The organism is Salinivibrio sp. ES.052 (assembly GCF_900141775.1).
Classification (GTDB): Bacteria; Pseudomonadota; Gammaproteobacteria; order Enterobacterales; family Vibrionaceae; genus Salinivibrio.
Map to the genome: position 1 here is coordinate 518,087 of NZ_FSRI01000001.1, position 230,686 is coordinate 748,772.

Sequence of the window (230,686 nt, forward strand, 5' to 3'; positions counted from 1 at the left end):
CCGAAAGCCATGTTGATCGTTCAATCGATGGCCCTTCCGCCTTTATTGAAACCAATATTATAGGCACTTACACACTGGTTGATGTAGTAAAAGACTATTGGCAAGGTCTGCCGACAGAGCGTCAACGGGGATTTAGGTTTCACCATATTTCTACTGATGAAGTATATGGCGATTTGCCGCACCCGAGTGAGCATCGTCAAGGTAAGCTGCCCATGTTCACCGAAACAACGGCCTACAAGCCCAGCAGCCCTTATTCTGCATCCAAGGCGTCCAGTGACCACCTTGTCACCGCGTGGTCGAGAACTTATGGTTTACCCACTCTGATTACCAACTGCTCGAACAACTACGGCCCGTATCACTTTCCAGAAAAGCTAATCCCGCTGGTGATACTTAACGCTATTAACGGCAAGCCGATCCCCGTTTACGGCTTGGGGGATCAAATTCGCGACTGGCTCTATGTCACAGACCATGCGAGAGCACTGCTCAATGTTGTAGAAAGCGGTGAGCCTGGTGAGACTTATAATATTGGTGGGCACAATGAAAAAACCAATCTTGAAGTCGTTGAAACCATTTGCGATCTGCTTGATACCTTGCGCCCCCAAAACACGCCATACCGCGAGCAAATTACCTTTGTTAACGATCGGCCAGGCCATGATCGCCGCTATGCGATTGATGCCAGCAAGATCGAAAGAGAGCTGGGTTGGCGTCCCCAAGAGACCTTCCAATCCGGTATTGAAAAAACGGTGCGCTGGTATCTTAACAACCAAGCGTGGGTCGAAGCGATTCAATCGGGCGAGTATCGCCAGTGGGTCGAAAAGCAATATGGGAACCAAGCGTCGTGAGAATATTACTGTTTGGTGTCGATGGACAAGTAGGATGGGAACTACAACGATCTCTTAGCTACTTAGGTGAGCTTTTTTGCGTGGGGCGCAATCACCCTGAATATGAAGGAGATTTTCTTGATCCTAACGGCCTCGTGCGCACTGTTGAAGCGGTTAAACCCGATGTGATCGTCAATGCGGCGGCTTATACGGCAGTAGATAAAGCGGAAACCGATCAAGATACCGCATTTCAAATCAACACCCACAGCGTGCTGGCATTAGCAAAAGCAGCCGAGCGACACCGGGCGTGGCTTATTCACTACTCGACCGATTACGTCTATGACGGCGCCGGCGACACGGCGCGTGACGAAGCCACCCCGACATCACCCATTAACGTATACGGTGAAAGCAAGCAACTGTCAGAGCAGATGATCCAACGTCACTGCTCGCGGTATCTCATCTTCCGTACCAGCTGGGTATATGCCAGCCGGGGCAATAACTTTGCCAATACCATGCTAACGTTAGCCAAATCGCGCCGAGAACTGAGTGTGGTCGACGACCAAATAGGGGCGCCAACCAGCGCCGAGTTGCTTGCCGACTGCACCGCCCACGCGATCAAAAAAGCGTACAGCTTATCGCATTCGGGCAGTGAAGAATGGGTCGTTGGGGTTTATCACCTGGTGGCTAAATCGTTCACCAGCTGGTACCACTACGCCAACTTCGTCTTTGACGTTGCGCGCAAACAAGGTATGGAACTGATGGTTGAAACCGTCGAACCCGTACCGAGCTCTCACTACCCGACACCCGCTGCGCGCCCCCATAATTCTCGACTGGATGTGTCGAAATTTGAACAAAGTTTTGGTTTAACCTTGCCCACATGGCAGTGCGGGGTTGAGCGAATGATAAAAGAAATGATTGAATAACTGTATGAATACACCAAAAAAACGTCGAGGAATCATCCTCGCGGGCGGGTCAGGCACCCGCCTTTATCCAGTGACGCTTGCTGTGAGCAAGCAACTGCTGCCGATTTACGACAAGCCGATGATTTATTATCCGCTAAGCACCTTAATGCTGGCGGGGATTGATGAAATCTTAGTGATCAGCACCCCACAAGATACGCCCAGGTTCGAGCAATTGCTCGGCGACGGCAGCCAGTGGGGCATTAAGCTTGAATACGCGGTACAAGCATCGCCCGACGGCTTAGCGCAAGCGCTGATTATTGCCGAAGACTTTCTCGATGGCGCGCCCAGTGCACTGATCTTAGGCGATAACATCTTCTACGGACACTCACTACAAACACTGTTAGACTCCGCCAATCACAAAACCGACGGTGCGACAGTTTTTGCTTACCACGTGCACGATCCAGAGCGCTATGGTGTGGTTGCGTTTGATCAAGCCGGTACCGCCCGTTCACTGGAAGAAAAGCCAGCAACACCACAAAGTAATTATGCCGTGACTGGCTTGTACTTCTATGATGAGCAAGCGGTAGCGCGCGCCAAACAGCTGACACCGTCACACCGCGGCGAACTCGAAATCACCGACTTAAATCGCGTCTATCTTGACAATGATGAACTCTCCGTTGCACGTATGGGGCGCGGTTACGCCTGGCTAGACACCGGTACCCACGAAAGCTTGATTGAAGCGTCAAACTTTATTCAAACCATCGAGCATCGCCAAGGGTTAAAAGTTGCCTGTCCAGAAGAAATTGCCTATCGCAAAGGCTTTATCAATGCCGAGCAGCTTAAACGTTGTGCAACACCATTAGCCAAAAACGGCTACGGTCAATACTTGCTTAAACTATTAGAAGGCGAATAGCGTCGCGTTGACAAATTTGGAGCCATCATGAACGTTCTACCCACCAACATTGCTGATGTCTATATTATTGAACCAAAGGTATTTGGCGATGAGCGAGGCTTTTTCTTCGAAAGCTTCAACCAGCAACAATTCGAGCAAGCGATTGGTCAGTCGGTCAACTTTGTGCAAGACAACCACTCGCGCTCGACCCAAAATGTCGTGCGTGGGCTGCATTTTCAAACGCAACAAGCCCAAGGCAAGTTAGTCCGTTGTGCGCTCGGCACAGTGTTAGATGTCGCCGTAGACATACGTCCTGACTCGCCCACGTTTGGTGAAGTGGTCACTGTTGAACTCAGTGCCGACAACAAACGCCAGTTATGGGTCGCTGCTGGCCTCGCGCACGGGTTCAGTGTGCTTTCCGATGTGGCAGAGTTTCTATACAAAACCACCGACTACTACGCACCGCAATATGAAGCGGCCATTCGCTGGGACGATCCTGAACTTGGGATTGACTGGCGCCTGCCAGGCGAGGCAAAGCTGTCCGCCAAAGACCAACAAGCCATCAGCTTTGCTGAGTTTAAAGCGCAGATCGCCCGTGGCTAACCGCGCACTCGCCGCGTGAAACACACCCATCGTTGCCATCATTCCCCTCGGCGCGGTGGGTGCCGCGCGCAAAAAAGCACCAACAGACGCGTGGCCGTGCGCGATCTGGTTGCCAGCTGCGCAACAATAGGGTAAAAACAGCCCATTGTTTAATCCCATCATCGACGCCCGCTGGGCATCATGGCAGTTATTATCATGCTACCGTCAAAAGACAACATACAGCTATTTAAAACCATGGTAAGGCGCGAAGTGAAATCGCGTTATCAAGGCACCCTGCTTGGTTTTTTTTGGAACCTTGTCACCCCACTGCTCATGTTAGCGATTTATTCAACCGTCTTTTTAGTGGTTTTTGAAGCGAAATGGCACCTTGAGGGCGCCCAAACCGCTGATTACGGCCTCATGCTCTTTATTGGCATTTTAACCCACGGCTTTATGGCCGAAGTCCTGACCGCATCCAGTGGCATTATTCGTAACAACAGCAACCTAGTAAAAAAAGTGCGTTTCCCAGTTGCTATGTTACCGATGATCTCCGTGTGTAGTGCCGGGGTCAATTACCTCTTTGGCCTATTACTCGCCTTTGCCTATGCTGGGGTCAACCACTACCTGCAAAACCCTTTGATGATTCTCTACTTGCCGTTAGTGCTCGTGGTGTATTTAACCACCCTGACCGCGATAGCCTACTTAGTGGCCTCGCTGGGATTATACATTCGCGATATCGTCCAAATGATGCCGGTATTGATCACCGCGTTACTGTTTACCAGCACCGTTTTCTTCTCGGCACAGTCGGCCCCCGATATGCTCGCCAAAATACTGTATTTTAACCCGATTAGCCCCGTCGCCGATGCCATCCGCGATATTGTTTATGGCAAGCCGCCACAACTGGGGCAACTCGCGGTTTTGTTTATTGTCAGCTGTCTCGCATTTGTCGCCAGTTACAGCTTATTTCGCCGTTTACGGCCAAACTTTGCCGATGTGCTATGAGTATTCAGGAGCGTGCGTAATCGCCCATGCATTCTATCCATTAAAGCAGTACAGAAACGCTGCCACATAGTGTAAGCTGCCACGTTGCACCAAGACCAATACCAATACGGGGACACCATGTTTTTAGGTGAGCGATTAAAACAAAAACAACTCATCACGGATGACGACATAGAGCAAATCCTCGCTATTCAACAGCAGTCATCCATGGGTCAGCGTCAACGGTTTGGCGAATTATGCATTTCCCACGGCCTGTGTTCAGAGCAAGATGTATTAATTGCCCTGCATGAACAACTTGAATTACCGATGATGGCCGACGTGCTCAGCCAATATTTTGGTGATGATTTACCCGGCAACGAACTGGCACTGTCACTGTTCCAGGCCCAATGGTGGCAACAGCGCCAAGCGTTTCCTCTTCATCGTGACGGTGACCAAATTTTAGTAGCCCAAGCCGATATTTGGGACGACTTTGTCTTTGAAGCATTGCTGCACCAACACCAGCTCCAAGCCACGCCAGTGCTGTGTTCTAACTACGAATTGCGGCAGCTTATTTCCGGATTTGATGCTGAACGTCAAGCCGGCAATGCCCTGATTGAACAAGAAAGTAGCGCCGCGCCCGTGGTTAAATTTGTTAACGAATGTATCCAGCGTGCGATCAAAGAGAACGCCTCAGACATTCACTTTGAAGTGAACAAACAGCAGTTTTTTGTGCGCTACCGCGTCGATGGCGTACTGCGCACCGTTGACCAACCCGGCATGGCCCAACATGCCGCGATTCTCTCGCGTATTAAGCTAATGGCCGGGCTCGATATTTCAGAAAAGCGCCTCCCGCAGGATGGCCGCATTCGCGTCAGGTTATCAGGCCAGCAAGTGGACATTCGTGTCGCCACAACACCCACGGTTTATGGTGAAAATGCTGTATTGCGTTTGCTCGCCAACGAGAACACCCACAAACCCGAGGAGAAACAAAAAACCCTCGACATGTTGCCGGATCAAAAAGCCATTATTGAGGAAATCTTGCACAAAAAAACCGGGATATTCTTAGTCACCGGCCCAACGGGTAGTGGTAAAACTACCTCGCTATACACCTTGTTAGGGCGCGTGAATGATGATCAAACCAAAATCATCACCGTTGAAGACCCCGTCGAATACCAAATGAAAGGCTTGACCCAAATTCAAGTTAATGCTGATATTGGCTTAACCTTTGCCAGCGTATTGCGCTCGGCACTGCGCCAAGACCCCGACATCATGCTGATTGGTGAAATGCGTGATAAAGAAACCGCACAAATCGCAGTACAATCGGCATTAACCGGCCACTTTGTACTGTCTACCTTGCACACCAATGATGCACCCAGCAGCTTTATTCGTCTAAAAGACATCGGCATTCCTGACTATTTGATCAAATCCACCATCGTGGGGGTCATGGCACAACGCCTCGTCCGTAAACTTTGTCCCCATTGCAAACGGCCGGATCCTAACGGCGACCAGGCTGCGCACCAAGTCGGCTTTGCCGACGTGCAGCAAAACTGGGGTGCCTTACTCCCCGCCGATATTCAGTGGTACAAAGCGAGCCCAGAGGGCTGTGAGCACTGCAACAGCACCGGCTATCATGGCCGCTTAGCCATTTTTGAACTCTTAGGCTGGTCAGATGCCGAAACCGCAGAGCTCGACATGCGCCAGCTGCAAGCGGTGGCACGAGAACAAAATATGCGCTCGCTGCGTCAAGATGCTCTAATGCGCGCGGCACGTGGCGAAACCACCCTTGAAGAAGTACTACGCGTGGTGGGCTAATCGGCGACCTTGCAACGTAACCATGGACACGATCATCAACGCGAAACGAAAACGCGAGAACCAGAATGAAGCAGTTTAAATACGTGGCACGGCGTAAAGATGGCACCCTGATAGACGGATGGATCCGCGCTGAAAACGATCTCCAGGCCAAGCGCCAGCTGCAACAACAGCAACGCCAAGTGGTGATGCTGAACGAACAGCGTGATGTGAAAAGCAAGCGGATAAGTAGGGAAACGCTTATTACGACGCTGCGCGAACTGGCGACGTTACGCCAAAGTGGCATGCCGCTTGACCAATGTATGCAATCACTACAAGAAAACGTCGGCGACAAACACATGGGCGCGGCGCTAAAACGCCTGTATTACGACATTGAATCGGGTGCCAGCTTGTCAGAGGCGATTGCGGCCCAGCCTGATGTCTTCCCTTTTTATGTCGCCTCCATGTTGCGGTTGGGCGAGGCTAGTGGCCAACTGGGTGAAGCGCTATTCAGTGTCTCAGAGCGTATTGAGCGTGAAGAACAATTGGTCAGTGAAATAAAATCGGCGCTCACCTATCCCGCGTTTTTGTTAGTGGTGTGCGTGGTAGTGATTTTCTTTATGTTTCTTTATGTGATCCCCAACTTTGAGACCATGGTACAAGGCAATGGTGACGCCGGCGCGCTTGGCACCTTGCTTAATATCTCGGCCTTTTTTAATGATAACCTCATGCTCATTAGTGCGGCGGTCGCGGCAGCCGTGGGGGGGCTCTATTACGGTGCTGTGTATGGACACTTAAAAGACACCGTATTGCAAGGACTCTCTACCATTCCTTTGTTCGGTAACCTCATTGATGCATGGAACATCGTACAGTTTTCCAGTAGCATGCAAAAGCTTTTGCAGGCGGGCGTTGAGTTGGTGGAGTCGGTAGAGATCACCTTAAACAGCCTATCTGATGCACGTCTTCGCAAGCGGCTACAGCACGTGGTTTTACGGGTGCGAGAAGGCCGTGGTCTCGCTGAATCCTTAGCCGAATACGGGCTATTTTCTCCGATGGTGATTCGGTTGATCCAAACCGGTGAGGCTGGTGCATCATTAGTGCCTTGCTTTAAAGAGATCAACGCCCTTTACGAGCGTCGTCTCTCAAAGGGTTTAAAACAAATTTTAACCATTCTTGAGCCCTTGGTGATTGTGATCATGGGTGGCATTGTCGGCAGCATCATGATTGTATTGATTTCCGGCATTATTTCAGTCAATAACATTAGTTTATAATCGCGGTGCGCGCTGTCAAACGCACGAAACAGCCCAAGCGGTGATAACAAGGCTAAGCGGTTACAACAAGAGTAAGAGGACAAAATGAACAAACGTAAACAACAGGGTTTTACCCTCATCGAGCTACTTGTGGTACTCGTGTTGATTTCATTACTGGCCGGCCTCGTTGGCCCCAAACTGTTTAACCAAGTGGGCTCATCCAAAACCAAAGTGGCGGGCGCGCAAATTGAGCTACTATCATCGGCACTGAAAACCTATCGTCTCGACATGGGCCAATACCCGTCTACTGAGCAAGGCCTAAACGCGTTAATGGACAACCCCGGCGACAGCGCCATGTGGAACGGCCCCTACTTAGCCAAAGACTTACCGCTTGACCCGTGGAACCAGCCTTATCATTACAAACTCAAGCCCAACTATGAGTTTGCGCTGTACACCCTAGGCCGTGATAACCAAGAAGGCGGTGAGGGCGAAGATCAAGACGTAGGCGTGAAGTAATGCGCGCACGCGAGTGCCACCCCCCACACACCGCGCGGCTATCGCGCGGTTTTACCATGGTAGAGATGTTAGTCGTGATTGCCCTGATGGCGGCGGTATCGACCATGGTGGTGCCGAACATGTGGGGGCAATATCAGCGCTTTCAGCAAACCGAGCAAATCGAGCGCTTTTGGCAAGCCATTAACCAGCGCACCAGCGAAGTCCGCAACCAAGGAACCACGTTAATTGTTGATGCGGAGCAACCTGAATGGCAAGCTTTAGCCGCCAAACATCAACTGACACTAGTCGCCAGTGATCGGATCATTATTCGCAGTGATGGTTTTATCAAAGGTGGCGCGTTAAACCTGGCCATTAAAAATGACCAAAAAGATAAATGGACGCTACGTGTCAGCACCCCCGATGGAGACGTTAACATTGTACCTCGCCGCTAACAAAACGCGTCAATCCCGCGGCTTTACCCTGATTGAAGTGGTGGTTGCTCTCGCTATTCTTACCGCTGGCTTCAGTGTGATCTTTAAGCTGTTTCAGCAATCGGGGATCACCGCCACCCGTGTGGTCGCGACCCAACAGCAAGTCAATGCAGAGCAATCAGTATTCAGTGCGCTTAAAGCCATCAACCCGGCTGAAACCAGTAGCGGACGAGATCAAGCGGGCGATGTCAGCTATCAATGGCAATCAAACCCCATATCACCATTACTACAAACAAGAAGCAGTGATGGTACAAGCCCTTATTATGTGCAGCTCTATAAGGTCACGGTAGAGTATCAGCTCAATAACCAAACGAATGCGTTTTCTTTTGAGCAACTTGGCTGGAGTGAATAATGAGGGGAGCAGTAAGATGAAAAAAAATAACAACGCGGCGCTTGGATTCACCCTAATTGAAGTACTTATCGCGCTTGCTGTTTTTTCATCAGTGATTTCCCTCGTGATGTTTGGGCTGGATCAAGGTCGGTTACAATGGTCCAAATCGACGGAGAGGGCAAATACCTACCAAGAGTTGCAATTGAGAAAGCAATGGCTTAGCCAGCTTTTTAATCAAGCAAATGCAAGTATGTTCAAGCAAGGTTACGGGAGTGAAACAGCATTCTTTTATGGCGATCAAAAAAGAGTCAAGTTTCTAAGCAACGCCCCCATCATAGATGGCCCAGGATCCTATGCGACTGTTGAACTCACAGTTGAAGAGAAAGATAACCAAAAGGCATTATTATTTCAGCAGTGGGCTTACACAGACCCGTATCTCACGCAAACAGCGGAGGCGCAATCATCACAAAGCTTGGTATTGTTAGATAATATCAGCGATGTTCAGTGGCAGTATTACCTTTCAGCACGCACTGAGCCAACATCGATGGAAATTCGATTTGGTGGCTTTAGGTCACGCCCTGAAGGGTTTTGGAGTGATCAGCCATATGACGCTGATTATGAACAAGTTATTCCCCCTATGGTTCGTTTGAGTTTTCGCTGGCAGGGGAGCGCCTATCAATGGCAGTTTTATTTGCCAATGAAATCAGAAGCATACAACCAGGGTGATAGTCTAGAGGTAAAATGAGTATTACGTTCAAGAAACAGAGAGGCGTAGTGTTACCCCTGACATTGATTATTCTTGCTGTCCTTACTGCGATGGCGAGTATTGTTATCCTGCGCAGTGATCGGAGTATCGAGCAAGCAACATATGTCCGAGACAAGTGGCATGCTCGCCTAGATATTCATAATGCGGAACAGCGTCTTTTCTTTGCTATGTATGGTGGCGAAAGCCAATCTGGCGGTTTCCAATTGGGCGAGACACTGTTACGCACTGATAGCGCACCAACAAGATTGTCAAATAACGTTTGGGTCTCATTGCAAGATGCAGACGGATTGGTCGGCCTAACTTTTGTAGATAAAGATCGGCTCTCAAAAGTTATGAGGCATTTTTATCCTGAGCCCCAGGCGAGCAACATTGTTAGCCGCATCATCGCTTGGCAGAGTACAACAGGGACGACGCTAACAGCAACTGAGGGGCCAGAGCCACGCTATGATCTGTTTCGTAGTCTTGACGAGCTGATGCTTATACCCGGTATTAGCGCAGAGGACTTTAATGGATCCTGGACGATGAAAGGCGAGAACCGACTCACTAACTGCTGCCAATTTGGCCTGAGAGATCTCGTGTCCATTCGCGCCCGAACCAGCCCGAATTTAATCGCGATGCCGCATGTGTTACTAAAGATTTTATATGGACTCAATGATGCAACGCTCGCGCGATTATCGCGCCTAAAGCGTGATGCAAACTGGCGAGGGGTGGCTTCATCATTGCGAAATATGGGAGTCCCGTTTACGTCCGACAGCCAGTTCCCAGGTAAAGAATACATTGTTAGATATCAGTCTGGCGATATTCGGGCGAGAGGTCGTTATGAAATTCTGCCTTATCAGTTTCCGCCCAAGCGCATGACGTGGTACTTTCCCGATCAGTATCGCTATTTTGACTCTCGAGATTAATAGGCAGTAACAGGTGATTAAGCAACTACAAAAACAGTGGCTAGTATGGCCAGCGTGTTATCGTGAAGACAATCCAAGTTTAAAAAAGGCTGGGCGCTTCGACAAAGTGATTGGGCTCGTTCCCCAGCAACTTTGTCTCTTCAAAACATTCTACTATCAATGCGATCTTGTTGCTCACAACGAGTTAAAAGATTGTGTGAAAAATGAAATAGAGCAACTCGTTGACTGGAAACAGGTCGCTTTACACTTTTGGACAACCAAGCGTGATGAGCAATGGCTGGTATCCGTATGGTTTTGGGATGCCGATAGCATCACTTTCACTGATAGCGTGACTCACATTGTGCCTGCGCTAGCTTACTACTTGGCATGTACCTCAGCAGACAGAGGAACGCTGATATACCAAGAACGTGCGATCGACAATACGGGTAAAAGCGACCAGGTGTCTTGGGGAGTTGTATGGCAATCGCCGCAGTGTCTTGAACAGCTTTATCCGCTTAGTTCCCCGCTTCATTATAGAAGAATAGAGACGCAACTGGCAGCGCAGGACGAACGAGTGTTTAGTAACGCAGATCCGGATAGCTGCGTCGTTATCAAAAACAAACCGTTAGTGCCGTTTAATCAAACACCGCGCGCCGCTGTGTTGGCACAAGGTAAGTGCGGCAACCAGTTCGACATCGATAACCCATGGCGTTACTGGAAAACAATAGTTATGTTCTGCGTCTTGCTAGCGGCATATTTGAGCGCCGATGGGGCACTGATCAATTACCAGCTAAACCAAGCTGACCAACGAGTGAGTCAATTGGCACGTGACACTACGCAGCTTCAAACCCATCGCGCTAAAGCGCTAGAGCAACAAAAACTTCTGAAAGAGTACAACCAAGCACGAGAGAGGCAGCAACTCGTGGCACGTATTATGAACAAACTCGCGAACAATCTAAGTAAAGACGTGATTATCGAACGTTTTACATACCAAAATAAAAAAATTGTTTTGAAAGGCTCGATTGAGGACACGCTTGGCTTATTAGAGTCTATTTCAAATATTGATGAGGTAACAAGTGCGCGTTTATTGGGTGAGGTAACGCAAACTGAAGCCGGTCGTCAGGAGTTTCAGGCGGAACTGCAAGTGAAGGAGGCTGGTTCATGATTGATGTTATTCAACAAAAATGGCAAGGATCCTCGTTGAAAGAGGAGCTTTCAAGTCCACTTGTACAATGGGTGAGCTTGCTTTGTGTGCTTGTTATTATAGGTCTTGCTATCATAGACCCTTATTTGCAATGGCGTGCGGGCGTTGATCAACGCCTCGATCAAAAGCAGCTTCAACTCGGCAAGTTGCAAACGCTCAAAGCCAACGAGAGTGCCATTCAACAATGGATTCAAAAAATGGATGCAGCGTTTGCCCAGGCACAGCAAGGGCTGATTGATGAACGCACCAATGGGCGTGCGATATCTAATCAAGTAAACGCATTCGAGGACGTATATCGTCCTTTGGGCCTAAAATTCACAGGGCGACGTTTTGCTGAACCCGTAATGACTCCTTGGTTAGGAGAGAATGTGCAGTCAAACTGGCGGCTTCAAGGAAGCAGTGACGACATCCTCTATCTGCTAACACGATTGGCCAACCAACCAAAAATCATGGAACCAGTTTTTGTGGAAATCAAACAAGTTAATGCCTCTAGACGTAGTAAAGAGAAAACGTACGAGATAGCGATTAATTTGCGAGGGTATAGAAAAATGGTGCTGTCCCAGCTAAAAGCGAGGTCGCAATGAAACTGGGTAAGGCATGGAGCAGCGAACACAAGCTTCTAGCAATGGCATGTGGCTTAGCAATGGTGGGGCTAGTGCTTACATATTGGCAGATACATTCTTTGTCTATAGCTGATACAAGCAAGACTGCTTTTAACTCACCGAAAGGGTATGAATTTATTGAGGTCGCTCCCCCTCCGGGAAACATCTTCATTGAAGGGCGAAGGATTGCGTCGCGTGATAAAAACAAAGACGAAGAAGCACGCCCGCCTAAAGAAGCGACTACCAGTGACTTCGTGCTAGCCAGTATTATTGAGCGAGGTCACAAGAGCATCGCTATATTCATTGCAGACAACAAACGCATCAGCTTATCTCCAGGACAGCAAGATCCCTTGATCGGTAAATTAATCCTATTGAGAGGAAACCAAGCGACAACAAGTTTGGCTGATGGCACTGAAAAACAGTGGAAACTGTTTCCTATTTCCAACCCAGGCAAACCAAATAAAGAGGAAACCCCATCATCATGAGTGGTGTAAAACGTAAAATAATCAGGTGTCGTTCGTTAGCCACAGCATTGGTCCTTGCATCGATGCTGGTGGGGTGTGCGAACTTCAAACCCCTACCACCCAACACATACGCAACGCCGCCTAATGGCAGTCAAACCAACGAAACCACCATTGTAGGAAAAAACAATGAGGCAGCAGAGGGACAACCGTTAAAGCCTGGGCAGTATGTACGGTTTGACGAAAGCATTCGTAGTGCGCCTTTACTACATGCAGCAAAAACAAACACAGCCGTTGATAAAGCGCTAGGGTTGCCCAATGAGCCAGTAAAGCTAAACGCGGATGAACTTCCTGTTAACCACTTTATTAACTTAGCGCTCGGTGACGTACTGGGTGTGAATTATATCGTCGATAATGATCTTTCGGAAAATACTTCGCCAATCACATTACGAGTGAACAAGTCCGTCACGCCCGTAAGAATGCTTGGGCTAGTAGAAGAAGTGCTTCAAGTGAATGGCATTGCGTTGGTGCGTGAAGATGATCTTATAAAGGTCATTCCTGCCGCTAAAACGGATAACCAAACCCCTGAACTGTTGAATCAGTCAGTCGAACCAATGCTGCGATACGGCAAAGTCGCGCAAATTATGCCAATTTACTATTTGTCAATTAATCAAGCCTCATCAATGGTCTCCAAACTGCTGCGAGAAGGCAGTGGTGGTACTGTATTAGTACAAACCCACCTCAACTCGTTGATGGTGGTAGCACAACAAAAAGAGATCAAGCGCGTAGAAAACTTATTAGCTAAACTAGACGTGCCGAGCAAGTCAGCCAGTCATATGGCATTAGCAACGCCCCGATACAAAACCGCCTCGGAGCTCTCGAAATCTCTGAAAGCGGCCTTAGACGCAGCCTCGATTCCAACCTCGATAGGACGAGGCACTCACGGCGTGATTTTGACGCCAGTAAACAGTGAACAGCTACTCATCTCGTCAAGTACAAAAGCGTGGTTGCGAGTTGCTCAGGAATGGCTGAAGCGGCTTGATATCCCAGAAAAAATAGAGGGTAAAAACGGTGTCTATGCCTATTACATGAAAAATACCAAAGCGTCAGATGCGTGGAATGTCGTCTCGACGATATTCGGCGGGAAAGAGGCGAAAAACGGCAATACCCAAAAAGCGGCACAACAAAATATAGTGGAGTCGGCCAGCGGCAATGGGGTGACACCAGGCAATGTCGGTTTTCAGCGTTTAGGAAGCAATACCGCGGGTGCCATGAGTGTGGTAGACAAAAACTTTCGGGTTGTTATTGATAATAAGCGGAATGCGATTATTTTCCAAGGTCAATATACGGACTATCAGCGCCTCATTGAACTACTTAAATTTGTTGATCAGCGCCCGCGCCAGGTACTACTCCAAGCGACGGTTGCCGAGGTAAAAGTAGAGGATGGCTACTCATTTGGCACCGAGTTTAACACCGATCAAGGTGATGTCACCGGCGGGACCAATGGCCTAATCCAAACCGCGGGCAATCTTACCTTAAACGGCGTGTTTGGTGACTTTACGGCGAAGTTCTCCGCGGCATTAGACTCCGGTAAGGCACAAGTGCTATCAAGCCCGCGCATTATTGCCATGGACCAACAGCCCGCGCGTATCAATATAGGCGAACAAATTCAGGTAAAAACGGGTGAGGTGTCAGGGGGAGGAGATGACTCCACCGCCACCATTACCTACCAATATGTTGATGTTGGGATCACATTAGACATTACGCCAACGATCAACCAGAACGGCCTCGTAGAGCTCATTCTAAGCCAAGAAGTGAGTTCCCAAGGTGTAAAATCAGGGGATAGCATTCCGATTAACCGTCGCTCGCTGCAAACCCAGCTACTGGCTGACAGTGGTGACACGGTTTACATGGGGGGGCTTATTTCTAAAGACAATAATAGCTCCAAGAAAAAAGTGCCCTTACTAGGAGACATTCCCCTTCTAGGTGGTCTATTTAGCTACACTGAGGAATCACAAAACTCCACTGAGCTAGTATTATTGATCACACCTTATGTGATCAGTAGCCGAGATGAAGCGCAATTTTATACCAAAGAATTTAAATCACTCACGGGGTGGGAATTAGCACAAAGCCTACCGCAATAAGCACCCCTCTGCATATCTCGCCACCTAGCATCCTATAGGTGGCGTTTTTTTATCCAATTTAAGCTGACAATTGTGTGACACTTATAGTATTTTGATGACACTCAACTGATGATTGATGAGTAAAAGTGTACAAAATCACGTCACTTAAACCTTTAGACTTAATTTCGTTTGAAAACGGGATGTTTATCACGAGGGAATACCTTTAAAATATTAAAAAAATAAAGAAAAACACTTTAAAAACAGATGCTTGTATTGTTTCTGTCTGAGCGTTATTTGTGGTAAATAATCCAGTTTTTACTCTTTAAGTGTGAGCGATGTCTCATTTATGCTGTGACAGATGTCTAACCTTTCGTTTTACGTATGGCTATTTCTCATTGACTTAACAGCGATTATTAATAAGAATTGAGTCGCGCACTTCGGAGCGCGGACTAAAACGTAACGCAACGCTAACCAAGGCTTGAAAAAGTGGCGCAGTGTGCTTAACTGTGTGCAAGGCTTGAAATAGCAAGCGGTAGGTGCGACGGAAAGTGCACCGGAGTTGATCAAATGGCTCTCTGTCGAGAGTCAGATTTATAAAATGGATCCAACTAAAGGATATAACTAACATGTTAAAGAAAACCTTTCTAGCTGCAGCAGTGGCTTCAGTGGTAGCAGCACCAGCGATGGCAGACGTAGAGCTGACATACGGTGGCTTTGGTGCGCCAAGCAACACTATCACGACAACTACTTTGGCAGCTGTTACTAAACAACCAGTACTGAGCTTCTCAACCGCGGAAGACCAAGTAGCCGCTGAGTTCGGTGTAAACGGTGACCTGAAACAAAACGGTTTCATCACTATCGAGCTAACCGGTAACGCAACTTTCAACGAAAATGAAGTACGTCAGTGGTTGACAGGTAGTGCAGCAGATTTAAGCGATCTTGAAATCGATCTACAGCTTGCAACCATCCAAGCGATTGGCGGTACGCTTCAAGGTTCAGCGACTGTACCTGCGACAGAAACTGATTTGTCTAAAGTGTTGAAAGTGATCCCAACCGGTGCTGGTGAGCACCAAGCGGACTACGCGATCGATTTGGACGGTAAGCGTCTGCGCATCGCACTCAAGCAAACCACCGGCTCTACTGACGACATGATTCAAGAGTCTGCTGGTGTTGCTGTTGATGGAGACGTAAACACAGCAGCAATCGCAGCTGGCCTTGCCGCGGATTCAGCAGCACTGACTGCTGCGGGTGTTGTCGGTGCTTCTGACGGCGCAGACGAATCAGCTCCAGGTAATGCCGACGGTACTGCAGGTTACTTGTTCTCTGATGTGAATGGTACAGCGACTACTGACACAGAAAAAGCTGCATACATTCGTGGCTTAGGCCCGACTGGTGTTTCTTATCTTGAAGATCTTGCTGGCTTCGCTACTGGCGATACCACTGAGACATTGGTTGCTGGCGGTACGGAACTGAACTTTGACTTTGCCAACGCAAACCAAATCTTCAACCTGCAGTCTGGCCAAAACAACGATGTAGCTGTGAAGATTGGTGCACTGAAAAACGCCTCTTACTCTGCAGACCCAGTACAATCTGGCAAGCTGTTCCAGCTTGGCGATCTGTTTGAGCTAGAAGCCACTGACTCTGGTAAGGCAACCGCGCTGGTTTCAACTGGCTTCTTGTCTGTTGACACTAACGATGACACTGTTGCTGACGACAACGACATCGCGGCAAATGGTTTTGAGCTGTACAACCGTACGTCTAACCAAAACATCCAGTTGAACAAAGTTAACCTAAGCCTACACGGTGACCTGAACGCGTTCCGTGCAGACAATGCGGGTAACTTGTTGCTGAAAGACGGCACTGCATCAGGTTGGACCCTAGCATCTGACGGTATGTCTGCCACGGCACCTGCCGGTAACGCAGTCCTTCAAGGTGTTAACACTCTGGACGCAGCCGCTTCTTCAGTAGCAGCAAGCGCGTGGGATGACCTGAACAAGCTGTATGTTGCAACTGATAACGCAACTCCAGTGGAAGCACAGAGCATCTCTGTTAAAGCGTCAATCCTTGGTGTTGACCAAGACACCTTCAACGACTTTGACGATACACTGTCTGAGCTGTTCCTAATCACGCGTGACGGTCTGAAGTTCGATACTATCCTAACGGGTACAACGTCTTCTAACTCTGTTCACATCCGTGACGTATCTGGCATCCTTCCTGAAGAAGGCGGTAAGATTTACGTGACTGTTTGGGAATATGACGCACACGCACGTGGCGAATCTGGCGAGCGTAACGTACTGGCTGACCGCGAAGAGCTGACTGTACGTCTACCATCTAACGGTGCAGTAACCGTTGACCCTGCAACCATCGCAGATCAACTAGGCATCGAAGTGGCGCAAAACCGTCAAGCACGTATGCTGTTCGAAGTTGAAACCAATGTAGGTGAAGTAGCTGTTAAGAAGAAAGACGCTAGCGGCACTGACATCCAAACTGGTTCACAAGCTGAAGAGCGTGACATCGTAGATTTCACTCTGTAAGTAATTACCTACTAGGTAATAAAGAGACTGAAAATCAAACAAAGCGCCCCCTACGGGGCGCTTTTTTATTTGCGCCTATACGTGGGCTGTTACCCGTCAATACGACTTTGCAAACCGCCTCGCTTTTCCCCATAATAACCGCCCTTAGCCGCTAACTTATAAGCATCATGGTTGTTTCTGTTTTAAAGGTTACCAAAAGTTTTGCCTTAGCCCGTGGCCCCTGGCAACGTCTACGCCAAGCATTGTGGCCGCGCCCAAACGATGAGCGCTTTTATGCCCTGCGTAACATTGACTTTCACGCCCACAAGGGCGAAACCGTCGGCATTGTGGGCCATAACGGCAGTGGTAAATCCACCTTACTGCAGCTGATTTGTGGTGTAATGCAACCCGACCAAGGCCGCATTCATCTGCAAGGCCGCGTCGCCGCCTTGTTAGAGCTAGGCTCTGGCTTTAACCCTGAATTTACCGGGCGCCAAAATGTCTATTTCAATGCCCAGTTATTAGGCCTGACTCGCCAAGAGGTAGAAGCGCGATTCGAGGCCATCACCGAGTTTGCCAATATCGGCCGTTTTATCGATCAACCGGTCAAAAACTATTCCAGCGGTATGATGCTGCGTTTGGTGTTTGCGGTGGTCATGCATATTGACCCGGATGTCCTCATCATTGATGAGGCGCTTGCGGTAGGCGATGATGCCTTTCGCCGCAAGTGCCATGCCAAACTAAAACAGCTGCAAGCGAAGGGCGTGACCTTGTTGTTTGTGTCTCATTCTGCGGGGCAAGTGATCGAGCTGTGCGACCGCGCCGTGTTGCTCGATCAAGGTGAGCTGTTAATGGAAGGCAAACCCAAGCAAGTGGTACAGCAATACCACAAACTGCTGCACATGGAAGGTGAGGAGCGACAAACTTACCGTCAAGCCATTATCGACGGCCTGCGCGAGACGGATACCAAACCGTCAAAGGCCAAAACAGAGGCCCCGAGTACGGGCGATTATGATCCCGGTGTGAAGCCGGCCTCCACCATGTGGTACGCCAGCGACGGTGCCCATATTCATCATCCGCACATTGAGAATCAACACGGTGAGACCGTGAATATGCTCAATGGTAGTGAGACCTATGATTATGTCTATCAGGTGGCCTTTGACCGCGAAGCCTTTGAGGTGGGCGGTGGCATGATGATTAAAACCGTGTCGGGCTTTGAGCTGGCAGGGGCGACCTCGACCCGTGATCACACCTTGCGTATTCCTTATGTGGCCGCCGGACAAACGTTAGAAATGCGTTTTCGATTTCAGTGCAACCTACCTAATGGCAGCTACTTTCTTAACTGTGGCTGTTCGGCGCTGGTTGACGGAGAGCGCCGCTTTTTACACCGAGGCGTCGATGCGGCCATGTTTACTGTGGTAGAACAAAGCCAGCACGTCACCGGCGCGGTGGATTTGGTATCGCGTATTGTGCCGAGATTGTTGGATGATGAGGTAACGGCGTCATCGGAGGCTGAACCGAGTGCGTCCTAATTTATATATTGTCGGGGGACAAAAGTGTGGCACCTCGGCGTTGGCGCACTTTCTCGCCCAACACCCAGATATTGCTCTGGCTCATAATAAAGAAGCCCATGTGTTTGATGATCCTGATATGTATTATCAAGGCCCACCACAATGGGATAAGGCCTATCAAAAAGCGTTTGCCCATGTCACTGCCCCGACGCGGTATTACTGTGATGCGACGCCGATTTATAGTTATTTGACTGAGTTGCTGCCTCGCATTGCTCATTATTCACCGGGCGCACGGGTGATCATGATGGTACGTGACCCAGTCGAGCGGGCGATCTCGCAATACCATATGGAAAAGGGCCGCGGCAACGAGCACCGCAGTATGTTAGGCGCGTTTTTAGCTGAGCCTTTCCGGCTGTGGCGCGATAACCACAATCTGGCATTAGACGCTGCTCGTCGCTGCCATTCATACCTCGATCGCGGGCGTTTTTTAACCCAATTCCAAGCGATTGACCAAGCATTCGGGCCATACGAGTACATTGTGGTACACAACGATGATTTGCGTTATCACCATCATGAGACCTTGGCGCGCATCTTCGGCTTTTTAGATTTACCTAACCATTCCATTGTGGCTGAGCCTGTCTTCACTGGCAATTATAGCCAGCCATCGCTAGGGCAAAAAGTCGCCCGCTATTATGCCAAGGCACGCTTAAGCTTAGAATCCGATTTAATTGCGCAGTTTAAACACCGCGAACAATAACACTCACGAGCATTTATCATGACCAGTACAGCAGCGGCTCAATCTTCACAAACGAACACCACTCCCTCCTCAAGTCACACTGGCACCCAAGTTGTTGTGGTGCTGGGCATGCATCGTAGCGGTACCAGTGCCTTAACCAAAGCGTTAGAGGTTTTGGGTGTGTCGCTCAGTGAAAACTTGATGCCAGAAGGGGAGTTTAATCCCAAAGGCCACTGGGAAGACCTAGACATTGTTGCTATTAACGATAAATTACTCGCCCATTATGGTTGTGTGTGGTTTAGCCCTTATCAGCCTGAACTGGACTTAGATGATCCTTTTGTTGATGCATTGATCGATGAAGCGGTAGCGTTATTGCGAGGCCGTATTAGCGCGTTGGGCTGTTATGGCTTTAAAGATCCGCGTACTTCACGCTTACTGGCGTTTTGGCAAGCTGTGTTCGCCCGCGCTAACGTTACCCCCAAGTATGTTTACGCCGTGCGCAACCCACTTGACATTGTTAAATCCTTGCAAAAACGCGACCAGCTGACCGAGCAGCATGGCTATCTGCTTTGGGGGCACCATACCTTTGATAACCTAACGCTGTTAGCCGACAAGCCTGTTTATTGGGTGCCGTTTGATGCCTTGTTACAGTCGCCAAGTAAGGTGATGGCTGAGTTGGCCCAATTTATCGCCTTAACGCCGGCACCAGAGAGCGAATGTGAGGCCTTTTGCCGAGACTATATCGACCCAACGCTTTGCCATAGCGCTTCAACCTTGACTGATCTTTATCAGTCAGACCATGCTTGGCCCTGGGTGATTGTGTTGTATAAGTGTGTGCAGCAGCTCAGCCAAACGCAAGCGAACCCCAATACACTCGCCCAGGATTCAGAGTTTCAAACCTTGGCATCCCGCTATCCCGCGACGTGCCAGCATAGCCAAAACCAGTTATTTGAAACCGTGAGTCGCGCTTATTATGAGCAGCTAGCACAGATTTATCATTTAAAACTGAGTGTCACTCAGCATCAAGACGATGCCCGTAACCGCCAAGCAGAGCTGCAAAATGGTATTCAAGAGCTGCGTGCGGCACTTGACGAGCAAACGATGGTTGTGGCTGAGCGTGATGCCGATTTAAAGGACATACAGCAACAGCTCACGCAGGCACAGCGTACGCAAAAGGACGCCGAACAAATCGCCCAATCTGCGCAGGCAGAGCTTGCTCTGGCTCAACAGCATGGCCAGGCGTTAGAGCAAGCGATAGGTGAGATCCGCCGTTCAACGTCATGGCGTATCAGCGCGCCGATACGTGGGTTGGGGCGTGCCGCACGTCAACCTCAGCAAGTGTTTACCTGGCTGACCGCCAAAGCCCGTTTGGTCAACCAATTACGTCGACAACATGGCGGCATGATCAATCTATTTAAACGGGCCTGGACCTTGTATCGTACTCAGGGCATTGATCAATTAATTGCTGGCACAAAATACCAATTAGCCACCCACGAATATGGTCACTGGTTAGCCCATTATGGCACCCCGAGCACCGAGGCCCAGCAAGCGATTACGGCACGGGTGGACAGTTTTGAATACCGACCACACGTTTCTGTGTTAATGCCGGTGTATAACCCAGATGTGAGCCATTTAGAGCAAGCCATTGCCTCGGTACAAGCGCAACTGTATCCGCATTGGGAGCTTTGCATCGCCGATGACTGCTCGACCAATCCAGAGGTAAGCGAGGTGCTGCAAGCCTATGCGCAACAAGATGCGCGTATCAAGGTGGTGCATCGCCAGCAAAATGGCCATATTTCGGCGGCGAGCAACAGTGCACTGGCTATCGCAAGTGGGGACTTTGTTGCGCTGATGGATCAAGACGATACACTCGCGATTGATGCGTTGTACTGGGTCGCTGAAACGATTCTTGCTCATCCAGATGCCGCATTAATCTATAGCGATGAAGACAAGTTAACCGCTGATGGAAATACGCGCTATGACCCTAACTTTAAGCCGCAATGGAATCCTGAGCTTATTCGTTCCATGAATTGTGTGTCGCACTTGGGCGTTTATCGTAAAGCGATCGCAGACGAGATCGGCGGCTTTCGTGAGGGCTTTGAAGGCGCACAGGATTGGGACTTTGTCTTGCGATTTTCAGAGCAGATAAGTCGCGATCAAATTATTCATATTCCACGGATTCTCTATCACTGGCGCGCCATAGAGGGCAGTACGGCGACAGGTGGTGATGAAAAACCTTATGCCTTGCTAGCGGGCATCAAAGCGGTAGAGGAGCACCTTGCGCGCCAAAACATCGACGCGACGGTTGAACAACATCCAGATCGACACTATGCCCGTGTACGTTACACCTTGCCTGAGCCGTGCCCCTTGGTCAGCCTAGTGATCCCAACCCGGAATGGGTTAGAGGTACTGAAGGTGTGTATTGACTCTATTTTAGAAAAAAACACCTACCCGAACTACGAAATTATTATTGTTGATAACGGATCGGATTGTCAGCACACGTTAACCTATCTCGCAGACTTACAAGCCCAGCACAGCAATGTACGCGTGTTGCGTGACGACAGCCCGTTTAACTACTCGGCGCTCAATAATAAAGCGGTGGCCGAGGCCAAGGGCGAGCTGGTTGCCCTAGTGAATAACGATGTTGAGGTGATCACGCCAGAGTGGCTCACCGAGCTGGTGAGCCATGCGATTCAGCCTAATGTGGGTGCCGTCGGCGCGCGTTTATGGTATCCCGATAACACTTTGCAACATGGCGGTGTGATCATGGTGGGCGGCGTGGCAGGCCATGCCCACAAGCACTTGCCGAAAGGTCAGCCAGGCTATGCCTGCCGTGCTATTGTGGCACAAAACTATTCGGCGGTGACCGCGGCATGCCTTGTGGTACGTAAATCCCTATTTGAGCAAGTAGGGGGCTTGAACGAGGGCGATTTAACCGTCGCGTTTAACGACATCGACTTTTGCCTAAAGCTAAAGCATGCTGGCTATGACAATGTCTGGACGCCCTTTGCCGAGCTCTATCACTATGAGTCAAAAACCCGTGGCTTTGAAGACACCCCGGAAAAACAAGCGCGTTTCAATAAAGAAGTGACGTATATGCAGGCCAAATGGCAAGATATTTTGCTCAATGATCCTTGTTATAACCCCAATTTAACCATGGCCCGAGAGGATTTTTCTCTCGCCGAAGAACCAAGGGTATAGCATATAGCACTGCATCGGCTGAGCGCCTGGCGACACACGTGCTCAGTCGATCGGCCTTAGGGGGGATATCCCCATGATACTATGGGCGGCGATGACGCCAGCGCCTGCCTAATTTTGTTATATTACTCCCACTTATTCTGTGTATCAATAATAAGTCACTCAGCCTTATTATTGATACACTTCATCCTTCAAACTTGGAGGGATGACAATGGAAAAAATATTAAAACGTTACAGATTCGAGGCGACGCTTCTAACCGCGATGTTGATCGTCTCGTTGTGGTTGATTTTTGGAGGGTAACCCGCTTTCATCCACCTATGCCAGAATCCACTCGATTTTGCCGCCCTATATCGCGTACAATCACGATGTTTTCGGGGGATTATCATTGAGTCACCATGAGCTTTTCTAACGTCAGCATCATTTTTCTGTGTGTACTTGGCATTTATACTGGTCATATCTTATTCAAGCGGGCCTCGTCGTATTTTCCAACCGTTTTAAGCGGGTCTTCCATCCTTGACTTTGTCTTTAATAACGACTTGTGCTGCGCCTTGTTGACTGAGACCGTTCGACTTAACGCTGATTCCATATAGAACGTAGATTTGGCATGACGACATGACAATTTTATTTACGAGCAAAGGATTCATTATGGCAAACGAAACGCGCGCTTTAATTGGCTACACAGGGTTTGTTGGACAGACACTCATCAAACAGACAGCATTCACAGACTTTTACCGTTCGACAAATATCAGTGACATCAAGGGTAGACGTTTTGATACTATCGTTTGCTCCGGCGCACCTGCAGTAAAATGGCTAGCAAATAAAGAACCAGAGAAAGACAGCCAATCCATTGATTTACTAATAGATTGTTTGAAGCAGGTTCGATGTAAGAAAATCATCCTGATCAGTACCGTAGATGTTTTTGGCGATGCGAATGGCGTCGATGAAAATACTCAGGTTGAAACCCAAGATCTACATCCGTATGGTTTCAATCGTTACAGACTAGAAAGCTTTGTGAGAGACAACTTTGATGATCACTTGATAATAAGATTACCAGGTTTAGTTGGTCCAAGGTTAAAAAAGAATGTCATTTATGATTTTTTAAATCAGAATAATCTAAATGCCATTGATAGTCGCGGCGTTTTCCAGTTTTATCCCATGGTTAATCTGTGGAGTGATATTGAAGTTGCCATCAATAATAACTTGGATCTTATTCACCTTACTTCTGAGCCGATCTCAGTCAAGGAAGTCGCCCAAGAAGCGTTTAATATGACATTTGATAATGAAGTATTATCACAACCCGCTAAATATGATTTTCAGACCCGTTATGGCGATATTTATCTATCGAAAGGGAATTATCAATACACTAAGAAAGAAGTGTTGCTGGCTATCCGAGCTTACGCGCAATCTGAGCAGGTAACTAAATCATGACCAAAATATCAATATCAAACATCGCGTGGCAAGTTCAGCATGATGCCCAAGTGAGAGACTTGCTGTCCAAGTATGATGTGTCATATGTCGATCTTGCGCCCTCAAAATATGTTGATACTAAGCGTCCTCTCAATATGTCAGACGTACAGCGAGTAAAAGACTTTTGGTTATCGAGCGGTATATGTCCGCTAGGGATGCAGTCGCTATTGTTTGGAACCGAAGGCTTAAACGTGTTCGGTGATACCGCGACGCAAGATCGGATGCTTTCACATTTGGATCGTATTTGTGCTATCGGCGATGCGCTAGGTGCTCGTTTACTCGTCTTTGGCTCTCCCAGAAACAGAGATTGCTCTGGTTTAGAGAAAAAAGACATTCACGACACTGCAGTCAGTTTCTTTAGACGGCTAGGAGATATAGCGAGAAAGCACGATGTGACTGTATGCTTAGAGCCTAATCCCACGCGTTACAATGCAAATTTTATGACAACGAGCACTGAAACCGCCAATGTTGTCCAGGCGGTCAATCACGAGAATATTAAGATGCAATTAGACACGGGTGCTATGTGTATCAACAGTGAAGATCAGGCGTCAACGTTAGAAAGAGTAAAGGATTATATCGGCCATATACACATAAGCGAACCTGACTTAGTCCCGGTTTGTCAAAATAATGACTATCAAGAGCGCCTTGCCCCCTTGATTAAAAAGCATTTTCCCAATATGCCTATCACGATTGAAATGTTAACCAAAAAGAGCGATTTGGTGCTAGATGATATAGAGGAAAGCATCCGTTACGTTACCGAACTCTATCAAGGTTAAACTATGAAATGGTTGATTTTAATTCTGGGGGTCACTTCAAATGCCTCGGCGAGTGCGTTGATTAAACTAGCCGTATCACCCCCGTTGCGCAAGTTAAGTCTCAATGATCCTTTGTCGATACTGACTAATTTACCTTTACTCGCCGGGGTTGCTTTATATGGCTTAGCGTTTGTTTTATACGCAGTGGCCCTACATTATCTTCCTTTAAATATTGCACATCCAATATTAACGAGTGGGTCCATTGCTTTAGTTTCATTGATATCTGTAGTGGCATTCGGAGAAAAACTAGCTTTATCCAGTATGCTGGGGATCGGACTTATACTAATAGGCGTTGTCGTTCTGACAATGAAGTAAGATGGAAAGAAACGTAGATATTGCAATCATTGGCGGAGGCTTCTTCGGTTTATACATCTCAGAGTTTTTTGCCAAGTTAGGGAAGTCAGTGGCTGTTATTGAAAAAGACAGTGACTTGATGCAAAGAGCGTCTTACGTGAACCAAGCGCGTGTTCATAATGGTTACCACTATCCTAGGAGTATTCTAACGGCACTGAGATCACGTATATCTTTCCCCCGGTTTGTAGACGAATTTGAAGATTGTATAGATAGTGACTTTGATAAGTACTATATGATTTCTAATCAACTAGGAAAAGTAACGCCACATCAGTTCCAAAAATTTTGTGAAAGAATTGGCGCACCTTGTGATCCCGCCCCAAATCATATTAGAGCGTTAACTAACCCAAACCTTATTCAAGGCGTCTTTAAAACGAAAGAGTTTGTATTTAACTCGCAAACACTAAAAGAGAAAATGCAATATAGGTTAAAAGATAAAAGTGTTGATATATTATTAAATCATGAAGCTAAGTCTATTAAATATTGCAACGATGAATCTAGAATTAATCTCACATTAGAGAGCGATGGCGAACAATCTCACTTGTCAGCAAAGCAAGTGTTCAACTGCACATACGCGATGTTAAATTCTGTGCTGCTCAACTCTGAGCTTTCCGTTATCCCACTTCGACACGAAATGACGGAAATGTGTATTGTTGATGTGCCCGATGAAATTAAAGATATTGCTATTACGGTAATGTGTGGCCCTTTCTTTTCTACTATGCCGTTCCCCTCTAAAAACGCCTATTCCTTTAGTCATGTCCGTTATACGCCTCATTATGAATGGAATGATAAAGACGATTCGTACATTAATGCTTATGATCATTTTGCTAGAGTGAAAAAAGAAACGGCTTGGCGTAAAATGCAGTTAGATGCACAAAGATACATCCCGATACTCAGCGAGCTAAAATACAAAGAATCTCTTTGGGAGGTAAAAACCATTCTTCCAAGGAGCGATACTGATGATTCTAGGCCGATTTTATTTAAAGAAAATTACTTGATGCCCGGCTTACATTGTGTTCTGGGCGGAAAAATAGACAATGTATATGATGCGATTCAAAAAATAATAGAACTTGGATTAGACAAATGACCAAAAGTGAATTATTTGTATCTGTTGTTCTTGTAGCAGATAACTGCGTAGAAAAATTAAGAAAATTGGTAGAAGACGTTTCTCCATATTTGGATAAAAGCTATTCGGACTATGAAATTGTAGTAATAGACCAAAAGTCTAGCGATACGACGGAACAGGAAATGGAAAGACTCCTGTCTGTCTATCAATCTATTCGATACATAAGACTTGCTCAAAAAGTTGCAAGTGACGTAGCCTTGGCCGCTGGCATCGAGAACGCGATTGGTGATTTTGTCGTCGTGCTCAATGTCGATACGGACAGCAAAGAGATAATTACTGAATTTGTAGAAAGAGGAAGGATGGGGACCGATATCGTAATCGGCACTTCAAAAAAAATAACATCTGCATCTTACCGTTATCTTAGGTTTTTAAGTAACCGTCTGATTAAATCTATCGGTTATACATTGCCAAGTAATTCGACGGGTTCTTTTTGTTTAAGTCGCCGCGCAGTAAATGCCATTACTGAATCAGGGCGATTTTATTGCAAGCTCCATATGAGAATGGCGAATACCGGGTACTCTATTGGTGCACTAAATTACGATATTCCTAAAGAGAAAGTAACAAAAAGAACGGTGACACAAGGTATCGCTGAGACATTCCATCATATGGTTTTTAACTCGACGAAACCTCTTAGATGGATGAGCTCATTAGGTATTATGGGAAGTGCATTAGCATTAGTGTTCTCACTCTATTCATTACTTGTGAATTTGTTTAATGACCAAGTGGCTGAAGGTTGGACGACAATTGTTGTATTTATGTCGCTTTTATTTATGCTTTTATTTACCATGTTATCTTTCTTTGGTGAATACTTGGCTCGTTTGCTAGACGATAGAAGTGATCACAAGGAATACAACATCGTATTTGAGAAGAATAGCTCAGTGATGATTAATGAAAACAGACAGAATGTCATTGATGACTCTATTCAAACAAACACTAACTTATCTCAAACGGGAAGAGATAAATAATGATTGAGCCTAAGTATTATGAAGTGCCAAATTATGAAGTTCTATTTAGTACAGAGAAACTTCACGATTACTGTGTTGCAGTGTTTGTTATTAATGAAGGTGAGAAGCTTCATAAACAACTTGATAGAATGAGTAAACTGAGTCTTAATGCGGACATTGTTATATCTGATGGTGGTAGTACAGACGGTTCTACTGCAGAGCAAGCTTTGAAAGCAAAAGGTGTCAATACGTTACTCGTTAAACAAGAAACAGGTAAACTCGGCACACAGATGCGAATTGCATTCTCTTGGGCGATGGAGCGTGGTTATAAAGGGGTTGTTGTTATTGATGGTAACAATAAAGACAGTGTTGAGAATATTGACGACTTTATCGATTGTTTGGAAAAAGGATATGATCATGTTCAAGGATCGAGATTTATCCCGGGTGGAAAGGCAATCAATACGCCAATATCTAGGCTCGCCGGGTTAAAGCTCTTGCATGCACCTTTGATAAGGTGGACGTCTGGCTTTAACTATACAGATACGACGAATGGATTTAGAGCGTATAGTCGAAAATTACTTCTTGCAGACAATATGGCTGTGTTTAGAGATGTTTTTAAGAGCTATGAGTATCATTATTATTTAGCAATTAACGCGGCTAAAAATGGGTATAAATGCGTTGAAATCCCGGTTTCGAGAGCTTATCCGAAAGGAAAAGTGCCCACTAAAATATCTCCCTTGAAAGGGAATTTATCGGTGATTAAAACGCTTGTTAATACGTGCAGGGGAAAGTTCGATGTATAAACAATTAAAAGAAATTGAGAGTTCGAAATTTCTTTATTGGTTGACTATCCTATTTGTAATGTCATTTTCTTTGTGGGCTTGTAGTAATATTATTGACTATAGACTTTGGGGGGATGAAGCGGAGACGATTGTCACTGCAAAAATGATGGTAAATGGTAAGAGTTTATACTCTGAAATATTCAACCATCACGGTCCTATGACATTCTTTTTGGGATATGTTATTGAGCACTTTGGTAATGCTAGCATTGAAGTTTACCGCTCAGTTATATATAGTCTCCAGTTTCTCATTCTAGCTTTTATCTTCCTAGATTCTAATAAAGGGTATAATGAAAAGCTAATAACAATGCTTGGGTTTTCTGCCATTATTTGGGGATGGGGGGCAGAAATATTAGCCAGCGTATATCAATATCAAACCCTGTGTGGTCTTATTCTTTTTGGCGTATTCTATTTTTCTTTGTTACCTAGCCTGAATGGAAGGGAAATATCGAATGTTAACTTGATTATTAGTTGCTTTTTCCTTGCATTATTACCTTTTCTTGCTGTGACTTACGTTCCTATATCAATCCTGACAGTATTAGCTATCAGTAAAATTAATAAAATACGCTATGCCATAATAGGATTTACTCTTGGAATAATAGTTTCGATTGTTTTTGTTTTTTTGACTGCCTCATTTAAAGGCTATATTGCCTATCATTTTTATTTAAATGCAAAGGTACTGCCTTTATATAATGGAGGACAGTCATTTTTACAGCTCATGGGAAATGCATTGCGTTATAGCGTAGGGTCAGTTGAGGGTGCTTTTATATTTATCCCTTGCCTTCTATTTTTATTGAAAATTAATAAATCAAGTGTACTCAGAGTCCTATTTGTTTTAGCGGGGTTGTGTAGTTTACTAATAAGAGCTCATCCTATTAGCTTTCATGGAGTCCCCTATATCTATGCGACGTTGGCTGTCTTTCTTACTGTAGGCGCACACTACCTTTCTATTTTTTTAAATAAACGAAGAAGGCTAATTCCTGTCGCTGTGCTCTTTTTTGTTTTATTTCATGTTCATATGTTATATCAAAGGCCAAATAACCCGATTCCTCATTACAATCAATATGCTGAATTCGTCAGAAAAATCACAAATCCAGAGGATACGGTTCTTTTTCACTCTTTTACTAACCACCTTTACATAATGGCTGATAGATTACCAGCGTCAGCACATTTTTTCTATTTGCCTTGGCAACAAAAGTATGAAGAAAATCCGGTTTTAGGTGTAAGTAACGATATTTGTAAAGATATTGTAGAAAATCGGCCTAAGGCGATTGTTCTTGATAAATGGAAAGTATGGGGCATGTATGATTGGGAAGGTTATGCGCCAGATTGCTTTAAAAATATTCTCGGTGAGAAATATAAAAATATAATAGGCGACTTATATCTAAGAAATGATATATCTGATTTGGTAATTAGACCGCTGAAACATCCACTAAAGATAGACAGTAACTTAAATCTAATTGGTGTTAATAACATAAGCTATTCTGGGAAATCTTATAAAGTTGTCGACGATGCTGACCCAAATATATCCTTAGTTTTGGATGATAGTTCATCTGTAAAAGAGAACCGTATTGCTCTTGATATTATGTTTCCCAATGATCGGAAGAATAAAGTTAAGATTTATTTCAAAAACGGTCGAGAGCCTTATACTGAGGAACATAGTGTTGAGATAAATATTTCGTCTGGCGTTTATATAATAGACCTAAATTTCTTTATGGATATAAAAGAAGATATTAGTGCTATTAGGTTGGATGTTGAGTCTGGCTACGACTCTTTTGTACTCAATAAGGTAGTACTACTCTAGCGATTGAATATATTTTCAGGATAAATAAATGAAGATTAATAAAGAAAACATTTTTTTTAGCATCATATCATTTGTCCTAGCGCTTGGTCTCGCTACTATTTACCATTCTTGGGCATTCAATAATACATCATTTGATTATGATCACTTCGTCTATGGTGATCTTATTGTCTCTAATTTCAACAAAAAGGCAGATATTAATTTTATCTATTTTTTTGTTTTTTCTTTTATTTTTTTACAGCTGGCTTTTTATCGATTTAAAATAAATCTATCAAGTATACGAGAAGTTTTTTCATCACTCTACATGACTTGGTTTGCTGGAAATGACAAGTTTTTTATACGGGCAGTTAGTCTTCTTTTAGTCATTTTTGGTGTCTATTTTTCGGTCGACTTAGTATTCAAACTAATACCAAGTTTGGAGCCATATAGTTATCATAAAAAAATATCTTATATAGCTTTCCTAGTGGTTCTTATTTTTGTTGGTAACAGTCGAGTACTAATCTCACAAATTTTACTTGGTCTTGCACCGTTACTTTACATTAATACGGAATATGAATATAACTCTGAACTGGTTTCCTTTGTGTTACCGTCTTTTTTTCAAGCTATATTGTATTTCATCGCTGCGCTTTCAATTGTTTTTTCAGTGATTGAGTATAGGAAAAAAAGTCAACATATGTTTATTTATCTTCTTTGATTTTTGTTTCGGTTTTGTTGGCAGGGCCTCTAAACTATATATATTTAAATGATGAATATCATAATGGAGAGTTGTTTACTTCTTTTCATCAATTATATGATATAGGGTCAAAATCTTATTCTGAGTATATACCTACTAAGGGGTTTATGCATATAATGATAGGGTACATTAACCAGATTATTTTTAATGGGTCCTATATAACCTTATATCCCTCTATTTTTATATCTACTTTCTTGTTAGCAGTGTTAATTGTCTCTTTACTAAAAGCGTTTTATAGTAATGTTAGTGTATTAATTATCTTGTTGGCTGGTCTGCCGCTTATTGGTTATAATGCCCTTATTATTCCGTCTTTACTAATTGTTTCGAGAGTTATTAAAAGTGGCTATTTAATTCCTGCAATATTGGCGTGCAGTTGGATTTTTTTTCTCTATTTCCTTTATTATAATGCATTTGCTGTTGTCTTCGCGGTATCTGTGCTTCCCGCTTTGATTTATTCACTTAAATACCTTGAAATAGGGAGTGTTCGAGATAGAACCAATCTTTTATGTTTGCTTTCTATATTACTGTTAGTGATTGTTTGTATCGCAAATTACTCATACATATATGAGTCAATTAAATATATATTGACCAATGCGTCGACTAATATGCTTTACTGGGGGAACTTTGGTTCACTTTCTAATCTAGTTAAGGCTAACTTCTGGATTATTGCATTTTCCGTTATATTCTCAATATTTTTATTTAACAGAAAAGCTTTTACTAAAGAGAAGCTACTATGGCTATCCTACTTGTTAATCTCTCCAGTGTTAATGGTGAGCTATCTTGTTGCAAGAGCTGACGGGAACTTCCCCCGTGCGTATAAATTCAGTGTTTTTTATTTGATAGTTGTACTTGCCTTTGTGCTTCTCTATCTAAAAGGAAAGAAACGATTTTTTGTAGCAACGGTGCTATTCCTTAGCATATGTATGCTAGACCGTCACAACACGTATAATATTCACAATGATCTCCGAGGCTTTGCAACTAAGGTAATTCCATCCAGCATGACCTTGTCTGATGATAACCTAATCCCAAAACTTGGTAAGGGCTTTATAGGGAAAGAGCGTCTGGATGACTTAACGTCAGAATTCGAGTTGGTCAAATACCTACATGAAGATGAAAGTTTTCTGATTGTAGATTCTTATACGGTGCAAAGCGCTCGCTATTCATTGTATGATCTTCGTATACCTACAAAATCACATTCGATATTAAATATACCCAGTGTTCGAGCCCAAAAGATAGAACTAGAGCAAGTGTCTTCTCGAAATCTTAAACTAGTGAGATTGAGTGATGGTCTGTTACGCTATCATTTATTCCATAAATATCTATTGTCATTAGAAGGGTTTTCTGCGTTTACATATAATGAGAGAGTATACTTAATCAGCGAAGACTATGCTGAACGCTTACCGAGCTCATTGAATTTGAAGCCAGTGGTTGATTTACGTGAAACCTTGTCTGTTAGCGAGTTTTCTTCGCTACCATACAAATGGGGCAGAGCCCTTTCAAATGACAAAGATCTACTAGACGCACTTAAGGTTTCCTATGGTTTGTATAGTGTTAATAACTACTCTATCCAATCAGGTAAAAGGTTAGGCAACGACCCTTATGCCATCTTTAAGCTAAATGAGTTGATTTCTGGACAAGAAGTTGATCTGTTAAATGTAAATCTATCTGGCAAGTTTGACAATTTATGCAGAGCACAGATTTTTTGGTCCAACGATAAAGACTTTTCTGAAGCCAGAAGTGTTAGATTTACTTTTTCTAATGGGAAAAACCTTATCCCTATCCACATGAATAGCGCATGGACGTCGAGTAAAACAAGATTTTTGAGATTGGATTTTGATTCGTGTGCTAATAAATCGATTGTTGTTGACAGTTTTGATTTTTATAAATATCGCTAAATGGCATTCTCAGGTGCCTGCACACGAGTGATTATGACAATGAATGTTTAGCATTGGGTTGTATCAATGCTAGACGTTCATGAGCCCAGTTTCGATTTAAGTGGTAAATAGATTCCTTACTGTCTACTCTACATCACTAAGATAGATATTATAGGCAGTTAGCTCTGATACGTATAAAAGCACCAGAACAAGACACACGACACCATGGTTAAGCAAAGCCGAACGATCTGACTGTTAGAAACAGCAGATATCGCATTGCCAATAAATATACGATTTCTACCTTGGTCACATCTTCCAACATTACTCTTACTTTTTCTATGTTCAAATCTTCCAATCGCATTCTTTCATGCCTGAAAAAGTAGTAACCTTTGCTTACAAGTATAAATGATAAGGCTGTACACAATGAAGCTAATGTTTAAAACAAAGTTGTTGCTGCTCGCTATTGTGCCACTGGTGGTATCGATTTTGGTGACGAGTATTGTCACTGCATATAACGAGCAAGCACTTATTGAGAAAAACATCGCCACATTTCGGGGTAAACTAGTCAGTGAGCGTAAAAATCAACTGAAAGAAGTAACGCAAGTCGCGGAAAATATGGTTGAGCGTATTAATCCTGGTAACAGTCAGGCACGTTTAGCGGAGGTGAAAACCGCACTCCGAGATGTGCAGTTTGGCGATTCCGGTTACTTTTTTATGTACGATAAAAAAGGGGTAAACGTTTTTCACCCGATGAAGCCGAGCTTAGAGGGTAAAAATCTGATTGACCTGACCGATCCTAAAGGGAACAAGGTGATTAAAGGGCTATTAGAAACGGCGCAGCGTGGCGATGGCTATTTTAACTTTATGTTTGAAAAGCCTGGCACCAATGAACTCATTGATAAAATTGGCTACGCCGTCATGGTGAATAACAATCAGTGGATGCTAGGGACGGGCGCTTATATTGATGATATTGAGCGCGAAGTCGCTACCTATCGCTTGGAAGCGGAAACAGCGCTTGAGGCGCAAGTTTGGCGCTTGACGCTGCTCGGATTAGGGACGGTAATCGTCACAGGGTTGATCGTGGGCTGGTTTGCGCAGCGCATGGGGCAGCCGGTGAATAATATGCTGGAAAAACTTAATGATATTGCCAGTGGTGAGGGCGATCTGACTCAGCGTTTGAGCATTCACGGGCATGATGAAATAGCTCAACTTGGTCATGCTTTTAATCGGTTTGTTGAAAAACTCCAGCACACGATTCAGCGGGTCGCGCAAGTTACCACGCAAGTAACGAGCACGGCCAGTGATATGGCACAACAAACTTCTGAAGTGGCGGAAAAGTTACAAATCCATGATAACGAGACCGCGCAAGTGGTGACAGCGGTGACCGAAATGAGCTCCGCCGCCCAGGAAGTCGCACAAAATACCACCCAGGTCGCGGATGCGTCCACTTCGGCCACACAAGATGCCAAAGATGCTCAAGCACAAGTGCATGACTCTATCACCTCGGTTGAGCGTCTTGTTGAACGAATGGGTCAGTCGAGTAAAGAAGTTGACCAACTCAAGGAGCAGTCGGACAAAATCACATCGGTGTTGTCGGTGATTGGTGGCATCGCGGAGCAAACCAATTTGCTGGCATTAAATGCGGCCATTGAGGCGGCGCGCGCGGGTGAGCAGGGCAGAGGCTTTGCGGTGGTGGCCGATGAGGTACGAACGCTTGCCAGCCGCACCCAAACCAGTACGCATGAGATCCGCGAGATGCTAGATGGCCTGCATGTGCATGTCGATAGTGCGGTGGAAACCATTGCTGCAAGTGATCAAGAATGCCAAACCATGGCAAAAACCTCGGCAGATATCGGCGAGCGTATTACCTCCGTAAGTGCGGCATTTTCGCAAGTGAACGATATGACATCGCAAATCGCTAGTGCTGCATCGGAGCAGACAACAGTGACGGAAGACATTCATCGTAATTTGATTTCGATACGCGATATTGTGGCTAGCCTGTTAAGCTCGAGTGAGGCTTCATCACAGGTGGCTGCAGAACTCAGTACTCTGGGACGAGATCTTGATGATTTGGTCGGACAGTTCAAGGTCTAGTGGCTCCTGACTAGTCAATAGGGCGCTATTTGTATGCGCCCTATTTGGTGTGTCTATGTTTTCGCAAAGAACTGACGACTTAGAATTTGTAAGCAAAACCTGCGGAGATAAAGTCGATGTCCGCTTTATCGATGTCATAGCGCTCGGCCTCTAAACGAAACCGGTACTTCCCAAGCTCATACATGGCACCGATACCATAGACAGGATCTTTGCCACTGTCAGAATAGCGGGCACTTCCTTCAGCAAAAGTATTAGACCAATGCGCACGTTCTGTATAGTCCCAGGCATGAAAGCCGAACTTTGCATGAAAAGACAGCTCGTTATTGATGGGCATAAAGCCAATGGCGGATAAGCTATAGGTATCGGCTTCCGCTTCGGCGTTAATGCCTGGTACCTTGCCATCAATTGTGCCAAGGTCCGAATAACCAAACTCAATCGCTGCATTCTTGTAACGATAGCCCGTATAAAGTTTGTAGGCAAAGGCGGTCTCATCAATATTGGCGCCTTGTGATTGGTATTGATTAAGGACATCCCAATCGACTGACGATTGCCCGGCTTGAATGCCAATATAAACATCTTCTACTGGCTTCGGTCTGGGATGGTCTTCTGTATTAGCTAAAGCGTAGGGGGTCATTACGCAATATGCTACAAAAGATAATGTGAAAAATGAACGCATATCAACTTCTCCTTCGATTATCAGGAAATGCTATATGGCTGAGAGAAAAAATCAATAATAGTTTTAAGCATCTGTGAGTTTGAATGGTGACGAACAATAGTTGATAAAATTAACTGTAAATGAAATTATTCATTGAGATAATCTGGGCACTGTACAGTGATTTCATCTTTTAATTTTGGACTTGGAAAGGGTAGTATGTCGATATCTATCATTTCAATGAAAAAGCTTAAATGAAGACGTATGCAATTGGTATCGATTTAGGAACGACGCATAGTAGTATTGCGGTGTGGCAAGGCGATAGACCTACGCTAATTCCTAATGCTTTAGGTGAGTATTTAACGCCTTCCGTTGTCAGCTATGATGATGGGCATATCTTAGTGGGTAAAGCGGCTTACTACCGAAAATACACTCACCCTAGAAACACAGTAAGTGTATTCAAAAGAGCGATTGGCAGTGGCAAAGAGTACAGACTAGCGGATAAGAATTTTAACGCGAGAGAGTTGTGTTCTATCGTTTTATCTTCGCTAAAAAAAGATGCAGAGAACTATTTAGACGAAGAAATAACAGAAGTGGTCGTGTCAGTACCTGCGTACTTTAATGATCAGCAGAGGAAAGAAGTCGGCTTGGCAGCAACCATGGTAGGGTTGAACGCTGTGCGTTTAATAAATGAGCCTACGGCTGCTGCGTTGGCGTATAATGTTGAGCAAAAAAAAGATGGCCAGTACCTTGTTTTTGATCTGGGAGGCGGCACTTTTGATGTCAGTATCGTAGAGTATACGGCTGGTATTATTGAAGTTCATGCCTCTTCTGGCAACAATCGCCTGGGGGGAGAAGACTTTACTGAGGATTTGGTTGACATTGTTTTAGAGCGGACAGGAGGTGAGCGGGAAACAACAACACTCAGAGAGATGCAAGCAATTTACAGCGCTTGTGAAGAAGCAAAAAAAAATTATCGTAAATCGATGTTTATTGAATATGGCTTTACGAATCAGCATGGGCAATATGAAGAGGGAATATTCTTCTCTGAAGTAGAGCTAGATACTATCTGGCGCAATACTCTGAAAAAGCTAAAACAGCCACTCGAACAATCTCTCAGCGATGCTAATGTGAATGTGAGAGATATTGATGATGTAATTTTTGTTGGCGGTGCTAGTCGGCTTCCACATGTGCAAAAAATGGCAACACGCTTGTTAAGTAGATTTGGCCGTCATGATTTAGATCCCGAGACGGTGGTATGTATAGGCGCAACAATACAAGCAGCTTATCGACTTCGGCACAAAGCGATTGAAGATCTTGTTATCACTGATGTTTGTCCATACAGCTTAGGTGTTGCGGCTGAAGTGAATGGGCAGTCGGGAGTTTTTAGTCCCGTTTTAGAGCGGAATACTATAGTTCCCACCTCCCGTGTTCAGCGATATTGCACAAAATACGACACTGATAGCGAAATCGTAATCTCTATTTTTCAGGGGGAATCTTTCTGGGCTAAAGATAATATTCACATCGAAGATATTTCAATTGATGTCTCCACCTGTGCCGCCAATCATCCGATTGATGTACGCTTTAGTTATGATGTTAATGGTTTACTTGATGTTAATATAGATGTTGTAGACAAACCTCAACAAGTGGAGAAAACAATAGATACGAGTCCCACAGGGATCGGTGAAGGAGAAATCAAAGAAAGTCGAGAAAAGTTAAAAGCACTTAAAATTCACCCGAGAGAAAAAATACCCAATATTGTTTTATTAAATAGGTTACATAAACTTTATGAAGAAACGCTTGGTCAAGCAAGAAAGTCTATTGAGATGTTGATTATCTCCTTTGAAGAGGCATTGAGTACACAAGATTCTAGACATATCGATAAAGCTCGCCAACATATTAGTGAAATGTTGGCGGAGCAATATGAATAGATTATATATAGTCTGAAAAGCTTATTGAACCACTCTTTTTAAGTGAATAGGGCCAGCCCTTAGCTGTTATGGATGGTCCTTCTTTGACTGAAGCTAGTAGGTAAGTTAACCAAAGCGGAGTACATACCCAGTAGGCGCCTGTTGCGATGAAAACGATAAACCAAAAAGCGATCCATTTACCAAGCATCTTTCTGTTTTTATTGACAACACTCGTACCAACGATTAACCGAATAAGCAGCAAGTTTAGCAACATACAGAAGCCAAATATAGGACTTACCACAATAGTATTAGCACTCATGAATGGTTTAATTATACTATCATAAATTCCAACATCGCCTGATGATGCAAAGAAAGAAAAAACAATCACCATAAGGGCTTGTAACCGTAGTGTTTTGTTACCCGGCCATTTAAACTTTCGGGGCTTTACATCTCTATTTTTTTTTAACTCCTGATTTAGTTTTTTCTCTGCGTAGTGTGAAAAAAGTGAGAATGTAAACTTGTTATTTTTATGGGTGTTTTTGTTTATCTTTTCCAACTGTGTAGTATTAAACCCGATTTCATCAGCGCTTGTCTCCATAAAACAGAGTAGATAACTCATGCCATATGCATAGTCCAAGTATTGGTTGTCCTGTTCGACAGACTTTTTGGATGTTCTATGCAGTTGAATATCATCGCAAACTTGAATAATCTCTGGTTTGCTTCCGTAAATTAGAACATGTAAAACACCTAATAACGATGAGGCTTCATCGAACTTTGGCATATTAGCCAATTCTTGTTTGAGAATACGATTAATCTCGATATAATTTTTATTATCTCTCGTTATGATATCAACCATCTTATATATGATGGCTGCTTCAAATATATTTCGAGATGTGATACTGTGGTGACAAGCTTGAATTAGCTGCCTAGTCGATCTTTCGTCAGAGATGTATTTAAAGTCATTCTCAAGAAAGCTGGTATTGTACGAGCGTGTATACTGGTGGTAAATTTCTCGTTGGCAAAGCACGTCCGCTGAAGAATCACGCAATACTCGTTCGACTAAATCCATATCGTTGCTGAACGCTATGTCATAAATCATACCTAGAGGTGACTGTCTTATCGGTGAGGCGAATTTAGACATGACCTCTCGAATGTTTTTAAAATAGCGCTTAGGGAATGATTGATAAAAAAGATAAAATTCTGCCCACTTGGTTTTATCCTTATTATCTGTTGTCTGTATTTTCCCAGAAAGCTTTTCTTCAAAAATTTCTTGTTGAGCGATCGCGTCGAAATAGTCACTTTTATCTGAAAGAAAAAGCTTCGTATCTTCTCTATCTAATAACAAATCAAGCAACTTTTTAGGTAGAATAGGATGTCTAATAAGTGCTCCTTCCCATTCACTGCTTGTGGGAGCTGATATATCCTCTTGACTTATTTCACTATAAGTGAACCACTCGGCTGAGTAGTAGTGGGTTCTTAGTAATGAGAAAATATTATGGGTGGGAATACATTCAAGCTCTTTTTCAGCTAGGTCTAAAAGAAGTGTTGAAAGAAAACTCCAACGATAGCTCTCTATTTCTCTAGAGCGCAAGCTATTGACAACCTTTTCAAGGCCGTGCCAAGCACCGTAGTTGATATGCCACCATAGAGAAGCTAGATGGTCCTGCTCCGTAACACGATCAAATACAATATCGACCTTAGGCACAAACCCTTCATCTGCTATTTGGTCCCATAACATATCTATCGTAGGATTGGTCGGGATGAGATTATAAATTGGATAGGCTAGAGATAGCGCGTATTGCTGATTAATCCAACCGTTTTTCCTTTGAATCGCTACAGCCCATAACGTAAAGGTAGGATCAGTGTTATGATAAAAGAGCTGTAAAAGGTTAATAACTAACTCTTTGTTGTCTTTTAATGAGGCCAGTTTTTCTATCGTGATTAAAAAGTATTTCTCATTTTTCAAATAAATACAATGCTCTGCAAGAAGCATAAGTCGATCAGTATTTAGTGAATTTTCTTGTAAGGCTTTAGAGATCAACCACACATGGGTATCAATAGAGAAGGCGACATGGTTATAGTTTAATGCTTTGATACTTCTGAGTAGCCAGTAAACAATATTGAAATTATCAAATTGAGTAACTGTGTCTTTATGAATAATATAGTTGAGAGCGTTGATGTCGGTGTTATGCAATGCAAGAGCTAATGACTGGTAGTAACTCAGCATGGCTTTTTGGGTAATACTTGGTAGGCTATAAATCGTACTAATGTCTAACAAGTGATCGATAGAGCGCCAGTTATCAAGAAGTGATGCAAGTTGGTAATCATGACGATCACCGTTATAAAGTGCACTCCAGTTCAATAGATCCCATAATTCACTAATTACGAAAGAGGGGATCCATAATCTATCAGCGACAAACAAGCTCAGTTCCTTCGAGAGAGGAACAGATTGGTCGAGGGGTAATAATTCAATATGTGTAACCCACTTAGCCCATTCTCTTTCATAGTCTGACGAGAACCCTCTTTCGAGAAACAATTTTATATTATTAAGGGTCTCATTAAATTCGTCAATTGAATGGTTCTGTACGGTTGAAAAAATATCATCTGTATTGCAGAGAGTTTCTTCTTTTTCCAGGAAACTAAGAGCAGTTTCGTACTTTTCTCTAAGCTCTTTAAACCCCTCAGGATTATCTTCTGGGTGGTTATCTCTAAGCTTCAATTTGTACTTCGTCTTTAATTCTTCTGGGTTTGTACTTTCATCTAAGCCAAAAAACTCAAACGGATTCATTGTATTCCTCACTTTCTATCAATGGTTTAAGCGAGTCAGGGGTCTCCATTTCAGGAAGATAAACGCCATCCCAAGGCATCCAATGAATTGGATTTTCGTTATCGTGGAAACTAAATTTTAACCGATTTTTTAGTCTATTACGTAGCCCTTGGTTTAGGAATATATCACAGGTTTCTTCCTCATTGAGGTCATTTACTAGGTAGGCCCAATAGCAACTACCAAGAATCCATGAATGAGTATATTGTTGCCAAGATTTATAAAAAAACTTTGCTTTTCGAGCGATAATACTGTGGATGTAATAAAATTCGTCTTCAGATAGCCAATCTACTTTCAGTCCTTCTCTTGCGAGAAAGCATGCCCGTCCGTAATCGTAGCCACGTGTACCACCTAAACCTAATATGTCGTAAGTTATTGAAACGAAATCTATCTCGGCTTTTTCGCGGCTAGGTGAAAAACCTAATGCGAAAATCGACCATTCATGAGCCGTGCTGCTTGCATATTTAGCATAGAGGTGAGATAGAAAGTGTCCGTGTGTTCCCTCATAAACAAGAGAGTGTATTTGATGATAAAGAGAGGCTCTTTCTTCAATTCCCCAATCTCTTTCTAATATCTGGTAACAACACTCTTTGCTGTTTACCCAGTAAGGATCTAAATACTTTCTTTCTCCTTCAAAAATACTCGTATGAGGTGCGCCGAGAGTTAAAAGCCAATCTTTATAACTGACGTTTTCGCTTGCTCGCATTTTGCGTTACCGGTGAATGAAAACAAGACGGTAACATAGCTTTTTTTTCTACATTATTGCATAGATGACGCTACAAAAAACAAATTTTTTGGTGCGAGGTCACATTTTATGGGTTTACTCGTATTCAGCAATGACTTTATTCTTTCCTTCTTTTTTCGCTCGGTATAGTAGTATATCTGCTTGTTCCAGAGACAATGAGCGGGGTTTTTTTATATGGTACCTCAGGCCTGCGCTCACTGTTACACGCTCAGGAGCTGATAGAAAAAATGGCGTACTTTTCTCTATTAAAGTTACAACTTCATACGCATAACGCTCTGCACTCTCGAAGTTATCAAATCGGGTTATAACCGCAAACTCCTCGCCACCTATTCTTGCAACGACCTCACCATTGGTTGACACTCTTTTCAATATCTCAGCGACATACTGGATGACAGTGTCTCCAACGCCATGCCCGTAGCTATCATTGATAGACTTAAAATTATCTATATCTAGAATGAGAAGCCCGACCTTATCAAGCCCATTGAATTCTTCCAGTAACTCTGAGAAAAAGCGCCTATTTTTCAGTCCTGTAAGGCTATCTGTAGTTGATAGCATTTGTAGTCTTTTGTTAGCTTCCTCTAAGTCTTTTGTCTTACGAGCTATCGCCACTCTTACACTTACCTTATGAACAAAGTAGGCAGCAATAATAACGAGTAGTATTAAGAGAATTAGATCTGCCGGAATGTTAGTCATAGTAGCAACTCATAGCAAGCGAATAATAGTAAGCAACGAGAAAAGAAAGTCCATTAATTTTTGTTAAAAAAATCAGGTGTCTATCATCTATGCAATAAAGACAGTGATCAAGAATGAGGAGCGTCTCTTTTTTGAGACATCTGTAGATATTGCTTGGCATGTTAACCGAATATGTTTACATAGGTGTTAATTAATTTGGTTCTATGTATATTAATTGTTTATTAGCACTTTAGCACTAGCATTATTGATAGTATTGTAATTTGGTTAGCGGTTGGATGTCTAGTTAAACAGCAGACACAGGGAGTATCAATTTCATTATGTGATAATGACTGGATTATGGTTTGAGTATCGTGCCTGCTGAATAAACAAAATGCTTTTATGCCATTATCAAAAGTTATTGAAAATAGCCACTTATAGGTTCGGCTTTAGGTTTCATTACGGGTATGGCGATGACGTGGGGCAGTTTATTCAAGACTACCCAATCTTTGTTTCTCAGGTAGGGTGAGGAGCTGCCCATACTGAGGTCAACTGTGCTAAGGATAGTATTGTAGAGTGGAGAGTACGAGAGCCTGGAGCAGGAGATAAATAAGGATGTAGTGGTTGGTAGCAATCATTATTGCTACCGTTTCTATTTGCTTTCTAATCTATTTGACTAAACACCCTCACTGCATCGCCTTTACAGCTCAGCGAAAATGCTTTCGTGCACGCCGGTATAAAAATAGAATTACCTTTTTCAATGGTCAGCTTGTGGTCGCCATGAGAAACAGTCAGTGGGGCATCAATGGCGAAGATGACCTCACCGCTTTGCATATGGCACTTGAGATACTCAACCTGATTGTAATGCGTAACGGAAAAATCAGGCACGGCGATCGGGTAATGTGCCCCCTGTTCAGTGCGTGTTGGTTTGAGTTTAATGTGAGTGATTTCTATGGGTGCAAAGCTTGTACATGCGATGAGCTCGTCAACATCAATATGTTTGGGCGTCAGTCCGGCTCGCAGCACATTGTCGGAGTTGGCCATCACTTCTAGCCCGACACCATTGATGTATGCGTGAGGCGTACGCGCGTGTAAAAACATCGCGTCCCCTGGCAAAAGCGTCACGACATTGAGTAATAGCGGGGCAAATAGGCCGATATCTCCTGGGTGCTGTGTCGCCAGATCAATAATGGTATCGAAGGGAGCATCCGTTGCGTTTTCATCAGCCACGGCCATTAAGGCATTCACAGCCTCTGTTTTTTCGCAAGATTCAAGCGCTAATAGCTCAGCGAAAGCGCTTTGTAGCGTGTCTGCTGCGGGTGTTTCGATAAAGGCTTGGAAAACAGCATTTAGTGAGTCGCTGTTGATTTTGGTGACGTTTTCGATGATCTCTGCATGTGGACGAAATCCGTTCATTGCCTTAAAGGCAGTGAGTGCATAAATAAGCTCAGGCTTGTGGTTAGGATCTTTGTAGTTGCGGTGCGCCGCAGAGAGAGGAATACCTTGTTGGTTCTCTTTTTGATAGCCGTGTTCGGCTTCTTGCTTGCTGGGATGTACTTGGATAGATAGCGCTGTGTCAGCCGCTAGAACTTTGAATAGAAAAGGCAGCTCACCAAAGCGTTGGTAAACCTCCGTAGATAAGGCGGATTGTGGATCAGACTCAATCAGTGTGTTGAGTGGCAGCCAGTCTGTGCCAACTTGTATCTCGGAGCTGGCTTTAGGATGGGCGCCCATCCAGATTTCCGCTTGTGGCTGCTGATCGGGGTTCGGAATATGAAACATTCTGGGTAATGCTGTGCGGCTCCCCCATTGATAGGCTTGGATGGGGTTGCGCATTAAAAAAAAGGGCTGTGAGTGAAATGGGCTATTCATACTAGCTGTACTCTTAAACGAGAAATGTAGTCTCAAATGAAAAAAGCGGCCCCGATTGACGAGGCCGAGAATAATAATAATGCGGTTATAGCATACCTAGGCGGCTGATTGCAGCCACTGGGCTTTGCGCGCCTTCTTCAAGCTGACGCAAACCAATGCAGTCACCACCGCGCCGGCAACCATACAAACAAGGGCAATCACTGGCTTGTTCATCGCGCCAAGTAATGCCACTACGGGGCCTCCATGCGCCACACTGTTCGTCACGCCTAAACCGAAGGCCATCACCGCAGCTACCATCGAGCCAACCATATTGGCCGGGATCACCGCAATAGGGTCTTGCGCCGCAAAGGGAATTGCGCCCTCTGAAATGCCGACCAGGCCCATAGCCCCCGCCGCTTTACCGGCTTCATGTTCAGTGGCCTCAAAAATATTAAGCTTACGGCCTAATACGGTCGCCAAACTCATACCCAGCGGGGCCACTGGAATGGCACAGGCCATTGCGCCCATAAATTGGGTTTGGCCGCTGGCAATCATCCCGACGGAGAATAAGAAAGCCACTTTATTAAATGGGCCCCCCATATCGAAGCCCGCCATGCCGCCGAGTACAATCCCCAATAAAATGTAGTTACCGGTGCTCATCGCGGTGAGCATGGCGGTGAGCGAATCCATTAGGCTGGCAATGGGAGCACCAATTACAAAGATAAATAGCGCGGCGATAAACAGCGTACCGGTAATCGGCGCAATCATAATCGGAACGAGTGGTTGGAGGAATTTATGGTAATTTATGCCGCTGATCCATTTGACGAAATACCCCACAAGCAAACCAGCAATGATTGCCCCGATAAAGCCGGTTCCCGCTTCAGCGCCGTAAAAGCTGCCGGTATTCGCTATCCAGCCACCAATTAACCCTGGCGCAAGTGCAGGGCGATCCGCAATCGCATAAGCTATATAGCCGGCAAGCACTGGGATCATTAATTGGAAGGCTATTACACCGACATCCAGTACTTGTTGCCATGCACTGCCCTCAGGAATCGCCATGCCCGCTTCCGTCGGTTCACCGCCAATGGCAAGAGAAAGCGCGATTAACAACCCGCCAGTGACCACAAACGGGATCATGTGCGAGACCCCATTCATCAGATAGCGATATAAGTTACTTCGCCAGTTTTTTGAGGTGGTCGGTGGTGTGCTGTTGTTTGTATTGTGTGTTGATGTACCGCTCGCGTGGTAAGGACTTGCATTAAGAGCGGATTCGATTAAGCCTTTACCGTCTCGAATTGCTTCTTTGACGCCGACTTCGACTACTGGTTTGCCGTTGAAGCGGCTCATGTCAGTTTGTTTATCACAGGCAACGACAATGGCGTCAGCGCGCAATATATCGTCTTGGGTGGGCGCGTTTTTAACCCCAATAGAGCCGTTGGTTTCGACTTTTATTTCATAACCTAATTCTTCAGCGGCTTTCTCTAGCGCTTCAGCGGCTAGATAAGTGTGGGCGACGCCCGCAGGGCAGCCCGTTACGCCAATGATTAAGCCTTTTTTCGGCCCCGTATTGTTACTTTGTTGACTGGGTTGAGTCAGAAGTGTCATAACGTCACTGGCAGTATTGGCTGCCAGCAGTGCTTGTGTGAATCCTGGCTCGATAAGTTTAGATGAAAGGGTGGCTAGGACTTCAATATGATGATCTCCACCGTTTGTAGGAGAGGCGATCATAAAAAAGATATGCGATAACTCACCATCTTCTGCACCATAGTCGATGCCGTCTCGGCTAATACCGATTACCACGCCTGGCGTGGTCACGGCGTCACTTTTTGCGTGAGGAAGCGCGATACCAGCCTCAAACCCCGTATTACCGAGTGCTTCGCGCGCATTCACATCCGCAATAAAAGCGGCTTGATCACTGACACGGCCATTATTGACCAATGCTTGGCTCAGTTCCTTAAACACATCTTGCTTGCTGGTGGCGTCTAGATTGAGCAGTATTAATCGTTCGTTAATCAGTTCAGATATCATGATGGGCTCCTGCCAGTTTGTATGAACATAATGATTAGTTTGCTCCCGTCGACAGGTGGAAAATAGTGCAGAGAAATAGCATTTACTGGAAGATTGTGCCCAACCGTGTTTAGTGTGATCTTGCTCATTAGTCGGGTTCAGCGATTGTATGGGTATAATGATCGTGTTGTTGATGCGTCGTACTCACGTCGCTAATGGAAGTTTTCCGTTTTTGGAAGCGAGCTCGAACACGATCGTATAGGGATGATAATGAAAGCCTCGACACTTACCAGCTTTTCTAACTTGCTTGCATTACTAGAATCTCCTGATGAACCCTTTGGTCGAGTTATCTTTGCTAATGATTGGCAGGAGCCTGAGCCTTTCAGTTACCAAGTCAACTTTCCGCGCCTAGAAGTTGTTGTGTCCGGTCAATACACCAATATCATCTCGACACCGGAAGGCGTGAAAACGCATACGGTGGTCGGTGGAGAGGCGCTTTATATCGCGCCAAACTGTTGGAATAAACCTGATTGGCAGCATTCATGCTCGGTGCTGAGTTTACTATATGGCCGTCGGCAACTAGGGTTTAGTTTGGTGAATAAACGAGCGAGTGTGTCGGGCTTTTATGGGGTGCAAAAATTCTCAGTACCTATGCGCTCGGGCTTTGCGGTGGATAACATTCTTGAAGCGTTAAACGCGCTCTCCAAAGAGCCAAACAAGCAATTAACCGATGGGTACTTGATTAAAGCATTGTTGGCCTATACCCATCAATTGGTCGATAAACCGATATTCAATGCCCACTCTCGCGGGGAAGATCTCTACCAAGGGATATGTATCTATATTCAAGAACATTATCAACAAACCCTTTCGCGCGCGGACATTGCCGCACATTTCCACATCAGTCCGAGCCACCTGTCACGCTTGTTTAAACAGTATGGGCATATGACGTTGGCTGATTACATTGTGTGGGTGCGTATCGACCGAGCCAAGTTTATGCTGATGCGTTATGAGTTCCGATTAGTCGATATTGCCTGTCGTTGTGGGTTCAATGATGTGAACTATTTTTGCCGCGTGTTTAAAGCGAGAACGGGCAAGACCCCCTCGGAATATCGGCAGCTCAGTCATCAATCCTGATCTAAAACAGCATGTAGCATCGCAATTTGGGTAGGAATATCATCGCAGTGTGTTAGCCAGCGCCGAAATGTGGATGAAGATAACCGGCGAGATAAGCGACTGATGGCGCGTAGTATTGGACGCTCGATGTCACTAGGGACCGCAAGCGCAATGCACAGTGAAACCGATTCTCTATTCAGCCAGGTAATTGCTGGCTGACAGCGAGTGACTATGATGGTGGCATGGGAGATGCTGCTATCAATAATATGAGGGAGCGCAACATGATCACCTAGGTAGGTGGATGAATGAGCTTCTCGCGCCATAAAAGCGGCATAAGCTTGCATTGATGTGTCTTTTTCCGCAACGCGTTCAACGATCTCCCTTAACAGCGACTCATACTGTATGGCTTTGGTTTGTAAACCCTCAAAACGTAAGTTTAGATAGGTAACAGGCGATCTAAAATCGGACTTCTCATTTGTAGGCGCAGCGAAAGCGGAGGTACTGAGTAAATGCCAGTGCTTACTGACATATTCTGCAAGCACCAAGCACATCAATTCGGCATCAACTCCCTCAATCAAAAGCAGACAAATATCACTGGATTGGGTGCCAGTTGCAAGGATCGACAATGTATCGGTAGGGGGAGCTGTGCGATCTTTGCTGACATTAACAAAGGTACTTTGCCCACAAAAAAGTGAACATAGTCTTGCCAACTCGCTTAATTGCCAACTGGCTAAGCCTTGCTGCGAGGCGGAAAAGCAAACAAAAGCGCCTGTCATCGGGGCAATTGCTTTTGTAGTGCTGTTTTGGCGTCTGTAAGGACGTCCTCCATGGCAAGGCGAACGATCGTGGAGTTACTAAATCGCTCTGCTTTTTCAAGCTCAATATCAGAGACGATAACCACGCATGCCGCTTGCATGATTTCATCAAGCGATAATGCATTTTCAATTCCCATCGCTCCCTGGGTTTCTACTTTTATCTGGATACTGAGACTTTTGGCTGCTTTTTCCAGTTGCTCAGCAGCCATGTAGGTGTGTGCGATACCTGTAGGGCAAGCAGTAATTGCGACGATGTTGTTCATAGTGGATGGCATGCTGGTTGCTTAAAATCAGTGCTTGAAATAATGACAGTACAACATCATAAAGAAAAGCACTCAGAAGGAGAAGGTGAAGGAACTAGGTTGTGTTGGGACAGGCAGTATTCGTGAGAGGATGAACAAGCCAATCGGTCTGTTCATCCTTTTTTGTTTGTGGTTATCGCACAATCAGGCCGAGTAGGATGCCGACCACACCAAAGTCTGCGTCGCTAAAGGTGGTGTTGGCAAAGCCCAGATCGCCGAGCACTGGGAGCAAGAACACGGGCAGGAAGGTGATCAGTAGGCCTTGCGCAAAGGCGCCTAAAATTGCGCCGCGTCGTCCGCCGGTGGCATTACCGAATACCCCTGCCGCTGCGCCGACGAAAAAGTGGGGCACCACGCCTGGGATAATTACCGTAAGCCCCAGTATATAGAGCAAGAACATACCGACAAGCCCAGCAACAAAGCTCGATAAAAAGCCTACTAGCACCGCATTGGGCGCGTAGGGGAAGACCACGGGACAGTCGAGTGCTGGCTTGGCATTGGGTACCAGTTTGTCGGAAATCCCTTTAAACGCCGGCACAATCTCGGCAATCACCATTCTTACCCCTTGCAAGATCACATACACCCCGCCTGCAAAGGTGATGGATTGCATTAATGCAAACATAAACCAGTGTTTACCATCACTCACCTCGCGCACAAAGTCTCCGCCGGCAAACAGACACGTCACCATAAATATAATCCCCATGGTGAACGAGATAGCTACTGGCGTATCACGCAAGAACAACAGGCTTTTGGGCACGTCCATGTCTTCGGTGGAGTGGGCTTTGTTGCCAAACTTGCTGCCAATAAAGCCGGCTAACACGTAAGAGAGGGTTGAAAAGTGGCCAATGGCGACTTCATCCGATCCCGTGACTTGTTGCATGTAGCGATGCGCGATGGCAGGGAAAAACACCATCACCGAGCCGACAACCACAGAGCCTAATGCGACCAATGGGATGCCATCCATCCCGCTGGTGGAAAGAATCGCGGCGACCATCATCGACATAAACAAGGTGTGATGGCCGGTTAAAAAGATGAATTTCCACGGGGTTAAGCGTGCGATAAGAATGTTAACCAGCATGCCGAAGAACATGATCATTGCCATTTCCTTACCAAAGGCTTCTTGCGCAATGGAGACAATGGCTTCGTTGTTTGGCACCACGCCACTGATACCAAACGCATGCTGGAAAATGGTGGCAAAATCCCCGAGTGAGCTGACTACCAATGAGGCACCGGCTCCTAGGATCACAAAACCTAGAATAGTTTTGATGGTGCCTTTGATGCATTCAGTCGCGGGCTTTTTCTGGGCGATTAAACCAATCAGTGCAATCAAACCCACTAATACCGCGGGCTCAGAGAGCACGTCTTTCATCAGGAAGTTAAAAAAGGGCATAACGTCACTCCTTATAGGGCACCGAGTGCTTGTAGGGCCTCAGACAAGCGGGTTTTCATTGCCTCTTTGTCCACCATGTTGTCGAGTGCGACAATGCGCGGCGATACATTCATCGCTTGTAACTGCTGGGCGATATCGTTGGTGGCGACGAAAATATCGGCCTCTGTCCCAGAGACTGAGCCCAGATCGATATGGTCGACACTGGCGTCGACGCCAAGATCGTTGATGATTTTTTTGATGCTCATTTCCATCATTAGGCTGGTGCCAAGACCGTGGCCGCATACGACTGTGATTTTCATAATTTAGACCTTCTATTTGGGTTAACAGGTGCATTTTCAGCATGTTCGTTGTTTTAAAGCCGATAGCTAAGGGCGAGCCCTTTGTGTCTTTAAGTGTTGTTGCTACCGATGTAAGGGTTAGTAGTTGGCGATAATGGCTAATACTTCATCCACGTTGGTGGCGCGGCTGATCTGCGCGATGTGTGTGTCATTCATAAAAAGGTTCGCCAATTGGGAGATAGCCTCGACATGGCTATTACTGTCGGTGGCCGCGAGGGTGACTAGCACCTTAACCGGATCGTTTTCGGCGCTGTCAAAATTGACGCCGTTTTTGATCACTGTGATAGCCAGGGCGAGGCGGTTAACGCCATCCTCAGGGCGTGCGTGGGGCATCGCGATACCCGGGCCCACCACATAGTAGGGACCGATTTCTTGGTGTGAGCGATAAATCGCGTCGACATAGCTTGGCGCAATGGCACCGTTATCTAAAAGAGCTGCGCAGGCTTTGTTGATGGCATCTTGCCAATCGTTGGCATCCTGGTGAATGCGGATAACGTCGGCGGTAATCAGATCTCGTAACATGGCTCTATCCGTTTTAAAGGTTTTATTAGGTTGTTGGAGAATTGTTGATAACTCTATCGCTGAAAACTGAGCAATAAATGGACAATGATCACAAATGGTAGCGCTATCTGATAGCGCTACCATAAGATGTGATAGCGCTATCATTTTTTCTGTCTACCAATGCGTCATGCTACAAAGAGGCCATGCGGGGCAAGGATTAATCGCTGATGGCTGTGATAGGATACGGTGTCATAAAATGATGAGTAATCAATAGATACGATGAGTGAACCAAGAAAACGACGCAATACGGGTAACGTTACGCTTGCGGATGTTGCCAAACAGGCTGGGGTAGGCACTATGACGGTTTCCAGGGTGTTGCGTACCCCGGATGCTGTCTCTGACAAATTGCGCGATAAGGTTCAACGCGCCGTCGAGCAACTGGGTTATATTCCTAATAAAGCTGCGGGTGCCTTGGCATCAGCGCAAAGCTATGCCATTGCGTTGGTTATTCCTTCTCTATTGGAAAAGGCGTGCGCCTTGTTTTTGCCTCGTTTTCAACAGCGGCTGAATAAAGCGGGCTATCAATTGTTGCTGGGTTACAGTGATTATTCGGTCCAGCAGGAAGAGGATTTATTGGCCGGTTTTTTAGAAAGTCGGCCAGCGGCAGTGGTGCTATTTGGCAATGAGCATACTCAGCGTACCCATCAATTGCTTGAGATGGCCAATGCGCCTGTCCTCGAAATTGCTGAGTCGCCTTCCATGAATAGCTATGCCAGCATGGGCAGCGACCCCCACGACATCGGCAAGCGCTGTACATCCCACCTTGTTAGTCAGGGCTTTCATCATATTGGTTTTATTGGTGCACGGGGCAACCATGCCACCTTGCAGCGCAAGCTACAGGGCTGGCAGGGCGCGATGATTGAGCACTATTTAACCCCTGACCATTTTCTGACAACGCATGAGGCACCATCGGCGCAATTGGGGGCAGAAGGGTTGGCGAAACTGTTGCTTCGCGATGCCACGTTGGACGCACTGGTATGTAGCCATGAAGAGATAGCTATCGGCGCGTTGTTTGAGTGTCACCGACGGGTGTTAAAAGTGCCGACCGATATCGCGATTATCAGCTTGGAGGGCTCCTCTATGAGTGAGCATGCCTTTCCGAGCTTAACGAGCGCTGAAATTGACTATCAATCCCTCGGCGTAAAGGCCGCGTCGGCCATTTTACAAGCCATTGAAGGGCAACCGCTTACAGGCGCTCAAACTATTCCATTTAAACTCGCACATCGCGCCAGCACCGCGAGAAAAAATTAGTTTTGGGCTGTTTTAGCGGGACAGGCACTTTAGTGCAAAGAGCACAGTATGGTTTTGACAGGACAGGACAGGACAGGACAGGACAGGACAGGCGCGAACGCGTTACGAGGAGTAGTGAGTGGAAAGTGTTCGGCCAAGCGTGAGCAACGCCGAACACGTTTGATAACGAAAGGCTATGCCTAGCCGTTATGTGCCTTTAGTGACTAAGATCGACCAAAGGCTCTGACTTTAGTTGGACTTTTTGTTTTTTCATGATTTTGGCTACATTGTCGACGGCTTGACTGACGTCTTCCGCACTCGTTAACACGGTGTACTCAAGATCGAAATGTTTTTGTTCGCCAGCTTTTATGGTCGGCACTAGGCCTAACGGTCGTTGATATTTTGTATTATACGCATAGCTTGTACCAGGCTCGATTCCCGTTACATAGCCCTGTTTTAATGTGTCAGTATTTTTCCAAATTGTTAGTACTGGGAGCTGCTCGGTTTTAAATCGCATCGACACACCAGAGTTGGCATCTTTATTGTGTAAAACAGCAAGAGAGTTGCCTTCTGGGTCACTAATGGGCTTTAAATTAAATACCATTTCATCAAAATCTTTTGTTGGCCCTAAATAGGTTTGCCAGCTTTTAAGTCCACCTTTTGCATAGTCATTAAATGGAGATATTTCACTTGCTGCTGCATGGACTTTGGCGCCTTTTTCTAGGATGGGTTTACCAAAGTTTGAGTGGTAGATGATTTGATATTCATCGTCGTAATCAGCTTTGTTGGTGAGCGTATCGTTTATTGAGAAGGAATTTTCGCCAGGAATGATATTCAAACGCGTTTCTGTCGAAAGGTTTGATTTTTTAAAGGTACTCTCTGCAACAACCCCGGTGACAGTAATTGTATGTGGGGCTTCATCGTCTATTTCGACTTTCACCAGTGAGGCGGGAGTGTTTTGAACCCGCCCATGAAGGCTGAGCAATTGCCCATTGTCATCAACACCAGGGTGACCTGTCCATTCGTATCCACAGCGAACTAGCATTTCATTGAAGCCATCTAGCCAGCCAAGGCCGTTTCTGCTTTCAAGATCAATAAAAGCTGGATTGACTATCTCTTTGACGGGTGAATCCCATCCAAGAATCCGCTTACCCTCCTTGCGCACCTGGTAGATACCCATACCTCGAGTCGGTACCAGCGTCAGTTCTAATTCACCGTTATCGATGGTGATAATGTCCACGCCACTTTGTTTACCTGTATTGAGTCGCTTTTTTTCAATTGAAAAGGGGATTGTAGTGTTAATTCCAAGTTCTTGCGCCGATGTTTTCCAATGATCCACGTAGGTGTTAGTTGCGCTATCGGTGAGTACAAATTCTGCTGAAAGGGCGTAGATAGGTGTGAGTAGAGCAACAGTTGCCAGGACGTTTTTGATTATCATCTTAGTCTTCCTCATTTGTTGTGTTTAGCTGAATCGTTTCAGCTTAAATGCTACGCTCATTATTTGAACAGACAAATTGCTGAAAGTGACCTTGTGATTCAGCTCTTTAATTTTTATTAACTGATTTTGAATCATGAGTGCTGACTCACGTTCAGCATTACACAGTTAGCGGGAATTATCGGGACAGGCACTTTGGAGGGGAATTATCGGGACAGGCACTTTGGGTTAGGTGACTTAGGGGTGGTAAAGTTAACATACAGCAGAGTGGTTCTCGGTATTTGAAGGAGACAACCTATGGCTGAGCATGACACAGAAAAGACCATCCCCGAGCGTGACCAGCGGCGGTTTGCGGTGTCGGCTAACCGAGCCAAAGCGAGTCATCGTATTCGCTACGTCGAGACGGGCGGTGCCGTGGTGGATAATGAAGAGTGCACTTTTTGCCAAGCGGTGCCGGGGTTGAGTGAACCACGGAAAGCAGACGAAGAAGCCGAACGCGATAATTAAATTAACGGGACAGGCACTTTTTCTCGCCTCTCTCATTCAACATGTAGTGCCCGCATGCTCGGATATTCTCGGGACAGTCACCTCACGTTTCGTCATATCACTTTCTTCCTCTAGCACGTACCAACACAGGCTGTGTGATTTATCTCTCTCTTTACTAATGATTCCAATATCAATAGTCGATCCCCCTCACATCTGTGATGTTTACAGATGGTGAAATTTTTCTTTCATCTGCATTATTTGCTCATATCGAAACGTTTCGATGGCGTTTTCTCTCAGGAAAACGCCAATCACAAGAAAACGTGCCAGCGCACAGTGAGCGCTGATTAAGTCCATCGTGAGTGAGAAGGTGATGAATGAATAAGCATGGTTTGCTCCATCCAGAGCTTGCACAGCTCGTAACCCAAATCGGGCACACCGATGAATTGACGGTGTGTGATGCGGGGCTGCCGATCCCCAACTCGGTGACGCGTATTGATTTGGCGCTAATCCAAGGGGTGCCGAGCTTTATGCAGACGGTCGAGGCGGTGTTAACTCACACTTGCATTGAGTCGGTGGTGATTGCAGAAGAACTTGCAGCGGTCAGCCCGGCGTTACATCAAGCCTTGCTTGCGCGATTAGAGCAAGAGAGTGCTGCGCGTCAGCAGCCGATCACTGTGACCACGATCAGCCACGAGGCGTTTAAAGCACGCACGGTGCAGAGCAAAGCGGTGGTGCGCACCGGAGAGTGCACGCCTTATGCCAATGTGATTTTTCAAGCCGGTGTCACCTTTTAGGTGGGCCTAAGCGAGTAACCACAATGACGCAACCTATCTTACAACTCCGCCAAGTCGTAAAAACCTTTCCCGGGGTGCGCGCCCTCGATGAGGCGAGCTTAAATGTCTATCCCGGCGAGGTAATGGCGCTACTCGGTGAAAATGGCGCGGGCAAGTCCACGTTGATGAAGGTACTCACCGGGATTTATCACGCCGACAGTGGCGACGTTAACTATCAAGGTGAGTCGGTTTCGTTTAAAGGCCCACGTGATTCGCAGCAAGCGGGGATCAGTATTATTCACCAAGAGCTCAATTTGATCCCAGAGCTGACCATTGCAGAGAACATCTTCTTAGGCCGCGAGTTTACTAACCGGTTTGGCAAGATTGATTGGACCAAGATGGCTGAAGAAGCCGATAAGCTGCTGGCGCGTTTAAATGTGAAAGCACGTGGCACTACGCCACTTGGCAGCTTGAGTTTAGGTGAGCAGCAGATGGTGGAAATAGCCAAAGCGCTGTCGTTTGAGTCGCAGGTGATCATTATGGATGAGCCGACCGATGCTTTGACCGACACCGAAACCGCCTCGCTGTTTGCGGTGATCAACGAGCTGCGAGCGCAAGGCTGCGGCATTGTTTATATCTCTCACCGACTAAAAGAAATTTTTGAGATTTGCGATCGGATCACCGTGTTACGTGATGGCAAGTTTATTGGTGAGTGTCCCGTGAGTGATACCGATGAAGATGGCCTGATTGAAATGATGGTGGGCCGCAAACTCGCCGAACAATATCCGCGAAGCGACGTCACTCCTGATGGGATAAGCCTTGAGGTGGAAAATGTCAGCGGCCACGGGGTGGAAGAGGTGAGTTTTCAGCTACATCGTAGTGAAATCCTGGGTGTATCGGGCCTGATGGGCGCCGGGCGCACGGAGTTAATGAAAATTATCTATGGCGCCGTGCCGCGTGAAGCTGGCGTGATCCGACTTGATGGCAAGGTGATTAACCCAGTGAGTCCGCAAGATGCGCTGGCCAACGGCATTGCTTACATCTCTGAAGACCGCAAAGGCGAGGGCTTGGTGCTGGGTTTATCGGTGAAAGACAACATGTCGCTCAGTGCACTCGATAAGCTCACCCATTGGGGAAAAATACAGCCGCGTGATGAAGTGATGGCGGTGGATGATTTTATTCGCCTTTTTAACATCAAAACCCCCACCCGCGAGCAAATCATTGGCAACTTATCGGGCGGGAATCAGCAGAAAGTGGCGATCGCCAAAGGGCTGATGACCAAACCGAAAGTGCTGATCTTGGATGAGCCGACGCGGGGTGTCGATGTCGGTGCCAAAAAAGAGATTTATCAGCTAATTAACCAATTTAAAGCCGAGGGCATGAGCATCATCTTGGTGTCATCAGAAATGCCCGAAGTGCTTGGCATGAGCGACCGCATTCTAGTGATGCACGAAGGCCGCGTATGCGGTGAGTTTGATGCCAAAGACGCTAACCAAGAAACTCTGCTTGCCTGTGCGGTAGGCAAAGATGCCAATGAGGATGCAGCATGAGTGAGAATGCAATGAATAAGTCCCAGCCGTCAGAAGATGGACGTAAACCCCTGTTCAGTAAAGCGTGGTTGATTGAGCAAAAATCGCTCATTGCCTTGTTGGTGCTGATCGTGGTGATGTCATTTTTAAACAGCAACTTTTTCATGGTCGACAACCTGCTTAACATCCTGCGTCAAACCTCGGTAAACGCCATTATCGCCGTGGGGATGACATTGGTAATTTTAACCGCGGGTATCGACTTGAGTGTTGGTTCGGTGTTGGCGCTGTGCGGGGCGTTTGCCGCCAGCTTGATTGCGGTCGAAGTGCCAGTGTTAGTCGCAGTGCCCACCGCTTTGTTTGCGGGCGCGGCGATTGGTGCCATGACAGGCGTCGTGGTGGCTAAAGGCAAGGTGCAGGCGTTTATTGCCACCTTGGTAGCAATGACTCTCTATCGTGGTGTCACCATGGTGTATACCGATGGTCGTCCCATCTCAACGGGCTTTACTGATACCGCGGATGCGTTTGCCTGGTTTGGTACCGGCTACCTGTTGGGCATTCCCGTCCCCGTGTGGCTGATGGCAATCGTGTTTATCGGCGCGTGGTATCTGCTCAATCACACCCGTTTTGGCCGTTATATTTACGCACTTGGTGGCAATGAATCTGCGGCGCGGTTATCGGGCATTAATGTCGATCGAATCAAGGTGGGCGTGTATAGCCTGTGTGGCATGCTCGCGGCCCTGGCAGGGATCATCGTCACCTCGCGCCTGTCCTCCGGACAACCGACAGCCGGTGCTGGCTATGAGCTTGATGCCATTGCGGCAGTGGTGCTGGGTGGCACCAGCTTGATGGGCGGTAAAGGCAAGATCATGGGCACATTGATTGGTGCGCTGATTATCGGCTTTTTGAACAACGCTCTTAACCTGCTGGACGTGTCGTCTTACTACCAAATGATTGCCAAAGCAGTGGTGATTCTGCTCGCCGTGCTGGTGGATAACAAAAACAAATAGCGGTTTGAGACAAAGCTTTTAGCTTATTGGGACAGGCACTTTAAGTTAGCGGGACAGACACTTTTATTTCTGTTTAATTAGTAAGTAAAAACAATACCCTACAAACACAAAAGGACTGAACGCATGAAAAAACTGACTACCTTGATTACTACTGCACTATTGTCGTCAACGCTGAGCATCAGTGCGCAAGCGGAAGATAGAATGGCAATCGTGGTCTCAACCTTAAACAACCCATTTTTTGTCACCATGAAAGAGGGCGCAGAGCAGAAAGCGCAAGATCTTGGTTATGAGCTCTTGGTGCTTGATTCGCAAAACGACGCCAGTAAAGAGTTGTCGAATGTGGAGGATTTAACCATCCGTGGCGTTAAAGCCATTTTGATTAATCCGACTGACTCTGACGCGGTCTCGAACGCCATTCGTATTGCAAATCGCGCGGAGATCCCGGTGATCACCCTAGACCGTGGCGCGAGCCTTGGGGAAGTGGTGAGCCATATTGCTTCTGATAACGCCCAAGGCAGTAAAATGGCGGCGGAATACATCATCGGCAAAGTCGGTGAGCGCGCCAAAGTGATCCAACTTGAGGGCATTGCTGGCACGTCAGCAGCACGCGAGCGTGGTGAAGGCTTTATGGATGCCATTGAAGGTACCGACGTTGAACTACTCGCCAGTCAGCCAGCAGATTTTGATCGCACCAAAGGCCTGAATGTGATGGAAAACCTGCTTGCCGCACACCCAGATGTGGAAGCGGTATTCGCCCAGAACGATGAAATGGCATTTGGCGCGTTGCGCGCGGTGCAGGCATCAGGCAAAGATGTCACCATTGTTGGTTTTGATGGCACCAAAGATGGTATTGCAGCCGTCGAGCGTGGTCATCTGGCAGCGACCATCGCTCAGCAACCGGGTATGATTGGTGAGCTGGGTGTCGAAACCGCGGATAAAGTGCTGAAAGGCGAGTCGGTAGACAGCTATATTCCCGTGCCGCTTAAGGTGATCAGCCAAGAAACGATCGCTGAATAAGCCGTCAGGGAAACGTATAGTGAGCACCATCGGGTTCGCACTGGGTGGTGCTTTTTTGATTTAAAAACGGTAAGGAATAGTAATGAGCCGATTGGTTGTTCTTGGCAGCGTCAATGCTGATCATGTTTTACGCGTCTCTAGTTTTCCTCGTCCCGGAGAGACATTACACGGTCGAGACTATGCGGTGATAGCTGGCGGCAAAGGGGCGAATCAAGCGGTGGCAGCGGTGCGTTGCGGTGCTGATGTTGCCTTTATTGCCAGTGTGGGTGACGACGCCTTTGGTCAGCAGATTCGTCAGTCTTATGCGCAAGAGGGGATGGATGTCAGTGCGATAAAGGTACAGCCTGATACGCCGACCGGGATTGCGATGATCCAAGTGACTGATCAGGGCGAGAACAGTATTGCGCTCTCCGCAGAAGCCAATGCGACTCTGACAGCGGATACCATCAGCGATGATCTCACAAAAATCGCCGACGCTGACTATTTACTGATGCAGTTAGAAACACCGATGTGTGGCATTGAAAAGGCGGCGTTTCATGCCAGAGCGGCAAAGACACAGGTGGTGCTTAATCCCGCCCCTGCGGCACCGCTGAGCGACGCGCTTCTCGCCGCGGTCGATATTATCACCCCGAATGAAACGGAAGCCCAAAGCCTTACGGGTATCGCGGTAACAGACACCGCCAGTGCCCAAGCGGCCTCGGACGTGCTTCATGAAAAAGGGGTAGGGACTGTACTGATCACCCTCGGCAAACAAGGCGTGTGGCTGAGTGAAAAGGACGAACAAGCGGGTCAGCTCATTCCTGGGTTCCGTGTCGATGCCGTCGATACCACTGCCGCGGGTGATACCTTTAATGGGGCATTGGTGACAGGACTGATAGAGGGACAGACACTTTATCAGGCGATTCGCTTTGCGCATGCCGCGGCGGCATTATCCGTGACCCAGTGTGGCGCACAAACCTCGATTCCTTCTCGTTCAGAGGTTGAGGCGTTTTTGGCCCATCAAGATGCTTAATCGTTATTTCACCTTAGTCAGCGGAGCGCGATAAATGGCGACCATGAAAGATATTGCCAAACGGGCGGGCGTGTCGACATCGACGGTCAGTCATGTCATTAACAACACCCGTTATGTGAGTGAGGCGATTGCTGAGAAGGTAAACCAAGCCGCGAAAGAGCTTAACTATTACGCCCCGTCGGCGTTGGCGCGCAGCCTAAAAGTGAATCGAACTAAAACATTTGGCATGCTGGTGACTACCTCCACCAACCCGTTTTTTGGCGAAGTAGTAAAAGGCGTCGAGCGCAGCTGTTATCACAATGGCTACAGTTTGATTTTATGCAACACGGAAGGCGATGCTGAGCGTATGCGTGCTTCAATTGATACGCTGTTGCAAAAGCGGGTCGATGGTTTGATTTTGATGTGCTCGACCTTGGAAGGTGAGCGGATTGAAGGCTTTGATCGTTATCCGGATATTCCCGTGGTGGTGATGGATTGGGGGCCGATTGATTTTGCTTGCGATAAAATTCAAGACAATTCCTATCAAGGCGGCTATTTAGCGACCCAGCACTTGATTGACTGTGGCCACCGCCAGATTGGTTGCGTTAGTGGTCCCTTGCTTAAACAACAAGCACAGCGCCGTTTTCAAGGCTTTAAAGATGCGCTGCGCGAGGCTGGACTTATTGAGAACGCCGACTGGATGGTAGAAGCGGACTTTGAGTGTGAGGGAGGCTATCAAGGCATGCAAGCGATCGCCGCGAGCGGCTCCCTGCCGAGCGCGATTTTTGCCGGCAATGACATGATGGCGATGGGGGCGATCAATGCCGCCAATGCACTCGGCATTCGGGTACCCGAGGATCTTTCTATTATGGGGTACGATGATATCCACCTCGCAAAATTTGTCTCGCCCTCCCTGACCACCATTCACCAGCCCAAGTATCGTCTTGGTCAAGCGGCCGTCGAAACGCTACTCCACAAACTGGATGACCCTAAAAGCGATAGCCAAACCGTGCAGCTCGAGCCAACGTTAGTAGTGCGCGAGAGTGTGAAACGGATATAGCCGGAGCTATCGGGGACAGGCACTTTAAGCTAACTAGATATTCGAGCTATCGGGGACAGGCATTTTAAGCTAACTAGATATTAGCAAACGGGACAGACACTTTTGAGCACTCGGGGGACGAGCACTCGGGGGACAGTCACTTATATGATTGCCCTAGCGACGTAAGGGTGAAGTCGTTATGATGCCTGTCCTCAATGGCTAATCGGTAAATCGCCTCGTTATGTTTTCAATTGTCGACCAAAACCAACACTTTGTGGTGATCAATAAGTACCACGGCGTTAGCGTGCAAAAAGAAGCCGATCACGCGGCACTGTTGCCCGCGGTAGCGGCGCACATTGGGGTTGAGAAAGTCTACCTTGTGCATCGGTTGGACAAGATGACATCGGGCTTGCTGCTGCTGGCAACTTCTTCTCATGCGGCGTCTGTCCTCTCTGGGCTGTTTGCTTCTCGCGAGATAGAAAAGTTCTATTTGGCATTAAGTGCCAAAAAGCCGCGTAAGAAGCAGGGACTGATCGTTGGAGATATGACGAAGGGACGGCGAGGTAGCTGGAAATTACTGACCAGCAAAGATAACCCAACGAGAACGCGTTTTACCTCTATTGCTGGTGGTGAGGGGAGACGACTTTTTCTCTGTCGGCCCTACACAGGCAAAACCCATCAAATTCGCGTGGCGATGAAAAGCATTGGCTCACCGCTCATCGGTGATGATTACTATGGCGGCGAGCCTGCCGATCGTGGCTACTTACACGCTTATGGGCTGCAATTTACGTGTCGTTTTGCCGATGATCAGCCAGCCAAGCACTACAGCTATGTGCTGCCCCCGAGCCAAGGCGAGTTGTGGCCATCTTTACCGGTGGAGTGGGATGTCCCGTTTTCACTGCTTTAATTCTGTTTCACAGAGCGCTGGGAAGTGATGCACAGGTTACCAAACAAGTAGCTTAAAAATCGCGAGAATAACTGTCATCGCGAACAGCCCAATCCAACCTAATGTACGTGTAACGATAGGGATTTGATTGATAGCAAAGTGTGGGAATAGGATTGCCCACATCGAAACAAATGGCACGATACCAAACGCTCTTTCTGTGTAAAAATTAGGGGTGGCAGCAAAAGGTGGAATGGCTAGGTGCCAAAAACAATAAATTCCCACGACGGCCATGCAAATGACCGCTTCTTTGAGTGAGGTTTCCTGAGAGTTGGTAAAGAGATAAAAACCAACCGTCATAATATAGAGTAAGGCGGCTATCACGGGTTAGTGTCTCTTGGTTTTGCCGGGTGAAGGGGCCTCAACCGAGCCCCCCATCTTTTTTAGCTAGCACAGCTTGGTGCAGTAATGGCGTTATTGAGCACCTGCCGGCCTCGGGTATCGCGAACCAAAATGGTATAGCTGATACCACTGTTTAACATGCTGCGGATATCGTTATCCTCGCAATAACGACGCTTTAAGCCGGAAAAGAGCTGCCCCGGTGCTTTTTTGGCATTCTTCTCCAGAAGTGTCAGCTCGATGATTGCATCTTGTGCACGAGCGCGAACCAGAGAGTAGCCTTCAATATCCATCGGCAGTAACTGTGCAATCATGTCGGCACGTTGGATTGCGGCTTCTGCGGCTTGGTCATGCTGGGTGCTACTACAGGCACTCAGTATTAGCCCAAGGCCAGTCATCATTAATACTTTTACTAATCGCATTAGGCAGGGTCCTGAGGAAGCACTTTTTTGAAGGGTTTAACGGTTACGTCTGCATAGACACCAGCGGCTACATAAGGGTCTTTGTCGGCCCAGGCTTGGGCGGCTGATAATGACTCAAACCAAGCAATAACGGTTGACCCCGTAAACCCAGCTTCGCCCGGCTCGTCGCTATCAACGGCAGGGTTTGGTCCTGCAATCATCAAGCGGTTTTCTTTTTCCAGTTGGTGTAAGCGCTCAAGGTGTGCGTCACGCACTTGCTTGCGTAGCGGTAGGCTGTTCTCTACGTCTTGCGAATATATGAGATACCACATCGTCATTGTCCTTGATAGATGTTTATAGCCATTAGGATACAGAGTCCAGATTTCTGAGTACAGTGTATTAGTGAGTATTGGAGGGACAGGCACCAAAAGTGAAAAGTACCGAGAGTAGGACAGACACTTAAGCATTCTTAAGTATTTAACGTGCCTGTCCCCAATGAGCTTTAAAATCAAATATGAATGGCCCTTTACCTTCCTGTTACTGGAAGGCTTATTCTTCTGCAAAAACGGTCAGGAGATAATATGGGATGCTGTAATCAATTCCCGGAAGGTGGAGCCAAAGGGCTAAAGCCGCTCTTAAAAGCGGTGGGCGTATTGTTTGTATTGATAGTGGTGCTGGCTTATTGGATTGGATGAGACCTTAGCGAGTTTATTTGGTGTTTACGTTATTGGGATGCCTTCAACGACAAGCCCAACTCACTTTAGATCATGACGCCGGTCATGCGTTTTAGACCGAGTGTCGGCAATACCGCCTGAATACTCGATAGTGAACCTACGATATTCCCGCCCTCTAAGTGAGAGCATGTACTTAACCAGGTTTCACGTGAGATGTTCAGCTGTGTGAGTAGCTGTGGTCTCGGGAGTGAATTGGCGTTCTGGCCCTGAGCGCACGTCCATTCTACCAGAGCCAAATAGTCCATAAGGCGAAAAGGGATACCGTCGGGCATCGACTTTCTCGGATTCCCGGCGAAGGGGAATAAGCCGGCTGGCGTCGCTTTATTTTGCTCGAGTGATTCAACGCGCTCTTTAATCGATGTGTAATTGGCATGCTTAGGCTGTTTGGTGATACCTGCTCGCACTGGGTTCGAATCGACATAGGCCATCGCCGCAGCGAGTGCTTTTTCATCTAATATGGCTTGGCTTTTAAAGCGTCCCTCCCAAAAATGCCCTGAACATTGATCTTCTCGGTTTGCTTGTGTCGAAATATATTGATTGAGCAGCTTCATAAACCAGCTGACAGACATCAAACGTTCGCGCCAGTTATCAATGATGCGAAAACACGCTTTTCGCTCTGAGTGGGAAAGCGATTCACCCTGATAAAAACGTTGGATAAGCGCAGGCGCGTGATGAAAGGCTAGCCAGCGTTCAACAACCTCGATATTGGTTAAAGACTGAGCCGCTTTGGCGTTGATATGCAAAACAACGTGATAGTGATTGCTCATAATGGCATAAGCACAGATATCGATACAAAACGCTTTGGCGAGTGCAAGTAAACGCGTTTCTATCCATGTGCGACGATGCTCATAGCTTTTTTGTGACTGCGCATCATAGCCGCACAAAAAGGAGCGACGCACACAACGTGAGACACAATGGTAATAGGGTGTGGCGGCTAAATTTATTTGCGATGCGCGAGCTTTGGTCATCGTCGGTCCCTCTTAGCATCTAGGTATGACTAAATATACTGTATAAATGAACAGTCTTCATCTTTTCTAGCTCGAGTTTTCGTGACAGTGCAAGAAATGATGTAATTATGAGCGTTGTTATTTGCTTAACATGTCTGTCCCAAGAAGTACTTCTCGAGAATAGTGAGTAGTGATGGCGTAGCGTCGTAACAGGGACACTCACTACAGAGTGCCTGTCCTGATAGAGGAAAAGGTTCGAACGTTGGAGAAAAACTACGAGGATAGTCACCAAGAGGTGACTGTCCTCGCTAGAAATCACTCGCATGAAATCAACAGTGCCTGTCCCTATAAGGAGAGGCTAGGCCGGAACGCCGCTGTGAAAGCGGAAATGGTTGTCGGGTGCTTGGATCAACTCGGCTTCGCGCTCGCCGATGGTTTGAATGCGGTCGCGAATGTCTTCGCCGGCGATAGTTTCTGCAAGTGTCAGGTAGTCTTGATAATGGCGTGCTTCGGAGCGCAGTAGCGAGATATAGAACTTTTGCAGTTCATCATCAAGGTGTGGGGCGACTTTAGCAAAGCGCTCGCAGGAGCGTGCTTCAATGTAGGCGCCAATAATCAGTTTATCGACCAAGGTAGCCGGTTCGTGAGTGCGTGCCGCGCGCATCAATCCTTTGGCGTAGCGGCCTGCTTCTAACGGTTGATAAGGAATGCCGCGTGCGTCCATGATTTCAATCACTTGCTCAAAATGATGAAACTCTTCTTTGATTAAGCGAACCATTTTATCAATCAAGGCTTGGCCGTGGGCAAACCCCGTTTTAGGGGTTAAAGGCGCGCTGAGACCGTTTTTGCGCGCGTGGAAGATCCCATCGCGAACGCCGCGATAAACAAAGTCTTCATAGGGTTTGGCCCATGCCAGCAGTTGCTCGCCACTCGCCGCGTCGACCGCATACTTACGGATCAGCCACATCGCGGTTTGGCTGGCTTTTAATTCGCAGTTTGCGTGATCGCGCAAAAGAATCGATTGGTTGTCAGGCTGGATGGCCGCGTCAATCCAACTGTCGGGGGTTTGACAGTGCAGAAAACCATGAATAGGGGTGAGTAGGGTATTAATTTCTTGGCGTAGCATGCCGGAAACACTCTCAGACTGACAACAATGGCTGAGCATTATAAACAGAAGGGATGCGAGCGCAAAGAGCTGGCAGCGCAGGAGGCGCTGCCAGGTGGGCGAATTCGGCCTACTTGTTCGATGCCCAAGGGGAACGGTATTGAATACCGAACTTGTCTAAACGCGGTAATTGCGCTTTGAGTCTGGCCAGATAATCGAGCCAGTCACGGCGCTCACTGTGGCTCCAAGCCGCTTCCGCAATGGCGGTAAGCCTTGGAAATACCATGTAATCGAGCCTGTCCTGATTGGTGATCAGTTCACTCCAGAGTGCACATTGCACGCCTAGCATATGCTCACGGGCAGGATCGTCACTGGCGAGGCTTGCCAGTGGCTCATATTGGTAGGATTTTTCTAATGGCGTGACGCCCGCCCAGTCGAGCCCAGGCTCGGTGGCAGCATAATCTTGCACCATATCGAGATAGGTCGCCTGACCGGGGGTTAAAATCACATCAAAACCATGCTTTGCACAGTGCAATGCGGCTTCTTCGCTTTGCCATGAATAGATCACGGTGTTTTTGCTGACTTTATCGCCGTGCTGTACCTCTTCCCAGCCAACCATACGTTTGCCCAAGGCGCGAAGCTTTTGCTCAGCATAGGTCAGTATCTGTCCCTGTAGCGAAGCGGTCGTTTCTCCGTTCATGCGTCTGTCCCGATAAATTGGGCTATCCGTCCATACCCCGTCAGGGACTTCATCGGCGCCAATATGGACCCATGAGGCGGGGAAAAGCTCGGCGACTTCACTTAATACCGTATCTAAAAATCGATACGTGCCATCGAGGGCTGGCGATAATACGTTATCGGTGTAGTGTTGTACGCTACGGTAAGTTGAACGGTCGTCGGCATCGTGTAGCCAATCAGGCAGCGCTTTGATGGCTGCGCGACAGTGGCCGGGAATATCAATTTCTGGAATGACGGTAATACCACGGGCCGCGGCGTATTCAATCACGTCACGCACCTCTTCTTGGCGATAGTAGCCTTCGTGACGTTCTGCAATGTGACTGAACTGCGGAGCAAGGCGGGTATTGGGGCCGCGTTGACTCCCATAGCGCGTCAATTCAGGCAGGGCTTTAATTTCTAGTCGCCAGCCTTCATCGTCGGTTAAATGCCAGTGAAAGGTATTGAACTTAAAGTAGGCCAACTGGTTAATCAGTCGCTTTACCGTGTCCACCGAATGAAAATGGCGCGCGCAATCGAGCATCATCCCTCGGTAAGCAAAGCGTGGTGCATCGCTGATTTTGATTGCCGGTATTCGAAGCTGTGTGTCTTGCTCTTGGCAAAGCTGTAATAGCGATGCGCAGCCGTGAATAAACCCGCGCTCAGCACAGGCTTGGATGACCACGCCTTGGTCGGTGACGGTGAGCTGATAGGCCTCATCACGGTGGGCGATATCTCGAAGTGCAGAGTCGGGTAACGGTCGTAAGATAATGGCATGATCGCCAGTGACCGCATCTTGATGGCGTGGATCGAGTGCAATATCAGCTTGCGGGTATAGACGAACCCACTCGTTGCTTAGCCACTGCGCGGCGGGCAGGGCCTGTGGATCCACTGCGATTAATGGTGTTGTGGGTGAAAGCGTAAAGTACCCTGGCTGGTGGCGAACTGTTTTGGGTGCTGGAATAATGGCGTGCTCGGCGGGATGAACATCTGGAATCGATGAGCGTGTGGTGTGAGTGTGCGCCAAGTTGATGGGGGTGAGCATCACTGAGTATTGCTCGCCATTGGCATAGAGCAGCGCATCTTTAAAGCCAGCACAAAGGAACCGTAATGGCGGCGTGTGGGCATCAAACTCGATGTATAAGCTTTGATTGGCATCGAGTGTTTGATGCGCCGGTGTAATGACGCAATAACTACCGATTTGCTCAATACTGCCTTGTGACAGTGTATTGGGGTTGATGAAGCGATCAAACAATACCGCAATGGACAGCGTTTCTAACGGGCGGTCGGTGAGATTATGCAAAGTTAACCCCATTCGGCTGCGTGGCGGGGTGTCATTGGGGGACTCGTTGATCACACTAAGATCGAGGCGGTAAGTCATCACGCGTTCTCCTTGTTCGAGTGGCCGTTGCCAACCAGTGTTTGCGCACTGATGGCGAGCATAAACCAGCTTGCATGTGGTAACCACTGCTCGCCCCATCGCCAGTTTTGCGCCATATCATCGCAATATGGTGCGGGGTTGAAGGCAATCTGTGTTTCATCCTCCATCCCTGCGGTAATGCCATTGCAGATCCCCCCTTTGGCATTAAAAAATCCCAAGTGCGGTAGGTAATCTGGGTTGTTGTGACCATGTCCATCGAGCATGCAGATATCAAATGGGTTTAAACCGAGGATCCAATTAAGCGCCCGTTGGCTAAAGGTGTGGAGGGCCGCATTTAGCGCATCGTCTTGAATATGGCGCGTGGCATGACACGCAAAGGTTGCCAGTGATACCAAGCGTGCATTCTCGCCTTGCCACCAATAGCCGGTTTCATTGTGGTGAGGAATAAAGTGACGTACCTGTTTGACGCCATCGACGGGTTTGACGTACTGACGCGGATACGCGAATGGATTATCGGCTGTTTGTGTTAGGTTGAGCTCAAACTGGCAGGCGCGTTCCAGTGCTGTTTGCGCGATAGCTTGATGGCTGGGATCGGTTTCCACATCGAGGTAGCGAATTAATACCAAGCCGGGTAGACCGGCATCGGCGGCATGGTAAAAGGGACGGTTCCCATCAGTATTTGCTGACCAATAATATTGGCAAGTTTCATCACTGCGTTGCCGTGCGACCAGCTTTTTCATCCAGCCTCGTGCCTCGCTCAAGAAGGGACAGTCACCGTTCGCACTAATGTGTCTGTCCCCAGAACCTAAAGGCGCCTGTCCCATTAAATAAGCGTGACTGTCCCCAGTAGATTGCTCCTCGGTAGACTGCCGAGTGGCGTGATGTAACTCACATGCGGCGAGAAGGGCGCAGGTTTCGTCAATAATGTTGGGCTCACCGTCATCAAGGTATTGATGGTTATGTTCAACCAAATGCCAGTAGCCGCGAATAGCGGCGTCTAAATAGCGTGCTTGTTGGTCTGGATCCGCGCAAAGCGGGGATCTGTTTGCAGCGGCAAGGGCAGCAATCGCTATGCCACCACCTTGACGAAAACCGGCCTGGTAAGCCTCACTCATTACTCCATCTTGCGTCGCGTAAGCGCAAAGGGTGCGGCGCTCCGGGTCTTTCGACCATTGATCAAACACCGTCATATAAAAAAAGCCACTGGGGTCTTGCATACGGAGAAGAAAATCAGCGCCGTGTTTCGCTTCATCGGCTAAGCGTGTTCGCATAAACGCGGGCAGCGTGTCCGAGCTAAATTGGCTGGTAAGATCGGCCAGTCCCCAAGCCAATAGCGGGATTTGTTGCGGATTAAAGTAATTGGCGTAGGAAAGGTGGCTCAGGTATTTGCTCACATCGCCAGAGGCATCGTACCAACCACCAGAGACATCCACGCGTTCATCTGAGCCAAAAACCTTGGCGTGCTGATCTGCGTGTTCATAAATGCCGCTACACCGCTGCGATTTAAAGTAATGGAGCAGGTCGGAAAACGTGGTGTGAAACAGACAATTATCCCTGACCTCAAACGGATGGGAATACACCGGTGTTTCTGTTAGTAATACTAGTTGATAGCGTCCGCGATGTTCAAAGGCAGAAAAATCGAGGGTATAAGCCGTGCCCATCTGCCAGTTGTTTAACTGTGTGCCTTGGTGTAATTCAAACTGCGCCACCACGTTATCGAGTGGCGCTGTGTCTGTCCCACGAACAACAGTGTCTGTCCCGTGAGTAAGAGTGCCTGTCCCCGTAAAATTTTGCGCGCCTTCTGTGGCATCGTTAAAGTGCCTGTCCCCAGAGGAGGAGGCAGCTTTGTCCTCCGAGCTAAATGTGCCTGTCCCCTTAAGAGGAGGCAGGGAAATCAGTGCCACGGGCGTGCCGATGAGGCGGTCGTTGTTACTGACGATCACCGCGTATTTGTCACCGTGTAACGAGTAGCCAATGTGATTGGTCAGTATTTGCATGATGGTATCCTTATTGGTCGCTATTGCTCGTACAAATAGCAGCGCACATAGTGGTTGTCGGCGAGCTTGGTGACGCCGGGCAACTGCTCAGTGCATTTGGCCGTCGCATGCGGGCAGCGGCCAGCAAAGGGGCAGCCGACAGAATCCGGTGTCCACAGGGGGATTTCTCCTTTATTGCCCTTTAGTTCCTCGTGAATGGACTTGCTCGGGTCGGGTACGGCTGAGACCAACAGCTGGGTGTAAGGGTGCTGAGGGCGATGAATAATCTCTTCGGTGTCCCCCCATTCGACCATATGGCCGACGTACATCACTGCCAAGTCTTCGGCAATGTAACGCGCGGTGGCGATATCATGGGTGATGTAGAGCAGCGACATTTGCTTCTCCACTTTCATCTCTTCCATGAGGTTAAGCACACCGGCACGAATCGACACATCCAGCATTGAGGTTGGCTCATCGGCGAGCACCACTTCCGCGCCGACGGCGATATTACGCGCCAGGTTGATCCTTTGACGTTGGCCGCCCGACAGTTGGTGGGGGAATTTCTCTGCCGTTTCTTTGGCCGGAGTGAGGCCCACTTGCTCGAGCAGCTCGAACACCCGCTCTTTCAATTGGGCTTTGTCGCGCTTGGCGACTTTTTTGTGGATCAATAACGGGCGCGCAATATGGTGAAACACATTATGCGTGGGGTTGAGCGAGCCAAAAGGGTCTTGCCAGACCATTTGCAGACCCTCGCGATATCGCATCAGCTCATTGCGTTTTTTAATGGTGGTGATATCGCGTCCCCGGTATTCAATGCAGCCATCGGTCGGGGCGTACATTTTGGCAATCATTTTCGCGGTGGTTGATTTACCCGAGCCTGATTCCCCCACCACAGCAAGCCCACGGCCTTTGTACATTTTGAACGAAACATCATTAATCGCTCGCATCATGGGTTGTTTAAGGGCATGACTGTTAATGGGGAAATCTTTCACCACGTTTTTCCCTTCAACCAGCAGTTCTCCAAAACCTGTACTCATCACTGACTTCCTCACATTGGCGCGTTATTAGAGTTTTTGTTGGGCGATGGGCTCGCCGTATAGATGGCAGTTGGAATACCGGCCCGCTTCGATTTGGCGCAACGTCGTTTGAGTGGTTCGACATCGCTCATGCACCTGAGCACAGCGTGCTTGAAAGCGGCAGCCGGTCGGGATTTCGAGCAAGTTGAGTGGGTTGCCTGGAATACCTACCAGTTGGCGCTTGGGCCCGGTGAGTGAGGGGAATGAGCTTCCCAGCCCTTCGGTGTAGGGGTGATAGGGGTTGTTGAGTACCTGTTTAGATGGCGCGACCTCAATCAGCTCACCGGAGTACATGATCCCAATCCGGTCGGAAAACTCGACCATGAGCGATAAGTCATGGGTGATAAACAGAATCGAAAAGCCAAACTCTTCTTTTAACGCGTAGATTTTTTGCAAGATCTCGCGTTGCACCACCACATCCAATGCCGTGGTGGGCTCATCCATGATGATCATTTTCGGATTCAAGGCCAGCGCAATGGCGATCACCAAGCGTTGACGCATCCCGCCCGAAAACTGGTGCGGATAATCGGTCAGGCGGCTAGGGTGAATATCGACAATTTCCAGCAAGCCTTGTGCCCGTTTGACCGCTTGTTTGCGGGTCAGGTTGGTGTGGCGCATCAACACATCGCAAAACTGCTCTTCGAGTGTCAGCACTGGATTGAGGGCATTCATGGCGCTTTGAAACACCATCGACATCTCTCGCCAGCGAAAATCACGCATCCGAGCATCGCTGTAATCGAGGATATTCTCGCCGTTAAACATCACTTCGCCGCCGGTAATAAATGCGGGTGGCTTGTGCAAACGCATCAGTGAAAAGGCAACGGTGGATTTACCGCACCCCGATTCGCCAGCCAGGCCAAATACTTCACCAGGGGCAATGTCAAAACTGACGTGATCGCAGGCCCGGACATCACCGGCATCGGTTATGTAGTCCACGCACAGGTCACGGATTGAGATAAGTGGGGTGCGACTCATGATTTATCTCCACTGATCAGCATGTGTTCGGCAACGGGATTCTCGTCGCGGGCTTTCTTTTCTTGTTGGCTGAGTTTTTTCCAGCGTCTCATCCCTTTTTGTGCACGTAATTGCGGGTTGGCTATTTCATCCACGGCGAAGTTGAGCAACGCAAGCCCTGTAACCAGTAAGGTCAGTGCGATACAAGGTGCGAGCAGCTCCCACCAGGCACCGATCAGCATCGAGGATGACGTTTGCACGTTGTAGAGCATGATCCCCCAGCTGATGGTGTTGGGATCGCCAAGCCCTAAGAAGGAAATGATGGACTCCATGGCAATGGCATACATCACCGAGCCAATAAAGCTGGCACCGACAATCGGCACCAAGTTAGGCAAAATTTCGACGAAAGTGATGCGAAAGCGCGATTCACCCAGTACTTCAGCGGCCTTAACAAACTCTTTTTCGCGAATGGCAAGGGTTTGTGAGCGAACCACCCGTGCGCCCCACGCCCAGGAGGTACAGCCAATAATAATGGCAATCGTCAGCGGCCCGGCTTCTCCGATAAACGCGGCCAGCACAAAAAGAAGCGGGTATTGTGGGATCACCAACATGATGTTCATTGCGGCGGTGAGCACATCGTCAACCCAGCCTCCCAAATAACCGGCGGTAATCCCAATTAAGGTGGCGAGCACACACACAGTGATCCCGGCCCCAAAACCGACTGCCAATGAAACGCGTGCCCCATGGAGTAACTGGGACCAGACATCGCGACCCATGCGGGTGGTGCCAAGGGCATGTTCCGCGTCTTTTGACATCAATAACGTCCGTGGGTGGTCTGCTAAGTGGGTGGCGATCCAGCCATCCGGGTTGGCTTGTGCCGCTTTAACCACAAAGCTGGGGTATTCATGCGGATTACCCGTGCGTTTATCGGGTGCATGCTGGGTCAGTAAAGGGGCGAATATCGCCATCAAAATAAACAGGCCGACAATGATGGAGCCTGCGCGAGCGATCTTATTGCGCACAATAAGGGTGAGGAGATCTTTCATGATTCTTTGCCTCCTGTTCGCAGACGTGGGTCAAGGACCACATACAACATGTCGGCAATCAAATTAAACGAGAGCATAAATAAGGTCATAATTAGCAACTGGCCTTGCAGCACTTGATAGTCACGTGCGTTAATCGCATTGAGCAGTACCGAGCCAAGACCTGGATAGTTAAAAATAATTTCCACAATCAGCTGACCACCGATGGCAATACCCAGCGACATCGATAGCGCGGTGACACTGGGCAAGAGCGCGTTTCGGGCCGCGTAGTTAAATACTACGCGGTTTTCGCTTAAGCCTTTGCCGCGGGCCATGGTGATGTAGTCTTCCGCAAGCAGGTTAATCATGTTGTTGCGCATGTTGACCAAAAAGCCGCCTACTTGAATGATGGAGGCACAAAAAAGCGGGAGTACGGCGTGATAGGCCACATCTTTAATAAAGGTCCAACTGCTCCAGTCTGGGGTCACGCCTGGTGTGTAAGCGTATCCGGTTGGAAACCATTTCAGCCCAATGGCGAAAATAAACAGCGCCAACATGGCGATGACTACCTGTGGCACCGCTTGGATAATCAACATGCCGGGAGTGATGACGGCATCGTATTTTCCACCGCGCTTCCAAGCGGCAAAAATGCCCAAAATCGAGCCCAGCGAGAAAGACAGCAGGACCGCACTGCCGGCGAGAAACAGCGACCAGCCAAAGGCTTTGCCCAGTAGCTCGTTTACCGACAACGGATAAAATTGGATGGAGGTGCCTAAATCCCAGCTCAACACGTTTTTCATGTAGGTGAAATACTGCATATAGAGGGGTCCATCGACAAAGCCCAACAGTTGTTTCATTGCCTCAATCCGCTCTGGAGTGACTTGCACCGAGGCATTGGCAAACATCATGGTGACAGGATCACCGGGCATGGCACGTGGAATAATAAAATTGAGAGTTGCTGCCACTAAAAGGGCAATCATGTAAAAAGTTAACCGTCGGAAAAAATAACCCATAACCCACACCTTACACAGCGAAGTGGTGATGTTCGTGGCGTGAACACCGTGGAAAAGCGGGCGCGCAAGGCGCCCGATATTGGTTACTGAACGGGCTTAAGGTCCAGCACATGAAGAAGACGCTCAGGAATGCCGGCCCAGATAGAGGGGCGACCTTTCGGATTGTCTTCGTTCCACCAACCGGTGAAGCGGGTTGTGTTGTATTGATACATTTGCGCGCCAGAAAGCACCGGAATCGTGACCTGATCCTTGGCGATAATCGCTTGGATTTGGTGGGCAATATCCAGCTGCTCGGCTTTATCCGCGGTTTTGTAGAAGCTGTCTAGCAACTTGTCTAGCTCTGCATTTTGGTAGTAATGCATCGCGAAACGTGGCATGCCATCCCCTTCTTGCAAGTTGGAGTTATACGCACTGTTCCAGTAGGTGTAGGGGTCAGCACCGTGGAAGTAGTTGGTATAGGCGACGTCGTAATCGGCTTCGAGCATCGCTTGGTTATACACCGAGAAATCCGGGGTACGTGCTTTGGCTTTGATACCGGCGTCAGCAAGCTGTTCAACGGCCAGCTGCACGGTGTTATTGAAATCGGTCCAGCCATTCGGGGATTGGATCTCGAGCTCAAACGATTTGCCTGAAGGCGTTTCAACAAAGCCATCGCCGTCTTGATCTTCAAATCCAGCATTGGCGAGTAGCGCTTTGGCACCGTCCAGATCGTAGGTATTGTATTGACGGTACTTTTCATGCACCGCTTCGTCTGACCAGGCTTCAAACGCGTAACCGAGGCCAGAAGCGAAATCGTTCACTGTACCACCGCCATAAAACGCGATATCGATGATGGTTTGACGGTCCAGCGACATGGAAAACGCGCGACGGAAGTCGACATTGGTCAGCGCTTCGCGTTTTGCAGGATCGGGGTCGTTAAAGTTGACCATAAAGGCTTGGGTGCCGGCGGCAGGATACCAATAATGATGGTTTGGATTGGCCGCGGCATAGGTGCGGTCAATGTCAGGAATAAACGACGAGGTCCAGTCCATTTCACTGTTGATCACTTTGCTTAAAAACTGGTCGTTATTGGCAATTTGTGGCACGCGCAGACAGTCGACGTCGAGGTTGTCGTTATCCCAATAGTGTGGGTTGCGGCATTGAATATAGAGCTGAGAAGTAAACGTATCGATCGTGGTGAAAGGGCCAGAACCCACTGGGTTTTCGTTGGTGTAAGATGCGGGATCGTCAACGTTTTTCCAAACGTGTTCGGGGACGACGGGGACCTTCGCAATTTCATATGGCACATTGGAGTTTTTCTCTGTGAGATCGAAGCGGACGGTGTAATCGTCGACTTTCTTCACATCGTCAATCCATTGGTTGATCCCAGATTGATCCAACTCAGGGTGGTTTTTAACCAAATCAAACGAATACACCACATCATCGGCGGTATAGGCCTCACCGTCTGACCATTTTACGCCTTTACGAAGGGTAAAAGTGACACTTTTGAGATCATCCGCCATGTCGTAGTCCGTCGCGATACGAAAGACAGGTTGGTTGCCTTTCATTTCGTTAAACACCACTAAGGGCTCATAGACGAAATCAGTGGTGGTGTGCAAATAGGTGGCACCGAGGAAAGGGTTAAAGTTACGGACAAAGGTATTGAACTCTTTCGGGTGGATAGTGAGCTCACTGCGCTCGGCGGCACTGACGCCAGCACTTGCGCTTAGCGCACCGATAATTGCAGAGGCAAGTAGGGTCTTGCTGGCAACTCTAATGTTACTCGAAAACATAGCCATTCCTTACTGTTGCTTTCAGTTCACGTGATGGATAGTGAGCTCGTTGCTAACAACCTTCGCGAGCTCAAGCTTACTGTGTTGCCGACCCTGACGTTGTGATTATGGATGGGATGCCCCAAGCGATACTTGTTGCTCCAGGCCAGCAAACAACTCCACTAAGCCCAAGTTCAGTGAAGGCTGCAATGTGAATAATCGTTAAAACCGTAAAAAAGCGCGATGTTGACGTTATTTTCGTTAAAAAAAACAGCTAAAAAGGTTATCCGCTTCAGGATGTAATCACGACTCTCTCCTGGTAACGACCTTGGATGGAATTATAAAAATCATAAGGTTATGGTTATTTATAATTTTGGGTGATGCATGTCACACACCCAAATACTCTTGTTTTTTACCGAGAAAAATCAGCGTTTATTTTGTTGTGACAAGTCGCGCATTTCTGATTTATATCCGACATTAAGGATGTTTTTTCCAAGAAGCATTGAGATTTAAATGAAGTTGATTCGCAAAGATTATTAATGAGCGATTTTAACTCGTCAGTCACGTCCGTCAGTCAGAGGACAGGCACGCTAAGAGAACCGCCAATAGGACAGCCACCGAGGTTTGCTCCTTTATGTTTGATGCGCCTGTCCTGGAGGGGCTTTCATTAATGAGAATGTTTAGGAGGACAGGCGCTTTATGACTAAGGTGTCTGTCCCCGTAAGGAAATAAAAATGGCGTGGACTTAATATGCCTGTCCCCGGAAGGGGAAGCACGTTATTGCGTTGGTGGGTGTGTTGTTAGTCTTCTAACAGTAGCTGGCGAAGTTGTTGGTAATAGGACTCCAGCTGAGTACGGGTCGTACTACGTTTGTCACAATGATCGAGGATAAAGCGAATGGAGCTCAGCACTGTGCGCCATCGCGGGGTTTTTGGCAGGGTTTCGATGAGCAGGTACTTATCCAATGTGCGGGTTTGTAAGCTACTACGGTCAAGGTAGACGCGCCAAAGACCACTTTGCTCGGCAAAATCGAATTTGCTTTTGCCTGTGGCTTCTTCCCAGTAATGCAAGCTGGCTACCATGGCATCAACAATTAGCTGTCTGCGTGCGTTGGCTTTATCTTGTTGTTGGTGTTGCGCTTTTTCAGCGATAGCTTCAAATTCACCCCCCATGGCTTTTAGCGTTTCAAGTTGGCGCGAGTCTCCGCCTAATGCGTAGCCAGATAAGGCTTCGATGGCGCTTTCTAGGCTCTGTATACGAGACTGAGACACGGGAGCGTCTGTGTTGATGACATACAGGCTGTCAATGTCAGACTCTGCGGGAAAACGCAGCAGCATGCCGTCGACGTCTCGGGGGCGTCCTTCAATATAAATGATCAGTGGGCCTTGATAGCGCTCCATCTGATTGGCCTGCTCGGGCGCTTTCACTAAGGCTTGGCCATGCATCCGTTTTACCTCGTCTTGCTCACGCTCAAACAAGGAGGCTGCCGCTTGGTTAACAAAGCGAACCTGGCCATCTTTTCGCATACCTAACATAGCTTCAGGAGCGAGAGAGAGCTGTGAAATCAACCAAGACTGGGTTTCGAGTAGACTGGCCTGTTGCCGAGCACTTTGTTCAAGCGCCTGCTCGAGGCGCTGATTTTCTTGGCGGCGCTGTTCCGCTTGGCTAGCGGCAAGATGTGTTGCTATCCGTGCGGCGAGCTCTCTTTTATCAAAGGGCTTACAGAGATAATCATTCGCGCCGACCTCAAAGCCATAGATGCGATCATCAGGCTGATTTAAGGCGGTTAGCATGATAATCGGAAGTGCAGCATGGTCATAGCGTGCACGCAGCTGCTCACAGACCTCGAATCCACTCATTCCGGGCATTAGCACGTCGAGTAAGATGAGATCTGGCTTTGTGGTGGCGATATGATCAATCGCTGTACGTCCATCACTGGCTGTACTAGCCTGATAGCCTTCAATATTAAGAAAACTGGTCAGTACTTGTTGGTTGGTTGGCTCATCATCGACCACTAAAATATGTAAGCCATTGTGATTATGCTGGCTTTGCGAAACAACGTCCGAAGAGGAATGAGCGAGGGTCTCTCGCGTGTCATCTTGATGAACGTGTTGGGCAGAGACGGCGGTAAGCTCGGTGGTCAACACCGGAGGCTCATCGATGCTTGGAAGGGTGAAGCTAAAGGTGGTCCCCACTTGCGGCTGACTACTGACGTACAGCTGGCCGCCCATCAGCTCAACAAGTTGACGACTGATGGATAGACCGAGACCTGCGCCGTGTTGATAATGATAGTGGCTACTCACTGCTTGTGCGAGCGGTTCAAAAACGGTGCTTAACTGTTCCGCGGGGATCCCTTTACCCGTATCAATCACTTGGATGCGAACGCGATCGTCCAAGGTGTCGGCGCTAATAACAATCTTACCCGCATCGGTGAACTTAATCGCATTTCCCAGTAAATTGTACATAACTTGCTCAAGCCGTTGGGGATCCGCGTGTACCCAGATTGGCGTGTCGCTGAGCTGATTAATGATGTCTAGCGGCTTCTCTTTTTTAAGGTGCTTGGCGAGTGACAGCACAAGCTGTGTGATGGCGTTGAGATTGACAGGACCTTGCTCCAAATCTAATTGCCCATAGCGCATTTTATGGTAGTCCAAGAGATCATCAACCAGCTTGGCCAAGCGCTGGCCGCTGTTGACGATAATCGACAGTTGATACTGATGATCGCGACTAATCGGACCGTTCGCACCGTCAATCAGTGCTTCGGCAATCCCTATCATGCCGTGTAATGGGGTACGAAGTTCGTGAGAGGTGGTTGCCAGGAATTCATCTTTCAGCTTGTTGGCGACATGCAGCTCTTCATTCTGAGCACGTATGGTGGTGATGTTAGCTTCTAAGGCCTGGTTTTGCTGGCGTATTAAGGCCAGTTTTTCGCGAATGGCATGGCGCATACGGGCAAAGCTTACCGCCAAACGCCCGATTTCATCACGACGGCGCGTGTGGTGGATTTGGGTATCAAGGTCACCTGCACTGACTTTTTCTGCCGCCCATGTAAGCTGAAGCAGTGGGCGAGTAATAAAGTTGGACATATAGTGTGAGGCGATGACCACCGCGAGAATCGCAAGTAACATGGCAACGATAAAAAGCTGTTGCAGCTGGTGGATTCGAGCGTAGGCCACTTGCGTAGGGACTTCAGCCACTAACCCCCATTTTAGACCGTGGGCGTGAATGGGGGTGTAGGCGGCGAGCACGGTTTGGCCTGATTGGGTTTGATAGCGGGTGACTCCTGTTTCTCCGGCTAATGCTTTTTCTATGGCAGGCGTGTTATTGACAAGCTGACTTTTGCTGGTTAAATGCGCTCGAGTCTTGCCGTCATCGCCGACGAGGTGTGTTTCAATCGCATTGGTTTCTCTGGGGGCCATTAGCCTGGTAAGGGCATGATTAGGAAGCCGGAAGATCGCGTAGCTATGCAGGTACCCTTGCTGAATAATGGGGGCGCCAAGCCATGCAACGGGTGCGTCGGTATCTTCAGCGGAAAAGTCCGAGATAATCACCTTAGGCGTCGGATCTAACTTTCCTTTTGTTTGTTGCGTTTGCTGTTTTAGGGCCGCGAAAGTGTGTCCCAGTCGTGCATTGCGATGCGGGCCTGAGAGTAGGTTAGTGCCAAAATTGTCCAGCTTTTTCACCGAATAGGTGACGTTGCCTTGCTTGTCGACCAAGAGTAGGTCGTCAAAATCTGCGCGAGCGAGCAAAGCTTGATAAGCGCGGTGGTAGCGTTTGTGTAGCAGCCGATAACGCTCGGTGGCGGAATAATTGGGATCGTCCTTGTGCATAGGCGTTTTGACCCTTTCACCGGACCCAAGGTAATAGCGACGTTGCGCGTAATCACGAGCGGCGTCGATGTTTGGTCGTAGTCGCTGAAATGCATTGACCAAACCATAAAAATGACCACCACTGGCGTAGGCGAGTTCTGAGGCGACAAACCCAAGGACTTCCGCCTCTTTCGCCTCAAAGTAATCGTTGATTTGCTGCTGCTTACCGTCGCGAACCGATAAAAGGTGTGCCGTGCTTTGTTCTTGTAGATCTTGGCTATGGGCGTTAAGAAAAAACAAGGCGACCAAAATCAGAGGGAGGAGGCTCAATAGCAGGAAGGCCAGCATCAAGGTGTGATGGAGGCGTTTAAATGGGTAAGCAGTAAACAAGGTTTTCATAAGCAACAGCATCTTCCCTACAGCAACGTTCCAATGTCGTGGCCAGCGTCTAAGCCTCTGATGAGCCTGTTTCTCGCGCGACGACACGACAATCATTGTCTGCCTTGACGTTACTGAGTTTTTTCGCTTTGACAAGGAAGTGTCGATAGAAGCGTGCCGATCGACGCACTTTTCCGTGTATCGCTGCAAGATTGCGTATGTTTTGCCCACGTTATTTCATGGAAGAAAGGTCAAATAAAAAAGGCCTCGACAGATGCCGAGGCCTTTAGCATTCCGAAAGTAAACGGAATTAATACTGAGGTTTGGTCGCCGGTGCGTAGGCAGACGCACGTGCCTCGGCGCTTCCCGCTGCTTTCGCTTCTGGGTTAGGCGCTTTAAAGGCAGCGACTGCCACAGGGCTGTGATCAACCGGTTGGTTCGGTGCCGGTGCTTTCATCATCGGTGATGTGGCACGGCGATATTGAATGGTTGCAGTCGGGGCATTGATCTCGACTTCCCGCTCAATTACCTTTTCGGTCACCAAATCAACCTCTGAATCATGCTCCGGTGTGGTCGCGGGTGCGGTAGGGACAGCCACTTCGGGGCTCGCTTCAATCGCCGCTGTTTCCTCGCGCTGTACTGGTTTGTGTTCAGGCTCGGGAACCTTCACTAAAGGCGCAGAATGTGTTGATACGCCTTCTGCGTCAGCCGGCTTGGTTTGCATGATAATAACTTTACCCATTGCCATTTCTGGGCGAGCAACGCCGCTCATCATGGGTTTGTTATCCTGGCGTTTGTCTTGACGACGGCGATCTTGCTTCACTTTCACCGGTTGTTCTGCTGACCATACTTTACCCATCGCCATTTCAGGTGAGGCCATACCCGTTGTCAGTGGCATTGGGCTTTTCACCATCGGACGACGGCGACGGCGTTGACCGCTGGCGCGAAGATGACGTGGTGAGCGGCGATTGCGGCGTTTGTCTTGCTGGCCTTCTTTTTTGCCGTTTTCAGGTTGTTGTTTTGCTTGTTGTGCGACTTCAGCGCCAACTTGATGCAAATCTTTACCCTTATCGGCGGCAGTTTCTGCCGGTGCCGGTACGTTCACATCTGGCGTTTCTTTGTTGATGCGCACGGTACGGTTAAGCTTACGACGCTGACGGCGCTGTTTAACTTGTTCAGTTTGCTCCGCCTTTTGGTCGTGTTGCTTATTACCTTTATTCTCTGCTTTTTCAGCCTGCGGCTTCGTCGCTTTACTGTCGTCCTTTTCGTGTACCGCTGGTTTTTCTGCTTTGTCGTTACGGTTATCGTTGCGCGGCTTCTTGCCTTTACGATTGTTGTCGCGACGCTCTTCCTGCGGTTTGTTTTGACGACGTTGTTTATTATTTCGCCCGCGTTCGTTACCCGTATTATCGCTTTGATCGTCTTTTTGCTGTGGCCTATCATTGCCGCGAGACTTATTACGATGACCGGGTTGATCTTGCGTTTGCTTTTGGTTTTTCCCTTGGCGAGAGGACTCTGGCTGCGCCGCTTTTGTTGACGATGGGCTTGACGCCTCGTCACGGGCCGGAGCGCTGAATAAACCAGAGATAAATTTACCGACTTTAGCGAAAAGGCTAGGCGTCGCGGCAGTTGCTGGCTCATTGGCTGATGCCGATGGTTTAGATGCGCTTGGTGCCGGGGTACTTGGTGCAGCAAAGCCTTGTAGAACAGGCTCTTCACGTTTTTTCGCTGGGCGTGCTTGTTGTGGCTCTTCACGCGCTTCGGCTTCTTTCAGTGCGTCGATTTGACTGGGCAACTGATAAGACAGGTTCGCCATTTCTTCGCCACCGCGGACACGAACCACGTCAAAATGCGGGGTTTGCATTTCGTCATTAGGGACGACAACCACCTTCACATTGTGATATTTCTCAATGTGTTGGACCGAACGGCGTTTTTCGTTAAGTAGATAAGAGGCCACAGGCACAGGGACAATACCCAGTACTTGCGCTGTGTTCTCTTTCATTGCCTCTTCTTCCATCAAACGAAGAATAGACAGGGCTAGCGATTCGTTATCACGGATCACACCTGTGCCTTTACAGCGAGGGCAAATGTGGTGACTGGCTTCAGCCAATGAAGGGCTTAAGCGCTGACGTGACATTTCGAGCAAGCCAAATCGTGAAATACGACCGATCTGCACGCGTGCACGGTCCATACGGACAGAATCACGCAGTTTATTTTCCACTTCACGCTGGTGGCGAACCGGTGTCATATCGATAAAGTCGATCACTACCAAGCCACCGAGGTCACGTAAACGTAACTGACGGGCAATTTCTTCTGCCGCTTCGACGTTAGTTTGGCGTGCTGTTTCTTCGATATCACTGCCTTTAGTGGCCCGGGCAGAGTTGATATCGATAGAGGTTAGCGCTTCGGTGGGGTCAATCACAATCGACCCACCTGAAGGCAAGCGCACTTCGCGTTGGAACGCGGATTCTATCTGGCTTTCGATTTGATAGTGACTAAACAGTGGCACTTCGCCATCATAAAATTTAATCCGACTAACAAAGTCCGGGCGAACCAGTTTGATATGCTCTTGCGCACGGTTGAAGACTTTTTCGCTGTCGATCAAAATCTCGCCAATATCACGACGCAAGTAGTCACGGATTGCACGCGCAATCACGTTACTTTCTTGGTGGATAAGGAAAGGCGCGGGGTTGGACGCCGCCGCTTCTTTGACCGCTTGCCAATGATTAAGCAGGACTTTTAAATCCCACTCAAGCTCTTCGGCAGATTTGCCGACACCGGCGGTACGCACGATGAGACCCATGCCTTGAGGCAGTTCTAAACCCGACATGGCTTCTTTTAACTGACTGCGCTCTTCCCCTTCGATGCGGCGAGAGATACCGCCTGCACGTGGGTTATTGGGCATCAGAACTAGATAGCTACCGGCCAGTGATACAAAGGTGGTCAATGCCGCACCTTTGTTGCCGCGTTCTTCTTTGTCCACTTGGACAATCACTTCCTGGCCTTCTTTCACCACATCTTTGATGTTGGGACGGCCTTGATAGGTATAACCGGAAGGGAAGTATTCGCGGGCGATTTCTTTTAGTGGGAGGAAACCGTGTCTGTCTGCGCCGTAATCAACAAATGCCGCTTCCAGGCTGGGTTCAATACGGGTAATGCGTCCTTTGTAAATATTAGCTTTTTTCGATTCATGGCCAGGACTTTCGATATCGAGATCGTATAGCCGTTGACCGTCAACCAATGCGACGCGCAACTCTTCCTTCTGAGTCGCGTTAATCAACATTCTTTTCATCTGATTTTTCTCATTTATTTATCGTTGTTATTAGCGGTTGATGACGAGAGCAGTCGTCAATGCTGCCTGACCCCAAGTCTGATATGATGCAGCCTCCCGGCTGGAGAAAATCAGGGGTGCGCTCGGGCAAGTTTTAATCGGCCAGCTGCAACGGTTTTTGTGGCTCACCGGATTACGCAGTTGGCGTCCGCCGTTTTTACCGATGGCGGATAGCTCTGACACTGACTGATTGCCTCGTGTCAACACACTAACGGGTGCTTTTGGGGTTACGTCTTACGCCAATTGCCGCGTAACGCCTTAAAAGCATTCGGAATTATGGTTCTATTGCGGTAAGAACCGCGAGACGGTACTCGACTGCTTGGTTCACAATAGTTTGCCCCTTTCACAAGAGCGAAACTTTGGCCACAGGCAAGAACCCGTGTTTCAGATAAGCGTTTGCTTTTCTGACTAACGCCGCAACTATAGCAGGGAGACCAGAGTCCAGCAATCGGCTTTACTGGCTTATGTTGCCTTGGTAGAAAAACAGCGTGAATATGACGTTTTTTTGCACGATCCTGTCCCAGTCGTCTATCCGTATCCTTGTTTGTTCGCCGAGTAAACAAGGAGCGGCTAGGAGGCTTTATCGCGTCTAGCAGGTGCATATCGGCGCGCTTAGAGGTAGAATAGGACGTTATGACAGAACAAAAATCTCAAGTGCGATTCATCGACATCGATGACGACATCGCGGGCCAGCGTATCGACAATTTTCTGCGAAATCAGCTGAAAAATGTCCCGAAAAGTATGATTTATCGCGTTCTTCGTAAAGGCGAGGTACGAGTTAACAAAAAACGTATAAAACCAGAATATAAACTTCAGGCCGGTGATGTGATCCGTGTGCCGCCCATCCGTCTTCCCGACAAAGATGAGAAAGCCGCACCCAGCACCAAATTAGATAAAGTGGCCGCGCTTGAACATTGCATTTTGCATGAAGACGAGCATTTGCTGGTACTCAACAAACCTTCAGGCACGGCAGTGCACGGGGGAAGTGGGCTACAGTTTGGCGCGATAGAAGCTATGCGGGCTCTTCGACCAACCGCGCGCTTTTTAGAGCTTGTTCATCGGATTGATCGAGACACGTCTGGGATCCTATTGATTGCTAAAAAGCGTTCGGCATTGCGTCATTTGCAAGCGCAATTTCGTGAAAAGACGGTGCGCAAAGATTATTACGCTTTAGTGATGGGGAAGTGGCCTGCGAAACAGCGCAAAGTCACTGCACCATTGTTGAAGAATGACGTTAATAGCATCGTACGTGTTAACCCCAAGGGAAAACCGTCTGAAACCCGTTTCAAAGTGATTGAAAGTTTTGCAGAGGCCACCTTAGTGCAGGCCAGTCCAGTGACAGGGCGGACGCACCAAATCCGCGTGCATGCTCAGTATATGGGTCACCCCTTGGCATGGGACGATCGCTACGGTGATCCCCGTTTTGATGCTTATACCAAGTCGGTGGGACTCGATCGCTTGTTTTTGCATGCCGCTGCTATCCGCTTTACTCACCCAGGCAATGAGGAAGTCATGACCCTTAATGCCCCGATGGAGCCCAAACTCGAGCGTGCTCTTAAAGGGCTAAGAGCCAAAACTGCATAATTTTTTCCGTATTCCGTATTCCGTATTCCGTCTTCGTAGCACGTGAATGCGAAGTCGGTGGCAACGGATAATTACAATAGTGAGTGTTGAAAACACGAGGTAAAAATGAACATTGAACCACCGAGTGCCGTTGACGGTGACGTGGCGTCGAATATAGGGATAAGAAAACCGCACCCCGCGATTGCCCCTTATTCGCTATTGATTTTTGATTGGGATGGCACCGTGATGGATTCGATTGGGCGCATCGTTTCGAGTCTTGATGCGGCGGCACGGTTGACAGGGCAATTGCCTATTTTGCCTCCAGAACGCTTGCAATCCATGATCGGTTTGAGTTTGGAAAAGGGCTATCAATTACTCTATCCCGACGCTGATCCGGCTTGGTATCCGAATTGGATTGCGCATTATCGTCAGCAATTTGTCCACGACAATCCGACACCATGTCAGCTTTATCCTGGCGTAAAAGAGACCTTAGTCGAATTAAAAGCGCAGGGGTTTCAATTAGCGGTGGCAACCGGGAAGTCACGCGCTGGACTCGATCGGGCAATGGCGGAAACGGGAACTCACGATTTGTTTTCGGTGACCCGATGCGCCGATGAAACGGCCTCTAAGCCGGATCCTCAAATGTTGGATGAAGTGTTAGCGCAAACAGGTATTCCACGTGATAGAGCGCTGATGATTGGTGATACGGGGCATGATATGCAATTGGCCATCAATGCGGGTATGGCAAGGCTTGCCGTCACTTGGGGCGTAGAAGGCGCCGCCAGCCTCTCGACCTATGAGCCAGTTGCCGTATTAAACAGCCTAAACGAGCTGATGATAGAGAGATACTAGTAGTTGTTAAGGTCTGAGCGCTATCTTGCAGTACCCAAAGATATAGACCATGATGAGCAATGGAGTATGGTGGAAGTGAAAATATGAACAGAAAAATTGAAACTTATGGCGTTAAAGCAATCCAAAGACCAAAGATCAAAGCGAAGAAAGGCATTGATTTATCGGGCGATCTTGGACGTCAGATTATTAAGTCTGAGACTAAACTGGCTTTGCGAACACACGTGAATACGTTTAAAAAGCTAGCTGATATGTGATGGATATCATTTGTTTTCCCTTCGAGCGCGTTATTGAGATAAACGCTTTGATCTTAGCGTCTGGTCCCGGGATGCAGGGCGCGGTAGATCTCGGAAAACTACAAGGTGCTTTGAGTAGAATTGACAATGCAATTATTTACGACGGCTTAGATGACGTATTTGAGATCGCCGCAAAGTATACAGCATGTATTGCAGTAGCTCACGCGCTACCGGATGCAAACAAGCGTACTGGTCTGGCGGTTGCTCTGGAGTACCTTTCACTCAACGACTTCGAAATCGTACATGATAACGATCTCCTTGCGGATGCTGTTCGAGACCTTGTTTTGGGAGAAATTAGTGAATTGGATTTCGCTGATGTGCTATACGCACAATACGCAAGAGTATAAACAATATCCTAGTCATGTTGCCCTTAAGGCAGGGAGCGCCAACGTGGTGTATATAGCCACTAGATCACGTCGATACCTTCCTTTTCCAACATCTCGCGCAGTCGCATTAGTGGCAGACCCACAAGGGTGTTGGGATCGCGGCCATGCATGGCGTTAAATAACGCAATTCCCAAGCCTTCGCATTTAAAGCTGCCCGCGCAATCGAGTGGCAGCTCTTTGTCGATGTAGCGGACAATTTCTTCTTCACTCAACTCACGAAAATCGACATGAAAAGGTTCGACGTCTGATTGGTGCTCACCCGTCTCGCTATTGATCAATGCTATCCCAGTATAAAAAGTGACTTGCTTGCCACTGGCGCGCTTTAACTGCTCAATCGCGACGTCTCGTTCATGCGGCTTGCCCAGCACTTCCTCGTCAATCATACAGACTTGATCTGAGCCGATAATGAGTGCGTTATCGAACATTGGCATCCCAGCCATTGCTTTTTCTAACGCGAGTCGTTCGACGAGGTCGGTTGCACGCTCGTTCTCTTGCCGACTTTCGTCAATGGCGGGAGAGAAGGTGGTAAAGGGGAGGGCGAATTTTTTAAAGATTGCCTGACGATAGGGTGAGCTTGATGCCAACACAATTTTTGGCGGCTGTGTGGTATGCATAACCTTTCCTTTATTGAGCGCGTTAGTGTGACTGAACGACTAGCGCGTGATCGATTTTTGTTAATTCTCCGCACTCAGTCTAACCTGAAAAGATGACTGGCGCGATCTCGGCAAACCAACTGAGCCGGGGTCGAGCCTTAACACCGACGTGCAGGCAACATTTTCTTTGACTCCAGCGCATTTGGAGGCTAATATTCGCGCCCTATGCAGAAGGTAAAGCTACCGCTGACGGTTGATCCATTCCGTTGTGCGCAAAAGCAACTCGACTATGATGGTATCGTAGACAAGACGCTATTGACGCGCCTCGGTGAGGCAACCCAAAGCATCGATAGTGATGCGGAAGTGATGCTTTCGTTCGACATTGACGCCCAAGGGCTAAAAATTGTCACCGGTCGTGCGGCCGTGTCAGTTAACCTTGAGTGTCAGCGTTGTTGGGGGCCATTATCGTATCGCTATGAAACTGAATTCGTTTATAGCCCGGTTTTCAATGATGACCAGGTTGGCAATTTACCGGATGCTTATGAGCCGGCATTAGTCGACGAAAACGGTGAGATTGATCTGATTCAATTAGTCGAAGACGAATTGATTGTGGCCTTGCCACAAGTCGCCATGCACGACGATACTGACTGTAAAGTCAGTGCTGACAACATGGTGTATGGGGAAATCCCACTTGCTGATGAGCGTCCAAATCCGTTTGCCGTACTAAAAAACTTAAAGCAAAGTAACGAGGAGTAGGGTCAATGGCCGTACAAAAGAACCGTAAAACCCGTTCTAAGCGTGGTATGCGTCGTTCACACGATGCACTGGGTACTCAAGCTGTATCTGTAGACAAAACCAGCGGTGAAACTCACCTGCGTCACAACGTGACCGCAGACGGTTTCTACCGTGGCCGCAAGGTCATCAACAAGTAAGGTTGACCCTTGACTAGGCTAACCATTGCACTCGATGCGATGGGCGGGGACTTCGGTCCCCAAGTCACAGTGCCTGCCTCCGTGCAGGCATTGTCGCGTTTTGCGGACCTAAAAGTGATCCTAGTGGGGGATGAGTCTCACATACAGGCGTCGCTTCATCAGCTTAATGCCCAGCATCACTCCAGATTGTCCATCGTCCATGCTCCGGACGTTATTCCTAATGATATGCGCCCTTCCACGGCGTTACGGCGTAGTGCCGACACATCGATGCGTGTTGCCCTTGAAAAAGTGGCTAATGGCGAAGCCGATGCATGTGTCAGTGCAGGTAATACAGGGGCGCTCATGGCGTTGTCCAAATACTTGCTTAAACTCCTGCCCGGCATCGACCGTCCTGCCTTAGTGACTGCGTTACCCGGTGCTAACTTTCAGCGTAAATGGCTGCTTGATTTAGGTGCAAATGTGGCATGTGATGCCGATACTTTGTTTCAATTTGCTGTCATGGGTGCCGTCTTGGCGGAGGCTGAGCTTGGGCATACGCCGCGCATCGGGCTATTGAATATTGGTGAAGAAGCGATCAAGGGTAATGATCTGGTTCGCCGCTGTGCGGATCTGCTCCATCAAAGCCCGTCGGTACATTACACCGGTTATGTCGAAGGTGACCAGATTTACACGGGTGAAACAGATGTGATTGTTTGTGATGGTTTTGTCGGTAACGTCGCGTTAAAAACCAGCGAAGGTGTTGCTAATTTGATCATCGATAAGGTGAAATCACACCTCAGCCCGCATCCTATCAAGCGCTGGATGGCGAAATGGCTATTTTCTGAACTTTTAAATCAACTCCAACAACTGAAACCCGACCAGTACAACGGCGCAAGTTTGCTAGGATTGCGCAGCATCGTTGTAAAAAGCCACGGACGCGCTGATATCGCCGCTTACGAAAACGCTATTTTTGAAGCGGTGCACGAGGTCGAACGGCAAATCCCAACTAAGATAAGTGACCGTTTAGAGGCAGTTCTTCTCGAGAGGCATTAGTAGTCTTCATGTATAGTAAGATTTTGGGCACAGGCAGCTATTTGCCTGAACAGGTTCGCACCAATGCTGACCTTGAACAGATGGTAGACACCACTGATGAATGGATTGTGACCCGTACGGGGATCAAAGAGCGTCGCATTGCTGCTTCCACCGATACCGTTGCCTCGATGGCCTACCAGGCCGCCGTGCAGGCGATTGATATGGCCGCTATCGACAAACATGACATCGATCTCATTATCGTTGCCACCACTAGCGGTGAACGTGCTTTCCCGGCAGCGGCTTGCGATGTGCAGGCGATGCTAGGTGTACAGGGCTGTCCGGCGTTTGATATTGCCGCAGCGTGTTCAGGTTTTGTCTATGCGCTGAGTGTGGCCGATCAATATGTTAAAAATGGATTGGCGAAAAACGCGCTGGTGATCGGTGCAGATCGTCTCTCTCATACATGTGATCCGAATGATCGCTCTACCATCATCTTGTTTGGTGATGGTGCCGGAGCTGCCGTACTTTCTGCCGATGAGCATGATGGTATTTTGTCTACCCATTTAAAAGCGGATGGCAAATTTGGCGAGCTCTTGAAGCTTAAGTATCCAGAGCGTGGCCAATCTCCGTTATCGGACGAAGCGTGGCTTTATATGGCGGGGAATGAAGTCTTTAAAGTCGCGGTGACACAACTGGCCAGTATTGTCACAGAAACGCTCAGTGCTAACCAAATTGAAAAGTCGGACATTGATTGGCTGGTACCACACCAAGCCAACTATCGGATTATTAAAGCGACCGCGAAAAAACTTGCAATGTCGATGGATCAAGTTGTGTTGACGCTTGACCGTCATGGCAATACATCCGCGGCCTCGGTCCCGACAGCCCTGGATGAAGCGGTCCGTGATGGACGAATTCAGCGTGGCCAAACGGTATTACTTGAGGCGTTTGGTGGCGGTTTTGCGTGGGGTTCGGCACTCGTCAGATTCTAAATAAATAGGAAACTAATATGACTCAAACAGCAATCGTATTTCCTGGTCAAGGCTCGCAAGCCGTGGGTATGCTGGGTGAATTGGCCGAGCAATATGGTGTTGTCCAGCAGACCTTTGCAGAGGCGTCAGAGGTGCTTGGTTATGATCTATGGGCATTGGTTCAACAAGGACCCGATGCAGACTTGAATGAAACGCATCGTACCCAGCCAGCTCTATTGGCGGCATCAGTGGCGATTTGGCGTGTGTGGCAATCACAAGGCGGTACGACACCTGCGGTACTTGCAGGGCATAGCTTGGGTGAGTACTCAGCATTGGTCTGTGCGGGTGTCTTAGACTTTAAAGAAGCGATTAAGCTGGTTGAATTGCGCGGACAGTTGATGCAGGAAGCCGTGCCTGCGGGCGTGGGGGCAATGTCAGCAATTATCGGTCTTGATAATGAATCTATTGCAGTTGCCTGCGAACAAGCCGCTGAAGGTGATGTTGTTTCACCGGTTAACTTTAACTCCCCTGGGCAGGTCGTGATTGCCGGTAATAAAGCTGCGGTCGAGCGAGCCAATGCGCTGTGCAAAGAAGCCGGAGCCAAGCGTGCTTTACCGTTGCCGGTTTCTGTGCCTTCTCATTGTGCATTGATGAAGCCTGCGGCTGAGAAGTTAGCGCAAGCGCTTGAATCGGTGACGTTTAATGTGCCTGTCATCCCAGTGATCAACAATGCGGACGTGGCGACACCGACTGAACCGGCTGCGATTAAAGAGGCCTTGGTGCGTCAATTACATAGCCCGGTCCGCTGGACGGAAACCGTTGAGCGTATGGCGGCTGAAGGCGTTGAGCAGCTCTTCGAATTCGGACCAGGAAAAGTGCTAACCGGATTGACTAAACGTATCAACAAATCACTGAGCAGTGCGGCGGTGAACGACAGTGCGAGCTTAGCATCGGCGAACGCATAAGCGTTTCGACGCGGGCAATAACATTCTGTGACTGCCGACTAAGGTCGGCAGAATCAACTAAAAGGGTAACCGAATGAAACTAGACGGAAAAGTGGCGCTAGTGACTGGCGCGAGTCGAGGTATCGGCCGTGCAACCGCAGAGTTGCTTGCTGAGCGAGGCGCGACCGTGATTGGTACTGCAACCAGCGAAAAGGGCGCGGCAGCGATCAGTGACTACCTGGGTGACAACGGTAAAGGGTTGGCGCTTAATGTCACGTCACCGGAGTCGGTGGCTGAGGTGCTTGAGACCATTAAAAAAGAATTTGGCGATGTTGACATTCTGGTTAACAACGCGGGTATCACTCGTGATAACCTATTGATGCGTATGAAAGACGACGAGTGGCAAGATATCATCGATACCAACTTGACGTCGATCTTCCGTTTATCAAAGGCAGTCTTGCGTGCGATGATGAAAAAACGCTGCGGCCGAATCATTAATATCGGCTCTGTCGTCGGTGTGATGGGGAATGCGGGACAAGCCAATTATGCCGCGGCGAAAGCGGGTGTCATCGGTTTTACCAAATCCATGGCACGTGAAGTAGCGGCGCGTGGCATTACTGTTAACACCGTTGCGCCTGGGTTTATTGAAACCGATATGACCAAGGCCCTCAGCGATGATCAGCGTGCAGCAACCTTGGCACAAGTGCCTGCGGGGCGTTTAGGCGATCCCAAAGAGATTGCTGCAACGGTGGCTTTTTTAGCCTCAGACGATGCCGCATACATGACGGGCGAGACCTTGAACGTCAACGGCGGCATGTACATGATTTGATCGAGACCGTTGCAATCTCGAATGACACACGTCAAACTCCGATTGATTTGTCCCCAAATCGTGGTTTGACCAGCCGTGGAGGTCTTGCAACTTTCACATTAATGAATAAACTACAGCACATATCGCATCTGCGAATCTTGTAAGGACTAGTATTAATATGAGCAACATCGAAGAACGCGTAAAGAAAATCATCGTTGAGCAACTAGGTGTCGACGAAGCAGAAGTGAAAAACGAAGCTTCATTTGTAGACGACTTAGGCGCGGATTCTCTGGATACCGTTGAGCTAGTAATGGCTCTTGAAGAGGAATTCGATACAGAGATCCCAGACGAAGAAGCTGAAAAGATTACCACTGTGCAAGCGGCAATCGACTACGTTGTCGGCGCTTCAGCGTAATCACTGATTCCTACCAGGCGGTCTCCTCGACCGCCTGTGTTTTTTTTAGCTACTCTAAATTCCAAATTTATATTCTCCGGAGAATATCATCGTGTCTAAGCGTCGTGTTGTTGTGACTGGCATGGGTATGTTGTCACCCGTGGGTAACTCAGTTGAGTCTTCATGGAAAGCTCTGCTAGCCGGGCAAAGCGGTATTTCTGCGATTGAGCACTTTGATGCCAGTCACTTTGCCACTCAATTTGCCGGTATGGTGAAAGACTTCAATTGTGAAGACTACATGTCGAGAAAAGATGCACGAAAAATGGACTTGTTCATCCAATACGGTGTTGCTGCCAGTATTCAAGCCATTAAAGACTCCGGATTGCAAGTCGACGAACACAATGCACACCGTATTGGTGTGGCGATCGGATCAGGTATTGGTGGTCTTGGCCTGATTGAACAAAACCACCGTGCATTCATGGAAAAAGGCCCACGTAAGATTAGCCCTTTCTTTGTTCCCTCCACTATCGTCAATATGATTGCGGGCCATGTCTCGATTAATTATGGTATGCGCGGTCCAAATATATCAATTTCTACTGCTTGTACGACAGGTCTGCATAATATCGGCCATGCTGCGCGTATGATTGCGTTTGGTGATGCTGATGCAATGGTTGCGGGTGGCGCAGAAAAAGCGTCGACTGAACTGGGTATTGGCGGTTTTGCGGCGGCAAAAGCTTTGTCGACCCGTAATGATGATCCACAATCAGCCTCTCGCCCTTGGGATAAAGACCGTGACGGTTTTGTGCTAGGTGATGGCGCTGGAATCATGGTGCTCGAAGAATACGAGCACGCGAAGGCACGTGGGGCGGATATTTATTGTGAACTCGTCGGTTTCGGGATGAGTGGTGATGCCTACCACATGACCTCACCGAGTGAAGACGGTTCTGGTGCTGCATTGGCGATGGAAGCGGCAATTCGTGACGCTGGTATTTCCCCAGAGCAAATTGGCTACATTAATGCGCATGGCACCTCAACACCAGCAGGCGATGTGGCTGAGAGTAAAGCCGTTCGCCGTGCGATGGGTGAAGCTGCTGATAATGTCCTCGTTTCTTCAACGAAGTCGATGACTGGCCACCTTCTTGGCGCGGCAGGATCTGTCGAATCGATTATTACGGCGATGTCACTGATTGATCAAATCGTACCGCCAACCATTAACCTAGATAATGTTGATGAAGGCTGCGATCTCGATTATGTTCCACATCAAGCCCGTGACGTTAAAATGGATTACGCGTTGTGTAATTCATTTGGTTTTGGTGGAACAAACGGCTCCTTGATCTTTAAAAAGCTTTGATCTTACCGAGTTTACACACAGCGTAAAAAGAGTTTGATATAGTAACGGCCCGACTTGTCGGGCCGTTTTTTATTGCTGTTTTTTTGATTGTTGAGTATTGAGGTTAACGCATGCATTGGGTGAATGGACAACCCTGTCACGAGTTTGCCACTGCAGACCGAGGGCTACAGTTTGGTGATGGCTGTTTTACCACGGGCCATGTGTATCGTGGTGTATTACTTGATCGTGATGCACACATATTGCGTCTACAAGATACCTGTCAGCGTCTAGCGATTGAACAAGTAGATTGGACTGGGTTGGCTCAGACCCTTGAGCAAGCATGCTGGCACTCAACGAGTGAGCAAGCGCTAAAGGTGATTATCACTCGAGGCCAAGGCGGACGAGGTTACAGCCCACAAGGCTGTATTTCACCGACGGTTATTGTCAGTTTGCATCCTTTTCCGACCCACTATCGTGAGTGGCAACAGGAAGGCGTCAAGCTGGCTACAACACCAATACAGTTAGGCGCTTCTCCGCTCCTCGCTGGGTTAAAACATTTAAATCGATTAGAGCAAGTATTGTTAAAGCGTTCGCTGATCGACACCTCAGCGGATGATCTTGTTGTAACAGACGTATTCGGTCACTTGGTTGAAACGACTGCATCCAACCTTTTCTGGCGTAGCGGCCATGTGGTATACACTCCTTCACTGGACAATGCGGGTGTCGCGGGGCTGATGCGCGAAAAAATCATGGCTGTGATCGATGGATTACCCGATTATCAGTGCCAGACCGTTTCCTTGGGAGAGTCCGCACTCTGGCAAGCCGAGGAGGTATTTATCTCCAATACCTTGATGAAGGTGGTTCCAGTGAACGCCATTAATCAAACGGATTACCACACACATACGCTGACACAGGTATTACAACAGAGGTTAAATGCGTGCTAAAAAAGCGACTTTTGGGGATGATCAGTGTGATGATGATGCTGGTCTTGGTATCTGCAGCGATCGTAATGTGGCAGACGAAAGCATTCATCTCAACGCCTCTATCTATTCAAGCTCCCCAATTATTCACCGTGCCGGCAGGCGCGCATTATCATCGGATAATGGGGCAGTTTGAAGACAAAGGCTGGGTGGATGAAAGTGTATGGGCGAGGGTGGCACCACGGCTTTATCCTGAATTGACCCGTATTCAAGCGGGGACCTTTCAAATCGAGCCAGGACAGACCCTAGCACAAGTTTTTGCTAGCTTGCGCTCAGGCCAGCAATATCAAGATGTCATCACGTTTGTTGAGGGGAGTACTTTTGCTGAATGGCGTGCGCAAATTCAATCCGCCCCTCATCTGACGCAGACACTTCAGCCGTGGGATGAAAGCAACATTGCGCAACGCCTTGGTGTTAGCCGTAAAAAGTTAGAGGGCTTATTGCTTCCAGAGACCTACTCTTATGATGTGGGTAATACGGACCTATCACTACTGCAGCGGGCATCACGAGCGATGGAGGAAGTGACACAACAAGCGTGGGAGCAACGCACTGATGACTTACCCGTTGATACACCTTATGAATTGCTGATCCTAGCCTCCATTATTGAAAAAGAGACCGCTGTTGTCAGCGAGCGCAAAAAAGTCGCCTCTGTATTTGTTAACCGCCTGCGGCGAGGTATGCGTTTGCAAACTGATCCAACCGTTATTTATGGTATGGGTGATCAGTATGATGGCAATATCCGCAAGCGTGATCTACGTACGCACACGCCATACAATACCTATGTAATCAATGGGCTCCCCCCTACACCGATTGCGATGCCTGGCAAGGCAGCTATTTTTGCAGCGGCCCAGCCTGCGCAAACTGATTATTACTACTTTGTTGCCACTGGCAAAGGCGGGCATCAATTTTCCACGACATTAGCCGAGCACAATCGGGCGGTGCGTGATTATCTAAAAGTGTTGAAAAATCAATGAATAATCATTTTATCGTAGTAGAAGGTTTAGAAGGCGCCGGCAAAAGTACGGCGATTAGCCAAGTTAAACAAGTTCTGCATGATTTTGACATCGATGACGTTATTACTACGCGTGAACCCGGTGGCACCCCGCTTGCGGAACAGTTGCGAACCTTAGTTAAACAAGGTCACCCTGATGAGCCGCTAACTGACAAAGCCGAGTTATTGATGCTTTACGCTGCGCGTGTTCAGCTGGTCGAAAATGTGATTAAGCCAGCACTGGCAAGAGGGCAGTGGGTGATTGGGGATCGCCACGATATGTCGTCACAAGCTTATCAAGGTGGTGGACGCGGCATGGATACCTCACTCATGAAGAGTCTTAAAGACACCGTTCTTGGTGAGTTTTCACCTTCACTGACCTTATATATGGATATCGAGCCGGAAATAGGCTTGGCGCGAGCGCGTGGTCGTGGCGAGTTGGATCGGATTGAGAAGATGCAGATCGACTTTTTTGAGCGGACGAGGGCACGCTATTTAGCGCTAGCCCACCAGGATCCGAGTGTGGTGATCATTGATGCAAATCAACCGTTAGAAACGGTCACCGTGACGATTAAAACGGCATTAGTTAACTGGCTTAATCAACAAAAACGCTATGAATGAGTCTGCAATCGCCAATCATCAAGCCCCTTTTGTCTTCCCGTGGTTTGAACCGGTTTGGGCACACTGGCAACAATTATTATCTAGCGCTCGCTTTCCTCATGCGGTGTTACTGTCCGCGCCGCCGGGAAGTGGTCGACGTGCGATGGCCAGCCAACTTGCTAAGGTGCGTTTGTGTAAATCGCAAACCGATAACGCCTGTGGGCATTGTCATAGTTGTCAGTTATTTGATGCCGGCAATCACCCTGATTTGCATTGGCTAGCACCTGAAAAAACGGGTAAGCAGATAGGCATTGATGCGATCCGAAAGGTGCAACGTCAAGCAATAGAGACGTCACAGTTGGGCGGGGCACGTTTTATTGTGATTGAACGCGTAGAAAGTCTTGGTGAGGCGGCGGCCAATGCGCTGTTGAAATCGCTCGAAGAGCCACCAGCAGGGTGTTATTTTGTGTTGTTGACAGATTCATTAGATAGTTTACTGGCAACCATCATAAGCCGTTGCAGTGTGTGGAAAGCCCCACAGCCAGACGGTGAATCTGCTAAATATTGGATTGAGCAAGCACTGAAATGTTCCGTTCCTGATCATGCGGTCGGTCTATTCCGGGGGGCACCGCTAGCTGCGCGTGACTTTGTGGCATCGGGAGGGTTAGAGCATCACCATGCTGTGATCAATGGTTTTACCACCTACGTGAAGACCCACGTGGGCTTGTTTGATACCTTAGCGGTATTGACCTCACACTATCCCGCCTCGTTAGATTGGCTCAGCTACTTTCTTCTCGACGTGCTTAAATGGCGACAAGGGGCACAACATGCGATTGTGCACAGTTACCATCATCAGCAAGTTGCTGATGTGGCTAATCTCATGGGTACGCAGCAGACCCATATGGCATTACGACAATTACACCAGCTGCAGCGCCAGCTACAAACTCATACTGGGCTAAATACCGAATTGGTGCTTAGCCAATGGCTATTATCGATTGGAGAATAACGTGTTAATAGACTCTCATTGCCATCTCGACAAACTGGATTATGATTCGTTGCACCAGAATGTTGCCGATGTTTTGGAGAAAGCGCAGGCAAGGGGCGTCGATTATTTTCTCTCCGTTGGCGTGACGCTAGATAGCTTCCCGGCGATGCTCGAGATGATCCGACCTTACCCACATGTTTTCGCCTCGTGTGGCGTGCATCCTCTGGATATCGAAAATGGCTTCGATTATGACCGATTGAAAGCCCTTGCGGCCGATGAACGCGTCGTGGCAGTGGGAGAGACGGGGCTTGATTACCATTATCAGCCTGAACTGGCTGAACAGCAGCAAGCGATTTTTCGTCAGCATGTCCGTCTCGCGGTTGAGCTCAACAAGCCTTTGATTATTCATACACGTGCCGCGCGTGAAGATACCCTTGCTATCTTGCGCGAGGAAGGCGCAGAGCGCGTTGGCGGTGTGCTACACTGCTTTACAGAAAGCTATGAAATGGCAGAAGCGGCGATTGAGCTTGGCTTCTACATATCTATCTCTGGGATTGTGACCTTTAATAAAGCCACGGAGCTTAAAGATGTGGTGCGACGCATACCGCTTGAGCGCTTGCTAGTTGAGACAGACTCGCCTTATTTGGCCCCTGTTCCACATCGTGGTAAACAAAATCAGCCTGCGTATGTCAAAGAAGTCGCTGAGTATGTGGCGATGTTAAAAGGTGAGTCGGTTGAGACTGTCTGTGATGTCACTAGCAGAAACTTTTTTGCACTTTTTTCGAGCGCAAATCCTCTGTAATTCAACAAGCCCGATGGTTCGATCGGGCTTTTTCCCTCTCTGTTTTTGCTGTTACACGGCGAGTATAAAAACCGACTCTTTTTATGCCGTTTAGCCTCATCGTCCACAGACTTTTCTGGTTATTTTTTTGTCTATTTTTGGTCATGTTTGCGTCAATTTAGCGCGTTAATATGGGTGAAAATAGAGTATTGATCTGACGCAATAAAATACATATCTATATGAAAAATAATAAATAAAATGCTTTTTTCACTTTGTATTACGCGCTGTATTAATTTGTTACGTGAAATAACTTTGTTAGGATCGACGTTGATATTTTTTTAATCTATCGCTTTACGCCATTCCGATAAGATAATTCTTTTTTTATTAAATAGTTATGACAATTTTTGCTGTTTTTGTCGTCAATCCTAATTGTGATCTATATTTACTTTTTAATCAGTAGAATCGTCACTGATAGGCAAGGTGATGATTAGCACCTTATAGTTTGGGTGAGTTCAATAATCACAAATCGTCTGTGCTCTAGGCGCCTGTTGTTTCGAGTGACCTCTCGCGAGGGAACTGAAAGGTAAGTCTACAGAGACACATTGTTAAACGTCCTTGTCAGGAGCAAGAACTATGTCAAAAAACCTCTTTGCAAATCTGCAAAAAGTCGGTAAGGCGCTGATGCTACCAGTATCTGTGCTTCCGGTTGCAGGTATACTCTTGGGTGTTGGTGCTGCCAACTTTAGCTGGATGCCAGATATTGTTTCTCAAATGATGGAACAAGCTGGTGGGTCTGTATTTGGTCAGATGGCCTTGCTGTTTGCTGTGGGTGTTGCCCTTGGCTTTACCAACAATGATGGTGTTTCGGGTCTGTCTGCGATTGTCGGTTATGGCATCATGGTGGCAACGCTTGATGTGATGGCACCGGTTATGGGCGCTGACGTCATCAAGACAGGGGTACTTGGCGGTATTCTTTCTGGTGCTGTTGCCGCGTGGACCTTTAATCGTTTCTACACGATTCAACTGCCTGACTACCTTGGCTTCTTTGCCGGTAAACGGTCGGTGCCAATCATTACCGGTTTCATCTCTATTGCGCTTGGTGTGATCCTTTCTGTTATCTGGCCACCAATTGGCAGTGGTATCGCCTCTTTCTCTCACTGGGCTGCGACACAAGATCCTGTCACTGCATTTGGTATCTATGGTGTCGTCGAGCGTGCACTTATCCCATTCGGTTTGCACCACATCTGGAACGTACCTTTCTTCTATGAAGCGGGTAGCTGTGTGAACAATGCGGGCGAGCAAGTCAATGGTATTATGACCTGCTTCTTGACCGCGAACGATGTCACCCGTGAAGCAGGCAATGGCTTTGGTCAGCTTGCCGGTGGTTATTTGTTCAAAATGTTCGGTCTGCCAGCGGCGGCGTTTGCTATCGCGCACTCTGCTAAGCCAGAGAACCGTGCCAAAATCATGGGTATCATGGCATCAGCAGCACTGACTTCGTTCTTAACCGGTATTACTGAACCTATCGAGTTCTCGTTCCTGTTCATCGCGCCCGTACTTTACGGTATCCACGCGCTTATGGCAGGCGCGGCGTATGTCCTGACTAACGCACTGGGTGTTGTTCATGGTCACACCTTCTCGAACGGCTTTATTGACTTTATCGTCCAAATGCCACGCGCTGAGAACGTCACCACATTGGTGCTCCTGGGTCTTGCTTATGGTGTGCTGTACTACATCGTGTTCCGTGTTGTGATTCGTACTCTCGATCTGAAAACACCGGGTCGTGAAGACGAAACCATTGAAACATCAACGGCAACGGGCTCAGAGCTTGCGGGTGACTTGGTTGCAGCCTTCGGTGGTAAAGATAATATTACCGGTCTGGATGCATGTATTACACGTCTACGTGTTTCGGTTGCGGATACTGAAATTGTTGACCAAGACAAGCTGAAGCAACTCGGTGCCGCGGGCGTGGTTGTGGTATCGGGTGGCGTACAAGCTATCTTTGGTACCAAATCAGATAACCTGCGTACTGAAATGGATAACTGGATGCGCGCGCAGTAATCTCTTGGGATGCTTCGCGACATATAAAGGGGTAGCATAATGCTACCCCTTTTTTATTGGATGATATCTGAATCGTTAAGCCCCTAAGGAGAGGAAGAACAACATCAGTATTGGGACCAGCAAGCTGAGAATAAAGCCACTGACAATCGCAATAGGTACACAGCGAATGCCACCAGTGCTTTGAATGATCGGTAAGGTGAAATCCATGGCGGTGGCGCCGCCATAACCAATCGCGGTGAGCGGGTAGCGACGGATTAACATGGGAATGATCATAATCGCCACTAATTCGCGGGCGAGCTCGAGAATGAATGAAGCCCCGCCATAGACAGGACCTAAACCGTCGCCCATTAAGATCCCCGCCAACGAATACCAACCAAAGCCGGATGCCATCGCCAATCCGTGATGATAGGGAATATCGAGCCACCAAGCCGCTAAAAGCCCTCCCGGTAACGAGGTCACAACCACAAGCGCAGCAATCATCAATCCACTTTTATTGAGGATAATTTGTTTCAGTGTCATGCCACTGTTGCGCAGCTGAATACCAATCAGTAAGAGTAAAAGTAATAAAATTCCCTCACTGGCCGTATCGACCCAAGAAAGATCTTGGTTGAGTAAGAGCCCCACTACCAAGCCAACTACCACCGCGGCGATAAGCTTGCCTGATTCTGACATCATGGCACCTAGTGTCAGCTTATGTTGGTGTCCGTGGGTTTCGGTCGGGAGAAGTTTATCGAGAATCGGAAGAGCAAGTAGGTTCGCCGCCCCGATACAGACAAAGAAAGTGACTGCAAAATATAAAATGGTGGAAATATGCTGCCCTAAGTTATCCAGCCCCGCGAGACTTAAGCCCATCAATACTAAGATCACCATCACCAGCCGCATGGTGAGGGTATTCACTGCGTTGAGGTAGCGCTCCTGCTTAAGGGGGATCAAATAGCCGATAATAAGCGGCGAGAAGATGAGTAACATCCCTGAAAACATCTGATTTAGCTCGGTGTTAAGAAAGTAGAGCTTGAGGTTATCAATCGGTTAATAGGCGGGTCAATAAAATCAGACAAAGGTGGCCCTGTATCGTGCCACCAGATGTAAATATTAAATACTACTTGCTTCGATCACTTGATTGAGTTGGCGAGAAAACTCGTGATCATCAAGGTTTGATAGTTCATATAACGCGTCGGCACCGGAGGCAGTGATTTCAACGTCATGTTCCTCAATAGCATCATCATTGCGCCGAAACATCAGCAGGTGGTTAGCCATTCTTGCCACATCAAGATAGGTAATGTCAGGGCGCGGCTTCGTGTAGAGCTTGTTATTAATGGCAACTTCAATGAAGTCACGATCAAATTGCCATTGTTTCAGTACTAACCGACTGCAATCGCCGGCGAGAGAGAAAAAGACTTGTTCCGCGATATCAAATTTAAGGTAGTGTCCTTGATTAACGAATCGCTGAAACTCGCCAATCACACAATATAAACCGATATCGGCGAGTAAACCAACAATCAAGGCTTTCTCTGGCTCTATTGCTAAAGGCTCGTCGCAGTAGTTTCTCACTGTTTGTGTGACTAATGCCATGGCAGCTGCAAACTCGCGTGATCGTTGAGCGCTGTGTTTCAGCAGGGCGTTGCATTCACGTGAAAACATCGCATCACTTTTTAACTGGTAAATGGCCGTTGCGGTAATGATACCTAACACGCGATCAACCCCAAGTCGAGAAACGGCAGTTTGAATATTCTTGCACTGGCCCGTCGCCCTTGGAGCAAACAGGGCAGAGTTCGCCGCTTTAAGTACCGCACCAGATAAGCTCGGATCTTCCATTAAGAGAAGCGCAATATCTCGCATTGTAGTATCAGCTTGCTGACTCGCGCGTTGTATCGACAGAATGGTGTCCGGTAAAGGGGGGAGGGTAAGGCGGTTGACGCGTACGGTTTCGACAGCACGTTTATAAAATTCGGTTTCGAGGGAGCGCAAATATTTATCGCGATCCGGGGAAACCCAGAAAAATGACAGATGATCCATAAGTCCCGATAGTGTGTGTCACCAAGCAGCATAGTAATACGGCCAAAAGCAAAATAGAACGGCCTTTGACTGGATCAGTGAGCCTGGTTGAATCTTTAGTGATAGTTTAAACACCCAATGACTCGCGCCTATTCTTGGTCAATAAGCGGGTAGCGCAGTAGTCTATCAATAAACTCGGCCACTAATAAGGCGTTAGGTTGTGAGAGTAACAATTGTTTTTGTTTTACCTCAATCGGTAAGAGTTCTAACCAACGTAAACATACCCAGCAGGTGTCATCGTATTGGGTTAACTGAAAATGGTCATGTCGTCCAGGGTTAGATCGATAGTACTGTTTCAGCTTATCACTGAGGTAAGCATAATGATCAGGAAGAGGTTGCCGTTGCCACTGCGGTAAAGGAGCATGATGAGCGATGTTAACATCGCCGTTTATTACTTCGATGGTGTCAACTTTAACATTTTCAATTCCTTGTAATGTCAGAGCGATTTGCTGGGGCCCGTAATGATTAAAGTCGGCGACGTGACATAAAGTCACAATGGGGGAAATGGCATTCGGACGGTGATCCGCTTCGGCTTCATTTTTCATCGCGACCAAAAGCTGTGGCGGATCGCCAGCGTGTGGTAGTGCATTCAAATAGAAGGACTCAGTGACCACATAGGTATGTAACCCGCCTGGTAATAAATGGTTGGCCTCAATCAATATGGGATGCATCGACATACCCTTTCTCCGCCCATCGTTATCTTATTTACCAATTTAGCGCACTCACCACCAAAGATTAAACCGTGGTAAGCCAGAGACTTTATTTAATTGAAAAAAAATGTGTTTCGTAAATGTGACAAAGTCCGCACTAAAATAGTGGTCTATGTAATGAGGAGTGATCAAATGCATAGTATTTCATATCAATCTGATGCATCCTTCTGTCTGAAATAATCATGCACTATGACTAACTTATCAGTCAAATAATGAGTGTTCATCATTCACGATTCGGGGATTAGGGAGAACCTTTGATGGAGAAACAGTTTAGAGCCCAAGTAATGACTTTTTTAAATAACTTTGGTGATATGGAGCTACGCTCAATGTTTGGTGGTACCGGTTTTTTCTATCAGGGCGCCATGTTTGCGCTGCTGACCGGTAAACGATTTTATCTTCGTGGCGGTAGTGTGTTGAGTAACGATTTGCTCGAAAAAGGGTGCGATAAATTTGTCCATGTAAAGAAAAGCTCATCTGCCGTCGTGAATTATTATGATGTGACTGAGCTACATATAAGCGGACACCCCGATCTAAATGAATTGACTGAGCGATCTCTGGCACAGGCAGTGAATGATAAAGCCCGTAAAACCTGCGGCAATTACCGTCGTTTGCGTGATTTACCTAATCTTCGATTGACAATAGAACGTATGTTAAAGAAATCGGGCGTCGAGGATGTATCCACGTTTTATAGTATGGCGCCAGAGGAGATGTTTCGTCGTTTACAAGTAACACATGGTAAAGATGTCGATTTATGTCTTCTTTGGAAACTAGCTGGTGCTCAGCAAGGTCGACATTGGAAGCTCATTGAGCAAGATGAGCGTGAACGCCTATTATCTGCAGTCTAATCCTCCTTTTATGGCGTGAGTGCCACCCTCTATAGGTTGTATAGGTTGGCACTTTTTTGTTAGAGCAAGGCATCCAACTGTTTTATTCCACCTTATATCGCGTGAATTTTGGTCAAGAGAGTGGTAGAAATGTGATGTTTGAATAAATAATCGACGGTTAAACCTCAAAACGATAATTTTTGCGTGACAGTGAGAAAGAATTATGTAGAATTCAAACCACTTAGCCGAGAGGTGAAGCGCGAAGGCGCGTTGGCAGAGTGGCTATGCAGCGGATTGCAAATCCGTGGACCTCGGTTCGACTCCGGGACGCGCCTCCATGAAACTCTGGCTGGTATAAACGGACGCGGGATGGAGCAGTTTGGTAGCTCGTCGGGCTCATAACCCGAAGGTCGGCGGTTCAAATCCGTCTCCCGCAACCAATTTTTAAAGCGTATTGCAACGCTTAATTGCATAGGCGACATTAGCTCAGCTGGTAGAGCGCGACCTTGCCAAGGTCGAGGTCACGAGTTCGAACCTCGTATGTCGCTCCAAATTAAAAACAGTGGCGTAAGCGGCTGAAAAGAATTGCGTGCCCCGGTGGTGGAATTGGTAGACACAAGGGATTTAAAATCCCTCGACGTTCGCGTTGTGCCGGTTCAAGTCCGGCCCGGGGCACCATCATTAAGCAAAACGGCGACCATTATGGTCGCCGTTTTTGTTTGTCTTCAATAATTAATCGGTTTTTCTATACAACACTTCGTCTATAAACCCCGCCTTCCATAAAAAAGAAGAGGCAGCCAATGGCAACTGCTTTCTTGTTAATAGATAAACATACTGGCGCTATACCATACTCAAGCACTGTATTTCGTTAGCGTGCGCTAAACGGTACTGTATATCCTGGTTTCCCTGGCAAGCACATTGGCGGATTATGACGCCACGCTTGATCCAGGTTTCCATCATCGCCTCAACCCCATCGGGACTGAGGCCATAGGTGTTGGCAAGCTCGCGTCGACTAATGACACCCGCCTGAATGACACTGGTTTTGAGCTTTTGTAGGATCATAATAGGTCTCCTTAAACCAATGAGGGTGACGACCGATATAGCGCATGAATGCAACCACACCAATGAAAAGGACAGAGAAACTGATAATGTACGTCGTTGCTTGTGTGGTTGAGACGCCGAGCTGACTGATTTGAAAACAAAGGATGGCGCCGCTACTGGCTAAAAGCATTGACCACCCGGCAATAAACAACGCGAAACGACGGCCAAATTCGCGCGTATAGGCTCCCATGGCAGCGACACAGGGAGTATAAAGTAAGATCACGATGAGGTAGGCCATCACACTCGCTGTGGAGCTGAACTGGCGATGTAGATTATCAAACGTGGTCATGCTGACTTCTTGCGCTTGGGCGGCCACTTCGGTGTTTTCAATATCACCGACACTGATGGCAAGTGGATCTGAATAATCAATGCCAAATAAATTGGCAGGAATACTTTGGACGGCCTCGACCAGAGCATCGCGCATGGAACCGTCTTCCTCTACCGCCTCTGTCGGTGCATAGAGGTTATTTAATGTTCCGACAACCGCCTCTTTAGCAAATAAACCGGTCACTAACCCCACGGTGGCAGGCCAGTTATCTTTCTCGATACCAATAGGGGCGAGAGCCGGCGTGACAATTTGCGCAGCTTTGGATAAGACTGACGATTCACTGTCTTCATGACCGAAAGTACCATCGGTCCCGAGTGAATTAAAGAAAGTTAAGATGGTCACCACTATCACAATGGTTTTTCCTGCGCCCAACACGAAACGACGTAGCTTTTGCCAAGTATTGTTCATGATATGGCGTAAACGGGGCAGCTCGTAGTCCGGCAGTGTCATCAATAGGCTTTCACTTTGGCCCGGGTATAGGGTGTGGCGCAAGATTAAGCCAGTGAGCACGGCTGCTGCAATGCCGAGTAAGTAGAGAGCAAATACCAGGTTTTGTCCGTTTTGCGGAAAGAAAGCTGCAGCAAACAACGCGTAAACTGGGAGACGTGCGCCGCATGACATAAAGGTGGCCATCGCTGCAGCGGTTTTGCGCTCGTGAACTTGCTCTAGCGTACGTGTTGCCATGACGGCAGGCACCGTACAACCAAAGCCGAGGATCAGTGGCACAAACGCTTTACCTGGTAAGCCAATTTTTTGCATCAAACCATCGAGTAAAAAGGCAGCACGAGCCATATAACCCGTGCTTTCTAATACGGTTAAAAACAAATATAGGCCCGCGATGACAGGAATAAAGGTCGCAACGGTCTGTATCCCTCCTCCCACGCCATCAGCAAGCAGCGTCACGATTGCCACTGGCAATACACCGTCAAGAAGCTGGTGGGTGCCATCGACTAAAACAGCACCCGCGGCAATATCAAAAAAGTCGATAAAGGCGCCGCCAATACTGATCGCAAAGACAAACATGGCGTACAGAACAGCGAGTAAAATAGGCAGCGATAAAAAAGGGTTGAGGATCACCTTGTCGAGTTTTTCGGTTTTGTTGCGGCTTAAGTGACGATGCTCACGCCGTGTGTTATGCACCAGATCGCGAATATAGCTGTAGCGCGTATCGGCAATAAGAATGTCGGTATCTTGTCCTGCCAGTGATAGACAAGCCTTGGAAAATGACACTTGTAGAGAGGCATCATTACCATCAGGTAAACGACCTCGTTCGAGACATTCCAGCAAATGGGCGCGTTGATTCACTTGTGCCGCTGCCGTGCCCGTAAATGGGCCGCCAAGGTGGGTTTGGATCCATGCTTCGATATGCTCACCATAGTTCAACTGCATGGCGTCGCTGTGGGGAAGGTGGGTCACCATGTGAGTGAGCTGATGGCGGAAAGTCGCCACGCTGTCGGGTTGGCATGCGGTCACGGTAAGAACAGGACAACCCAGCCATTCTTGTAGCTTCCCGGTATCGAGTTGTTGTCCGTTGCGATCCAATAGATCCATCTTATTGATCAACACAATCATGGGGACGCCGCGTTCGCGTAACTGTAAGGTAAGGTACAGCCCACGTTCGAGACTATTGGCATCCAGCACATTGATGATGACATCACAGTCGCGACTATCAATCGAATGCGTCGCGATCTGTTCGTCTAGACTGGCATCAAAACCTGCATTTAGCGCGTATAAACCGGGTAAATCGGTAATGTCACACTCTGTCTTATCATTCACTGTCTGATTGAGCGTGAACTGGCCGACTTTCTTATCGACGGTGACGCCAGCCCAGTTGCCGACTTTTTGGCGAGAGCCGGTCAATGCATTAAATAACGTGGTTTTGCCGCAGTTTGGGTTACCGGCCAGAAGAATGCGTTTTTTTTCCATCACAGTGTCTCCACATCAATCAATTTGGCAACATCACGACGCACCACGAGTTGTTCGTTATCGAGCCGGATTTGCAATGGGTCCCCAAGCGGCGCGCGCCGAACCAGCTCAACAGCGGTGCCAGGAATTAATCCCATAACGGCAAGGCGATGACGGATAACTGCGGGCACATGATGGACACTGGTAATACGCGCGGACTGACCGCGACCAAGCGTTGACAGTTTCATAGTGCGAGATCCAAATAAGAATGGTTTTCATTGCATATTACGCTTAAAGGGGGTTGTTTTTTTTGCGTCGGATCAAGCTATGGTGAAAGTGAACAACGTGATTACTGCCACTGCGGCAGTTCCACTGCAGCAAATAATATCATGGGGGATGACGATACTGATGCCATATAAAGAACAATAAAAAGCGGCCAGTATTGGCCGCTGTCAAAGGAAGTCGGAATGAAGCGAAGACTAACTTGAGGAAGCCTGATGCGCATCGCGCTGACTATTTAGTTTGTCTATTGCAATCGTTAATAACCCGTTAGGGGCTTTTCCGTCCGGGCCAAACCCTGCTTTCTCCCCTGATAAAAGCGAGAGTGCTTCACTGACATGCGACACCGCATAAATATGGAATTCGCCTTTTTCAACTGCCAGCACGACGTCTTTCCGTAGCATTAAATTTTGCACATTCGCGGCTGGAATGATGACGCCTTGGTCACTACTGGGGCCTTTAAGCGTACAGACATCGAAGAAGCCCTCAATTTTTTCATTTACGCCACCAATTGGCTGTGCTTCCCCAAATTGATTCATTGATCCTGTAATAGCGATATCTTGGCGGAGTGGCGCTTCGGTAATGGCAGAAAAGATCGCACAAAATTCGGCCATCGACGCACTGTCACCGTCGACCCCGCCATAAGATTGCTCGAAGGTGAGATGGGTTTTCAGCGGGATTTTATCGGTTTTCCCTAATAAGGTTGCAAGGTAGGCGGATAAGATCATCACGCCTTTGGAGTGAATGCGGCCCCCTAGCTTCACACTGCGCTCAATATCGAGTACTTCGCCTTCTCCAAACGCGGTGGTTGCGGTAATGCGGTTGGGCAAGCCAAAGCTGTAATCAGAGGTGCTCAGCACCGACAGGCCATTGATTTGCCCCAACGCTGAGCCTTGAGTGTTGATGAGGGTCACCCCGTTTTCCACATTTTGCATCATGCTGTCGCGTAAGCGACTAACACGCATATTGCGGCTCGCGAGTGCCTTTTCTACGTGCAAAGCACCAATACTGTTTGCTTTAGCGTGTGTTGCCCAATAGTTTGATTCACGCAGAAGATTGGCGATATCTGCTGAGTGAAGGGATAAACGGTTTTGATCCTCGGCTTGTCTTGCACTGTGTTCGATAATGCGGGCGATGGCACTACGGCTGCAGTGTAGGAGATCGCCATCATGAATAATGCTCGAAATAAATTTGGCGTATTGTTGCTCGGTGCTCTCGGTTCGAGGCATGTCATCTTCAAAATCTGCAGTTACCCGGAACAGTTCGCTAAACTCAGCATCATAGCGCTGCAAGAGCTGATAGGTCTGATAATCGCCAAACAAGATGATTTTTACATCAAGGGGAATAGGGGCAGGATCGAGTGACACGGTTCCGCTTAACGTCACTTCTCGCTCTAGTGCGCTAACGCTTAACTGACGGCTACTCAGTGCACGTTTAATCCCATCCCATACATACGGTTTTTCTAACACCTTAATGGCATCCATCAGCAATACGCCCCCGTTTGCGCGATGGAAGCTGCCTGAACGAATCAACGAAAAATCAGTAAATACGGTGCCTTTGAACGTTGCGTTCTCAACATAGCCAAATAAGTTGTGGTAGCTGGGACTATCCTCGACGATAATCGGCGCATGAGTGTCTTTTTGGCTGACTAAGACATTCACTTGATAACGACGAGGCAGTTTTTTATCCAGTGCGGCGTAGGCGAGCGCTGCTTGGTCTTCGCTATCTTCTAAGAAGATATCCAGGTGCTCAAGCATATCGGTCTGCATCGTATCGAGAAATTCGCTGACCTCGGGCAGTTGGGCATAGTTTTTTTTCAATGGTGCCATGTGTACGGCAATGACGTCTTGGGCGATATCTTCATCGAGCGCTTGTTGTTTTTCCGCGTATTCCGATTCCCATTCGCCAAGCTGGCGGACAATGCCACGTAATTCCGTTTCCAGTTTATCAATCACTTTACCGAAGGCGACTTGGTCTTCTTGCGATAGTGCGTCAAAGGTGTCTTCAGTATGTGGCTCTTCGCCGTTAAGGGCGACGAATTGATAATCGCCTTGTGGGGTAATGGTCAGGCTCACACTGTTTTTTTCTGCCGTATCGCTTAATCCTTGTAATACGGTTTGTTGACGCTCAGTGAGTTGATCTTTCAGCGTTTCGGCTCGCTGATAGTACATTTCGTTATCAAATGCCAAGGGCAGCGCACTGGCTAACTTGCTCATGAGTTGTTCAATGTGTTTTTTTAATTCGAAGCCTTTTCCGGCTGGCAGCTTGAGGACTTGTGGTGCGCGAGCATCTTGGAAATTAGCGACATAACACCAGTCATAAACCGGTGAGTCGTTATGCCAATGTTGATTGAGATAGCGCATCATCATGGTGCGTTTACCAAGGCCGTTCTGGCCAATGGCGTAAATGTTGTAGCCTTTTTCTTTGATTGACATAGCAAACTCGACCGCATGACGAGCACGATCTTGGCCAACGATTTCATCGAGCGGCGCAAGGTGTTTGGTCGACGTGATGTCACTGTGCTTTAAACTGGATTCACGATACAAACGATCGCTGGTGACTTGCGTGATAGCCATAGCCCTTCCCATATTGGCATCTTAATCGGTTACTACTTTCAGTGTAGCGACTGTAAGTGATTGTTTTAGTGAACTCGGTGGAGAAAGCTGTGATGGGGTCACAATTTTAAACTGTCTGATGATTTAATGAACAAAGCGGGCCGTTAGACCCGCCTAGGTCGGCGCGTTGAAAAGGCTTATTGTGATGCTTTCATGGCCGTTATCAGGGTATCGATATCTGCTCGGCAGATATCTTTGTGCGTAACCAAGCGTGCAGGGTTGCCACTTAACGCCACCTCAATCCTTTTTTCCTTCAATCGCATTTGCAGGCGCATACGGTCGATATGGCTGGCTATATCGACGTACACGATATTGGTTTGTACCGAGTATGAGGTGGTGGAAAACCCTTCAAGCTGGTCCAGTTTAGCCGCTAAATAATGAGCATTAGCATGATCTTCTGCTAAGCGGTCAACGTTCTCTTTGAGCGCTTGGTGTCCGGCTACCGCTAAGATCCCAGCTTGACGCATCCCCCCACCTAGCATCTTACGTAAGCGCCTAGCCTTGTAAATTAACGCTTTAGATCCGAGTAAGAGAGAGCCAACGGGTGCTCCCAGCCCTTTAGACAAGCAAATGGTCATAGAGTCAAAGTGGCAGCTGATGGCAGTGATATCAACGCCCAAAGCGACCGCGGCATTGTAGACTCTGGCGCCATCAAGGTGTAATTGCAACTGGTGTTGGTCGCAAAACGCACGCGCTTCGGCTAAGTATGATAATGGCAATACTTTACCACCGATGGTGTTTTCTAAGCTCAACAGCTTGGTGCGGGCGAAATGGAAGTCGTTAGGTTTAATCGCAGCGGCTAATGTATCGAAAGCCAGCGTCCCGTCGGGCTCATTCTCAACAGGTTGTGGCTGAATAGAACCGAGAACAGCTGCTCCCCCTGCTTCATACTTATAGTTATGCGCTTGTTGACCGCATAAATATTCGTCACCACGCTCACAGTGGGCCATTAATGCCAGTAAATTGGCTTGGGTGCCTGAGGCCGTAAACAGCGCAGAGTCAAAGCCGTGTCGTTCGGCTGCCCATTCCTCTAGCGCATTGATGCTGGGATCATCGCCATACACATCATCGCCGACAGGGGCATTAGCCATTGCATCGCGCATGGCAGAATCAGGTTGAGTCACAGTATCAGAGCGAAAATCGATCATGGAGCAACATCCTTGTGAGGTTGATGGTGGGGTGTTTTGATTCAGATTACCAGAGCATAGCAAAAACGCATTGACTAAAAACAGTGACAAAGAAAGGAACGGGTATCGGCTATGAATAAGGCCTCAAACGATGAGGCCTTAGATGCAGATTGATGAGGTAAGCCTTAACGGTTAGCTTTTCAGCATCTGCCAATATTTTTGGTAGATTTTAACGGCTTCACCGACATCATTGGTGAACTCACCTTTTTTCACCGCCTCATCCGATGGGAAAATGGTGGTGTTTTCTTTAAGCTCTGCGTCCAAAAAATCAGCGGCTCGAGTGTTCGGAGCGGGATAACCAAACTCTTCCACTAGCTTCGCTTGATTCTCGGGCCGATACATAAAGTCGATAAACTGGTGCGCGAGGGTTTTGTTTTCTGCGTTTTTGGGAATGATAAAGTTATCCATCCACAAAATAGCCCCTTCTTGTGGGTACACGAATTCTATGCCATCGATCTCTTGTTGCGCCATATGGGCATTGCCATTCCACTGCTGACCAATATTGACTTCACCGGTAACAAAAGGCACGTGAGGAGCATCTGAGTTGTACACGACTACGTTGTCTCGTAGGTCACGTAAGTACTGATAGGCTTGCTTAATTTCCGCTTCATCAGTGCTATTAATGCTATGACCTTGGGCTTTCAATGCCATGCCAAATACATCACGCACATCATTGAGTAGCATCACCTGTCCACGAAAATCTTCGCGCCATAAATCCGCCCATTTTGTAACGTTACTACCATCAACGTAATCACTGTTATAGCTAATACCGGTGACACCAAAGACATAAGGAAGGGAATAGTCGTTTGTTTGATCAAATGGCTGGCCGAGTAAGCCTGGACGTAATTGATCAAAATGGCTGATTTTTTGCTTATCAATCTGCGCCAGCATGTCCTGATTCACCATGCGCTCAATAAAGTAGGTGGAGGCGAAAGCAAGATCATAGCCTTCGCTGCCAAGCAATTTTAGCTTGGCATACATGGCTTCATTACTCTCAAATGTGGAGTAATTAACGTCAACCTGGTATTCCTCTTCAAAGGCTTCTATCACGTCCATGGGCATGTATTCAGCCCAATTGTAAAGGTTGAGTACCTTATCGTCGGCGTTTACGCCGCTCGCAAATACGGCTGATAGTGCGAGGGCTGTGGCGGTGATCCCGTGAGAGATTTTTTTCATTATCATGGTCCTTCAATGGCTTACTGGCCGAGTACACGTCGGGCGCATCATATTGTACCCAGCCCTTGTGTCAACGAGTTTTGTTTAACCAACAATCATTTCGTGAAACGTCCCGCTAACGGTAGCAGAATCTTGCTGTTCATCCCTAAAGGATTGGGTATTTTTGCTAAAAGAATGGCTTGTCAGCCGGGAAGCTGAATGCCACTATCTGCGACGTTGGCGTAGTGTGGTGATGGTCATCTCACGCTACTTATTCTTTATTCATTCACCAAGAGTAACCATTGAGAGCATGGTAAAAACCTTTCGCCCTGATCCTCACTTTCATGCCGAGACGAACTACTACGTCGCAACCCAAAACCAAGCGCTATCGTTACCCTCTTTGGCCGGTGCCCACCATGCTGACGTTTGCATCATTGGTGCGGGGCTCACTGGACTTAATGCGGCGATAGAATTGCGTCAGCGTGGGTACGATGTTGTGGTATTGGAGGCGGAAACCGTTGCCTGGGGAGGCTCTGGCCGCAATGGTGGCCAATGCTTAGTGGGATACTGTTTGGGGTTGCGTGAGCTCCATGAAACCTATGGACCGAGCTGGGGGAAACAGTTATGGGACTTATCCGTTGAAGCGGTCGACATCGTTCGTGAGCGTATCCAAACGCACCAAATCGATTGTGACTTTCAATCGGGTTACATTGAGCTGGCATTAAACGTATCCCAGCAAAAGGAATTACAAAGTTGGTACGCGCTAAAGCAGGGGGAGTATCAGTACCCTGTTGCGCAGTGGTGGGATAAAACCCAAGTGGCAGCGGTGGCACAGACGGATCGATATCTGGGTGGCTTGTATGATCCTAATAGTGCGCATCTTCATACGCTTAATTACACTCTTGGGCTTGCGCAAGCGGCGACACTAATGGGGGTAAAGATTTATGAGAACACCCCGGCCACGGCATTGGTAAAAGGTCAGCCACATTGTGTGAAAACACAAAGAGGGCAAGTGCACGCTCCGCAGGTATTGCTGGCATGTAATGCGTACCTTGAGGGCTTAGATCGACAAGCGCAAGCGAAGGTATTGCCGGTTGCATCGTTTATTGCGGTCACCGAGCCACTTGGTGAGCGTATGCCGATTACCAACCGCATGGCGATGTCTGACTTGAACAATTGCCTTGACTACTTTCGCCCAACGGCGGATGGACGCTTACTCTTTGGTGGCGTAAATCATCCGTTTAATCGTGAGTATAAAGATTCGGCTCAACGATTACATCAGCGCATGACGAAGGTGTTCCCCCAGTTATCGACGGTGAAAATGGACTACCACTGGGGTGGGATGTTTGCGGTCACTCGAAGCTATATGCCTCATATCGATCATTTAGGAAATGATGTTTATACCGCGCACGGCTACACTGGACATGGCGTCGGGTTAACCAATATCGCTGGGCGTGTCATTGCCGAGGCAATGGATGGGCAGGCGAGTCGTTTTGATGTGTTTTCCCATCTCAAGCAAGGTTGGATCCCTACCCCTAAAGTATTACGCAGCCCAGCACTAGCGTTAGCGATTTGGAAAGCCAAATTGGAAGACTTACTCGGCTAATCGGTACGCTGGTGACATGGGCGATCGATAAGCAGATCTTATCGTCACGATAAAGAATACGTGTTGCCTCCTGAGAGAAAGGCAGTAAGGTGGCCTCTTCAGTTGCGGGGGGAGATAAGTGTTTGAACACGCTAACGATCATTGATGATATTGCCACTCACGGCCTAAGTGTATGTGATGCCTTCTTATCACCGCAAGAGGTGGTTGATTTACAAAGATGTTTGCCCGAACAGTGGGCGCAGGCGACAATCGGGCGCGAGAAAAAACAGCATACCAACACACAGATCCGTCGTGACAAAATTCATTGGTTGGAACGTGACAAAATGCCGGCGGTGGATACCCTGCTGGATAAAATGGCGGATCTGCAACACGCATTTAACCGGCACTTATTTTTGGGATTGTTTGAATATGAGGCACATTTCGCTAAATACAATCCGGGTGATTTTTACGCTAAGCACTACGATGCCTTTGAAGGGCGCTCAAATCGCAAAGTGACTACGGTGTTGTATCTAAACCGTGATTGGTCAGAGCGAGATGGTGGCGAAATCGTCATCTATAACCCGGATGGTAGTCATCGCCAAACCTTGTGGCCTAAAGCTGGGCGACTCGTGACATTTTTATCTGAAGCTTTCCCTCATGAAGTGTTACCGGCCAAACGTCAACGATTTAGCATTGCGGGCTGGTATCGACTTAATGGCATGAGTGGTCAACGCGTTGATCCAATCCGTTAACCCCAGCCATACTGAAGGCTAGGCGATAATAACGGTAGTAATTCTATATGGCCCATCCTCCACAGCAACAAAGCTTTTTTACTGATACTGGGTTTGATAGCCAGCAGAGCGTCAATATGCCCCAGGCCGAGATTGATTGGCGACCTAACTGGCTACCTCTTGAACAAGCTGATGCATTGTTCACAGCGCTTCGTGAGCAGGTGCCGTGGCAACAGCTTCCCATCACACTATTTGGTCGTACCATGATGCAACCGCGCTTGTTAGCGTGGTATGGCGATCATCCTTATACATACAGTGGGCTAACACTTCAGCCTTTGGCATGGACACAAACACTTTTCGATCTCAAAGCGCGGGTTGAAGCACAATGCCACACACCATTTAACACCGTTTTGTTAAATCGTTACCGTGACGGACGTGATTACATGGGCTGGCATCAAGATGATGAGCCTGAATTGGGCTGCAAGCCAGTTATAGCATCATTGAACTTGGGTGCCAGTCGCCGCTTTCTGTTTCGTCACCTTGCACGGCAGGAAAAGCGTGAGTTCTTACTCAACCATGGCTCATTATTGGTCATGGCAGGAGAGACGCAAACGCATTGGCAGCATAGTTTACCCAAGACCCAACTACCGATTGGTGAGAGAATCAACCTGACGTTTCGATTCGTCAATCCTGCTGATGAGTAAGTGTAAAAGAGTAGGGCGCCACTGGCTTACCAAGATTGTATTTGGGGCGGGCTGGTGGCGCCATGTCGTTGAGTCAGTGATGACGAACAGGATGACTATTCAACAACCAGGCTAACGTTTTGATAATCGCGGTAACCGCGCAGCATGACAGAAAATGTTCCGGGGGCTGCATTATTAAAGCGACAGGTTTCATTATTGCCACCTTGGTAAGGACGACAGTCCCAGTTGTTGGTGCTGGCTTCTTCGCCCTGCTTAACATAGAGGTCGACATCGCCACTGCCACCATAAGTACGGATCACAACGTCACTATTTTGCGCCAACTCATAAGTGAAGGTACGTTCGTTCCCTCGGTTTCCGGAAATACCATTCACAGGCTGGCCGAGTGTTAGGCGGTTTGAGGGCTCTGGTTGGCTGTCGGCGTTGGCCAATTCGACGGTATATGCCAAGCCCAGCTTAGTAAATTTGGCCGCATGAACTCCCTCGCTATCGCTGTTGGCTAGCGTGTCTTGCGGCGTATGAATTCTCGGATTGGCGTCACTGAATTTCGCTTCAAATGGCATGGCTGCTGGATAGCCCGCTTGGTGCCAAGAGGCATGGTCAGAGCATGCATAACCACAGGTATCAAAGCCATACTGCAGAGAGGGTAAATAGGTATCTAGCAATTGGGTTAAATATTGAGTGAGGCCGCTGTCGGTATAATCGGTGATAAACACAATGTCGTCGACCGATCCTTGATAGTTGGTCATGTCGAGTTGTAGTACGCCGCGGACATCTTTACCTTGTTGCTTAAATTGGTTCGCAATGGCCTGCGAGCCGCGTAATCCCACCTCTTCGGCAGCGTAGGCGACAAAGGCAATACTACGCTTGGGTTGAAAGTTATTCTGTGACAATACACGGATGATCTCTGTGACGGCCGCAATGCCGGAGGCATCATCATCAGCGCCCGGTGCAATACTTTGCTCATTCGTTCTTGATCCAATGGTCGAATCCAAGTGGCCACCAATGACAACCCATTCATCAGGCTTCTCACTGCCTTCGATGGTCATCATGACAGATGCTTGGTTGTATCCACTATGTGCCACCTGAGAGACGGTTACGCCCGATAAACTCTGTGACAGAGATTGCCAGCGTTGTTTGATCCAATCTGAAGCTTGGGCGCCAGAGGTGGTGGTGTAAAAACGATTGGGAAAATCGGTGAGACGATCAATGGTATTAATAATTAGCCCCGTCTCAATTTGGCTTAGCCACGGAGTAACCAACGTCTGTTGATTAATCTCGGGGGCAATAAAGCTGGCGCGAGAGACTGGCATATTACTTGCCGCCATGGCGCTTTGGGCTGAAGGATGCACGATATAGCCCCCACAGCGGTGATGATTCTCGTGCATCTCATGGGAGAGTTCGGCAAGCTGGCTTTCGCTGACTTCACCGACCCACGCCTTGCCATTGCTCGCGATTGATTGCGCGAGCATAGGTTGCGCTCCTGCGGCACGGGCCGTTTGTTGTGCATCTGCACCAATCGAAATCCATACTGTATCTTCACGACTGTTTGCCGAGACGCTTGTCACGCTGGCGCTGAGTAAAACGGCAAGGGCCGTACGTTTATAATTCATGGTTCCTCCTTGAAGTGAATTGCGTCGCATAATTCCGCACGACTTGTTCACTTTAGAAGAAAAAGACACAGTGTTAAAAAATAAAGACAATTTAGAGTGGATAGATAAATTGTCACAAAAATGTTAATAGTGCGGTTCCCACGGTTCGAACCTGTCAATATAGGCCTTACCTCAGCAAAAAATGCTGAAAATAGCAGCGAATTGTTTGAAGTTTGATGTTTTTGTTTGCAAAACAGTCAACTGAAACCTTTTTTAAATAATAAGTGTTGACTCGATCACGTTAATCCGTAGAATGCCTCCCCGTACCGCAGAGGCGGAAACAAAGAAAGGCGCGTTGGCAGAGTGGCTATGCAGCGGATTGCAAATCCGTGGACCTCGGTTCGACTCCGGGACGCGCCTCCATGTTTCACTCTAGAAGGTGCACTTGAAAATCGGACGCGGGATGGAGCAGTTTGGTAGCTCGTCGGGCTCATAACCCGAAGGTCGGTGGTTCAAATCCATCTCCCGCAACCAATTTTAGGTTGTTAAAGAAGCGTTTAACGATTGATGATAAATCAATGCGACCTCCGGTCGGCACCGTTGCACGGCGCGTTAAATCCATCTCCCGCAACCAATTTCAAAGCGTATTGCAACGCTCAATTGCATAGGCGACATTAGCTCAGCTGGTAGAGCGCGACCTTGCCAAGGTCGAGGTCACGAGTTCGAACCTCGTATGTCGCTCCAAGTTTTGCCCACATCAAGCATGTTGATGTTACGGACGCGGGATGGAGCAGTTTGGTAGCTCGTCGGGCTCATAACCCGAAGGTCGGTGGTTCAAATCCATCTCCCGCAACCAATTTTAGGTTGTTAAAGAAGCGTTTAACGATTGATGATAAATCAATGCGACCTCCGGTCGGCACCGTTGCACGGCGCGTTAAATCCATCTCCCGCAACCAATTTAAAAGCGTATTGCAACGCTCAATTGCATAGGCGACATTAGCTCAGCTGGTAGAGCGCGACCTTGCCAAGGTCGAGGTCACGAGTTCGAACCTCGTATGTCGCTCCAAGTTTTGCCCACATCAAGCATATTGATGTTACGGACGCGGGATGGAGCAGTTTGGTAGCTCGTCGGGCTCATAACCCGAAGGTCGGTGGTTCAAATCCATCTCCCGCAACCAATTTTAGGTTGTTAAAGAAGCGTTTAACGATTGATGATAAGTCAATGCGACCTCCGGTCGGCACCGTTGCACGGCGCGTTAAATCCATCTCCCGCAACCAATTTCAAAGCGTATTGCAACGCTCAATTGCATAGGCGACATTAGCTCAGCTGGTAGAGCGCGACCTTGCCAAGGTCGAGGTCACGAGTTCGAACCTCGTATGTCGCTCCAAGTTTTGCCCACATCAAGCATGTTGATGTTACGGACGCGGGATGGAGCAGTTTGGTAGCTCGTCGGGCTCATAACCCGAAGGTCGGTGGTTCAAATCCATCTCCCGCAACCAATTTCTAGGTTGTTTTCTATTTTAATCCCCATTCTTACCCAATGCCTTGATGTTCTATCGGAACAGGGTACGGCCTTACATTGCTCGTCGCATCCAATAGCATTGTTTCTAACGTCACGGTTTCATCGATCTGAGTGAAGTGCGCTAACCCTACCGAGTAGACAAAGGGGTAGCGGTCTGATGATAAACGGCGGCAAAGGCGTAGGTAGAAGCGCTCCAATTGGGCCTCTACGGCATCCACATCCTGTTGAATTAATAACACCGCAAACTCACAGCCTTCTAGGCGGCCAATCCAACCGACATCATCAAACACATCAGTCAAACACGCAGCAAATTCTATTAGCACCTTATCACCAGCGTATTTACCATACCGATGGTTAATCCCCTGCAATTGGCGAACATCAAAGTGCAATAATGTGTGTTGCGATTCAATGACGACATCATCCGTTAAATAGCTGGTGATTTCACGATAAAAACCACGTCGATTGAAGACGCCAGTGAGCGAGTCGATCACGTTTTGCTGAGTCATGACGAGCTCATGTTCAACAATTTTCGCTAAGTCTAAGAGCGCTCGTTGGCAAGCTTCGGTCAGTTCACGCGGGTGATGATCAATAACACAGAGCGTTCCGAGTAAATGCTCACTATCAAGGCTAAACGGAAAACCAGCATAAAAGCGGATGTATGGGTCACCGGTGACTAAAGGGTTATCAGCAAAGCGTGGGTCTTGGCGAGTGTCATGAACAATCAGTGGATCCAGTTGATGAATGGCATGACCACAAATTGATTCACTACGCCCTGTTTGGTTCACCGCTAAACCACGCTTAGCCTTGAACCACTGGCGCTCTTCATCTATTAAACTAATGGCGACCATAGGGCACTCGGACACATAGGCTGCAACACGGACAATACGCTCGAATCTGTCCTCGTGGCCGGTATCTAGGATCCCCAGATCGTGTAACGCGATAAGTCGCTGTTGCTCGTTATGGGTTGGTTGCGCCGGTTCCATGCAGTTTCCTCCCTATTGACACTTTTACTATAGTCAACCACACCCTATTCAGGGGGAAGGATTGGCCATATTTATAATGTTTTTATCCCAATAAAGAGCGCGTCAAAATTTCTCAAGTCCCAATAAAACAATCAGTTATTGATATGCAGTGAAAGCGTTTGCTATTTACGCGACGAGAGAGCAAAACTTGATTTGTAAAAAACTTGTTTCAATGATATTTTCCTGCGGTTATTCATTTCATCGGGATAGGTCGTCGCACGTTTGAAAGTGATCGTGTACGCTGCCGCCCTCCTATACTGTTTTAATCATGTTGTTTTAGAAGGTTTGCTTATGGCGTTTTTAGCGAGCTGTGATACCCAATATCCGATGACGCATCCCCACGCAGCATCGGCTGTCGTCATGGTGCCCCCGTTTCATTTTAAATTTAATGCTCAAACCAGTGAGGATAACGGTTTTCAACACGCGCCGTCGCTACCTGATGAGGAAGTGAAAGCGCGCGCCATGGCAGAATTCAATAATATGGTGATGACCCTGCGTCGTCACGGCCTTGATGTGGTGGTGATGGAATATCCAGAGTCTGATCCTGTCACTCCGGATGCGGTATTCCCAAATAATTGGTTCAGCACGTTGCCGAGTGGCGAGCTCTATCTTTACCCGATGGCATGTCCAAACCGTCAATTAGAGGTCAAGCCGGAGCGCCTGATGGCAGCGTTGGATAGAGCAGGGTATGCGGTTAATCACGTACACAAAGTGAAGTGTCATGACAAAGATGATGCCTTCCTAGAGAGCACGGGCGCGATGGTGATTGATCATCTGAATCAGCGAGTGTATGCAGCGTTGTCGCATCGTTGTGATAGTATTCTCTTAACGGAATGGGCAGCCAAAGTGGGTATGCGCCAAGTCGTGAGCTTTAACACGGAGATGAGCGACGGCAATCCTGTTTATCATACCAATGTGATGATGGCGGTTGGCGAAGAGTTTGCTGTTGTCTGTGACGAAGTCATTGACGCGGGACAGCGTGACTTTGTTTGCAGCACGCTGAGCCAAGATAAAACCTTAGTGTCGATCAGCGAATCACAGATGAATGCACTCTGTGGAAACATCTTGCAGCTACGAAACCGATACGGTGAATCCGTTATTATTATGTCGCTTTCGGCTTATAGTGCCTTTACTGAAGCGCAAAAGCGCACACTGCGTCAGTTTGGAAAACTGGTACCGATTGATGTGACAACCATTGAGACCATTGGCGGCGGCAGTGTACGTTGTATGATGGGCGAGATATTTTTACCGCGTCAGCAAACCGTCTAGCTTTACCAGGATGACTGGAGAGATAACAACGGCGGCCCAAGTGGGTCGTCGTTGTTAGTTCAGAACCGGGTTATGAATGGACTCGCGCTTTTGCTTTCAAAGGCATCTTGTCGAATGACACGCCCTTCCACCCCGTGACCATAAAGTTACGAATATTTTTATGATCCGTGCCCGATGGGTTGCTAAGTACATCCTCGCGATAGTAGCCCCCAAAACAGGCAAGGGTTTGTACTTCGGTTAACTCGTGGAGTTGGCAAAACGCCAACACTTTGCAAGAGCCTGTGTTTTGTCCGGCTTTGTTCGCGAGATCACCATTAGTAAAGCGCGTCGGAGCGTAGTCATAATGTGCATCTATCACCGCCATCGTCTCGTCAAACATTACCATTTCCGGTGTTTGGGTGACTTTGGCGAGAAAGCTGTCTAAGGTCATGTCGGTTCCTGAGTTAATAACATGCGGGCTCTCAATGAGAGTATATGCACGTTGTACCAACTTGTTCAGCCAATGTGAAGCCGTGTCATGCCAGTAATGGACGAATATCCATCACTTAAACCAAAATTTGTGTTGCAGCACTTTACATTAATCAAGGTCAACATTAGTATATCCAGCAGTTCGGAGGGATGGCTGAGCGGTTGAAAGCACCGGTCTTGAAAACCGGCAAGGGTTAATAGCCCTTCTAGGGTTCAAATCCCTATCCCTCCGCCACATTAAAAAAGCCGCTGAGTAATCAGCGGCTTTTTTTGATCGTGCTAAACACCGATCCCACCAATATAGTCTTGCGTCTTGCGTCTTGCGTCTTGCGTCTTGTTCTGACCCCACATGTTCCATTTGATACCGTAAACTGGGTATTACGTTACTTGGCTGCGATCTTTGTTATCGCCAGTCGTAGGGAAGTACTGTCTGACCACAAGGAAAGAACTATGTTTGTGACGCTACCGGCCCCAGACCAGCAGGACTCCGATTCGTTAGTGCATTGTATTCTGTCGCGCCGCAGCATTCGGGAGTATGCAGACGACGCGTTACCGCTTAGCGTGCTCTCTCAGTTACTTTGGTCTGCGCAAGGAGTCACGGGTGCTCATCAGCAAAAAGCCACCCCCTCAGCGGGCGGCCTTTATCCGCTCCATATCAGACTCGTTGTCAGTCGTGTTACCGGGCTGGCTGCTGGATTGTATGATTATCATAGCGACAGCCATTTGCTTGAACGTGTAGCAAGCAGTGTGCCGCGCGAGATGCAGCGCCTTGGTCTCGGTGACCAGCCATGGTTAACCGAAGCGGCGGTTGTGATGGGCGTAGCGGCAAAGCTTGAAGCGGCGACGCAGCACTTCCACTCGCAGCCCCCTTTAGGCGAGCGTGGTGCGCGCTATGTGTATATGGAAAGCGGCGCATTGGCGCAAAATGTTCACCTGCAAAGCACAGCACTGAACGTTGGCTTTGTGTTGGTGGCTGGGTTTGACGATACCTTGACCAAGCACGCGCTGCAATTAGCCGATCACCTGGAGCCAACCGCACTATTGTGTCTCGGTCATTTATCCCCCATGCGTGATACATTGTATTGAATCTACGGAACAAAGGTTCAAGCAACGAAGGCGATAATTAACTCCCCACAAGCGCCCCTATGAGAGGGCTACTTGGTCTAATTCGTGAGGGAACAATGAAAGTAACAGGGACATTATTCATACTGTGTGGAAAGATGGGCGCGGGGAAATCAACGTTTAGCCAAACACTGGCAAAGCAAGAAAGAGCCATGCTGATTTCAGAGGATGATTGGTTAGCGGCCCACTATGGAGAAAAGATCCAGTCATTTGACGACTACCGATACTACTCAAATTTAATCAAACCTTTTATCAAAGAACATGTCCAGCGCCTGTTATTGCTTGGGGTTAAAGTCGTGATGGACTTTCCCGCTAACACTAAAAAGCAAAGGGGGTGGCTTCTTTCCTTATGTCGTGATGTGGGCGGTGAACACACTCTGTTTTATCTTGATGTCTCCGATGAACAATGCTTGTTACAGATTGGACAACGACGTATTTCGCAGCCGGAGCGAGCTCACTTTGATACCGAGGCGGTCTTTCATCATGTCACCCAGTACTTTGAGCCTCCTCAAGGCAGTGAGGGGTTGAATATTGTCCGTGTTGAAAACACAAATGTTGGATGAATACTTTACGACTGGCGAGATAAAGGTGGCTGTGGCGGTCGTCGCTATGTTTACGTGATTCAACCGGTGTCATGCATTGATCATGGTATCGTCATGCAACGTTATAGTACTTGTCATGTATATTCACTATCTTTTTGATTCTGCTAGGTTGTTGGCCTGGTCACATATCAAGGAGTAAGTTATGACGGTCTGTCGCTGCCTCATGGTCCTTATGGGCACGATTCTGATGAGTACTATGGTGAAGGCTAATCCTGATGTCATCTCCCGCGAGTACAAGGTGATGCTGGACGTCGGCCAATTTACCTACCAGAGCGAAGCTGTGTCTTTGGAGAAGCTGCTGGCAATGGTCGAGACCAAAATTGAGTCGGTTATTGCGCGTGATGTTTCTGGTAGTGCGTACTTAGCCAAACAGCGGAATGTGCGGTTTTTTGACGTCCAGGGCTCCTGTTCGCTCCGTCAAACGGGCTATTCTTTCCGCGAGCGTATAGAAAACGGCCTCTCGGACGTTACTCTCAAGTTCCGCAGTCAAGATCGCTATATTTCAGACTATGAAGACGTATCGTCTTCCACTTATGGTGCTGAGACCAAGTTGGAGTCTGATATAGGGTCGACCTCAACTGAGCCTTTTAGAGTGGTATACAGTCACTCTACTAAGGTTCCCAATTCGCGAAAAATCAACAAAATTAAAGATATAAATCATCATTTTCCCGGTTTTGAGGATGACTATGGGCTTGCTGATCAGGAAGACCTTTCGCTGGTGGGTAACCTAGTGATTCATGAACATGTTTACCGTGGGGTGGAGATTGACTTGGGCCAGCACGATGCCGAAATCAGTGTGACTCTCTGGTACCAAAAGGGGGCATTGGGTTTTCATTCACCGTTGGTTGCTGAACTGTCATTCCGCTATGAGGATGGATCTGCTGATTATACGCGGAAGGTGGTTAATCGGGCGACCAAGTCCTTTGAGGTGCTCAAGTCCTTGCTTCCATGGGTCTCATCCGATTCTCAGACCAAGACGGCCTTCGTCTACGGCTTTAACCCTGAATTTTGCCAGTGATACCCAGCCTCAAGGGATTGAGCACTGCGTTGTAATCTTTACGCGATAAAAAGGAAATAGACAATGAAGTCGATAAATAAATGTAAGCTGCTCTTGGCACCTCTAATGGCATCTATCGTGCTCGCAGGTTGTAACTACAGCAACAATGATACAAGAAACGCCAGCACCTCCATGTTTGACAGTTATCCGGCGGAGGGGGTGTTTCTGCCTTACAACGTGTTGAGGAATGATCTGATTGACGCTAAGTCTCAGAAGGTTTTTGAGATTCGTAAGGGTGGTTTCGGCTCGGCAATGACAGCCCATCCCTCGGATGCGAACCGCTTTTATGCTCTCACTGATCGGGGCCCTAATGCCAAGTACAAAGGCGACCAAGGAAAAGGAAAAATATTCCCAACACCGGACTATACCCCGCGCATTGGATTATTTGAGGTAAAGGCGAACGGTCAAATTGAGCAAATTGATATGATTTTGCTGAGGCGCCCCGACGGATTGCCGATCACTGGCCTACCCAATAGCTCTGCCTTGGGTGGAACCGGTGAAACGCCGTACCATGCTGACGGCCGACCGATCCTTGAAAATGATAGTCAGCCCTACGATGAAACCACCAACCCGTTTGTGCTTGACGATTATGGTTTGGACGGGGAGGGATTGGTGGCTCTATCAGACGGTACTTTCTGGGTCAGTGATGAGTATGGTCCCCATATTGTTCATTTTGATGCTAAAGGCCGGGAGATCGGTCGTATAAACGCTTTTGCCAACGATGAGCGGGTTGACTTAACCTTGCCAGCGGAATTCGGTAACCGCCGCGCTAATCGCGGAATGGAGGGACTGGCTGTTACGCCGGATGAGAAAACTCTTGTAGGAATGATGCAATCAACGATGTATAACCCCAGCAACGCTGTGAAGGATTTAGACATTACTCGCATCGTGACGGTTAACCTTGAGTCCGGCAGCATCGGGCAGTACCTCTACCGTCAGGAAAAGCGCCAAAACTCCAACTCCGAAATTGTCGCTCTGAGCGCTACGCAGTTTCTAGTGATCGAGCGTGATGGCAACTTTCTCTATGGTGGCCCCAATGGTGAAAAAGCAGCGGCACCGGATGCGCAAAAGCAGATCTATCGCATTGATCTTGCCTCTGGAACCAATCTTGAAACAATCACAGACAGTGGTGACATTGAACAGGATACAGAGCGCGGCCTGACATTGTCTGGTAGGACACTAGAGGAGTTCGTTCTCGAGCAGGGTTGGAGTGCCTTAGCCAGCGCTGGGATTAGGCCTGTCAGCAAGTCCTTATTGGTCGATATGGTTGCTAAAGTAAACTATCCGCACGATAAAATGGAGGGCTTGTGGGTGATTGACGATCGTCACTTAGGGGTATTGAATGACGACGACTTTGCTACCTGGGCCACCAGTGGTGAGTTGGAGCAGAAGATGTTGGATACCAATACCGTAGATGGTAATCGATTATTCATTGTCGAGGCTGACCTCAGCACTCAATGATACACCGATATGTCTGTCGCCCGAAAGCCGGGCGACGCCCCCCCGATCCAAAAAGGCTGAATGGCTATGGACTAGTCACTGCATAGTGTTTCTGTTGGTAACGGGCAGTAATGCCTGAAAAAATGGGTGTTACCATGCTAGAATTCGCTGCATACGCAAATATATGAATATTGGCGTTTTATCTTTTGCATTGCGAACACGGAATTGTCATGTCTGAATTTACACGCGCACCGTTGCCTTTACCGCCTGACTTTGATCGCGACCACGACCAGTTATTACTCCATTCATGTTGTGCCCCTTGTTCGGGAGAAGTGATGGAAGCGATACAAGCAAGTGGGATCCGTTACAGCATCTTCTTTTATAATCCCAACATCCATCCGGCCAAAGAGTATGAAATTCGTAAGCAGGAGAATATTCGCTTTGCAGAAGATCATGATGTGCCGTTTATCGATATGGATTACGACACGGATAACTGGTACGCCAGAGCAAAGGGGATGGAGTTTGAGCCCGAGCGCGGAATACGATGCACCATGTGCTTTGACATGCGGTTTGAGCGCACCGCGCTATATGCCGCCGAACATGATTTTCGATTTATCAGCAGCTCACTGGGTATCTCGCGCTGGAAGAACATGCAGCAAATTAATGACTGTGGCCATCGCGCAGCGGCTCCCTATCCAGATGTCCAATACTGGGATTACAACTGGCGCAAGCAAGGCGGTAGCCAGCGCATGATAGAAATCAGCAAGCGCGAGCGTTTTTATCAGCAGGAATACTGCGGGTGTATTTATTCGCTGCGGGATACGAATAAACACCGCCTAGCGCAAGGACGCGAGCGAATTAAACTCGGCGTGCAATACTACGGCGACGATTAAAACTAAACCGCTGACACCAGCGAAGGGCGCCGTTTCGGCGCTTTTTTCTCCACTCAATGAGAATGCCCACCGCATTGCAATGTGTGCGCAAATTAACAGCTTGGTGATGCTTTTCCTTACAGGTAGGGCAGAAACCCCTAATATGTTAATAAATTGTACCGTGCGATAAAGGCCCCGTGACCGAACTGATTGCTCATCCCGAATGGCTACTGCTTGTGCTGGCTCCCGTGTTTTTCTTATGCATGTTGGGAGAGTACTGGGTGGCGCTGCGCCGCGGAAAATTGGGCGACAACGCCCGTTATTACGTGCCGGAAGTGCTTTGCAATTTTACCTTGGCGGGGTTGCATCAAGCTGCAGATTTACTGACCGGGTTACTGATTGCCAAGGTCTATTTATGGTGGTTTGGCTGGCGGTTGTTCGATATTGAGATGTCGGTGAGCCTGTTTTTACTGCTGATGGTCGCGCAGGATTTTTGTTATTACTGGTTTCATCGCGCCAGCCATCGTGTTCGCTGGATGTGGGCGGCGCATGTGGTGCATCATAGCTCTGAGCGGATGAACTTTAGCACCGCGTTTCGCCAAAGCCTAATGTACCCGCTGGCAGGGATGTGGCTGTTTTGGCTGCCGCTTGTAGTGATTGGGTTTCCGCCACAATGGGTCGTGTTTGTTGTACTGCTGAATTTAGGGTTACAGTTTTTTGTTCACACCCAATGGATAAAGACACTGGGGCCTGTGGAGTGGATTTTTAATACCCCGTCTCATCATCGCGTTCACCATGGCGTGAATCCTCAGTACATCGACAAAAACTACGCGGGCATTTTAATTATTTGGGACAAGTTATTTGGCACCTTCGAGCCTGAGTCTGAGCCGGTGCGCTATGGGATCCCCAAGCCAGTGAATAGTTTCAACCCTCTGGTGGTGACCTTTGCAGAATGGCAACAAATGTGGCGAGACGCCACGCAGCCCGGTCTGAGTTTTCGGCAAAGATGGCAGTGCTTGTTTGCACCACCAGAACAAACACAAGGTCACACGACAGACGTGGAAGCATCACGTGAGAGGTAGCGGTTTTCCATCGTGTGGACAAGCTAACATATTCTAAGAAAATAACCCTTTATTCTCATAGGGTTATTTTTAGAACTCAGCTTGTCAGGAGTCCCGCATGACCGACGCTATGCATGCCATTGTTACCCATCCGCACTTAACCCCTTCGCAGAAAACGTTAGCGCTCGCTGCGCAAGCCGATGCGGCTTTACCCTACGTACCTTGCAGCCGAGCGCTCGTGGCTGCGATGGAGCAGGGGGTGATAGGCGATATGTTTGAGGGTCACGCTCCCTTTAAGCCGCGTTATGTGTTGCCCGATTATGCCCGCTTTTTAAAACGTGGCTCGGAGTATTTGGCGTTGACGCCGGCAACCGATCTAGAGGACGCGCTGATGAAGCTCATGGTGCTGTACCATCATGTGCCTTCAGTGACTAATATCCCGGTGTTTTTGGGCTACCTCGATCAACTCTTGCTGCCGTATTGCGATGATGTGAGTGATGAACATTTGTATCACGCGCTAAAGCGATTCTGGATCCAGCTCGACAGAACACTGCCAGACGCATTTATGCATGCCAATATTGGCCCAGATGATAATCGTGTTTGTCGCATGATTTTGCGCATCGACGCAGAACTGCAGCAAGTTGCCCCCAACCTGACCTTGATGGTGGATCCGTCTCGTACCCCGCGCACCCTAGTTCGGCAGGCGACAGATAACATCATTGCCTGTAGCAAGCCACATATTGCTAACTGGCCGGTACACCAGGCCACATTTGGTGATGCAGAGGCTCACTGGCCCAATATGGGGATTGTGAGTTGCTACAACGCGCTACCGATTGGAGGCGGCGCGAACACCTTGGTACGTCTTAACTTAAAAAAAGTCGCAGAAGAAGCAAATGATCTCTCGACATTGCTCTTGCACACCTTGCCGCATTACGGTGCATTGATGGTGGAGCTGATCGATGCACGCAGTCACTTCCTGCATCAAGAATCACATTTTTTTAATAGCTTCCTAGTGCAGGAAGGCTTGATTGATGAGAAAAAATTTTTGCCGATGTTTGGCGTGTACGCGATGGCTGAAGCAGTCAATACCCTGATGGCACGGCAAGGCTTATGTGGCGAATATGGTCACGATGCAGTGGCGAATGAGATGGCGCATGACATTACCAAAGCATTAAGTAGGTTTGTGGCAGATACTCCAGTGAAGCATGGCTGGCGTGGGCGAGCGTTGCTGCATGCACAAGGTGGGTTATCCATTGACCAAGAGACCACACCGGGGGTGCGGATTCGTTACGGTTATGAACCGGATCCTGTCACCCATTTACAGGCGCTTGCGCCATTACACCCTTACTTTGAAGCGGGTGTGAGCGAGATCCTGACATTGGATGACACCATTAAAGGCAATCCCGATGCATTAACCGATTTATGTTTAGGGGCGTTGCAATCCGGGCTGCGTGAATTCACGGCGAATACAGATGGGAATGATCTCGTGCGTATCACCGGCTATATGGTGAAAAAGTCCGAGATTGCCCAGTTCAAACAATCGGGCTCTCGGACCAATACCACGGTATTGGGCGCAGAAGCTTCTGAGATGACGACAGTGACAGCGCGGCAGCCGCGAGTTGTGAGTGCGGAGTTTCTCGCCGGCGCGCGTTGGACGGACACTCATGAGCCATCCTAAGCAGGAGAAAACATCGGGGCCAGTGGCTCGGGTTGCAAGTGTGTTGCCCTATTCCTGTGTCGATGGTCCCGGTAATCGGATGGTATTTTTTCTACAAGGTTGCCAATTTCGTTGCCCGGGGTGCCACAACCCTGAAACCATTGAGCGTGACAGTGCAAGCGCATTCGATATGTCTTTGGCCGAGGCAGTGACGGCGATTTATCAACAACGGCACTTTATTCGTGGAATTACCGTCAGTGGTGGTGAGGCCAGTCTGCAATGGCGCTTTGTCCGCGTGCTTTTTCGCGCGGTCAAACAGCACTCTGAATTAGCGCACCTTACATGCTTGATCGACACTAACGGCGGCGTGCCATGCCAGCGTTGGCAGGCGTTGTCACCCTATATGGACGGTGCCATGGTGGATATGAAAGCATGGGGAAATGACGCGCACCGGGCCTTGACCGGGCATTCGTCCCGCCGTGTGCGTGATAGCCTAAGTTGGCTGGCGAAGCAGGGAAAATTGCACGAAGTGCGGCTGTTACTGATCCCCGGGTATACCGACTGGCAAGCTAATCTGTCGCCACTTTGTGCCTATTTATATGATTTGCAGCAAATGCAGTTGGCGCAGGGAAATGTGTTTTCCGTACGTTTAAATGGCTTTCACCGCGCAGGCGTGACGGGCGATGCCACCAATTGGCCAGAGGCAACACAAGCGCATCTCGATACCATAAAAATCGCCTTGCAAACGGCAGGACTGCAATCCGTGACCATGCCACCACCTGAGTTACTGCCTATCGAGCAAAGTTCGCTCTCGGTGTGAACGCCGATTCAGCACTGGCTGAGAAAAAGACAGACGGCGGGACACCCACGAGGTTAGTCACCATTGCGGTGAACGCACTTTGTGACCCATAACCTAGCTCTTGAGCAATGTAACCAAAGTCAAAGTCTTGTGCGAACAGGGCGGCTGCGAAAGTGAGCAATGCCTGATTTCGCCATTGGTTAAAGGTCATGGTCAATTCGCGCTTAAATAAACGTGTCATGGTGCTTTCACTGGCACCAACCTGCCGACAAAGCGCGCTAAGGGTGAGCGATTGGTTAGGTTGGGCAATAAATAATTCGCACAAATGTTTAAGCCGCTTTTCCTTAGGCATTGGCAATCCTAATGGCAGGGGGGCGGCGCTTTTTACTTCGTCAATTAACAAAGACCATAAAGCCTGTTCGCGCGGTGAGGGCTGTGGCCCTTGTGGTTCATGGAGTAAGGTTTTCACGATGGCTTTGGCTAGGTCACTAACACGTAGGCAATGACAGTCACGATCAGCATGTTTGATTGAGTAGCTTGAATGTATTGCCACGTTATAAATCTGCGCGCCTTTAAGCAGGTAAGCGGCGTGTGGAGTGCCGGGAGCTATCCACACTGCATGTTGGGCGGGCACGATATAAGTATGGTGGGCGGTGACGACTTTCACGATACCGCTACCCGAGAATGCTAGCTGAGCATAGGGGTGATGATGGAAAGGCGTATGGGTGCTATCTGCCGAGTGCTTGATCGCTACTGAAACAGGTCTGTCGGTTGAAGGTGCAACAACAACTGTGCTTGACGGCTTCTCTATATAAATTGCCATATTGTCGGTATTCCATCATGCGGTAATGGCTTACAAATACGCCTTGTCGGGATCGAAGTAAAGAAGATCCCCTTGATAAGCAAGGAGTATGTGATGACGACAATCCAACAACCGTTTCACTCCCACCAAAAGTGGGTGATAGCAACTGTAATATTTGGTGCATTGCTACCACTGATTGATACGACAGCGATTAATCTTGCTGTTCCCGCGATGCAACAAGGTCTTCATAGCGACGTCACCAGCATTAAATGGGTGATTATTGGCTATTCACTGTTTGCAGTGATGACGGTAGCGTTGTGCGCTTGGCTCACGCGTAAAGTTGGCGCCACCCAGCTTTGGCTCGCCGGCCTTCTACTCTTTACGGCGAGTTCAGCGCTATGTGCAAACGCAGCCAGCCTAGACATCATATTGGTGGCTCGGGCGCTACAGGGAGTCGGTGCGGGTATTTTAATGGTGGGAATGCAAACGCTACTGGTCAAGGCAGTAGGTCGAGAACAGCTAAAGCAAGCCATGACCATTGTCGCGATGCCCGCTGTTATAGCCCCCATGTTGGGACCGGTACTTGCTGGTTACTTACTGAGCGTGGGTGACTGGTCTTGGTTATTTTGGATCAATGTGCCGATAGGCGGCGTGGCGCTTGTTCTGTCGTTTTTTGTGCTTCCTCGTGAGCATGCTGACGAGGAAACGCGGTTAGATGTGTTGGGCGTGCTATTGGTGAGTGTAGGGATAGGCTCCGTGCTTTATCTTGCGGTGTGTTTAGACGATGTTTCGTCAACAGGACACGCGCAGCAGTGGAGCATACCCGTATTGGCAACAGTGTGCAGTCTCTTTGCATGGGGGTGGGCGAAACGTCATTTTGCCTCTTTAGGCGACAATGCACTGATACGTTTAGCCCCTTTAGGTATTCCCTCATGTCGGGCAAGCCTATCGTTACTTTTTCTCGCGAGTTTGGCCTTTTATGCAGGGTTGCTTGCTATTCCATTGGTATGTCATGAAAGCTGGCAACTCACTAATATGCAAACCGGTTTGATGCTCGGTATGCATGGTCTGGGGACGCTAATGTCGCGCCGTTATTTAGCAAGGTGGTGCGCGCGCTACGCGGTCAGCCGCATTGCCGCTATCGCGCTTTTTATCGGGATGACAGCATCACTGGCGTTGGTTTTTGTTGGTGATAGCCGCATCGCACTAGCGATAACAATGCTTACCCGAGGCGCGGGACTCGGTCTATTGACCTTGCTGGCCATGTCACACACATTCAACGACACGCCGCAATCTATGGCACCCGATGCGAGTGTGCTATCGCGCCTTGGAACACTGGCGGGTGCGACGATAGGGCCGATGATTATTATGCTGATATATCAATGGGCGCCAGATGACTATCAAACCGTATGGACACTGTCTACGCTCGCCGTGATGTTACTTGGCGCGATAGGGCCAATATTACTATTAGCCCAGAGTGAAGACGCTACGCGTTGAATGTCTTAGTCGGCAGCGTGAGTCTACCGCCACCTTTAATGGTTTCTGGGGTGGCGGGCTGGTGTTAAAGGTTATCAGGCAATATGGATTAGGCATCCGGGCACCTTGTCGCTACTGAGTGAGCGCTTTGGCGTAGAATCCCGATTTGAATAGCGACTGCTACGCCACCAACTGCCGCGGCGGCATAGACAAGCTGAGTCACCGAAAGGCCGTGGCCGAGCCACAGCCCACCCAAAAGGGTACCCACCGCACCTCCTAAGTAGTTTGAAGAACTATTCAGTGCAACCACCGCGGCGCTGTGCTCCGGTTGGAGGCTAATCAGCGTGTGTTGTTGTGGCGCGAGCGACGACCAACCGGCGGCGCCCCACAAGAAAAATGGCACAAAGGCAATGATGGAGGGCAACGGCAAGCTACTCGGAATGCTCAAGATGGCCAGGGACATAAGCGTTAGTATCCCGAGTAAGATGGCTCGTGGGTGTTTTACCCAGTCAATTAAATGGCCGATGGTGAAGCTGCCCACCATGCCGCCTAGGCCCCAAACCCATAAATATGGCGTGAGGTTGGTTTGTTGTGTGATGCCCGTAATGACCGGTGCGAGGTAAGAATAGAGCCCCAAGCTGGCGACAGCCGTCAAGAAGGTGACCGTAATGGTGGTAGACACGGACCGACTGGCGAGTAACGCGACGCGTGCTTTTAGTGATGGCGGCGGAGCGACACAGATCTGAGGAACACCCAGCACCACGCCAATCAGCCCAATGATCGCGATACCGATCACGACGGCGAAAACGCCTTGCCACCCAAGCCAGGTCGCCAGAGCAAGACCAGCGGGAACCCCGACAACGGTACCCGCACTCATGCCACCCAACAACAGCCCTAATGCACGCCCCTTCTTATCTGCAGGCACCAAAGAGGCGGCACTTGCCGCAGCTAAAGGCGAGAAAATGCCTGCCCCTATGCCGGCAAGCGCGCGGCTTGCTAGTAACATGGTTAAGTGCGTGCTGAAAATGGTGACAAGATTAGCGGCGATAAACATCAGCATCGATAACACGAGTGCCTTTTTGGTCGGAAAGCTTACCAACAATGTCGCCAGTATTGGTGCGGAAAGGGCATAGCACAACGTAAAGGCTGTGACCATTTGCGCTGTTTCGGCTTCAGTGATCTGAAAACTGGTCGAAATGTCCGGAATAATGCCCGCCACGACATAGGCATCCATACCGAACGCAAACATCGCAATGGGTAAAAATAAAATATTTTTCATGGTCATCCTAGCGCGTGAGTCTTTATGATGCCTAGGAAATGTAACAAAGTATTACTTAAGCGAAAACGCTAACCAACAAATATAGGTAGAGGAGCAGGCAAGTATTTTTTACAAGGCAAACAATTAATTATGATAGGGGGCTATGAATTGGCCGTCATGTTAACGGCTGGTCGAGTTGACACTTAGAACTGAGATTTAACCAGCCATCGCTTGTCACGCATCGTTATCACCGCTATTGAAAGAAAAATAGGCACCCACTGAGTGGATGCCTATTTGGATAAGGGGGCGAGATAGTGTCTTTGTCTTACCTTAAACGGTCTGTCCGAATAAGTTTAGCCAACTGTCGTTTATGATCGTTTGTTAGAATTTATAGTTAACGTCGAGGTAAAACACACTTGGGTTCTTGAAGGAAATACCCTCCGCATACTTTTGTTTCGTTAAGCCGTATTTATGGCCGCCTTCCAAAGCGATACCGGAGTCAAAACGATAGCCAAGTCCGAGATTGACGTTGCTCGCTAGGCCAGAGTCTCTGAGGTTATAGGTGTCAGTCCCCTGAGCATCTTTGTCCTTAATTTCTAGCTTACTGCGTTGGTAGCCTAGAGTACCACCAGCAATACCGTACAAATTGTCAGTGAACTCGTGGACATAGTCTAAGCCCATACCGAATTGATAGTCAGTATTTTCCAACGAAAGCTCTTCATCTGCAGCTTTGATTGTTGACTTGCTCGACGCGCCCGATTGCCAGTAGCCGTAGGTGCGTACTGAGTCAGTGATATACTTACCGCCATACAGCTTGACTGTTCCTCGGTCCTCAAGATCACTTTTGAACTCACTGCTATCTAAGCCACTCACATCAGCGCTACCAGCTCCAAATTCCATCCCCATATAAGAAGAGGCATAAGCCGCCGGTGCGAGAATCAGTAAAGCTAAAGGTGCTAATTTTTTCATTGTAAAGAACCTATTATTCGTCGTAGGTGTTTTTTAAGAACGTATGACTTATAGTCATTGCTTTTTGGAACGTTCGCTTAAAGGGGGAACGTTTGAGTGGTACTTTACGGCTGAAGAGCGCGGTAATGTATCTGCAGAGTGTCATGATTTGTCGTATAACTGTCGTGGTATCTACGCCTGTAGACGCACAGAGTTTTTAATGATTTATACCAAGGCTTTTCGTTTGTTTATTTTTCTAGGTCAAGATTAATGGAAGAGAAACTGCACTTAGTGGTTGTCGAAGATGACCCCAAAATGCGAGAAATGCTGACAGAGTATTTTGAAGCACAAGATTATCGCGTAACGGCACTTGCTGAAGGAGCAGGGGCGGCTGACTATATTATTTCCGCACAACCTGATTTAGTTTTACTCGATTTAATGTTACCCGGTGACGATGGACTGACAATTTGTAGACAAATCCGTGATGGATTTAGAGGCAGAATTGTGATGCTAACCGCTAGTGATGATGATTTTGATCATGTGGCAGCACTAGAGGTTGGCGCGGACGACTTTATCAGTAAACCGATTAAACCTCGGGTATTGATGGCTCGTGTAAGAGTGCAACTGCGCCAGCTGAGAGACGACACTGCAGCCGCCTCGTCCAAACCCAGTGTTCTTAATTATGGTGTGTTGGCACTCAATGAGGCGAGACGTTACTGCTCGTTAGATGATAAACCCATTGCGTTGACAGACAGTGAATTTGCATTGCTTTGGCACCTGGCAAGTCAGCCTGACGAGGTACATACAAGAGATACGTTAACGCGTGCATTACGTGGTATTGAGTATGACGGTGTTGACCGAACGGTGGATAATAAAATTGTGACCTTGAGAAAAAAACTGGGTGATACGTCCTCCAATCCCCAAAAAATTATCACAGTACGTGGAAAAGGTTACTTGTTTGTGCCTGATGCATGGTAAATGCATAACAGAAATATGTATGAGTGGTGAGCAATGCGTCGGATATATTTAGAGTTCTTCTTTGGGTTGATCGTCATTTTTATGGTGAGCTCATTGACCTACGAATACCTTGTGTATGAACTGACGGAAAATTATGAGGCGACCTTGGCGAAGCGACAGGCTGAAAGTGTCGTTGATATGTTAGCGTTGATTGAGTCACAGGCGGGAACACAAGAGGCTTTAGGCGCGCTAAAGGATTATGCCGATAACGTCGAATATTCATTATCCGTACACAAGCTTGGCAACATTCCCTCTCATTTGAATGAGGCATTTTCCCACCAACTCGATCCCTCCGCGGTGTTTGATGATAAAAACGAAACCTTATGGTTCCGCCTGGCCGATAAGGAGCGAATCTATAGCTTACGAACCGCGGTGGGTTCCGAGCTACATGGGGCAATAGAGTTTAATGAAGATCTGCTGTTTGTTTTTCTCTTTTTGGGTTTCGCCCTCTACAGTTTTTTCATGGTGCGGTTTCTCAGCCGCAGAGTACGGTCACTCGAGCAAGCGGCTCTCCAATTTGCCAACGGAAATTTACAAGCGCGGGCGTCAACAAAGAGTCAGTATACCGTGGGTAGTTTAAACGCGACCTTTAATCATATGGCAGACAGAATTGCGAGTTTGGTCAGTAGTCGTCGAGCGCTAACCAACGCGGTTGCGCACGAATTGCGCTCTCCTTTGTTTCGGATCCAATGGCAAGCTGAATTGTTGAGTGAGAGTCAACTGGGCCCCAAGCAGCAACAAAAAATCGTCAGTATCGTTGAAGATACCGACGAAATGGTAGGGTTGATTGATGAGCTTCTGTATTTGGCACGTGTTGATCACCCTAATACACCTTTTAGCCCGGAGAGATTGAATACTTCGATGTGGCTACACGATGAATGGCCGCGTTGGCAGACGCTGAGCACTAAGTCTGTGATTTTAGATGCACCGCAAGACTTGCCTTGCATTGAGGCCGACCCTCATCTGCTTAAACGCGTGCTTACCAACTTAATCGGTAATGCGGAGAAGTATGCGACTAGTCAAATCGCCGTGCGTGTCTGTTGTGAGGACACGCAGCTGGTGATTGCCGTACACGATGATGGTGAGGGCGTTGACCCGTCACATTGGCCGTTTATCTTTGATGCCTTTTACAGTGCGGATCGTTCCCGCGATAAAAAGCGTTCCGGCTATGGTTTGGGGCTTGCGATCGTCAAACAAATTGTCACCCGGCACGGTGGCAATGTTGAAATCGACCATAGTGATTTAGGCGGCGCATGCTTTCGGGTCATCTTACCTTGTTAATATAATGTGACTCAGCCAGTGTTAAGTTGAGAGGGCGGCATTCGTCGCCAACGGGTATTTCGCGTATAATACCGCCCACACCGACAACACTAGGGGCACTATGAAACACCGTACCTTCGTCTTTATCGGCATGGCGATTCTTGCTGTGACCGTCACCATTTTGATCTCGTGTCAGCGCCCCCAAGCTCCCCTTGTTCCTGATTTCCAATCTTTTGCCGCGGGGGCAGAGCGAAAGCAGGCGTTTTTTGATTACTTCACCCCTGTGGTTAATGCCATTAACAGCCAAGTACTGGCGGATCGCACCGCATTAATGGCATGGCATGCGCGTAAAAGTGAGCTAAGTAGCCGAGAAATAAAACGTATCCGAGCGCTCGCTGAACAGTATGAGCTTAAAGACTTTAACGTCGGCCAAGAAGCAGACTGGATGGCATTGATCCAACGGGTGGATATTATTCCTCCGTCGTTGGTGTTAGCGCAGGCGGCGAACGAGAGTGCGTGGGGCACGTCGCGGTTTGCACGGGAAGGGAATAACTACTTCGGCCAGTGGTGCTTTAGTAAAGGATGTGGGCTGGTCCCTAATCAACGAGCGGAAGGGAAAGTGCACGAAGTGGCAGCGTTTGATAACCCGCAAGCCTCGGTACAAAGCTACATCAATAACTTAAATACTCATGCCGCGTACCAAGGGCTACGCGAGATCCGCGCCAACCTGCGTGAGCAGAATAAACCACTGTCAGGCGCAGCACTCGCCAATGGGCTGGGTCGCTATTCAGAGCGTGGTCAGGCCTATGTGGACGAGTTGCAAGCGATGATCCGCCACAACCAATTGGATAGGCTCGACCAGCCATCATCCTCATCCAATAACGACTAGGAAAGCCAATGATTACCCGTTTGCCTCGGTGGGTTGAAGCCGGGGCGTTTGTGTTAGCGCTGATCGCCGGTACCATCAATGCGATCGGTTTGTTGGGCTTTGAACATCAAGCCGTCTCACACGTGTCAGGCACCGCGACGCAATTTGGCTCGGGGTTGTTTGCAGGCCAATGGACACAAGTTATCCAACTGGGTGGCTTATTGTTGGCTTTTTTCCTCGGTGCCGCGATTTCCGGGTGCTTATTGCATGGCAGCACGCTTAAATTGGGCCGCCATTATGACTCGGCACTGTTTGTCGAAGCTGGGCTGATTATGGTGGCGTTTTATTTTCTTTCTCGCGGTTTTGCCATCGGTCAGTTAGCAGCCTCGGCAGCGTGCGGCTTGCAGAATGCGATGGCGACGACCTACAGCGGCGCGATCGTGCGCTCAACCCATTTAACTGGCATCTTTACCGATTTAGGATTAATGCTAGGGGGCAAGCTGCGCGGCAATTCAGTGGATAAGCGCAAACTGATGCTCTTTTTACTGATCGCATCTGGCTTTATCGTCGGCGGGGTAGTGGGTGCGGCGCTCTTTGCGCACTTCCATTTTGCAGCCCTGCTGTTTCCCGCAGGGTTATGTTTTGTAGTGGCACTGTGTTACCGCGGGTACATGACACGCCAGCGTTTAGTGACTGGCACCAGCAGTAAGTAACCATACAACTTATTAACAATGCGCGTTTTCGCGCATTTTTCTAATGTATTTGTTGTGCATCGTATCGACTTAGCCAACTTGACGGAGTCTTCGGTGCGATCGTCGGGCCTTTCCCTTGTAGCGGTGGCTTCCCGTGTCACCATTCGCGCGTCTTTTCAGCGCTAAAAGTTTGTCTTAAATCAAACAAGTGTGAGTTTTCGTTTCGAATTCGCGCATTGTGTGATGATCTCGCCGTCTTTGTGACACGGAAAATGCCACACTCCCGTTACGATACAGTAACAAGGAGGCCCCATGCCAAATAGCCAGTATATTGAAACGGATGTGGTCATCATCGGTGGGGGTGCAACCGGCACCGGCATCATGCGAGATTGCGCACTGCGTGGCATCTCATGCATTTTGCTCGAACGTGACGATATTGCGGCAGGCACATCGGGGCGCAATCATGGATTGCTGCATTCTGGGGCTCGTTACGCGGTCACAGATACCGAATCGGCCCGTGAATGCATTCAAGAAAATACTATCCTTAAATCCGTTGCCCGCCACTGCGTAGAAGATACCAGCGGACTCTTTATCACCTTGCCGGAAGATGATTTAGCGTACCAAGACACCTTTATTGCCAGTTGCGATAAAGCCGGTATTCCGACCCAAAAACTGACACCACGTGAAGCGTTAGCGTTCGAACCCAACGCGAATCCAGCGATGATTGGCGCGGTACAGGTTCCGGATGGCATCATCGATCCGTTTCGCTTGTGTGCCGCGAATGTACTGGACGGCAAAGAGCACGGCGCCAAGGTGTTTAACCATACCCGAGTGACGGGGTTAATTCGTCAAGGGGCGACGGTGCAAGGTGTCCAGTGTTTGCATACCCTCACCGGCGAGCGTTTTGCCATTATGGCAAAGCAAGTGATCAATGCCGCAGGGATTTGGGGGCAGACAATCTGTGAGTATGCCGATCTGAATATCAAAATGTTCCCCGCCAAGGGCTCATTGCTGATCCTCGACTATCGGATTAATAACCGTGTGATCAACCGCTGTCGGAAACCGGCAGACGCTGACATCTTGGTGCCCGGTGATACCATTTCCTTAATCGGCACCACCTCTGAGCACATCGAGTACGATCAGATTGATAAGCTCGCGGTGACGCCACAAGAAGTGGATGTGCTGATGCGCGAAGGGGCTAAGCTCGCTCCCATCATGGCCAATACACGCGTGTTGCGCGCCTATGCGGGCGTGCGGCCGTTGGTCTCGGTAGATGACGACGGCAGTGGCCGTAATATCAGTCGCGGCATTGTGTTACTCGATCACCAAGCACGCGATGGGCTGGAAGGCTTGATCACCATCACCGGTGGTAAACTCATGACCTATCGTTTGATGGCCGAGCAAGCCACAGACTTGGTGGCTGAAAAGTTGGGTAACCGCAACCGTTGCCAAACTGCGACCCGTCCGCTGCCGGGCTCTGAGCCTTCTAAAGGGATCCGTAAAGCCAGTGCCAGCTTGGTGAAACCTGTCTACCAATCCGCCTATTACCGCCACGGTGAGCGCGTTAGCCATTTTTTAGATGAAAGTGACGACAGCCAAGCGGTGATTTGCGAATGCGAAATGGTGACCAAGGGCGAGGTGAACTATGCGATTCAATCTCTGGATGTGAAAAATCTCACCGATCTGCGTCGGCGCACTCGTCTGGGTATGGGGCCTTGTCAGGGCGAACTGTGCAGCTATCGTGCCGCTAGCTTATTCAGTGAACTGGCAGGGATAGATGGCCAAGCCAGTGCAGGGCTGCTGGTGGACTTTCTCGAAGAGCGCTGGAAAGGCGTGAAACCGATTTTTTGGGGCGATGCGCTACGCGAAGCCGAATTTAGCTATTGGATTTATCAAGGATTGTTTGGCGCCGGTGAGGTGCCAACGCCGCCGAAGGCACCGCGCAGTAGCGCTGAGATAAAGCGTGCTGCACCGACGTCAGCGGCTGATCAGGAGGTATCACAATGATCCACTACGATATCGCAGTGATTGGTGGCGGCATTGCCGGGTTTACTGCCGCATTGCGGTCACTGGAAGCGGGCAAGAAAACCGTAATGATTAGCGCCGGACAAAGCGCGCTACATTTCTCGTCAGGCTCAATTGATGTATTGGGCCATTTTCCCAATGGTGAGTCGGTCAGTCAGCCTTTTGAAGCGATTCCGAAACTGGTGCGCCAGCACCCTGAGCATCCCTATGCCAAAGTCAGTCTAGATGAGATCACCCAGTCACTCGCTTGGTTCCAACATCAATTGAGTGCGCAAAAGGTGTGTCTGTATCATCAAGAAGACAACGCCAACCACGGCCGTATTACGCCATTGGGCACCGTACGCCCGACTTGGCTGTCGCAAGGGCATGTGTATCAGCATCGGGGCCCGCGTCGTTTCTCTGGTTTGTGTTTTGTGGCCATTGAAGGCTATCGCGATGCGCAACCGACGTTAGCGAAAGACACCATTACCGCCCAGCGTGATTTTGCATCCTGCCCAAGTCGCACCATTACGCTGTCGATTCCGGGAGCCGAGCGATTACGCCGTAACCGCAATGAGTTGCGCTCGGTGGACCTTTCTCGTTTATTGGCTGAGCCTGATGCCTTTGACAGTCTGTGCGAGCAACTAATCGCGCAGTCCGGCCCAGATGAGCTGGTGATTTTACCCGCCATCATTGCCGATGTGGCCGGCGAGCGGGGGATGGATGCGCTTAAACAGCACACCGATCGCTGTTTTCACGAAGTGCCGACCATGCCGCCTTCTCTGCTCGGGATCCGCATTGAGCGTGCGTTACAGCGGGCCTTTGCTAGCGCGGGTGGGGTATTGCTGCGCGGCGATCAAGTCACTGGCGGTGAATTTGACGACAACGGTCGCCTTACCGCTTTGCATACGCGTCAACTCGAAGATATTCCGTTAACCGCAGAGGCAGTGATCTTGGCCACGGGCAGCTATTTTAGTCGCGGTCTCAATGCCGACCGCACTCAGGTGAGCGAACCGACGTTGGGATTAGATATGGTGCAAAGCCCTGATCGCAGCGAGTGGCGCAACGACGACTTTTTCAGTCAGCAAAGCCACCCCTTTATGGCCTTTGGCATCAACACCGACAACCAACTACGTCCCACCGCTCGCGGCAAGCGCTGCCAAAACCTGTTTGTGTGTGGTGCGGTACTCAGTGGTTACGATCCCGTCTATGAAGGCTGTGGCGGTGGCGTCGCGATTGCAACCGGCTACGCCGCCGCGCAACGTGCGCTCGCTGTGATGGCGAACGCTAAGGAGGCGTCCCATGCTAACTGAATGGCTGAAACAGCGCGACTATAGCGACCATGCGCCGCAACCCACCAGTTTTGACCAATGCATTAAATGCACGGTCTGTACTGTGTATTGTCCGGTATCAAAAGCGAACCCAGCGTATCCTGGCCCCAAAGAGTGCGGCCCAGATGGTGAGCGCCTGCGGATCAAAAACCCTGAGTATTATGATGACCTGCTCAAGTTATGCACCAACTGCAAACGCTGTGAGACCGCCTGTCCTTCCGGGGTAAAAATTGGCGATATCATTGCGGTAGCGCGCGGTAAACACGGCAAGAAAAACATCAATCCTAAGCTGATGCGTGATTACGTGCTGAGCCATACCGACTTGTTTGGTACGCTTGCCAATCCAATGGCACCGTTGGTGAACATGATGACGGATCTGAAACCGGTGAAAGCGGTGATGCATGCCACGATTGGGGTGGATAAACATAAATCTCTACCCAAGTATTCTTTTGGCACCTTTCGGCGTTGGATGAAAAGCCAAGCGGCGGCGCAAGCGGATTATCCTAAACAAGTCAGTTACTTTCATGGCTGCTATGTGAATTTTAACAATCCGCAGCTTGGTAAAGACTTGGTGAAAGTGATGAATGCGATGGGGTACGGCGTGCAATTGCTCGAGAAACATAAATGCTGTGGCGTGCCTTTAATTGCCAATGGCTTTTACGATAAAGCGCGCCGTAACGCGACCGCTAATACAGCGATGATTGCCGATGCGGTTGCCGAGCATCGCCCTGTAATAGCCACCTCCTCATCGTGTGCGCTGACGTTAAAAGAAGAGTACCCCCACGTACTGGGAGTGGATAACGCCCACGTGGCAGGGCAAATCAGCTTTGTGACTCGCTTTTTACTCAAAGCGGCCATGAATGGCGAGATGCCCAAGCTCAACCCAATTAATAAGCGGGTGGTTTACCATACCCCTTGTCACTTGGAGCGCAGTGGTAATGCGATGTTTACCATTGAGCTGTTACGAATGATCCCAGGCTTAGAGGTGATTGTGCTCGATAGCGAGTGTTGTGGCTTGGCAGGTACCTATGGGTTTAAAACCGAGAACTATCAAACCTCGATTGCCATCGGTAGTGGCTTGTTTGCTCAGATTGAAGCTGCGCAGGCGGACTTTGCGATCACCGACTGTGAAACCTGTAAATGGCAAATTGAAGAAAACACATCGCTGGAAGCTTTGCATCCGGTGAGTGTGCTAGCGATGGCGGTTGGAGAGCCCGCAGCGGCTTAATATTCGCCGCAAAGAAAAAAGCGCCACCGAGTCAGGTGGCGCTTTTTTGGGTGAGCGAAACTGGCTTAGTTATTCGCTTGCGATGGCGTCGAGGTGGTGGATTGACCCATCGATTCTGCCAGTAAAGACTTCATCACGCTGATGGTCATCAAGATAACCAACACACTGATTGGCAAGGCGGTCACCATGTTCGCCGTTTGTAGGGCTCGTAACCCACCAGCGACCAATAACACCGCCGCGACGGCACCGATCATGGTGCCCCAGAAAACACGAAAGCGTTTGGGCGGATCATCATTGCCCATCGATAAAATCGTGGTCAGCACCAAGGTGCTTGAATCAGAGGAAGTGATAAACCAGCTAAACAGCAAGAAGATCATCATCGCGTTGAGTACCCAGCCCCAGATCCCGCCACCGGTAATGCCATCGGCCGTGGCAAACAACGCAGCGGGTAAGTCCCAGCCATTGACCAAATCAATAATCCCCGCGGTGCCAACTCCGGCGTCGGCAACAAGCTCCTGATGTAGTGCATTACCACCAAAAATGGCCAGCCAAGCAAAAATCATCAGCGTTGGCGCACACAAGACGCAAATAATAAATTCTCGCAAGGTCCTGCCGCGAGAAATACGCGCAATAAACAAGCCAATAAAGGGGGCCCAGCCAATCCACCAGCCCCAATAGAAAATAGTCCAGGCATTTTGCCACGCCGCTGGGCCTGGCTTATCAGGGAACCAGAACCCCATAGGGATAAAACGGGCCAAATAATCGCTCAGTGAGGCGCCAAAGATCTGGATTAACCAAGCGGTAGGACCACCAAAAAGAAAGTAGGCGATCACTAAGGCAGAGACGATAATGTTCCACTCTGAAATGATGCGGATCCCTTTACCTACCCCGGATAGGGAAGACAGGATCGAGGCCACCGAAATCAGTGCAATAAGGATAACTTGGGTGGCGATACCTGGGTCGATGCCAAACAAGCGGTCGAGCCCCACGGCAATCTGACTGACGCCTAACCCCAGCGAGGTCGCGACGCCGAATACGCAGCCAAGCACCCCTAAAATGTCAGTAATATGACCAATGGGGCCATAAATGCGGTCGCCAATAAGTGGATAAATCGTCGATCGCAGTGCGAGTGGCAGTTTTTTACGGAACGAAAAATACGCAAGGGCGAGACCCACAATCACATACACGGCCCAGCCGTGAAAGCCCCAGTGGAAATAGGTGACACGCAACGCATCGGCGGCGCGATCAAAGCCCATGGTGGTGGCACCGGCCATATCTGCATATGGGTTGTTGGGGTAGCCGAACGCACCACTTGTATCAAAGTAGAGCGTGGGTTCGGCTACCCCAAAAAACAATATGCCAACGCCAACACCAGCAGAAAATAACATCGATAACCACGAGAAGGTGCTGAATTCGGGTCGGTCGTCGTCATCACCTAAACGAATATTACCAAAACGGGTGACAGCGATAATAAAGCTGGCGGCCAGTAATAGGACAAGAACCAGCATGTAGTACCAACCGAACGTCGACTCTACCCAGCCGCGAGCAGCGGCAAATACACGGGCGGCTAAATCGGTATTAAACCCGGTGAAAAACACGAACAGACAAACCAGTAGGGTGGCGGCGATCATCATATTTTTATGAACGCCTTTAAACAGGCCGGTTTGAGTGACGCAATCTGCAAACGGATGCTGCAATGCACTGGCATTGCTCGCATCCGACGTACTTCGCGTTGACATGAATAGATCCTCTTTTAAACACCAACAAAACGCGCAACAATTTACGCAACACAGCTTTCCTTTGCAAAAAAAAGAGCTTTTAATCACATTATATTGAGTTGAAGTGCTGAGAAAAGCAGCGAAATATGCCCAAAAGACGGCCAAGTGGTCATTGTCTTCGTACACTTAGAACCGATAACAATCTGAATAATCTGTCTAGGAGTCAGGTAATGAAACCACAGTCCGCTTCACGCGATACCATGCTGCAACTGGGCTACCTGGGCTTAGTTCCTTTTGTTGGTGGGGTGTTGGTCACTTGGGCCGATCTGACCTTATTTGGCCTCAGTGGTGAGCAGCTCTTTTTAAGCTACAGTGCGGTGATCTTGAGCTTTTTGTCCGGCGTCTTATGGGGTAATGGCATCGATCATTTTTCTCATAAGCTGAGCCGAAATGCGTTACTGCTGAGTAATCTGTTTGCACTCTTGGCGTGGGGGGCGCTGATTCAAGGCGCGACCCAATACGTGATTGCCACCGGACTGCTTACCATCGGTTATTTAGCAGCATGGCTGGCGGAAAAATGGATCCGAAAAAGCGAGAGTGCAGACACGTCCTCCGCCTATCAAACCATGCGTGGTCGCTTGACGGTGGCTGTTGTGGCCTGTCATGGATTGCTGCTTCTTGTGGTGTGAACAGCAAAAAGGCGACAAAGAAAAACCCTACCGTGAATGAACCTATTACAGCAATAGGCCGTACCCGTTACTTCGTGTACAAAAAAACAATTAACTTAATAATGAGATTAAGGGCTGCGGGGTAACCAATGACGATTATACAGTATTTACGCGTGGTGTTTCTTGCACTAGGTATTGCGGTCGCGGCAAGCGGGATGTACTTGTTCAGCGAAATAAACGCCGTCAAGGCACAGTTTAATGATGTGGTAGAGCGTAACGTTCGCCTGCTGAGCACCGTGTCTGATCTCCGCTATTTTACCGTCACCTATCGCCGCTTCGCGCTGGATTACGGTTTAACCGATGACAAACAAGCGCACCGCGATATTCTGGTGAAAATTAAGCGCAACGATCAAGAAGTAGGAGAAGCGCTCGAGGGAATGAAAGCACTCACGGTGAGTGACAATAATACAGAGGCCGTGGCCACCATAGAGACGCGTCTGAATAACTACCGTGAAATGCAAAACGATTACATTTCGCTTATCGATAATGGCCGATTGGATGATGCACGCCGCAAAATGTTGGGCCCCATGTTAGCGCCGTTTGACCAGATAGTCGCAAACTTGGCCACGTTACAAGAGACGCTGGAAGATCAAGCCAATGCGATAAAGACGCGAGAATCGGAAAAAATCGAGCGATTAATTTATATCGGTATTGCCGTAATTGTTGCACTGATTGTGCTGATGGCGGGTGTGGCGTTATTGCTACAACAGCGTATACGTGGACCACTGGCGCAGCTGGTTACTCAGATGCAGCGTGTGGAAAGCGGTGATCTTACCCAACGTTTGGATCTGGACACGTTTAACCGCGACGAGCTGGGGCAAGCAGCCAATACCTTTGCGCAAATGCAAGAAAGCATTACAGCGCTGATTGGATCCCTAGTAAAAGGCACCCAGCGTTTACAAACAGTGAGTGATGAGCTGTCGACGCAGGTGAGCCACACCGTGAACAGTGTTGAGCAGCAGCGTGGTGAGTTATCACAGCTTGCGAGCGCAATGACACAAATGGAGTCGACCTTTGGTGAAGTGGCGAGTAATACGGTGAATGCTGCAGAGCATACCGATAAAACACGTGAGTACGCGGAGCAAGGCCGACAAACCTTTGAGGAATCTTATCAGCAAAGCGTGGCGGCAAAAGATCAAGTTAATGAAGCATCACAAGTGATCGAGGCCTTAACCGAAGACAGCGAGAACATTGGCAAAGTCTCGGAAGTGATCAGCACGATTGCCGAGCAGACTAATTTGTTGGCTTTAAATGCGGCCATTGAAGCGGCGCGTGCCGGCGAAGCGGGTCGAGGCTTTGCGGTCGTGGCTGATGAAGTACGTGGCTTGGCCACCAAAACCCAATCATCGACCGATGAGATCAACCAGATCATTGAAGGGCTACAAACCAAAGCGCGCCAAGCGTATCAAGTGATGAGCGATAGCCAAACGCTTACCCAAAAAGGCTTGGATGATGCCAAACGCGCGGCGGAAGCGATTGACACCATCAATGATGCCACGCAGCAAGTGTCAGAAATGACCGGTGCGATTGCAACGGCGACCGAAGAGCAAACCACGGCAGCAGCGGATTTGAATCAAAACGTGTCGGTGATTCACCGTGCAGCAGAGTCGCTCGCCGAGACCGCGGATCAAACTCGCCAAGCATATAAACGGTTGGAAAAAGAAAATGCTAGCATAAAAGAGCAAGCACAGGCGTTTAGACTCTAGCCATGACAGTTTGATATCCCCTAAGGCGCGCCAACACATGGCGCGCTTTTTATTTCTTCATACAACTCCTTTCACACCCGCCCTCAGCGGAACAAGTACAAAGACAAAAAATAATTAATGTTTTGATTTACTGCTCGGAGTACGGCAGCCAAACCTGCCTCACTATGCTCCGTCACATCCCAAGGCACAAACTTGCCATAATCGGGTAAAGGTAACCCGGATTGCACCGCGGCGGGATTCACCGCAACCAGGTAATCAACATAAGCCAGTGTCAGCTCGGACAATGGAAAAGGCGTGAGCCCCGAAGTTGATATTTGAAATTGAATGAGCGCTTTTGAGGCTTGTTCAGTTCGCATGGTGTGTGCTGTATGCGCACAATGAATATCAAAAAAACTCCCAGCCTTATGTTTCATCACCGCAGCGGCCATCAAAGAAGCACCGTGGATGCCGTCACATAAAAACAAAACAATTGGCTTGCTGGGAGCGATATCGCGGCGCATATTCTCATCGACGCAACACGCGTCTAACGACACATTGTCTTTGGCATCTATCATGGCCTGTACTCATCTTAAAGGTGGAAGACAAGCGCTCAGTGACGCATTCAGCTTAAGCGCATCAGCCTTGGGTGACTCTATCCTAGCCCCCTCACCACACAGCGCTAGCGCGGAAAAAATAACTTTTGAATTCGTTACCAATGCGCCCCGCTGTCATTAAACCTTCATCATTGCATCAAGGAACTGTCACTTTGTGCTCTTAATGTGTCTCCCCGTTAACCGAGTTCTTCGTTATGTGTAGATGATTGGATTTGCACAGCACTAACTTAAACAATCGACTTGGAGGTTGATGTGAAACTTAAAGCTCTCTTTGCAGCTACGACAGTATCAATGGCCGTGCTGGCCTCAGGTAGCGCAACGGCCGCAAACCGTGATTACATTAGCATCGTTGGCTCTTCTACCGTTTACCCTTTTGCTACTGTTGTCGCTGAGCGCTTCGGTCGCACGTCGCAATACTCAGTGCCAAAAATCGAATCAACCGGTTCAGGCGGCGGCTTAAAGCTGTTCTGTGCAGGGGTTGGTGAAAACACCCCAGATATCACTAACGCATCACGAAAAATCAAAAGCTCGGAAATCGACCGTTGTAAGTCAAACGGTGTTGACGACATTGTTGAAATCAAAATTGGTTACGACGGTATCGCGTTGGCTAACTCTAAAGTGTCGCCACAGTACGACGTCAGCTTGAAAGACATCTATACCGCGTTGGCCAAAACCGTACCTGATGGTAACGGCAACTTTATCGATAACCCGAATGACACGTGGAAAGACGTGAACCCATCACTGCCGAACACCAAAATTGAGGTGCTCGGTCCACCACCAACGTCTGGCACGCGTGACGCCTTTGTTGAGCTGGCCATGGAAGCGGGTTGCTCGGAATATCCGGAAGTAGCAGCATTGGAAGACAGCAACGAAGACAAGTTTAAAGCGATTTGTCACGGCATGCGTGAAGATGGTGCTTTCATTGAAGCGGGTGAGAACGACAACCTTATCGTACAGAAGCTTGAAGCCAACCCAGACGCACTTGGCATCTTCGGTTACAGCTTCCTAGAGCAAAACGCAGACAAGGTACAAGGCTCAAAAATTGCAGGCGTATTGCCTACCTTTGATGCCATTGGCAGCGGAGACTACCCAGTCTCGCGCTCATTGTACTTCTACGTGAAGAAAGCACATGAGAACGTCATTCCTGGTCTTAAAGACTATGTTAAAGCCTTCACGGCGGAAGATGCTATCGGCAACATGGGCTACCTGGCTGACCGTGGACTTATCCCATTGGCGAGCCAAGAATGGGACAGCGTACGCACTGCAGCGGTTAACCTTAACCCTAACTTGTAAGCGCAGTGTGAACACGAAAGGGTGGCACATAAGAGGTGCCACCTTTGTGCGTGTTCAGGAGGAACAATGACAACACCTATGCTGATGACCGTCATTGCTATTATTGCAATTTCTGGCTTCTTTATTGCTCGAGCGCGCTCAATCAAGCTGGCTGACATGGCCGGTGGATTAAGTAAGCTTCACTCTCGACCGAACTATTATGGCTCTTATGTCGCAATTCTTGCGGCTATTCCGGCACTGGTTCTTTTATTGTTGTGGCAAGCGATAGAACCTAACTTGATCCACAGTTTGGTGATGGCACAAATTTCCGACACCTATATTACGCAGTTCGGTAACGCCGATTTGCTGTATAGCCAAGTTGGTAACATTGCCCGTGGCATCACCCAAACTGACGATGCTGTCTTGTTAGCAGCGGCTGACCATTACCAAGCCTTGAATAACCTTGGCACGACATTGCGCTTTACCGCGATGACGGCGCTGGCGTTAGCAGGGTTGGCGTTTGGTTGGCGCTCACTGCGTCTGCGACTTCGTGCCCGTAACCGAGTCGAGAACGTGATGCAGGGATTTTTGTTATTTTGCTCAACTCTCGCGATTTTAACCACGTTGGGCATTGTGCTCTCCGTGTTATTCGAGGCGCTGCGCTTTTTCCAAATGATCCCCGTCACTGAGTTTATCTTTGGTACTGAGTGGTCACCACAAATTGCACTGAGAGCGGATCAACAAGCGGCAAGCGGTTCGTTCGGCGCGATCCCGCTGTTCACTGGCACCTTGATGATCTCCTTTATTGCGATGTGTATCGCCGCACCTGTAGGACTGATGAGCGCCATTTACTTGGCCGAGTATGCGTCGCCACGGATTCGTGGTGTGGTAAAACCTATTCTAGAAATCCTCGCTGGGATCCCAACCGTGGTTTATGGCTTTTTTGCTGCTTTGGTCGCGGCACCGTTTATTCGCGACGTCGCAGAGGTCATTGGCTTTACCAGTGCGTCGTCGGAAAGCGCATTGGCTGCTGGTGCAGTGATGGGGATCATGATTATCCCGTTTGTATCATCACTATCTGACGATGTGATCACAGCCGTGCCGCAGTCGCTACGTGACGGCTCGTTAGGGTTAGGCGCGACCCCTTCCGAAACGGTGCGTCAGGTTGTGATCCCCGCAGCGTTACCTGGGATTGTTGGTGGCTTGCTATTGGCTGTATCACGCGCGATTGGCGAAACCATGATTGTGGTGATGGCGGCGGGACTGTCTGCTAATTTGACCGCAAATCCATTGGACTCCGTCACCACGGTAACGGTTCAAATCGTAACGTTATTAGTCGGTGATCAGGAGTTTGATAGCCCTAAAACCCTGGCTGCGTTTGCTTTGGGTCTGACGCTATTTGTTGTGACGCTAGCGCTCAACTTTGTTGCGCTACGCATCGTGAAGAAATATCGAGAGCAATATGACTGATAAAATCGAAAAAATTGCGCAGGAAAAGCGCGCAAGGGTGAAAGCCGGTCTAGAAAAGCGCCGCGGAAAAGAAGGACGTTTCCGTTGGTACGGGATCGGTTCTATTCTTCTGGCGTTTACCTTCTTGGTGCTATTGATTGGCTCGATTGTGTCACAAGGATATACCGCATTTTATACGACGGAAATCCGTCTAACAGTCGATCTGAGTGAACAAAATCTTGGGATCGAGGGAGAGCCACTGAACGATGAGACGCTTAAATACCTGAGTTACCGCTCGGTGCTGGCTGACGCAATATTTGAGACGATGCCAGCAGTGACCGCTCGCGGTGACAAGCGTGATTTATTCCGTTTCTTATCGACAGGAGCCGAATATGATTTGCGTGATCGTGTCGCCGCTAATCCAGAGCTGGTTGGTCAAAAAATCGAGATTTGGGCATTGGCAGGCGATAACGTCAACCAATTCAACAAAGGCAATATTGACGGTAGCCTGCCAGAATCTTATCGCCAATTTAAAGATAAGCATATTGGCTGGTTCAACCAACTCAAAGATGATGATCGTGTTCGTACCGTATTTAACACGCGCTTTTTCACCAATGGTGACAGCCGTGATGCAGAGCTCGCGGGTATTTGGGGCGCGACCGTGGGTTCTTTCTATACCTTGCTGGTGACACTGGCGTTAAGCTTCCCCATTGGTGTGGCCGCTGCGATTTATCTGGAAGAATTTGCGCCGCGCAATCGTGCGACTGAAATCATCGAAATCAACATTAATAACCTCGCGGCGGTGCCGTCGATCGTGTTTGGTTTGCTGGGGTTGGCCGTGTTCTTGAACTTTGCCGACTTGCCACGTTCGGCACCGGTGGTCGGTGGTTTGGTGCTGACGTTAATGACACTGCCCACCATTATTATTTCAAGCCGCTCTGCGATTAAAGCCGTCCCGCCCTCGGTACGTGACGCGGCATTGGGGGTGGGGGCGTCTAAAATGCAAATGGTGATTCATCATGTCTTACCACTTGCCATGCCTGGCATGCTAACCGGTACGATTATTGGTATGGCGCAAGCACTAGGCGAAACTGCACCGCTACTGATGATTGGCATGGTGGCCTTTATTGTGGATATCCCCTCTGGGCCCCTTGATGCAGCGACGGCTTTGCCGGTTCAAATTTACTTATGGGCAGAGAACCCTGAAAAGGGCTTTGTCGAAAACACCTCTGGTGCAATCATGGTATTGCTGGCATTCCTAGCGTTTATGAATGCCTGTGCCGTGATTATGCGTAAGCGTCTAGAGCGGCGCTGGTAAGTCGGGAGAGAATCATGACGACGACAACAATGAACAACCTAACCATGACTGAAGATGTAGTGAAAGCGGCACCACAAAGCACAGAAGCACCGAGCGAAACCTGTGGCATTCCGTTTGTCGATACACCCCGTATGACGGCACGAAACGTGTTCGTTAATTATGACAACGGATCTAAGCCGGCGATTAAAAACGTGAGTCTCGATATTGGCGAGAAAGAAGTGCTCGCGATGATCGGTCCATCAGGCTGTGGCAAGTCGACCTTTTTGCGTTGCTTAAATCGTATGAATGACACTATTCCCGGCTGCGAGGTGACGGGAGATATCATTTTGGATGGTGAAGACATTCACCACCGCGACAGTGAAATCGTCGAGCTACGTTCGCAAGTTGGAATGGTGTTTCAGCGTCCTAATCCGTTCCCCAAATCGGTCTATGACAACGTTGCCTATGGCCCGCGGATCCACGGTTTAGTCGATCATAAAGCTGACTTGGATGAGCTGGTGCAGCAATCTTTGACCCGTGCCGGGCTTTGGAATGAGGTGAAAGATCGCCTTGATCAGCCAGCGACTGGCTTATCTGGGGGCCAGCAGCAGCGCCTATGTATCGCGCGCACCATTTCTGTCGCGCCTGAGGTTATTTTGATGGACGAGCCATGCTCGGCACTCGATCCCATTGCGACTGGTATCATTGAAGAGCTGATTGCCGATCTGAAGAAAAACTTTAGCATTGTGATTGTCACGCACTCTATGCAGCAAGCCGCGCGAGTATCCGACCGCACTGCGTATTTTCACCTTGGCAGCTTGGTAGAGGTTAATACCACGAAAAAAATCTTTAATGACCCTGAACACAAACTAACGTCTGACTATATCAATGGTCGTTTTGGTTAAGTAGACGACGGGGTAGAGTCGGATCAAACCTATTAAAATAGAGTTTTGCTGATAATTTAAGCGCTTAAGCATGAAAAAGTAAAAAGATACTTTACATCAGATTAAGCAGCCTCTACTATACGCCCCGTTCTGGAGGGATGGCTGAGCGGTTGAAAGCACCGGTCTTGAAAACCGGCAAGGGTTAATAGCCCTTCTAGGGTTCAAATCCCTATCCCTCCGCCAAACACCGAAAAGCCGCTGAGAAATCAGCGGCTTTTTTCGTTCATGCCCCGCAAACACTCAAACCCTGACCTTGCCAACATTTTAGGCGCTTGTGTCTAAACAGCTATTCGGCACTCTGGTATTCTAACCCTTTATATTTCTTCCTTTTATATGGCCTTTTGGACGCCGCTAACCGAAGGGCGGTAGCGTGGAACGCAACAAAAGCGCCCACATGGATGCACGCTTTCTCATGACCGATTCACACTTTCCCTAGGCGAAAAAATAAAAAACACGAATAATCAATCGGTTAAAAGTACAAGCGCGGGGATAATGTGAATACCTCAACCGGGATAGGCGGCATGCACACTATCACCGAAGAGAGCTTGATGAGATAGATGGAAAAACCACATGCGTATCATGAGGTTATGAATAAAACAGGGCGTATAACGATTTTGGCAAATCGAGCACGCACACTAATACAATGTTATGAGTTCATTCAATGAGGGAGCATAGATATGTCGAAGTCAGCACAAGAAGCATATGACGAGATTTTGGCCCACATTAAGCAGCAGGGAGGTGCATTTTCAAAGTGGTATTGTGGCATCACTGAAAACATCAATAATCGACTCCATGGCGACCACAAGGTACCGGAAAAGGAACATTGGTTTATACATAGAAAGTGTGTGAGCGATGAGGCCGCGCGAGCTGTTGAGAAAGCATTCTTAGAGCACGGTTGCGATGGTGGTGATGGCGGTGGAGATAACGATGCCGTACATGTATACGCTTATCTTAAAACCTCAATCACTGAGCCGTGATAGCCGCTGCTCATAACAAGGCCAAGCACCGCGACGTATTTTTCGTTCCGCCTGCGGCTCCACAAAAAATACGCGCGTGTTGGCGGCGTTATGGTGCTAAGGAGTTTCAGTGTCACCTATAGATGAAATGTTTAAAGAGATATTTGGTGAAGCTCCCAACAAGGCAGGAACAGCATATGAAATGCTAGCTTGCATTGCGGAACATCTGATGAGCCAAGGTGATGTGAAGCATGATGACAAAATTAGAGGCGCATTCTCAAATTCTCTCTATCAGATTGACGTCTTGTCTGAAGATGGCTCAGACAAATCAATGGGTGAGGCAAAAGACTACACTATTCAAAACAAGAAAGTGGGTCGAGGTGATATGCAAAAACTTGTAGGTGCGCTTCCTGATCTTCCGGATATAAACAAAGGAAAATTCTTTTCAGCAACCGGTTATACGGATCCCGCAAAGAAATATGCGGCAGCAAGCGAAAACTTCCCGTCGGGGAAGCCTATAGATATATTTGAGTTTAGGCCCAGTACCGAGCGAGATGAAGAAGGGACTATACAAACAATCGTGATCCATATGCACTTCATTATCCCTCACCCTCAACAAGCTAAGTGGAAACCTCACCTAACAGAGGCAGGCATTGAAGCTTGTAAAGCATTGGTTGCAGAAGGTGAAAGCGAGTATCAATACAGTCTAAATTTAGAGAAATTTTACGATTGTTCTGGGAATGAGATACTTTCTGTTCAGGAACTTACAAGTCAAAACTATGGGGAAGTAAATTCTGATACAAAGTCCGCTCACGGCTCCTTCGTTCTCAAAGACCATTACATTTATATTGATAGCGTATTAGCGGAATTGAAAGGTCTTGAGTATGAAGTTCCGCATGCTGAAGTGCATGAAACCATGGAAATAACGGATAACAGTAAGTGTCGGTTTGTTCTAAAAGATTCTAGCGGTGAAATAATACGGTTTATCACTGATGGACAAATTAAAGGCTATGGCTTTGATGCTAATGGCAATATTTTCGCACCATAACAAGCCGCTCAAATTCGTTCCGGCCACAAAAAAGCGTGGCCTCCACCGGACTCGCTAGCGCTCGCCGTTTAGCGGAGCGTTATGAGGCATATGGATATTCAACTAATACAAATAGAAAATGATGAGTTTGAAAGTCTGTTCTCTGTTGTGAAACAGGGACTTTATTCGCATGTTGATGCCGTCTTTGGCTGGTGTGATGACTTCCAAGTCAATCGTTTAAAAAATGACTACGAGCCGCATTGGTTTCACTGGGTTTATCTCAATAACACGCAAGTTGGAATGCTATGCTTCAAGCCTTACGAAAACGCATTTCATGTACATTTACTCATTGTGTTTCCTGAATTTCAAAATCAGAAACTGGGTGAAAGGGTCATGAACATGATTCACGAAATGGCGCGTGAGCAAGGGCGTAGTTGCGTAACCTTATCAAGTTTTACTAGAAACGAGCCTGCGGTAAGGTTTTACAAATCCCTTGGCTATCAGGTGACTGAAAGCGATGAAAACTTCCTTTCTTTGACGCTTCAAGTTGCCTCATAACACATATGAGCCCTTCTCCGGTCAATAGGCAATAGCATTTTTTGGCTGCGCCAGCAGCCAATGCTCTCGAACAACAAAGTCGTCTACTTCGCTCTGTCATTTCCGCCATTAAGTCATTGCTTACGGCAAACACATATAGAAGGTCTCTTACTGCGGTCTCACCGCTGCCTGCCAATCATATGACAGGGCCATTAGACATTACTTCCCGTTCCCACGCAGGAGCGTGGGAACGAGTTATAGAGAATGACTTTTCCGTGGTCATCCACCGCGTGAAGAGAAAAGTGGTGCTTGGCGATATCAACGCCACAAAGTAATTGAGTAGACATGGTTACCTCCGGTATTAAAGGCCGCACCTAAGTGTGGCGTGTGGCAGATTTTCAAGAGGGGGAGTCCATGTCATTCGTTAGGTGAAGAGGTTCAGATGTACGATACAGTGATTTTTGATTATGGAAATACCTTGTGTGAAATGGGTAGTCTTTCAGGTTCGTTGAAAGCCATTCTTAAATCGCAGCATGCTGAGAAAATTGGTGATTTGATAGAGCGAAGTATTCAAGAGCTGTATATACCCGAACAAGTGGAGCAACCAAATTGGATTGATGTATGGCAAAAGGCATTTCATGAGTACAAACTAGAATTTGACAAATCGATTGGTTTGAAACATTTGAATCACTTTGTAGATAGCGGTCGTCTTTATCAATACTCAATCCCCCTACTTGAAGCTCTTCATAATCAGGGGACAAAACTCATATTGCTGTCTAATGTAACGGGTAGTACAGAAGTGTTTCAACGTGACTTAATAAACCGAGGACTGGCTAAATATTTCGATAGCATAATTTGGTCTTCAGAAATTGGCTATAGGAAACCTAGCCGTCAGGCTTTTGAAATTGCATTAGAAAGTGTTGGGAGTTTGGCGAAAAATAGCATTATGGTTGGGGATAGTGAAATTGCCGATATTCGTGGAGCTCAACTAGTAGGTATTTCGACAGTGCTTATCTCAGATCTTAAAAACACAGAAAGCAGGGCAAGTCACGTGGTTAATCAAGCCAATATTCTGGATCAACTAATTCGCCTAACACATATGAGCCCTTCTCCGGTCAATAGGCAATAGCATTTTTTTGCTGCGCCAGCAGCCAATGCTCTCGAACAACAAAGTCGTCTACTTCGCTCTGTCATTTCCGCCATTAAGTCATTGCTTACGGCAAACTCATATAGAAGGTCTCTTACTGCGGTCTCACCGCTACTTGCCAATCATATGACAGGGCCATTAGACATTACTTCCCGTTCTCACTCAGGAGCGTGAGAACGAGTTATGGAGAATAACTTTTCCGCGTTCACCCACTGCGTGAAGAGAACAGTGGTACTTGGCGAGATCAACGCCACAAAAGAATTGAGTAGACATGGTTACCTCCGGTATTAAAGGCCGCACCTAAGTGTGGCAGATCTTCACGAGGTGGAATCCATGTTATTCGTTATATTCACACGAGGAGATATGGAAATTTGTTGCAAAATATTGAGTTCTAAAGACAGTCATATGTATCGTGATTTGCGACTGGAAAGTCTGAAGTTGTACCCTGAGTCCTTTGGTTCATCCTACGAAGAACAGTCACAGCTTCCTAAGTTGTTCTTTGAAAAGCTTATTGAGGAACAGTGTGAGACTCACGTGATGATCGGTGCTTTCAAAAATGGTCAACTTGTTGGTTTATGTGGCTTAATTCCTACCGGTAGTGGTGATTCTTTAGAAGTGGTTCAAATGTATGTGTCAACGAGTACTCGTGGACAATCAGTAGGGCAACAGCTGTTGTCTAAAGCTTGCTCAATTTTAAGCTCGAGGCGAGAAGGCAAGCTAGAACTAACGGTTTACGTTAACAATGATGCTGCTATCGCCTCATACGAGAAGTTTGGCTTTAAACAGGTGTCTAAGATAGACCAAGAAATTGTCATGAATTTTGAGCCATGAACATAAAAAACGATTTAAATCTGATTTGCATACGCGCGCCACTTTCGCTTAGCTCCAATTTTGGTACACGTTCACTCACAGTTTAAGCGTGCGTTATGTGCTTAGAGGGAAAATGGCATTGATTAGAGAAATGGATATCTCAGATTACTCTCAAGTTATTGAGTTATGGTCTGAAACAGAAGTTATGTTGCTGCGTGATGCAGACTCTAGAGAAAACATAGGCAAATACTTAGAACGTAACCCCAATCTCAGCTTTGTCGCTGTAGATGGTGACACTATTGTAGGTGCAATTTTAGTGGGTACAGACGGTCGTCGAGGTTACGTGCAACATTTGGCTGTAAACCCGAATTGTCGAGGTAAAGGAATTGGTGTCAAACTAATATCTTCAGCGGTCGATGCATTATCTAAAATTGGTATAGCTAAAACTCACTTATTTGTCGCCAATGAAAACCTGAATGCTCAATATTTCTATGAGAAACTAGGTTGGTTTCCACGTGATGAAGTGCGTATGTTTTCCTTTAACTCGTCTTGCAGTGGTAATGTTTAGTACGCATATAACAATAAAATTTAAGGGTGATTCACAACGCTAGGCACTCTCGCTTCAAGCAAGTTTAGTGTTTATGGCACAATGCTTTAGGCAGGTGGTTAGCGTTGTTCGCATCTTAATTTGGCGTTATGGCGCAGGGCAAAATTTAGCTAAGGGAACTAGATGAGTGATAAAGTTAAAGTAGTTTTGCAGTGGCTCAAAGAGATCTTGGATGCAGAGGTTGTGGAGTATCAAATAGTAGGTGGATTAGCAGCAACAATTCATGGTGGAAGTCGGGAAATTGCAGATGTAGATCTTTATATTCGAAACTCAGACGCAGACAAAGTTCTATCGCATGTAGCAAAATACATATCCAAACCGTTAACTCATTATGCCGAATATGGTTGGGATCTAGAGTATTTCCAATTGGTTTACCAAAATCAAAAAATTGAAATCGGTTTGTCTGAAAATACTAAGATACAATCATGTCAAGATGGCTCTTGGTACCAGTTTGAAATTTACTTCTCAGAATCAGTTATTAAAGATTATCAAGGTATCGAGTTGCCAGTTATCCCAGTACATCGTTTAGTCGAGTACAAGCGGATATTGGGCAGGGAAGTAGACCAAATTGACATACAAGAGCTAACGTTGAGTGGAACGCCATAACACATATGAGCCCTTCTCCGGTCAATAGGCGATAGCATTTTTTTGGTTGCGCCAGCAGCCAATGCTCTCGAGCAACAAAGTCGTCTACTTCGTTCTGTCAGTTCCGCCATTAAGTCATTGCTTACGGCAAACACATATAGAAGATCTCTTACTGCGGTCACACCGCTGCCAGCCAACCCTGTGACAGGGCCATTAGACATTACTTCCCGTTCCCACGCAGGAGCGTGAGAACGAGTTATGGAGAATGACTTTTCCGTGGTCATCCACCGCGTGAAGAGAAAAGTGATGCTTGGCGAGAACAACGCTGAAAAAGAACTGAGTAGACATGGTTACTTGCGGAGCTAAAGGCCGCACCTAAGTGTGGCAGATCTTCACGAGGTGGAATCCATGTTATTCGTTAGTTTGCTACAAAGAATCGCGAAGTATTAAGGAACATATGAAAGTAGATATAAGACCAGCCAAGGAAGACGAACTGGAATTCCTCCATTCTTTGGTTGTTTCAAACGATGAATGGACAAAGTTTAATGGCCCTTACTTTCCTTACTCACATCCATCACTAGAACAGTTTGAGAAATCTTCATTTCAAAGATTATTAAATGGTTCAGACTTACGGTTAGTCACTGTAGATGATGTACCTGTTGGGACAGTGAATTGTTACTGGGAATGTGAAGAAACTCGCTGGCTTGAAGCTGGTATTATCATCTATGATTCAGCATATTGGGGGAAGGGTATCGCAGCACGAGCCATTCCTCTCTGGGTTTCGTACTTATTTAATACTAAAGAAATTGAGCGTGTTGGTATGACAACCTGGTCGGGTAACCCTCGCATGATGTCGCTAGCATTGAAATTAGGTTTCCAACAAGAAGCTAGATTGCGGAAAGTTCGTTACTACGAGGGCAAGTACTACGATTCAGTTAAATATGGGATGCTGCGTTCGGAGTGGTTAGAACGCAACTGGCAAAGTTTTTAAGAGAAATCTTCAGCGCCTGGCATTTTCAGTTTTAATCAGCTTTGGTACTTACGTACAGTGGATTAGCTAAGGGATAAGCGTTGTTCACACCTTAATTTGGCTCACTTTATTGGAATATTGAACGTTATGGATGATACTTCAGCAACTTGGCGTCAGTACTACGAAAAATCATTGTTACGCCCCCACAATTCACGCACTGAACTCGCCATTGAGTTGGATCAGTCTGGACTGAAAACCGCTGTTGATTGCGGTTGTGGAACCGGAAGTGAGATAGCGTATCTAGAGCAGCAAGGCTATCGGGTGTATGGCTTTGATATTAATCCAGACTCTATTGCGATATGTTCAGAAAGGTTTAGTTCAAAGCCGCTGGTTAAACTTTCAGAGTGCTCATTTGAGTCTTTCAATTATCCTTCTACTGGCATAGTGATAGCAAACTCAAGTTTGTTCTTTGCTGATCCGATAGAGTTTAAAAATACATGGCGAAAACTTGCTTCTTCTATCGCGGTTGGTGGTGTTTTTGTAGGTGATTTTATGGGGCCTAGAGATACTTGGGCAACGAATTTTCGGTTACCGACGGCTCCGTTGAGTAAAGAACAAGTTGAGCTCTTATTTGAAGAGTTTGAAATAGTCAGTTTCAAAGAACGTGATGAGCCTGGCGCGACAATGGTTGGAGCCCCTAAGCATTGGCATATTTTTTCAGTGATTGCTGTAAAACGTACATCATAATATGGTCATGTGATATACAACATTAGTAATGTAAGCTTTTTTATTAGATTGTAATGCTGGGCATTTTTCTTGTGCGTTGGCATTAGTGATAGATATAAAAAAGTATACGGTTTCTTTACTATTGCGTTTCTCCTTTTTCCACAGAGAAGAATGGTAACGAGCCCCACATTACTTTCAAGTACAAGGGAAAGAGTTTTTGAAGCAGAGTAGAAGTGAGTTTTGGTCAGGTGAGGAATACGATGCCCAGTATGGTAATTACTATTCGGATGAAATATCGTTCTTTCAGGATTTAATGCTTCATCGAAATATCTTATCCCTACTAGATGTCTGCTGCGGGACTGGCCTAGCAACAATTCCATTATCAAAGAAGTTATCTCATGCAGTAGGTATTGATTTTTCTCGTTCAATGGTTGATTTTGCGAAGTCTAAGTCATCAAATATTAGTAATGTCACGTTTTATGAAAAGGATGCCGTAAGTTTCGACTTAAAAAGCGTCTTTGATCTGATTATTATGACGGGAAATGCCTTTCAAGCATTTCTTTCAGATACAGACCTTCCATCCATGCTCGAAAATGTAAAAAAACACATGCACGGAAATAGTTTTTTTGTATTTGATTGTCGACTTCCATGTCCTAAGTACTTTGAAAAAACACATAATTACGAATATTGGTCTTCCTACACGAGTTACAGCGGAGAAAACGTCGATGTATATGGTTTGGACAGCAGGCACCCAACATTAAGTAATACGATGTTGCATCGTGTAAGAAGAGAATATGAAAATGGTATGCAATATCAAAGCTATATCGAGCTGAAATATCGTTCAATTGACGAGATAGGCGATCGCCTTGAGCAACACGGTCTGCAGTTAGTAGAACGTTACGCAGATTGGAAAAAGACGACTTTGACTGAATCATCGACAAGCTTTGTGGGGGTTGTTAGGCCGCTATAACGAGATCATTGAGATCTCGCTGGACTTGTTCCTTTTCTTCAAAAGGTAGCTTTAGGCTGATTGAAGTTGATGGTTACGATGTCATCCACCACTTGAGCACAGACTGGCGTATAGAAAGTGCAACGCCAAAAATAGTGATATGTCTCACCTCGAGATGCAAAGCCTCATCTTAATATGACAGCGTTGTAAGAGGGGGATTCATGCCATTTTTATGCAATAAGGCAAGGAAATCAAATAGATGCAATACCTAGAGGTAAATGTCAAGACAGCGATTATCGTTCACGGTTATGACGAGAATCATAAAGAAATTACAGAAACAGTGAATGAGGAGCAGTACGTCACAAAGCTCGTTGCGATCGAGAGGCTGCAGTCTGTTAGTGAGCAATATCTTTTAGTGACTGGATCGCACGGTCGTATGATGTACTGGGAATATGACGAGTCAATCGACAGCATCCGTCAAAAACTGGAAAAAGTAGGTGTACGCGTCGCGTAGCAAACATCAGGAGCTAGCACCGACTCTCGTGTGCTAGCATCTGTAGGTAGGTGGAGTCTAGCTTATGTCACTTTATGACAAACAGAAGCATATAAAGAATCAGGAAGATACAATGTTAGTTGCTTCGGATTCTTGGTTGACAGTTAAATTTTCCCAAGAAGCAGCAAAGTCTTGGAAACGTATTCTATTGCTATTCGTTCTTGCAATTCTATGTTTGTTTGCACCAGCATTGGGTTTGATTATATCAACCATAAATGCATTTTTTTCGTAAACAACTAGTGAGTCGCGGGTTCAACTGCGAAGTGCCCATGAAATACCCACGGTTTTTGATGGTTACAGTGTCTGTAAAAGCGATGGTATGAGAATTTTAGAAACACTTAGGGGTAATTAACGTAGAAGTTAAAACAGATAAGACAAGTATCCATGTTGGTAGGGGAAAAACTATTCACAAGAGAACATAATGCATACAATAAATATCCAGTATTATAAACATCCTTATGCCGAATTTATCCTTGGCTCTTATCAAGGTAAGCTTTGCTTGTGTGACTTCCGATATCGCAAGATGAGAAGGGCCGTTGATGAGCGCATTAAACGGATTCTTAACGCTGAGTTTGTAGAAAAAAGCGATGATGTTTTGGCCGCTACTCGCGTTCAGCTCGAGGAATATTTTTTGGGTGAGCGACAAGTTTTCGATTTGCCTTTACTTTTGGCGGGTACCGATTTTCAACAGTCGGTATGGAATGCATTAAGCAACATTCAGTACGGTGACAGGGCGACGTACCAAGAGCTGGCAGTATCGATTGGTAATGAAGCCGCAGTGCGCGCGGTTGGCAATGCTAATGGAGCAAATGCGTTGGCGATTATCATTCCTTGTCATAGGGTTATCGGCACCCAAGGGGAGCTTGTTGGCTATGGTGGCGGTTTGTCACTGAAAAAGCGCCTTTTAGAATTAGAGCAGAACTTATTCATTTAAGGATAGAGTAGGGGCGTATGAGAGCGGAACTGAGAGCAAAAATCTTGGCAGTATGTGATCAAAAAATCAAAGCGAAAGGCGAGAATGTCGGCGTGTCATTTTATGCGTTCTTCAAAAACAAAAATGACGATCCGGAGCAATTGATGGAAACCGCAACCTGGTGGATACAGACCCATCAGTTAGATCATTTTGTTAAGGCAAGAACCATCAAAGAGATGGTGGAAAATAATTTATGACAGCGTTATCGCGGCAGGGCGACTGCCTCCCACACTGCGTTTCAATAATTAAGGAAATATGTCAATGGCTTATTCTCAAGCAAGCTGCCTATGCGGTGCAGTAAAAATCACCGCCGAAAATGTAAACCCCAACTTCACAGTTTGTCACTGCCAATCATGTCGCGGCTGGGGTGGTGCGCCATTTTTTGCGGTGAAGTGTGGAACACAAGTCACCTTTGAGGGTGATGAAAAGATAAAAATGTACCCATCATCGTCGTGGGCGTCACGTGGTTTTTGTACTGAGTGTGGCACGCATTTGTTTTATAAATTCAAAGAAACTGGTGAGTACAATATGCCAGTAGGCTTGTTCCCTGATCTTGAAGGCCTAGAAATGGAGATGCAGTATTTCAGTGACATGCGCCCCAGTTACTATTGCTTTTCCAACCAAACGAAGGAAATGACTACTGCAGAAATCATGGCCTATTTTGCCGACAAGGTGTAACTCAGGTTCACAAGGATGGCAGTGGGTAGCGAGGCACTGGCCCAGACAGCCGGACTGGCTTGGGCACACGGATGTTAGAAATCCCGCGACGGTTGAGGTAGCATTGCCGACTTTTTCAGCGGTGAGAGGCATTTATGTATATCGGCTTTGACTATGGTACAGCCAATTGTTCGGTGGCGAAAATTGAAAACGGTCAGCCGACGCTGTTACGTCTGGAAGGGGATAGCACGTTTATTCCTTCCTCCCTTGCCGCACCTACGCGCGAATCGGTGTCTGAGTATCTGTTTCGTCATCGGGGCATCAAGCCGCTAGATACGATTGGCGAGCAGGTGTTGCGCCGCGCTATCCATGTAAACCGAGAGGAAAGCATTGAACTTGAGGCGGAGGACATGGCGTTTGGTCAAGCGGCGCTCGATCGCTATCTCGATGATCCGCGCGATATGTACTACGTGAAATCGCCTAAATCTTTCCTTGGCGCGTCAGGTTTACGTGATGCCCAACTGCGCTTTTTTGAGGACCTAGTATGCGCAATGATGGACAACATCAAAACGCAAGCCGAACACCAAACCCAACAGAGTATTCATGATGCGGTGATCGGTCGGCCTATCAACTTTCAAGGCCGTGGAGGCGAGACGGCAAACCGCCAAGCCGAAGGTATTTTGCTCAATGCGGCTAAGCGGGCAGGCTTTAAACAGATTGAATTTCAGTTTGAGCCAGTCGCTGCCGGCTTAGATTATGAAGCGACACTGAGCGAAGACCAAATTGTTCTGGTGGTCGATATCGGTGGGGGAACCACAGACTGTTCGTTGATTGAGATGGGACCATCATGGCGCGGTAGTCGCGATCGCAGTGCAAGTTTATTAGCGCATAAAGGCCAGCGTATTGGCGGCAATGACTTAGATATTGCGTTGGCATTCAAACAAATGATGTTCCCGTTTGGGATGGGCAGCAAAATGGAATCTGGCATTGAGATGCCGATTACGCAGTTTTCCAACCCTATCGCGATTAACAACGTGCAAGCACAAAACGATTTCTATGCGTTTGAAAATTTGGCTGTGCTCAAAGGGCTGCACAAGCAAGCGCAAGAGCCACATAAACTGGCCCGTTTGCTTGAGGTCTATTACGAATCACTGGGGCACAACATTGTCCGTCGTGCGGAAGAGGCAAAGATCGCGTTGTCGGATCAAGCCGCTTACCGAGCGGGTATTAAGCTGTTCTCAGAGCGTGTGGACGTTGATATATCGCGCGATAACATGATTGATGCGATTGAGGCGCCCAAACGTAAGATGGTCGCCTTAGTTCACGATGTGGTCGCTCAGGCTGGTGTAAAGCCTGACGTGATTTTTATGACAGGTGGCTCGGCACGCTCGCCCTTCTTGCGGGAAGCTGTACAAGCAGAGTTACCGAACATACCTGTGGTGAGTGGCGACTACTTTGGCTCAGTCACCGCAGGCTTAGCGCGTTGGGCGGAAGTTTGCTTTAAGTAAGCCTAATGGCCGTTTCGGCTCGTTCGAAACATTAAGGAATAACTATGATTCAGGATGAAATAAACGGACAACACTTGCCTTTGCAGCAGGCATTGATTGAATCGGCCTGCGCCGCGTTTGCGTCAGAACAGGATGTGATCGCGGCAGTATTGGTCGGATCTCTCGCCGCGGGCAAAGGCGATCGCGTGTCCGATGCGGATATTGTCGTGTTTACACAGCACGGCTTTCATCGTTCTGCAGCGTCATGTTTTGCGCGCTTTGAGGCCGGAAAAGACATTTTCTATTTCTTGTCCGGTGATCACAATGAACAGGCGATGTTTAAAAAATATATTTTCACGGACCTAACCAGTGCCGAAATCCATTGTTTGGACGTGAGCGAGCCATTTCAGCTCTCAACGCCCTTTGCCGTTTTGTTTGATAAAGCGGGGATCATTCCAGCGCGAGTGACCGATGAGCCAGCCCCAAAGCACGAGAACTTTCCTGTTTACACTAGCGGCGATCAGGGGCTGATTTGGGAGCTGTTTGATTGCATAAAATGGCTGAGCCGAGGGCAATACGATTTAGCCAAAAGCTACTTGAAAAGGCTTGCTGAGCAACTGTAGCTGGGCGAGTGCCTATGTCACAGGGCGGGGCGTCGTTTCTCACTCAAGATATTTGGCTTTGCCTTTGCTTAATATGCTCAGCGCTTTTTTGATTTTGTAACCATTCAACAAATTGGTTTTCCGGCATCGGCTTGGCGTAATAAAAGCCCTGGGCAATGTGAACGCCTAATTTTTTCAAATAATTGGCTTGATCCGCGTTTTCGACGCCTTCTGCAATCGTCTGTAACTGAAAGGTTTTTGCAAGCCAGATGATGCTTTTAGTGATGGCAACATCATTTTCGCTGGTCAGGATGCTGTTGATGAATGAGCGATCGATCTTAAGAATTGAAATGGGCAATGTGTGTAAATAACTCAACGAGGAATAACCCGTACCAAAATCATCAACTGCAATATTGATCCCGCGTTGACGAAGATGGCTTAGCTTTTCAAGGTTTTGTGACTTTGAATGAAAGAACACCCCCTCGGTTATCTCTAGCTCTAAGTTAGGAGGGGGGATTTGATTCTTTTTTAAAATATCATCAATGAAGCTGACAAAGTCATCTTCTTCCACATCACACGCGGTCACATTGACTGCCACGCGTTCAATGCCTAACGCCTGTTCTTTCCAACGTGCCATGGTTTCACATGCCTGAATGATCACCCATCTGTCAATTTGTGTAATGAGCCCCGTTTTCTCTGCGATTGGAATGAAGTCCCCCGGTGAGACGAGGTTACCATTAGGTAACCGCCAACGAACCAACGCCTCGACACTCTTTACTTCACCCGTCGCAAAGTCTATTTGCGGTTGGTACCAAAGCTCAAATTGCTCTTTGGTTATCGCTTGTCGTAGCAGTGTTTCAGTCCGAATATAGCGCAGGGCATCCTTTTGGAGTCGTCTTGAATAGAAATGGGGGACGTTTGCTTCTGTATGTTCAATGGCGTTAATCGCGGCATCGAGTAGTTGGCGGGTATTGACGGCATCGTCTGGGTAATGGCTGACCCCGATAGCGATATCAATATGGATCAGATCATGTTCAATATTGACTGGCGCACTAATGGTATGAATCATCTGTTGGCAGACGGATAAAGTGTGAGTCAAGCTATGATGCCCCGGTGGTGTCACCAGGCACCAGGTATCTGTGGTAAGGCGAAAGAGTCTATCGTTGTCTGTCACTGCCCTGACTGCTCGTTGAGAGCATATCACCGCGGCTTGATCGAGCCCAGAATGCCCGAAAGATTTAAAAACCTGATCGAGGCTTATCGAGAAAACAACCACATAAACAGGTTGATTCAATACTGACGCCGCGAGAATGGTGTCGGTGAGATGCTCAATGCAACGCTGTTCATTGGGTAAGCCGGTTACCCTGTCATGAGTGGCGAGGTAATAGAGCTTATCTCGTTGACTAATGGCTAAAAAACGCGCCCTAAGAAGCATCACCACGCGTTCCATAAACTCCACTTTATCAATGGGCATGGTAATAAATTCATCCACCAGTGCCAGGTAAGGGCGAAGTTTGTGTTTGAGATCGCGCTTAGAGATCATGAGCATAACAGGCAACAGTGTGGGCTCGCATCGGCTCTTTTTGTCTTGCAATGCGTCTTTATATTGCTCGAGAGAGGGGATATCGATGATCGCAAGATCAAACTCGATATTGTCTATGTCACTTGGATTTTCATAAATTTGGAAGTTGCTGCTCAGTTGTTCGCGCAGTAGCGCCAAGTTGTTAGGGTTATGGATAGCCAATAAAACGTTGGCACCCTGAATACGCTGGAACCCATCATCTTTGCGTTCAGCTGCCTGATCGGGACTTACCATTACTGGCAACGTTCTAACCGTACTGGTCATCGTTACGCCTCACTTGTAAAACCAGCTATCAGCTGCATTAAGGCTTTTTTAGCGACCGGTTTTTGCATGACGCTGACCGCGCCATATTGAGTCGCATGGCTGGAGCGTGTCAGCATTTCTTGCGGTGAGAGAACAATGAATGCAGTGTTCATGTGTTGCAGTTTTTCGCACAAACGCCACACGTTCGAGCCAAAGCCGCTAGTGTCGACGAGTGCAAGTTTTTTACCTGCAATCGCTGCTGCCGCCTGCATGTCGGCTTCGCTATTGAGAGGCCGACAGTGGTAACCCGCGTCTTCAAGAGAGGCAGCCAACACTTTTTGATTCCCTGGCGACTTGACACATAATAAAATAGTCAATGGTTCTGAGCTTTGGTTTGTCACCTCTCTTACCTCATTCTTTATCAAATGGTGATTGCTTGTACCTTTTTCGGGCCGATAAGATATTGGTGAGGCTTGCGGTCAAAATCACTCAATCGTTTTTTCATCACCGAAATCTGCGAGTGAGTCGTGTCGTTTGCGTAGTATGACAGTGAGATAATCGTATCCGACAAGTAACTGATGCCTTTTTCAGAAATGCTGTCTTCGCCGTAAAGCGCAAACGTCTCATTTACCAGGATCACCGAGACATTGATCCTCGATAAGCCTTTGGCTAAGGCATGTAGGCGGTTTTGGATTGATTCTTCGCGCAACGTCAGTTTAAAACCGGCTGTGCTATCAAGCACCACTAGGCGAGTGTTATTTTGAACAACATCCTTGTACACCTTAGCTGCAAACTCATCGGCTAAATATTGCAAAGGCTCGATCTGTTCGATGGTTAAACATCCTGCCTCCGCTTGGTGTTGCAGTGTGATGTTGAGTTGTCGTGCCCGGTGGAGATATGAGGAGATTTCTTCCTCGAACAGGTAGATATTTACGTGACCTAGGCTATGGCTATATTGCTCGGCAATACAGCTGCTTAAGGTCGACTTTCCAATCCCTGAGGGGCCAGTAATCATGGTCACTGTGCCCATCTCTAGCCCACCGCCAAGCAGGTTATCGATAGATGCAATACCCGTCGAGATGGGTTCAAACCGTCCTGGTACCAGCTCTTCGTTGGGAGGAAGTGGCCGAGGGAACACTTCAACCCCATGAGCGCCATTGCGCATCTGGTGAGAGCCTTTTAAGAAATCAGAGCCGCGAAACTTTTCAACGCAAATTTCTTGTCCCATCGGGGTTTGGCTAAGCGAGATGACGCCATCCGATAAGAATCTTAAATCATCATCGGGTGAGGAGTCGCTATGCTCAGAGGTAAACAAAACGGTGGCGCCGCGTTCGGTGAGGTAATTGATAAACGACAGTACTTCTTTGCGATATTGAAAAACATCCGCGGTAAGAAAGCGTAGATGAGTAAAGGAGTCGACAAAAACTCGAGTCGGTTTGAGTGCCTCAATGGTCTCGACAATGGCTTTGGTGACCGGCTCATGTTCGACGTCACTGGAGGCGAATATATCGTAGGACTCGTGCTCCCTAAAAAAAGAGTCGTCTGGCGCTAGGCTGAGAAAAGCAATGTTTGAGACGTCAATGCCAATCGCTGTCGCATTGGTTTTTAGCTGCTCTTCAGCTTCCTGAAAACCGATAAACAAGCTATCGCCTTCTCTTGAAGCTGCAGACAGAAACTGCAAGCCTGTCGTCGTTTTGCCTAAACCTGGCCCGCCTCTCACCAATACTGCCGTTGAAGGGAGGAGGCCGCCATTGAGGACTTGATCAAGCCCAGGAATACCTGAGGAGACTCTCTCTTTCATGTCGCTTCCCCTATTGTATTTATTTTTTATACCTAACCTGCCCAGAAATGCACCCTTTTAAGGTGCTTTTAGGCATTACCGTCTAAAAAGGTAGTAGAGGTACACGCAACTGTCATGGCAGGTGTAAGGAAAAGCAGTATTTCCGTCTCAAAACGACCAGAATGCAGTACGCTGTGCGTTTGAGCGCGGGCCGTATACGATTGCCTGTGTTACTACCGTCTGCGATGATGATGCCCGTCTAAACTGCAAAAAAACGGTGTGCATGTTGAAAGGAGAACTGCTTGGATCACTCTACATTTAATCAATACTGCCGCGCGTTTACGGCCGCGACACATGTGGTGCAGTGGGGCAACTCAGACGTCTGGAAAGTGGGTGGGAAAGTCTTCGCCATTGGCACCCGCAGTAAAAGCGGTCAACCGGCGTTTACCTTCAAAACCTCGCCGATAAATTATGCCTTTTTGTGCGATCTTGAAGGTTACGTACCGGCGCCGTATTTTGCTAACCGGGGTATGAAATGGATTCAACAAACTCACACCACCGGGGAGCTTGATGAAGACTTAACGTACTATGTGGCGCAATCGTATCAGCTTGTTTGTCAGGGCTTGAGCAAAGCGAAACGAGCCGAGCTCGGCGTCGAAGAGAAAAGTCGTCGTTGACTGTCGGTAGGCAAGCAGCACAGATTTGGCAAACATCCGCAATAATAGGAACCCACCTACGCGAACACTTCCGTATTTTGATTAGAAATCATGCACCAAGGTGGGGGTGTTGGCGCGAAATAGCTTGGTCAGGACAGATTTATATTGCCAACCGAGTGTGAGCAATCGCCTCGCTAGGCAAAGGTTTTGGATGGTGGCGACTTCAATGCCACGATAGTGATGTGGGTGCGCCTGAATATAATCGATAAACGCCGTCAGCACCCCTTGGCCGCGAACGCTGGGGGCAAATTGTAACGAGACAATCGCGAATCGCTGGCTACCAATAGGGCAGTGAACCAGACAATAGCCGAGCGGGTGCTTGATAGCGGTGGAGAGCTCGGGAAAAGCGCGCGTCTGGTGACGTTGGGCTAATCGGTCATAGCCTTGGCATAGGTGGTCAAGTAATTGCCGAGCGTTATCATCCATCGATGTGTCTCTGGAGAGGCCGAAACGTAGCCACCATATTAAAGACTTTATTTTTTCGAAAAACAGAAAGGTCCAAGCCACGTATTTGCCTCTTTTGGGCACAATAATCGCGCATAAATAGACCTTATGGCAGGCGCATGAACGCGTGCATATCAAGCAAAGCTGATAGGTTAAAAAAGGATTTTTATGCAAGAGATAGAACAGTCACTTTATGATGCGGCGTTGGCGTTACTGCAAACCCGTTATCCTACGGGGTGGGGAGGCGCTGCTGCCGTCAGGCTAGCATCTGGTGACATTGTAACCAGTGTGGCGCCAGATGTGAAAAATGATGCACTATCGCTGTGTATGGAAGTCGGTGCCTATTTGGAAGCACACAAACGCGATGAAGTTGTTACACATTCTTTATGTCTTTGTCGTGAGGACGAACATAGCCAAGTTTTGATACTTAGCCCTTGTGGCGTTTGTCAAGAACGCTTAGTGCATTGGGGCGGAGATGTAAAAGCCGCGATTTCTACGCCAGACAACCAGCTAGTTTTTAAAACTGTGCGCGAGCTCATGCCGCACCATTGGTCGTTAGTGAATGACGAGTTTTTATAAATTTATCAATCATGTACATTACGTGCTGATTTTTTAACACGGACGTTTAACGATTACGACAATCAACAAGATTATTTCTGCGGTGGCGATGTATAAAGGATTGCACCGCAATATTTACTACGTTGCACTGGCCCGCATGATCCTCGGGATGGGCAATTTTATTATTCCTTTCCTCGTGTTGTTGTTTACCGATAAGCTCGGCTACTCCGCGTCGCTGGCGGGTACATTGGCGATGAGTATTACTGGCTTGTACCTGCTGGGGAGTTTTATTGGTGGCAAGCTTTCTGATTGGATAGGCCATAAAAACACCATGGTGGCGGGGGAATTTGTTGGTGCCATCTTGCTACTGGTGTGTGGGTTTGCGCCCGATGCCCCAGTGATGGTGCCGGTGTTATTATTCGCTGCGTACTTTTTTATTGGTGTTGCGTTGCCGGCCAGTAATGCACTGGTGGCAGATTTATCTCATGCAGGTAATCGTGATGCCGTGATGTCGCTTAGCTACCTTGCCTATAACTTGGGTTCAGCGATGGGCCCCATCTTGGCGGGTTATTTGTTTTGGCAGCACACTGAGTGGATTTTCTTTGGTAACGGGCTTGCCGTCTTGGTGGGTATTCTTGTCGTTGCCTTTTTGGTCAATGTGACCGAGCAAGCCGTCCCCGAGTCGGACTCTGAACTTGAGCGCGCGGTAGAAGGCAGTGTGTGGTCGGTGCTCGGTGCTTAAATCACGTCCTTATCTCATTGTGTTCACTTTGCTTTGCGGCATGCTTTGGTTTGCGTTGAACCAAATGACGATGGCTAGCCCGCTTTATTTGAGTCATTTATTTGGCCAAGAAGGGCCCGTGCGTTTTGGTCAACTGATGACGTATGCGTGCGTGTTGGTGGTGATCATCACGCCGCTATTGCTCCGCGCCACATCTGGACACACCGAGACCATGGCGTTGGCCTATGCAGGACTTTTATTTGTGCTGGGGTATGGTCTTGTGATGTTGGCACCTACGATTCCCGTTCACTTTTTAGCGTGGTTTTTTCTTTCCGCCGCTGAAGTGTTGGTCCTCACCAAAGAGGGCGTGTATCTCGCGAACAAGTCGCCGGCGAGCCATCGCGGTCGTATTCAAGGGGTATTGATCACGCTGCGTAGCTTATTGCTGATGCCAAGCTTTGTATTGATTGGCTATGTCATCGATACGTTCGGTTATTCGGTGACTTGGTCGCTTGTTATCGCTATGACAATGTGTGCCAGCATCGGTATGCTTTTATTATCGATGCATGAGAAAACGCGCCTCGCGGCCACGTCGTCATAAGATTGATGGCTTTGTGACCCATGCTGACTCATCATCCATACAGTTAAGGTAGGTTAAAAGGTATACCATCAATACACCTGTGTGGAGGTGAATATGGCCTACCTAACCTTAACCCCAGAAACCTTGGAAGATGCGCACATCTGCTGTGCGTTCTCGGATAAAAAGTGCCAAGCCAGCTATCAGGCGAAAAAGCAGTGGCTAAAGCAGGAGCATCAGCACGGATACCGTTTTCGCCGTTTGGATGAACGCGCCAAAGTCTTCATTGAATATGGCCCAGCAGAGACCGCTTGGCAGCCTATACAAGCTGATGGTTATCTGGCTCTGGGTTGCTTTTGGGTCTCTGGGAAATACAAAGGGCATGGACACGGCAAGCAACTGTTAGCTGACGCCATTGAAGCGGCTAAGCAGCAAAATAAGCAAGGCTTAGTCGCGGTGGTTGGTAAAAAGAAATACCACTTTATGAGCGATACAAAATGGTTAAAAGGCCAAGGCTTCAGCGTGGCGGATGAAGCCCCTAATGGCTTTGTGCTGTTGTATTATCCAGTCCAAGACGCAGCCGAAGTACCGCAATTTAGAGAATCCGTTCATACCGCCAATGTATCAACTGAAGGGTGTGTGGCGTATTACTCCCATCGTTGTCCTTATGCGGAATACCATGTGCTGAACTCGCTACAACGAAGCTGTGCGCAGCGCGGTATCCCGCTTGAAGTGCATCATTTAGAGACATTGAGCCAAGCACAAGCATGTCCTTCACCGGCCACCATTTTCAGTTTGTATTATCAGGGCGAGTTTATCACCACCGATATCAGTGCCTGTATGGAGAGCCGCTTTGATAAGTTTATTCCTGATCATTAACCCAACACTTACATGGATGTAATAACAAACGATGAATATTGGTATTTATGTGTATGAGCACGCAGAGGTGCTCGATTTTGCTGGCCCCTTTGAGGTGTTTAGCACCGCAAAACGTTTGGGCGCGGACAGTTGGCAGGTTGGACTGATTGCTGAACGAGACTCACCTTTGCTCGCGCGCGGCGGTTTGCGTATCGTGCCGGATTATGATCTCGCCAATCATCCCACACTGGATGTGCTGCTGGTTGTCGGCGGCGTTCACCATGAGCAAGTCACGAATCCGTCGGTGATCGATTGGGTGAAGCAACAAGATGCGATCACTCAATGTACGGCCTCTGTCTGTACGGGGGCGTTCATACTCGCAGAGGCCGGACTACTCGATGGTCGAAAAGTGATCACACATTGGGAAGATATGGACGACCTCAGCCGTGCTTATCCGTCATTAAGTGTGGTATCAGGTAAGCGCTGGGTGAGGGATGGAAAATATCTCACCTCCGCAGGTATCTCTGCGGGCATTGATATGAGTTTGCAGCTGGTGGCTGATCTGCACAGCGAAGATTTAGCCTTGCGCGTAGCAAAGCAAATGGATTACCACTGGCAGCGTTGAGTGCAAACCGACAGGTAAACCATTTGCGGTACCATGCTAGTGATTTGAGCGAGCCTCTGGCGCCGTCGAGCCCCAATTCAGATGGACGTCTTGTTGAGGGAATGGAATCGAGATGCCTTCTTCATCAAAGCGCAATTTGACCGTTTTGGTGACATCCCAGTAGACGTCCCAATAATCATCGGTTTTCACCCATGGTCGGACAATAAAATCTACCGAGGAGGTATTCAGAACATGTACTTTGATCATGGGCTCCGGTGTACGAAGTACCGCAGGATGTGATTGGACAATCTCGGTGAGCACGGCTTCTGCTTTAAGTAGGTCATCTTTATAGCCGATACCAAACACCATATCCACCCGCCGAATCCGTTCTCGAGTGACGTTTTTAATCACATCGCCCCAAATTTTGCTGTTAGGCACAATGATAATTTGATTATCAAATGTGCGAATCGTGGTATTCACCAAGCTCATATTGCCTACTTTGCCATCCACGCCACCGGCGTAGACAAAATCACCCACATCGAAAGGGCGGTAGATCAGTAGCATCATCCCTGCAGCAAAGTTTGATAGCGTATCTTGCAGCGCAAAACCGATAATGACCCCAGCGATACCAAAGCCAGTGAGTACCGGAGTAAGATTGACCCCGATCTGGGAGAGACCGACCAAGATCCCAATCATCCACACAGCTTTGCCAGACATCGAGACGAAAAAGTCTTGCATCAACTGCGAAAACTTAAAGTTCTTGTTGGCGACAGTCGATTTCACCACGGAGCGCGTGAGTCTCGCGAGCAGTTTTGCCACCAACAAAATCAGCACCAAAATGATGAGCTGAAAAACTAACTGTGGCGCATTGTCTTCAGCCCAAGAAAGCGTGTTCGTAGACCAATGAGAGAGGATCGAATACGCGACATCCATATCCAGAATATCTTGAGTGATGTTGCCGGTCACGCCAAAGAGTTGGCGTTTGTATTCTGCCGTTTCGATCCCTAATTCATCAGCGATTTGATAGGTGCGCTTTAGGCTATCGGTGGCGATCGTGAGGCGTTGTTGCGTATTTAACTGCGTCAGCTGCAATGCGGGTTTTTCGGAATCGGGGCTCGATTTGATTTGCTTTTCTTGCACCGTGTATTGCTGACGCAGATAGTCGATAGACGCAGAAAGGAGTCGTAAACGCTGGTTAAGACGTTGCTCTAAGGTGTTTCGCGCTTCACGTGCGGGCTGATCGAGCTGCTCGAGCCAGCGTATGTTTTCCCAGCTGGCTTCAAAGGTGGTGCTTAAATAATGTTGCAGTTCCGCATACTCATTAATCAATGGTAAGCGTTGTTCTTGGCTGGCTTGAGTGATTTGCTCATTGAGACTATTAAGACGGGTTGTGATGTATTGATACGCATCTTGGGTATACCGCCGCTGTGCCGTGACCAGTTGAATCAACTGCGGGTTATCTAGGCTTTGCTGATTGATGGCGTCGGCGAGCAGCTCTCGCAGCTCTTCATTTTTGGTAAATAGCTGCAATTGGATTGCATCTTTGTCATCGCCTTTTGCCTGTTTAAGGCTTTCTACCAAGGTTTGAATGTATTGTTTGGTGCGCGCTATTTGATGCGCTAATGAGGTGGTGTCGCTCGATGTGACATTTGGTTCGGTGGGCGCCGGCGCTTGGTCGGCATGGGCCAACGGAAGAAACAGAAGGGTGGTCACCAGTACTAACATGACTGTATTCATGCGTTGACGATGATGCGATAACGTTTTTATCCAATTCACGTTTGTTTCCTCTTGCCTGTTGGCGATTATGATGGGCATCGATGGCGGCAACCTAACGCCTGAGCGAGCCCTGCACCCTGAGCTTTAATAGCGTAGCGAGTTTAGCCTTAACTGCCTATCCCGTCTGCAATTTTTGTGACGTATTAGTGTTTACCATGCGTTGGCTTATTACTTGTGGGTCGCATAGTGATGGTGGCCGTTTCGCATCGCTTGTGTCGGTGTCTGCCAACGGGCAATGAGAGCGATGGTTTAGTGAACCACGTGAGGCTGCTTTTTTAATACGATCTCGATATGCGCAATGCTAGTTAGTATGTGTATGATGAATCACGCTGATGTCAGTCATCGACGGGCGCTAGCGGCTCATAATTAATGGCAGTCATGGGATTGAATTGAAAGGAATAGGAACATGTTTCCAGCAACATGGCGGTCTGAACGCCTATGTTTTAGTGCGTTTGAGTACAGTGATGCAAAGCGTGTTAAAGCGCTGTTTGAGCAAAACCAGCATCTGCAATATCAAGATCCCACGTTTAAACCTTGGTCGTTATCGACCTATCAAGCATTGATAGCGGATAGTGCGGAGAAAAAGGCGCCCGATGTAGAAGAGGCTTTTTACCTTCGCCGTATTCAAACCCATGACGGTAAAGATATCGGCTATTTGCAAATCTCGCTCAATGCACCTGACACACAGAGTGTTTGGCTCCCCATGCTCACTATTTCTCCAAGATATCAAAAACATGGCTATGGCAGCGAAGCGGTTGCGAGCGTGATTGAAACCGTGCAAGCTTATGGGGACTATCGACGCATGGGGGTGAATGTTTATGCCGAAAACATTCGCGCGTTTCGATTCTGGTATCAGCAAGGGTTTTGTCGTATTACCCATTTTGAACCCGAGCAAGACGAGGGGCGTGATTATCACTGTGTGGTGCTCTATCGAGACCTTATGTCGTGAACAGTGCATGTCTTTTCGGGAATCGACAAGATTACGTCGCTTGAGCCATGTTATGGAAGGAATTAGGTAAACGAATGATGATAAATAAACCAGTCAATCGAGTGCGATTAAAACGCGCCGCGATGGGGGTCGCGTTTGCACTAGGTGTGATGAGCTTGGTGCCTAGCCAGGTGTACGCTGCTGACACCACACACGCTGAAGTGCAGCGCGAATCAGGTCTGTATCTACAAGACTTTGATCGTTCGGTTCGCCCGCAAGATAACTTGTTTCGTCACGTCAATGGCACTTGGTACGACCAAACCCAAATCCCCAGTGATATGTCCAGCTATGGCGCATTCCGTCTCTTGGCCGAAGAGAATGAAAAGCGCCTTAAAGGCATCATTGATGAGCTGGTGGCGCGTGATGATCTCAAGCCTGGCTCCAACGAGCAAAAGCTGCGTGATTTTTATCTTAGCTATATGGACCAAGATAAAATTGATGCCCTAGGGGTGACGCCAATCAAACCTGAGCTCGATCGTATTGCCGCGATTACTTCGAAGCCTGCGCTGATTTACGCGATGGCCGATTTGCGACAAGTTGGCGTTGGGATCCCGTTTAGTTTTTATGCGTGGGCCGATGCGAAAAATCCTGACTATAACGCCCTGTATCTAAGCCAAAGCGGGTTGGGCCTGCCGGATAGAGACTATTATTTCCGCGACACCGAGGATGCTGAGCGTATCCGCACCGCTTATAAACGCTATCTCGAAGATATGCTGCGCTTAGCGGATTACGATCAGGCAAAGCAACGCGCTGCCCGTATTTATCAGTTAGAAAAAACGCTGGCAGAACACCACTGGACACGCGCTAAACGCCGTGACGCGCAAGCAACCTATAACAAAATGCCGATTGAGGCGCTCAATCAGTTGATGGGCGGGTTTGATTATGCGCGCTTTGCCAAACGCGCGGGTATCGACAAAGCCGATGAGGTTGTGGTGCGCATGCCATCTTATTTTGAGGCGCTAGGGCAGGTGTTTGAGCAAACCAGCCTGCAAGCGTGGCAAGATTATCTCACCATTCGTACCCTCAATGCGTTTGCACCGCGCCTTAACCATGAGTTGGTTGAACGTCAATTTGCGTTCTACTCCAAAACCCTCAATGGTATTCCTGAACAGCGTGACCGTTGGAAGCGGGGCGTACAAGCCACCGAAGGGGTGTTGGGTGAAGCGCTCGGCCAAGAATATGTCGCGCGCTACTTTCCACCGCAAGCCAAAGCGCGTATGGAAACCATGATTGATAACCTACGTGCTGCGTTTAAGGACTCGATTGAATCGTTAACCTGGATGAGTGATGAAACCAAAGCGAAAGCGTTGGATAAGCTGAGTAAATTCACGCCCAAAATCGGCTACCCAGAGAAATGGGAAGATTACAGCGCGCTGACCATCAACGCCGATGACTTGATTGGCAATAGCAAACGTGCCGCACGCTGGGGCTATCAAGATATGTTGTCGCGGATTGGTGCGCCGGTTGATCGCAAAGAGTGGGGCATGACCCCGCAAACGGTCAACGCCTATTACAGCCCAACCGCCAACGAGATTGTGTTCCCTGCAGGGATCTTACAACCGCCGTTTTTTGATATGAATGCGGATGATGCTGTGAACTATGGCGGTATCGGTGCAGTGATTGGTCATGAAATGGGACACGGTTTTGATGATCAGGGCTCGCGTTATGATGGGGATGGTAACCTTGCAAATTGGTGGACAGATGAGGATCGCGCGCGCTTTGATGCTCGCACCCAAAAGCTCGCTGAGCAATTTAGCCAGTTTGAGCCTTTGCCGGGCTTGTTCATTGACGGCAAAGTGTCCTTGGGCGAGAACATTGGTGACTTAGTCGGTTTGACCACCGCCTTCCGCGCTTATCAAAAATCGTTGCACGGTGAACCTTCTCCTGTGATGAACGGGTATACCGGCGAGCAGCGATTCTTCCTCAGCTGGGGGCAGATTTGGAAAATGAAAATGCGTGAAGATGCGCTGCGTGAGCGCGTGTCACTGGGCCCGCATGCGCCACCAAAGTATCGAGTGCTGGGTGCGCCGCGTAATGTGCCTGCGTTCTATGAAGCCTTTGATATTAAAGAAGGTGACGGCATGTATTTACCCGAAGATCAGCGGGTGAATATCTGGTAGTCTCTGATGCCGCCTCCAAGGCGGCATTTTTTATAGAATTAGGTACTGTCCGTCGCGCCAATCGATGCAAGGAGGCCCAAGTGCTGAGCACGCCAAGGACGAAATTAGTTTTACTTCCCCCAGAAAAAGCCGACATGATGGCGCAGTTTTATCAGCGAAATCGTGCTCACCTTTCCCCATGGGAGCCGATACGTCCTGCCGCATTTTACCGCGAAGACTATTGGCATAGCGCGCTGCAAGAGGCGAAAGACTTGTTTCAACAGCAGCAAGCCTTCAAGTTTGTGATTTTGCATCATGAACGGGACGATGTGATAGGGGTGTGCAATTTCACCAACGTGATTCACGGCGCCTTTCAAGCGTGTCTGTTAGGTTATGCCGCTGACAAGCATTATCAAGGCCAGGGCTACATGCACGAAGCCATCCAAGCAGGCATCCGTTTTGTGTTTGAGCAGGTTGGGTTGCACCGTGTGATGGCCAACTATATTCCCGACAATACGCGCAGTGAGCGGCTACTTACCAAGCTAGGGTTTGAGCGCGAAGGCTATGCTCGCCGTTACCTCAAAATCAACGGCCGTTGGCAAGACCATGTGCTCACTGCCAAACTGAACCCCTTAGTGGAAGCGTGAGTCGTGGAATAGCCAGCCGGAAAATCCGTTTTATCTATTTATACTGTCAGGAGAAAAAAATGAGTCAGTTTACCGAGTACAAAGTCGTTCACATTGTTGAAGGCGGCTGCGGCACCTTATTGCTGGGATCAAGTGGCTTGCCGTTGCAACGCCTTGAAGCCGAGCTCAATCAATACGCGCAAGACGGCTGGCAAGTTGTTTTTCAAGTGATTGAAAAAAAACGCTATATGCTATTTTGGCAGCGTGAGGCAGTGATTGTCACCCTAGGTCGCTAATGCTCAAGTATTTGTCGCTTACGTTGATCCATCGTTACCAAGCTAAAGGTGGATCAAAGAAACTATTCAATATTGAGTGTAATTTCGAGCCGAGCTGCTCGGAGTACACGCGCCAAGCGATCGAAAAGTACGGCACCATTCGAGGCTGGCAACTCGGATTGGCGCGCATTCGCCGCTGTAATAATCCCAATGCGATTGAAAAAATTCACGACGAGGTGCCTTAATGCGTTTTACCCAACCGATAGAAGCGCTGGATGCGCAAGAAGAAGCACTGAGAAAGCAGGTGAATGGCTTGACCCAAAGCCAGAAAAAACGTTATTTTGCCGAGCAAACCAGACAACTCAAGGATCCTGATACCTATGCGGCGCTAAATTGGGCATTCTTAGGGGGATTCCATCATCTTTACTTGCGAAAGTACCGGTTGTTTATCGTAGAATGTACCTTGTTGGTCATTGCCGTTATCGGCCTAGTGATGAGTCAGCCTTATTTTGCTTTGATTTTGGTTGGCTTAGTGCTATTTGAATTACCACAGCTGTTTTTTGCCCAGAAGATTGCCAGGCAGTACAACTACCATGTATCACGCAAAATATTTGAATACGTCCGCTGCGGTGGTTAACCCATGAAGCGTCGTCGGATCCGTAAACGTCACCAGCACCAATTCTTTTTATGCCAGAAGACATATCGACGCGCCTTGATTGACTTGATTGAGGCTGATCCCGTTAGGATGCGTGCGCTTCGTTGTGTTCAAGCCTTAAACCTCCCACAGTGTTATATCGCCGCCGGGTTTATCCGTAACCTTGTTTGGGATGCGATGCACAAGTACGCGCCCAGTGCGCTCAACGATATCGACGTCATTTTCTTTGACCCAGATGACACCAGTAAAGCGCGTGAACAGTATCTTGAGAGCCTATTACAAAAGACCATGCCGGAGATGACCTGGCAGGTGCGTAACCAGGCACGGATGCACGAGAAACATCAAGATCGCCCTTACGCAAGCACGCTGGATGCGATGCGCTTTTGGCCTGAGAAAGAAACCGCGATTGCTGTTCGCCTTGATATGAACCAACGCTGTGAAGTCATCGCCGCCTTTGGGGTTCAATCTTTGTTTGAACTGAAACTCAGCCACAATCCCGCCCGCCCTTGGACGATATTCCAACAGCGAATTGATGACAAAAAATGGCTCAGCCATTGGCCAAAGTTGACGATAACCACGCAATGTTCGGTGGCCGCTAAGCCGATTGATGATGAATAAAAACCCATAGAGTGCGCGGTGGCACAGATTGGGTGGGATCGACAAGGCATACTGTTGTGATCTGCTGATCAGTAAAGATGGACAACAATGAAATACTGCATGGACGCAAAACCCAGTGAGGATGACATTACTGCCATTCGTCGAGGGTTGAAACACAGCAACCAACCGTTTTTGGCCAGTATCCCTGAAGGATCTCTGGCGGGTTACGCCTACAACGATCACGATGAGCGTGTTGGCGGTATTATTGCCAATACCTGGGGGCAATGGCTGTTGATTAAGTATTTGTGGGTTGATGAGGCCTTTCGCCATCGCCGAGTGGGTAGCCACTTACTGAGCAATTTAGAAGAATATGCTAAAGAAGTTGGCTGCCATGCGGCCTTTGTCGATACCTTCAGCTTCCAAGCCAAGCCTTTCTACGAAAAGCACGGCTATCAGTGTCAAATGACATTAGAGGATTATCCTGTTGATCATGCCCTTCACTTCATGACCAAGGTACTTCGCAAATAGCCTTAACGCTGTCATAAAATTATTTGTGAATGCCTACTGCTGGGGGAGTGCGATCTCTCACTACCGTGTATAAGGGGATGACTTTCCGAATCGATCAGTGACAATGATTCCAAAATGGGGTGTTATTATATTTGTTGCTTAACCTTTTACGAGGGAGATCAATATACTCGCCCAGAGCGCGATTAGACTCACTGGTTTTACCGACAGTAGAAAGGAATCATGAACTCTTCACTCTCTCTCGCCACACTAGCGCTGGGCGTGTTTGTTACGTATGCATCGCTAGCGGCTTCGCAATCGACCGATCCTCTAGAATCTCAGCGTGAGGCACTGGCCAATGCCACGCTAGATAAAGGGTTTGGCCCCCAATCACCACGAAATATTGATGCGATTTTTGGCACTAACCCTCAACATTTCAATTACGCGCCACCTGCCCCAAAAATGAATCTGTGCAATATCCACTTCCATAAAAACGCAGAACACAAAGGGGGAGAATTTACGCGCTTTGCTGGCGTAGGTAATGGCCATGGCTACCATTCAGGTTATCTATATACGGGGACGTTGTCGGCGCAAGAGTCGGCGTCTTATGATCAGCCGGTGTGTGGCAGTGAGTATCAACGTGTACAGGTCGGTGACACGCTAGAACTCCACTATGTTTACAGCACAGCTTCCGTCGCGCCGGGACCGACGTTAGGCGCGTGTCTGAGTGATGCGACGGTGAATCCACAGTTGCGTGTTGAAGCGCAAGTATTAGTGGTGGTGAATGATCAGCAAGCAAACAACTTTTCCCAACTGACCAAAGTCGGGCAGCGAAATGGCCGCTATCAAGCGATACACTTACCCGACAACAGTGGTCAACCAGTGACGTATTTGGGCTCAACGACAGGGCCAGGATATAACCAAAAAGGGTCCCCCTATCAGGTAACATGGCGCGTACGTCCTCATGTACAGAAAGTCGATATTGCCAGTGTACAGCGCTGGTGTCAGGCTAATGTATTTAATGAGCGACATGCCCATGGTGTTCGAAACCTTGTGACTAATCCGGCGCTGCTTTCAGCACAATGAGATGACTCTCTGTGCAATAACCAGGAGGACACACATGGCATTTGCCGATTCATATTCTCTGACGCTACGTCGAATGCGTCCAGCGGACACTGAACGTGTGCTTGATATTTGGCTTAACGCATCATTACAAGCGCATCATTTTGTTGATGATGAATTTTGGCATCAGCAACGAGAGGCAATGCGGTCAGCGTATTTGCCCATGGCAGATGTGTGGGTGGCCGAAAGTCATACCACAATATACGGGTTTTACGCGTTACATGACGATACGCTCGCCGCGATTTTTGTCTGCCCAGAGGATCAAGGTCAAGGGGTAGGGAGCCTGCTTCTCGATCATGCGAAGCAACAAAAATCCGCCATTAATTTAACGGTTTACCAAAAAAATAAAGCCAGCTATGCGTTTTACTTACGCCATGGGTTCAGTGTCGATCGAGAGCAAACCGATCCCCATACCGGAGAGCGTGAGTGGCGAATGGTTTACCAGCGCTAGCTGTTGATGATTTCTTTTAATGATCCCGCCTTAGTGAAAACTGGGCGGGATTTTTTATTTTTATATTACTTATCAATTTTTTACGCGTTATTGATGTTCAGATTAAAGGTACTACCAAACTGGCTATATCAATATATATTTGACTACCAAATGAAATATTTGCTAGTTTGGTAGGACCAAATGCGAAGGGGTAATCATGACAACATCCACCAGTAGCTTGTTTCATCCGGTGCAAATGGGCCGGGCCAGTGAAGACGTCGCATTACAAATAGAGTCAGCGATTTTGTCTGAGGCGCTAAAGCCAGGCGACAAACTACCCAGTGAGCGTGACCTGCAACAGCAGTTTGGTACCGGGCGTGGTGTCGTCCGAGAAGCCATTCAGTCACTCAAACAAAAAGGCTTGATTGAAATTCGAAAAGGCCAGAAAGGTGGTGCGGTGGTACGCCAAGTGGATGTGCACAACATTAGCGAATCGTTAGCGTTATTCCTAAAACAAAGCCACGTCAAGGCAGATAAAGTGGCGGAGTTTCGTGAAACCGTTGATCACAGCTTAGTACTGCTAGCCATTAGCCGTGGAACGGCAGAGCAAAAAAAACAGCTGAGTGACAAAGCCATAGAGCTGGAGGCGCTTGCCGCGGAGGAAGACCCCGATCTTGATCGTTTAGGCGAGTTAGATCGCGCTTTGAATCTACTGATTGCTGCGATGTCAGGCAATCCCATTTTTGAGTGGGTGATGCATGCTATTCAACAAGGGTTTAGTTCGCATGACTATGCCCTTTACCAGGCGGCGGATTACCGTCGTCAAACCGTGGAAAATTGGCAACAGACCGTTAACCACATTATCGATGCGGAGCCGTTTAAGGCACAAGCAACGATTAGCCACCATTATCGGTTGCTACAACAATGCATTGATGCACAAGCATCAAGCTAATTATAAAAAACATCAAAAAGGAAACCTCTACACAATCATTTCCATCACCCGTGTTGCGCTTGTTCCGGGCATCGGCCCAGCACGCGGGAGGACAAAAACTGGAGGTTTTATGGGACAGCAACAAAACTACGATTACATCATTGTCGGTGCGGGCTCAGCAGGTTGCGTATTGGCGAACCGTTTAAGTGCAAACCCAGATAACAACGTATTGTTGCTTGAGGCCGGTCGGCCAGATTATCGGCTTGATTTTCGCATTCATATGCCTGCGGCCTTAACATATTTGCTCACTGACAGCACCTATAACTGGCTTTATGAATCTGAGCCAGAGCCAAATATGCACAACCGGCGCATTGCCCAGCCGCGCGGTAAAGTGCTTGGTGGTAGCAGTAGTATTAATGGCATGATCTATATTCGTGGTAATGCGTTGGATTACGAAAAATGGGCTAACGATCATGGGCTGAAAAAATGGGATTATGCCCATTGTCTTCCGTATTTCCGTAAGTGTGAAACACGATTAAAAGGCCAAAACGATTACCACGGGAACAATGGCCCGCTTGCGATTGAAACCGCACAATGTGACAACCCTCTGTTCAGTGCTTTTTTTGAAGCGACTCAAGAAGCGGGTTATCCGTTGACCGATGATGTGAATGGCTATCAGCAAGAAGGCTTTGGTATTTTCGATCAAAATATCTATCGAGGTCGTCGCCATAGCGCCGCACGAGCGTATTTACACCCGGTGATGAACCGTAAAAACTTAACGGTACTGACGGGTGCAACGACCGATAAAGTTTTGTTTGAAGACAAAACTGCGATTGGGGTGGAATACCGCAAGTGGGGGCGTAAAAAAACCGCTTACGGTACCGAAATCATCAGCTGTGGTGGCGCGATTAATTCACCTAAGTTATTGCAACTCTCAGGGGTAGGTAATGAAAACACGCTGAAAAACTTAGGTATTAAGCCGGTGCATCATTTACCCGGTGTGGGTGAAAACTTGCAAGATCACTTGGAGCTCTACGTTCAGTATGAATGTAAAGAGCCGGTGAGTATGTATCCTGCGCTTAAGTTTCATAATCAACCCAAAATTGGTTTTGATTGGCTTTTCCGTCGTAAAGGCGCCGCCGCTACTAACCACTTTGAAGCGGGCGGTTTTGTGCGCGGTAATGATGAGGTGGCGTATCCGAACCTACAGTTCCACTTTTTGCCACTGGCTATCCGTTATGACGGATCCGCACCCAACAAAGGACATGGTTTCCAATTGCATGTTGGCCCAATGAATACCGATGTGCGTGGTCACGTGAAAATTCGCAGCACCAACCCGGATGAGAAGCCAGAGATCTTCTTTAACTATCTCTCTACGCCGCAAGAGCGTAAAGAGTGGGTCGAAGCCATCCGTGTATCCCGTGATATTATCGCCCAGCCGGCCTTTGATCATCTACGTGGCAAAGAACTCTCGCCAGGGAGCGCAGCGCAAACAGATCAAGAGATCCTCGATTTTGTGGCACGCGAAGGGGAAAGTGCTTATCACCCAAGCTGTACCTGTAAAATGGGCTTGGCGAGCGATGAAATGGCGGTGGTCGATGAGTCACTCAAGGTACATGGCGTCAATAACCTGCGTGTGGTCGATGCTTCCGTGTTCCCCGCGATCACCAACGGCAACTTGTACGCGCCGACGATTATGGTGGCGGAAAAAGCAGCGGACATGATCATGGGGCACACGCTTTCACCAGCGAAAGATGCGGAATACTACCGCTACCTGCCTGACCATACTCCGGTACCGGAAAAAGACGCGGCGCTTGTCTAACTGCCCGTGTACGCGTTAACGACAAGAGCCAGTCTTGTGCTGGCTCTTTATTGTTTTTGTTTGTCTAGCTGATGTTTAGCAGCACTATAGCTGGCAACGCAATAAGGCACTAAATAGTTGAGCAGTGCGTGACCTATACGCAAGTCTGCCTCGCCCCAAATAGCCTCGCTTTGATTAATAAGATTCAGCAAGGTACCCACGACGAGGGCAATTTTCAGTGCATTAATCACCACGCTGGGTTGAATTAACGTACGTAAGAGCTGTTTCATTTAACGGCCACCTTCAGCACGTTCAAGCAGCGCCTGTGTAGGGATGGAGGAAATGTCTCTGGATAACGCGTTTAATCATACCGGTATCAGGTTTACGTCTTAGTTGTGAGGCTGGGATATGAACGCTGTCCACATCGGAACGAAACCACTTTGTTAACCATTGCATCGTTTTATCCTTTGTTGTGCGCCTTTGTGAATAGACAGGGACTACTCGGTAGAACTTTCAGTGTGTGGCGTTGGCGTTTCTATTAAAAACTTAGGCAGGCTGAGTACCACGGTAACGCCTTGATTGATGTTGGAATCGAACTGCAACTTCCCTCGTAATTTTTGATGGACCAAATTAAAAACTAAATTTAATCCAAGCCCCGATCCACCCTTGCCACGTTTGCTGGTGTAGAAGGGCTCAAAAATACGCTGGTGGAGTTCAGGGGGAACCCCGACACCGTTATCGGTATAGGTGATTTCCACAATCTCACCTTTATCGACAATGCGGACATAAATGCGGGGATCCGGCACATTTTCAAAGGCATGGCGGACACTGTTCATCACCAAATTGGAAACAACCTGGGTAAGCACACCGGGTAGGCTATTCATTGCAAGATTAGGATCCCCGTCGACAACGGGTGTCACAGGCACTTTTTTGGTTTCGGGACGCAAACTTCCCATGAGTGCTTCAAGTGTTTGAACAGGGCGGAATTGACTACGGCTTTCAGATATTTGGTCAACCGCTGTTTGTTTGAAGTCACGAATTAATCGCGCAGCGCGATTGAGGTTGCTTTCCAGCATATGGGTGCCATCTGTCACTTGCTTCATCACGGTGGCATATTGCTGGCTCGTTAAGGTTTTTTGTTCAAACGCGCCATTCAGTGTTGATACCGCCTCTTTGATCACTGAATTGGCGGTCACCGCGATACCCAGGGGGGTGTTCACTTCGTGTGCGACGCCGGCGACTAAGCTACCCAGCGCGGCGAGCTTTTCGGATTCTACCAGTTGATTTTGCGCGGCTTTGAGGTTTTCCATACTCTGCGCTAAATCTTGGGTACGCGCCTCAACGGTGGCCTCCAAGCTTTGATTTAGTTGCTTGAGTTCCAACTGGGTCGTCTTCAGTTCGGTGATATCAATCGCGGTCCCACGAAAGCCCGTGAAACCTCGCTCTGTGAAGTGAACAATACCTTGGAATACAAAATAGTAGGTGTGTTTACCAAAGGTGATTTGCTCTTCGCACATGGTGAAATCATCACAGGCATCTATATGGTATAAAAGCGAAGCGCAGTGATTCAATGCGGGCACCGACTTTACTTTCGGCGTGTTTTCTATGGGGATCGCTAATGCCGACTGCATCGCCTCAGAGCAAAAGGTAAACCGCTGTGTAGCATCCGTTTCCCACAACCAGTCAGAAGCCGCGCGAGTGAAGTCGGTCAACCTTTCTTGCTCTAAGGCGATATTCTGGTAAAGGTTGGTCATTCGCAGGGTGATTTTATTTGTTTCTTCCGCTAACCAATCCAGCTCATCGTTGTGCCCCATGATGAATTTACGGTGTTTTAATAACAATGGCTCGTGGATTGGTTCAGTTGGGTTGAAATGGGACAAGTGTTTAGCGATAGCAAACACCCGCTGGCTGACACTTTGATGGAATACCCATAAAATCAGTGAACAGACGACAAGCGTTTTTATCCCGTTCAGCAGTAGCGTAACGAGAAATTGCTTCAACAAGAGGTCATAGATTTTTTGTGCGTCAGATTCCACCTGTAGGGTGCCTAGCTTAATTCGGCGATTGGTATCGGAATGGAAATAACTGAGCGTCGTTTGGCTGACCACGTTGCTTTTTGAGAGTGGCTTGCCGGCATCCAGCACCACGCCATCAAACTCAATTGATAGGTAATCGATATAAGGTAGGTTGACCAGGCCATCCAGCCTGTTTTGCGCGCTAACCAGGTCAAACACCCATAAAGAAGACGCAATCAAGTCGGCATGAACGTTCTTAATCTCCGCATGTCGCTGGTCAATATTGTCGAATGCTTCCTCATAGTCCCACGAAAGCTGTAAAAGTGTGGTTAATACAGTGAAAAACCCACTGAGTAAGACCATCATTAGAATGATTCGGCGGCCAACAATACTAAAAAGAGGGTGTTTTAGGCCCTGTTCAAATCTTTCTAGTTTTTCCATTCGATGCCTGTCACCTTAATCTTTATTTTCGCTGACGTAGCGCGTTACTTGGCTGGATAAACTTAATGGGATCAAAAACATAAACTTGACACCTTGTCCGGGTGCTGATTCGAATTGCAGTTCGCCTCCTAGTTTTTGCTTGACCAAGTTGAAGACGAGATTAAGCCCTAGCCCTGAACCGCCACGGCCTCGTTTACTGGTATAGAAGGGTTCGAAAATTCGATGGTGAAGGGATTGTTCTACACCGCTGCCATTGTCTTGGTAGCATAGGTAGAGGTGGTCCCCTTGCTTTTCAAATTCGATCGTGATTTTAGGTTTGTCGGTCTCGTCAAACGCATGATTGATGCTATTCATCACTAAGTTGGAGATTACTTGGGTGATAACCCCAGGCAAACTATACATGATGATTCCACTCTCACCGTTGACGTCGGGGGTGACTGGCACCTTACGGGTTTCTGGATGGAGGCTGGCCACTAACGCATCTAATGTTTGTTTGACATCAAACTCGGCGAGTGCTTCTGACACTTGGTCAACTGCGGTCTGTTTAAAGTCGCGAATAAGGTGAGTCGCGCGCTTGAGATTATGCTCAAGCATGACCACACTGTCGTTAACTTGTTTGAGCAATGAGGCAAATTGTGTGCTGGTAAGGGTTTGTGCCTCAAAGGCTTGATTAAGGGTCTGAGTGATATCTTTAATCACCGATGAAGCAGTGACGGCAATCCCTAGAGGCGTGTTCACCTCGTGGGCGACACCTGCCACTAGGCTCCCCAGAGCGGCAAGTTTTTCTGACTCCACCAATTGCTCTTGCGCGGCTTTTAGGTGTTCCATGCTCTCTTGAAGCTCGCGCGTTCGCTCATCCACGGTCTCTTCCAAGTTTTGATTGAGCGCTTCTAGCTCAAACTGTGCGGTTTTTAATGCCGTCATATCGATACCCGTTCCACGAAACCCCCGAAATCCATTTCCCCCATGGTGAGCAAGTGCTTGAAAAACAAAATAACGGCTTTCTCCTGCTAATGGGATAATTTCTTCACACATTGAAAAGTCTTTCTGACGATTTAGGTTGGCGACAAATTGATGGCAGCCAATGGCGATCAGTAGTTCATTCAAATAGGGAGGGTGGCTGATATCGAGGGATAAGGCATCGCGCATCGGTTCAGAACAGAAGGTAAGCTTGAGGTCGGCATCGGTTTCCCACAGCCAGTCTGAAGAGACGTGGGTAAAGTCGGATAAACGCTCCCGCTCTAACATAATGTTGCGGTAAAGCGTCGACATATTATTCGTGATCTTATTCGTTTCTGCGGCTAACCAATCTAGCTCATCTTCTTTTGCCATAATGTAGCGTTTACGCGGCAATTCCAGCTTTTCTTCCTTAGGATCAAGGGGGTTATAGTGACGTAAAAATTGTGCGACTTTAAATACTCGTTGGCTAACGGTGTGGTGAAACACCAGTAAAATGAGATAACAAACTAATAAGGTTTTGATCGCATTTAATAGTAAGGTGATAAAAAAGCGCTCAATCAATTCGTTGTATATCGCATAGGTATTTGACTCAACATAGATGGTACCCACTCGCTGGGGGTTCCCAGTGTCTGGGTCGGCGTATTTTAACGGGTACTCGTTCACCATTTTGCTGACATTGAGTGGTTCGCCCGCCTCAAAAAAGTAACTCTCAGAGCGCACGGCGAGGTAGTTAATATGAGGGAGGTTGACTAACCCGTCTATTCGCTCTTGGACGCTCACCAAATCATAGATCCACAGTGAACTTGCGAGTAAGTTAGCGTGAATATGCTCAATCTCGTAGTGGCGGCTTTCTACTTGATCAAAAGCTTCATCGTAGTCCCAAGAGGTTTGCAGTAGCGTGGTGAATAGGGTGAAAAGGGCACTTAGCAAAATCATAATCAGCAGAATACGCCGGCCTACCAGACTGAAGAATGGATTACGAATGCTCTCTTCAAATTTGTGGTTTCGACTCATAAATAGACTAACGCGCTGATCATTACGATTATCTTTAAGTGTAGATGAAAAGTTTGAATACGAAGGCTTTTAGAACGCTGGTTAACTGTTTGAGACAATGAAGAATAATGGAATAAGTGATGAGCCAATAGAGCCGACTCATCACGATAGGGCGCTACATCTATTGCTTTCAATCTGGATATTCGGATCGAATAGCAATAAATTCCCCCCAGTGCTCGAGGAGTAAATCGACAAGCTTAGGCTCAAAGTGTTTTCCGCGTTGGGCCACGAGTTCGTTGCGAATATCATCATCGGTCCACGCTTCTTTGTAGGATCGTTTGGAGCCGAGGGCATCAAAAACGTCGGCCAGTGCCGATATTCGACCACTAATCGGAATAGTTTCGCCGGCGAGTTGGTTGGGGTAACCACTACCATCCCACTTTTCATGGTGTGTGGCCGCAATTTCTTTGGCTTCGACAATGAGACGCCGTTTGGAGTGGCTCAGGATTTCCACACCGTATTCGACATGTTTCTGCATGACTTCCCATTCCTCAGCATCTAATTTCCCTGGTTTGTGTAAGATGGCATCGGGAATTGCGACTTTGCCCACATCGTGAAGTGGCGAGCCATGTTTGATTAACATGGTCTTATGTTCATCCAAACCATATAGTTGCCCCAGCTTTTCACAAAACAGTGATACCCGTTGAACGTGCGCCCCGGTTTCTTTGCTACGGGCCTCGACAGCATTTGCTAGGTTGTAAACCAGTTCTTTGGAGGTTTCACGTAGATCGACCATCAAGCTCAGGTTTTCAAAGGTGAGCCCAATATTTTGCATATAGATCTTGAGCAGATTCTGGTCGAGTTCAGAGAGTGTGGTCTCATGGTTGACGTATAACAAGAATTCGACATCTTCATCGTCACGGTGGAAAAGCACAAATCCGTCGTCGAATTGGATACTTTTCTGTGCTTCAAGCGCTTGCTTGCAACGGTTTGAAACATTGCTAGGGAGTTTATCAAAGGCGCATTCGGTGTAGCAGTTTACATACTCCCCAGTCGCAGCCAGGGTGAGTGCTCGGGATTCTTCTGCCCCTGGGCGAGGTTGTACCACACAATAAAACGCAGAGTCGTGGATATAAAGAAGCGATGTGAGCTGCTCGAGCACCGCGGTGGCGTAATGTTGAAGATTGGTGGTGTTTTGAACATTTGCCGATGCCTCAATCACGCGTTTCAACCCTTCTTTCTGCTCGTCAATCATGCACAGATCGCGGTAAGAGCGCAGCATCGAATACAGTAATGTTTTGAGTTTTTGGGTGGTTAGCTCCGTTTTTTCTTTGTAATCGTCAATGTCATATTCACGGATCACGCGATCTTCTGGTGCTTGGCCAGCTTGACCAGTACGCAGCACTAACCGAATAACATGGTTGTTCATTTCATCACGGATGTAGCGCACAAGATCTAATCCAGCATGCTCGGTTTCCATGACTACATCGACAAGAGCGAGGGCGATATCTTGTTCCTTTTCTAATATATCTCTCGCTTCCTGCCCTGATAAGGCCGATAAGATTTCCAACGGGCGTCCTTGAAAGGTGAACCCAGTCAGCGCTAGCCGCGTTACTTCATGCATCAGGTCATCGTCATCAATCAGCAGTATCCGCCATGGTGTTGCAGTCGATGCTGAGTGGGTATCGATAGACTTGGGCGATGCGCCGTCACGTTGATCTGCAAACAAGTCCATTCACTACGTCCCTAATCGTGTTTATCTCAATTAGTTAAAGCGTAGTTTAAGTCATTTAAAGTTGCGAGATGTACGCCGAGTATTGACACTTTAGTTATCCGCTTTGTTTTTGGTTTGTTACATTTCTCTGATCTGGCGCAGCATACGAGGCAGTACGGTTGCTAACCTAGGAGGCGACAGGCCAGTACTCAGGTATTTAAACGCAGGACTGTTGCATGGGGCTGGCTAGTTTATCAACAATTAACAACAGCTTGAGTAATCCTCTTGTAGAATTGTTGTGATATACCTATCAGTTGTATGGCGCTTATTTTGCGGGTTGCAAATAACGCTGTTTTACTGAAACCATTATTAAAACAATGTGACAGACAAACAAGGCAGTTATGTTTAAAAAACTATCCCTCAAACACAAGCTCGCGCTTTCCGCAAGCGTAGCCATTATTATCGGCGGCTTGCTTGTCGAAGCGCTTTCTTTCCGCGCCTCATTGTCGCGACTGGATACGGAAGTCGCGCAACGACTAGAGAGTACGACAGCGTCATATAATCAGTATGTATCAGACTGGGTCGCGTCAAAAGAGCGAGCGATGACCTCACTGACCAGTGAAGCCGATCCGAATAACATGGTAACGCACCTCAAACAGGTTCGTGACGCGGGTGGGTTTGACAATGTTTTCCTCGCGTACCCAGATGGCAGTCAAAACAATGCCAATGGCGTGGTGTTGCCACCCGGTAATGATGATCCGCGACAATGGGGTTGGTACACCAATGCCATGGCGGAACCGTCAAGCGTGTTTATGGATAACCCGACCGTGGCGGCAGCAACGGGTGCCAATGTGGTTTCGTTAGGTAAAGCGCTCCAGTTCAACGGCGATACCTTGGTGCTTGGGGCGGATGTTGAAATTGGTGACATCATCGAAGGTCTCGAGAAGGTCATCTTGCCTGGCAATGGCTATATGTTTATTGCCAACCAAGACGGCAATGTCTTTACGCACGCGAATACAGATCTACTGAATCAATCAATTAATCAATTAGGCTTGTCGTTTAGTACGGTAAAATCGGCGATGAACTCCGGTGAAAGCGTGATAGCCGACGTGGGCGGCAAAGAAAGCGTCGTTTATGCCAAGCCAATCAAAGGGACAGGGCTGATTACTGTTACTGTCATCAATTATGACTCACTGGTCGCGCCTTTGTTTGATGCTGTTTGGGGGCAAATTGCCGTCACGATTGCGGTCGTTGTGGTGTGTACACTGCTCTTTAATTTGCTGGTGAACATTCTGTTTAGGCCACTGACAAATGTATCCAATGCGCTTGAGCAAATCGCACATGGTAGCGGTGATCTGACTCAACGTATTGAGGTAGAGAGCGAAGATGAAGTAGGGCGATTGGCGAAAAACTTCAATACGTTTGTAGGTAGTATGCATCAGTTAATCAGCCACATTCGTGAACAAGCTGAACACTTGACCGCCCAATCCGATAGCAGTACTGAGCGAGCACGCCGAAACGTTGATGATATTAATCATCAGCAGCAGGAAGTCACTATGGTGGCTACAGCGGTAACTGAACTTGCGTCAGCAACACAAGAAATTGCCTCTCATGCTGAACATACCGCTAACACTGCTCAAGAGTCGACAGCCAGTACGAATAATGGTCGTACGGTGGTTGAAAACACCAAACAATCGATTACGCGTTTATCGGATGAGCTAAAACAAGCGAGTACGATCGTGGCGGAGTTGGATAAACACTCGCAAGAAATCTCCACGGTGCTCTCAACTATCCAAGGCATTGCTGAGCAAACGAATCTGCTGGCATTGAATGCGGCCATTGAAGCTGCACGTGCGGGCGAGCAAGGCCGAGGTTTTGCGGTGGTGGCCGATGAGGTTCGCATTTTATCGCAACGCACACATGCCTCCACAGAAGAGATTAAGTCTACCATCGAGACGTTGCAAACCACGACGGCAAGCGCGGTCTCTACCATGGAGAGCAGTTCGACCTTAGCGGAGGGGTCGGTTTCAGATGTAGATAAAGCGACGGCAGCGCTCAGTGACATTGATGCGGCGGTGAACCAAATTAGCGACATGGCAACTCAAATCGCAACGGCGGCAGAAGAGCAAACACATGTTACCAGTGAGATAACCCAGAATATCACGTCGATTAAAGATGTCTCAGATCACTTGGTACACAGTGCAAATGACACCTCAGAAGAAGCGGATAATTTGCGCAATCAAGCGACTCAGCTGAACAATAAAGTGGCGACTTATAAGCTATAACTGACAAGCGGTAAGGAAAACATGTGCCAATCGCCCTCATCAGGGCGATTGAAAGCAATAGCCACCTTTTTTCAATGAAAGGTGGCTGTTTTTTTGAAAGAAATGCAAAAAAAATGGAACTTTTGAGACAGCCGTCAGTCACAAAGGGTACTGAAGCAACAGAAAAAGGTTTTATGTTAACCCTACTGCGACACTTTCGTACGTCTTTTATTTTCTTCCTACTGGGCACTGGTTGCCTACTCGCCTTCGATCTTTCCACGCCGCATATAGCTGCAAATGGTACCTTACACGAGCCTTTCGCATTTATCCCTCTTGCATGGTTGTTTTTAGGCTTGAGTGCTGTCACCTTTCTCTTGAACATGGTGCAAACCATGCTGGGAATTAAGCGCCAGCATCTCGATTGTTAATACCAAGGTCCAGAGGAGGCAATATGATTGAACGTAATGGCCGAGAACTGGATATTGATATTGGTAATAAGCACTTAGTGATCCAGCGTCGTTATGAGGCCTTTGGTGCCTTTAACGACCTATTGATTGCGATTTGGTTTTTGATCGGTAGCTTCTTTTTCCTTAATGAAGCTTTGATAGAAAGTGGTACCTGGCTCTTTATCGTTGGCAGTGCGCAACTTTTGCTTAAGCCAAGCATCAAACTCGTCGGGCTTGTGCATGTCTCTCGCGTGCAGCAACGTTCACAAGAGCAATCCGTCTCTTAGTGACTGAATGTCAGCTTCTTGCAAATTGCAACGCGTTTCAACATCGCTAACCGATTATTTTTTAAGCAGCCTAATCGACCGTTTTTTCGGCTTAGGCTGTTTTGTTATGCAAATTGCGAATGAATGTTAAAAAAATAAAGCAAAGCCGACTTTTTTTTTGTCTTATCATATCCAGTTAACTTATAACATTTTGTTTTTTATCTGAAATTATCTTATTTTGGATTGGTTATAAAAAGTCTGATGGTGTTGGCACTCTTTTTGATATCTCCCTGATGTGCTGGGTCTCCAGCTAGAATCACAGGAGAATAAAGGAATGCCAAAAGTGTCTATTCGGGCAGTCACCATCGGAAGTTATATCATTATGGTGGGGTTTACTGCGTCATTGATCATTCATTTACCGTGGTTAAATGAGTATGTGGTACTCGGCTTAAATATCGCGATCGCAGGATCGGCAGCCATTTTTATTGATCGTCGTTTTAAAGCCGGGCTAGCGAAAGTGAATCGATTCGCTAAATCGTTGGCTCAGGGCGATCTTACCGCCACCATTGATACGCAGGACGGTGATGAATTCGCGGACGTAGCACACTCGCTGAATCATGCGGTTGAAAAGCTTCGTCACACCGTTAGAAACATTGAAAAAGCGGCAGAAACATTAGATAGCTTTACCGATTCGTCAGAGAAGCGCGCGAAGAAAGGGGCGACAATTAACGAAGCGCAAAGCGAGAAAATCGACAGTATCGCGACTGCGATTGAGGAAATGTCCACGACCGTGGGGTCTTTGTCGGAAGACGTACAGGCGATCTCTGAAGAATCAGGGAAAATAGATTCGAGTTCTCGTCAATCGCAGCAAGAGCTTGGTGACATGATGAATGAGCTGGATGAGCTTGTCTCTTCGATTAAAGTGTCGGCTGAGATGTTTGACAAAGTGGAGCACAGTGCGGGGCAAATAGAACATTTCCTGTCTGTGATTACGGACGTGGCCGAGCAGACCAACCTTTTAGCCCTCAACGCAGCGATAGAGGCCGCGCGAGCAGGCGAGCAAGGGCGTGGGTTTGCGGTTGTTGCGGATGAAGTGAGACAATTAGCGAGTCGTACTCAGTCATCTGCGAGTGAAATCAATGAGATGACAAAAGAGTTGTTCCGGAGTCTTAAGCAGTCATCAGAGCTCTCTGATCGGACTGAAAAACTGGCAAACAGTGCTTCTTCTCAAGCGAGCGAGACGTCTCATTCCATTGAGGGCGTATTGGAGAACTTTTCCACCATCAGCGATCGAATTAATTCGTTAGCCAGTGCCATTGAGCAACAAAAAACGGTATCCACGGATATTGCGGCAAATATTAATCGTTTGACCGAGTCTGGCCAAGAAGCTGCAGAAATTTCAGAAGAGAATAAACGCGATATGATTAAGATCAGCGATTTAGCTGAATCATTGAACCAAGATCTTGACGATCTTCAGCTCCGTAATGTTCGTTAATCGAGGCCTTTAGGGCTAGGAAGAGAGCGGGTCAAATCAACCCGCTTTTTCTATTTTATGCCAAAATCCAAAGCTGAAGAGTGACAAAAAAACCAATCGAGAGTCCGACCACTAATAAGGTCGACAAACGGGTACAGGCTAAACCGATAGCGACCAAGGCGCCGAGTAAATACGGATTGGTGGTAGAGATAGCTAGCTTATCCTCAGGAAAGAAAACAATCGGCACCCACAGCGCGGTCAATACTGCTGGTGCAGAGTAGGTCAGGAGTCGTTGCAATCGCGGACCAATGCGCACCGGGATACTGCGTGCAAGCAGTAGATAACGTACCGAGAAGGTGATCAGTGCCATGGCGACGATGATTAACCAGTAACTCATTTTATCTCCCTCCGTGTCGGCAACGATTCCGCTATCAGCCCCGCGACCATACCTACGCCCGTTGCAATGATTAACGCATTGGGGATGTGGTAATAGGTGAATAGCATCATACTGACACCGCTTGCCAAGGCACAGAGCAGCACGGGACGGGTTTTTATACTGGGAACGGTCAGTGCGATAAAGGTGGCTGCAATGGCAAAGTCGAGCCCGATCGCTTCCAAGGCTTTCAATTGAGAACCGGCTAGAATCCCCGCCAAGGTCGCAAGATTCCAACCAACGTAAAACGCGGCGCCCGTATACAGGGCGTAGTGTTTAAAAAATCTACCGTGCTTGCTGGTGTGTGCGGTTGAAAGCGCATACATTTCATCGGTCAGTAAAAAGCCGAGGCCGAGACGCCATTTAAGTGGCAAGGGAGTGATGTGCTGACGAAAGTGGGCACCATAGAGAAGGTGCCGGGCGCTAATCACCAGTGTGGAACCGAGCACCGCTGGTAAGCCCGCCGCATTGCCCACCATCATGATGCCCGATAACTGCACTGCCCCTGCAAAAACCAGTAATGACATGGCTTGTGTTTGCAGCGCACTGAATCCCATTTGCAGCCCTAATGAACCGCAGAGTATCCCCCACGGCAGGACGGCGAGACACAACGGACTGACATCACCCAATGCGCGCCATAGCGATGTTTCACGCGCATGCACCTCTTGTGCAGCCTTATGCATAGATCACCTTTTTGTTGTATTTGCTTGGTTATAAATTGTTTTTATCGGTAAGGTGCTAGAAGGTCACATAACGTACTGATTAACAAACTTACAAGATGTTTGTACCACATCACCGCCAAGCCGCAAAGAGATGGAAAGGAAACACGATGAAAGCACCACATCGCCTGATGGAATCAACATCGCCAAGCGTGCATTTTCTTTATGTTTGGTTAGTGTCAACGATAATAGCCTGTGCCGCTGTTATCGGTGCGTGGCAGGTGGGATGGATAACATTGACGACCTTTGGGGGTGGTGCATTTTACGTCGGGGGACTCGTTTGGTCGGCGGCGGGTCTTGTGACGTACAGCCGTTACAAAAGCCGCCATTGGTATCGTGATTCAGTGACACGGCGGGCGCTCACAGCTCACCAACACGTGATGGTGAGCGACTCATCGTCACAGCCCGATGACAAGCTCGGACTGTGGCTGTTTTTAAGTGGGCTTCCCGCCATGATACTCAGCGGTATGTTGATGCTGAGGGCTTAGCCAACCCAGTGATAATGATGGTTGGGTTTTTTGGCGACTAATCCCTGTTGCTGCAAGTGTACAAATAATGTGTCGACGGCCTCTTGGCTGAGTGCATACTCGGCCATCACCGCTTTTTTGCTACAGCGTAACGTTTTCGCAGCCAATGCTGCTTTGATTTCCGCATAAGGCGAGTCCGGATCCTCAGTGCTCATTTCAGACGGTGTCGTCGATTCATCGTTCACCTTCTGGGCGTGATGAGACACCTCGGTATCTAAGGGGGTGAGGGGAGTTGTACGCGGGTGACGATACCAGTGACGGAAACGCTGCTCCTCGCCAATCACGCCGACAAAGAAAGCGGCGAACAAATCTAGCAACACAGAGAGAAAAATCACCAGCCAAGATTGGGCCTGATCGGCGCTGACGCCCAAGGTGTTCGCAAGGTTGCTAATCAGTCCCAAGATGGATCCCTGTGCCACTGCAGGCAAACTATCACGCTCTAACGCGAGTTGCTGTTGCTCTTTGCGTAATTGGTTGTTTTCTTTTTGTAATCGCGCCACGCCAGTCGCAATTCTATCTAACTCGATATAGCGTTCAGCCGCTTGGTTATTCAGCGCAATTTGCTGCTCAATAGCGTCGATTTGTCGGTTATAAGCGTCAATCTGCGCTTGGGCTTGGCGCTGCTCACTTTGCGCGGCATTGGTGGCACTGTTAATACCGCCGATACTGCCGCCGATGGAAATCAAAGCCAGAATGAGATAAAAAACAAGCGCTGAGGCGGCTCCCGTGTAATTACCATGTGCACGCCGTTCGCCAAACTCATACCACGCATAAAACTTCCCTGCCTCAAAAATAACCGCCAGCGCGCCGAACAACCACTGCATCATGGGATTGTCATCAAGCGACAAGAATAAGAGTAGCGAGAAAATGGTTGAAGCAACAATGGCGGCGCTGGTAAAGCTATAAACGCTTAACATCGAAAAGCGTCCTTTGGGAAAGCGATAAGCGTGTTGAGGAAGCGATCCGGCGACTGGGTTCATGCTGTCTTTTATCCTGGCAAGATTAAGAGGGCGCAAAGACTAGCGCAGATCACAGCGTTTGTGTGTCAGTAAGCGGTGAAAAACTGAATAAGCGATTGATTCATCGTCAATATGGATTAAAAGGCATCACAAATCTGATACGAGTGGGTTGCATTTCGTTTCCTCTGGGTTGAGGACATGTCATAGTCGGTCTTCTTATGGCGGTAGCCACTTATCGCTTAATAGCAATCAGCGTCTTGAGTCGGCTTGTGAGTGGAGCATTGCCAAGCGGAATATACAGTAGTGAATGGAGGCATATGCTAGCGCGATCGTATGCGATTTTAATCAGAAATCAGTGGCCGTTAATTGCCTTTGGCTTTTTATCGATCTTTTTTGGCAATATTGGCCAGTCATTTTTCATTAGTTGGTATGGCAGCAGCATTAAAGATGCGCTGCTTTTAAGTGACGCGACCTACGGTGGCATTTACGCCATTGCGACCATGACCAGTAGCGTGTTGGTGATTACCTTTGGTGGTGTGGTTGATCGTATTGGTGTGGATAAGCTACTGATCTTTTTCGCCACGTTGCTGATGGTGGCGTGTACTTTGATGTATTCAGTCGATAGCGTCATTGGACTCCTGATCGCATTCTTTTTATTGCGTTTTTGCGGGCAAGGTTTTTTACCTCACATCGCGCAAGCTACCGTGATTAAACGCGCACAACAAGATAAAGGAAAAGCGATCAGCTTGGTGGGCAGTGGTGTTGCCTTCGGCGAGGTAGTTTTACCCTCAATCGTCATTGCATTAATCGCTTTTTTAGGCTGGCGGGAAAGCTGGCTCTTTCTTGGGGCAACGCTTTTGGTGGTGTTTTTACCACTGGTGCTATTTCTGACCCGAAAAGCAGACCTTAAACGGACGCGTATTGAGGCAGACAGTGAAAATAAAGCCAGTGATGCCAGCCGACGACAAGTCATTCGAGATTGGCGCTTTTGGATGATCATACCGATAGCGCTGGTGACACCGTTTTTGGTGACCGGTGTGTTTATTCAACAGGACTTTATTCTGGACGCCAAACGGTGGACACCAGGTGTGTTAGCAGGCAGTTTTGTGTTTTATGGGGCCGTCCATTGGCTGAGCTCCGTAGTTTCAGGCAGTCTTATTGATAAATATCGATCGCGAAATGTGCTCATCCTGATCCCCATTCCGCTACTGCTCGGTTTAATGGTGATTGCTAACATCAATCACACCCTAGCAGCACCGCTTTTTATGTGCCTATTTGGCCTTGCCATTGGTGCGACTAACCCGGTGATTAACACCTTATGGGCGGAAATGTATGGTGTCTCACATATTGGCGCTATTCGCTCGCTTGTCACTGGCATGATGATTCTTTCCACCGCGTTAGCACCGTGGATTTTTGGCATCGTGATCGATATCGGCTGGACGCTTAACGAGCTGATTTATGCTCTCATCGGGATGATTATTTCTTTTTCCTTATTACTGATTCCTGTATATCGACGTATATAATGCTTATGTTGGAGTTGTCAGCATGGTATGGGGTGTCAACGTCTCTTCATGGCGAGAAACAGTATAAAAGGCAGGTTTGTGAAAAGGATTAAATAAATTCACGATAAAAACATTAAAATAATTAATTAACATGCTGATTTATAATGATTATGCCTTTGCTTGGTAAAAATAGGGTAGTTGACGCTTGGTCAATAAGTGACTAGGATCACGCGTTTTGATTTTCAGGTGAAATCAGGCCTGAAACGAGCGCGACATCTTTTTTAACCCAATTTTGTAGAGACGTTCATGATAGATAGAATTCAGCGTGATTGGTTCTCCAATGTACGTGGCGATATCCTAGCGGGTATCGTTGTGGCATTGGCTTTGATCCCAGAAGCGATTGCCTTCTCGATTATTGCCGGTGTTGATCCGAAAGTTGGCCTTTACGCCTCCTTCAGTATCGCTGTGATCATTGCCTTTGTGGGCGGCCGTCCAGGTATGATTTCCGCCGCAACCGGTGCGATGGCACTGCTGATGGTGACTTTGGTTAAAGAGCACGGTCTCGAGTACTTATTAGCGGCCACTGTACTGACAGGGGTATTACAAATCCTCGCGGGTTACCTAAAGCTGGGTAACTTGATGCGTTTTGTCTCGCGCTCTGTGGTGACAGGTTTTGTCAACGCGTTGGCGATCCTTATTTTTATGGCGCAGTTGCCCGAGCTTATCGGTCCAGAGATCATCCGCGAAGGTGAGATCATGTGGCATGTCTATCCGATGACGGCGGCTGGCTTAGGGATCATTTATCTTTTCCCTTATATTCCGCGTATCGGTAAAGCTGTCCCATCGCCCTTGATGTGTATTTTGATCCTCACTGGTATTGCGATGGTTTATAACCTCGATCTACGTACTGTCGGCGATATGGGGGAGTTACCGGATACTTTACCTATGTTCCTATGGCCAGATGTCCCGCTTAATTTTGAAACCTTAGCAATTGTCTTCCCCTATTCTGCGGCACTCGCTGTAGTGGGTCTGTTGGAATCAATGATGACAGCCACTATCGTCGATGATCTGACCGACACGAACAGCGAGAAAAACCGCGAGTGTAAAGGCCAAGGTATTGCCAATATCGCCACCGGTTTCTTGGGTGGTATGGCCGGTTGTGCCATGATTGGTCAGTCGGTGATTAACATTAAATCCGGTGGACGTGGACGTCTTTCAACCTTGTTTGCCGGTGTACTCTTACTGATTATGGTGGTGTTCCTCAGCGACTGGATCAGTCAAATCCCGATGGCAGCCTTGGTCGCAGTGATGATTATGGTGTCCATTGGTACCTTCTCTTGGGAGTCGGTGGTCAATCTTAAATCACATCCATTGTCGACCAATATTGTGATGGTCACCACCGTGGCGGTCGTGGTCTTTACTCATAACCTTGCTATTGGTGTGTTGGTGGGTGTCTTGCTCGCGGCCTTGTTCTTTGCCAATAAGATTGGCCGCTTTATGGTGGTCAAGAGTGATCCTGAGGATAACGGCGACGCGCGTACTTATCGTGTTGTCGGGCAAGTCTTTTTTGCTTCGTCAGATCAATTTTTGTCGTCATTTGACTTCAAAGAGGCGCTGGAGCGTGTCACCATCGATCTCTCTGCAGCGCACTTCTGGGATATTACCTCAGTGTCTGTGCTTGATAAGGTGGTGATTAAGTTCCGCCGTGAAGGGACCGAGGTAAATGTCGTGGGAATGAATGATGCGACGGCGACCATCGTCGATAAGTTCGGCGTGCACGATAAGCCAGAAGAAGTAGAAAAAATGATGGGTGGCCACTAGGGAGACCGACCATGGAACAAATTACCGCGTGCGTAGATGGCCCGCATTATTCAAAGCAAGTAGCAGACTTGAGTATTTGGGCGGCCAAGCGCTTGTCTGTGCCGCTGACGCTGCTGCATGTGCTGGATAAATCCTCACACCAAACAGAGCCTGAATTATCAGGTAACTTAGGTGTAGGAAGCCGCGAACAACTGCTACAAGAATTGGTTGAGCTGGATGAGCAGCGCGCCAAATTGGCAATGAAGCATGGTAAAGCCTTGCTGTCAGAGCTAGAAGATGACGCCAAAGCGAAAGGCATTGATGATGTCCGTAAACTACAACGTCATGGCAATTTAGTTGAAACACTGCTTGAGCTTGAAGCGAAAACCCGTGTGCTGGTATTGGGCAAATCGGGTGAGGTGCATCAAAGCGATGCCAAGGCGATTGGCTCACAACTAGAAAGCGTTGTGCGTTCACTGAAAGCCCATACCTTGGTTGCTAATGGTGAGTTTTCTGTGCCAGAGAGCTATTTGCTCGCATTTGATGGTAGTGATATTAGCGAAAAGCTGGTGGAAAAAGCCCTCAGTACACCATTGCTGGCAGGAATGACGTGTCACTTGGTGATGGTCGAAGACTCGCAAGAAAAGCTTGCCGCTTTTAAACGTGCTGCAGAGCGACTGGAAGCAGCGGGAGTCAATGTAGTACAGGCTCAGTTAACCGGCGAAGTACACCGTGCGATCCTTGAATATCAAGCGTCAAAACACGTTGGGATGATCGTGATGGGGGCGTATGGTCATTCAAAATTGCGTCAGTTCTTCGTGGGGAGTAACACCACTAAATTGTTGGTGGAATCAACGGTGCCTATGTTATTGATCCGCTAATTGAGAACGGACAGTGATAATAATAAAAAACCCGCAGCGATGCGGGTTTTTTGATCTGACCTTCATTGCTTGGTGGCAATGCACTATTCCTTGATGGCAATGCATTACCGAGTGGCGTTATCAGTATTTAAAGCGCGTGGTAAACATAAACTGATCGCCATACCACTCGTTAACACGGTAGGCAGCGCCCAACGAGAACAGCTCAGTGGCGTGGAATCGACCGTAAGCAGAGCCAAAGGTATCTTCTTCATCATCAACGGTCAGTAGGCCGATTTCACCGCCGACCTCGACCTGTGGACCTAGCCACTGACGAATACCGAGATTGACTTCTAAGCCAACATCACTCTCAAAGTTGTCTTTATTGACGCCACGGGCAAGCAACTCACCGGTCAAGTCTGCCCAGTTGTTGATCGGCGCATGAAAGCCAACCCCTGCAGCTGTATCCCAATCGGAATCAAACTCGGTATCTGCTTCTACACGAATGTGTGCATTGGGATGGATAGACATGCTAAATCCTGCACCATAGGTGAGTGGGCTGACACCGATGCGTCCTTCCAGGTAATCGTAACTAAAGTTACTCATGGTGGTGAGGTTGGCGTCTTCTTCATTGGCCACGGCGCTGAATGAAGCCAAAGCGACAATCGCGCTGGCTAAAAGAGATTTACGCATTATCAATTCCACTTGTTATTGGTGTTCAAATCATTCTATAAGACGATTGCGCGGGGAAACAAGCACATCCGCCCGTGAGTCAGGCTTTTTTACCGATTTTTGACCTATCGGCTGGTATGAACTGGCTTGGCGACTACTCTGCGCCCATGTCCCACTTGTTTCGGTTGATTGCTTCCACCACTCGCGGCGTGTCCAGCACGCTGGCCCAGGGAAATAAATTGGGTTCATGGGCAACCATATAACTGGTTAACTGATCGGTCACCACGCTCACCAAGGTATCTTTTTGCCAAGGCTTGGCGAGATAGTAGTGCAAATGGGCATGATTAACCGCCGAGACGGTATCCTCAAGCCCGGCCTGACCCGTGAGTAATATCTTGCGTGCTGAAGCGTTTTCAGGCTGGTTAGCCAGCTCAATTAAAAAATCGACCCCTAGCTCACCGGGCATAATATGGTCACACAGAATCAACGCCAACTTGGTGCCTTCTGCGGCCATTTCCGCAATCACTGTTCGCGCTTCTGCCACTGACTCTGCCGCTTCCACCTCAAAATGGTCGGTAAAGCCTTGTAAGCCATCGATCACGCTATCGAGTACATCGCGTTCATCGTCGACACATAAAATTAAATATTGGCTCATACGTGTGGCTCCTTACTGGCAGAGGCGGGGAGTTCAATCGGCAAGGTCACTGTCATTGTAGTGCCGGTACCGGGTTGGGAGTGCACCTGAATATCGCCCCCTTGTTGATGAATGATGGTTTGGCACATGGTCAGGCCAATCCCTAAACCAAAATGGCCTTCTCGCTTGGTGGTGTAATTTAACGCGAACATTTTCTCTTGTTGTTCTTGAGTCATGCCGATGCCGGTATCACTGATGGCCACCTGAATGGTGCCAGACGCTTGGTCGTTAAGGGTTTTCACCGTTACCGTGAGCGTCCCTGGTTCTGGCATGGCATCGATCGCATTAGCGATAAGGTTGGTCCAAACCTGTGCCAATGCCGATGGCTGAGCCACCATATCCGGTACCCAGTCATACTGTTTTTCAAGCTGGTGTGGTTTAAGTTGGTGCTCAAATAAGGTGAGGGTATCGTCGATGCTTTCAATAATGTGGGTGCGCTGGCGTTGCTCGCTGTCTTGGCGGGCATAGGTGCGTAACCCTTTGACCAAGTCGGCAATGCGTGTGGCGCACACATGGTTGGAGCGCAATAAGCGACCGCATCGGGCATATTGTTTCCAGGTGGTGATTTGGGTATCAAAATCGTTACCAAGGCGCCGCTGCCATTGAGCGACGTCGTCTTGCTGATAAAGCCCTATGTTAACCAAATCCCGCGCAAGATGTTTGTCGCCCATGCGTTCGCTTAACGCGCGAGTATGCGCCCGTGCTGTTGCCGTCGATAAAGGTGCCCCGTTACGGTTGTTTTGCAATAATTGTAAGGCTTGTTCTCGGCTGTCAGTGTCTAGCGGTGTTTTTGCCACGTGTTCTAAGGCCTCAGCCAGTGCCTCGCTATTGCGTAAGATTGCGGAGACCGGATTATTCAGCTCATGTGCTACCCCAGCGACTAATTGGCCGAGCAATGCCATTTTTTCTTTTTCGACCAGTTGGCGGTTGGCTTCGTCCAGTGATGCGAGCGTTTGTTGCAATTGGATCTCAGTATCAATGCTGCGTTTTAGGCGTTGATTGAAGTGTAAAAGGAGATACTGGATAAATAGGGGTAACAGCTCGGAGCGGCTGGTCATGATTTTACTAAATAACGGATGGTCGATTTTGATCACTTGCGTACGAGTCAGGGTGCGGCCAGTAGAGAAAGAGACGTCACCAGTGACAAACGACATGCTCCCGATCAAACTGCCGGAGGAGAGAGTAGAGACATGGTGTTCTTGCCCTTCATCATCGGTTTTATAAAGGCCTACCTCGCCGTCGGCAATAAACCACAGAAACGCATTATCTTGATTTTCTTTCGTGAGGACATGATTGGCACTGTAGGTGCGGCAGGCTCGGCTTTCGTCGTTGCCCTCAAAAAATGCGTATAATCCAGCAATGACTCGGTCGGCAATCGCGGTTTTATCGGTCTTAGCAGGGGCGAGCAGTTGTGACTGAAATTGACTTATCTCTCGCTCAACTTGGGCATCTAATAAGGTGCGATGATCCAAAACGTCGGCATAGCGCAATAAATCATGTTGGCAATAGCGTAAGACGTAGGTTGTGAGCTCTTTTTCGGCGACGCGCTGCAATTCATTGGCTCGCCAAGGCTTATGCATACAATAATTTAGCCTTCCTTCATTGACCGCCTGCAAAATAATATCGTATTGCGGCGCATCACTGAGCAAAATGGTACGAGCCCCTTGGCTTGCCGTATAATTATCAACATTCACCAATAAATCGATGCCATGGTTATCACCCGGAATGTTGTGGCAGATCAGCAATGCCACCTGTTGCTTGCTTGCCTCGAAGTCGCTTAGTAAGGCATAGGCATCATCAGGGGTGTCTGCACTGCAAAGATCAAACAAATCACGAAACGGGGCGAGGTCGTGAGATAACTGCTCCACCACGAAAGGATCTTGGTCAATGCACAATATAACGTAAGGGTTCATACACGCTGCCGAACTACCGTAAATATGCGTTGATTGTATGCATTTATCCGCGGCAATGATGCGAAATGGTCGACATTCACGAATAAATACACCGTATTCTGCATGGCGGTACTGTGATACATGCCCTTGCCTCATTAGTGAGAAAGTTCCTTCTTATTATTCATTGTCTATTGACCTGTGCGATGGCTTCCATAACAGTTTGCCTTCACCGTATAACGCGTTATCTTCAGCGCCTAATTTTAGTTACACTATGACTTTTCGCATGCCTGAGGCAAAGAAAACATGTTTTTAGGAAAGTATGGCGCCATCGCAGGGGGGCTTGCGATTGTCGCTTGTTGGCCGTTTGCGACGGGTCAGATCGCACAGTCAATGTATGAGCGAGAAGTGGATCAACGCTCAACCCCAGAATTTACCCTCGAGCAGCAGGCGTATGAACGCGGGTATTTAAGTTCACAGGCGGTCACTCGTATCGAGTTTCAAGGGGAGAGCAAAGCGATGCTCGCGCAGTCGGGCTTGCCAGTTAGCTATGAAATCACCTCAGATATCTCTCACGGTGTGATTGGCGTGTCGTCGAGCAACACATTGGTGATGACGCCCGAGTTGCAAGCGATCACGCAAAAGGCATGGCCAGGTAACCCAACGCCGGTCCGTCTACAATTGGATACCCTTATGACAGGGGCATCTGATTATCACCTTACTGTGGCTCCTTTCTCTCTGTCAGAGGCGAGCAGCAATCTCACTGCGAGTGAGCTAAGTCTAAAAGGCGAAATTGATCGCAAAGGGCATGTTAAAGCGAATTTCTCGTTGCCCGCATTGGCTTTTAATGATGATAGCGGTCAGCAACTCAAAGTGGATAGCGTGTCTGGCACGGGAAATGGCTATTTGCAAGATGGCTTGTGGATTGGTGAGCAGGCGCTATCGATAGAGAAAGCGCATTTCAGTGATATCAGTGGCCAATCATTGAAGCTGGGCCACGTGACGTTAGAGATAGGCAATGAGCTGGTTGAATCTGAATCAACTCGTGAACTGAACAACACCAATCAACTGACCGTGGGAACGATTGCGTTACCGAATAAAACGCAATGGCGCAACTTGGTGGTGGCATTAGATGCTAACCATCTCGATTACAGTGCCATGTCTCAAATTGCACAGCTCTCTTCGCAGTGGCAAGAAGAGGGTGCGACAGTGAGCATGAAAATGCTCGATCAAGCCTTGGTACAATTGTTGCAGTCGGGGCTATCGATTAACTTGTCGCCCGCCAGTTTGACCTTGCCAGAGGGCGATGTCAGCGTGGATATGCACCTGAATCTTAAAGACGGTGATCCTACTGGCGTGTTCAATTTACAGCAGCTGGTGAATCAGGTCTCCGGTGATCTTGATGTGTCTGTACCAAACGGAGTGCTCACTCACTCACCGTGGCAAGAAAAAGTGAGTAACTTGGCCAGTGCAGGGTTTGTCACACAAACGGATGAAAATACTGTACTTACCGCCAAAATAGAGGGAAACCAAGTGGTAGCGTCTGATGGTACAGCGGTGCCATTGGTGCAATTTGTCATGTTTATGCTGATGTAAACGCCCCCCAGGGCACTGACTTGAGAGGCCGGTGCCCATTCACTCATAACAGTAAAAGCGAACGATGATGCAGTCTTTGCCTGAACTGAAGGCCAAAAAATACAAAACTGTCAGAGAAGAGACAGTCATAGGGTTACGTGCCGTGGCGTTTATGAAGCACGGCACCACCACGCAGATACAAATAAAAACCCCAGTAGGGCAAACGTATCGTTGTGAATGTACCTTTATCGGTTTTGATGGCGAGAAGCGCTTGTTCTTTTCACTGCCGACAGAAAACCTCAATCAGGTTAACCAATTTTTTATTGAGGGTTATCGCTTAGCGGTCGATGCCACTTCAGACGAGGGTGAAGGCGCAAAAGTACGGTTTGCTTCTAAGATATCGACCGTGCTTAAGACACCCGTCAATCTGGTCATGGTGGAGTTGCCTCAACAAGCTAAATTGGTACAACAGCGCAAAGACAATCGCTATGAATTAAACGTGAAAGGCGAAGTCCCGATCGATAACCGTCGTTTGCCCGTCAATCTTACCGATATCTCTGCGGGGGGATGTGGGTTTAGCTTTGATGCTATTGCTCCTGTCTTTGAAAAGCACCATCAAATTGCGATTCAAATTCAAGCGCCGGACAGTGATGAGTGCTTTATTTTGAGCGGTCAAGTTGAGAACCGCCAACAAAAATGGGGCATGCAGCGCTATGGCGTCTCGTTTGATCGCGGTGGCCTTAAGCATTGCGCGGCCTTAATTAAACGGCTGGTTTACGATGGTTCACATTACATTTTTAATCCGCAGGTGGAATCGAATGAGTGACAGCGTCACTTTTTAGTGCGCCATTGATGACGTGATAGAGATTGATGGTGCGATAGATAGAACGCCTCCGGATGAGTCGATGGTTAACCGAATCATTCTAGCGGGGTGACATAGGTCACTTTCGCTGGGATGTGATGTTGTAAGAAAAACTGCAGCCAACGTGTTTGGTGTGGCTGCAAAACATCCCCGGGTCCTTTTACCTCTACCCACTGATAATGTGTGCCTTGACACATAAACAGATCGGGATGACCGCGCCGATTATGCTGTCGATCAAATAAAATACGTGCGAAGCAGGCGGTGAGTTGTGACTCAGTCAGTACGCTTAATGCGGCTTCAAGCAGTGGCCATTCAATGACCGACCAGTTAACCCAATCATTGTTGATTCCTTGCTTTTGCTGATAGTGATGTGCCACCCAGTGATGGGCTCTGCCTATTTCAGCGAGGCGCGCATCAATCTGTGATTGCCTCTGAGTGATAAAGTCGTCGCTATAAAGATCGCGTGGCCCGCGCTGAAACGGGTTGAGAAACGCACCGCGAACGGACAAAAACAAAATATCCCAGAAAAATAGCCCAAATAGCGCGTTGAGCAGGCTGTTTTCGCTATACCACACCTGCCAGCCTTGTTGGCGATAATGGTCGGCAACTTCGTTTTCAACACGCTGATTGAGCGGTAAGGTCAAGGTCTGTGTCGGCAGTGCCGGCTGTCTCACTAGCGCTGAAGGAGCCAGGTTACCGAATGTGCGAACGGGCTTTTGTTTCGCCAGGCGATATGCCACATCGAGCTCTTCCTCATCATGTGGGACACGGATCATGGTTGCAATGATGTTTGATGCCGCTTCAATCTCTCCTTGCTTAATCAATATGCGCGCTTGTCGTTCTTGGCTGGGGGGTTGTGTGGTGGTTTGATAGAGCGATAATGCTGTCAATAAGTCACCCTGGCGCTCAAACTCGCGCGCTATACGATTGGCGAGCCGCTGCCGTTTGCGCTCTAACGGAGACCAATCAAACGGCTCGGGTAAGTGGGATTTCAGGGCTAAAATGGCCTCGGGGCGCTTTGCTTTTCGCGCTTGCCAAGCCATTTCATTTAAGGCCGATAAATGGAGCCAATCATCAATGTGTCTCCGGTGTTGGAATAAACGTTCAGCCCGTCGAATCGGATAGGATTCAAATCGTTGGATACCTAACTCAGCCACCACAAACTGGCTGAGATCTTGTCGTGAGTTACCAAAATACAGCAAGAGTAAGACAGCGAGAATGTCAGGGTGGTGACAAACCACGAGAGAATACGGGCTAGTTAGGCTCTCACCATACGTCTCAATAATTGCAGCTTGCCACTGTTTTTTACGGGCACTTTTCGACAAGATCACAGCAGGAAAAGCGGCGATAAGTTGTGATTTGCTAAGCAAGTTGAGTAAGACGTTGGCGGGGGCGCTGTGTGTGATACTCACAAATTTTTGCTCTGCCAGAACGTTAAGTAGTGGCTGCGTCTCTCCAAGTTCGGGGTAGAAGAGGCTCTCGGCCACAAACCAATCATGCCGCCGCATCAGTAATCGGATCAGCAGGCATTGTGCTTTAAAGCTAAGCTGTTGAAAGGTCGTGATCCAGATCCTTTCTTGTTCCGTGAGCAGATCCCAGTCACGTTCAGACACTAAATCCATCAAGCTTTGAAAGTTATGATGGTAATAATAGGGGCTAAGAGGGTCTGGCTGAGTCATCTTTTTCCTTACCTTTCATCAGGACACGCGCATTCAGGAGCCGCCGAATGAAACGGAGTATCATTGCACTATTGTCAGTTTTAATTGGGTTAGTGTCGAGCTGCGCTTTGGCTGAGAATGAGAATACGTTTTCTACCGAGCAAGGGATCGCTGGAGTGGCTTGCATTATTACTGATCCGGCTGGGCGGTTAGTCTTGGTCAAAGACAATGTCACCGGCCGTTATGGCTTACCCGGGGGGCGGGTTAACCTTGCTGAATCACCGACTCGGGCATTAGCGCGCGAAGTGTTTGAGGAAACCGCGATTCGTGTCACCGTGGGCGAGGTGTACCACAAAGACAATCGGGGAGTCTTATTTGCTTGCCAAAGCCAAGCGCCACTGCCGGTGGTGTCGAAAGCTGACGGGACTGGCTTTTTGCCAGTATGGCGTGCACCACACTTTGCCTCAGAAATTGATGAAGCCTATTTAGTCCCTGCCGTTCATGCAGACGATTATCGCTACCGCTTTAACGGCCGAGGGGAACTATTGTGGTCGTTGGCGGCTAAAGCTCCCAGTAGCGATGTGACGGCACTGGCTGATTTTAGTGCCTTAGCTCCGACGTTTTATGTCAGCCAATATGGTTTAGTGACCGGAGTGCAACAAGCGGTGGCGATGATGGGAGACACTGCCAGCGTATTGACTAAGCAGATTTTTAGGCTGGTGAATACCCTTGGGGAAACCGCTTTTTATGTCGCCTTGGTCCCGTTGTTTCTTATTTTTCGCGGCCATAAGTCGGCCCTGTCTCTACTGTTTTTATTGATAAGCGCAGCTGCCGTTTCAACCACATTGAAGACGGGCTTTGCGATGCCTCGACCTTTTTATTTGTGGCCAAATTTACAAATTGGAGAAGCGAGTGGGTTTACGGTACCCAGCGGGCACACTTTGTTGGCGGCGGCGGTCATGACGGCGTGGTATTTAAAGCGCCGAGTGAATGATGGCCCAGCGTACGGATCGTTAGTAATTGCTCTGGGCGTGGTGACCTTGATGGGTCTAAATCGTATGTATCTTGGGGTCCATTTTGCTAGCGACGTCATCATTGGTGCGCTTGTGGGCGCAAGTGTTGCGTGGGCCACGGTCAACATGGATGCGATGACAATCGCAAAGGGGAGGCCGCTACTGACCACGGGCAGAATGTGGCTACTGATTTGTTCTATCCTGGCGCTACTAGCATTGGCATTGAAACTGCCCAATTTAGTCTATCTCGCGGCCTTAGCGGCGGGGGTATATACCGGCCAGGTTTGGCATAAGCTGTTCCCCAGTCATAAACCAGCCACATCCTTTAAGGGTAAGCTATTGACCTTGGCATGGATTTTCTTAGGGGCAGGCGGAATGATTGTCGCGGCTTGGTGTGTCACGCAATTAACGGGTCTGAGTTGGATCGTACTGATTATCGTGTCGATGTCGGCCTGGAGTTTAGGCCCGTGGGTATTAATTGCCAGTCCCGAACTGGCGAAGTGGTCGGGGGCTAGACTCGGCTGGTGTAATGGTGACAAGGATACATGGTGATGAGGATTTACTGGGTGATCGCTTTGGCTGTGCCAAGAGTTAAGGTAAAGTGACAGCACAACAAAAAAATGGCACCAGGCATGGTGATACAGCGCACAGGAACAGCAATGATACCGGCAATACACCCTCAGGCGGGCTTGTCGTCCGCCGTCGTTGATTTTCTCTCCGCGGTACAAGAAGCGGGGTTTCATGGCGATATTGAATCGACTTATGCAAGCCGTCTTGCGGTGGCGACAGACAACAGTGTCTATCAAGCACTGCCTCAAGCCGTTCTCTTCCCTTCTTCCGTTGACGATCTGCAATTGATCGGTCAGACCGTTCAAGCCCCCTCCTTTAGTGAGATTAAATTCTCCCCTCGTGGCGGCGGGACAGGGACCAATGGTCAGTCGCTCACCAAACATGTGGTGGTAGATGTGTCTCGTTATATGAACCAGGTGCTAGAGGTGAACCCTGAGCAAGGCTGGGTACGTGTGCAAGCGGGGGTGATTAAAGATCAACTCAATGATGTGCTGCGGCCGTATGGTTATTTTTTCTCGCCGGACTTATCGACCAGTAACCGTGCCACTGTGGGTGGCATGATTAATACCGATGCATCCGGGCAAGGCTCACTACGCTATGGGAAGACATCGGATCATGTATTGAGTTTAAAAGCGGTATTAATCGATGGCAGTGTACTGGATACCCAACCGCTTAATGCGGAGCAGCTCAACCATGAAATGACGCGAGAGGATCTGTGTGGGCGAGCGCTCGAGACGGTATCATCCGTGTGTCGTGAGCATCGCGATCTTATTACCGATACTTTTCCGCCGCTCAACCGCTTTTTAACCGGCTATGATCTTAAGCATGTTTATGATGACGCGCTCACGGCGTTCGATGTTGGCCGCGTATTATGTGGTGCGGAGGGCTCTCTAGCATTTATCGCCGAGGCTAAGCTCAATATTACGCCGATCCCGACGGTGCGTACTTTGGTGAATATCAAATACGACAGCTTTGATTCGGCATTGCGTAATGCGCCAATGATGGTTGATGCCAAAGCCCTCTCTGTTGAGACCATTGATGCTAAAGTGCTCGATCTGGCACGCAATGACATTGTTTGGCACACCGTCAGTGAGTTGTTGCAAGACGTTCCCGGTAAAACCATGCACGGGATTAATATGGTGGAGTTTGCCGGTAATGATGCTAGCGAAATAGATGCTCAAATTACCGCACTGTGCGAGCAGCTAGATACATTAATGGCGCAGCAACAAAAAGGGGTGATTGGTTACCAGATCTGCCGTGACTTAGTGTCAATTAATAAAATTTACGGCATGCGTAAGAAAGCGGTCGGATTATTGGGGGCAACCAAGGGAAAAGCCAAACCCGTTGCATTTACCGAAGATACCTGTGTGCCACCGGAAAACTTAGCTGACTTTATTGCCGAGTTTCGGACATTACTGGATAGCCATCAGCTGCATTATGGCATGTTTGGTCATGTAGATGCGGGGGTGTTGCATGTACGCCCTGCGCTGGATCTTTGCGATCCTGAGCAAGAGAAGGTGATGAAAACGCTCTCTGATCAAGTGGTAGCGCTGGTGGCGAAATACGGTGGCTTAATGTGGGGCGAGCATGGTAAAGGCTATCGCTCTGAGTATGGTCCCGCTTTTTTTGGCGACACCTTATTCACTCAGCTACGGCGTGTTAAAGCCGCCTTTGATCCACAAAATCGGATGAATCCCGGTAAGATTTGCACACCAATTAATAGCGACGATAACTTGGTTAAAGTCAACGACACCAAGCGCGGCTTTTATGATCGCCAGATCCCAGTCGAAGTGCGCGATAGCTTTAAAGGGGCGATGGAGTGTAATGGTAACGGACTGTGTTTTAACTATGACACAGCTTCACCCATGTGTCCGTCGATGAAGGTGAGTTACGATCGCCGTCATTCACCCAAAGGGCGTGCGGGGATAGTGCGCGAGTGGCTACGTTTGCTGGCTGAACAAGGTGTGGATCCTTTGGATGTTGAGCAAACCTTAATGACGCAATCCCCTTCGGTGCGCGAGGTGATGGCTAAGTTTGGTCGTTATTTTACCCGACGCAAAGAGGTGGATGATTTTAGTCATGAGGTGATGGAAGCCATGAGCGGCTGCTTGGCCTGTAAGGCCTGTGCCAGCCAGTGTCCGATTAAAGTCGATGTCCCAAGCTTTCGTTCGCGCTTTATGCAGCTTTATTACAGCCGCTATCCGCGCCCGATAAAAGATCATTTGGTTGCTAACATCGAGACGTTACTGCCATTCATGGCTAAAGCGCCGACGTTAGTCAATGCGGTCACTCAGCCGCAGTGGGCGCAAGGTATGACCGCGAGTTGGATTGGCTACACAGATACGCCAGCGTTGTCTGTGCCGACATTGAGGCAATCGCTAGCTGGTGATCATGCACTCAAATTTGATCTGGCTTGGTTACACGCGCTGTCCGCACAGGAGCGTGAAAACTATGTATTGATTGTGCAAGACCCCTTTACCAGCTTTTATGAAGCGCCGTTGCTCCAAGACTTGGTTAAACTTGCGCGTCAATTGGGCAAAGTGCCGATGCTGGTGCCGTTTAAACCTAACGGTAAAGCACAGCATGTAAAAGGGTTTTTGCGTCGCTTTGCACAGACGGCACGTAACACTGCGGGCTTTTTGAATCAATTAGCGGGACTGAATATTCCGATGGTGGGTGTCGATCCTGCTTTGGTTTTGTGTTACCGCGATGAGTATCAAGAAGTGTTGGGCCGTCACCGAGGCAGCTTTAATGTTCAATTGAGCCATGAATGGCTCACCAGTGTGATCCCCAATTTATCAGTGCAGCCAGATAGAGAAGTAGATCCTTGGTATTTATTCGGCCATTGCACGGAGAAAACGCAGTTACCGCACGCTGAACAACAGTGGGTTAATTTGTTTGCACACTTTGGTGCGGTGTTGAAACCCGTCTCTGTGGGTTGCTGTGGTATGGCGGGGACGTATGGCCACGAAGCCGATAAGCGCGCTACCTCAGAGGCGATCTATGATTTAAGTTGGTCGCCCTTGTTAGCCGATCTCCCGGCAGAGCGTGTTTTGGCGACGGGGTATTCGTGCCGTAGCCAAGTGAAGCGGTTTAGCGATACTGCATTGTTCCATCCATTGCAGGTGCTGTTACGACTGGCTTATACGGCGACTGATCGTGTGGACGCGGACAACGTATAAATTAAAGTATTGCACCTTTGTTCGTTTCGCGTACAGTAAAATAAACAGCTAAAAGCTAAGGCAAAACAAATGCTTAAAACGATTGTGATCATCTTATTGGTTTTACTCGGTATTACTGCCGCGCAATACCTGGATGAGGGCACGCAGAAGAAAATCGCTTGGGTGATTGGAGCCATTGCGGGCGTGCTTGCGTTAGGCGTCATCGGTGTAGAATTGTTTCGTTAGCCTATTATTAGCCGGACGGCCAATAAAGCAGCGCTGATCAAATCAAAAACGCCCCGCAATGGGGCGTTTTTTAGTGAGGGAGAGTGCCGATAGCCGAGGTTATGCGCGTTTCCCTCGTCGTTTTGCACTATGACTGGCGCCTTTATTGGGACTTGGGCGGCGGATATCTGGCTGCTTGGGATGCTTAGTCGCAAAGCGCTGGGTCCCGTGGCGTCCTGAACGGCGCTGGCGACCCGTTTTTTCCTGTGTATCTTCGGCCGGGATCAAGCATTTTGGCCCATCACCAATCAAGTGCCCTTTGCCCATCTGTGCCAAGGCTTGGCGGATCATCGGCCAGTTAGCTGGATCATGATAACGCAATAGCGCTTTATGCAAGCGACGTTGGCGTTCCCCTTTTGCAACGGTGAGTGCCTCACGCTTTTTGTAGCGCACCCGTTTAAGCGGGTTGGTCTCGGAGTGATACATCGCGGTGGCGTTGCACATCGGCGACGGATAAAAGTTTTGTACTTGATCGCACTCGAAGTCGTTTTCTTTGAGCCAACAAGCAAGGTGGACCATATCCTCGTCGGTACAGCCGGGGTGAGCAGCAATAAAGTACGGGATCAAATACTGCTTTTTACCTGCTTCCTTACTGTATTTCTCAAATAGTGCCTTAAAGCGATCGTACGCCCCCATGCCCGGCTTCATCATTAAATCGAGGGTATTTTTCTCGGTATGTTCAGGGGCAATTTTAAGGTAGCCGCCAACGTGATGCGTGACCAATTCTTTGACATACTCGGGCGACTCTATTGCCAAATCGTACCGCACCCCAGATGCAATCAATACTTTTTTAATCCCTTCGACCTGACGGGCTTTGCGATAGAGATCAATGGTATGGCGATGATCGGTATTGAGTTTGTCACAAATTTTAGGAAATACGCAGGAGGGGCGACGGCAGTTACGCTCGGCTTTGGGATCGGCACAGCCTAATCGATACATATTCGCGGTTGGGCCACCTAAGTCAGAAATAGTGCCGGTAAAGCCAGGGACTTTGTCGCGGATATCCTTTAATTCTTCGATGATAGATGCTTGTGAGCGGTTTTGAATGATACGGCCTTCGTGCTCCGTGATAGAACAGAACGAGCACCCCCCAAAGCAGCCACGCATGATATTCACGGAGGTTTTAATCATGTCGTAGGCTGGGATTTTTGCCTTGCCATATTTCGGATGCGGGACTCGTGCATAAGGGAGCCCAAAGACATAGTCCATCTCTTCGGTGTTCAGGGGCACCGGTGGTGGGTTAATCCAGAGCAATTGGTCACCGTGCTGCTGGACAAGTGCGCGTGCTGAATAGGGATTGGCTTCTAAATGCATCACCCGACTGGCGTGCGCATACAAAATGCGATCGTTTTTTAGCTTTTCAAACGAAGGGAGGCGGACAAAGGTGTTTTTGGCGTCGTGCCGTGATGGCCTAATGGTCACCGGTTTTGCCGTGTTCGGTTCGGCCTTCTTGCTGGTTTCGCACTGAGTATCGGTCGCGTAGGGGTTGGGCATTGTCATGCTCTTACCCGGCTTATCGATACGGGTTGAGTCCACTTCCACCATCGCTTCTGGTGGTGTTTTCATCATCACTGCGGTCCCCGCTATGCGGGTCATATTCGCCAGTGAGTCACCCCGTGACAAACGGTGGGCGACTTCAATCAAGGCGCGTTCAGCGTTACCAAACAATAAGATATCGGCCTTGGCATCACATAACACCGACCGGCGGACTTTATCCGACCAATAATCGTAATGGGCCAGACGGCGAAGACTGGCTTCGATGCCACCCAGAACGATAGGTGTTTGCTTGTACGCTTCACGGCAGCGTTGTGAGTATACTAAAACGGCACGGTCTGGGCGTTTTCCGCCTTCATTGTTGGGGGTATAGGCATCATCATGGCGCAGTTTACGATCCGCCGTATAACGGTTGATCATCGAGTCCATGTTGCCGGCGGTGACACCAAAGAACAGGTTAGGCTCACCGAGTGCCATAAAGTCTTCTTTACTTTGCCAGTTGGGCTGCGAAATGATCCCAACACGAAAACCCTGAGCTTCCAGCGTGCGGCCAATCACTGCCATGCCAAAGCTGGGATGATCGACATAAGCGTCGCCCGTGACAATAATGATGTCGCAGCTATCCCAACCAAGAATCTCCATTTCTTCTCGGCTGGTGGGCAGGAAGGGCGCAGGTCCAAAACACGCGGCCCAGTAAGGGGTATAGTCATAGATAGCAATCGGTGTCACGTCATCGTCTCTTGGTCAGCCCAACACACCGATGAGGTATACCATCAACATGCCAGAGTGGGCGATAAATCAGCTGGCGATTTTAGCGAGATTCCTGCATTGAGTATAGGGATAAATCGTGGGGAGCTGGTCAGGACCGCGTCGACGGGTTAGCCGACGGATTGTGTTGTTGCACATAATCAATAAAGGCGCGATCAGCGAGGGATAAGTAACCGTTTTTGCGCCATGCGATAGAAATATCTAGCTTGATGGGCTGAGTGAAAGGGATCCCCACAATGCCACTTTCATGTTCGGTGACCATATCGAGCAATGCGCTAATCGCAAACCCGTGACGGACAATGTTCAAAATCATCGCCAATAAGTTGGTTTCCAGTGAAAGCTTAGGCGTCATCGCATGTGTGTCGCAGACTTGATCTAAATAATCGCGATGGAAATAGCCAGGACGGAACATGATTAATTCATGATCGAAAAAGGTTTGATAGTCGAGGGTATGATGTGCGGCGAGCGCATGATCGGTTGCGACGACAGCCACCATCTGTGAGGAAATTAAATGGGTGGTTTCTAGTGAATCGGGCACGTCTCTATCATTGATCACAGCCAGATCGAGCTCACCGTCGAGTAGCATTTGTCGCAGAGAGTGGGTGCCGGCCTCAACTACCGTGAGTTTTAGCGCGGGGTAGCGGCAACGAAACCCCATCAGCAACTCTGGGAAAAAGTAGGATCCTAGCATACCTGGAACACCAATACGGACTTCACCTTTTTGTAGGCCTTTTAGCTCATCCATGGCGGTGGCGGTATCTTGCATTTGTTGTACCACGCGGTACGCATGCTGGACTAATACTTGACCTTCTTGGGTTAACTGTATTCGCTTTTCTCCACGGACAAACAGTGGCATGGCAAGCTGATTTTCGAGTTTTTTGATCGCAATACTGAGTGCGGGCTGGGCGATATGAAGACGCTGAGCGGCCAGAGTAAAGCTCTCTTCTTCTGCCACGGCAATCACATAACGCAGTTGTTTAATATCCATTGTGTATATTAAATTTATATGAATAAGATAAATTTAATATATTTTATTAATCATATAGTCATTGCTAGCATGATCACATCTTGACTAAACAATGAGGTTGTCATGATTGAGCTTGGCTCATCACGTTATCGGCTGACGGCATTTGCGCTTGCCTTTGGGTCTTTCCTTATTTTTTGTAACCTCTACCTTTTTCAACCTATGTTGCCAGTGTTTGCCGCCAGTGATGGGGTCAGTGAAACTCGAGCGAACTGGTTATTGGCGGCGGCCACGCTGGGTTTATCTTTCTCCTTGGTGCCTTGGGCTGTCTTGTCTGAACGCATTGGACGTCGCCCGGTGATGCTGGTCAGTCTATGGATGTTGCCGATGGTGGGGCTTGCTACGGCGAGTACCACATCCTTTTGGTTCATTGTTCTGTTACGGGCATTAATGGGCCTATCGCTGGGCGGTTTTGCGGCAGTGGCAGTGGCCTATATGGCGGAGGAGTTTTCACCCAAGGCTCTGGCGATCGCCGTGGGAGGCTATATCAGTGCGAATTCACTGGGTGGCATTTCTGGCCGTGTCGCAGGAGGAGTCATGACAGATTGGTGGGGCTGGCAGGGAGCAGTATTCGCGATGGCTGCCTTTACCCTTGTTGGGGTCATATGTGTGACGAAGCTGTTACCACGTCAACGTTATTTCTCACCAGGTAATACCTCTTTACTTACCCATTCCCGCGGGGTGTTATCCCATCTACGAACCCCAAAATTGTGGTTAGCGATGTTGATCGGTGGGATCAACTTCGCGCTATTCGTCAACTTGTTCTCGGTCATGGCATTTCGCCTTGTTGCACCGCCTTATCAGTTGCCAGTGAGTTTGGTGTCATCGGTCTTCTTTTGCTATCTCGCTGGCACGGTGACCTCACGGCTCAGTGGTCGTTGGGTGCTAAAATATGGCGCGATGAGGGGGATGGCATTTGGCACACTTGTTGCGATGCTGGGAGTATTGGTCACATTAAATAGCACCGTACTCTGGATGATTGTGGGGTTATTGATAGTGAGTGGTGGTGCTTTCTTCACTCATTCGCTCGCCTATGGCTGGGTGAGTCGCCAAGCTGCGCACGGTAAGGCGACGGCCACAGCCTTGTATCTGGTGCATTATTATATTGGTGGGAGTGCGGGTGGTTTTTATCTGATCGCTGCTTGGCAACACTATGCGTGGTACGGCGTTGTAGCCGCAGCGCTAGCCCTCGGAGTGGTTTTACTCGTGCTGGTGTTTGGCTTGTCACGTACCGCCCGACGAAGCCGAGCCACTCAGGGACAACAGCATGTGGTGGCTTCGTCATAAAGGTGATGGGGAAAGCAAAATGTTAGAGCGATGTTTCGGCTGGCATATCGATATTGTCACGGCTCACTGAGTGTCGTGCATCAAAACCGGATTGTTGGCCAGGTTGGTAGGCACGTATACAATTTCTGCCCTCGGCCTTCGCTTGATAAAGCGCGCCATCGGCCCGCTCAATCAATGATGAGAGTGTATCCCCTGGTTGGAATGTTGAAATGCCTATTGATGCTGTCACTTTAAGTGGGGTTCGGCTTTCATCAATCAACACATCCATTGCTCTGATTTCTTCGAGTAAGCGATCAGCAATTTGAGCGGTGACTTCACCACTGCATTTAGGGAGAAACACGATAAACTCTTCCCCGCCAAAGCGACCGAAAATATCTGATTTCCTCAATCGCTCTTGGACGGTACGAGTGAATGCCTGTAAGACGACGTCGCCAGCGTAATGGCCCCATTTATCGTTGATTCGCTTAAATTTATCCAAGTCGAGTAATAAGACCGAAAAAGGTGAATGCCTTTCCTCACTGATGGCAAGCGCGCGCATGGCCAGTTGTAATAGCATCCGACGGTTATAGATCCCTGTTAATGGGTCAAGCGTTGCTTGTCGATATAGGCGTAGGATCATATGTAACTGCGAAAGCTGAGACCATAGCACCATCAATGCGATCACGGTTTGCAGCCAATACGAGGCTATATTATCGGGGCTGGTCATGGTGCTACTGAACGAATCGACCCACAAATGACAAACGAGGGTGATGGTCATCAGTGACAAGCTCTCACGCATTGTCAGAGGGAAGATGGTGAGCATGACGATTTGAATAATGGGCAGCAAAGTATAGCTATAAGAGAACGCAGTGTTCTCGGTTGGAAAGCCTAGAGTATGGCTCGCAGAAAAATAGAAGGCATTGGTGGCCAGGACCATTGCGACAAGGCCGAGTTTGGCCGATTTGAGATTGTTTGATCGATAAACTGAATACCCAATGGTGATGAGTACCCCAGCTAATACGAGTCTCTGCAATGAAAGCTGTGCAGCAGCAGTTGTGTCAGACATAAAAATAAAATCAGCGAGGGACCATGCAACAGTAAGAGCAGCCCACACATAACACAGTACACACAAGCGACTACGTAAATAGGTACTACGAGTATTATTAAAACTATTGGCGTGTTTTTTTGCGCTCCACAGCTCAAGGAATGAGATTTGGAGCTTATATATAATGTGGCCTAAGGTTTCGCTCATTATTGCACCCATTGTCCTTCTTGTTTGTGCAAAGGTTCCAGTTGCTTGTGCCGCTTTGCTATCATTGCGTTGCGCGGTCATGTTACTTTTTTCTTTCATAAGGTTGGTATAAGCGTGCAAACATGCCAGTTTGTTGTGCATTTTGACGGTGTTTAATGCATTCAACGTGATCGATCCGACTTTTCTATGCAATCAACTCGAACATTGACCCTTTATTATTGATATACGTAAGGTACTCTTGCTATGTACGCGTTACTTGTTCCCTCTCTTGTCTCTGCGGTTCTCGGGGCTCAGATTTTGCTTTCGCTAGCGTTATTAAAGGGCGATATATGCCCTGGTCAACGAGGTCGATTTCATCATGCTTTCTGGGTGCCTACCTTCTCTTGGTTGATCTTGGTTCCATCTAGCTTTCTCGCCATCTTACCCTTTTTGTTCCTAGGGATATTTGCGTTTCGATCAAAAACAGGAAAAACGCGTCGATCCGGGCCTATTCCTTTGCTTCATGTCGCAAACTTATTGGGTTTTGTTGCATGGATAACCATACTCTCAACCTATAACGGATGGATGGTTGCGTTGGGCGTGTTACAGCTCATCCTTTTAGGAGCGAGTTTGGGTCATTGTTTGTTGGTACGAGCGCGCTCACGTCTACAAGCATTCGACAGGCTACTGCCATTAGTGAGTGTACTGGCCTTGATGGGTCTGATGGTATTAACGGGGGGAATTGCTGCGGTGAATCAAGCGACAGCGATGAGTCTTAATGCCATTGTTGCGGGGGCAGGTTTCGGCCTGTTGGGTGTCGCAGCGCTCACGTGGCATTTACTCAAACAGACCTCTCCAGTGTTCTGGCGGCTAGTTACAGGCGTCGGGTTTATGCTAATGGCGAATATAAGTCTAACTCGGCTACTTATCGTTTAGTTGGGCAGTTTATTCGTGCGCCTCTATACTCAATTAAGGCTTCAATAAGTGTGAGGTTTTGTATGGATATCCATAATATTAGTCGCCTCGATGGTGCCATATTTTATGGCATTGTTAATGAGAGATTGCGGCTTGAATGCGACAGTTTAGAGGCGCTGATGGCACATCTTGAACTTGACCATGATCAGCTCCAAACGAAATTTGATGATATTGGCTGTGAATACGATCCTCTGACTAATCAGTTGAAACTCAAGTAATTGTGTCAATAACGACTCAGGCTCACTATGCGATGAGTCGCTTTCCCCAGCGTTAAAGTACTGAGATAGCTGTCGAATATTTTGTTAAAAATTTGATCCTTTATTAGCCGGCCCACTACGCTAAAAGGGGAGATGGTATGTCATCTCCCTGTTTTATCATGTGGGACACTTTTCATAAGGACGCTAGCGATGCCGCGACGTGCATGGGGCATAATCGTAATCACTGCACTTATCGGTGTAGGGTTTGCAGCATTAACCGCGCACCTGCTCTATCAAAAGGAGCAGGAGGCAATTCGTAAAGAGCTGCATAAAGATGTCAATAATGCGGCAATGGCGCTCGCGCGAGAGGTAAACTTAGGCCTAGAGTTGCTTTATGCAGTGAAGAACCACTTTGATGCGGGCCATCGACTTGATGCTCGCAATTTTCAACCCCTCACTTCTGGTGTGTTAAAGCGCCATCCAAGCTTTAAGTCGATAGAGTGGGTAGATATCGTTATGCATCATCAGCGTCGGCATTACTCGCAGGGAATGGAAAAAGCGGGTGCTGCGCCATCACGATTTAATATCGTCGAGCTTGATGCCCAGAATCAATTGATCCCCGCGACGCGACGCGATATGTATTTTCCACTCAGATTTACCTCAGGTAAGAATCAAGAGGCTTCGGTCATTGGCTATGATCTTGGTTCCACGCCAATCACACGCCAAGCACTGACCACCAGTTTTAACACTGGTGTTCCTGTAGCAACGCCCGCGACTACGATTGAACGTGCGTATGGTGATGTGCGTGGTTTTTTGCTGATTATGCCAATTTTGCTCGATCCTGACCAGCTGAGTGGAGAAGATACTCAGGACTTACGCGGCTTTTTGGTGGCAGTGATTGATGTGAATACTTTGGTCAATCTTGCGATAGAAACCGTCATTAATGATGGCATTAACTATACCTTGATTGATACAACAGTCCCGAACAATCGTCAGGTGTTGCACACTCAGCGCGTCGAACTGGCTCAAATGACGAATGCTCTCTCACAACAGCCAGCGGAGCCGATCCTCTTTGCGGGGCGAGAGTGGGAGCTGGTGGGATATCCCACCATTAGTTATATGCAAGCCAGACAAAGTTGGATGCCGCTATGGACCTTTATAATAGGAAGTGGGATTTTCTTTGTGATTTGCTACTTGCTATATCGTTTGCAGTCGCGAGCATACAGTATCCAGGTTCAAGTCGAGCAAAAAACGCATGCCTTGAAAGAGGCGAATAGTCGACTTGAATCAATGACCAAATGTGACGGGCTAACGGGGCTGTATAATCGGACGCAGTTTGAACAAGCGTTGGAACGAGAAGTTCAGCGGGCAGTCCGTGATGACTCTCCACTGAGCTTGATGCTAGTGGAGATCCAACATCTTTCAACGTATAACCAACAACAGGGGCGAATAGCCGGTGACCAACTAATCCGCCAAATTGCACAGGTACTTGATGAAATGCTCAAACGTCCTGGAGATCTTGTCTGTCGCTATACCGGTAGCCAATTTATCGCCATTTTACCGCGGACGGAAGGGGCGTCGAGGTTGGGTGAAGAGTGCGTAACGACGGTGAAAAGGTTGCAGGTGCCTTTTGAGGAAGAGCCTGATGACACCGTATCGGTCTTTGTAGGGGGGGTGACGGTGGATAATCAAAAAGAAATGACAGTATCACGCTTGTGTGCCTATGGTGAGATTGCTTTGACACGGGCCAAGTCTGACAATGATACGGGTTGGCATTGGATGGATATCTCTGAAGGCGTTGCCTTGTGAGCAGAGAGCGGTACTAAAAGCACCGCCCTATATTGACAGCATAGTCCATATGCTGACAGGTTAGTTTACCTCGCCTTTGTTAAAACGCGAACCAACAACTGGACTCTTTAGCGTTTTATCCGCAACCGAGTTTGCTACATTGATTTGTGTAAAGACTAACGTATGTGTCTCATTGCGAAGCAACAGGGTATTATCGCGTACTGTCGCGTCGCTCCATTCGCTGAGCACTTGACTCATGGTTTGCTCTAGCTTCATCGAGTCGGATGAACAAGCCATTTTTGTGCTTGCCATACCCGCTATTTTAAAGCGGTTGCTGTTGAGCTCAGCATTACCAAAATATCGGTTACAACCGGTGTAACCACTGACGTCCATATCCTTATTGACTTTTAGTGTTGGGGATCCTTCCGCACTGATAGCCTGCTGATCGATCATGGTAAGCTGCCACTCCTGTGCAACTCCAGATGTTGTCATCTTGTTGCTGGAACCACTACCGGCATAATTGCCGCTACTACATGCGGTTAGTCCGGCAGCGAGCATGACCGCCATCAACACGTGTTTCTTCATAATGACTCCTTAGTCACTAACAGTGGGTTTCAATTCAAGCGTAGCTAAGTAATTAACAAATATGCCAGTAAAAATGTGATTTTATGTCAGGCTATTGTCTTTTTTAGTAGGCGATAAAAAAGCCCCCGGTAGAGGGGGGCAACATATACCATCGCGTGTCTTATTATTATTGAAACTTCATCAGTAAAGCGGAGCGAAATGCTAGCAGGAATGCCTAGTAGGAGAGCGTATACCATGTTTGCGAATATTGACTCGTCAACTTTTTAGTACGATATCTTGAGACGTTATCAAAGAAAAATGACAGTTTAATGTCACCGATATGATGATGCTTTCGCAGCGTGGTGATGATGTTTAGAACATAACGGCATCATCTTACTATGCGGGGTGATCAAGGTAGATGTTCAGTTTACTTGACAGAGTCGCTTTTGAGGTTGTGCAATCCGTCGACAGACAGTAAAACCACAGCGTCCGCGAGGTGTATTTTTCAGTTATTAACGTTATGCTTCTAATTGATGACAACACTGATCCAAAAATAGCGACAGTGTGTAAGTAAAAAGAATGGCTTAGGGCTGACCCAAAAAGGAATCCATCATGGCATTGAGCGATGCTGCAAAAAAAGTTCAGGAAGCGTTGATTGCTCGTGGTATTGAAACCCCAATGACGACGACATCGACAATGTCTTCAGAAGAACGAAAAGAAAAAATCGAGTTTCACATGCGTGAGATTCTGCAGTCGATCGATTTGGACCTTACTGATGATAGTTTGGCGGAAACGCCAGCTCGAATTGCCAAGATGTATGTCGATGAAATTTTCTCAGGCTTGGATTATGCCCATTTCCCCAAAGTGACCATGATTGATAACAAAATGGGGTGTGATGAAATGGTCCGCGTGAAAGATATTTCCGTAACCAGCACCTGTGAGCATCATCTCGTCACCATTGATGGGCGCGCAACCGTGGCCTACCTGCCAGATAATAAAGTTATTGGGTTGTCGAAAATAAATCGGATTGTGCGCTTCTTCGCCCAGCGACCGCAGGTGCAAGAGCGACTCACTCGTCAAATACTCGTTGCGCTACAAACGTTGCTTGAAACCGAAAACGTAGCGGTCCGTATTGAAGCAACCCATTACTGCGTGAAATCTCGCGGGGTAATGGATGCTAACAGTGAAACCACAACCACAGCACTTGGCGGGCAGTTTAAGAAAAATGCTGCGACACGTGCCGAGTTCCTACACGGTATTCAATAGCAAAAAGCGCCCGATGGCGCTTTTTCTCATTGAAGGTGGAAAGATGTTCGCCGTTACTCAAATTGTCTTGCTAGATCGTGGAATTGTCTGACTTTATCGCGAAGCAGGCTGCTTGCTTCAGAAACATCATTGACCTCATTGAGATTTTGTTGTGAGACTGACTCAATGTTATGGATCTCATGACTGATATCCGTAAAGGTCCGTAACTGTGCTTGCGTGGAATGATGGGTTTCCTGGGTTCTTCCCACCACATCGTCGATGGCTGTCGCCACGGCGTGCAAACTCGAAATACTATGATCCGTCGTGTCGACGCACTGCTGGGTTTGTTCATGGCTTTCATGGATCTGATCTTGCCAATGAGAAATCGTGTTGTGCATTTCTTGTATGGAAGTTTGGATCTGCTCGGTGGCACTCTGTGTTCGGCTGGATAATGCACGGACTTCATCGGCCACGACGGCAAATCCTCGGCCTTGCTCTCCTGCTCGAGCGGCTTCAATCGCGGCATTCAAGGCAAGAAGATTCGTTTGTTCAGCAATCCCACTGATTTCACTCATGGATTCCGTCACGCGCTCAGCGGTCACCGAGAGCTGTTGAGTTGCAGAGAGTGAGCTTTCTGAACGATGGGCCAACGTTTTTAGCTGCTCACCCGTCTGTTGCAACAAGGCTTGCGTTTCTTGGCTTCGCTGTTGCACCGAGTGAAGGAGATCCACGCTTTGCTGGGCATTATCTGACACTTTATTCGCGGATTCAGAGGCATGGTCAATATTGCCTGCAATTGACGAGATCTGGTGACTCTGTTTATTGATGGCATCAGAGACGCGTTTCGATAATGCGCTTAGTTCATCCGAAAACTGGTTAAGTGATAAAGAGGCATCTAGCATTCGACCAAGAATCGTACGAATACGCGCATTCAGCAGTTTAACTTTATAATCAGCGACCGAACTGAGTCCTGTCCCAGAATAGACATAGCGGCTAATGCTGTCATAGTCGGATTGAAAGGCGCGGACAAGTGTTGGTAGGGTAAACAGTTCATCACGAAAAAGGGTGCCTAGCACAAATGGCATTGCGATGGCTCCAGCAATATCCCACCCGGAAATAACGCGATCAAACATTAATGAAACCGGTGCAGCCGCTAAGCCTACTACCATGAAAGCGTGCTTGAGAGTGGCTGGTATATCGGCGATCGATAAGCGTTTAAGCGAACTTCCTGACTGCTCTGCGGAACGGAGCTTTTGATAAATTTGCGCTGCCCGGTGTTTGACTTCGGGATCGAGTTTGACGCGCACAGATTGGTAGCCGGTGACTTGGCCGCGATCATAAATGGGAGTGACATACGCATCTACCCAATAATAATCGCCGTTTTTACAACGGTTTTTGACGATGCCTCGCCAGGGTTGATTTGCCTTGAGGTTGCGCCACATATCGGCAAACGCGGCTTTTGGCATATCGGCGTGGCGAATAATATTATGCGGGGCGCCAGTCAGTTCTCCTTCATCAAATCCCGCGATACGAATAAATTCTGGATTGCAGTAGGTAATAACGCCGCGCTTATCAGTGGTTGAGACGAGGCGTTCATCGTCACCAAATATAACTTCATTATTACTCATAGTGGTTTTCTTTTTGGTCACAGGTCATAAAAATCTTATTGTTTTAGTGTAGTGGTTACAGGCTTGCTATTAATATTATTGTTAATAAATTGTTTAGTTATGAAAATTTTCAACAAAAAAAGGGCCTTGCGGCCCTTTGTTTCATTTTTAAGACAGCGACGCTTAGTCTAAAACCTTTGCGATCGCAGTGCAAAGTGGCAACATATTGGTGTGCGTCATACCCGCCACATTGAGGCGACCAGAGCCGACGATATACACGCCGTACTCTGCTTTTAATGCATTCACTTGTTCTTTATTCAGTCCCGAGAAGGAGAACATACCGTTTTGCTGTTCAATGAAGCTGAAATCACGTGAGACGCCTTGTTCTTTCAGTGTTTTGACAAACTCAGTACGCATGGTTTTGATGCGGTCACGCATATCAGCAAGTTCCTGCAACCACTCAGCTTTCAGTGTCGGATCGTTAAGGATCGTGGTCACTACCGCCGCACCGTGTGCAGGTGGGTTAGAGTAAATAACACGTGCGATGGTTTTAACCTGACTAAAGGCCTTGGTTGCTTCTTCTTGGTTACGACCAACTAGCGTGAATGCACCAACCCGTTCGTTATACAAGCCAAAGTTTTTTGAGAACGAGCTTGCGATAAGCAGCTCGGGACATACCTTGGTAAAAATACGTAAGCCGGCGGCATCTTCTTCGACACCGGTGGCAAACCCTTGGTAGGCAAAGTCGAACATTGGCAATAGGCCTTTGCGCTGACATAGCTCAGCGAGCGCTTGCCACTCTTGCTCGGTAGGGTCGATGCCAGTAGGGTTATGGCAGCAGCCGTGGAGCAGCACGACATCACCAGCGCTGGCTTTCTCTAGGTCTGCCACCATCGCCGAAAAGTCTTTATCATTTTTAGCCGCATCGTAATAGCTGTACTCGGCTAAAGAAAGGCCAGCGGCTGTAAATACGCCTTTGTGGTTTGCCCAGGTTGGATTGCTGATCCACACCGTCACCTCGCCAAGGTGACGTTTAATAAACTCACCCGCTAAGCGAAGGGCGCCGGTGCCACCTGGTGAGTGCGCGGTTTGCGCGCGTTTGTCGTTGATAACGTCGGCTTGCTCACCGAACAGCAATTGTTGCACCGCGAGGCCATATTCGGCCGTGCCAGGAATGCTTAAATAGGATTTGGTGCTTTCTCTGTCGAGAAGTAGTGCTTCGGCTTTTTTGACGGAAGGGAGTACCGGTGTCTCACCGTGCTCGTTTTTGTAGACGCCCACCCCGAGATTGATTTTGTCTTCACGTGGGTCAGCTTTATATTCTTCAGTCAGTCCTAGGATAGGATCAGCGGGAGCGGCAGAGATATTCTCAAACATTGGTGTCGTCCATGGTTATGATGAATGAAAGTCAGGCTGGGATCGTTATACCACTTGTTTTCAAGAATAGAAACTGAGTACCAAACGTACCAGCCGAGCCTGAGTGACCCGTTTTACGTGCCAACAGGCAAGAAAAAGGCTGCGTATATGCAGCCTTTGAATTCTTTTTCTTAGAAGCTTGCGTTACGTGGCGAACGTGGGAATGGGATCACGTCACGGATATTGCTCATGCCAGTCACATAAGAGACTAAACGCTCGAAGCCAAGACCGAAGCCAGAGTGTGGGACTGTGCCGTAGCGACGAAGGTCGCGATACCACCAGAAATCATCTTTCTCTAGACCCATTTCTTCGAGGCGTTGATCAAGTACATCAAGGCGCTCTTCACGCTGAGAGCCACCGATGATTTCGCCGATACCCGGTGCGAGTACGTCCATCGCAGCAACGGTCTTACCGTCATCGTTCATACGCATATAAAACGCTTTGATATCTTTTGGATAGTTTTTAACGACAACCGGGGCGTTGAAATGCTCTTCCGCTAGGTAACGCTCGTGCTCAGAGGCTAAGTCGATACCCCATTCAACCGGGAACTCAAACGTTTGGCCGCTATTTTGCAGAATAGTGACTGCATCGGTGTAGTCCACTTGGGCAAAGTCTGCGCTCACGAATTTTTCCAAACGCGTGAGTACGTCCTTGTTGATCCGTTGTTCAAAGAACTGCATGTCATCTTTGCGTTCGTCAAGAACGGCTTTAAAGACATATTTGAGCATTGCTTCTGCGAGTTCAGCAGAATCATCCAGATCGGCAAAGGCCACTTCCGGTTCCACCATCCAAAATTCAGCCAAGTGACGGCTGGTGTTGGAGTTTTCGGCGCGGAAGGTGGGGCCAAAGGTATATACTTTGCTTAGTGCGCAGGCATACGTCTCCGCGTTCAACTGACCGGAGACGGTCAAAAACGCTTCTTTGCCGAAAAAGTCTTGGTCATAGTCGACATCGCCTTGCTCGGTTTTTGGCACGTTTGCCATGTCTAAGGTCGAGACACGGAACATTTCACCGGCACCTTCGCAATCAGACGCGGTGATCAGTGGCGCCGACATCCAGTAATAGCCTTGCTCGTGGAAAAAGCGATGGATGGCTTGTGATAAGGTGTGTCGTACACGTGCAACGGCGCCAATGACGTTAGAGCGAGGGCGCAGGTGAGCCACTTCACGCAAGTACTCGATGGAATGGCGGGTTTTGGCCATGGGGTAAGTATCTGGATCATCGACCCAACCCACCACTTTCACCGCGGTAGCCTGAAGCTCATACGCTTGGCCTTTCCCTGGAGATTCTACGACCTTGCCTGTCACTTCGACAGAACAGCCTGCAGTAAGACGAAGAACGTCTTGCTGATAATTGTCCAGCTCATTAGGGACCACGGCCTGAATGGGGTCAAAACAAGAGCCATCATAGATGGCAAGAAAAGAAATACCGGCTTTGGAATCTCGGCGTGACCGGACCCATCCACGCACAGTCACTTCAGTGTCGACTGCCGCCTTGCCGCGCAGGACGTCTACTACAGGCGCGTATGTCATAATTCGCTTCTATCTCCGTTTAGGGTAATACGGCCAACTGGGTATGACCGCATCAATGATTTTACACATTAGGCTAGCAAGTTTACCTGTATCCTGTATAGCTTCAAGGCTTGAGCGAGTCTGAGAGCTGAAATTGGCCAATTAATCCTTCTAGTTGCTCAACCAGCTGCTCGAGATTAGCACTGATCGCCTTCACTTCGTTGGCATTGGTGGCCGTATCATTCGCGTGGCTTTGAATACGACCGACCTGCGAGAGTAGCGCATCTGTCATGGTGGCTTGGTGATCGCTTTGCTGGCTAATATCGTCAGCGTTATTGTTGACTGTCGTCACCTGTTCAGCAATATGACCTAGCGCTTCGGAAAGTGCCATGACGGTTTCCCCTCGTTGGTTTGCGCTTTTACTAGTCGCTTCAACGGCTTGTGCAGAGGCTTCACTGCCAGAGCACAAATTTTCAATAATGGTTTGAATCTCGCCTGTTGCATCATGACTGCGGCTAGCCAGGTTACGCACCTCTTCCGCGACCACGGCAAAACCACGCCCTTGCTCTCCGGCTCGGGCGGCCTCAATCGCAGCGTTAAGGGCGAGTAAGTTAGTTTGTTCCGCGATTTCACGGATCACGCTGAGGATGGTGGTGACTTGTTGGCTTTGTTGGTTAACATCCAAAATTTGGGTACGTACTTGACCAATATCTTCCACCAACTTGCGAATATCATTGGCGGCGACGTTGGCTAAGTCGCTACCTTGATTGGCGCTATTTGCGGCGGATTCACTGAGTTGAGCGGCCTCTTGCGTTCGGTTTTGGATATCATGTTGGTGCTGTTGGACATTATCGATCGCAGATGACATATCATTGGTTTCGTGGCGCTGGCTATCTGCCAATTGGTCGGTATGGCTAGAAACACGGATCAAGTTCATTGCTTCAGAAGAAAGCGTCTCAGAGGTGCGCTGAACTTGTTGTAAGCTAGCCGAAAAGTTATCGAGCAACTGATCACAGCTATCACACAGTTCACCGATTTCATCGTCGCGCGTATTATTAAGGCGCTCAGCGAGGTTCTTGTCATGACTGGTGCGCTTCATAAAAGCAGATACGCGTTTGAGTGGAGATACAACCCAACGGCGGATGACTGTTAATGAGATCAAAAAGCCAATCACGGCAATGCTTCCCATGATCCCAGCGGTGATAAGCATTTCTTTATCAATGGTGCCATACAGTGGCTCAAGATCGTATTCAAGACGGATCACGCCGAGCACCGTGCCTTCTTCGGCCACATGGCACTGCAGGCAATTAGTACCGCGATAATCACTGCTCGCTTTCATCGGCAGTGCAACCACTAAGCCTTCTCCTGCGTCAGTATCAAAGGTTTCGACAATGGTTTCACCCTTTAAAGCGCGCTGGTCGATATTGTCTTGTGGTGATTGTTCTGGGTTACCTGGACCAAAAAAACGGGTGATCGCGTCACCTCGGATCACGCGGGCCTCATCAATGCCTTTGTGTGAAAGCATTTTTTCTCGCAACGTATTGCGTTGGCTGATGGTCCCAGTGAGCATCAGCATGTTGAGGCTGTCAAAATAGTTAGATGCCTTATCCAGTGTTTGTTCACTGACGATAGAGGTCATTAAAGCTTTTTGTTGATGCGACTGGTATGCCAGCGATGTGGCGAGCACGAGAGCGAAAACAAGGAAAAGAGCAAGAAGAATTTTGCTCGCAAGAGTCATGCGCATGAGTCAACCATTTGTTATTAAGTTATAGGATTGTCAATTATAGTCTGTAGCCACTATGTTAAACCCAGAGTGCGGCAGTGCGTGAATCCCCATATAAAATGTGTGATTTCATCGACGTAAATCATCTTATTAATGAGACACACTACAGTGTGGCAGCCCAATTTGGGGAGGAGGAGATAAACCGTGTGCTCAACACAATGAATGCGATTGAGTCGACAGATGAATTTAAGTAGCATGCGGCCTCTTGTTGTTGTTGGAATAGAGCAAAATGACCACTGAGTTGTTTAAAGAGTTTACCTTTGAAGCGGCACACCACCTACCGAATGTTCCAGAAGGGCATAAATGTGGTCGTTTGCATGGGCATTCATTTACAGTGCGTTTATACGTAGAAGGCGAGGTCGATCCGCATACCGGATGGGTCGTTGATTTTGCCGAAATTAAAGCGGCGTTCAAGCCAATTTATCATCGCCTTGACCACTATTACCTTAATGACATTGAGGGGCTGGAGAACCCGACTAGCGAAGTGCTTGCACAGTGGATTTGGCAACAGGTTAAGCCGGAATTACCTTTGCTGAGTAAAGTGATGGTGAAAGAAACATGCACAGCGGGTTGTACGTATTACGGCAATGGCGAATAGCTGTCAATTATCGCGACCGAATGCGCCGAGATGAGCTCGGCGCAATGCATAGTCCTTCCTACGGCTCTTAGGCAATCGAAAGATATTTATGGGTTTGTATCGAGAGCCGCCATCCACGAGTAATACAGGTCTCAATGCATAACTGGGTCGCACGTGCTTTTTGACTCACCGGTTGCAGTGCGATCGTCGTTGCGTTTGAGGGAGGACAAGCCGCCAGCAAAGCATCCAGTTGGTCAATATCTTTTTCTGTTCCTACCGGATGTTTCACTTCATCGGCCCGCGCCATCGCCTCTACTAGCACTGGCAGCTTACCGCGCATATTAATTTTAGGGGAAACAGTGACCCAGGTATTTACAGAGGTATGTACCGGATAGGTACCGCTGGTTTCTATCTGGCATTGACAACCTACGTTTTCTAGAGTCGTGGTGAGCGGCCGCAAGTCATAAATACAAGGCTCTCCGCCTGTAATGACAATATGACGCGCGTGATATCGGCTCATAATCTCGGTAGTGATGGCGTCTTCATCCAGCCAACACCAAGCGGGGGAGTCTTCAGACTTATCGATAATAAAAATCTTATCTTTTTGATCGTTATCATCAGTTTCCCAGGTTTGCTTGGTATCGCACCAGGCGCAGCCGACCGGGCATCCTTGTAAGCGAATGAACACAGAGGGCACGCCTGTGAAAGTGCCTTCGCCCTGAATCGTTTCAAATATTTCGTTGACTCGGTACATGGTGATTTGCAGCGATAGGTAATGAGCCGGCCATTATGCCAACGAATACGACAGAGGTCTTGTTTTTTACCTCGTGATTAGGTGTTACACAGCGTTACCGTTTAAGCGGGTTTTGTGAGTTTGTACGCGATTTCATTCATATAAAGTGACCGACATCACGTGCTAGCAGCGAATGACTTCACAATTAGTTCGCGAAGTAAAAAAATTCATGTAGATAGGCGGTGACAGGTTTTATCGCCATAGCCAAGCAGCAGTGGGAAAGGGCATGATTATTGGGCAACCGGGACATATCGATCATATAAAGCGCAAGAACGCGGGGACGATTTATAACTTAATCGACCGCTTCGAGCCTATTTCGCGGATCGAGCTCTCGAAACGTAGCCAACTGGCACCGGCCAGTATTACCAAAA

208 protein-coding genes, 14 tRNA genes and 5 pseudogenes (2 of these 227 cut by a window edge) are annotated in these 230,686 nt (G+C 48.1%); 154 read left to right on the forward strand and 73 right to left on the reverse strand.

Annotated features, from left to right (window positions below; all coding sequences use genetic code 11):
- The 30 genes from rfbB to BUQ98_RS02555 form a co-directional block, all read left to right on the forward strand.
- Window positions 1–842, forward strand: partial view of a dTDP-glucose 4,6-dehydratase gene (gene rfbB / locus BUQ98_RS02410; RefSeq protein WP_074212333.1) — the 3' portion only. It extends 244 nt beyond the left edge of the window; 842 of the gene's 1,086 nt are visible here — the last part of the coding sequence; the start codon falls outside the window, past its left edge; its stop codon occupies window positions 840–842.
- Complete coding sequence (rfbD, locus tag BUQ98_RS02415; RefSeq protein ID WP_074212334.1) at window positions 839–1,744, forward strand: dTDP-4-dehydrorhamnose reductase; 906 nt, start codon at window positions 839–841, stop codon at window positions 1,742–1,744. The genes rfbB and rfbD overlap by 4 nt, the downstream gene beginning before the upstream one ends.
- Window positions 1,745–1,748: 4 nt before the next feature.
- Window positions 1,749–2,636: a glucose-1-phosphate thymidylyltransferase RfbA gene (rfbA, locus tag BUQ98_RS02420; RefSeq protein WP_074212335.1), complete on the forward strand. Its 888-nt coding sequence runs from the start codon at window positions 1,749–1,751 to the stop codon at window positions 2,634–2,636.
- A 27-nt stretch (window positions 2,637–2,663) separates the two neighbouring features.
- Complete coding sequence (gene rfbC / locus BUQ98_RS02425; RefSeq protein WP_074212336.1) at window positions 2,664–3,218, forward strand: dTDP-4-dehydrorhamnose 3,5-epimerase; 555 nt, start codon at window positions 2,664–2,666, stop codon at window positions 3,216–3,218.
- A 180-nt stretch (window positions 3,219–3,398) separates the two neighbouring features.
- On the forward strand, window positions 3,399–4,199 hold the full coding sequence (locus tag BUQ98_RS02430) for an ABC transporter permease (protein ID WP_254813862.1): 801 nt from the start codon (window positions 3,399–3,401) through the stop codon (window positions 4,197–4,199).
- A gap of 117 nt (window positions 4,200–4,316) precedes the next feature.
- Window positions 4,317–5,987 carry a GspE/PulE family protein gene (locus tag BUQ98_RS02435; RefSeq protein ID WP_074212338.1) on the forward strand — a complete coding sequence of 557 codons (1,671 nt, stop codon included), beginning with the start codon at window positions 4,317–4,319 and terminating at the stop codon, window positions 5,985–5,987.
- Between the two features lie 65 nt (window positions 5,988–6,052).
- The gene (locus tag BUQ98_RS02440; RefSeq protein ID WP_074212339.1) at window positions 6,053–7,234 is read left to right on the forward strand and encodes a type II secretion system F family protein; all 1,182 of its coding nucleotides are present in this window, start codon (window positions 6,053–6,055) and stop codon (window positions 7,232–7,234) included.
- An 84-nt stretch (window positions 7,235–7,318) separates the two neighbouring features.
- On the forward strand, window positions 7,319–7,729 hold the full coding sequence (gspG, locus tag BUQ98_RS02445; RefSeq protein WP_074212340.1) for a type II secretion system major pseudopilin GspG: 411 nt from the start codon (window positions 7,319–7,321) through the stop codon (window positions 7,727–7,729).
- Window positions 7,729–8,160, forward strand: coding sequence for a pilus assembly FimT family protein (locus BUQ98_RS02450; protein WP_074212341.1), 432 nt, complete (start codon window positions 7,729–7,731; stop codon window positions 8,158–8,160). Before gspG ends, BUQ98_RS02450 begins: the two co-directional genes overlap by 1 nt.
- Window positions 8,129–8,551, forward strand: a complete 423-nt coding sequence (locus BUQ98_RS02455) for a type II secretion system protein (protein WP_074212342.1) — start codon at window positions 8,129–8,131, stop codon at window positions 8,549–8,551. Before BUQ98_RS02450 ends, BUQ98_RS02455 begins: the two co-directional genes overlap by 32 nt.
- A 16-nt stretch (window positions 8,552–8,567) precedes the next feature.
- On the forward strand, window positions 8,568–9,275 hold the full coding sequence (locus tag BUQ98_RS02460) for a PulJ/GspJ family protein (RefSeq protein ID WP_074212343.1): 708 nt from the start codon (window positions 8,568–8,570) through the stop codon (window positions 9,273–9,275).
- A complete protein-coding gene (locus BUQ98_RS02465; protein ID WP_074212344.1) occupies window positions 9,272–10,201 on the forward strand; it encodes a hypothetical protein in 930 nt (309 codons plus the stop codon). Before BUQ98_RS02460 ends, BUQ98_RS02465 begins: the two co-directional genes overlap by 4 nt.
- Window positions 10,202–10,214: 13 nt before the next feature.
- Window positions 10,215–11,345, forward strand: a complete 1,131-nt coding sequence (locus tag BUQ98_RS02470) for a hypothetical protein (RefSeq protein ID WP_074212345.1) — start codon at window positions 10,215–10,217, stop codon at window positions 11,343–11,345.
- Window positions 11,342–11,968 carry a hypothetical protein gene (locus BUQ98_RS02475; RefSeq protein WP_074212346.1) on the forward strand — a complete coding sequence of 209 codons (627 nt, stop codon included), beginning with the start codon at window positions 11,342–11,344 and terminating at the stop codon, window positions 11,966–11,968. Before BUQ98_RS02470 ends, BUQ98_RS02475 begins: the two co-directional genes overlap by 4 nt.
- Window positions 11,965–12,471, forward strand: a complete 507-nt coding sequence (locus tag BUQ98_RS02480; protein ID WP_074212347.1) for a hypothetical protein — start codon at window positions 11,965–11,967, stop codon at window positions 12,469–12,471. The genes BUQ98_RS02475 and BUQ98_RS02480 overlap by 4 nt, the downstream gene beginning before the upstream one ends.
- The gene (locus tag BUQ98_RS02485) at window positions 12,468–14,591 is read left to right on the forward strand and encodes a secretin N-terminal domain-containing protein (protein ID WP_074212348.1); all 2,124 of its coding nucleotides are present in this window, start codon (window positions 12,468–12,470) and stop codon (window positions 14,589–14,591) included. Before BUQ98_RS02480 ends, BUQ98_RS02485 begins: the two co-directional genes overlap by 4 nt.
- A 605-nt stretch (window positions 14,592–15,196) precedes the next feature.
- Window positions 15,197–17,104 (forward strand): VapA family S-layer protein, encoded by a 1,908-nt coding sequence (locus BUQ98_RS02490; protein WP_074212349.1) that lies wholly within the window; start codon window positions 15,197–15,199, stop codon window positions 17,102–17,104.
- A 167-nt stretch (window positions 17,105–17,271) separates the two neighbouring features.
- Window positions 17,272–18,615, forward strand: a complete 1,344-nt coding sequence (locus BUQ98_RS02495) for an ABC transporter ATP-binding protein (RefSeq protein WP_074212350.1) — start codon at window positions 17,272–17,274, stop codon at window positions 18,613–18,615.
- The gene (locus tag BUQ98_RS02500) at window positions 18,605–19,351 is read left to right on the forward strand and encodes a sulfotransferase family protein (RefSeq protein WP_074212351.1); all 747 of its coding nucleotides are present in this window, start codon (window positions 18,605–18,607) and stop codon (window positions 19,349–19,351) included. The genes BUQ98_RS02495 and BUQ98_RS02500 overlap by 11 nt, the downstream gene beginning before the upstream one ends.
- Window positions 19,352–19,369: 18 nt before the next feature.
- Window positions 19,370–22,531, forward strand: coding sequence for a glycosyltransferase (locus tag BUQ98_RS02505; protein WP_074212352.1), 3,162 nt, complete (start codon window positions 19,370–19,372; stop codon window positions 22,529–22,531).
- Between the two features lie 643 nt (window positions 22,532–23,174).
- Complete coding sequence (locus BUQ98_RS02510; protein ID WP_074212353.1) at window positions 23,175–23,957, forward strand: Rossmann-fold NAD(P)-binding domain-containing protein; 783 nt, start codon at window positions 23,175–23,177, stop codon at window positions 23,955–23,957.
- Entirely contained in the window at window positions 23,954–24,772 is an 819-nt protein-coding gene (locus tag BUQ98_RS02515) for a sugar phosphate isomerase/epimerase family protein (RefSeq protein WP_074212354.1), read from the forward strand. The genes BUQ98_RS02510 and BUQ98_RS02515 overlap by 4 nt, the downstream gene beginning before the upstream one ends.
- A 3-nt stretch (window positions 24,773–24,775) precedes the next feature.
- Window positions 24,776–25,126 carry a DMT family transporter gene (locus BUQ98_RS02520; RefSeq protein WP_074212355.1) on the forward strand — a complete coding sequence of 117 codons (351 nt, stop codon included), beginning with the start codon at window positions 24,776–24,778 and terminating at the stop codon, window positions 25,124–25,126.
- Window position 25,127: 1 nt separating this feature from the next.
- Complete coding sequence (locus BUQ98_RS02525) at window positions 25,128–26,249, forward strand: FAD-dependent oxidoreductase (protein WP_074212356.1); 1,122 nt, start codon at window positions 25,128–25,130, stop codon at window positions 26,247–26,249.
- Window positions 26,246–27,253: a glycosyltransferase gene (locus BUQ98_RS02530; RefSeq protein ID WP_074212357.1), complete on the forward strand. Its 1,008-nt coding sequence runs from the start codon at window positions 26,246–26,248 to the stop codon at window positions 27,251–27,253. The genes BUQ98_RS02525 and BUQ98_RS02530 overlap by 4 nt, the downstream gene beginning before the upstream one ends.
- Window positions 27,253–28,035, forward strand: a complete 783-nt coding sequence (locus BUQ98_RS02535) for a glycosyltransferase family 2 protein (RefSeq protein ID WP_074212358.1) — start codon at window positions 27,253–27,255, stop codon at window positions 28,033–28,035. The genes BUQ98_RS02530 and BUQ98_RS02535 overlap by 1 nt, the downstream gene beginning before the upstream one ends.
- Window positions 28,028–29,875, forward strand: a complete 1,848-nt coding sequence (locus BUQ98_RS02540; RefSeq protein WP_074212359.1) for a hypothetical protein — start codon at window positions 28,028–28,030, stop codon at window positions 29,873–29,875. Before BUQ98_RS02535 ends, BUQ98_RS02540 begins: the two co-directional genes overlap by 8 nt.
- Before the next feature lie 28 nt (window positions 29,876–29,903).
- Window positions 29,904–30,566, forward strand: coding sequence for a hypothetical protein (locus BUQ98_RS02545; RefSeq protein ID WP_074212360.1), 663 nt, complete (start codon window positions 29,904–29,906; stop codon window positions 30,564–30,566).
- A 242-nt stretch (window positions 30,567–30,808) separates the two neighbouring features.
- Complete coding sequence (locus BUQ98_RS02550; RefSeq protein ID WP_139294614.1) at window positions 30,809–32,500, forward strand: hypothetical protein; 1,692 nt, start codon at window positions 30,809–30,811, stop codon at window positions 32,498–32,500.
- 411 nt (window positions 32,501–32,911) lie between these two features.
- On the forward strand, window positions 32,912–34,573 hold the full coding sequence (locus BUQ98_RS02555) for a methyl-accepting chemotaxis protein (protein ID WP_217693627.1): 1,662 nt from the start codon (window positions 32,912–32,914) through the stop codon (window positions 34,571–34,573).
- A 79-nt stretch (window positions 34,574–34,652) separates the two neighbouring features.
- Here the strand turns inward: BUQ98_RS02555 and BUQ98_RS02560 are convergent, their stop codons facing one another.
- On the reverse strand, window positions 34,653–35,249 hold the full coding sequence (locus BUQ98_RS02560; RefSeq protein ID WP_074212363.1) for an outer membrane beta-barrel protein: 597 nt from the start codon (window positions 35,247–35,249) through the stop codon (window positions 34,653–34,655).
- A 230-nt stretch (window positions 35,250–35,479) separates the two neighbouring features.
- On the opposite strand from BUQ98_RS02560, the gene BUQ98_RS02565 reads away from it, so the two are divergent.
- The gene (locus BUQ98_RS02565; RefSeq protein ID WP_074212364.1) at window positions 35,480–37,156 is read left to right on the forward strand and encodes an Hsp70 family protein; all 1,677 of its coding nucleotides are present in this window, start codon (window positions 35,480–35,482) and stop codon (window positions 37,154–37,156) included.
- 1 nt (window position 37,157) lies between these two features.
- Here the strand turns inward: BUQ98_RS02565 and BUQ98_RS02570 are convergent, their stop codons facing one another.
- From BUQ98_RS02570 to BUQ98_RS17260, 6 genes and pseudogenes are all read right to left on the reverse strand, one after another.
- Entirely contained in the window at window positions 37,158–39,923 is a 2,766-nt protein-coding gene (locus BUQ98_RS02570) for a J domain-containing protein (RefSeq protein WP_074212365.1), read from the reverse strand.
- The gene (locus tag BUQ98_RS02575; RefSeq protein ID WP_074212366.1) at window positions 39,910–40,665 is read right to left on the reverse strand and encodes a DUF1266 domain-containing protein; all 756 of its coding nucleotides are present in this window, start codon (window positions 40,663–40,665) and stop codon (window positions 39,910–39,912) included. Before BUQ98_RS02575 ends, BUQ98_RS02570 begins: the two co-directional genes overlap by 14 nt.
- Window positions 40,666–40,779: 114 nt before the next feature.
- A complete protein-coding gene (locus BUQ98_RS02580) occupies window positions 40,780–41,397 on the reverse strand; it encodes a GGDEF domain-containing protein (protein WP_074212367.1) in 618 nt (205 codons plus the stop codon).
- A 639-nt stretch (window positions 41,398–42,036) separates the two neighbouring features.
- A complete protein-coding gene (gene manA / locus BUQ98_RS02585; RefSeq protein ID WP_074212368.1) occupies window positions 42,037–43,245 on the reverse strand; it encodes a mannose-6-phosphate isomerase, class I in 1,209 nt (402 codons plus the stop codon).
- A 96-nt stretch (window positions 43,246–43,341) separates the two neighbouring features.
- Window positions 43,342–44,775, reverse strand: a pseudogene (locus BUQ98_RS02590) (PTS fructose transporter subunit IIC); the annotation flags it as partial.
- A 65-nt stretch (window positions 44,776–44,840) separates the two neighbouring features.
- Window positions 44,841–45,252 (reverse strand): annotated as a pseudogene (locus BUQ98_RS17260) (PTS sugar transporter subunit IIA); the annotation flags it as partial.
- 249 nt (window positions 45,253–45,501) lie between these two features.
- On the opposite strand from BUQ98_RS17260, the gene BUQ98_RS02595 reads away from it, so the two are divergent.
- Window positions 45,502–46,365, forward strand: a complete 864-nt coding sequence (locus tag BUQ98_RS02595) for an AraC family transcriptional regulator (RefSeq protein ID WP_074212370.1) — start codon at window positions 45,502–45,504, stop codon at window positions 46,363–46,365.
- On the opposite strand, the gene BUQ98_RS02600 is transcribed toward BUQ98_RS02595, so the two are convergent.
- From BUQ98_RS02600 to BUQ98_RS02620, 5 genes are all read right to left on the reverse strand, one after another.
- A complete protein-coding gene (locus BUQ98_RS02600; protein WP_074212371.1) occupies window positions 46,356–47,120 on the reverse strand; it encodes a PTS sugar transporter subunit IIA in 765 nt (254 codons plus the stop codon). The genes BUQ98_RS02595 and BUQ98_RS02600 overlap by 10 nt on opposite strands.
- Window positions 47,117–47,434, reverse strand: coding sequence for a PTS fructose transporter subunit IIB (locus BUQ98_RS02605; protein WP_254813863.1), 318 nt, complete (start codon window positions 47,432–47,434; stop codon window positions 47,117–47,119). The genes BUQ98_RS02600 and BUQ98_RS02605 overlap by 4 nt, the downstream gene beginning before the upstream one ends.
- 160 nt (window positions 47,435–47,594) lie before the next feature.
- On the reverse strand, window positions 47,595–48,851 hold the full coding sequence (locus tag BUQ98_RS02610; RefSeq protein ID WP_074212372.1) for a PTS ascorbate transporter subunit IIC: 1,257 nt from the start codon (window positions 48,849–48,851) through the stop codon (window positions 47,595–47,597).
- Window positions 48,852–48,862: 11 nt separating this feature from the next.
- Window positions 48,863–49,150 (reverse strand): PTS sugar transporter subunit IIB, encoded by a 288-nt coding sequence (locus BUQ98_RS02615; protein ID WP_046075409.1) that lies wholly within the window; start codon window positions 49,148–49,150, stop codon window positions 48,863–48,865.
- 117 nt (window positions 49,151–49,267) lie between these two features.
- Window positions 49,268–49,711, reverse strand: a complete 444-nt coding sequence (locus BUQ98_RS02620) for a PTS sugar transporter subunit IIA (protein WP_074213551.1) — start codon at window positions 49,709–49,711, stop codon at window positions 49,268–49,270.
- 258 nt (window positions 49,712–49,969) lie between these two features.
- Between BUQ98_RS02620 and BUQ98_RS02625 the strand changes: the two genes are divergently transcribed.
- Complete coding sequence (locus BUQ98_RS02625; protein WP_074212373.1) at window positions 49,970–51,001, forward strand: LacI family DNA-binding transcriptional regulator; 1,032 nt, start codon at window positions 49,970–49,972, stop codon at window positions 50,999–51,001.
- A gap of 196 nt (window positions 51,002–51,197) precedes the next feature.
- Here BUQ98_RS02625 and BUQ98_RS02630 read toward each other — a convergent pair whose 3' ends face one another.
- Window positions 51,198–52,418 (reverse strand): aldose 1-epimerase family protein, encoded by a 1,221-nt coding sequence (locus BUQ98_RS02630; protein ID WP_074212374.1) that lies wholly within the window; start codon window positions 52,416–52,418, stop codon window positions 51,198–51,200.
- A 294-nt stretch (window positions 52,419–52,712) separates the two neighbouring features.
- Between BUQ98_RS02630 and BUQ98_RS02635 the strand changes: the two genes are divergently transcribed.
- The 8 genes from BUQ98_RS02635 (at window position 52,713) to BUQ98_RS02670 (ending at window position 60,164) form a co-directional block, all read left to right on the forward strand.
- Complete coding sequence (locus BUQ98_RS02635) at window positions 52,713–52,922, forward strand: hypothetical protein (protein WP_074212375.1); 210 nt, start codon at window positions 52,713–52,715, stop codon at window positions 52,920–52,922.
- Between the two features lie 353 nt (window positions 52,923–53,275).
- A complete protein-coding gene (rbsD, locus tag BUQ98_RS02640) occupies window positions 53,276–53,695 on the forward strand; it encodes a D-ribose pyranase (RefSeq protein WP_074212376.1) in 420 nt (139 codons plus the stop codon).
- A gap of 23 nt (window positions 53,696–53,718) precedes the next feature.
- A complete protein-coding gene (rbsA, locus tag BUQ98_RS02645) occupies window positions 53,719–55,224 on the forward strand; it encodes a ribose ABC transporter ATP-binding protein RbsA (RefSeq protein WP_074212377.1) in 1,506 nt (501 codons plus the stop codon).
- Window positions 55,221–56,210, forward strand: a complete 990-nt coding sequence (gene rbsC / locus BUQ98_RS02650) for a ribose ABC transporter permease (protein ID WP_074212378.1) — start codon at window positions 55,221–55,223, stop codon at window positions 56,208–56,210. The genes rbsA and rbsC overlap by 4 nt, the downstream gene beginning before the upstream one ends.
- A 123-nt stretch (window positions 56,211–56,333) precedes the next feature.
- Window positions 56,334–57,227 (forward strand): ribose ABC transporter substrate-binding protein RbsB, encoded by an 894-nt coding sequence (gene rbsB / locus BUQ98_RS02655; protein ID WP_074212379.1) that lies wholly within the window; start codon window positions 56,334–56,336, stop codon window positions 57,225–57,227.
- Window positions 57,228–57,309: 82 nt separating this feature from the next.
- Window positions 57,310–58,239 carry a ribokinase gene (gene rbsK / locus BUQ98_RS02660; protein ID WP_074212380.1) on the forward strand — a complete coding sequence of 310 codons (930 nt, stop codon included), beginning with the start codon at window positions 57,310–57,312 and terminating at the stop codon, window positions 58,237–58,239.
- A gap of 34 nt (window positions 58,240–58,273) precedes the next feature.
- Window positions 58,274–59,278: a substrate-binding domain-containing protein gene (locus tag BUQ98_RS02665; protein ID WP_074212381.1), complete on the forward strand. Its 1,005-nt coding sequence runs from the start codon at window positions 58,274–58,276 to the stop codon at window positions 59,276–59,278.
- A gap of 220 nt (window positions 59,279–59,498) precedes the next feature.
- On the forward strand, window positions 59,499–60,164 hold the full coding sequence (locus tag BUQ98_RS02670) for a TIGR01621 family pseudouridine synthase (protein ID WP_074212382.1): 666 nt from the start codon (window positions 59,499–59,501) through the stop codon (window positions 60,162–60,164).
- A 36-nt stretch (window positions 60,165–60,200) separates the two neighbouring features.
- Here the strand turns inward: BUQ98_RS02670 and BUQ98_RS02675 are convergent, their stop codons facing one another.
- The 14 genes from BUQ98_RS02675 to rne form a co-directional block, all read right to left on the reverse strand.
- Entirely contained in the window at window positions 60,201–60,524 is a 324-nt protein-coding gene (locus BUQ98_RS02675) for a hypothetical protein (protein WP_074212383.1), read from the reverse strand.
- 59 nt (window positions 60,525–60,583) lie between these two features.
- On the reverse strand, window positions 60,584–60,961 hold the full coding sequence (gspS2, locus tag BUQ98_RS02680; RefSeq protein WP_074212384.1) for a type II secretion system pilot lipoprotein GspS-beta: 378 nt from the start codon (window positions 60,959–60,961) through the stop codon (window positions 60,584–60,586).
- Entirely contained in the window at window positions 60,961–61,272 is a 312-nt protein-coding gene (locus BUQ98_RS02685; protein WP_074212385.1) for a YciI family protein, read from the reverse strand. The genes gspS2 and BUQ98_RS02685 overlap by 1 nt, the downstream gene beginning before the upstream one ends.
- A 428-nt stretch (window positions 61,273–61,700) precedes the next feature.
- A complete protein-coding gene (locus BUQ98_RS02690) occupies window positions 61,701–62,642 on the reverse strand; it encodes a transposase (RefSeq protein WP_074212386.1) in 942 nt (313 codons plus the stop codon).
- 337 nt (window positions 62,643–62,979) lie between these two features.
- Window positions 62,980–63,747 (reverse strand): tRNA isopentenyl-2-thiomethyl-A-37 hydroxylase MiaE, encoded by a 768-nt coding sequence (locus BUQ98_RS02695; RefSeq protein ID WP_074212387.1) that lies wholly within the window; start codon window positions 63,745–63,747, stop codon window positions 62,980–62,982.
- Window positions 63,748–63,856: 109 nt separating this feature from the next.
- Window positions 63,857–65,821, reverse strand: coding sequence for a beta-N-acetylhexosaminidase (locus BUQ98_RS02700; protein WP_074212388.1), 1,965 nt, complete (start codon window positions 65,819–65,821; stop codon window positions 63,857–63,859).
- Window positions 65,821–67,818, reverse strand: a complete 1,998-nt coding sequence (locus BUQ98_RS02705; protein WP_074212389.1) for a glycoside hydrolase family 9 protein — start codon at window positions 67,816–67,818, stop codon at window positions 65,821–65,823. Before BUQ98_RS02705 ends, BUQ98_RS02700 begins: the two co-directional genes overlap by 1 nt.
- A gap of 20 nt (window positions 67,819–67,838) precedes the next feature.
- Window positions 67,839–68,834, reverse strand: a complete 996-nt coding sequence (locus BUQ98_RS02710; protein ID WP_074212390.1) for an ABC transporter ATP-binding protein — start codon at window positions 68,832–68,834, stop codon at window positions 67,839–67,841.
- A gap of 27 nt (window positions 68,835–68,861) precedes the next feature.
- Window positions 68,862–69,848: an ABC transporter ATP-binding protein gene (locus BUQ98_RS02715; protein ID WP_074212391.1), complete on the reverse strand. Its 987-nt coding sequence runs from the start codon at window positions 69,846–69,848 to the stop codon at window positions 68,862–68,864.
- Window positions 69,845–70,873 carry an ABC transporter permease gene (locus BUQ98_RS02720; RefSeq protein WP_074212392.1) on the reverse strand — a complete coding sequence of 343 codons (1,029 nt, stop codon included), beginning with the start codon at window positions 70,871–70,873 and terminating at the stop codon, window positions 69,845–69,847. Before BUQ98_RS02720 ends, BUQ98_RS02715 begins: the two co-directional genes overlap by 4 nt.
- Window positions 70,870–71,862, reverse strand: a complete 993-nt coding sequence (locus BUQ98_RS02725) for an ABC transporter permease (protein ID WP_074212393.1) — start codon at window positions 71,860–71,862, stop codon at window positions 70,870–70,872. Before BUQ98_RS02725 ends, BUQ98_RS02720 begins: the two co-directional genes overlap by 4 nt.
- An 83-nt stretch (window positions 71,863–71,945) precedes the next feature.
- Entirely contained in the window at window positions 71,946–73,634 is a 1,689-nt protein-coding gene (locus BUQ98_RS02730; RefSeq protein WP_074212394.1) for an ABC transporter substrate-binding protein, read from the reverse strand.
- Between the two features lie 779 nt (window positions 73,635–74,413).
- Complete coding sequence (locus BUQ98_RS02735) at window positions 74,414–77,821, reverse strand: hybrid sensor histidine kinase/response regulator (RefSeq protein ID WP_074213552.1); 3,408 nt, start codon at window positions 77,819–77,821, stop codon at window positions 74,414–74,416.
- A 289-nt stretch (window positions 77,822–78,110) separates the two neighbouring features.
- On the reverse strand, window positions 78,111–81,083 hold the full coding sequence (gene rne, locus BUQ98_RS02740) for a ribonuclease E (RefSeq protein ID WP_074213553.1): 2,973 nt from the start codon (window positions 81,081–81,083) through the stop codon (window positions 78,111–78,113).
- Window positions 81,084–81,764: 681 nt separating this feature from the next.
- On the opposite strand from rne, the gene rluC reads away from it, so the two are divergent.
- From rluC to BUQ98_RS02760, 4 genes are all read left to right on the forward strand, one after another.
- Window positions 81,765–82,715: a 23S rRNA pseudouridine(955/2504/2580) synthase RluC gene (rluC, locus tag BUQ98_RS02745; protein WP_074212395.1), complete on the forward strand. Its 951-nt coding sequence runs from the start codon at window positions 81,765–81,767 to the stop codon at window positions 82,713–82,715.
- A gap of 105 nt (window positions 82,716–82,820) precedes the next feature.
- Complete coding sequence (locus BUQ98_RS02750) at window positions 82,821–83,546, forward strand: HAD-IIIA family hydrolase (protein ID WP_083605174.1); 726 nt, start codon at window positions 82,821–82,823, stop codon at window positions 83,544–83,546.
- A gap of 83 nt (window positions 83,547–83,629) precedes the next feature.
- Window positions 83,630–83,800: an acetyltransferase gene (locus BUQ98_RS02755; protein ID WP_074213555.1), complete on the forward strand. Its 171-nt coding sequence runs from the start codon at window positions 83,630–83,632 to the stop codon at window positions 83,798–83,800.
- A complete protein-coding gene (locus BUQ98_RS02760) occupies window positions 83,800–84,186 on the forward strand; it encodes a type II toxin-antitoxin system death-on-curing family toxin (protein ID WP_074212396.1) in 387 nt (128 codons plus the stop codon). The genes BUQ98_RS02755 and BUQ98_RS02760 overlap by 1 nt, the downstream gene beginning before the upstream one ends.
- A 59-nt stretch (window positions 84,187–84,245) precedes the next feature.
- Here BUQ98_RS02760 and BUQ98_RS02765 read toward each other — a convergent pair whose 3' ends face one another.
- Window positions 84,246–84,839 (reverse strand): Maf family protein, encoded by a 594-nt coding sequence (locus BUQ98_RS02765; RefSeq protein ID WP_074212397.1) that lies wholly within the window; start codon window positions 84,837–84,839, stop codon window positions 84,246–84,248.
- 204 nt (window positions 84,840–85,043) lie between these two features.
- On the opposite strand from BUQ98_RS02765, the gene yceD reads away from it, so the two are divergent.
- The 14 genes from yceD (at window position 85,044) to ptsG (ending at window position 97,603) form a co-directional block, all read left to right on the forward strand.
- Complete coding sequence (gene yceD, locus BUQ98_RS02770; protein WP_074212398.1) at window positions 85,044–85,574, forward strand: 23S rRNA accumulation protein YceD; 531 nt, start codon at window positions 85,044–85,046, stop codon at window positions 85,572–85,574.
- 5 nt (window positions 85,575–85,579) lie between these two features.
- The gene (rpmF, locus tag BUQ98_RS02775) at window positions 85,580–85,750 is read left to right on the forward strand and encodes a 50S ribosomal protein L32 (RefSeq protein ID WP_021023155.1); all 171 of its coding nucleotides are present in this window, start codon (window positions 85,580–85,582) and stop codon (window positions 85,748–85,750) included.
- Window positions 85,751–85,759: 9 nt separating this feature from the next.
- Window positions 85,760–86,782 (forward strand): phosphate acyltransferase PlsX, encoded by a 1,023-nt coding sequence (plsX, locus tag BUQ98_RS02780; protein ID WP_074212399.1) that lies wholly within the window; start codon window positions 85,760–85,762, stop codon window positions 86,780–86,782.
- Between the two features lie 8 nt (window positions 86,783–86,790).
- A complete protein-coding gene (locus BUQ98_RS02785) occupies window positions 86,791–87,750 on the forward strand; it encodes a beta-ketoacyl-ACP synthase III (protein WP_074212400.1) in 960 nt (319 codons plus the stop codon).
- A 17-nt stretch (window positions 87,751–87,767) separates the two neighbouring features.
- Window positions 87,768–88,694: an ACP S-malonyltransferase gene (gene fabD, locus BUQ98_RS02790; protein WP_074212401.1), complete on the forward strand. Its 927-nt coding sequence runs from the start codon at window positions 87,768–87,770 to the stop codon at window positions 88,692–88,694.
- A gap of 73 nt (window positions 88,695–88,767) precedes the next feature.
- Window positions 88,768–89,502 (forward strand): 3-oxoacyl-ACP reductase FabG, encoded by a 735-nt coding sequence (gene fabG / locus BUQ98_RS02795; RefSeq protein ID WP_074212402.1) that lies wholly within the window; start codon window positions 88,768–88,770, stop codon window positions 89,500–89,502.
- A 157-nt stretch (window positions 89,503–89,659) separates the two neighbouring features.
- The gene (acpP, locus tag BUQ98_RS02800) at window positions 89,660–89,896 is read left to right on the forward strand and encodes an acyl carrier protein (RefSeq protein WP_046075439.1); all 237 of its coding nucleotides are present in this window, start codon (window positions 89,660–89,662) and stop codon (window positions 89,894–89,896) included.
- 91 nt (window positions 89,897–89,987) lie between these two features.
- Window positions 89,988–91,226 carry a beta-ketoacyl-ACP synthase II gene (gene fabF / locus BUQ98_RS02805; protein WP_074212403.1) on the forward strand — a complete coding sequence of 413 codons (1,239 nt, stop codon included), beginning with the start codon at window positions 89,988–89,990 and terminating at the stop codon, window positions 91,224–91,226.
- Between the two features lie 110 nt (window positions 91,227–91,336).
- Window positions 91,337–92,149, forward strand: a complete 813-nt coding sequence (gene pabC, locus BUQ98_RS02810; protein WP_074212404.1) for an aminodeoxychorismate lyase — start codon at window positions 91,337–91,339, stop codon at window positions 92,147–92,149.
- Complete coding sequence (gene mltG, locus BUQ98_RS02815; protein ID WP_074212405.1) at window positions 92,143–93,159, forward strand: endolytic transglycosylase MltG; 1,017 nt, start codon at window positions 92,143–92,145, stop codon at window positions 93,157–93,159. Before pabC ends, mltG begins: the two co-directional genes overlap by 7 nt.
- Window positions 93,156–93,797, forward strand: coding sequence for a dTMP kinase (tmk, locus tag BUQ98_RS02820; RefSeq protein WP_074212406.1), 642 nt, complete (start codon window positions 93,156–93,158; stop codon window positions 93,795–93,797). Before mltG ends, tmk begins: the two co-directional genes overlap by 4 nt.
- A complete protein-coding gene (gene holB, locus BUQ98_RS02825) occupies window positions 93,790–94,782 on the forward strand; it encodes a DNA polymerase III subunit delta' (RefSeq protein ID WP_074212407.1) in 993 nt (330 codons plus the stop codon). The genes tmk and holB overlap by 8 nt, the downstream gene beginning before the upstream one ends.
- Window position 94,783: 1 nt before the next feature.
- The gene (locus tag BUQ98_RS02830; RefSeq protein ID WP_074212408.1) at window positions 94,784–95,563 is read left to right on the forward strand and encodes a TatD family hydrolase; all 780 of its coding nucleotides are present in this window, start codon (window positions 94,784–94,786) and stop codon (window positions 95,561–95,563) included.
- Between the two features lie 612 nt (window positions 95,564–96,175).
- On the forward strand, window positions 96,176–97,603 hold the full coding sequence (gene ptsG, locus BUQ98_RS02835) for a PTS glucose transporter subunit IIBC (protein WP_074212409.1): 1,428 nt from the start codon (window positions 96,176–96,178) through the stop codon (window positions 97,601–97,603).
- 75 nt (window positions 97,604–97,678) lie between these two features.
- On the opposite strand, the gene BUQ98_RS02840 is transcribed toward ptsG, so the two are convergent.
- The 3 genes from BUQ98_RS02840 to BUQ98_RS02850 form a co-directional block, all read right to left on the reverse strand.
- The gene (locus BUQ98_RS02840) at window positions 97,679–98,584 is read right to left on the reverse strand and encodes a LysO family transporter (protein ID WP_074212410.1); all 906 of its coding nucleotides are present in this window, start codon (window positions 98,582–98,584) and stop codon (window positions 97,679–97,681) included.
- A 111-nt stretch (window positions 98,585–98,695) separates the two neighbouring features.
- The gene (locus BUQ98_RS02845) at window positions 98,696–99,619 is read right to left on the reverse strand and encodes an HDOD domain-containing protein (RefSeq protein ID WP_074212411.1); all 924 of its coding nucleotides are present in this window, start codon (window positions 99,617–99,619) and stop codon (window positions 98,696–98,698) included.
- 128 nt (window positions 99,620–99,747) lie between these two features.
- Window positions 99,748–100,335, reverse strand: a complete 588-nt coding sequence (locus tag BUQ98_RS02850) for an LON peptidase substrate-binding domain-containing protein (protein ID WP_139294616.1) — start codon at window positions 100,333–100,335, stop codon at window positions 99,748–99,750.
- 290 nt (window positions 100,336–100,625) lie between these two features.
- Here BUQ98_RS02850 and BUQ98_RS02855 point away from each other — a divergent pair, with 290 nt between their 5' ends.
- The 5 genes from BUQ98_RS02855 to BUQ98_RS02875 all read left to right on the forward strand — a co-directional run bounded on the left by BUQ98_RS02855 (window position 100,626) and on the right by BUQ98_RS02875 (window position 101,870).
- On the forward strand, window positions 100,626–101,213 hold the full coding sequence (locus tag BUQ98_RS02855) for a TfoX/Sxy family DNA transformation protein (RefSeq protein WP_074212413.1): 588 nt from the start codon (window positions 100,626–100,628) through the stop codon (window positions 101,211–101,213).
- A gap of 243 nt (window positions 101,214–101,456) precedes the next feature.
- Window positions 101,457–101,530 (forward strand) — tRNA-Cys (locus BUQ98_RS02860).
- 25 nt (window positions 101,531–101,555) lie between these two features.
- Window positions 101,556–101,632 (forward strand) — tRNA-Met (locus BUQ98_RS02865).
- A gap of 35 nt (window positions 101,633–101,667) precedes the next feature.
- Window positions 101,668–101,743: transfer RNA gene (locus BUQ98_RS02870), tRNA-Gly, on the forward strand.
- A gap of 40 nt (window positions 101,744–101,783) precedes the next feature.
- Window positions 101,784–101,870: transfer RNA gene (locus BUQ98_RS02875), tRNA-Leu, on the forward strand.
- 162 nt (window positions 101,871–102,032) lie between these two features.
- On the opposite strand, the gene BUQ98_RS02880 is transcribed toward BUQ98_RS02875, so the two are convergent.
- The 6 genes from BUQ98_RS02880 to BUQ98_RS02905 form a co-directional block, all read right to left on the reverse strand.
- Window positions 102,033–102,254, reverse strand: a complete 222-nt coding sequence (locus BUQ98_RS02880) for a FeoC-like transcriptional regulator (RefSeq protein ID WP_074212414.1) — start codon at window positions 102,252–102,254, stop codon at window positions 102,033–102,035.
- Complete coding sequence (gene feoB / locus BUQ98_RS02885) at window positions 102,205–104,547, reverse strand: ferrous iron transport protein B (RefSeq protein ID WP_074212415.1); 2,343 nt, start codon at window positions 104,545–104,547, stop codon at window positions 102,205–102,207. Before feoB ends, BUQ98_RS02880 begins: the two co-directional genes overlap by 50 nt.
- Window positions 104,547–104,774: a FeoA family protein gene (locus BUQ98_RS02890; protein ID WP_021023136.1), complete on the reverse strand. Its 228-nt coding sequence runs from the start codon at window positions 104,772–104,774 to the stop codon at window positions 104,547–104,549. The genes feoB and BUQ98_RS02890 overlap by 1 nt, the downstream gene beginning before the upstream one ends.
- A gap of 231 nt (window positions 104,775–105,005) precedes the next feature.
- Window positions 105,006–107,381, reverse strand: a complete 2,376-nt coding sequence (locus BUQ98_RS02895; RefSeq protein ID WP_074212416.1) for a Lon protease family protein — start codon at window positions 107,379–107,381, stop codon at window positions 105,006–105,008.
- Between the two features lie 176 nt (window positions 107,382–107,557).
- Window positions 107,558–108,565: a low-specificity L-threonine aldolase gene (ltaE, locus tag BUQ98_RS02900; RefSeq protein WP_371515110.1), complete on the reverse strand. Its 1,008-nt coding sequence runs from the start codon at window positions 108,563–108,565 to the stop codon at window positions 107,558–107,560.
- Window positions 108,566–108,739: 174 nt separating this feature from the next.
- On the reverse strand, window positions 108,740–109,783 hold the full coding sequence (locus BUQ98_RS02905; RefSeq protein WP_074212418.1) for an ABC transporter substrate-binding protein: 1,044 nt from the start codon (window positions 109,781–109,783) through the stop codon (window positions 108,740–108,742).
- A 289-nt stretch (window positions 109,784–110,072) separates the two neighbouring features.
- On the opposite strand from BUQ98_RS02905, the gene BUQ98_RS02910 reads away from it, so the two are divergent.
- The 3 genes from BUQ98_RS02910 (at window position 110,073) to BUQ98_RS02920 (ending at window position 112,782) form a co-directional block, all read left to right on the forward strand.
- Complete coding sequence (locus BUQ98_RS02910; RefSeq protein ID WP_074213556.1) at window positions 110,073–111,368, forward strand: NAD(P)/FAD-dependent oxidoreductase; 1,296 nt, start codon at window positions 110,073–110,075, stop codon at window positions 111,366–111,368.
- A gap of 122 nt (window positions 111,369–111,490) precedes the next feature.
- Window positions 111,491–112,099 (forward strand): 2OG-Fe(II) oxygenase, encoded by a 609-nt coding sequence (locus tag BUQ98_RS02915; protein WP_074213557.1) that lies wholly within the window; start codon window positions 111,491–111,493, stop codon window positions 112,097–112,099.
- Window positions 112,100–112,146: 47 nt separating this feature from the next.
- The gene (locus BUQ98_RS02920; protein WP_083605175.1) at window positions 112,147–112,782 is read left to right on the forward strand and encodes an alpha-ketoglutarate-dependent dioxygenase AlkB family protein; all 636 of its coding nucleotides are present in this window, start codon (window positions 112,147–112,149) and stop codon (window positions 112,780–112,782) included.
- 95 nt (window positions 112,783–112,877) lie between these two features.
- Here BUQ98_RS02920 and BUQ98_RS02925 read toward each other — a convergent pair whose 3' ends face one another.
- Entirely contained in the window at window positions 112,878–114,392 is a 1,515-nt protein-coding gene (locus tag BUQ98_RS02925) for a M28 family metallopeptidase (RefSeq protein WP_074212419.1), read from the reverse strand.
- Window positions 114,393–114,720: 328 nt separating this feature from the next.
- On the opposite strand from BUQ98_RS02925, the gene BUQ98_RS02930 reads away from it, so the two are divergent.
- The 8 genes from BUQ98_RS02930 to BUQ98_RS02965 all read left to right on the forward strand — a co-directional run bounded on the left by BUQ98_RS02930 (window position 114,721) and on the right by BUQ98_RS02965 (window position 115,871).
- A tRNA-Cys gene (locus BUQ98_RS02930) sits at window positions 114,721–114,794 on the forward strand.
- A 34-nt stretch (window positions 114,795–114,828) separates the two neighbouring features.
- A tRNA-Met gene (locus BUQ98_RS02935) sits at window positions 114,829–114,905 on the forward strand.
- A 134-nt stretch (window positions 114,906–115,039) separates the two neighbouring features.
- Window positions 115,040–115,115: transfer RNA gene (locus tag BUQ98_RS02940), tRNA-Gly, on the forward strand.
- Between the two features lie 35 nt (window positions 115,116–115,150).
- Window positions 115,151–115,227 (forward strand) — tRNA-Met (locus BUQ98_RS02945).
- Between the two features lie 134 nt (window positions 115,228–115,361).
- A tRNA-Gly gene (locus BUQ98_RS02950) sits at window positions 115,362–115,437 on the forward strand.
- A 35-nt stretch (window positions 115,438–115,472) separates the two neighbouring features.
- Window positions 115,473–115,549 (forward strand) — tRNA-Met (locus tag BUQ98_RS02955).
- A gap of 134 nt (window positions 115,550–115,683) precedes the next feature.
- Window positions 115,684–115,759 (forward strand) — tRNA-Gly (locus tag BUQ98_RS02960).
- Window positions 115,760–115,794: 35 nt separating this feature from the next.
- Window positions 115,795–115,871, forward strand: a tRNA-Met gene (locus BUQ98_RS02965).
- Window positions 115,872–115,905: 34 nt separating this feature from the next.
- On the opposite strand, the gene BUQ98_RS02970 is transcribed toward BUQ98_RS02965, so the two are convergent.
- The gene (locus BUQ98_RS02970; protein ID WP_074212420.1) at window positions 115,906–116,877 is read right to left on the reverse strand and encodes a sensor domain-containing diguanylate cyclase; all 972 of its coding nucleotides are present in this window, start codon (window positions 116,875–116,877) and stop codon (window positions 115,906–115,908) included.
- Window positions 116,878–117,207: 330 nt separating this feature from the next.
- Between BUQ98_RS02970 and BUQ98_RS02975 the strand changes: the two genes are divergently transcribed.
- Complete coding sequence (locus BUQ98_RS02975; protein WP_083605176.1) at window positions 117,208–118,185, forward strand: arginine deiminase-related protein; 978 nt, start codon at window positions 117,208–117,210, stop codon at window positions 118,183–118,185.
- 70 nt (window positions 118,186–118,255) lie between these two features.
- On the opposite strand, the gene BUQ98_RS02980 is transcribed toward BUQ98_RS02975, so the two are convergent.
- Window positions 118,256–118,615: a HopJ type III effector protein gene (locus tag BUQ98_RS02980; protein ID WP_074212421.1), complete on the reverse strand. Its 360-nt coding sequence runs from the start codon at window positions 118,613–118,615 to the stop codon at window positions 118,256–118,258.
- A 182-nt stretch (window positions 118,616–118,797) separates the two neighbouring features.
- On the opposite strand from BUQ98_RS02980, the gene BUQ98_RS02985 reads away from it, so the two are divergent.
- The 9 genes from BUQ98_RS02985 (at window position 118,798) to BUQ98_RS03025 (ending at window position 127,284) form a co-directional block, all read left to right on the forward strand.
- Window positions 118,798–118,888, forward strand: a tRNA-Ser gene (locus BUQ98_RS02985).
- A 215-nt stretch (window positions 118,889–119,103) separates the two neighbouring features.
- Window positions 119,104–119,739, forward strand: coding sequence for a SagB/ThcOx family dehydrogenase (locus tag BUQ98_RS02990; RefSeq protein ID WP_074212422.1), 636 nt, complete (start codon window positions 119,104–119,106; stop codon window positions 119,737–119,739).
- Window positions 119,740–119,834: 95 nt separating this feature from the next.
- A complete protein-coding gene (locus tag BUQ98_RS02995) occupies window positions 119,835–120,338 on the forward strand; it encodes a P-loop nucleotide/nucleoside kinase family protein (protein ID WP_074212423.1) in 504 nt (167 codons plus the stop codon).
- A 181-nt stretch (window positions 120,339–120,519) separates the two neighbouring features.
- Window positions 120,520–121,395, forward strand: a complete 876-nt coding sequence (locus BUQ98_RS03000; RefSeq protein WP_074212424.1) for a hypothetical protein — start codon at window positions 120,520–120,522, stop codon at window positions 121,393–121,395.
- 63 nt (window positions 121,396–121,458) lie between these two features.
- Window positions 121,459–122,895, forward strand: coding sequence for an esterase-like activity of phytase family protein (locus BUQ98_RS03005; protein ID WP_074212425.1), 1,437 nt, complete (start codon window positions 121,459–121,461; stop codon window positions 122,893–122,895).
- 209 nt (window positions 122,896–123,104) lie between these two features.
- Window positions 123,105–123,767: an epoxyqueuosine reductase QueH gene (locus BUQ98_RS03010; protein ID WP_074212426.1), complete on the forward strand. Its 663-nt coding sequence runs from the start codon at window positions 123,105–123,107 to the stop codon at window positions 123,765–123,767.
- Window positions 123,768–123,943: 176 nt separating this feature from the next.
- A complete protein-coding gene (locus BUQ98_RS03015) occupies window positions 123,944–124,828 on the forward strand; it encodes a sterol desaturase family protein (RefSeq protein ID WP_074212427.1) in 885 nt (294 codons plus the stop codon).
- 97 nt (window positions 124,829–124,925) lie between these two features.
- Complete coding sequence (locus tag BUQ98_RS03020; protein WP_074212428.1) at window positions 124,926–126,485, forward strand: YjjI family glycine radical enzyme; 1,560 nt, start codon at window positions 124,926–124,928, stop codon at window positions 126,483–126,485.
- On the forward strand, window positions 126,472–127,284 hold the full coding sequence (locus BUQ98_RS03025; RefSeq protein ID WP_074212429.1) for a 4Fe-4S cluster-binding domain-containing protein: 813 nt from the start codon (window positions 126,472–126,474) through the stop codon (window positions 127,282–127,284). Before BUQ98_RS03020 ends, BUQ98_RS03025 begins: the two co-directional genes overlap by 14 nt.
- Here the strand turns inward: BUQ98_RS03025 and BUQ98_RS03030 are convergent.
- A complete protein-coding gene (locus BUQ98_RS03030) occupies window positions 127,256–128,086 on the reverse strand; it encodes an AraC family transcriptional regulator (protein WP_074212430.1) in 831 nt (276 codons plus the stop codon). The genes BUQ98_RS03025 and BUQ98_RS03030 overlap by 29 nt on opposite strands.
- 93 nt (window positions 128,087–128,179) lie before the next feature.
- Between BUQ98_RS03030 and BUQ98_RS03035 the strand changes: the two genes are divergently transcribed.
- A complete protein-coding gene (locus BUQ98_RS03035; protein ID WP_074212431.1) occupies window positions 128,180–129,562 on the forward strand; it encodes an MFS transporter in 1,383 nt (460 codons plus the stop codon).
- A gap of 88 nt (window positions 129,563–129,650) precedes the next feature.
- On the opposite strand, the gene BUQ98_RS03040 is transcribed toward BUQ98_RS03035, so the two are convergent.
- Complete coding sequence (locus BUQ98_RS03040; protein ID WP_074212432.1) at window positions 129,651–130,820, reverse strand: MFS transporter; 1,170 nt, start codon at window positions 130,818–130,820, stop codon at window positions 129,651–129,653.
- Between the two features lie 360 nt (window positions 130,821–131,180).
- The gene (locus tag BUQ98_RS03045) at window positions 131,181–131,768 is read right to left on the reverse strand and encodes an outer membrane beta-barrel protein (RefSeq protein ID WP_074212433.1); all 588 of its coding nucleotides are present in this window, start codon (window positions 131,766–131,768) and stop codon (window positions 131,181–131,183) included.
- A gap of 249 nt (window positions 131,769–132,017) precedes the next feature.
- Here BUQ98_RS03045 and BUQ98_RS03055 point away from each other — a divergent pair, with 249 nt between their 5' ends.
- From BUQ98_RS03055 to glpC, 7 genes are all read left to right on the forward strand, one after another.
- On the forward strand, window positions 132,018–132,725 hold the full coding sequence (locus BUQ98_RS03055) for a response regulator (protein WP_074212434.1): 708 nt from the start codon (window positions 132,018–132,020) through the stop codon (window positions 132,723–132,725).
- A gap of 33 nt (window positions 132,726–132,758) precedes the next feature.
- Window positions 132,759–134,045 carry an ATP-binding protein gene (locus BUQ98_RS03060; RefSeq protein ID WP_074212435.1) on the forward strand — a complete coding sequence of 429 codons (1,287 nt, stop codon included), beginning with the start codon at window positions 132,759–132,761 and terminating at the stop codon, window positions 134,043–134,045.
- Window positions 134,046–134,145: 100 nt separating this feature from the next.
- Window positions 134,146–134,913: a glucosaminidase domain-containing protein gene (locus BUQ98_RS03065; protein WP_139294618.1), complete on the forward strand. Its 768-nt coding sequence runs from the start codon at window positions 134,146–134,148 to the stop codon at window positions 134,911–134,913.
- An 8-nt stretch (window positions 134,914–134,921) separates the two neighbouring features.
- Window positions 134,922–135,605, forward strand: a complete 684-nt coding sequence (locus BUQ98_RS03070) for a YoaK family protein (RefSeq protein WP_074212436.1) — start codon at window positions 134,922–134,924, stop codon at window positions 135,603–135,605.
- A 291-nt stretch (window positions 135,606–135,896) separates the two neighbouring features.
- Window positions 135,897–137,591 carry an anaerobic glycerol-3-phosphate dehydrogenase subunit A gene (glpA, locus tag BUQ98_RS03075; RefSeq protein WP_074212437.1) on the forward strand — a complete coding sequence of 565 codons (1,695 nt, stop codon included), beginning with the start codon at window positions 135,897–135,899 and terminating at the stop codon, window positions 137,589–137,591.
- Entirely contained in the window at window positions 137,588–138,901 is a 1,314-nt protein-coding gene (glpB, locus tag BUQ98_RS03080; RefSeq protein WP_074212438.1) for a glycerol-3-phosphate dehydrogenase subunit GlpB, read from the forward strand. The genes glpA and glpB overlap by 4 nt, the downstream gene beginning before the upstream one ends.
- Complete coding sequence (gene glpC / locus BUQ98_RS03085; RefSeq protein WP_074212439.1) at window positions 138,891–140,147, forward strand: anaerobic glycerol-3-phosphate dehydrogenase subunit GlpC; 1,257 nt, start codon at window positions 138,891–138,893, stop codon at window positions 140,145–140,147. Before glpB ends, glpC begins: the two co-directional genes overlap by 11 nt.
- A 65-nt stretch (window positions 140,148–140,212) precedes the next feature.
- On the opposite strand, the gene BUQ98_RS03090 is transcribed toward glpC, so the two are convergent.
- Window positions 140,213–141,886 (reverse strand): BCCT family transporter, encoded by a 1,674-nt coding sequence (locus BUQ98_RS03090; RefSeq protein WP_074212440.1) that lies wholly within the window; start codon window positions 141,884–141,886, stop codon window positions 140,213–140,215.
- A 209-nt stretch (window positions 141,887–142,095) separates the two neighbouring features.
- On the opposite strand from BUQ98_RS03090, the gene BUQ98_RS03095 reads away from it, so the two are divergent.
- Together BUQ98_RS03095 and BUQ98_RS03100 are read left to right on the forward strand one after the other, a co-directional pair.
- Complete coding sequence (locus BUQ98_RS03095) at window positions 142,096–142,554, forward strand: DUF3429 domain-containing protein (protein WP_074212441.1); 459 nt, start codon at window positions 142,096–142,098, stop codon at window positions 142,552–142,554.
- 128 nt (window positions 142,555–142,682) lie between these two features.
- Entirely contained in the window at window positions 142,683–144,299 is a 1,617-nt protein-coding gene (locus tag BUQ98_RS03100; RefSeq protein ID WP_074212442.1) for a methyl-accepting chemotaxis protein, read from the forward strand.
- An 83-nt stretch (window positions 144,300–144,382) separates the two neighbouring features.
- On the opposite strand, the gene BUQ98_RS03105 is transcribed toward BUQ98_RS03100, so the two are convergent.
- A complete protein-coding gene (locus tag BUQ98_RS03105; protein ID WP_074212443.1) occupies window positions 144,383–144,853 on the reverse strand; it encodes a hypothetical protein in 471 nt (156 codons plus the stop codon).
- Window positions 144,854–145,144: 291 nt separating this feature from the next.
- On the opposite strand from BUQ98_RS03105, the gene BUQ98_RS03110 reads away from it, so the two are divergent.
- The 8 genes from BUQ98_RS03110 to BUQ98_RS03145 all read left to right on the forward strand — a co-directional run bounded on the left by BUQ98_RS03110 (window position 145,145) and on the right by BUQ98_RS03145 (window position 152,395).
- Window positions 145,145–146,185 (forward strand): substrate-binding domain-containing protein, encoded by a 1,041-nt coding sequence (locus BUQ98_RS03110; protein ID WP_074212444.1) that lies wholly within the window; start codon window positions 145,145–145,147, stop codon window positions 146,183–146,185.
- A 66-nt stretch (window positions 146,186–146,251) separates the two neighbouring features.
- Window positions 146,252–147,634, forward strand: coding sequence for a phosphate ABC transporter permease subunit PstC (gene pstC / locus BUQ98_RS03115; protein ID WP_074212445.1), 1,383 nt, complete (start codon window positions 146,252–146,254; stop codon window positions 147,632–147,634).
- Window positions 147,627–148,931, forward strand: a complete 1,305-nt coding sequence (gene pstA, locus BUQ98_RS03120; protein WP_074212446.1) for a phosphate ABC transporter permease PstA — start codon at window positions 147,627–147,629, stop codon at window positions 148,929–148,931. Before pstC ends, pstA begins: the two co-directional genes overlap by 8 nt.
- 29 nt (window positions 148,932–148,960) lie before the next feature.
- Window positions 148,961–149,815, forward strand: a complete 855-nt coding sequence (gene pstB, locus BUQ98_RS03125) for a phosphate ABC transporter ATP-binding protein PstB (RefSeq protein ID WP_371515111.1) — start codon at window positions 148,961–148,963, stop codon at window positions 149,813–149,815.
- Between the two features lie 131 nt (window positions 149,816–149,946).
- A tRNA-Ser gene (locus BUQ98_RS03130) sits at window positions 149,947–150,037 on the forward strand.
- Between the two features lie 494 nt (window positions 150,038–150,531).
- On the forward strand, window positions 150,532–150,831 hold the full coding sequence (locus BUQ98_RS03135) for a hypothetical protein (protein WP_074212448.1): 300 nt from the start codon (window positions 150,532–150,534) through the stop codon (window positions 150,829–150,831).
- Window positions 150,832–150,940: 109 nt separating this feature from the next.
- Window positions 150,941–151,858, forward strand: coding sequence for a restriction endonuclease (locus BUQ98_RS03140; protein ID WP_074212449.1), 918 nt, complete (start codon window positions 150,941–150,943; stop codon window positions 151,856–151,858).
- A gap of 81 nt (window positions 151,859–151,939) precedes the next feature.
- Complete coding sequence (locus tag BUQ98_RS03145; RefSeq protein WP_074212450.1) at window positions 151,940–152,395, forward strand: GNAT family N-acetyltransferase; 456 nt, start codon at window positions 151,940–151,942, stop codon at window positions 152,393–152,395.
- 218 nt (window positions 152,396–152,613) lie between these two features.
- Here BUQ98_RS03145 and BUQ98_RS17190 read toward each other — a convergent pair.
- Window positions 152,614–152,721: pseudogene (locus tag BUQ98_RS17190) on the reverse strand (IS110 family transposase); the annotation flags it as partial.
- 95 nt (window positions 152,722–152,816) lie between these two features.
- Between BUQ98_RS17190 and BUQ98_RS03150 the strand changes: the two are divergent.
- Window positions 152,817–153,503 carry an HAD family hydrolase gene (locus BUQ98_RS03150; protein ID WP_074212451.1) on the forward strand — a complete coding sequence of 229 codons (687 nt, stop codon included), beginning with the start codon at window positions 152,817–152,819 and terminating at the stop codon, window positions 153,501–153,503.
- Window positions 153,504–153,686: 183 nt separating this feature from the next.
- Here the strand turns inward: BUQ98_RS03150 and BUQ98_RS17110 are convergent.
- Window positions 153,687–153,794: pseudogene (locus BUQ98_RS17110) on the reverse strand (IS110 family transposase); the annotation flags it as partial.
- Window positions 153,795–153,854: 60 nt separating this feature from the next.
- On the opposite strand from BUQ98_RS17110, the gene BUQ98_RS03155 reads away from it, so the two are divergent.
- The 3 genes from BUQ98_RS03155 to BUQ98_RS03165 all read left to right on the forward strand — a co-directional run bounded on the left by BUQ98_RS03155 (window position 153,855) and on the right by BUQ98_RS03165 (window position 155,544).
- Window positions 153,855–154,352: a GNAT family N-acetyltransferase gene (locus BUQ98_RS03155; RefSeq protein ID WP_254813865.1), complete on the forward strand. Its 498-nt coding sequence runs from the start codon at window positions 153,855–153,857 to the stop codon at window positions 154,350–154,352.
- 112 nt (window positions 154,353–154,464) lie between these two features.
- Entirely contained in the window at window positions 154,465–154,899 is a 435-nt protein-coding gene (locus BUQ98_RS03160) for a GNAT family N-acetyltransferase (protein WP_074212453.1), read from the forward strand.
- Window positions 154,900–155,061: 162 nt separating this feature from the next.
- Complete coding sequence (locus BUQ98_RS03165; RefSeq protein WP_074212454.1) at window positions 155,062–155,544, forward strand: MazG-related protein; 483 nt, start codon at window positions 155,062–155,064, stop codon at window positions 155,542–155,544.
- Window positions 155,545–155,763: 219 nt separating this feature from the next.
- Here the strand turns inward: BUQ98_RS03165 and BUQ98_RS17265 are convergent.
- Window positions 155,764–155,871 (reverse strand): annotated as a pseudogene (locus BUQ98_RS17265) (IS110 family transposase); the annotation flags it as partial.
- 109 nt (window positions 155,872–155,980) lie between these two features.
- On the opposite strand from BUQ98_RS17265, the gene BUQ98_RS03170 reads away from it, so the two are divergent.
- The 9 genes from BUQ98_RS03170 to BUQ98_RS03215 all read left to right on the forward strand — a co-directional run bounded on the left by BUQ98_RS03170 (window position 155,981) and on the right by BUQ98_RS03215 (window position 162,461).
- Window positions 155,981–156,514, forward strand: coding sequence for a GNAT family N-acetyltransferase (locus BUQ98_RS03170; RefSeq protein ID WP_074212455.1), 534 nt, complete (start codon window positions 155,981–155,983; stop codon window positions 156,512–156,514).
- A 126-nt stretch (window positions 156,515–156,640) separates the two neighbouring features.
- Window positions 156,641–157,240, forward strand: coding sequence for a class I SAM-dependent methyltransferase (locus tag BUQ98_RS03175; protein ID WP_074212456.1), 600 nt, complete (start codon window positions 156,641–156,643; stop codon window positions 157,238–157,240).
- 196 nt (window positions 157,241–157,436) lie between these two features.
- A complete protein-coding gene (locus BUQ98_RS03180; protein WP_074212457.1) occupies window positions 157,437–158,189 on the forward strand; it encodes a class I SAM-dependent DNA methyltransferase in 753 nt (250 codons plus the stop codon).
- Between the two features lie 238 nt (window positions 158,190–158,427).
- A complete protein-coding gene (locus BUQ98_RS03185; RefSeq protein ID WP_074212458.1) occupies window positions 158,428–158,682 on the forward strand; it encodes a hypothetical protein in 255 nt (84 codons plus the stop codon).
- Between the two features lie 460 nt (window positions 158,683–159,142).
- On the forward strand, window positions 159,143–159,655 hold the full coding sequence (locus tag BUQ98_RS03195; protein ID WP_074212460.1) for a methylated-DNA--[protein]-cysteine S-methyltransferase: 513 nt from the start codon (window positions 159,143–159,145) through the stop codon (window positions 159,653–159,655).
- Window positions 159,656–159,672: 17 nt separating this feature from the next.
- A complete protein-coding gene (locus BUQ98_RS03200) occupies window positions 159,673–159,891 on the forward strand; it encodes a DUF6500 family protein (protein ID WP_074212461.1) in 219 nt (72 codons plus the stop codon).
- Between the two features lie 64 nt (window positions 159,892–159,955).
- Complete coding sequence (locus tag BUQ98_RS03205; RefSeq protein ID WP_074212462.1) at window positions 159,956–160,372, forward strand: GFA family protein; 417 nt, start codon at window positions 159,956–159,958, stop codon at window positions 160,370–160,372.
- Window positions 160,373–160,506: 134 nt separating this feature from the next.
- Window positions 160,507–161,859, forward strand: a complete 1,353-nt coding sequence (yegD, locus tag BUQ98_RS03210) for a molecular chaperone (protein WP_074212463.1) — start codon at window positions 160,507–160,509, stop codon at window positions 161,857–161,859.
- Window positions 161,860–161,903: 44 nt separating this feature from the next.
- Window positions 161,904–162,461: a nucleotidyltransferase domain-containing protein gene (locus BUQ98_RS03215; RefSeq protein WP_074212464.1), complete on the forward strand. Its 558-nt coding sequence runs from the start codon at window positions 161,904–161,906 to the stop codon at window positions 162,459–162,461.
- Between the two features lie 43 nt (window positions 162,462–162,504).
- On the opposite strand, the gene BUQ98_RS03220 is transcribed toward BUQ98_RS03215, so the two are convergent.
- From BUQ98_RS03220 to BUQ98_RS03230, 3 genes are all read right to left on the reverse strand, one after another.
- A complete protein-coding gene (locus BUQ98_RS03220; protein ID WP_083605177.1) occupies window positions 162,505–164,286 on the reverse strand; it encodes an EAL domain-containing protein in 1,782 nt (593 codons plus the stop codon).
- A 2-nt stretch (window positions 164,287–164,288) separates the two neighbouring features.
- Entirely contained in the window at window positions 164,289–164,600 is a 312-nt protein-coding gene (locus BUQ98_RS03225) for a response regulator receiver protein (protein WP_139294622.1), read from the reverse strand.
- 86 nt (window positions 164,601–164,686) lie between these two features.
- The gene (locus tag BUQ98_RS03230; RefSeq protein WP_083605178.1) at window positions 164,687–166,066 is read right to left on the reverse strand and encodes an ATPase domain-containing protein; all 1,380 of its coding nucleotides are present in this window, start codon (window positions 166,064–166,066) and stop codon (window positions 164,687–164,689) included.
- A gap of 281 nt (window positions 166,067–166,347) precedes the next feature.
- On the opposite strand from BUQ98_RS03230, the gene BUQ98_RS03235 reads away from it, so the two are divergent.
- Window positions 166,348–166,722: an MmcQ/YjbR family DNA-binding protein gene (locus BUQ98_RS03235; RefSeq protein ID WP_074212466.1), complete on the forward strand. Its 375-nt coding sequence runs from the start codon at window positions 166,348–166,350 to the stop codon at window positions 166,720–166,722.
- Between the two features lie 81 nt (window positions 166,723–166,803).
- Here BUQ98_RS03235 and BUQ98_RS03240 read toward each other — a convergent pair whose 3' ends face one another.
- Window positions 166,804–167,187, reverse strand: coding sequence for a hypothetical protein (locus BUQ98_RS03240; RefSeq protein ID WP_074212467.1), 384 nt, complete (start codon window positions 167,185–167,187; stop codon window positions 166,804–166,806).
- 186 nt (window positions 167,188–167,373) lie between these two features.
- On the opposite strand from BUQ98_RS03240, the gene BUQ98_RS03245 reads away from it, so the two are divergent.
- The 5 genes from BUQ98_RS03245 (at window position 167,374) to BUQ98_RS03260 (ending at window position 170,544) form a co-directional block, all read left to right on the forward strand.
- Complete coding sequence (locus BUQ98_RS03245; RefSeq protein WP_074212468.1) at window positions 167,374–167,784, forward strand: cytidine deaminase; 411 nt, start codon at window positions 167,374–167,376, stop codon at window positions 167,782–167,784.
- An 88-nt stretch (window positions 167,785–167,872) separates the two neighbouring features.
- On the forward strand, window positions 167,873–168,505 hold the full coding sequence (locus BUQ98_RS17115; RefSeq protein WP_254813866.1) for an MFS transporter: 633 nt from the start codon (window positions 167,873–167,875) through the stop codon (window positions 168,503–168,505).
- Complete coding sequence (locus BUQ98_RS17120; RefSeq protein ID WP_254813867.1) at window positions 168,498–169,085, forward strand: MFS transporter; 588 nt, start codon at window positions 168,498–168,500, stop codon at window positions 169,083–169,085. The genes BUQ98_RS17115 and BUQ98_RS17120 overlap by 8 nt, the downstream gene beginning before the upstream one ends.
- 93 nt (window positions 169,086–169,178) lie before the next feature.
- Entirely contained in the window at window positions 169,179–169,940 is a 762-nt protein-coding gene (locus BUQ98_RS03255; RefSeq protein WP_074212469.1) for an N-acetyltransferase, read from the forward strand.
- Between the two features lie 31 nt (window positions 169,941–169,971).
- Window positions 169,972–170,544, forward strand: coding sequence for a DJ-1/PfpI family protein (locus BUQ98_RS03260; protein WP_074212470.1), 573 nt, complete (start codon window positions 169,972–169,974; stop codon window positions 170,542–170,544).
- 36 nt (window positions 170,545–170,580) lie between these two features.
- Here BUQ98_RS03260 and BUQ98_RS03265 read toward each other — a convergent pair whose 3' ends face one another.
- Window positions 170,581–172,248 (reverse strand): mechanosensitive ion channel domain-containing protein, encoded by a 1,668-nt coding sequence (locus tag BUQ98_RS03265; protein WP_074212471.1) that lies wholly within the window; start codon window positions 172,246–172,248, stop codon window positions 170,581–170,583.
- A 457-nt stretch (window positions 172,249–172,705) separates the two neighbouring features.
- On the opposite strand from BUQ98_RS03265, the gene BUQ98_RS03270 reads away from it, so the two are divergent.
- The 12 genes from BUQ98_RS03270 (at window position 172,706) to betA (ending at window position 182,348) form a co-directional block, all read left to right on the forward strand.
- On the forward strand, window positions 172,706–173,248 hold the full coding sequence (locus BUQ98_RS03270; RefSeq protein WP_074212472.1) for a GNAT family N-acetyltransferase: 543 nt from the start codon (window positions 172,706–172,708) through the stop codon (window positions 173,246–173,248).
- Between the two features lie 74 nt (window positions 173,249–173,322).
- A complete protein-coding gene (locus BUQ98_RS03275; RefSeq protein ID WP_217693628.1) occupies window positions 173,323–175,407 on the forward strand; it encodes a M13 family metallopeptidase in 2,085 nt (694 codons plus the stop codon).
- 80 nt (window positions 175,408–175,487) lie between these two features.
- Window positions 175,488–176,033, forward strand: coding sequence for a ribosomal protein S5-alanine N-acetyltransferase (gene rimJ, locus BUQ98_RS03280; protein ID WP_074212473.1), 546 nt, complete (start codon window positions 175,488–175,490; stop codon window positions 176,031–176,033).
- Between the two features lie 59 nt (window positions 176,034–176,092).
- Window positions 176,093–176,308 carry a DUF4177 domain-containing protein gene (locus tag BUQ98_RS03285; RefSeq protein WP_069362674.1) on the forward strand — a complete coding sequence of 72 codons (216 nt, stop codon included), beginning with the start codon at window positions 176,093–176,095 and terminating at the stop codon, window positions 176,306–176,308.
- Window positions 176,308–176,532, forward strand: coding sequence for a membrane protein insertion efficiency factor YidD (gene yidD, locus BUQ98_RS03290; RefSeq protein ID WP_074212474.1), 225 nt, complete (start codon window positions 176,308–176,310; stop codon window positions 176,530–176,532). The genes BUQ98_RS03285 and yidD overlap by 1 nt, the downstream gene beginning before the upstream one ends.
- Complete coding sequence (locus BUQ98_RS03295; RefSeq protein WP_074212475.1) at window positions 176,532–176,924, forward strand: hypothetical protein; 393 nt, start codon at window positions 176,532–176,534, stop codon at window positions 176,922–176,924. Before yidD ends, BUQ98_RS03295 begins: the two co-directional genes overlap by 1 nt.
- 108 nt (window positions 176,925–177,032) lie before the next feature.
- A complete protein-coding gene (locus tag BUQ98_RS03300) occupies window positions 177,033–177,560 on the forward strand; it encodes a nucleotidyltransferase family protein (RefSeq protein WP_074212476.1) in 528 nt (175 codons plus the stop codon).
- An 87-nt stretch (window positions 177,561–177,647) separates the two neighbouring features.
- A complete protein-coding gene (locus tag BUQ98_RS03305) occupies window positions 177,648–178,067 on the forward strand; it encodes a GNAT family N-acetyltransferase (protein WP_074212477.1) in 420 nt (139 codons plus the stop codon).
- A gap of 219 nt (window positions 178,068–178,286) precedes the next feature.
- The gene (locus tag BUQ98_RS03310; RefSeq protein ID WP_074212478.1) at window positions 178,287–179,129 is read left to right on the forward strand and encodes a delta-class carbonic anhydrase; all 843 of its coding nucleotides are present in this window, start codon (window positions 178,287–178,289) and stop codon (window positions 179,127–179,129) included.
- A gap of 34 nt (window positions 179,130–179,163) precedes the next feature.
- On the forward strand, window positions 179,164–179,616 hold the full coding sequence (locus BUQ98_RS03315) for a GNAT family N-acetyltransferase (RefSeq protein ID WP_074212479.1): 453 nt from the start codon (window positions 179,164–179,166) through the stop codon (window positions 179,614–179,616).
- Window positions 179,617–179,812: 196 nt separating this feature from the next.
- On the forward strand, window positions 179,813–180,547 hold the full coding sequence (locus BUQ98_RS03320) for a FadR/GntR family transcriptional regulator (protein WP_074212480.1): 735 nt from the start codon (window positions 179,813–179,815) through the stop codon (window positions 180,545–180,547).
- 109 nt (window positions 180,548–180,656) lie between these two features.
- Entirely contained in the window at window positions 180,657–182,348 is a 1,692-nt protein-coding gene (betA, locus tag BUQ98_RS03325; protein WP_074212481.1) for a choline dehydrogenase, read from the forward strand.
- 47 nt (window positions 182,349–182,395) lie between these two features.
- On the opposite strand, the gene nrtS is transcribed toward betA, so the two are convergent.
- The 4 genes from nrtS to BUQ98_RS03345 all read right to left on the reverse strand — a co-directional run bounded on the left by nrtS (window position 182,396) and on the right by BUQ98_RS03345 (window position 188,471).
- Window positions 182,396–182,617 carry a nitrate/nitrite transporter NrtS gene (gene nrtS, locus BUQ98_RS03330; protein WP_074212482.1) on the reverse strand — a complete coding sequence of 74 codons (222 nt, stop codon included), beginning with the start codon at window positions 182,615–182,617 and terminating at the stop codon, window positions 182,396–182,398.
- 207 nt (window positions 182,618–182,824) lie between these two features.
- On the reverse strand, window positions 182,825–184,783 hold the full coding sequence (locus BUQ98_RS03335; protein ID WP_074212483.1) for a PAS domain-containing sensor histidine kinase: 1,959 nt from the start codon (window positions 184,781–184,783) through the stop codon (window positions 182,825–182,827).
- Window positions 184,784–184,798: 15 nt separating this feature from the next.
- Window positions 184,799–186,757: a sensor histidine kinase gene (locus BUQ98_RS03340; protein ID WP_074212484.1), complete on the reverse strand. Its 1,959-nt coding sequence runs from the start codon at window positions 186,755–186,757 to the stop codon at window positions 184,799–184,801.
- A 169-nt stretch (window positions 186,758–186,926) separates the two neighbouring features.
- On the reverse strand, window positions 186,927–188,471 hold the full coding sequence (locus BUQ98_RS03345; protein ID WP_074212485.1) for a response regulator: 1,545 nt from the start codon (window positions 188,469–188,471) through the stop codon (window positions 186,927–186,929).
- Between the two features lie 380 nt (window positions 188,472–188,851).
- Between BUQ98_RS03345 and BUQ98_RS03350 the strand changes: the two genes are divergently transcribed.
- The 4 genes from BUQ98_RS03350 to BUQ98_RS03365 all read left to right on the forward strand — a co-directional run bounded on the left by BUQ98_RS03350 (window position 188,852) and on the right by BUQ98_RS03365 (window position 192,921).
- A complete protein-coding gene (locus BUQ98_RS03350; protein ID WP_074212486.1) occupies window positions 188,852–190,735 on the forward strand; it encodes a methyl-accepting chemotaxis protein in 1,884 nt (627 codons plus the stop codon).
- Window positions 190,736–190,758: 23 nt separating this feature from the next.
- Complete coding sequence (locus BUQ98_RS16750) at window positions 190,759–191,142, forward strand: DUF3955 domain-containing protein (RefSeq protein WP_083605180.1); 384 nt, start codon at window positions 190,759–190,761, stop codon at window positions 191,140–191,142.
- Window positions 191,143–191,165: 23 nt separating this feature from the next.
- Window positions 191,166–191,447: a YrhK family protein gene (locus BUQ98_RS03360; RefSeq protein ID WP_074212487.1), complete on the forward strand. Its 282-nt coding sequence runs from the start codon at window positions 191,166–191,168 to the stop codon at window positions 191,445–191,447.
- Window positions 191,448–191,760: 313 nt separating this feature from the next.
- Window positions 191,761–192,921 carry a methyl-accepting chemotaxis protein gene (locus BUQ98_RS03365; RefSeq protein WP_074212488.1) on the forward strand — a complete coding sequence of 387 codons (1,161 nt, stop codon included), beginning with the start codon at window positions 191,761–191,763 and terminating at the stop codon, window positions 192,919–192,921.
- Window positions 192,922–192,976: 55 nt separating this feature from the next.
- Here BUQ98_RS03365 and BUQ98_RS03370 read toward each other — a convergent pair whose 3' ends face one another.
- Complete coding sequence (locus tag BUQ98_RS03370; RefSeq protein WP_074212489.1) at window positions 192,977–193,297, reverse strand: AzlD domain-containing protein; 321 nt, start codon at window positions 193,295–193,297, stop codon at window positions 192,977–192,979.
- On the reverse strand, window positions 193,294–194,016 hold the full coding sequence (locus BUQ98_RS03375) for an AzlC family ABC transporter permease (RefSeq protein WP_074212490.1): 723 nt from the start codon (window positions 194,014–194,016) through the stop codon (window positions 193,294–193,296). The genes BUQ98_RS03370 and BUQ98_RS03375 overlap by 4 nt, the downstream gene beginning before the upstream one ends.
- Before the next feature lie 146 nt (window positions 194,017–194,162).
- Between BUQ98_RS03375 and BUQ98_RS03380 the strand changes: the two genes are divergently transcribed.
- Window positions 194,163–194,540, forward strand: a complete 378-nt coding sequence (locus BUQ98_RS03380) for a hypothetical protein (RefSeq protein WP_074212491.1) — start codon at window positions 194,163–194,165, stop codon at window positions 194,538–194,540.
- Here the strand turns inward: BUQ98_RS03380 and BUQ98_RS03385 are convergent.
- Window positions 194,537–195,559: a Preprotein translocase subunit SecY gene (locus BUQ98_RS03385; protein ID WP_074212492.1), complete on the reverse strand. Its 1,023-nt coding sequence runs from the start codon at window positions 195,557–195,559 to the stop codon at window positions 194,537–194,539. The two genes, BUQ98_RS03380 and BUQ98_RS03385, sit on opposite strands and share 4 nt — an antisense overlap.
- A gap of 296 nt (window positions 195,560–195,855) precedes the next feature.
- On the opposite strand from BUQ98_RS03385, the gene BUQ98_RS03390 reads away from it, so the two are divergent.
- From BUQ98_RS03390 to BUQ98_RS03400, 3 genes are all read left to right on the forward strand, one after another.
- Entirely contained in the window at window positions 195,856–197,061 is a 1,206-nt protein-coding gene (locus BUQ98_RS03390) for an MFS transporter (RefSeq protein WP_074212493.1), read from the forward strand.
- Window positions 197,062–197,346: 285 nt separating this feature from the next.
- Complete coding sequence (locus tag BUQ98_RS03395) at window positions 197,347–198,861, forward strand: SulP family inorganic anion transporter (protein WP_074212494.1); 1,515 nt, start codon at window positions 197,347–197,349, stop codon at window positions 198,859–198,861.
- An 11-nt stretch (window positions 198,862–198,872) separates the two neighbouring features.
- On the forward strand, window positions 198,873–199,721 hold the full coding sequence (locus tag BUQ98_RS03400) for a universal stress protein (protein ID WP_074212495.1): 849 nt from the start codon (window positions 198,873–198,875) through the stop codon (window positions 199,719–199,721).
- A gap of 120 nt (window positions 199,722–199,841) precedes the next feature.
- Here the strand turns inward: BUQ98_RS03400 and BUQ98_RS03405 are convergent, their stop codons facing one another.
- The 3 genes from BUQ98_RS03405 to BUQ98_RS03415 form a co-directional block, all read right to left on the reverse strand.
- Window positions 199,842–200,390, reverse strand: coding sequence for a hypothetical protein (locus BUQ98_RS03405; protein ID WP_074212496.1), 549 nt, complete (start codon window positions 200,388–200,390; stop codon window positions 199,842–199,844).
- 133 nt (window positions 200,391–200,523) lie between these two features.
- On the reverse strand, window positions 200,524–201,024 hold the full coding sequence (locus tag BUQ98_RS03410; RefSeq protein WP_074212497.1) for a response regulator: 501 nt from the start codon (window positions 201,022–201,024) through the stop codon (window positions 200,524–200,526).
- A complete protein-coding gene (locus BUQ98_RS03415) occupies window positions 201,021–203,111 on the reverse strand; it encodes an ATP-binding protein (protein ID WP_254813868.1) in 2,091 nt (696 codons plus the stop codon). The genes BUQ98_RS03410 and BUQ98_RS03415 overlap by 4 nt, the downstream gene beginning before the upstream one ends.
- 147 nt (window positions 203,112–203,258) lie before the next feature.
- Here BUQ98_RS03415 and BUQ98_RS03420 point away from each other — a divergent pair, with 147 nt between their 5' ends.
- The gene (locus BUQ98_RS03420; RefSeq protein ID WP_074212498.1) at window positions 203,259–204,548 is read left to right on the forward strand and encodes a DUF945 family protein; all 1,290 of its coding nucleotides are present in this window, start codon (window positions 203,259–203,261) and stop codon (window positions 204,546–204,548) included.
- 64 nt (window positions 204,549–204,612) lie between these two features.
- Window positions 204,613–205,353: a flagellar brake protein gene (locus BUQ98_RS03425; RefSeq protein WP_083605182.1), complete on the forward strand. Its 741-nt coding sequence runs from the start codon at window positions 204,613–204,615 to the stop codon at window positions 205,351–205,353.
- A gap of 92 nt (window positions 205,354–205,445) precedes the next feature.
- Here the strand turns inward: BUQ98_RS03425 and BUQ98_RS03430 are convergent, their stop codons facing one another.
- Window positions 205,446–207,068 carry a VRR-NUC domain-containing protein gene (locus tag BUQ98_RS03430; RefSeq protein ID WP_074212500.1) on the reverse strand — a complete coding sequence of 541 codons (1,623 nt, stop codon included), beginning with the start codon at window positions 207,066–207,068 and terminating at the stop codon, window positions 205,446–205,448.
- Window positions 207,069–207,115: 47 nt separating this feature from the next.
- On the opposite strand from BUQ98_RS03430, the gene BUQ98_RS03435 reads away from it, so the two are divergent.
- From BUQ98_RS03435 to BUQ98_RS17015, 3 genes are all read left to right on the forward strand, one after another.
- The gene (locus tag BUQ98_RS03435; RefSeq protein ID WP_074212501.1) at window positions 207,116–208,612 is read left to right on the forward strand and encodes a phosphatase PAP2 family protein; all 1,497 of its coding nucleotides are present in this window, start codon (window positions 207,116–207,118) and stop codon (window positions 208,610–208,612) included.
- 107 nt (window positions 208,613–208,719) lie between these two features.
- Window positions 208,720–211,812 carry a D-2-hydroxyglutarate dehydrogenase YdiJ gene (locus BUQ98_RS03440; protein WP_074212502.1) on the forward strand — a complete coding sequence of 1,031 codons (3,093 nt, stop codon included), beginning with the start codon at window positions 208,720–208,722 and terminating at the stop codon, window positions 211,810–211,812.
- 69 nt (window positions 211,813–211,881) lie between these two features.
- Window positions 211,882–212,037, forward strand: coding sequence for a hypothetical protein (locus BUQ98_RS17015; RefSeq protein ID WP_156146643.1), 156 nt, complete (start codon window positions 211,882–211,884; stop codon window positions 212,035–212,037).
- 99 nt (window positions 212,038–212,136) lie between these two features.
- Here the strand turns inward: BUQ98_RS17015 and BUQ98_RS03445 are convergent, their stop codons facing one another.
- Together BUQ98_RS03445 and BUQ98_RS03450 are read right to left on the reverse strand one after the other, a co-directional pair.
- Window positions 212,137–214,212 carry a YgiQ family radical SAM protein gene (locus tag BUQ98_RS03445; protein WP_254813907.1) on the reverse strand — a complete coding sequence of 692 codons (2,076 nt, stop codon included), beginning with the start codon at window positions 214,210–214,212 and terminating at the stop codon, window positions 212,137–212,139.
- Between the two features lie 217 nt (window positions 214,213–214,429).
- Complete coding sequence (locus BUQ98_RS03450; RefSeq protein ID WP_074212503.1) at window positions 214,430–215,326, reverse strand: LysR family transcriptional regulator; 897 nt, start codon at window positions 215,324–215,326, stop codon at window positions 214,430–214,432.
- A gap of 102 nt (window positions 215,327–215,428) precedes the next feature.
- Between BUQ98_RS03450 and BUQ98_RS03455 the strand changes: the two genes are divergently transcribed.
- Window positions 215,429–216,649, forward strand: coding sequence for an MFS transporter (locus BUQ98_RS03455; protein WP_074212504.1), 1,221 nt, complete (start codon window positions 215,429–215,431; stop codon window positions 216,647–216,649).
- Window positions 216,650–216,671: 22 nt separating this feature from the next.
- Here the strand turns inward: BUQ98_RS03455 and BUQ98_RS03460 are convergent, their stop codons facing one another.
- Entirely contained in the window at window positions 216,672–217,694 is a 1,023-nt protein-coding gene (locus BUQ98_RS03460) for a GGDEF domain-containing protein (RefSeq protein WP_175566278.1), read from the reverse strand.
- A 429-nt stretch (window positions 217,695–218,123) separates the two neighbouring features.
- On the opposite strand from BUQ98_RS03460, the gene BUQ98_RS03465 reads away from it, so the two are divergent.
- From BUQ98_RS03465 to BUQ98_RS03475, 3 genes are all read left to right on the forward strand, one after another.
- On the forward strand, window positions 218,124–218,795 hold the full coding sequence (locus BUQ98_RS03465; protein WP_074212506.1) for a hypothetical protein: 672 nt from the start codon (window positions 218,124–218,126) through the stop codon (window positions 218,793–218,795).
- A 62-nt stretch (window positions 218,796–218,857) separates the two neighbouring features.
- Complete coding sequence (locus tag BUQ98_RS03470; RefSeq protein WP_074212507.1) at window positions 218,858–219,052, forward strand: DUF4250 domain-containing protein; 195 nt, start codon at window positions 218,858–218,860, stop codon at window positions 219,050–219,052.
- Window positions 219,053–219,241: 189 nt separating this feature from the next.
- A complete protein-coding gene (locus BUQ98_RS03475; RefSeq protein ID WP_175566279.1) occupies window positions 219,242–220,840 on the forward strand; it encodes a CHASE domain-containing protein in 1,599 nt (532 codons plus the stop codon).
- Between the two features lie 60 nt (window positions 220,841–220,900).
- Here the strand turns inward: BUQ98_RS03475 and BUQ98_RS03480 are convergent, their stop codons facing one another.
- Window positions 220,901–221,404 (reverse strand): META domain-containing protein, encoded by a 504-nt coding sequence (locus tag BUQ98_RS03480; RefSeq protein ID WP_074212508.1) that lies wholly within the window; start codon window positions 221,402–221,404, stop codon window positions 220,901–220,903.
- 588 nt (window positions 221,405–221,992) lie between these two features.
- Here BUQ98_RS03480 and folE point away from each other — a divergent pair.
- Entirely contained in the window at window positions 221,993–222,649 is a 657-nt protein-coding gene (folE, locus tag BUQ98_RS03485; protein ID WP_074212509.1) for a GTP cyclohydrolase I FolE, read from the forward strand.
- A 53-nt stretch (window positions 222,650–222,702) separates the two neighbouring features.
- Here folE and BUQ98_RS03490 read toward each other — a convergent pair whose 3' ends face one another.
- The 4 genes from BUQ98_RS03490 to BUQ98_RS03505 all read right to left on the reverse strand — a co-directional run bounded on the left by BUQ98_RS03490 (window position 222,703) and on the right by BUQ98_RS03505 (window position 228,906).
- Window positions 222,703–224,256 (reverse strand): methyl-accepting chemotaxis protein, encoded by a 1,554-nt coding sequence (locus tag BUQ98_RS03490; protein ID WP_074212510.1) that lies wholly within the window; start codon window positions 224,254–224,256, stop codon window positions 222,703–222,705.
- Window positions 224,257–224,418: 162 nt separating this feature from the next.
- Window positions 224,419–225,612, reverse strand: a complete 1,194-nt coding sequence (locus tag BUQ98_RS03495; RefSeq protein ID WP_074212511.1) for an amino acid aminotransferase — start codon at window positions 225,610–225,612, stop codon at window positions 224,419–224,421.
- A gap of 170 nt (window positions 225,613–225,782) precedes the next feature.
- Window positions 225,783–227,183, reverse strand: a complete 1,401-nt coding sequence (gene asnS / locus BUQ98_RS03500) for an asparagine--tRNA ligase (RefSeq protein WP_074212512.1) — start codon at window positions 227,181–227,183, stop codon at window positions 225,783–225,785.
- 103 nt (window positions 227,184–227,286) lie between these two features.
- Window positions 227,287–228,906: a methyl-accepting chemotaxis protein gene (locus BUQ98_RS03505; protein WP_074212513.1), complete on the reverse strand. Its 1,620-nt coding sequence runs from the start codon at window positions 228,904–228,906 to the stop codon at window positions 227,287–227,289.
- A 268-nt stretch (window positions 228,907–229,174) separates the two neighbouring features.
- On the opposite strand from BUQ98_RS03505, the gene queD reads away from it, so the two are divergent.
- Window positions 229,175–229,543 carry a 6-carboxytetrahydropterin synthase QueD gene (gene queD, locus BUQ98_RS03510; protein ID WP_074212514.1) on the forward strand — a complete coding sequence of 123 codons (369 nt, stop codon included), beginning with the start codon at window positions 229,175–229,177 and terminating at the stop codon, window positions 229,541–229,543.
- Between the two features lie 67 nt (window positions 229,544–229,610).
- Here the strand turns inward: queD and queE are convergent, their stop codons facing one another.
- Window positions 229,611–230,276 (reverse strand): 7-carboxy-7-deazaguanine synthase QueE, encoded by a 666-nt coding sequence (gene queE / locus BUQ98_RS03515; RefSeq protein ID WP_074212515.1) that lies wholly within the window; start codon window positions 230,274–230,276, stop codon window positions 229,611–229,613.
- Window positions 230,277–230,541: 265 nt separating this feature from the next.
- Between queE and BUQ98_RS03520 the strand changes: the two genes are divergently transcribed.
- Window positions 230,542–230,686, forward strand: partial view of a sugar metabolism global transcriptional regulator Mlc gene (locus BUQ98_RS03520; RefSeq protein WP_074212516.1) — the beginning only. The gene runs 1,070 nt beyond the window's last position; the window shows 145 of its 1,215 coding nt (coding positions 1–145); it begins with the start codon at window positions 230,542–230,544; its stop codon lies beyond the right edge, outside the window.

Coding starts and splice junctions, on each gene's coding strand:
- rfbA (WP_074212335.1), top strand. CDS start 1,749: ATGAATACACCAAAAAAACGTCGAGGAATCATCCTCGCGGGCGGGTCA.
- rfbC (WP_074212336.1), top strand. CDS start 2,664: ATGAACGTTCTACCCACCAACATTGCTGATGTCTATATTATTGAACCA.
- BUQ98_RS02430 (WP_254813862.1), top strand. CDS start 3,399: ATGGCAGTTATTATCATGCTACCGTCAAAAGACAACATACAGCTATTT.
- BUQ98_RS02435 (WP_074212338.1), top strand. CDS start 4,317: ATGTTTTTAGGTGAGCGATTAAAACAAAAACAACTCATCACGGATGAC.
- BUQ98_RS02440 (WP_074212339.1), top strand. CDS start 6,053: ATGAAGCAGTTTAAATACGTGGCACGGCGTAAAGATGGCACCCTGATA.
- gspG (WP_074212340.1), top strand. CDS start 7,319: ATGAACAAACGTAAACAACAGGGTTTTACCCTCATCGAGCTACTTGTG.
- BUQ98_RS02450 (WP_074212341.1), top strand. CDS start 7,729: ATGCGCGCACGCGAGTGCCACCCCCCACACACCGCGCGGCTATCGCGC.
- BUQ98_RS02455 (WP_074212342.1), top strand. CDS start 8,129: ATGGAGACGTTAACATTGTACCTCGCCGCTAACAAAACGCGTCAATCC.
- BUQ98_RS02460 (WP_074212343.1), top strand. CDS start 8,568: ATGAAAAAAAATAACAACGCGGCGCTTGGATTCACCCTAATTGAAGTA.
- BUQ98_RS02465 (WP_074212344.1), top strand. CDS start 9,272: ATGAGTATTACGTTCAAGAAACAGAGAGGCGTAGTGTTACCCCTGACA.
- BUQ98_RS02475 (WP_074212346.1), top strand. CDS start 11,342: ATGATTGATGTTATTCAACAAAAATGGCAAGGATCCTCGTTGAAAGAG.
- BUQ98_RS02480 (WP_074212347.1), top strand. CDS start 11,965: ATGAAACTGGGTAAGGCATGGAGCAGCGAACACAAGCTTCTAGCAATG.
- BUQ98_RS02485 (WP_074212348.1), top strand. CDS start 12,468: ATGAGTGGTGTAAAACGTAAAATAATCAGGTGTCGTTCGTTAGCCACA.
- BUQ98_RS02490 (WP_074212349.1), top strand. CDS start 15,197: ATGTTAAAGAAAACCTTTCTAGCTGCAGCAGTGGCTTCAGTGGTAGCA.
- BUQ98_RS02495 (WP_074212350.1), top strand. CDS start 17,272: ATGGTTGTTTCTGTTTTAAAGGTTACCAAAAGTTTTGCCTTAGCCCGT.
- BUQ98_RS02505 (WP_074212352.1), top strand. CDS start 19,370: ATGACCAGTACAGCAGCGGCTCAATCTTCACAAACGAACACCACTCCC.
- BUQ98_RS02510 (WP_074212353.1), top strand. CDS start 23,175: ATGGCAAACGAAACGCGCGCTTTAATTGGCTACACAGGGTTTGTTGGA.
- BUQ98_RS02515 (WP_074212354.1), top strand. CDS start 23,954: ATGACCAAAATATCAATATCAAACATCGCGTGGCAAGTTCAGCATGAT.
- BUQ98_RS02520 (WP_074212355.1), top strand. CDS start 24,776: ATGAAATGGTTGATTTTAATTCTGGGGGTCACTTCAAATGCCTCGGCG.
- BUQ98_RS02525 (WP_074212356.1), top strand. CDS start 25,128: ATGGAAAGAAACGTAGATATTGCAATCATTGGCGGAGGCTTCTTCGGT.
- BUQ98_RS02530 (WP_074212357.1), top strand. CDS start 26,246: ATGACCAAAAGTGAATTATTTGTATCTGTTGTTCTTGTAGCAGATAAC.
- BUQ98_RS02535 (WP_074212358.1), top strand. CDS start 27,253: ATGATTGAGCCTAAGTATTATGAAGTGCCAAATTATGAAGTTCTATTT.
- BUQ98_RS02540 (WP_074212359.1), top strand. CDS start 28,028: ATGTATAAACAATTAAAAGAAATTGAGAGTTCGAAATTTCTTTATTGG.
- BUQ98_RS02545 (WP_074212360.1), top strand. CDS start 29,904: ATGAAGATTAATAAAGAAAACATTTTTTTTAGCATCATATCATTTGTC.
- BUQ98_RS02555 (WP_217693627.1), top strand. CDS start 32,912: ATGTTTAAAACAAAGTTGTTGCTGCTCGCTATTGTGCCACTGGTGGTA.
- BUQ98_RS02560 (WP_074212363.1), bottom strand. CDS start 35,249: ATGCGTTCATTTTTCACATTATCTTTTGTAGCATATTGCGTAATGACC.
- BUQ98_RS02565 (WP_074212364.1), top strand. CDS start 35,480: ATGAAGACGTATGCAATTGGTATCGATTTAGGAACGACGCATAGTAGT.
- BUQ98_RS02570 (WP_074212365.1), bottom strand. CDS start 39,923: ATGAATCCGTTTGAGTTTTTTGGCTTAGATGAAAGTACAAACCCAGAA.
- BUQ98_RS02575 (WP_074212366.1), bottom strand. CDS start 40,665: ATGCGAGCAAGCGAAAACGTCAGTTATAAAGATTGGCTTTTAACTCTC.
- BUQ98_RS02580 (WP_074212367.1), bottom strand. CDS start 41,397: ATGACTAACATTCCGGCAGATCTAATTCTCTTAATACTACTCGTTATT.
- manA (WP_074212368.1), bottom strand. CDS start 43,245: ATGAATAGCCCATTTCACTCACAGCCCTTTTTTTTAATGCGCAACCCC.
- BUQ98_RS02595 (WP_074212370.1), top strand. CDS start 45,502: ATGAAAGCCTCGACACTTACCAGCTTTTCTAACTTGCTTGCATTACTA.
- BUQ98_RS02600 (WP_074212371.1), bottom strand. CDS start 47,120: ATGACAGGCGCTTTTGTTTGCTTTTCCGCCTCGCAGCAAGGCTTAGCC.
- BUQ98_RS02605 (WP_254813863.1), bottom strand. CDS start 47,434: ATGCCATCCACTATGAACAACATCGTCGCAATTACTGCTTGCCCTACA.
- BUQ98_RS02610 (WP_074212372.1), bottom strand. CDS start 48,851: ATGCCCTTTTTTAACTTCCTGATGAAAGACGTGCTCTCTGAGCCCGCG.
- BUQ98_RS02615 (WP_046075409.1), bottom strand. CDS start 49,150: ATGAAAATCACAGTCGTATGCGGCCACGGTCTTGGCACCAGCCTAATG.
- BUQ98_RS02620 (WP_074213551.1), bottom strand. CDS start 49,711: ATGTTACGAGATCTGATTACCGCCGACGTTATCCGCATTCACCAGGAT.
- BUQ98_RS02625 (WP_074212373.1), top strand. CDS start 49,970: ATGAGTGAACCAAGAAAACGACGCAATACGGGTAACGTTACGCTTGCG.
- BUQ98_RS02630 (WP_074212374.1), bottom strand. CDS start 52,418: ATGATAATCAAAAACGTCCTGGCAACTGTTGCTCTACTCACACCTATC.
- BUQ98_RS02635 (WP_074212375.1), top strand. CDS start 52,713: ATGGCTGAGCATGACACAGAAAAGACCATCCCCGAGCGTGACCAGCGG.
- rbsD (WP_074212376.1), top strand. CDS start 53,276: ATGAATAAGCATGGTTTGCTCCATCCAGAGCTTGCACAGCTCGTAACC.
- rbsA (WP_074212377.1), top strand. CDS start 53,719: ATGACGCAACCTATCTTACAACTCCGCCAAGTCGTAAAAACCTTTCCC.
- rbsC (WP_074212378.1), top strand. CDS start 55,221: ATGAGTGAGAATGCAATGAATAAGTCCCAGCCGTCAGAAGATGGACGT.
- rbsB (WP_074212379.1), top strand. CDS start 56,334: ATGAAAAAACTGACTACCTTGATTACTACTGCACTATTGTCGTCAACG.
- rbsK (WP_074212380.1), top strand. CDS start 57,310: ATGAGCCGATTGGTTGTTCTTGGCAGCGTCAATGCTGATCATGTTTTA.
- BUQ98_RS02665 (WP_074212381.1), top strand. CDS start 58,274: ATGGCGACCATGAAAGATATTGCCAAACGGGCGGGCGTGTCGACATCG.
- BUQ98_RS02670 (WP_074212382.1), top strand. CDS start 59,499: ATGTTTTCAATTGTCGACCAAAACCAACACTTTGTGGTGATCAATAAG.
- gspS2 (WP_074212384.1), bottom strand. CDS start 60,961: ATGCGATTAGTAAAAGTATTAATGATGACTGGCCTTGGGCTAATACTG.
- BUQ98_RS02685 (WP_074212385.1), bottom strand. CDS start 61,272: ATGTGGTATCTCATATATTCGCAAGACGTAGAGAACAGCCTACCGCTA.
- BUQ98_RS02690 (WP_074212386.1), bottom strand. CDS start 62,642: ATGACCAAAGCTCGCGCATCGCAAATAAATTTAGCCGCCACACCCTAT.
- BUQ98_RS02695 (WP_074212387.1), bottom strand. CDS start 63,747: ATGCTACGCCAAGAAATTAATACCCTACTCACCCCTATTCATGGTTTT.
- BUQ98_RS02700 (WP_074212388.1), bottom strand. CDS start 65,821: ATGACTTACCGCCTCGATCTTAGTGTGATCAACGAGTCCCCCAATGAC.
- BUQ98_RS02705 (WP_074212389.1), bottom strand. CDS start 67,818: ATGCAAATACTGACCAATCACATTGGCTACTCGTTACACGGTGACAAA.
- BUQ98_RS02710 (WP_074212390.1), bottom strand. CDS start 68,834: ATGAGTACAGGTTTTGGAGAACTGCTGGTTGAAGGGAAAAACGTGGTG.
- BUQ98_RS02715 (WP_074212391.1), bottom strand. CDS start 69,848: ATGAGTCGCACCCCACTTATCTCAATCCGTGACCTGTGCGTGGACTAC.
- BUQ98_RS02720 (WP_074212392.1), bottom strand. CDS start 70,873: ATGAAAGATCTCCTCACCCTTATTGTGCGCAATAAGATCGCTCGCGCA.
- BUQ98_RS02725 (WP_074212393.1), bottom strand. CDS start 71,862: ATGGGTTATTTTTTCCGACGGTTAACTTTTTACATGATTGCCCTTTTA.
- BUQ98_RS02730 (WP_074212394.1), bottom strand. CDS start 73,634: ATGTTTTCGAGTAACATTAGAGTTGCCAGCAAGACCCTACTTGCCTCT.
- BUQ98_RS02735 (WP_074213552.1), bottom strand. CDS start 77,821: ATGAAAACCTTGTTTACTGCTTACCCATTTAAACGCCTCCATCACACC.
- rne (WP_074213553.1), bottom strand. CDS start 81,083: ATGTTGATTAACGCGACTCAGAAGGAAGAGTTGCGCGTCGCATTGGTT.
- rluC (WP_074212395.1), top strand. CDS start 81,765: ATGACAGAACAAAAATCTCAAGTGCGATTCATCGACATCGATGACGAC.
- BUQ98_RS02750 (WP_083605174.1), top strand. CDS start 82,821: ATGAACATTGAACCACCGAGTGCCGTTGACGGTGACGTGGCGTCGAAT.
- BUQ98_RS02755 (WP_074213555.1), top strand. CDS start 83,630: ATGAACAGAAAAATTGAAACTTATGGCGTTAAAGCAATCCAAAGACCA.
- BUQ98_RS02760 (WP_074212396.1), top strand. CDS start 83,800: ATGGATATCATTTGTTTTCCCTTCGAGCGCGTTATTGAGATAAACGCT.
- BUQ98_RS02765 (WP_074212397.1), bottom strand. CDS start 84,839: ATGCATACCACACAGCCGCCAAAAATTGTGTTGGCATCAAGCTCACCC.
- yceD (WP_074212398.1), top strand. CDS start 85,044: ATGCAGAAGGTAAAGCTACCGCTGACGGTTGATCCATTCCGTTGTGCG.
- rpmF (WP_021023155.1), top strand. CDS start 85,580: ATGGCCGTACAAAAGAACCGTAAAACCCGTTCTAAGCGTGGTATGCGT.
- BUQ98_RS02785 (WP_074212400.1), top strand. CDS start 86,791: ATGTATAGTAAGATTTTGGGCACAGGCAGCTATTTGCCTGAACAGGTT.
- fabD (WP_074212401.1), top strand. CDS start 87,768: ATGACTCAAACAGCAATCGTATTTCCTGGTCAAGGCTCGCAAGCCGTG.
- fabG (WP_074212402.1), top strand. CDS start 88,768: ATGAAACTAGACGGAAAAGTGGCGCTAGTGACTGGCGCGAGTCGAGGT.
- acpP (WP_046075439.1), top strand. CDS start 89,660: ATGAGCAACATCGAAGAACGCGTAAAGAAAATCATCGTTGAGCAACTA.
- pabC (WP_074212404.1), top strand. CDS start 91,337: ATGCATTGGGTGAATGGACAACCCTGTCACGAGTTTGCCACTGCAGAC.
- tmk (WP_074212406.1), top strand. CDS start 93,156: ATGAATAATCATTTTATCGTAGTAGAAGGTTTAGAAGGCGCCGGCAAA.
- holB (WP_074212407.1), top strand. CDS start 93,790: ATGAATGAGTCTGCAATCGCCAATCATCAAGCCCCTTTTGTCTTCCCG.
- ptsG (WP_074212409.1), top strand. CDS start 96,176: ATGTCAAAAAACCTCTTTGCAAATCTGCAAAAAGTCGGTAAGGCGCTG.
- BUQ98_RS02840 (WP_074212410.1), bottom strand. CDS start 98,584: ATGTTTTCAGGGATGTTACTCATCTTCTCGCCGCTTATTATCGGCTAT.
- BUQ98_RS02845 (WP_074212411.1), bottom strand. CDS start 99,619: ATGGATCATCTGTCATTTTTCTGGGTTTCCCCGGATCGCGATAAATAT.
- BUQ98_RS02850 (WP_139294616.1), bottom strand. CDS start 100,335: ATGTCGATGCATCCCATATTGATTGAGGCCAACCATTTATTACCAGGC.
- BUQ98_RS02855 (WP_074212413.1), top strand. CDS start 100,626: ATGGAGAAACAGTTTAGAGCCCAAGTAATGACTTTTTTAAATAACTTT.
- BUQ98_RS02880 (WP_074212414.1), bottom strand. CDS start 102,254: ATGATCCTACAAAAGCTCAAAACCAGTGTCATTCAGGCGGGTGTCATT.
- feoB (WP_074212415.1), bottom strand. CDS start 104,547: ATGGAAAAAAAACGCATTCTTCTGGCCGGTAACCCAAACTGCGGCAAA.
- BUQ98_RS02890 (WP_021023136.1), bottom strand. CDS start 104,774: ATGAAACTGTCAACGCTTGGTCGCGGTCAGTCCGCGCGTATTACCAGT.
- BUQ98_RS02895 (WP_074212416.1), bottom strand. CDS start 107,381: ATGGCTATCACGCAAGTCACCAGCGATCGTTTGTATCGTGAATCCAGT.
- BUQ98_RS02905 (WP_074212418.1), bottom strand. CDS start 109,783: ATGAAAAAAATCTCTCACGGGATCACCGCCACAGCCCTCGCACTATCA.
- BUQ98_RS02910 (WP_074213556.1), top strand. CDS start 110,073: ATGGTAAAAACCTTTCGCCCTGATCCTCACTTTCATGCCGAGACGAAC.
- BUQ98_RS02920 (WP_083605175.1), top strand. CDS start 112,147: ATGGCCCATCCTCCACAGCAACAAAGCTTTTTTACTGATACTGGGTTT.
- BUQ98_RS02925 (WP_074212419.1), bottom strand. CDS start 114,392: ATGAATTATAAACGTACGGCCCTTGCCGTTTTACTCAGCGCCAGCGTG.
- BUQ98_RS02970 (WP_074212420.1), bottom strand. CDS start 116,877: ATGGAACCGGCGCAACCAACCCATAACGAGCAACAGCGACTTATCGCG.
- BUQ98_RS02975 (WP_083605176.1), top strand. CDS start 117,208: ATGGCGTTTTTAGCGAGCTGTGATACCCAATATCCGATGACGCATCCC.
- BUQ98_RS02980 (WP_074212421.1), bottom strand. CDS start 118,615: ATGACCTTAGACAGCTTTCTCGCCAAAGTCACCCAAACACCGGAAATG.
- BUQ98_RS02990 (WP_074212422.1), top strand. CDS start 119,104: ATGTTTGTGACGCTACCGGCCCCAGACCAGCAGGACTCCGATTCGTTA.
- BUQ98_RS02995 (WP_074212423.1), top strand. CDS start 119,835: ATGAAAGTAACAGGGACATTATTCATACTGTGTGGAAAGATGGGCGCG.
- BUQ98_RS03000 (WP_074212424.1), top strand. CDS start 120,520: ATGACGGTCTGTCGCTGCCTCATGGTCCTTATGGGCACGATTCTGATG.
- BUQ98_RS03005 (WP_074212425.1), top strand. CDS start 121,459: ATGAAGTCGATAAATAAATGTAAGCTGCTCTTGGCACCTCTAATGGCA.
- BUQ98_RS03010 (WP_074212426.1), top strand. CDS start 123,105: ATGTCTGAATTTACACGCGCACCGTTGCCTTTACCGCCTGACTTTGAT.
- BUQ98_RS03020 (WP_074212428.1), top strand. CDS start 124,926: ATGACCGACGCTATGCATGCCATTGTTACCCATCCGCACTTAACCCCT.
- BUQ98_RS03025 (WP_074212429.1), top strand. CDS start 126,472: ATGAGCCATCCTAAGCAGGAGAAAACATCGGGGCCAGTGGCTCGGGTT.
- BUQ98_RS03030 (WP_074212430.1), bottom strand. CDS start 128,086: ATGGCAATTTATATAGAGAAGCCGTCAAGCACAGTTGTTGTTGCACCT.
- BUQ98_RS03035 (WP_074212431.1), top strand. CDS start 128,180: ATGACGACAATCCAACAACCGTTTCACTCCCACCAAAAGTGGGTGATA.
- BUQ98_RS03040 (WP_074212432.1), bottom strand. CDS start 130,820: ATGAAAAATATTTTATTTTTACCCATTGCGATGTTTGCGTTCGGTATG.
- BUQ98_RS03045 (WP_074212433.1), bottom strand. CDS start 131,768: ATGAAAAAATTAGCACCTTTAGCTTTACTGATTCTCGCACCGGCGGCT.
- BUQ98_RS03055 (WP_074212434.1), top strand. CDS start 132,018: ATGGAAGAGAAACTGCACTTAGTGGTTGTCGAAGATGACCCCAAAATG.
- BUQ98_RS03060 (WP_074212435.1), top strand. CDS start 132,759: ATGCGTCGGATATATTTAGAGTTCTTCTTTGGGTTGATCGTCATTTTT.
- BUQ98_RS03065 (WP_139294618.1), top strand. CDS start 134,146: ATGAAACACCGTACCTTCGTCTTTATCGGCATGGCGATTCTTGCTGTG.
- BUQ98_RS03070 (WP_074212436.1), top strand. CDS start 134,922: ATGATTACCCGTTTGCCTCGGTGGGTTGAAGCCGGGGCGTTTGTGTTA.
- glpA (WP_074212437.1), top strand. CDS start 135,897: ATGCCAAATAGCCAGTATATTGAAACGGATGTGGTCATCATCGGTGGG.
- glpB (WP_074212438.1), top strand. CDS start 137,588: ATGATCCACTACGATATCGCAGTGATTGGTGGCGGCATTGCCGGGTTT.
- glpC (WP_074212439.1), top strand. CDS start 138,891: ATGCTAACTGAATGGCTGAAACAGCGCGACTATAGCGACCATGCGCCG.
- BUQ98_RS03090 (WP_074212440.1), bottom strand. CDS start 141,886: ATGTCAACGCGAAGTACGTCGGATGCGAGCAATGCCAGTGCATTGCAG.
- BUQ98_RS03095 (WP_074212441.1), top strand. CDS start 142,096: ATGAAACCACAGTCCGCTTCACGCGATACCATGCTGCAACTGGGCTAC.
- BUQ98_RS03100 (WP_074212442.1), top strand. CDS start 142,683: ATGACGATTATACAGTATTTACGCGTGGTGTTTCTTGCACTAGGTATT.
- BUQ98_RS03105 (WP_074212443.1), bottom strand. CDS start 144,853: ATGATAGATGCCAAAGACAATGTGTCGTTAGACGCGTGTTGCGTCGAT.
- pstC (WP_074212445.1), top strand. CDS start 146,252: ATGACAACACCTATGCTGATGACCGTCATTGCTATTATTGCAATTTCT.
- pstA (WP_074212446.1), top strand. CDS start 147,627: ATGACTGATAAAATCGAAAAAATTGCGCAGGAAAAGCGCGCAAGGGTG.
- pstB (WP_371515111.1), top strand. CDS start 148,961: ATGAACAACCTAACCATGACTGAAGATGTAGTGAAAGCGGCACCACAA.
- BUQ98_RS03135 (WP_074212448.1), top strand. CDS start 150,532: ATGTCGAAGTCAGCACAAGAAGCATATGACGAGATTTTGGCCCACATT.
- BUQ98_RS03145 (WP_074212450.1), top strand. CDS start 151,940: ATGAGGCATATGGATATTCAACTAATACAAATAGAAAATGATGAGTTT.
- BUQ98_RS03150 (WP_074212451.1), top strand. CDS start 152,817: ATGTACGATACAGTGATTTTTGATTATGGAAATACCTTGTGTGAAATG.
- BUQ98_RS03155 (WP_254813865.1), top strand. CDS start 153,855: ATGTTATTCGTTATATTCACACGAGGAGATATGGAAATTTGTTGCAAA.
- BUQ98_RS03160 (WP_074212453.1), top strand. CDS start 154,465: ATGGCATTGATTAGAGAAATGGATATCTCAGATTACTCTCAAGTTATT.
- BUQ98_RS03165 (WP_074212454.1), top strand. CDS start 155,062: ATGAGTGATAAAGTTAAAGTAGTTTTGCAGTGGCTCAAAGAGATCTTG.
- BUQ98_RS03170 (WP_074212455.1), top strand. CDS start 155,981: ATGAAAGTAGATATAAGACCAGCCAAGGAAGACGAACTGGAATTCCTC.
- BUQ98_RS03175 (WP_074212456.1), top strand. CDS start 156,641: ATGGATGATACTTCAGCAACTTGGCGTCAGTACTACGAAAAATCATTG.
- BUQ98_RS03185 (WP_074212458.1), top strand. CDS start 158,428: ATGCAATACCTAGAGGTAAATGTCAAGACAGCGATTATCGTTCACGGT.
- BUQ98_RS03195 (WP_074212460.1), top strand. CDS start 159,143: ATGCATACAATAAATATCCAGTATTATAAACATCCTTATGCCGAATTT.
- BUQ98_RS03200 (WP_074212461.1), top strand. CDS start 159,673: ATGAGAGCGGAACTGAGAGCAAAAATCTTGGCAGTATGTGATCAAAAA.
- BUQ98_RS03205 (WP_074212462.1), top strand. CDS start 159,956: ATGGCTTATTCTCAAGCAAGCTGCCTATGCGGTGCAGTAAAAATCACC.
- yegD (WP_074212463.1), top strand. CDS start 160,507: ATGTATATCGGCTTTGACTATGGTACAGCCAATTGTTCGGTGGCGAAA.
- BUQ98_RS03215 (WP_074212464.1), top strand. CDS start 161,904: ATGATTCAGGATGAAATAAACGGACAACACTTGCCTTTGCAGCAGGCA.
- BUQ98_RS03220 (WP_083605177.1), bottom strand. CDS start 164,286: ATGACCAGTACGGTTAGAACGTTGCCAGTAATGGTAAGTCCCGATCAG.
- BUQ98_RS03230 (WP_083605178.1), bottom strand. CDS start 166,066: ATGAAAGAGAGAGTCTCCTCAGGTATTCCTGGGCTTGATCAAGTCCTC.
- BUQ98_RS03240 (WP_074212467.1), bottom strand. CDS start 167,187: ATGGATGATAACGCTCGGCAATTACTTGACCACCTATGCCAAGGCTAT.
- BUQ98_RS03245 (WP_074212468.1), top strand. CDS start 167,374: ATGCAAGAGATAGAACAGTCACTTTATGATGCGGCGTTGGCGTTACTG.
- BUQ98_RS17115 (WP_254813866.1), top strand. CDS start 167,873: ATGTATAAAGGATTGCACCGCAATATTTACTACGTTGCACTGGCCCGC.
- BUQ98_RS03255 (WP_074212469.1), top strand. CDS start 169,179: ATGGCCTACCTAACCTTAACCCCAGAAACCTTGGAAGATGCGCACATC.
- BUQ98_RS03260 (WP_074212470.1), top strand. CDS start 169,972: ATGAATATTGGTATTTATGTGTATGAGCACGCAGAGGTGCTCGATTTT.
- BUQ98_RS03265 (WP_074212471.1), bottom strand. CDS start 172,248: ATGTTAGTACTGGTGACCACCCTTCTGTTTCTTCCGTTGGCCCATGCC.
- BUQ98_RS03270 (WP_074212472.1), top strand. CDS start 172,706: ATGTTTCCAGCAACATGGCGGTCTGAACGCCTATGTTTTAGTGCGTTT.
- BUQ98_RS03275 (WP_217693628.1), top strand. CDS start 173,323: ATGATGATAAATAAACCAGTCAATCGAGTGCGATTAAAACGCGCCGCG.
- BUQ98_RS03285 (WP_069362674.1), top strand. CDS start 176,093: ATGAGTCAGTTTACCGAGTACAAAGTCGTTCACATTGTTGAAGGCGGC.
- yidD (WP_074212474.1), top strand. CDS start 176,308: ATGCTCAAGTATTTGTCGCTTACGTTGATCCATCGTTACCAAGCTAAA.
- BUQ98_RS03295 (WP_074212475.1), top strand. CDS start 176,532: ATGCGTTTTACCCAACCGATAGAAGCGCTGGATGCGCAAGAAGAAGCA.
- BUQ98_RS03300 (WP_074212476.1), top strand. CDS start 177,033: ATGCGTGCGCTTCGTTGTGTTCAAGCCTTAAACCTCCCACAGTGTTAT.
- BUQ98_RS03305 (WP_074212477.1), top strand. CDS start 177,648: ATGAAATACTGCATGGACGCAAAACCCAGTGAGGATGACATTACTGCC.
- BUQ98_RS03310 (WP_074212478.1), top strand. CDS start 178,287: ATGAACTCTTCACTCTCTCTCGCCACACTAGCGCTGGGCGTGTTTGTT.
- BUQ98_RS03315 (WP_074212479.1), top strand. CDS start 179,164: ATGGCATTTGCCGATTCATATTCTCTGACGCTACGTCGAATGCGTCCA.
- BUQ98_RS03320 (WP_074212480.1), top strand. CDS start 179,813: ATGACAACATCCACCAGTAGCTTGTTTCATCCGGTGCAAATGGGCCGG.
- betA (WP_074212481.1), top strand. CDS start 180,657: ATGGGACAGCAACAAAACTACGATTACATCATTGTCGGTGCGGGCTCA.
- nrtS (WP_074212482.1), bottom strand. CDS start 182,617: ATGAAACAGCTCTTACGTACGTTAATTCAACCCAGCGTGGTGATTAAT.
- BUQ98_RS03335 (WP_074212483.1), bottom strand. CDS start 184,783: ATGGAAAAACTAGAAAGATTTGAACAGGGCCTAAAACACCCTCTTTTT.
- BUQ98_RS03340 (WP_074212484.1), bottom strand. CDS start 186,757: ATGAGTCGAAACCACAAATTTGAAGAGAGCATTCGTAATCCATTCTTC.
- BUQ98_RS03345 (WP_074212485.1), bottom strand. CDS start 188,471: ATGGACTTGTTTGCAGATCAACGTGACGGCGCATCGCCCAAGTCTATC.
- BUQ98_RS03350 (WP_074212486.1), top strand. CDS start 188,852: ATGTTTAAAAAACTATCCCTCAAACACAAGCTCGCGCTTTCCGCAAGC.
- BUQ98_RS03360 (WP_074212487.1), top strand. CDS start 191,166: ATGATTGAACGTAATGGCCGAGAACTGGATATTGATATTGGTAATAAG.
- BUQ98_RS03365 (WP_074212488.1), top strand. CDS start 191,761: ATGCCAAAAGTGTCTATTCGGGCAGTCACCATCGGAAGTTATATCATT.
- BUQ98_RS03370 (WP_074212489.1), bottom strand. CDS start 193,297: ATGAGTTACTGGTTAATCATCGTCGCCATGGCACTGATCACCTTCTCG.
- BUQ98_RS03375 (WP_074212490.1), bottom strand. CDS start 194,016: ATGCATAAGGCTGCACAAGAGGTGCATGCGCGTGAAACATCGCTATGG.
- BUQ98_RS03380 (WP_074212491.1), top strand. CDS start 194,163: ATGAAAGCACCACATCGCCTGATGGAATCAACATCGCCAAGCGTGCAT.
- BUQ98_RS03385 (WP_074212492.1), bottom strand. CDS start 195,559: ATGAACCCAGTCGCCGGATCGCTTCCTCAACACGCTTATCGCTTTCCC.
- BUQ98_RS03390 (WP_074212493.1), top strand. CDS start 195,856: ATGCTAGCGCGATCGTATGCGATTTTAATCAGAAATCAGTGGCCGTTA.
- BUQ98_RS03395 (WP_074212494.1), top strand. CDS start 197,347: ATGATAGATAGAATTCAGCGTGATTGGTTCTCCAATGTACGTGGCGAT.
- BUQ98_RS03400 (WP_074212495.1), top strand. CDS start 198,873: ATGGAACAAATTACCGCGTGCGTAGATGGCCCGCATTATTCAAAGCAA.
- BUQ98_RS03405 (WP_074212496.1), bottom strand. CDS start 200,390: ATGCGTAAATCTCTTTTAGCCAGCGCGATTGTCGCTTTGGCTTCATTC.
- BUQ98_RS03410 (WP_074212497.1), bottom strand. CDS start 201,024: ATGAGCCAATATTTAATTTTATGTGTCGACGATGAACGCGATGTACTC.
- BUQ98_RS03415 (WP_254813868.1), bottom strand. CDS start 203,111: ATGAGGCAAGGGCATGTATCACAGTACCGCCATGCAGAATACGGTGTA.
- BUQ98_RS03420 (WP_074212498.1), top strand. CDS start 203,259: ATGTTTTTAGGAAAGTATGGCGCCATCGCAGGGGGGCTTGCGATTGTC.
- BUQ98_RS03425 (WP_083605182.1), top strand. CDS start 204,613: ATGATGCAGTCTTTGCCTGAACTGAAGGCCAAAAAATACAAAACTGTC.
- BUQ98_RS03430 (WP_074212500.1), bottom strand. CDS start 207,068: ATGACTCAGCCAGACCCTCTTAGCCCCTATTATTACCATCATAACTTT.
- BUQ98_RS03435 (WP_074212501.1), top strand. CDS start 207,116: ATGAAACGGAGTATCATTGCACTATTGTCAGTTTTAATTGGGTTAGTG.
- BUQ98_RS03440 (WP_074212502.1), top strand. CDS start 208,720: ATGATACCGGCAATACACCCTCAGGCGGGCTTGTCGTCCGCCGTCGTT.
- BUQ98_RS17015 (WP_156146643.1), top strand. CDS start 211,882: ATGCTTAAAACGATTGTGATCATCTTATTGGTTTTACTCGGTATTACT.
- BUQ98_RS03445 (WP_254813907.1), bottom strand. CDS start 214,212: ATGGAGATTCTTGGTTGGGATAGCTGCGACATCATTATTGTCACGGGC.
- BUQ98_RS03450 (WP_074212503.1), bottom strand. CDS start 215,326: ATGGATATTAAACAACTGCGTTATGTGATTGCCGTGGCAGAAGAAGAG.
- BUQ98_RS03455 (WP_074212504.1), top strand. CDS start 215,429: ATGATTGAGCTTGGCTCATCACGTTATCGGCTGACGGCATTTGCGCTT.
- BUQ98_RS03460 (WP_175566278.1), bottom strand. CDS start 217,694: ATGTCTGACACAACTGCTGCTGCACAGCTTTCATTGCAGAGACTCGTA.
- BUQ98_RS03465 (WP_074212506.1), top strand. CDS start 218,124: ATGTACGCGTTACTTGTTCCCTCTCTTGTCTCTGCGGTTCTCGGGGCT.
- BUQ98_RS03470 (WP_074212507.1), top strand. CDS start 218,858: ATGGATATCCATAATATTAGTCGCCTCGATGGTGCCATATTTTATGGC.
- BUQ98_RS03475 (WP_175566279.1), top strand. CDS start 219,242: ATGCCGCGACGTGCATGGGGCATAATCGTAATCACTGCACTTATCGGT.
- BUQ98_RS03480 (WP_074212508.1), bottom strand. CDS start 221,404: ATGAAGAAACACGTGTTGATGGCGGTCATGCTCGCTGCCGGACTAACC.
- BUQ98_RS03490 (WP_074212510.1), bottom strand. CDS start 224,256: ATGAGTAATAATGAAGTTATATTTGGTGACGATGAACGCCTCGTCTCA.
- BUQ98_RS03495 (WP_074212511.1), bottom strand. CDS start 225,612: ATGTTTGAGAATATCTCTGCCGCTCCCGCTGATCCTATCCTAGGACTG.
- asnS (WP_074212512.1), bottom strand. CDS start 227,183: ATGACATACGCGCCTGTAGTAGACGTCCTGCGCGGCAAGGCGGCAGTC.
- BUQ98_RS03505 (WP_074212513.1), bottom strand. CDS start 228,906: ATGCGCATGACTCTTGCGAGCAAAATTCTTCTTGCTCTTTTCCTTGTT.
- queD (WP_074212514.1), top strand. CDS start 229,175: ATGACCACTGAGTTGTTTAAAGAGTTTACCTTTGAAGCGGCACACCAC.
- queE (WP_074212515.1), bottom strand. CDS start 230,276: ATGTACCGAGTCAACGAAATATTTGAAACGATTCAGGGCGAAGGCACT.